The organism is Microbacterium sp. NPDC057741 (assembly GCF_042798735.1).
Classification (GTDB): Bacteria; Actinomycetota; Actinomycetes; order Actinomycetales; family Microbacteriaceae; genus Microbacterium.
In genome coordinates this window covers 1-230,686 of sequence record NZ_JBHVJW010000006.1, presented here as the reverse complement: position 1 = coordinate 230,686, position 230,686 = coordinate 1, and the positions used below count along the sequence as shown (strand labels likewise).

Genomic DNA, 230,686 nt, shown 5'->3' with positions numbered 1-230,686 from the left:
CGGTCATCGCGGTCTGCCTGAATACCGCCATGACAACCGCTGCTCCGCTCCCCACGGCCTCCCCGCCGGCTGATGGATCGCTCCGGCCCGGCATCGACGACCGCATCACACGCACGACCATCCCCGTCCGCCGGCCACGGATCGATGCCGCCAGGCTGCGCTGGGTCGGTCCGCTGCTGCTACTGGCGGTCTGGGCCGTCGCCAGCTGGTCCGGCCTGCTGTCCGCCAGGGTCTTCCCCGGTCCTGCCGCGGTCGGGGACGCGGCATTCCGTCTCATCTCCTCTGGTGAACTCGGCCAGCATCTGCTGGTGTCCCTGCAGCGCGCGCTGATCGGCCTGGCGCTGGGGATCGTGATCGGGGTGCTGCTCGCCGTCGCCACCGGCCTGTTCGCGCTGGGGCAGATCCTGCTCGACGCGAACCTGCAGATGATCCGCGCGATGCCGATCCTCGCGCTGCTGCCGCTGGCGATCATCTGGTTCGGCATCGGTGAGGAGGTCAAGGTGTTCCTCGTCGCCCTCGCCGTCACCTTCCCGGTGTATCTGAACACCTACGCAGGCATCCGCGGGGTCGATGCGAAGTACATCGACCTCGCCCGCACTCTCGGGCTCTCGCCGCTCGCGATCATCCGCAGGATCGTGCTGCCCGGCGCGCTGCCGAACTTCTTCACGGGTCTGCGATTCGCGGTCTCGATCGCCTGGCTGGTGCTCGTCGTCTCCGAGCAGATCAACGCCTCCAGCGGCATCGGGTTCCTGATGATGCAGGCCCGCGGCCTGAGTCAGACCGACGTGATCGTCGTCGGACTGGTGCTGTACGCCCTGCTCGGACTCACCTCCGACACCCTCGTCCGCTTCATCGAGAGGAAGTCGCTGACATGGCGATCGACACTGTGACCGCAACCGACACTGTGACCCCATCCCCCGCGGCGATCACCGTCGCGGACGCTGCACCAGTCGTGCAGGTGCGCGGCGTCGCCCGCAGCTTCGACGGGCGCGGCGTGCTGCACAGCATCGACCTGGACATCCGGCGCGGCGAGTTCGTCGCACTGCTCGGCCGGTCGGGGTCGGGCAAGTCGACACTGCTGCGCATCCTCGCCGGGCTCGACCACGACTACACCGGCGAGCTGATCGCCCCACGGCTGCCGTCGATCGCGTTCCAGGATTCCCGGCTGCTGCCCTGGGCGAAGGTGCGCGACAACGTGCTGCTCGGCCTCCCGGCGCGCGGCGAGGCCGGGCGCGCGGCGCGCGAGCGCGCCGACGGCCTGCTCGACGCCGTCGGCCTCGCCGAGCGGAAGGATGTCTGGCCCAAGACGCTCTCCGGAGGCGAGGCGCAGCGCGCGGCCCTCGCCAGAGCACTGGTGCGGTCGCCGTCGCTGCTGCTGATGGACGAGCCGTTCGGCGCACTCGATGCGCTCACCCGCATCCACATGCACCGTCTGCTGCGCACTCTGATCGCCGAGCACGCTCCCGCCGTTCTGCTCGTGACGCACGACGTGGATGAGGCGATCCTGCTCGCCGATCGCGTCATCGTGCTCACCGACGGAGCCCTCTCGCTCGACCTGTCCGTCGAGCTGCCAGCCGAGGGCCGACGCGGCGAACCCCGGTTCGCCGCGCTCCGTTCCCGCCTGCTCACCGAACTCGGCGTCGCCGACGACGATCACTGACCCGCCACACCATCGCGAAGGACGAGAACCATGACAATCCCCCGCACCACCCGCCTGCTGCCGGCCGCCGCACTCGCGCTGCTCGGCGTGACCCTCGCCGGCTGCGCCGCAGCATCCGCCGACTCCGGGTCGGACACGGACGCCGTGACCCTCAACGTCGGCCAACTCGGTCAGGCGAAGGTCGACGAGGCTCTGCTGCACGCCGCCGGCGAGGACGACGACCTCGACTACACGATCAGCACCGCGCTGTTCGACTCCGGCCCCGCAGCGCTCGAAGCGGTGCCGTCGAAGCAGATCGACATCGTGAGCATGGCCGACACCCCGATGATCTTCGGACAGCTCGGCGGCGTCGAGGCGCACATCGTCGCCTCCGCTGACTCCAGCCCCACGAAGGGGAGCCTGGTCGAGATCGTCGTGCCGGCCGACTCCGCCATCGACGACGTCGACGACCTGAAGGGCAAGAAGGTCGCGACCCTGCAGGGCACCACGCTGCAGTACTCGCTGATCAATATCCTCGACGACAGCGGGCTCGCATACGACGAGATCTCACCGGTCAACCTCTCCCCTGTCGACGCACTCACCGCGCTGCAGAACGGAGACGTCGATGCCGCGGCCCTGCTCGGTCCGCAGCGGGCGATCGCCGTGGCCGGGGGCGCGAAGACCGTCGGCACCGCCGAGGGGCTGCTCGAGGACTGGACCATCACCGTCGCCACCGACGCGGCACTCGCCGACAAGGACAAGGCCGCCGCGATCGAGGACTACCTCCTGCGACTGAACCGTGCGCACGCCTGGGCGAAGGCGCACAAGGAGGAATGGGCGAAGGTGTACGCCCAGACCACGGGGCTGCCCGCGCCGGTGGCCACCGCGATCGTGAAGCGCGAGGACTTCCGCCCGGTCCCGCTCGGCGACGACTTCGCGAAGAGCCAGCAGAAGCAGGCCGACGCCTACGCCGCGCTGGGCCTGTTCCCGAAGGCCCCGGATGTGACCGAGACCTTCGACACCCGCTACAACGACGCGATCGCCGAGGCGCAGGAGTGAGCGCGGCATCCGGCATCCCCGAGCACGCCCGCGGCTACGACCGGCATCCGGGGCCGATCGGGCGCACCGTCGCCGACTCGCGCCCGGCCTGGCCGAAGCGGAACACCGCGCCGGCCGGTGCTCCGAACATCGTCGTCGTGCTCATCGACGACCTCGGCTTCAGCGATCTCGGGCCGTACGGCTCCGAGATCGCGACCCCGGCGCTGGACCGCATCGCCGAGACCGGCGTGCGGCTGGTGAACTACCACACCACACCGGTGTGCTCCCCCGCCAGAGCCGCCCTGCTGACAGGACTCAACCCGCACCGCGCGGGGTTCGCGAGCGTCGCGAACTCCGACCCGGGGTTCCCCAACCTGCGCCTGGAGATCGACGAGGACGTGCTCACGCTGCCGGAGATCCTGCGGGATGCCGGCTGGGCGACCTACATGGTCGGAAAGTGGCATCTCACCCGCGACGCCCTGATGAACGACGCCGCCGACAAGAGCACCTGGCCGCTGCAGCGCGGGTTCGACCGCTATTACGGCTCCCTGGAAGGGCTGAACAGCTTCTTCCACCCGAACCGCATCATCCGCGACAACTCGCCGGTCGACCCCGCCACGCTCACCGGCGATCCGTACTACCTGACCGATGATTACACGGACCAGGCGATCTCGATGGTCAAGGGGCTGCGCGCGAACGACTCCGAGAAGCCTTTCTTCCTCTACTTCGCGCACACGGCGATGCACGGCCCGCTCGCGGCCAAGCCGGCCGACCTGGCACGGCACCGCGGTCGCTACGCCGCGGGGTGGGACCGCATCCGCGAGGCGAGACTGGCCAGGCAGAAGCAGGACGGGCTGTTCCCCGGCGACCTGCCCCTGCCCGACCGCACCGCCGCCCCGGGGTACGAAGTGCCCGCATGGGGCGAGCTGGACGAGCAGACCCAGGAGCTGTACGCCCGGCACATGGAGGTGTACGCCGCCATGGTGTCGAGCATCGACGACAACCTCGACCGGCTGTTCAGCGCGCTGGAGGAGACCGGCGACCTCGACAACACGATCGTCGTGGTCACCAGCGACAACGGCGGCACCGCCGAGGGCGGTGCGGAGGGCACCAGGTCGTACTTCAGCCGATTCGTGCACGTGCCGGGCCTGCCCGCGGACTGGGATCCGGATGTCCCGCGCGACCTCGACACGCTCGGCGGTCCGCAGGCGATGGCGCACTACCCGCGCGGCTGGGCGCTGGCATCCAACACCCCGTTCCGGTTCTTCAAGGGGCAGACCTATGCGGGCGGCGTGCGCGTGCCGTTCCTGCTGAGCTGGCCGAAGGGGCTGCCCCGTGCCGAGGGCGACACCGGCGTCCGCCAGCAGTTCCAGTACGTCACGGACGTGCTGCCGACCCTGCTGGACCTGGCCGGCGTGAAGCATCCGGGTGTGCGGCACAATCTGCCTGCGCAGCCGATCGACGGCATCGGCTTCGGCGAGGTGGTGCGCGCCGACGGCCCCGGCACCCGCCGTGAGCAGTACGCCGAGTTCGGCGGGAACCGCGGGTTCTACCGAGACGGCTGGAAGCTGCTCACCGACCACGACCGCGGCACACCGTTCGATGACGGAGAGTGGCGACTGTACGACGTGGGCGACGATCCGAACGAACTGCACGACGTGAGCGCGCAGCATCCCGAGCGGGTGCGAGAGCTCGCGGATGCCTGGGAGCACGCCGCCTGGCGCAACACGGTGTTCCCGCTCGGCGCCGCGTCCACGCCGTGGCGGCGGCCGGAGGAGGGCGCCTTCGCGCAGCCGGTGCGGCTGCTGCCCGGTACGCCGAAACTGGAACGGCACCGGTCATCGGCATTGGTGAACCTGCGCTCGTTCACGGTGGACGTGAGCGTCGACCACAGCGCGACGGATGCGGGCATCCTGTTCGCGCACGGCGACCAGGGCGGCGGGTACGCGGTGCGGATCGAGGCCGGACGGGTGCACCTGTCGTACAACGAGTACGGCCGGCTTTTCGAGGCGGCGACCGATGTGCTGCCGCCGGGAGCGCATCTGGTCACCGCGCGATTCACCTGGCGCCCCGAGTTCCGCTGGGACGTCGCCGTCGCGATCGACGGCGTCGAGCGCGCGCGGCTCGACGGCGTGCGGATGCTGGTCGGAATGGCGCCGTTCTCGGGCATCGACGTCGGCCGCAACAGCGGTGGTCCGGTGAGCTGGGCTGTGCACGAACGGCACGGCGACTTCCCGTACACCGGGACGCTCATCGACGTCGTCTACACGCCGGGAGAGCAGGCCGAGTACGACCCCGCGCTGCTGGCCGCGCTGCACGCGGACGCGGTGGTGTACTTCGACTGATCGCTCGCGTTGCGACGTTCCGTCTCGTCGCTGCGCTCCTCGCTCAACGGCCGGGTGCCACCCCGGTCGTTGAGCGCCCTTCGTCTCGCTCCGCTCGCTCAGGATCCGCGAAGCGAGACGAAGCGCAGGCGGTCAGGCCTTCTTCTGCTGCTTGCGCAGCTCCTTCTCCGAGATCGGCGCCTGCCCCGAAGCCTTCAGCGCGGCGTAGTGCGCACGGGCCTCGTCCTGCCGCTGCTGCTCGATGCCCGAGGCGATCGGAGCGCGCAGGTGCTCGGGCTCGTAGCCGAACGCGTCCACGAGGTCGAGCGCGTAGGGGCGCAGTCGCGCGCAGAGCCGGTCGATGTAGCTCGACACCGCGGCGGCGCGCTGGGTGGACAGTCGACCGTTGATCAGGTGCCAGGCGAGGTGCTTCTCGATCAGCTGCAGACCGAACAGGTCGCGCAGCCAGGTGAGCACCTTCTTGGTCTCGGCGTCCTCGACCTTGTGCACGGCGTCGGTGAACGCCTCCCACTGCAGCAGCTCGCCATGCGCCCTGGCTGCTTCGATGAGCTCGGCCTGGTTCTCGTTGAACAGCTTCTCGCCGAGAACCTTGTCCTTTCCTGCGGGGCGGAGGCGGCCGGCGATGTCGGCGACCATCTGCTGCACACGCTCGGTCAGCAGCTCGTGCTGCTGCTCCTCGCGCAGGCCCAGCTCGACCGAGCGGGCCGTGGAGCCGAGGTCGGCGACCGCCTGGCCGAGGGCGCGAAGGCCGGCACCGTGGAACACCTTGCCCGCGGTCTGACCGACCGCGTACTTGGCCAGCGCCGCGGCATCCTTGCCCTTGAACTGCTTGGCGTAGTCGGTGAGCAGGCGCTTGCCGACCAGCTGCAGCAGGATGTTGTTGTCGCCCTCGAAGGTGACGTAGATGTCGAGGTCGGCACGCAGTCCGACCAGGCGGTTCTCGAACATGAAGCCCGCACCGCCGCAGGCCTCGCGGGCCTCCTGCAGCGTGTCCAGCGCGTGCCAGGTGGACAGCGGCTTGAGCGCGGCGGCCAGGGTCTCGAGGTCTTCGCGGTCGGTCGGGGTGTCGGTGCGGCCCGAGAACACGCCGTCGAACTTCTGCAGGAACTCGTCGTGCGCGAAGATCTGCGCGTAGGTGGTGGCCAGGCGCGGCAGCAAGCGGCGCTGGTGCTTGCCGTAGTCGAGCAGCACGACCTCCTGCCCGTCTGCACCGTCGAACTGGCGGCGCTGGGTGGCGTAGGTGATCGCGATCTTCAGACCGAGAGCAGATGCCCACGACGAGGCGCCGTCGAGCGAGACGCGACCCTGCACCAGGGTGCCGAGCATCGTGAAGAAGCGTCGTCCTGGGCTGTCGATCGAGCTGGTGTAGGTGCCGTCCGCGGCGACGTCGCCGTACTTGTTCAGCAGGTTGGTGCGCGGGATGCGCACGTGGTCGAAGCTGAGCCGGCCGTTGTCGATGCCGTTCAGGCCGCCCTTCAGGCCGTCGTCCTCACGACCGATGCCGGGCAGGTCGGCACCGTCCTCACCGTTTTCGCCGACGGAGCGCAGCGGCACGTAGAAGCAGTGCACACCGTGGTTCACGCCGTTCGTGATCAGCTGCGCGAAGACCGTCGCGGCGACGCCGTGCAGGGCCGCGTTGCCGAGGAACTCCTTCGTCGCCGCTCGGAACGGCGTGTTGATGACGAACTCCTCGGTCTCGGGATCGTACGTCGCCGTCGTGCCGACGGCCGCGACATCCGATCCGTGCCCGATCTCGGTCATCGCGAACGCGCCGGGGATGGAGAGGTCCATGATCCCGGGCAGCCACTTCCTGTGGTGCTCGGCGGTGCCGAGCTGCAGCACGGCCGATCCGAACAGCCCCCACTGCACGCCCGACTTGATCTGCAGGCTGGGGTCGGCGGCGACGAGTTCCTCGAAGCCGGCGATGTTCGCGCCGTTGTTCTCCGCGCCGCCGAACTCCTTCGGGAACGCGCGGTGCACGGCCTTGTTCTCGACGAGCAGGTGCATCTGGGTGAGCACGCGCTCGCGGTGCTCGTCCTTGCCGAGTGAGTCATCGCGCCAGAACGCCGAGTCCTTGATCAGTTCACGGGACTCACGGCGGGTGTCGGCCCACGTGCCCATGAGCAGTTCGTTCAGGCGATCGACATCGAGTTGCGGGGCGGGGGTGGTGGTGCGAACGGCGGCGTCGACCATGGGGGATCCTCTCGAGAGGGAGTCTGGGGCTGCTTCGATGGTAGGTCTACGACAACACTCGAGGAACTGCGCTGTGGAACATCCCCAATCGAATGACGCACCCTGCTCCCCCGGCGTTGTCGCGACCCCACACCCGGTCCTGCCCGCGCGGCTGCGCCGCGCTCACTCGATCGCGTCGTCCGCCCGCTCGCGGCGACGGGTGCCACCGTGCTCGGGGATGAACCCGAAGTCGGTGAGCAGCTCGCCGATCTGCGTGCCGTCCAGCTTGGCGAACAGTCGGTTCCGCAGGATGGCGGGGCCGGGCAGACTCACGTCGGCGCCGTCCCGCATCCGGCTCGTCGCGTTCAGCAGCGATCGGATGTCGTAGGTCGAGCCGAACACCTCCGGCACGCCGCGCTCCACGCCGAGCAGCCGATAGGCGGCCTCCATCCCGGTGCGCACCGAGTACTCGGTGGTGAAGATGCAGTCCCGGGTGGTCTCGGCGAACTGGCCGATGAACGCGAAGTTCTGCGCCCCCTCGGGCACCACGTCCGGCCGGTCGCCGGCCTTGCGCGGCATGAAGAAGGAGGTCACGTAGGGCATCATCACCGGCACGGCCGTGGCCGCGTCGCGGGCGAGTTCATCGATCTGATCGACCGGAACACCCAGGTGGTACAGCCACTCGCGGGTGATCTCCTCACCCGTGGACTCCTGCAGCGTCTTGCCGGTGTAGTCGCCGGGCACGTCGACGAACAGCCCGTACACCCAGACCACGATCTGATCTGCGGGCTGGTTCTTGAAATGCGGCTGCCGGTTGACCGTCCAGCTCATCAACCACGACGAGTCGCGCGCCGTGACGATGCCGCCGGTGACGACCTTCCCGCTGAACGGATCGCGCTGCGCGATCCGTTGGATGTACTCCGGGATGCGGCGGTCCAGCGTGGTCACTGTCGCCGACTCCCACTTGGTCTTCTCGATGTCGCCGCAGAAGACCTCCGGCCGCCCGAACGAGGCATCCTTCGCCGCGATGTTCTGCCACAGCGCCCAGCCCGCCGCCGGCGAGGCATCCACCTTCGCGGCGGTGTGCTGATCGCCCTCATCCGAGTTCTCGGTGAGACCGCCGATCGTGGCGAGCACGAGATCGTCGGCGCCGAGATCGACGCCGCCCTCCTCGCCGTCGCGCACCCAGCGGATGCGGGTGGCCCACTTCGACTCCGCCGTGATCTCGAAGTCGATGTCGGTCACCTGCGTATCGAAGTGGAAGGTGACGCCCTGATCGAGCAGCCAGCGGTACATCGGCAGCACCAGCGACTCGTACTGGTTGTACTTGGTGAACTTCAGTGCGGACAGGTCGGGAAGGCCGCCGATGTGATGCACGAACCGGTGCAGGTACAGCTTCATCTCCAGCGCCGAGTGCCACTCCTCGAACGCGAACATGGTGCGCCAGTACAGCCAGAAGTTGCTCTTCAGGAACTCGTCCGAGAAGACCTCATCGATCCGCTTGTCCTCCATCTCCTCGCGGGTCGCGAGGAAGACGTGCAGCACCTCGCGCTGCGCCTTCTCACTAAGGGCGAAGCGGTTCTGCGTGCCGGCATCCTGTCCCTGCCTCTCGGTGACGCGGCACAGCGAGAAGTTCGGGTCGTCCTTGTTCAGCCAGTAGAACTCGTCGAGCACGCTGGCGCCCTCGATCTCGAGCGAGGGGACGGTGCGGAATGCGTCCCACAGACACTCCATGTGGTCTTCCATCTCGCGACCACCGCGGATCACGAAGCCCTTCTTCGGCCTGCGGATGCCGTCCAGCGCACCACCCGGAAGGGGCAGCCGCTCGAGGATGGTGATCCGGTCGCCGCTGAGCTGCCCGTCACGGATCATGAACAGCGCGGATGACATCGACGCCAGGCCCGCGCCCACGAACCAGGCCGACTTGCGATCGACGCCCTCGGGCTTGCGCGGCCTCGCGAACGCCTCGTAGTTTCCGGTGCTGTAGTACATGCCTCGCCCCTCTCGAAGATGAATACGTGCCGAACCTAACTCGGCACGGCGGAAATGACCAGGGACGTCAGCCGGACTTTTCCCACTGTTCGCCGGGAGGGGCGCCTCTCAGGACCGCCCCGACGGGAGGCGGCCGAGCGGCCTCTTCCGCACCCGATCCACTTACAGTTGGAGCATGGTGGTCAGGTACCGGACGGAAGCGATCAACGACGCCGACGGGCGCAGCCGGGTGCCGGGAGGACTGGATGTCGCGGTCGCCTCGCCGCTCGCGGATGACGCGGATCCGACGGCCACCAACCCCGAGCAGCTGCTCGCGCTGGCATGGGCGACCTGCCTGAACGGCACCGCCCAGGTGCTGGTGCTGGAGCAGGTTCGGACGTCCGTGCGGGTCGAGGTCGAGCTGCACCCGGCCGAGCCCGGCCCCGGCTACGAGTTCCACGTCGACGCGTTCCTGTCGGCCGAGGGGTACTCGCTCGAGCAGACCGCGGACCTGGTCGAACGCGCGCACGCCCGCTGCCCGGTCTCGAAGCTGCTGCGGGCGTCGGCGACCGTGCACGCGCACGCCGAGGAGTACGCGCTGCCGGTCAGTTCGCGGCGATGACCTCGAGCACGGCCTCGCCGTAGGCGTCACGCTTCTTCGCGCCGATGCCCGTGATCCCGTCGAGCGCGGAGGCGGACGCCGGGCGGTGCTCGGCCAGCGCGCGCAGCGTCGCGTCGCCGAACACGATGTAGGCGGGTACGCCCTGTTCGCGCGCAGTCTCGGCGCGCCAGGCGCGCAGCGCGTCGAACAGCGGCCGATCCCCGGCATCCAGCGAATCGGATGCCGAGGACTTGCGCGTCTTCGCCACCGAGACGCGCCCGATCGTGTCCTTGCGCAGCGGCACCGGTGTCTCGCCCTTCAGCACTCCGCCGGCCGCCTCACCCGGCGCGAGGGTGCCGTACTCGCCCTGTGCGACGAGGATCCCTCGAGCCAGCAGCTGCCTCACGACGCTGCGCCAGTCCTGCTCGGACAGGTCGGCGCCGATGCCGTAGGTGGCGATCCTCTCGTGACCGAACTTGCGGATGCGCTCGGTGGATGAGCCGCGCAGGATGTCGATGAGCTGACCGGCGCCGAACGCCTGGTTGCGCTCGCGCTTCAGCCGCACGATGGTGGACAGCAGCTTCTGCGCGGGGATCAGGCCGTCGAAGGTCTCGGGCGCCTCGAGGCAGGTGTCGCAGTTGCCGCACGGCTGCGAGTCCTGGCCGAAGTAGCCGAGCAGGTTCTGCCTGCGACACTGCACGGTCTCGCACAGGGCGAGCATCGCGTCGAGATGCTGCCCCATGCGCATCTTGAAGGTGCGGTCACCGGGACTCTGATCGATGAGGCGGCGCTGCTGCACGACATCGCCCAGGCCGTACGCCATCCAGGCCACCGACGGCTCGCCGTCGCGGCCGGCGCGGCCGGTCTCCTGGTAGTACCCCTCGACGGACTTCGGCAGATCGATGTGCGCCACGAACCGGACATCGGGCTTGTCGATGCCCATGCCGAACGCGATCGTCGCGACCATGACCACACCCTCCTCGCGGAGGAAGCGCGCCTGGTTCGCCGCGCGCACCTCGGCGGGCAGGCCCGCGTGGTACGGCAGGGCATCGAACCCCTGCGTGACCAGGTGATCGGCGGTCTGCTCGACCGACTTGCGGCTGAGCGCGTAGACGATGCCGGCCACCGGCCCCGCCTCGGCCATCGTCCGGATGAACGCGACCAGCTGCTTGCGCGGGTCGACCTTCGGCACGATCCGGTACTGGATGTTGGGACGATCGAAGCTCGCGACGAAGTGCTTCGCCCCGTCGAGGTGCAGCCGCTCGGTGATCTCCTGGTGCGTGGCGCGGGTGGCGGTGGCGGTGAGCGCCATGCGCGGCACCCCCGGGAACCGCTCGGCCAGATCTCCCAGCGCCAGGTAGTCGGGCCGGAAGTCGTGGCCCCACTGCGACACGCAGTGCGCCTCGTCGATCGCGATGACGCTCAGCGCGCCGCGCTGCAGCAGCGCCGTGGTCTGCGGGCTGGACAGCCGCTCGGGGGCGACGTAGATCAGGTCGAGATCGCCGGCCAGGTAGTCGCGCTCGACCGCGCGACGCTCGTCGAGCGACTGGGTGGAGTTGAGGTAGGCGGCCTTCACGCCGTTGGCGCGCAGAGCGTCGACCTGGTCATGCATGAGCGCGATCAGCGGGCTGATCACCAGTCCTGTCCCCTCGCGCACCAGGGCGGGCACCTGGTAGGTGATGGACTTGCCGCCGCCGGTGGGCATGAGAACCACGGCGTCGCCGCCTGCGACGACCTGCTCGACGATCGCGGCCTGATCGCCGCGGAACGCGTCGTAGCCGAACACGGTGCGCAGCGCGTCGAGCGGGGTCGGGTAGCGGCTGGGCGCAGGACGGCCCTGCGCGGACGCGGATGCGGGGGTCTGCGAGGACACCGGCGTCATCGGTCCCTGACCCCAGTCCAGCGGGGGCTCGTAGCCGTCCTCGGGCGGGATCCAGTCGAGCTCCTCCGCCTCGCCCCAGGGCTCGTCCGGGTACGGCGGCTCGTCGTACGAGGGCGTGTGCTGCGGCATCCCTCCAGGGTAGCCACCGCCGCCGACGCCGGCCGCCGTTCTCCACAGCCCAGGACCGTAAACTGGAGCGATGGCCACCCGACCCGCGCTGAGCACACGCACCCTGCTCGTCTGCGCGGCGATCGGCGTCGCCACCGGCATCCTGGGCGGGATCGCCGGGTGGGTCACGCCCGTCGTGATCCCCACGCTTCCGATGATCTACGGCCTCGTCCTCGGCGTGCACGTGCTGCCGGGAATCATCGCGCAGGAGGTGCTGCGCCTGCCACTCGTCGCGCTGATGACGCACGTGATCGCGGCGCTGATCTCGAGCGCGTTCAATCCTGCCTGGGCGATGCGCTTCATCGGCACAGCTCTGCTGTTCGGCGCGATCCAGGAGGGCGTCGCCGCCCTCACCAGGTACCGCGCCTGGGGCGCCTGGCGCTTCTTCATCTCGGCTGTGATCATCGGCGCGCTCGTCGCCGTCGTGGTGTGGTTCGTCGTCGACATGGCCGCCCTCGATCTTTGGGTGCGGATCGTCTACCTGATCATCGCGGTGCTGGGGCCGGTGGCCTGGACGGCTGTCGGTCTCAGGATCGGCATCTCTCTGCGCAAAGCGGGGGTCGCGGCGCGCTGAGATCAGTCCAGGTGGAAGATCTCCTCCGCCGGCGCCCAATTCTCGCCCGGATCAGCCGTCTCGACCGGCTGCTGACAGGGGTCGGTGAGCTCCCACCACTTCTGCGTGACGGGGTCGGCCGCCATCGCCGCCATGTCGGCGTCGTAGTCGTCCCCGATGTACTCGAAGTACGAGAACAGCATTCCGTCGCGCAGGAAGATGGAGTAGTTGCGGATGCCGCTGCGAGTGATCTGCTCGAGCACGCCCGGCCAGGCATCCGCGTGCAGAGCGAGATACTCGTCCGCCTTCTCGGGGCGCAGCCGGACCACCGAACCAAACCTCTGGGTCGCCATGTTCAGTCCTTCGGATAGCCGGCCGTCACCGCCGGGTGGACGGATGCCCGTAGGCGGACTGCTCCAGGCCACGGATGTAGCCGATGGCGAAGAGACGACCGAGCATCTCGTAGCCGGGAGCGTCGTTGGACTCTCCTTCGAGCGTCGGGACGTGGTCGGGGCGCATCGCTCCCTCGAACCCGATGTCGTGGTACGCCTCGACGCAGGCGGGCATGTCGGTCTGGCCGTCGTCGTGGAAGGTCTCACGGAACTCCTCGACGGTGCCCCGCACATCCCGGAAGTGCACGAACGGGATCTTCGCCGTGCCGAACTCGCGGATGACCTCGGGGATCGAGGTCTCGCCCGAGATGATCTCCGGCATCAGCGCGAAGTTGCCCTGGCACAGCGTCGTGCCGTTGTAGTCGGAGGGCACGATGCCGAACAGCCGACGGAAGTCGGCCACCGAGCTCATGATCCGGGGCACCCCGCGGTCCATGGCCTGGGGCGGATCGTCCGGGTGCATCGCCAGACGGACGCCGGCCTTCTCCGCCTCGGGGACGACAGCCTTCAGGAAGTACTCCAGGGCCGACCACATGTCCTCAGCAGTGACCTCGCCTTCCGGCAGGAGCGCGGGCTTGGCCTGCTGGACGGCACGGGTGTACCCGGTCACCAGGGCGCCGGCGCGGTCATGCAGCGCGGTCTCGGTGCGTCCCCAGGTGGTGATGGCCATCCAGTTGTAGGCCATCGTCGGGACGCCCAGAGCGCCGAGCGCACGGATCTGCTCGATGAACTGGTCGATCTGCTCATCGCGCCCGTCCTGACCGAGACGGATCTTGTCCATCGGCGCAGTGTCCTCGGTGGCGATGAGGGTGAATCCCCACTGCTCGTAGAGCTCCTTGTTGTGCCGCAGCGCCTCGAGGCTCCACGGCACGTCGCCCCGGTCCTCGATCTCCCATCCGGCGCTCCCGACGGAGGCGAACATGCGCTGGTCCTGCTCACCGCCGTTGAGCGCGGCCACGACGTTGTCGACCCCGGCCTGCCGGATCAGCTTCCAGTCGTCTGCCGGGCGAGGGGGGAGGAATTCACTGAGCTGGATCATCGGTCGTTCCGTTCGTTCGGGAGGATCAGGACTTCTCGGGCAGGGCTGCGGCGATGCGGGACAGCAGACCCCCGTCGACCCGCAGCTCGGCGCCGGTGACGAAGCTGGCGGCATCGCTGGCCAGGAAGGAGCACACGGCGCCGACTTCGGAGGGCCTGCCGACGCGGCCCAGCGGATGCATCCGCCCCCACTCGGCGATGACCGCCTCCTGTCCGGCATCCGTGCCGTCGGACCATTCCGTGGCCGACGTGCGCAGCATGGGGGTGTCGATCGACCCGGGCAGGATGGCGTTGACGCGCACGCCGTGCTCGGCCTCGTCGACCGCCAGCGCGCGGGTCATCGCGTTCAGTGCACCCTTGGTGGAGGTGTAGCCCACCACTTTGTTCTGCGTGGCGACGCCCTGCACCGAGGAGATCAGTGTGACCGTGCCCCGGTTCTTGCGGATCTCCGCGATCGCGCAGTGCACCGCGAGAAACACGCCGCGCACGTTGACCGCGAAGACTCGGTCGAAGTCCTCGGGCGTCGTCTCGGCGGCGTCGCCGTAGGTCTGGATCCCGGCGGAGGTGACGAGGTGATCGATCCGTCCGAAGCGGTTCATGGCGGCGTCCACGACGGCCCGGTGGGTGGCCTCGAGCGCGACATCACCGGCCACGCCGATGGCGAGGCCTCCCGAGGCAGTGATCGCCTGCACAGCCTCGTCGACGTTCTGCTGCGTCAGCCCGTGCACGACCACGGCCGCGCCCTCCGCCGCGAACACCTCCGCGGCCCCCCTGCCGATACCGGCCGACCCGCCGGTGACGATGACGACCTTGCCCTTGTGACTGCTCATTGTTCTCCTGCCCGTGAATCTCACAGCACGCCGAATCGTGCGAACGCCTCGGTCGCGCTCATGCCCTGGTCGATGGCGGTGGCCACGAGGTTCTCCGTGCTCGCCTTCGCGAGCGATGCCTCGATCACCTCATCCTCCACCGCGCGCGGGATGACCAGCACCCCGTCCATGTCGCCGAAGACGAGATCGCCCGGCTCGATCCGCACGCCGCCGAGTTCGACGGGCACACGGAAATCACGCACCGCGGTGCGCACCGAGGAGTCCTGGGCATAGCCGCCCCAGCTGAACACGGGGAAGTCACGTTCCAGAATCTGCGGGGTGTCACGGTGGTAGCCGTCCACCACGGCACCGACCGCACCGCGTCCCTGCGAGGTGGCGGTCAGCATCTCGCCCCACATGGCCACGGACTGCACGATGCGGGAGCCGACCCACACCTCGCCCGGTTCGAGCTGATCGAGCGCCTCGGTCATGTGCCCGAACGGCTTCTTCTGCGGGCCGTAGACGTCGGAAACGACGACGGGCATCGCCCGCCCGGCGATCTTCATGTGCGGCCTCATCGGCTGGATCTGCGGCGGGAGGAACTGGTGGGTGTGTCCGAGGGCGTCGAGGATGTCGCCGACCACCGGGGTGTACAACGTGGACTTCATCAGCTCGAAGAGCTCGGCGTCGGTACGCGGGTTCATATCTCTCCTTGTCGGACCAAGTTACATGCTTGTATACTAGTCCGCAAGCTAGACTCGGTGAGAGGAGGAGAACAATGACACCATCGCCCGCCGGCGCACCGGGAACGACGTACACCGGGGTGCTCTCGCCGCTCACCCAGCCGCGCTCCCGCTATCGCATGTCCGACGCCGTCTTCGAGTCCTTGAGCGAATCGATCCGACATCTCCGCCTCGCGCCTGGCACCCCGCTCTCGGAGCCCGGCGTCGCCGCCTCGCTGCAGGTCAGTCGCTCCCCGGTCCGCGAGGCGTTCACCCGTCTCTCCGACCTCGGGCTCATCGCGATCGTTCCGCAGGTCGGCAGTCAGGTCGCACCCATCTCGCTCCGCGAGGTCGAGGAGGCTGTGTTCATCCGGCGCGCCCTCGAGACCAGCGCATTCCAGCAGGCGATCGCCGACGGCGCACCCGACACCACCCGCATCCAGGAGATCTGCGACGCGAACGCTGCGGCCGCGGCCGCCGGCGACCTCGAGGGGTTCTTCGACACCGACGAGCAGCTGCACCAGGCGGTCTTCATCCTGGCCGGCAAGCCGCGGATCTGGGATGTCGTGCGCGGCACGAAGATCCAGCTCGACCGCCTGCGCCGGCTCAACCTCAGCGCGGCGCTGGGCAATCCCGAGCTGCTCACCGAGCATCAGGCGATCGTCGACGCGCTGAAGAACAGGGACGAGGACACCGGCATCCGGGTCATCGCCCGGCACTCCACCCGGGTCCTGACGGACACCACCCGCCTGCGGGCCGAGAACCCGACGTTCTTCGCCGAGTAGCAGACCGACAAGAGGAGCCCCCATGACCGACCGGATCGATGTCGTCGTACCCGCCCGCGCAGCGTGCGGCGAGGGCCCGTACTGGGATCCGCGCGATGGGTCCGTGGTCTGGGTCGACATCGTCGGGCGGCAGATCCACCGGACGGACTCCGCGGGCTCCACCACGACGATCGACTACCCCGAGATGGTGGGCGCAGCGGCGCCCCGCGCGGGCGGCGGGCTCGTGCTCGCCGTCGAGTCGGGCTTCGCCCTGGTCGACGATGCCGGCGCGGTCACGAGCACCGTCGACGTGCTCGCCCCGCCGATCCGGATGAACGACGCCAAGGTCGACCCGCAGGGGAACTACTGGGCCGGCAGCTGCGCAATGGATTTCTCCGCCGGCCGTGGCGGACTGTGGCGGCTCGGCACCGACCTCGCCGCCGAGCTGGTGGTGCCCGACCTCACCCAGCCGAACGGCATCGGCTGGAGCCCCGACGGCCGCACGATGTATCTCGTCGAGACTCAGGATCGGCTCGTCCTCGCCTTCGACTTCGATCCGGACGCCGCCACGGTCACCGACCGGGGACGGGTGCTCGCCGAGGGCTTCGTGGGGTTCCCCGACGGTCTGTCAATCGATGCCGAGGGCCACATCTGGCTCGCGGAGTACGGGGGGCGGGCCGTGCACGAGTTGTCCGAGACCGGCCGCACACTGCGCACCGTCGATATCCCCACCGACCAGCCCACTTCGTGCGCGTTCGTCGGCCCGCAGCTGGACCGGCTCTGGGTGACCTCGGCCGCCGCGGGGCTCGACGCCGATCCGCTCGCCGGGTCGATCTTCGAGATCCACGGGCACGGCGCCCACGGCCTGCCGGTCGCGCTGTTCCAGGGCTGAGCGATGCCGATCACGCTGCGGTCCTCCGTGCTCGAAGTCGCCGTGCGTCCTGAGCGCGGCGCCGACATCGTGCAGATCGTCGACCGGGAGACCGGCATCCCCACGCTCAGCGTCTCGCCGACTGCCGGCGCGACCACGCCACCCGCGTTCGGCGGCGACTCCATGACGCAGTGGACGACGGGGTACCCCGGCGGGTGGCAGTTCTGCACCCCCAATGCCGGCCCGGAGCGGGTGCACGACGGCGTGCTGCAGGGCTACCACGGCGAATCAGCACTGTCCGCGTGGGACGTCGTCGAGGCGAGCGAATCATCGGCTGAGCTGACCGCGCGGCTGATCACGGCGCCGTTCGAACTGCACCGGCGCATCGACGTCTCCGGCGACGCCGTCGAGGTGATCGACACCGTGCGGAACCTGTCCGACGACGACGTCAGCGCGCGGATGCTGCAGCATCCGGCATTCGGCGCGCCGTTCCTCGATGAGCGAAGCTACCTCGTGACGGATGCCGCGACGCTGCTGACGGATGCCGGCGCACCCGGCACCCTGGCGGGCGCCGATGTCTGCGGCCGCCCCGATTCGGTCCTCCCCGCCGGCCCCGTTCCCGGCAGCATCGCACTGCCGGGCCCCGGCTCGCGACAGGCCCTGTTCGGCGCGCTCACCGGGTTCCCGGATACAGACCCCGCGGTGCTGTTCGCCAGCCCGACCCACGGATTCGGCATGCGGCTGAGCTGGTCGCGCGAGACCTATCCCCTGGCGTGGCTGTGGATCGAGGCCAACGCCGGCAGCGGCTGGCCGTGGTTCCGCCGGATGTACGCGATCGCCGTCGAGCCAGGAAACGTACTGCCGGGCGAGGGACCGGCGGCCGACGGGCTGACCCGCGGCGGGAACGGCACCGTCATCCCCGGGCGCGGCGAGGTCGTCTCGACCGTTCGCGTGCAGCGCGTCGCGTTGCGCTGACCGAGGTCAATGCGGCGACTGCAGCGGCGCGATCTGCATCGACCACGCCGCGGTGACGGACTCGCCGGAGTGCAGCCGATGCACCAGGCCGTCCCGCTCCGCTCCCTCCACTCCGTGCACGCCGTGCACGGAGGTCGGAATCAGCGCGCCGATGCCGCGGCCGGTCTCCCAACGATCGGTGAGCCAGACCCACACGTGGTCGAGGATCGGGGAATCGAACTCGAGAGAGAGACGACTGCCGCCGCCAGGACTGTCGACGGCGATCGATGACGGCGACGATGACACTTCCACGCAATCCAGCCGATGAGGCATCACCTCGTCATCGCCGAGCGTCCCGACGAGCCGGTCATCGACGAACAGTCGTGTCCCCGACGCCAGCGTCGAAGGCCCGAAGTACGGGTGGATCCCGTAGCCACAGGGCAGTGCATCGTCGCCATCGTCCGTTCGGGTCAGCACATCCGTCACTTCCAGCGCCCCGGAGCCGGCGGCGAACCGCATCGTCCGGTCGATCGCGAACGGCGCTCCTGCACTCGTGCCCCGCAGACGAAGCTCAGGGGTCGCGCCCTGGACGATCTCGTAATCCCAGGGAGCGCTTCGCGCGTCTCCGTGGAACGCGTAATGATGCTCACCGCGCTGCGACGGCTCGCCGGCATTCGGGTACATCGTGAGCAGTCCGCCGAACGCATATTCCGCCGCCGGTCGCTCGCGGCCCAGTCGACGGTCCTCTTCGAATCGCGCCATCTCACCGCGGTCCCGATAGAGGACATCCAGGTCGAGCGCGCGCGAGTAGAACCTGTTGATCTCGCCGCCCCTCCACGGAAGGACGACGACCTGCAGGTCGGCCGATTCCAGGACGACCTCGGTCATTCCGGCGAGACCTTGCCGCACACGTATTTCACCAGTCACGTTCGAGCTCTCCTCTGATGCACCGCGATAACCCAATTCGTTTACGCAATGCTGCCACATACCTTGACAGCGACCGGACAGGCCCTGAAGACTGGGCCCGAGATTCGTTAAGAAAATGCTTTTCGTAATCTCGCCCCATCCCCTTTGAGCAGCCAGAACCAAGGAAGGTTCCCCATGCGCAGATCGATCCCACCGACCGCCCCGCCGCTCCGCCGGCGGCTGGGCTCCGTTGCAGGGCTGAGCGCCCTGGCCGTCACCGCCGCGCTCTGTCTGGTGAATGCCCCGGCATCCGCCTCGACGAGCACCGCATCGAGTTCCCCAGTGCAAGCCACCTTCTTCGTCTCCCCGCATGGGAAGGACACCAACTCCGGCCGGAACCGGGGCCAGGCGTTCAAAACACTCGAGAAGGCACGCACGGCCGTGCGCGAGCTGGCCGGCGACATGACCGGCGACATCGTCGTCAACCTCGCCAAGGGCGACTACTACACCCCCGAGACCGTCGAGTTCGACGAGGGCGATTCGGGCACCAACGGGTTCTCGGTGATCTACCGCTCGTTCGACGGACCGGGTGCGGCGAAGCTGATCGGCGGCACGAAGGTCGACACGACCTGGCAGCGCGTCTCGGCGGACACACCGGGTGCCGGCGACGCCGACCTGCCCGCGAGCGCCGCCGGGCACGTCTACGAGACGAAGATCGGCGCCGGTCTGGACTTCAACACCCTCTACGTCGACGACGAGCGGGCGACGATGGCGCGCACGCCCTCGCATCGAGTCGAGCCGCGCTTCACCTCGGCGCAGAACGACTACATGGTCTCGACCGGCGGAGGGCTGACCAGCATCGACTATCCGGCATCCGGACTCGACCAGGCTCAGGTCACGGCGCTGGCGAACGCCCAGTCCCGCGGCGACCTGAACGCGCAGATCCTCGGCTGGGACGGCGCAGGCTGGGACTGGATGACCTCGACCATCCCGATCGGATCGATCGATCCCGCCACACGCAAGCTGAGCTTCGTGCAGGTACCGGGCAAGCCGGGTGAGAACCGCCCGCACTTCTCCTACGGCGGCGGCGCCCGGTTCCTCGTGCAGGGCAACCTCGGGCTGCTCGACGAGCCCGGCGAGTACTACTACAACAAGGCCAGCGGGTACCTCTACTACTACCCGGAGGAGGGGTCCGACCCCCTGTCGAAGCAGGACATCGTGGTTCCGTCCACGGAGAAGATCGTCGACGTCACCGGTGCCTCGCGCACCGCGCAGGTGTCGCACATCACCTTCGACGGTCTCGCGTTCAAGGACACGAACTTCCCCGAGTACTACAGCTACGCGTGGAACGCCCACGACGCCCGTGGCGGGATGGGCTTCCCGGACTACGCGGTGCAGCCGGGCATCACCCTGCCCTCGTACGCGGAGACGAGCGAGCGCCCGGAGTTCCAGGTCGGATCGATCACGCTGAAGAACACGAACAACATCACGATCACGAACGCGCATGTCAAGAACGCGGGGATGTTCGGGATCGAGCTCTACGAGGCCAACGACCACACCATGATCAGCAACAGCCTGATCGAGAACACCGGCCACGGCGGCGTCAACATCGAAGGCGGATTCCCCGGCGTCGGAGGCGACGAGAACGGCGAGGGATACAGCCATCACAACACGGTGACGAACACGATCATCCACGACATCGGCCAGCTCGTCGGGCAGACCGCGGGCGTCTCGATCAACAACGCGAGCAGCAACACCGTCTCGCACTCCGAGATCTACAACAGTCCGCGGCGCGCGCTGCTCCTGATGGGCGGCTACGGCCGCACGTCGACTCCCGGCCCCACCGGAGACGGCGACTACAACCGGATGACGGATCTGTACGCGCACGACAACACGTTCAGCCACTTGTACATCCATGACGCCGAGAACGACGGCGCCGACGACGGTGCGATCTTCACCTTCGATCTGTTCCGAGGCTCGCAGCACCGGCCGAACACGTTCGACCAGATCATCGTCGACAAGATCGGCTCCACGCCCACGATGGACGGCATCCCGCCGAACAGCATGAACCTCGACGTCGGCGCGGCGGGCGTGATCGTGAAGAACTACCAGGCGATCAACCCCCAGCAGTACAACGCCGAGGTCAACACGATCGTGCAGTACGGCGACCAGATCACGTTCGAGAACACGAACATCAACTACGGGAAGATCGTCAACCAGCTCGCCGACTTCGACCCGTCGAAGATGGACTACGCCCACATCGGCGCGAACGACGCCAACCCCTACTTCGACTCCGAGCCGGCCGGCAAGGACAAGACGAAGAAGGTGTACTTCCAGGACGCCTTCGAGGGCTCGGCGCTCGACGAGTCCCAGTGGCGCTGGGACGGCGTCAAGCCGGCGATCTCGCACGAGTTCGCCGCCGAGGGAGTCTCCGACGAGCGCTCCGGTGGCCTCGACATCGGAAAGGGAGCTCTCGTCGTCAACGGCGACAAGGCGCCCGCCGGATCGAAGCCGGTGCTGTACAGGGACTTCGGCACCGCACTGAAGAAGAAGACGGTCACACTCGACATCTTCGATCGACAGAGCATGGGCATGGTCCCGTACGACTCGGGCGCTCCGATCTCGGCGCAGGTGCGCGCGCTGGCGCGCGTCGACAACGGCGGGGACGACGCGATCGGCCTCGGCATCGACACGAGCGTGAGCACCACGTCGTACGTGCTCCAGAACGCCGGTTCGAAGACAGCGACCTCGGTACCGCGCACCTACGGCTGGCACCGACTGACCTTCGACTACTCGAACGGCAGCACTGCCCGGCTGTCGATCGACGGCGTCGAGGTCGGCACCGTGGCGGCTCCGTCCTTCCGGCGCATCCAACTGGGTTCGGCCGACGGATTCGGCGACGGGATCTACGACCGTGTGCGAGTCGCCGGCGGCACAGGAAACAGCGCCGCGCCGGCGCTGCCCATCCCGCTCTCTCTGGATGAGCCGCTCGCCGCGGCTGATGCCTCGGCGTCCTCCGACATCCCCGCCGGCACGACGCCCGACGGAACGGCCTACGCCGGACCGCTGGAGACCGGCGACTACCTCGAGTACGTGGTCGACGTGCCCAAGACCGGCGCCTACAGCGTCGACTACCGGGTGGCCGTGGATGCCGGAGCCACCGGCGAGGTTGAACTCCTCGTCGACGGCGAGCAGGCCGGAACCACGACGCTGGATTCCACGGGCGGTCTGCAGAACTGGACCACCGTCAGCGACCTGGTGCCCCTGACCAGCGGGCTGCACACGATCCGGCTGCAGGCGACCGCCGGCGGGTGGAACTTCGCCTCGGCGAAGCTGGCCTACGCGGCGCAGAGCATTCCCGGCACCATCCAGGGGGTGACCTACGACGCGCACACCGGCGGGATCCAGCCGGTGACGGGCGAGAACGGGACGCAGGCGGTCGGCTACATCAGCGTCGGCGACACGATGAGCTACAAGGTCGCCGTCACCGATACGGGCGTCTACGACCTGTCGTACCGCGTCGCCGTCAACAAGAACAACAGCAACGGCGTCGAGATGCTGGTCGACGGAGTGAGCGTGGCGACGACGACGCTGCCGGTCACCGGTGGGTGGAGCAACTGGGCGACCGTGAACGGCGGCACCGTGCCGCTGGCGGCCGGCCTGCACACGATCACGGTCCGTGTCGTGAACGACAACAACTGGAACCTGCAGTCGTTCCAGCTGTCGCTGCCGACGGCGCTCTGAGGGGTCTGACCGCAGCACGAAGGTCCGGATGCGAGCCGCACGGCTCGCATCCGGACCTTCTCTTTGTCGAGAGTCGACGGGGCTCTGCCAGGCAGGAACGCGGCTCCCCCGGCGCCTCAAAGTTCTCGCCGTGCCGTGCGCTTCGCTCCGGCATCCCCCGGAACGGATGCTGCGGGGACGACGTGCACGCGACGGCTTCCCGCGAGGCCGCACAAGTCCGCGGACAAGAGACCGAGAGGCACCCGGCGCCGGAGGCACCTCCATCGACCGACGAGAAACGGCCCGACGTCCCCATTGGGGGACGCCGGGCCGTTTCCGCGCGGGCTACTGCGCCGTCGGGCCGAACGCGCTGAACTCAGCCAGACCGACCTCGCCGTGCAGCGCCTGATTGTCGAACACGTTGTCCGGGTCGACGGTGAACCTCAGCCAGGAGGTCGTGACCGGGGCATCCAGGGTGATCATGTTGTCGGGCTGACCGTCCCACTTGATGCCGGTGACCTTCTTGCTGCCGCCCTCCCATTCCAGGACGCCCTCGACGATCTGGTTGACCTCGTGGCCGCGATCGACGAGGTTGACCCGGTCGATCTTCACCGGTCCGCCGAAGTCGAGGCGGATCCACGGCGAGACGTCGCTCTGCTTGGAGGCCCACGAGGTGGCCCTGTCGCCGTCGATCGCCTTGCTGCCGAGATAGCGGTCGTCGACTGCGTTGCCGTCCGGTACGCCGTTGCGGTCGCGCACGGACGAGACCGTGACGGTCGCGGCGCTCGCCAGGTTGTCGCCGGTGAGCTTCAGCGACACCGGTGCGGAGAGCACCTCCACCCCTCCGAGCGCGACCTTCGCCTGCACCGTGGCCGGGACGACCCCTGTGACAGGCTCGGTGAGCTCGATGGTGGTCGAACCCGGCACCTGCCGCAGCCGCTCGTCGCTGAACGTCAGCACCGTCGTGACCTCGGCCGTGTCGGCCTCCTCCCCGGTGTTGAGCGTGGCCTTCACCGTGGCCTGCACAGGCTGCCCGACGCGGATGATGCCCGCGCTCAGCGACAGCTCCACGCTGCGCACGAACGTCGGCAGCGACAGGCGCCCTCGGTCATCGACCTTCACCGTGAAGTAGTCGGATGCCCGGTATCCGTCGATGTCGGCGGAGACGACCACCTTGGCCTGTCCGGGCGCCACGCCGCGGAGCCTTCCTCGGGAGTCCACGGCGAGCACCCGCGAGTCGGACGACACCACCGTCACCGCCGAGGACGGCACCGCGGCCGGGTCGCCCGCGAAGTCCCGCCCCGCGACGTCGATCGTCGCCGTGCGCCCGCTGCTGTCGACCTTCGGCTTCGCCGTGATGCTCGCCAGACCCGTCATCTCGTGGGTGGCATTGATCTGCACCTCGAGCAGGTCGAGGGACGACCCCGCCGATCCCTCCGGGAACGAGATCCGCACGTGCTGTGCGACCCCGGTCACCGGGTAGGAGTCGACGTTGCCCCAGAAGATGGCGCCGCTCGGACCATTCGCCGAGGCCGCGTCCTTCCAGTTCTCACCGTCGACGCTGGTCTGGATGACGATCCTGCGCGGCACGTTGGCGTAGCGCTGTCCCGCCTCGGCGAACGCCAGGCCGATGCTGGAGAGCTCGGTCGGGGCCGCCAGATCGAACTGCGCCCACGATGCACCGTCCGCGGAGGTGCTCCACCCGGAGCCGGTGAGATGGTCGGCGTCGATCAGGATGCCGTCGGTGAGCCTGCCGGCATCCGCCGAGGCATCGCTGGTCGTGACCTTCGCCGCGCCGGCGACGTCGCGGACGGGAAGCAGGTCGAGGAACACCCTGTTGCTCGTGACCGTCCTGCCGTCGAGCTTCACGTCGGCCCAGACGGCGGCGCGGGTCGGTGTCGTGAGCTGAGGCGTCGTCAGCTTTCCGTCGGCGAAGCCGAAGCCGTCCACCTCGGTGATCGCCACCGGCACCTCCTTGGTGCCCCCGGTGACATCGACGATTCCTCCGTGCCAGGTGACGTCCGCCGCATCCAATCGCACGGACTGGCCGTGGTCGGAGCGTCCGTCCAGCGCGATCGACGGCCGGGCGCTGATCGGGAACGAGCCATAGGTCTCGTCGCCGCCGATGCGCAGCACTGCGGAGGACAGGTCCTCGCCGATGTAAGCGACCTTGTCGCGCACCGAGATCGTGACCTTCGTCTTCTTCGTCACCGATCCGGCCTTGGCCGTGACCGTGACCTCGACGGATCCGTTCGAGTGCGGGGACACGCGGCCCTCGTCGTCGATCTTCACGACCTTGGCGTTCGGCACGCTGTACGTGACGCGATCCAGCTTCGTCGACAGCGCCGGATACGTCATGTACCCGCCGGTCTCCAGCTGCAGGCGGCCACCGGAGAGCGGCTTCCCGTCGACCGTGACGTCGGTCAGGCGGTAGTCCCGTGCCGGGTCGTCGGTGCGGATCTTGATGATCGTGTCCACGGGGTCGGTGGCGACCGCGCCCAGGTCGATGCTCAGCGACTGCCCGTCCTGGCTGAAGTCGCGCAGCTTCTCGCCAGTGTTGAGCACGCTGACCGAGGTGACGTCGTGCGAGATGCCGCCGATAGTCAGCTTCCTGTCCGCGATCGCGTCGAAGCCCTTCTTGCCGTCCGGCCCCCTCAGGATGTGCAGGTAGATGTCGTTGTCGCGCGCGGTGGCGTAGCCCCACTGCGGCCCGGTGGTGGCATTCGGGTGCGCGAACTTCTCGTAGTTGCCGACCCCGTCGTCTTCGTAGCCGTAGCCGGGCAGGTAGAACGGCCTGGTGCCGGTCACGGATTCGAGCAGGTTGACCCCGGCCTTCGGAGCGAACCAGTCCGCCACCTGGTCGCGGACGGTGATGAACTCCTGGGCGCCCTTCGGATAGCGGGTGACGATCTCCTCCGGGGAGTGCCAGTTCGGCCCTCGTCCGTCCATGATCGTCTGGTCGTTGTTGTCGACGTAGCCGCGGCCCGCGTTCATGATCGTCTCCTGCGCCACCAGGCGGAAGTCGTCGCGCTGCGGGTAGTACGGCGAATCCTGGTTCCTGGTGCCGAGGATCTTCCACGGCTCCATCGGGGTGCGCTTGACCAGATGGTTCGCGCTCGCGTTGGAGTAGATCTCGGATGCCTCGTTGGTGCGCAGGTCCGGGTCGCCGTACTCCTCGCCCCAGGCGTTGGAGTCGATGACGACGTCGGCGCTGTGGTTGCGCACCGCGCTGTACATGACGTCGTAGTTGGCGTTCGGCATGGACTGGGGGCCGTCGAAGTAGAGGTAGCTCGGGTCGTAGCGGCCCAGCAGGTCCTCGACGTTCTGCACGAACACGTCCGTCGAGAAGTGCTGCAGCCCGCCGCCCTCAGTGGCGTAGTACATGCCGACGTCCATGCCGTAGCGGCGGATGGCGTCGACCATCGGCTTCAGGCCGTCCACGACGTTGCCGTCTGCACCCTTGGGCAAATACTTCTGACGATCGCCGGCCGGGTCGGAGAACTTCGAGGGCCAGTGGTAGTTCTGCTGCAGCGCCTCGACCGAGACCATCGCGAGCCCCTGCGCCTTGGCGCGGGCGGCCCACTGGTCGAGCGAGTAGTTCGGGTCGACGAAGTAATTGAACATCGGCGCGGCGTGGGTGAGCGCGCTGACCCTGCCCTCTTCGAGCCTCCGGTTCGGGCGCTCCTTGACCGTGAGCTCGAAGCGCTTGGTCGCCGTCGCACCGGAGGCGTCCGTCACCTGCAGAGTGAACCGGTAGTCGCCGATCTTCGCCTTCGGGCTGATGATGCCCTTTCGGCTGGACAAGTCGGCCTTGCCGTTCGCGAGTCCATCGGCGATGGTGCCGTCCGCGCCGAGCTCGAGCCCCTCGGGGAGCTTTCCGTCGATGAGCTTCCAGGTGTAGCCGGGCTGCCCGCCGCTGGCTCCGAACTGGAATGCCGAGGCGGACACACCATACTTCTTGGAGGTGACCGACTTGTTCCAGACGTACGGCCACTCCCGGTAGCCGGTCGGCAGCTGCTGGGTCGGCAGGTCCTTGCCCGCCGTTCCTCCGGCCTTCAGCCCTGTGGTGTCGATACGCAGCTTGTCGGCCGGTCCGTTGACCGAGCTGACCACGCCGTCGATCCGGTTGCCGTCCTTGTCGGAGACGCGGCCGTAGAAGCCGAGGTACGCGACGTCCTGGTCCTTGGCGATCGGCACGCCGTTGCCGTTCACGTCCTCGGTGTAGGTGTGCTTGATCTGCAGGAGCACCTTGTTCCAGCCCTGCTTCAGGTCGACCTGCTGCCGGGTGAGATCCTTCTGCACCTCGACCGGAGTGCTGGGCGCCGTGACGCAGCGGTCGTTCACGTACAGCCGGTACGAGCCGCTCGCCCCGACGTTGACGAACGCGCTGCGGGCCTCGGGGCTGTACACGTAGGTGTGCGCATAGACGAACTTGTTGCGGGTGTCCTCGTGCTTCTTCACCTCGAAGTAGCCGTACAGGTCCTGGTAGTCGTCGTAGTTGCGGTTGTAGACGCGGTCGTCGAAGTACTCCCAGTCGCTCGACTGCGAGTCGTCACCGAGCGTGCCGCCGAGGACCGGCGCGATGGAGGCATCGCCTTCGGAGGCCGCGGCCCGCTGGTAGACCTCCACCTCGGAGAGGCCGGTGATCGACGGATAGGGAGTCACGCCCTTGTCGATCGCGATGGTCAGCGAGGTGACGCCGGAGAGGGTCGTGGGATGCGAGTAGACCGTGGGCTCCGAGGGGGAGGCCGAAGTGCTGTTCACCCGCTGCGACGTCACGGTGGAACCGTCCGCAAGAGTGAAGGTGAGGTCGTAGTGCTTGTTCACGTGCCGACCGTCGCCCCACTGCGCGAGGCGCACCTCGTTCAGCGAGATGGGGGATGCCCAGGTGAGCGTCACAGTCGGCGCCGGGTCGTTCTCAGCCACCCACTGCTTGCGAGTGTCACCGTCGATGAGCTGGGCCGGCGGGTTCGCAGCCAGCGCGGAGGACGCCGTTGCGGTCGCGGTCTTCGCGAGGTTCGGCTCCGCGGTGACCGCGCAACCGTAGATGTCGTCGGCGACCGCCGTGTCGAACGGCCCCGAAACGAGCCAGGAGTTGATGAACGGCGCAGTGCCGGTCACCTGCTGCGCCTGCGCGGAGCCGGTGCTCGCGCCGAGCACGAGCATCGTGGAGATCAGCGCAGTCGCGCTGATCATCGCAATCGGTTTCCTACGGGGACCTGTCATGGTGCTCCTCCGGGGGTGCGGGTTCTTCGGTGAACCGACGAGGGGGATCGCCTTGGGGCGGATGCCGTCCTGCTTAGACGATTAAGCAGGACGCTAGCAAACGTGTGACGTTTGGGTCAAGAGCTTCAGCGCGCTCGGCCGGCCGGACTCGTCGAGTCACGTTCGAACAGGACCGGCTCGAGTTCGAGCACCCTGTTCTGCGGGATCCGCGCATCGAGGGCGCGCTCCAGCACGAACGCGACGATCCGCTCGCGCATGTCCTTGCCGCCGACCGAGCTGATGCCTGCGCTCTCAGCGAGCCCGGAATCGCCGATCCCGATCACTGCGACGTCCTCCGGCACGCGGAGCCCGAGTTCGCGGGCCGCCTGCACCGTCGCGAAGGCCGCGAAGTCCGCCTCCGCGAAGACGGCGGTGGGGCGGTCAGGCATGCTCAGCAGTTCGCGAGCGGCACGGTAGGGGTCGAGTGCATCCTTCGCGAACTCCGCGAGATACTCCGCGCGGACCCCCTGCCCGGCATCTGCCATGGCGTCGAGGTAGGCCCCGCGGCGCACCCCGGCCTCTCGTGCGCCGGCGCTGACAGCAGAGAGGCAGGCGATGTCGCGGTGCCGTTCCAGCAGATGCTCTACGGCCATCAGCGCGGCCCGGCGCTCGTCGAAGCGGATGACGTCGAAACCGTCCGGCGCGAGGGTCGACGAGTAGACAACGAGTTTGCGCATCACCGGGCCGAGCGCCTCGCGCCACTGCCCGGGTTCGGTGGCCCCCGCGGCTGCGACGAACGCCGCGTCGAACTCGCTGCGGGACAGCGCGGCCGAGAAGTCCGAATCGAGCGCGATCAACGTCGTCAGCCCGTGCGCCGGCGCCTGTTCGGTGAAGGCCTCCGCGAGCTCCTGCGTCCAGGGGTCGCCGAGCATGTGCAGCACGAGCTGGATGACCCCCGTGCGCCCGGTACGCACCGACCGCGCCATCCGGTTGGGCAGGTACTGCAGGTCGGCCGCGACCTGCCGCACCCGCTCCGCTGTCTCCTCCGAGAATCGCGCTCCTGACTTCCTGGTTCCGGAGAGCACGTACGACGCCGTCGCAACGGACACGCCGGCGCGTTCCGCCACCTCGCGCAGCGTGACCCGCGCTCGCACATCTCCCGATCCCCTGCCCATATCGACTGAAGCCTAGTGCGCGGCGAGGAGTACACCGCCGCTGACCATCTCGCCCTGGACGATGTACCTGATTCATGTTCAATGGTCGAATCGCGACACTCAGATCCAGCGCGCGGGATACACATAAGAACAGGGAATATCAACCCTTGCCTCTCGCCAGCATGATCTGATCTACTCTGCGCTGAAGTTCGCTTGAATCAGATTCATATACGACTCGATGAGGAGTGAGGACGCCATCATGACCAGTTCCCGCAGAAGACGGCAGCGATCGGGGAGCATCCTCGTCGCCGCCGCAGTGGTCGCCGGATGCATGCTTCCGCTGCAGCCGGCGCAGGCCATGCAGACCAGTGGAGATGCGCCGTATCTGAACCAGTGGCTGGTCTCCGGCCCGTTCACCACCCCCGTGATCACGGAGGCGGATGCCCCGGACGCCGTCCTCGGAGCGGAGGTCGTGGCACCCGACGGCGCGGAGAAGTCGACCTGGCAGTACTTCGACGACCGGATCTTCAACCGCAACTACGACGACTACAACGATCTGATGGGCTACTTCGACGTCAAGCAGGGGCAGCCCACCACGAACAAGTGGGTGCTCGCCGCCACGCACGTCTACAGCCCTGTCGCGCAGACCGTGCAGTGGCAGGTGGGCGGCTCCGGTGTGTACTCGCTGTTCGCGAACGATCAGAAGGTGGGCGCGCAGACCGCCGTGTCAGGGCGGGTCAGCAAGCCCGGCACTCGCTATGCGGTTCCGCTGAAGGCCGGCTGGAACGAGCTGGTCATCCAGATCCAGCACCGCAATCCCGACTCCGGCAAGAACTTCCTCGGCTTCTACTCGAGGATCTCGGATGCGAGCGGGAACACCGTACCGGGGCTGACCTACTCGGCCTCGTCGACTGCCGCAGACGACCTCGAGATCGTCACGACCGGACTCGACGTCGACAAGAAGGCGTTCCAGATGCGCAATGCCGACGTTCCTGCGAACGACTACCCCGGAAACGTCCTCCCCTACGCCTACGACGAGAACCCGTACGTCGCGATGAAGGCCACCCTGGACGGCAAGCCGAACGGATCGAGCATCGCGCCTCAGGCATCCGCCTTCACTTTCCAGGCCGCCGGCGGCGCACCCGGCTACCAGTGGGCCGTCGTCGACGGCGAACTTCCCCCGGGGCTGTCCCTGGCCGCAGACGGCAGCATCAGCGGCACCGTCAAGGACGGCGCCCAGGGCAAGCGCGCCAAGGACTACGCCTTCACGGTGAAGGTCACCGATGACGACGGCGCCACGGCGTCGAAGAAGTTCTCCATCACCGTCAAGGAGAACCCGGTCGACTGGTTCATCGACGGCAAGATGTCGGCGCTGTCGCACACCACCGGCACCATGCCGAACCTGTACGACCCGAACTACAACTACGACGAGTGGGCGCGCACGGCCAAGGAGATGGGCATGACCATGCTCTCCACCGAGAGCCTGCAGAACACCGTGTACTACTGGCCGTCCCCGAATGCCGACCTCACCCCGAGCGACGCCAACAAGCTGTTCAAATACAACGCCCTGGAGCAGGGCGACGACGGCAGTTGGCACGTGAAAGATCGTGTGCAGCAGGCGAAGGAGGCCGCGGAGCGCTACGGTCTGCGCTTCGGCGTGTACGTCTCGTCGCAGTACGAGGGACGCAACATCCTGGAGAGCGACATCCAGAACCTCGTCGCCCGATACGACCCCTGGTACCTCTTCGCCGACGGCGGCCCGGAGTCTTACTCGAACACCGACGTCGCGTGGAGCTCGGCCCGCAACTACAACGACCGGGTGCTCATCGATGCCAACCCGAACGCCCAGACCGGCGACCAGGACATCACTCTGCACGAGCGCCCGTTCTGGAACGCCGAGCCCTACAACGAGGGCGGCTGGGTCAACGGCATCCTGAAGCAGGGGCGCAAGGCCGCGCACGAGGAGTGGAACGACCCGTACACGACCGCGCTGGACGTGTGGACGCAGTACGCCAAGGGCAATGAGCGAGATGACTGGCGCGAGGCGACGAAGGAGCTCATCAACCAGTACGGCCACGGCTACGTGATGAACTACGACTCATCCATCACCGTGACCCGCGGCATGGACAACCTGAGCAGCAATCTCGACAACGCGAACATCTTCTCGATGGTGCCGGTCTCGTCGCAGCAGCTGTCAGACATGCGCCAGGGAATCATCGGGTGGATGGACAACGCAGGCGGCCCCGATCTGCGGGAGTCCCTGTACTGCACGACGCCGTACACGCTCGACTACGAGCGGAAGCCCGGCTGGTTCGAGGACCCGCAGAAGGCGATCGCCTTCGGCCAGGGACCGGACTGGGGCTATGCGATGTCCCGCGACCAGTACGTGTACCTGCACCTGATCGAGAACCAGATCAAGGGCACTGCGAAGTCCGGGCTCACCGGGGCCGACACGCTCAAGCAGGTCGGCCCGTTCACACACGACGTGTCGAAGGTCGAATGGCTGAACAAGGGCGCCGCGCTGCCGTTCACGTCCACGAAGACGGATGCCGGCTATTACGTCAGCATCGACACCTCGTCGGTCAACAGCGATCCCATCGACACAGTGATCAAGGTCACCACGAAGGACAAGACGCGCGACTATTCGCTGTCGAGCGTCAAGCTGTTCAGCAGCCAGGAGCAGCCGCAGCTGCTCAAGCTGCGCGCCGAGAGCTACATGAACGGGTACACGAACGTGCTGGCGCCGACGAAGCTCAGCTACGCGAGCAACAACACCGGCGTCGCCCGGCCGAGTGGGAAGAGCGGCGTCATCCACGCCGGGGCCGACGGCACGGCGACGATCACCGTGACGGCGACCTATGACGACGGCGTGAATGCGCCGCAGGTGAAGAAGGACACCTACCCGGTCATCGTCCGCAATGGCGTCATCTCGCCGGATCTCCCGCTCACCGGCGTGGAGATGACCACTGACGGCGCACAGTTCTGGAAGGGGCTGGAGGCACGCGAGCACGTGGATGTCGGTTTCACCGGATACACCGGGAAGGGCGGCGGCGTCGACATCGTGAGGCCATCGGATGTCGTCTACCACTACGCGACCGTCGACGGACGACGGAACATCCCCGGCGGCAAGATCGCCATCGCCGAAGTACCGGCCGGCCAGGTACCGTTCGTCGCGGCGGACGGGAAGCTGAAGGTCACCGGCACCGTCGACAAGCCGACGATGTACGCGTACTGGGCCGACATCACGGTGAACGGCAAGAGCTTCACCTCGTCGCGCAACTTCGTGACCGTGCGGCCCGACTCCGATGCGGCCGCGGGGCTGACGCCCGAGGTGTCGACCGACGCGGAGCACGCGAAGGATCTCTCCGACGGCGTCATCAACGACGCCACCGGTGCGAACGTCTCGCGGTGGCGGGTTGCTGCCGGAGAGTCCGGCAGCATCACCTACGACCTGAAGTCGCTGCAGGAGCTCACCCGGGTGAACGTCTTCTTCGACCACCACATGCCGGACGCCGACAACGTGACCTACCGGAATGCACCGCAGAAGCTGAAGATCGAGTACAGCAAGGACGGAAAGGCGTGGACGACGGGCACGGAGACCACGGAGCTCTCCGGCGGCGGGCTGCCCACCTCGCGCAACACGAAGGCCGTGCCGAAGAACGACACGACGCTGTACGGCTGGGAGCAGGAGGGCAACTACTACGACTACCCGGTCGATCCCGCGCACGACAGCGTGCAGGCGCGCTACGTGCGGGTCTCGTTCCCCGAGGGCGGGCAGGACGGCAAGCCGGTGGACGTGCTCGAGGTGCAGATCAAGTCGCTGCGCGACCTGACTCAGCTGGGCAGCATCACGCTCGACGGCGACATCGCCCGCGACGGGAGGACAGCGAGCATCGACGTCGCCGGGCACTCGTTCCTGGACCAGCGGATCGCTCTCTCGCGGAAGTCGCTGAGCTTCCGCAGCGAGAGCCCGCAGGTCGCGAGCGTCGATGCGAACGGCGTCGTCCGCGCGGTGTCGCAGGGCAGGGCGAAGATCACCGTCACAGCCGACCGCGACGGATACCGCGCGAGCGAGTACTTGTACGTGGATGTGGACGCCCAGGGGCGGATCACACTGCCGACCTACCTCACGGGAGTGAGTCTGAAGCTCTCTGCTGACGATGTACGAGTCGGCGCTCCGGTGCTCGCCAGCCTTGAGGGCACGCTGAACACCGGAGAGAAGGCCAATATGTCGAAGGCCGACGTCTCGTACGAGTTCAACGACCCGCGGCTGAAGCACGTGCCGGGAAGCAGCACGATCGTCCTGAGCCAGCCGATCACCTCGGCCTTCACCTCGACGGTCAGGGCCGTGGTCACGCTGAACGGAGTGACGCAGAGCTCGAAGGAACTGAAGCTGCGCGCCGTGGGCGACAACCTGGCGGCGCTCGCCGACGCGACAGTGACATCGGTGCGTGACCGCAACGGCGCGCCGGACGGTGACAATCAGGACTCGCGGTACGTCGCGGCGAAGGCGGTGGACGGCGACAAGGCGACGTCGTGGGCCGCGAAGCAGACCGACACCACCCCGTCGATCACGCTGAACTTCGGCAAGGCGACCACGATCGAACGGGTCAACCTCGTCGACCGCGGACACGACGTCAACGAGATCAGCGAAGGCCTCCTGGAATGGGAGGGCGGCAGCAGGATGGTGACCGGCATCGACTGGGAAGGCCAGCCCGACAACATCGTTGACTTCGGCACGCCGATCACGACGTCGTGGCTGAAGTTCACGATCGACCCGAACAACGCGCACGCCAACCCCGCCGGCGCCGAGGTCGGCCTCGCCGAATTCCAGGCGTACGGTCCGCAGGGCGACCGCGCGATCGTCGACACGGTGCACGTGGCTGTCGACACGACGGTCGGGAAGACGCCCGCGCTGCCCGCTCAGGTCGATGCGGTGTACTCGGACGGCAGCACGCAGTCGGTGCCGGTCGGCTGGGAGGCCGTGCCGGCGGATGCGCTCTCGAAGCCCGGCTGGTTCGTGGTGACCGGAACAGTCGCGGGGACGTCGGTGAAGGCGCAGGCCGTGGTCACGGTCTCGCAGGGGTAGCCGGTCACCGGCCGTGATGAGCCCGGCGCCGCCCTGAGCGACGCCGGGCTCCCTCGCGTCAACCCCGATAGGCTCGACGACATGTCGAGGGGGAGAGCACCGCGTGGCTGAGCCAGGACCCGACGCACCGGCACCGGCATCCAGTTACCGGCCCGGCTACGAGATCGCCGCAGAGCGGATCCTCGAGTACATCGTCGAGCAGCAGCTGCCCCCTGGCACGCGACTGCCCACAGAGAGCGCACTGGCGGAGATCGTCGGGATGTCGCGGACGATCGTGCGCGAGGCGGTCAAGATCCTGTCCGCGCTCGGGCGCCTGTCCGTGCAGCGCGGACGGGGGATCTACGTGGCCAGGCCGCCGGAGGTGCCCTGGGGTGCCTCGCTCTCCGGCTTCCTGCCCGCCGACCCCGACCAGGTGGGCGAGATCTTCGAGTTCCGCCGCTTCGTGGAGCTCAGCACGACGGAGCTCGCATCGCGTCGGGCGACTCCCGCCCAGGTGCGGACCATCCGCGACGCCGCCTCGCGCACCCTCGAAGTCGCCGCGGGCGACCTCGAGGAGTTCAATCGGGCGGATGCCGCGTTCCACCGCTCCGTCGGGGAGGCGGCGGCGAACAGCTTCATGCTGGGATGCCTGGATGCCGTGCAGCGACTTCAGCGCCAGGTCAGCGTGATCGCCCTGGCCAGCACCGCCGGCGGATCCGTCTCCACCGCCGCTGCGCAGCATGTCGCGATCGCCGCCGCGATCGCCGACGGCGACACCGAGCTCGCTGTGCGTCTGATGGCCGAACACGTCGATCTCACCGCTCAGCAGTTCAAGAGCGTCATCCTGGAACGCATGCTCGGCGCGACCGAGAGTTGATCACGCCGGCAGCTGCCTCACCCGCGCCACGACCGTCCTCGCCTCACTGCTGAGCATGTCGCCGGGCCAGACGTCGGGCCCGCACGAGCGCGAGCCGATGCCGTTCTGCGCGGCATCCAGGTAGAGGTGGGTCGCGACCGGCGCCGGCAGCTCGTGCGGATGCCTCGCCTGCGCCAGCTGCTGCGCGGTGTGCCGGGTGAGCGTGAACCCCGGCCGGCGGCCGTGCAGGTCGGCAGGGGTGTCGAATCGCACGACGGGCACGCCGTCCGCCACGAGGGTCAGCTCGCGAAGATCCCCGCGGTGACCGTTCTCCTGCGGCCTGGCATAGGGCACGTTCAGTTGGTCGATCCCGGCGGCGAAGCGTCCGATCCGCACCGCGTGGTCGGTGTCGGGGTACGACTCCCCCGGCCCTGCGCCGAACCATCGCGCGCCGTCGACCGTCTGCGGCAGGTCGATGCGCACGCCGAGCCGAGGCCAGATGTACGGCCAGTCCGAGGTCGGTGCGAAGTCGAACCGCACCCACAGGTCACCGCGGTGCAGCTGCCAGGTCTCGGTGAGCGTGACGGCGTGCCGCGAGTTCGGCGGCGACCACCGGCTGCGGGTGCTGATGCCGCCGTCGAACGTGTCGACGGACTCCACCCGGCCGCTGAGCAGGTGCAGGTAGTCCCGCGCCCAGACATCCGCGTGCGGGGGATCGATGTCCGCTGTGGAGTAGTCCACCGGCTTCGTCGGGTCGTATCGGGTGGAGTTCACCGATCCGGCGCCCCGGTCGTTGTCGGTGGGGGCGCGAAAGAGCTCGCAGCGCACGGGCCCGGTCGGCAGACCTGCCAGGGATGTCAGCCGCCCGCCGACGAACGTCGCCGCGCCCAGGCTCGCGCGGTGCCCGGCGGATGCCGGCGCGGTCGTCGCCGGAGGAGGCGGGGCATCCGCTCTGGCGCGGTCGCGCACGCGTCGGGGCGTGAGATCGAACTGCGCGGTGGCGACCACGTGCCCCGCCGGCGCCCAGGGCAGATCAGCGGCGTACTGCGCCTCGACGGTCACCAGCGTCTCCACCTCGTCGTCGCCGGCCGGCGCCGGCGTCCGCAGCATCCGGCACTCGCCGGGCGCGAGCGGGGCGCCCGCGATGTCGATCGCCGGACCGGGGATGCCGTCGATCTCGACCCGCCCGACGAACCGCACCGGCGCGATCGCGACACCCGCGTGTCCCCGCACCTCGACGCTCAGCACGCCGTCCTGCACAGCGGGCGCCCCGAACTCCACAGGTGCGACGACCGCCGCGTACTCGAGCAGTCCGGGGCTGGGCGTGCCGTCGGAGAACACGAGGCCGTCCAGCACGAAGTTGTCGTCGTGCACGCGCTCACCGAAGTCGCCGCCGTAGGCGAAGAACTCTTCGCCGTCGGGGGTGGTCTGCCGGATGCCGTGGTCGCGCCACTCCCACACGAATCCGCCGTGCAGCCGGGGGTACCTGCGGGTCCCGTCGGCGTTGTGCGCCCGCACCAGTTGCTCGTACCGCGCCAGGCCGCCGGGGCCGTTGCCCATCGCGTGCGCGTACTCCGCCATCAGGAACGGCCGAGTGCGCACGCGAGCCGCCTCAGCGAAGTCTGTGGCCCAGGGCGCCGTGCCGTCGTCGCTGCAGATGCTCTGCACATCCGCCACCGAGGTGTACATCCGGGAGTACACGTCGGTGTAGCGCCCCTGATAGTCGCCCTCGTAGTGCACGGGTCGCTCGGGGTCGCGCGCCCGCACCCAGTTCGCCGCCTCGGCGAGGTTCTCGCCGGTGTGCGACTCATTGCCGAGCGACCACATGATCACGCTCGGATGGTTCTTGTCCCGCTCGACCGTGCGCCGCATGCGATCCACGACGACGTCGCGCCACTCCGGCTCGCCGCTCGGATTCCGCTCCCACTGCACGGGCTCGGACTTGCCGAAGGCGTGCGACTCGTAGTCGTTCTCGAGCACCACCCAGAACCCGATCTCGTCGATCAGGTCGAGCACGCGCGGATGCGGCGGATAGTGCGACGTGCGGATGGCGTTCACGTTGTGCCGCTTCATCTGGTGCAGTTCATCGCGCACCCAGGCCTCGTCGAAGACTCGGCCGTGGTCGGGATGGGTCTCGTGGCGGTTCACGCCGTTGAAGATCACCTGCGTGCCGTTCACGCGGATCTCGCCGTCCACGATCTGCACGGTGCGGAAGCCCAGCTGCAGGGTGATCGTCTCGCCCGCGCCGATGACGGATGCCTGGTAGAGGCGCGGAACCTCTGCCGACCAGGGCTCGACGGTGTCGATGCGGACCGCCCGCACGTCGTCGGGCTTCGCCCACTGCACGTCGACGCCGAGTTCGGGCACCAGCAGGCTGATCGGGTACGCCGATGCGTCGGCTATCACCTCCGGGAGGATGTCACCCGCACCGGCATCCGGATCGAAGGCGGTCCGCAGCCACACGTCTTCGATGCCGCCGACCGGGCGGGCCTGAAGCGTGACATCGCGGAAGATGCCGGGCAGATACCACTGGTCCTGATCCTCGACGAATGTCTGCGCCGACCACTTGTGCACGCGCACCGCGATGATGTTCGGCCCAGGATGCACCGCCGCGGTCACGTCGAACTCCTGGGACAGGCGGGAGCCTGTGCCCACACCGATCTCGTGCCCGTTCACCCAGACCCGGTAGATGGACTCGACGCCGTCGAACCGCAGGACCACGGCGTCGAACCGGGCACGATCGAGCCATTCCTCGGGCACGTCGAATGACCGACGGTGATCACCAGTGGGGTTCTCGTCCGGAACGAAAGGAGGATCGATCGGAATGCTCAGCTGGCTGTTCGTGTACTCCGGGCTGCCGAAGGCGCCGTCGCCGGTGAGCACCCAATGGCACGGCAGTCCTATCGTGGCCCACTCCGCATCGTCGAACGCGGGGTCCGCGAATCCTTCCGCGGCTTCACCTGGTGGGAGAGTCGCGGGAGCGCCGATCGACCCCGGCACCCCGGGCAGCAGGCGGAACCGCCACTCCCCGTTGAGCGAGAGCGAGGGAGCTGAAGAATGCAACCAGGATCGCGCCCGGCGCCGGGCGCCGCGTCCCGGGCTGACTGCCGTGACATAGTCGGGTGCGCCGCTCATCCGGCGGCCTTCAGCGTCTGCGCATCGGCGAACGGGTTCGCGAACAGGTTCTTCTCGAACTCATCGAGAGCCAGACGCACTGCACCGATCGCGGCTGCGCTCTCGCCGAGCGGCGAGGCCACTACCCGCGGCTCGAACACAGCCACGGGAGCGAGCCGGGAGCGGATCGCATCGACCGCGATGTCGCCGGCGGCGACCACGCCTCCGCCGACCACCACGACCTCGGGGTCGACCGTGATGATCAGTCCCTCGACGCCCGCGGCGAACTCGTCGGCGAACTCCGTGACGGCTCGGCGAGCCCTGATCTCACCCCGCTGCGCGGCTTCGAAGACGGTGAGCGGGTCGACGGCGAGCATCTCCTCGCGCGGAAGGTCGTCGACACTGACGCCGGTGAAGCTGACCAGCTTGCGGTATGCGTCGACGAGCCGGCGGCCGGACTCGGGCGGGATCTCACCCGCAGCGCCGTGATGGCCGAGCGGGGAGACCCCGTCGATGAGGTATGCCGAGCCGAGGCGACGACCGACGTGCAGGTAGACGGCGCTGCTGCAGCCCACCGCGGCGCCGACCCAGTATTCGCCGAGGACAGCCGCACGCATGTCGTTGGCGATGTGGACCCGGACGGGAAGGAACTCGCCGAGCATGTCGGCGAGATTGTGTCCCATCAGCTGCGGGATGGTCGAACGCACGACTGTGCCGTCGGCCTGGGCGATGCCGACGGTGGCCGCGGATGCTGCCAGGATCTGCGAGGATTCCCGGCCCGCCAGGCGGAGCGCCTCGGTGATCGCCGTCCGTGCGGCGGCGATCCGCTCCTCCGCGGTCGCCCCTCCGGCCACGGGGTAGTCAGCGCGTCCGATCATCCGACCGGACAGATCCGAGACCAGAGCGCGAACCCAGTGCGGTGCCAGGTCGACGCCGAGCACGCATCCGGCCTGTGAGTCGAACCAGATAGTGCGCGCCGGGCGCCCGGCCGCGCGCCGCCCGCGCCCCGGCTTCGGCGCCGCTTCGGCGAGCCAGCCCTGGCCGATGAGCGCGTCCACCACGTCTTCCGCCGTCGGCCGCGAGATGCCGGCGGCCTGGGCGATCTCGGTCACCGTGTAGCGGTCCGCACCCTCCACGTCGGGCTCGGGCGCCGCACTCCCCTGGGCGCCGTGCAGCAGTCGCAGCACGGCCGCGACGTTCATCCGTCGCAATGTAGAGGCATCGCCCGCGTAGGCCGCACCATTGTCGCCACCCTTGACCGACATAAAGAATCTCATTTCCGAATCGCCCGAACGCTTACGATCCCCCAGAGAATAGCGGAGATTTCGGGTTGACAGTACCCCTTGCTCCTGCCAAACTACCCGAACCGAGACATTACGAAACTTGTTTTGGTAACCCTCGTGCAGTGTGGCGCACCCGTCGTCGCGCGGCACTCCTTCCACCAAGAAAAGAGACACCCGTGCGTACACAAAGGCGTAAGACGCGGTACCTGGTCGTGGGCGGCATCGCGGCCGCGGCCGTTGCCCTCACCGGCTGCACGGCCGGTGCGCCAGCGGCAGATGATTCCGGCAAGGACGGCGACGTCACCCTGACCTTCCTGGTCTCGGAGTCCCCGAACCTCACTCCCGAGTACTGGGACGCCGCCATCGCCCGAGCATCCAAGAAGGTCCCCGGCGTCAAGATCAAGAAGGTCGTCGGCGAGAACACCCCCGCCTACGCGCAGCAGCTGTTCGCCTCGGGGCAGGCCCCCGACATCTTCGCCGCCGGCATCGCGAACGGACTCGCGCAGCAGGGCAAGCTCGCCGAGTACACGAAGGACGAACTGGAGGCGGCGGGCATCACCGACTTCACCTCCGGCACCATCGGCGGCAAGTTCTACGGCATCCCGACCGGCGCCCAGGCGATCCCGCTCGTCTACTACAACAAGGACCTCTTCGAGAAGGCGGGCATCTCGGCCCCGCCGAAGACCTACGACGAGCTGCTCGAAGATGCCGCGAAGCTGAAGTCCGCGGGCATCACGCCCTTCGAGATCGGCGGCGGCGGCAAGGACACCTGGGCGACGACCTTCGCCCTCAACGGCGCCGTCTCGGCAGACGTGCTCATCTCCGATCCGGAGTGGTTCCTGAAGCGCGAGAAGGACGAGGTGAAGTTCGCCGACTCCGAGTTCGTCGCATCGGCGGGCAAGGTGCAGAAGCTCGTCAAGGACGGCTTCACCGACCCCGACGGCATGACCCGCACCTACGCCGACCTGGAGCAGGCGTTCCTCGACGGCAAGGCGGCCATGTACCCGATGGGCTCGTGGTTCACCGCAGCGGCCGACGGCAAGAAGCTGACCAACATCGGCGTCTTCGGCTGGCCGAGCGATGACGGCAAGCCGGCGTTCCCGGTCGTGACCGGCGCAGGCATGAACGTCAACGCGAGCTCGAAGAACGTCGAGCTCGCGAAGAAGTGGTCGCTGGCCTTCTCGACCGACAAGGAGAACCTGGACTCGACGGTGATCACCGACGGGGCGATCGTGACGGTGAAGGGTTACGAGTACCCCGTCACCGTCGGCGCGCTGTACAAGGAGATGGTGGCGGCCTACGACACGGCGGCCGAAGCCGGTGCCACGGTTCCCGCCTGGGGCAACATCACCGGTGACGGCGCCCTGCCGCCGGGCTTCAACGACAAGCTGATCCCGGCCAACGTCGACCTGCTCACCGGCAAGACCTCGCCGCAGGACTTCGCGAAGTACCTCGACGAGCAGTACGCAGCCGCGCAGAAGTAAGCAGCGGCCCCACGGGGGACGGGCACCGGCCCCGAACCGGAGCCCGTCCCCTTTTCCGCAACAGATGCCCGAAGCGAAGACGCCCTCATGACAACCCAGACCACTCAGGCCGCGCGCAGGAAGACCCCGCGCAATCCCGCTCATTTCCTCCTGTTCGCGCTTCCCGGCGCCGCGCTGTACGCCGTGTTCGTGCTCTGGCCGCTGCTGCTCGCGTTCTGGTCGAGCTTGACGAACGAGGATGCATACCGGGCCACCACGTCGTTCGTGTGGTTCGAGAACTACCTCAAGCTGTTCTCCGACCCGGCCTATCTGCAGACCCTAGGAAACACGGTGATCCTCACGATCATCGCCATCGTCGTTCCGAACGCGCTCGGCCTCAGCATCGCCATCCTGCTCGATCGCAGCGGGTGGGTGTTCAACGCGATGCGCGCCGTCTTCTTCGTGCCCGTCATCCTCTCGTCGGTCGTCGTCGCGGTCGTCTGGCAGCTGCTGCTGAAGGACGACGGACTGATCAACTCGGTGCTGCGGAACTTCACAGACCACCCGCCGGGATGGCTGTCCGATCCGAACATCGCGCTGTACAGCGTCGGTGCCATCGTCGCCTGGCAGTCCGTCGGCGTGTGCGTGGTGCTGTACCTGGCCGGACTGCAGAGCATCCCCAAGGAGCTGCTCGAGGCGGCAGCCATCGACGGCGCCGGTCCGGTGCGGCGGTTCTGGGCCGTGACCTGGCCGCTGCTGGCCCCGTCCGTCACCATCATGACCGTGCTGCAGATGATCGCCGGCTTCAAGATCTACGACCAGGTGAAGGTCATGACCAACGGCGGACCCGGTGTCGGCACGACCTCCACACTCGCCTTCGACGTCGTCGAGACCGGTCTCAGCGCCGGGGCGGTGGGCTACAGCGCAGCGAAGGCCGCGGTGATGTTCCTCATCATCGCGCTGATCTCGCTGCTCTCGATGAAGATCATGCGCAAGCGGGAGGTGGACCTGTGATCACTGCAGAACCCATGGGCGCGACAGAAGCCCTCATCACCGGAAACGACGGCGGCAAGAAGCGCCGTCGCCGTCAGCGCGGCCTGGAGGCGAGCGGCGCGGGCCCGATCCGCACGATCATCGCGCTCGTCGTGACCGCGATCTTCATCTACCCGATCTACCTCGTGCTGCTGAACGCCTTCAAGACGCAGGAGGACATCTACAAGTACCCCGGGATGCCGGTGCTGCCGCTGACGTGGCAGAACTTCATCGATGTGTTCACGCGCCCGGATGCGCTGTTCTGGACCGGCCTGATCAACAGCATCCAGATCACGGTCATCGGCACCCTGGTCTCCACGGTCATCGCCGCGATGATGGCGCACTACATGGTGCGCTCGAAGAGCTGGTTCGCGAAGGCTCTGTGGATCGCCATCCCGCTCGGCCTGATGATCCCGCAGGCAACAACACTGCTGCCCCTGCTGCGCATGCTGAACGACTTCGGCATGATCGGCTCGGTCTTCGGCCTGATCGTCGTTTACGTGGCCGGCAACCTGCCGTTCGGTGTGCTCGTGTTCACCGGATTCATGCGCACGATCCCGAAGGAGATCGAGGAGGCCGCCGCGATCGACGGAGCCGGCCCGATCCGCACGTTCTGGGCGATCGTGTTCCCCCTGCTCCGACCGGCGGGCGCGAGCGTCATCATCTTCCTGGCCGTGGGGCTGTGGAACGACTTCATCACTCCCCTGATCATCCTGGGGCCGGGCAGCGGCAGCACGGTGACGGTGGGGATGTACCGACAGATCAGCGAGCACGTGTCGAACTACGGGGCGGTGTTCGCCTACATGGTGCTCGCCACGATCCCGATCGTGATCCTGTTCATCTTCCTGCAGAAGTACTTCGTGAAGGGACTGCTCAGTGGTGCAGCCAAGGGTTGAGACCGACGTCCGCGAGATCCGGCTGGCGGTCGTGGGTGCCGGCATGCGCGGCCACGCGTATGCTGCCGAGGCCGCGAAGCTGCCCGGTGTCGAGGTCGTCGCGGTAGCCGAGAAGAATCCGGTCACGGTGGCTCGCTTCCGGCGCCTGTTCCCGGATGCCGTGGTCTTCGACGACTGGCAGGACCTCGTCGCGCAGCCCCGCCTCGCGGATGCCGTGATCGTGTCACTCCCCGACGATCTGCACCGCGATGCGAGCGTGGCCTTCGCCGAGGCGGGCTACCACATTCTGCTGGAGAAGCCGATCGCGACCAGCCCCGAGGACTGCGACGACATCGAGAACGCGGCAAAGGCGAACGGCGTGAGCGTCACCGTGTGCCACGTGCTGCGGTACACGACGTACACGCAGAAGCTGCGGCAGCTGCTCGGCGACGGTGCGATCGGCGACATCATGCAGATCGAGCACCTCGAGCCGATCGGGCATCACCACTTCGCGCACTCGTTCGTGCGCGGCAACTGGGCGCGCTCCGCGACAGCGCACAGCCTGCTGCTGGCCAAGTCGTGCCACGACATCGACTGGCTGCTGCACATCATGGGCAGGCCCGTCGAGCGCGTGAGCTCCTTCGGCTCGCTCGGCTACTTCCGCAAGGAGTCTCAGCCCGAGGGCGCGTCCGACCGCTGCGTGACCTGCCCGGTCGCCGACGCGTGCGCGTTCAACGCCGTGCGGTTCTACCGCAGCGGCCTGAACAACCCCGGTTCCGCCGAGGAGTACAACGCGCTGGTGATGGCCGGCGAGGTCACCCCGGAGGCGATCGACCGGGCGCTCGAGACGGGTCCCTGGGGCCGATGCGTGTACACCTGCGACAACGACGTGGTGGACCACCAGACCGTGCAGCTCGAGTTCACCGACGGACGACTCGCGAGCTTCACGCTCACCGCCTTCGTCGAGGGCTCCAACCGCAAGACCCGGCTGTTCGGCACCGCAGGCCAGATCACCGGTGACGGCCGGATGATCAGCGTCTACGACTTCCGCACGCTGAAGACCACCGTCTACGACACGGACGAGCTCGGCTTCGACGCCGCCACGGGGCACGGTGGCGGCGACAAGGGGCTGATCACGGCGTTCATCGCAGCACTGCGGGAAGCCTCTCCCGAGCAGATGTCCAGCAGCATCTCGGCGAGCATGGCGAGTCACCGAGTCGTGTTCGCGGCCGAGGAGGCCCGACGCGACGGGATAGTCGTCTCGCTGTAAGCGCGACACCCCGTCGTTCGTGAGCACTCCATGAGCAGGCAAGACACGCGGGCAGCTCCTTCAGGCAGATGACGACTGTCGCCTGGACCGGCAAAAGTGAGCGCTGAACGGGACCGTCCAGAACGATGTCACGAGCGGCGGCATACCATCCGGCAACGGCACGGGGGCGTGGAAGGTTCCGCTCGACTCCTAGGACTACCGGAGGATGTTCATCGGACTGATCTCGTCGTCGTTCAACACCCGCCCCTGAAGCAGCCACAGCCCATCGGAACGAGCTCTCACTAGAAGAACCAGTACCGGGTGACGTACACCGTTGGTAACGGGTCTCGATACCACCCGCAGGGACTTCCGTCGGACCGTCATGTCCTTCGGACAGGCTCAGGGACAACTTCGGTAGTCACACGCCGAAGACCTCGCCAGCGGACCCGATCCTGAAGTACATATATCTACCCGCGGATGACGACGAGCACATCCTCGGAGTGGGCGCGAACGGCAACGCTTCCAGGACGTCTACCCGATCCAGAAAGGCGCTCAGACGACGTTCGCCGAAGACCGTCGAGACTTCGGTTGGCGCGCCGCGACGATCGACTATTCGTCTGACGCCGACGTCAAGGTCTTGATCGGCGGACGGAAATCGGCACGTCAGGTCGCTGGTCGAGTTCGAGCGGGTCTTAGCACGAAACGGCCTCGACGCGGCACCAGAAGCTGGTGCTGTCGGGTCAGAGGATTCCGTACTTCCTGAACACGTCGGATGCGGAGACACCTGCCTCGATCTCCGCGCGGACGGTGTTCTCCTTGCCTGCCTTCTCCAGCGCTCGCTCCAGTACTTCATGCTCGATCTCGCGCGGGATGATCACCACGCCATCGATGTCACCGATCACGAGATCGCCCGGGTTGATCGTCACCGAACCGATCGTTGCCGACACTCGGTAGTCGACCACGGCCGCACGCGGACGGGTGTCCAGGGCGTAACTGCCGCGCGAGAACACCGGGAAGTCCTGTTCGAGGACGGCGTGGGTGTCGCGGTGGAATCCGTCGATGACCGCACCGGTCGCTCCGCGCTGACGCGCGGTCGCCGTCATAATCTCGCCCCACGCCGCGGCCAGCGATCGGCCCGTGACACTGACGTACACCTCGTCAGAATCCAGCTGGTCCAACGCCTCCATCATGCGGCCGAACGGAACCGTCCTCGATCCGTGGATGTCGCGGGTCAGCACAGGCATAGCCCTGCCCACGAGCTTCATTTGCCGCTCCATCGGCCGGATCTCCGGCGGAAGGAATTGGTTGAGTCGGCCCATCTCATCGAGGATGTCGCAGACCACGGGCGTGTAGATGCGCTCGCGCACGGCGGTGAGCATGGAGGCCTCATTGGTGAGGCTCGCGGTGGAGTCGGTCATGTGCTTCTCTTCTGGGAAGTTGGAGGTCACTGAGCGGTCGCCGCAGTGTGATGGCAGATCTCTCGAGCGCACTCCACGACGTATCCGAGTACATCATTGCATATGACGTCATACGTGTATAGTCGTGACTGTTCCGCACGATAGTGCTGGCAGCCTAAGGAGGCCACCGTATGAAAATCGCCGTTGTCGAGACCTTGCGGCCGGCTATTCAGTCGAATCTGCTGTTTCTCCGGCTGGTAGCAGACGACGGCACTGTCGGCCTGGGTGAGGCGTTCTTCGATCCGCCCACCGTGCAGACTTACATCCACGAGTCGGCGGCGCCCATCCTCCTCGCCATGGACGACGTCACGCCCGAGGGTGCGCAGCTCGCCTTGCGTCCCTATCTCGGCTACCAGGGCGCCGGTGCCGAGACACGCGGCAATGGGGCCATCGAGTTGGCATTGTGGGACATCCTTGGGAAGCAGTCCGGCAAGAGCTTGGCGCAGCTCTTCGGCGGCCCGGTGCGCAAGACCCTCCGTACCTACAACACGTGCGCGGGTGCCGATTACGTGCGCACGAGTATCGCGCAGAACTCATCGGCCAGCTGGGGGCTACGCGGTGCCGCGGCCGGCGAATTGGATGACCTGGACGCCTTCCTCAATCGACCTGCGGCGCTCGCCGAATCACTCTTGGCGGATGGCATCACCGCGATGAAGATCTGGCCGTTCGATCAGGCGGCAGAACGCACACAGGGCACGCAGATCAGCTCGCGAGATCTTGATGCGGGACTGCAGATATTCCAAGACATCCGCGACGCCGTAGGCAACCGCATCGACGTAATGCTCGAGCTCCACAGCAACTGGCTCAGGCGTCCCGCAGCGACGATCATGCGCGAAGTCGCTCATTTCGACCCGCTCTGGGTCGAGGATCCGATCCGACCCGACGCGGTCGACGCTCTCATCCAACTCCGTCGGGACGTGCCGGACGTGCCGATCGCGACTGGGGAGACGGCAGGGGGACGCAACGGTTTCCTGCCACTGCTGCGCGCGGGCGTCATTGACTATGCGACCGTCGACGTGCAGTGGTGCGGCGGTGTCGGTGAAGCGCGAAAGATCGCCTCGCTGGCCGACGCGTATGGCGTTCCGGTTGCCCCGCATGACTGCACGGGGCCCGCCACGCTTGCCGCCTCCGCCCATATCGCGGCCAGCCAGCCGAACGGCCTGATGCAGGAGACTGTCCGCGCATTCCTGCGTACCTGGTACGCCGAGCTCGTGGTAGGGCTGCCGGTGGTCACCGGGGACCGGCTCCAGGTCTCGGATGCACCCGGTCACGGTGTTCACATCCGTCCCGAGCTGCTCGAATCCGACGCATTCGCGACACGGCGCACGGCCGCCCACTAGCCGATACGACGGCTGGTAATAACCATCGAACAAGGGAATTGACATGTCGCAAGTGAAGGTGCTCCGCCAAGCGGAGAACCTCGTCGGAGAGGGACCGGTCTGGGATTCGGTGGGGCAGGCGCTCTATTGGGTCGACATTCTTTCCAAACAGTATTTCCGTGACGATCTGAAGGGAGGATTCGAGACGACGACTGTCGATCGACACATCGGCGCCGTGCTGCCGACACAGAGGTCCGGCGAGCTTCTGTTGATGGTGCGCGACGGTTTCCAACTGCGCTCGCCGGAGGGAGAGATCGTCGACCTGTGCCTTCCGCTCGCTGACGTTCCCACGATTCGCTTCAATGACGGGAAGGTTGACCCGCGTGGTCGTGCGTACGGTGGGACGATGCCGTACGACTGGCAGTCCGGTGCGGAGCACGGCGAGCTGTATCGACTCCATGTACGTGCCGACTCCGCGCAACTGACGACGGTCGAATCTCCCGTCAAGCTAGCCAACGGATTGGGATGGTCGCCCGATGGCGCGACGTTGTACTTCATCGACTCTGGGGACTTCGTCGTCTATGCCTACGACTACGACGTGGACTCCGGTAAAGCTTCCGGTCGGCGGGTGCTCGCATCGGTTGAGCCGGTCGACGGTCTCCCTGACGGGCTCACTGTCGACGCGGAGGGGGCCGTCTGGGTAGCCATGCACGGCGCCGGTCGGGTGCGACGCTATCTTCCTGGAGGGGAGTTGGACCGGGAGATCGTCCTGCCGGCGACGCAGCTCACGAGCGTCTGCTTCGCGGGGCCCGACCTGGACCTGCTGATCGTGACTAGTGCCCGGCTCGGGCTGACGGATGAGGCGCTCGCCACCCAGCCTCTGGCGGGTTCGGTGTTCTCTGTCGACGCCGGGGTGCGCGGGCTGCCTTCGACGCCTTGGCGGGTCGATGCGTAGACTCGTCGTGCGCAGGCCGGTGCTGATGTGGCGGGCATGTCCATCCTGAGCAACCGGCGCTCGACGTCGGCTTCAAGTGAACGGAGACTCATGAGTTCCACCGAAGCGATCACCGCGCGGGGGAAGTCGCTGTGGACCACTGTGGTCCGGGAGATGGTGCGCCGCATCGTCTCAGGGCAGCTTGCTGCAGGGGACACGTTGCCGACCGAGCCGCAGATCGGAGCCGAGTTCGTGGTCAGCCGCACGGTCGTGCGCGAGTCGATTCGAGTACTTGTTGAGAAGGGGCTGATCCGTATCGACCGCGGACGCGGCACTGTCGTGAACGACCAGTCGGAGTGGCGTCAACTGGACTCCTGGGTCATGGCTGCGCGGCTGGAGAACGAGGGCGCGGCCACGGTCCTCGCAGACCTCATGGCGATGCGGCTGGGCCTGGAACCCGAATTCGCCAGCCTGGCAGCAGAGAAGCAGGATGCCACTGCGCTGCAGCGCATCCAGGATGCGTTCGGTGAGATGGAGTCCGTGCGGGGCGAACCCGAGGCCTACGCGATGGCCGACAGCGCATTCCATGAGGCGATAGTCGAGGCCTCGGGCAACTCGCTTGCGCCCGAATTGTTCCGTCAGCTCAGTGAACCGCTTCTCATCGCGAGGCGGCTCACCAATCACATCACCGGCGCACTTGATCACGCGCACCAGGATCATCAGCGGATACTCGATGCGATCCTGGCCGCGGATGGTCCGGCTGCACATGACGCGATGCGCAAGCACATCCTGTTCGCGCGGGAGCACCTGGACGAAGTGATGTAGCGGGTGGGCGGCCGCATCGGAACGCGTCGGCCGCCCACCTGATCACTCGGAGAAATCGGGCGCGTTCGGCACGATCATGATCTTGACGTGCGTCCCACCGCGCTCGAGCAGCTCAGTGAACGCCCCGCTCATCGCTCGGGAGAGTGGCACGCGCGCTGTGATGAGCGGGTCGACCTGGACTCGGCCGGAGCAGATGATGTCGATCGCCTCGGCGTAGTCCGTCTCCCGTTGATGAGACAGGCTTCCCGTCACAGAGATCTCGCGGAGAATCAGGTCGAGCGGGCGGAGCGTGATCGTGTCCGGTGCGATGCCGACGAAGACGACTCGTCCGCCGCTGCGGGCGTGCGAGATGCTCTGCTCAAGCGCGGCGTGCGCGCCGGAGCACTCGACTACGACGTCTCCAAGCAGGTCGTCGGCGATCGCGGTCGAAGGCGCGATGGCGAGATCAGCGCCCAACGCGTGGGCCATCTCGCGACGTGCGCTGTCGGGCTCGACCACGGTGACTCGGGATGCACCCATCGCGCGCGCAACCTGGACGGCGAGCAGCCCGACTGCCCCGGCTCCCTGAATCACAACGGACTGCCCTTCGCACAGTGACCCTCGCCTCAGGGCACGCACTGCGACCGAGAGCGGCTCGGCGAGCGCCGCCGCCTCGTACGAGAGTCCTGCGGGGATCGCGACGCACATCGATGCCGGCACGTTAACGAATTCGGTGAGCCCACCGTCAAACATCAGCCCTGCGGCGGAGAGCGATTGACATCTGTTGCGCGCGCCGCTGCGGCAAGCGAGGCATCCCTCGCATCCGAGCAGTGCCTCGACGCCGACGCGATCGCCGGCTGCGAGTTCGGTCACACCCGGACCCACCGCAACGACGTCCCCCGCGAACTCGTGGCCGAGCGTAATCGGAGCCAGGCTCCCGGTCAGCGGATCGGGCCGATTCACCGGCATGAAGATGGGGCCGTCTCGCCACTCCTCGATGTCTGTCCCGCAGATCCCGCAGCACCGCACTCGGACCGTCACCCATCCGCGAGTCGGCGAGGCGGGCGGGGCCACCTCGTCCAATCGGACATCGCCGCGGCCATGCCACCTCAGTGCCAGCATCTGGTTCTTCTCCTTCACCTCGTCGTGAACCGCCCCATCATCGTGGAGACTAGCACGTTGACATACGACGTCGTACCTGTATGCTTCAGGCAGGTCAGCGTTCGCTTCGGCCCACTCCAGCACCGGCTCGCTGTCGTCACGGTCGACGCCAAGAATGTGAGCACCTGCGTGGATACGACCCGCGTATCCGCGCAGAACACAAGTGAAAGGAATGCCCCACATGGAGGCGAAGATCACATCACTGAATGTCACTCGGCGCGCCTTGCTCGGCGGGCTCGCAGCCACCGCACTCCTGCCGTTGATGGCCGGATGCGGGGACAGCGGCTCTCCGCAGCCCGCGTCCGGAGGCAAGGTCGAACTCCCGATCTGGAGCAACGACGACGGCTTCTTCAACTTCTTCTCCGGACGTGCCGCCGCTCTGACGAAGAAGGGCCCGTTCGAGTACGACCTCAAACAGGTGAAAACGAACGCTGGGGACGTGATCACAAAGGCGCTCGCCGCATACCAGGCCGACGGGGACATCCCTGGGCTGCTCGGCATGGAGATCTCCACGGTCTCCCGATTCATGAAGAACAACATCGGCGAGCAGGTTCTCGTCGATCTCACCGGAAAGCTCGGCGCGCCGGAATCTGACTTCTTCGCATCCCGAGTGGATCCGTACAGGATCAACGGCAAGATCATGGGCATGGAGGCGGCATACACGCTGTGCACCCTTTACAACCGCGTTGACCTCTGGGAGAAGTACAAGCTCCCCGCCACGCTCGCCACCTGGGACGACTACCTGAAGGTGGGCAATGAGCTGTACGCCAAGCACGGCGTCCACCTGGGCGTGCAGGCAGTGACGGACTCCGGTTACTTCATGTCGATGCTCATGCAGCGCGATGTCCAGATGTTCGATTCTGACGGCAAGGTCGTGATCGATGTCCGCGAGGCGACGAAGATCCTGCAGTGGATCGTCGATGCCGTGGCCGGCGGTGCAATCGGGGTCGTGGCCGATTTCTGGTCCGGGCCCGCCGCAGGCATGGTCAAAGCAGACAAGGCGATCTCGATACTGGGCGCCGACTGGATGAACGCGTACTTCTTCCAGGCGAACATGCCGGAGCAGGCGGGCAAGTGGGCCATCAGTGTCCCTCCGGTCTTCGCAGAAGGCGGCTTCAAGACCTCGGTGTCGGGGGGAACGGGTTTCGCCGTTTCGAAGAATCACCCCGCGGCCGAGGCTGCGGTGAAGCTGCTGCAGGACGGCTTCGGGACGGTCGACGGGCAGGTTCAGAAGTTCCTGGACCAGGGTTATCTTCCCACTCTGAAGGCGGCGTGGGAGGACTCCCGGGTCACCGCCAAGGAAGACGAATTCCTTGGCGGCCAGAAGGTGATGGACGTTTACAAACCGCTAGCCGAGAGCGCGCCCACGCAGCCGCAGGCCGAGCGGTACGCTGCGCTTGTAGCGGCAGCCAACACGGAAGTGCCGAATGCCTTCCAAGGCAAGAAGACCGCCGAACAGGCGATCAAGGACATCATCGCCGCGGCGAACCGGTAGAACGCATGCTTCACTCCGATGCGCATCCCACGACGACCGCCGCGATTCTCGCGCCGCCTGGAGTGAGATCTCGTCTCGTGGCGCCCAGGGGTGATGCCTGGGCACGACGGCGCGCTGCGCTCACACCGTACCTGTTCATCAGCCCGTTCTTCATCCCGTTCCTCGTGTTCATCGTCGGGCCTGTGATTTTCGCGATGTGGCTGAGTCTCCACGAATGGCCAGCCCTGGGGGACATGACCTTCGTCGGTTTGCGGAACTATGTCTGGCTGTTCACGGATCCGCTCTTCGGCGCCGCAGCAGTGAACACGCTCTTCTACGTGGCCCTGGCGCTCGTCGCCATCATGCCGCTGTCGCTGCTGATCGCCTCAGTGCTGAACTCCCGCGGTGTGCGATTCAAGAACTTCTTCCGGACGGTCTACTTCGTCCCGATCATCCTGTCCGGCGTCGTCGTGTCCTTGGTGTTCAACATCATCTTCGCCCGGCAGAGCGGCCTGCTCAATGCGGTATTGGGCGGACTCGTCGGACTGCCGCCCCTCGGGTGGCTCGAGACGAGTGAGTTGGCACGATGGGCGATCCTGATCGTCATGCTCTGGCGGTACACGGGCTACGTCATGATCTTCTTCCTCGCAGGGCTGCAAAATGTCCCGCAAGAGCAGTATGAAGCCGTCGCGCTGGACGGCGGTGGTGTCTGGCGCTCGTTCACGACCGTGACTCTGCCGGCGCTCAAGCCGGTCTCCGCCTTCGTCGTCGTCATCGTCATCGCAGGCACGTCTCAGATCTTCGAGGAGCCGTTCATCCTCACGGCAGGTGGGCCCGACAACTCGACCATCAGCGTCGCCGTTTACATATATCGCATTGCGTTCCAGCAGGGCCTGTACGGGGAGGCCAGTGCTGCCGGCATTGTCCTCTTCGTCGCTGTGTTCTTCTTGTCCCGCTTGATGACGACCCTGTTCGGAATCGGAGGAAAGGACGAATGATCGCCTCGACCGACTCGCTCAATGCGACGCGACGGGTTCCTGCCCCGCTGCCGGCGAATCGTCCCGCCCTGCATCGCCGGACGTTCAGGAACGGGCGATGGGTCGTGCTCTCGTACGCTTTCCTGTTGATCTGGCTGCTCATCTCCGTGGGACCGGTGCTGTGGGGAGTATTCGCGTCGTTCAAGACGCAAGGCGAGTTGTTTGCGCCGGGCTTCTCACTGTTCCCTCGCACGTGGACGTTTGCGAACTACGACGCACTCTTCTCCGGTGTGCCTTTCTGGCGATGGTTCCTCATCTCCATGCTCTTTGCTGTCGCTGTCGGGGCGCTCTCCACCTTTCTCTCGGCAATGGTCGGTTACGGGTTCGCGAAGTTTCGGTTCGCGGGGAGCAGCGTACTCTTCAGCATTGTTCTGTCGGCGCTGGTGATCCCGTTCTCGCTGATCATGGTGCCGATGTTCTTCGAGGTCTCGAAGATGGGCCTGGCCAACAACGTCCTCGCATATGCGATCCCGTTCATCTGCCCAGCCTTCGGCGTCTTCATGATGCGCCAATTCACCGTTTCGGTCCCCTCGGAGATGATCGAAGCCGCGCGAATCGACGGGGCGTCGGAGTGGCGGATCTTCATCGGTGTGATTCTCCCGGTGGTTCGGCCCGCTTTGGCGGCTCTGTTCGTGTGGCAGTTCCTCGCCGTGTACAACGACTTCGTGTGGCCGAACATCATCGTCACGAACCAGGAACTGTTCACATTGCCTTTGGGCCTCAACTCCCTGCGCAATGCGTACACGACCGAATATGGTCTCGTGCTGGCCGGCGCCGCGCTCGCCGCTGTGCCGACCATCATCATCTTCATCAGCCTGCGCAAGCAGCTCATCGAAGGACTGACGACGGGTTCGGTGAAGGGATGACGCGAGTCGAACAGCACTCACCCGCTGGGCTGAGAGATGACGTCATCGCCAAACACTTTGGCGATGAACCCGAGCAACGACGCAACAGGAGGAACTCCATGACCGGCGCAGGTCTTCGACTCGATATCCAGGTCCGTAGTGACGCGGTGCGAGCCAGATGCGAGCAGATGTTGGCCCAGCTTCGCCAGGCCTTTCCCGGTCTCAACGACGAGCAGGTGGTGCTGTCGGTATCGATCCAGGCTGACCCGAGTGCGCCCGGGGCTCAGGGGCTGCTGCGTGGCAGCGACATTGATCACGTGCCTGCAGGCGGTTACGCCATCTCCGTCACGACAGAGCCAACGCGCGGAGTGGCTTGGGTCGTGGCGGACGGAGATGCGGTCGTCGAGGCCGCCGCTGCGGCGCTCCTGAGTGAGTTCGGCTTCGGGTTCAGCCTCGCAGGCGACGTCGCCCCCGATCCGGCCGCTGAACTCCTTGGGCTCAGCGCGGTCCGCACAGTGGCCCCGCGTTTCATGACCAGGGGCACCCAGTTGTGGTGCTTCTGGTTGCCAGGTCGTGACGTATGGGGCCTCCAGGAGTACAAGAAGTACCTCGACCAGTTCCCCAAGCTCGGGCTCAATCTGCTGGACATCCCCCTCTATCTGTACGAGCCGCTGTACACCGGGTACGACATCGGTGGGGTGAGTGCGGACCAGATTCACCTCGCTGGTCGTGACCTTTCGGCAGTGCGGGTCGGTGCGGAAGTGATGGCCGGCGCCCCTGAGCGATTCGTCTCTCGGGACATCCCACTCCATGCGTCGGGAGCTGAGCGCGCGCAGAACGCTCAAGAGCTCATGCGCAGGGTGATCGAGCATGCTCACTCGCTGGGTGTGAAGACCTGCTTCGGCATTGAGCCTGCGAACGCGCTCGACTTCGGCCAAGAGGCCAGGTCGATCATGCCGGAATCGGATCTCTACGAGCACGGGCGCCTTGTGCAGCCAAGCTCACCGAGTGCCCGTGCGCTGCTCCGCTCTAAGCTGTCCGCCCTGTTCAAGGCGTATCCCGACTGCGACTACTACGGGCTGTGGCAATCCGAGGCCGGAATCTGGCGCGCGAACAGCGGATCACCGCACCCGGACGATGCGGCCTTCCGCGAGGCTCTCCAAGCCAAGGACCCGAGCGCAGAACCATCTGACGCGGACTACCTGCGTTGGCTGCAATTGGCCGACGAGCTGGCAGCCGAGTTGAAGCCCGATGCACGATTCGTAACGAACGGATGGGGGTGCGAGGCTATCTTCCGGTGTGCAGATGAAGTGCTCAGCGACCGGTTCATCCGCAGCAGCATCGCGAAGTACGAGCCTCGGATGACTGTGGACGGGGATCGGCTGGCGAGCTACGCGGCCACCGATGGTGAGACATGGAACGTGACATGGGCCGAGACTGACCAGCACATGCAGGTCGTGCAGCCCAAGTTCGAGGCCACCCGCGCAGTCATCGACCGGCTCGAAGAGTTGGGAGCGTCCGGTTTGCAGACATTGCACTGGACCACGGTGCAGGCGCAGATCAATCTCGACTTCATCACATCGCAGATGTGGAACCCGCGGCCGAGCATCGACGAGTTCCTGCTCGACTGGGCGTCTCGCCGATTCGGTGAGGCGGCTGCGCCGAGCGTCGCCGACGCGTTCCGCGCGTTGGAAGATCTCAACGAACTGACAGTGAAAGCAGATCCGACCATGTGGTCCTGGCCCGGACTCGAGTGCGGCCTGACCCCGGCGTTGGGGGCCCATCGCTTCATACGGTCGGACGCAGGCTTCCCAGAGCGATGGATGGAGCTGAGCAGAGGGCCGTTGGCCGAGCACCAACAGGAGATGCTGCGCCTCGCTGCGTGCGCCGCCGGAACCCTTCGGGACGCGCTTGCCCGCGGCGGTACCTCGCGGTCGCAATACCAGGAGCTGGAGCGGCTCGCGGAGCTGTTCACCTATGTCGAAGTCCACTATGCCGCGCACTTCCAAGTGCTGGATGCTGCGCACGCGTGGCATACAGAGGCCACTTCGAGCACGCCGACCCGGGAGGGGTTCTTGGCGGCTCTAGCCCTCATCGACGGTGAGCTGCCAGTGCAAGCCATCGAGCATCTCGTCGCCAGCCTGGGCCCCGGTGTCGGGGATCCCGACATCGGCCAACTCGGCATGGTGCTCACACTCAACGAGAAGCTTCTCGGCGGCACTGCCCGACTGATGGGCAGCATGCGCCGAGCCATTGACGGTGATCCCGGCATCACGGGTACACACAGCGACGAAACGGTCATTGCGGCTTGGCCGGGTGTGAACATTCCCGAGGTGCAGTTCGACCCCGAGTACGGCACCTGGGATGTCACTCCGCCGCAGCGCGGGGTGCACGTTCCGGCACATGACCGGATCTCTGTTGCACCGGGGTGGGCGCTCAACGTCGGCGAGCAGAACGAATCCATCCGTCAGACCGGGGAACTCGGCAGCTGGCGTCACAGCCAACGGATCGAGTTGGGCGTGAGTGGGCCCATCGGGTCACGAGCGCGAGTGCGCCTCTACTTCTGGGAAGACTCCGGGTGGAACAGCCTCTTCCGGCGTGTTCTCGTCCGCATCAACGGCGAGGTCGTCGCAACGGCCATCGACTTCCTGGGTCACGGCGAGGACCAGTCGGACGGAGTCTGGATCGAACATGAAATCGACCTCGTAGACGGTGCAGCAGACATCAGCTTGGAACGTGTCGGGAACGCCGACGTGCAGGTCAGCGGAATTGTCGTCGACGCACGGTAAGAGCTCAGCGAACCTTGCGGTGATCGCAGCGGAGAAGACTTCGTGCCCAGGGGGAAATGGTTCTCCGCGCACGAAATCGACGAAGAAGAAAGGTCGAAACGTGACCAGTGTGAGTGTTCGGCGGCTGAACGCCACTGCCGATCACGCCGACTGCCGCGACGTCGCTGTTCGTTATCGTCTAGACGTCCACGCTGTTGAGGGGTACGACAGGGCGCTTTGCCCCCGCGGCTTCGGACTCGCTGCACTACTTAGTTCGGAGTTTCCTCGGCTCGGTGGTCGGTTTCGATCGAGTCTGAACGAGCCCGCGGAAAGCGAACCGCCGGGACGCGCAACGATCCGGCCGATGGCAGCGCGGCGTCCTAGAACTCCGGGATGCGGGCACTGACCTCGCGCAGCACCGCGGAGAGGCTCGGGATCGAGGTCGCCCGCTGCCGCAGCACGTCGGCGAGCGGGCGATCCAAGTCGCTGCCGTAGAGCTTCGTCGCAGCGCCGAGGTGCTCGACCATCGCCGCCCGCGCGGCATCGGCATCCTGCGCCTCGATCGCCGTGAGCACGACCTCGTGCAGCGGTGCCCCCGTGCCGCGCACCTCCCGGTCGGTGAGGCTGCGAAGCATGATGCCGTGCGTGAGGTTGCGGATCGACCCGAACATCATCTGCAGCACCGGATTGTGCGAGGCGATGGCGATCGATTCGTGGAAAGCCAGGTCGAGATCGGCCGCGCGATCGGCAGGCACATCCTCGAATCCGCTGAGCAGCTCCTTCATCACCCGGAGGTCGTCGTCGGTGCGGTTCTCCGCGGCGAGCGCCGAGGTCTCCCCCTCGAGCATGATGCGCGCCGCGACGAGGTGTCGGGCGCTCACCGGCGTGCTGCGCACCAGCACGTCGGCATTCCCACCCTCGCCCGCCGGGTTCAGACGGCGGACGAAGCTCCCCCGGCCGGGTGCCACGGTGATCAGGCCCCGTTCACTCAGCACGCGGAGCGCTTCACGGACGACGGGGCGGGACACGGAGACCTCTTCGGCGAGCTTGCGCTCGCTGGGGATCTTCGAGCCCACTTCCCAGCGTCCGTCGACGATCTCCTGCTCGAGCGCATCAACGATCTGACGCACGCCGACGGGGCCGTCCTGAGCAAGGTGCGCCAGGGAGGAACTCATACGAGCACCATACCCGTGCCCCGCACGCGCGTCGGTGAGCGTCACCCCTTCACCGCACCGGTGGTGAGCCCCTCGATCAGCTGCTTGCGCAGCAGGATGAACAGCACGACCGTGGGGATGGCGGACAGCATGGTGCCGGCGAGGATCATCGCGTAGTCAGTCGAGAAGGACGTCCGCAACGAGTTCAGTCCGAGCGAGAGCGTGTACCGCGATGAATCATTCATGACGGTGTTCGGCCAGAGGAAGTCGTTGTAGACACCGAGGAACATCCAAACGAACAGGGCTCCGAGAGCAGGCCGGATGACCGGCAGGATGATCCGGAGGAAGATGCCGAACTCACTCACCCCGTCGATCCGCGCTGCCTCGCTGAGTTCATCCGGCACGCCGACGATGAACTGCCGCATGAGGAAGACGCCGAACGCGGGGCACAGGAACGGGATCATGTAGGCGACGTACTGATTCGCCAGGCCGAGATTGGAGACCTCGACGAACAGCGGGATCAGGATGACGGCGAAAGGGATCATCAGCGCGCTGAGCACGAGCCCGAAGATCAGCCCCTGCCCGCGGAACCGGTACTTCGCAAGGCCGTATCCGACCAGTGCGCACAGGAACGTCGCGATCGCGCTGGTGACCACGGCCAGCACCAGACTGGTCGCGAACCACTGTGCGAAGGGGACTTCGTCGAGCAGGTGCGTGTAGTTCTGCAGCGTCGGGTTCGTCGGGATGAGACCCGGTGGCGGCGTGAACAGGTCGCCCGTCGTCTTGAACGATCCGGACAGCCCCCACAGCACCGGTGCGATGGAGAGCACCAGCCAGACCACCAGGCCGGTGTAGGTGAGAACGCGCCGTGCGGGCCCCTGCGCCTGCAGGTCACGACGATGACGCCGGCGGCCCTTCGAGGGCAGCACAACGGAGACGGTTGAAGTCGCCTCCGGCTTCTGCGTGAGGATGGTCATTCCCGCTCCGTTCCGATACCGAAGGCCCAGGTCAGCAGGCGACCGAGTCCGAAGATGACGATGAAAAGTACGACGCCACAGGCCGCGGCCAGCCCGAAGTGACCCTGATCGAACGCGACACGGTAGAGATACATCGACACGCTGATGGACGACGTGCCGGGGCCGCCCTTGGTGAGGATGTAGGGCTCCTCGAAGATCTGCGCCGAGCCGGCTGTGACGATCACCGCGACGAAGGCGACAACCGGCTTGAGGCTGGGCAGTGTCACCGCGGTGAATGCGCGGACGGGTCCGCCGCCGTCCAGTGCGACCGCCTCGTACAGTTCCTGCGGCACCCCTTGCAGTCCGGCGAGGAAGAAGATCACCAGGTAACCGGTGTACCGCCAGATCAGCACGAGGATGATCGAGACCTTGACCCAGGCGGGGTCGTTCAGCCATCCGATCGGCGGGACGCCGAGCACGGCGCTGAGCGCTGCGTTGAGGAGGCCGGCGTCCTTGTCGAAGACGATGTTGAAGACGAGCGAGACGATTACCGGCGACAGGATCATCGGCAGGAAGTAGACCGTCTGGAACAGGTTGCGGAAGCGTAGACCGCGCTGATTGAGCAGCGAGGCGACGAACAGCGCAAGCGGAAGTACGAGCAGCAGTGAGGCGATCATGTAGACCGCGGTGTTGGCGGCGGCGGCTTGGAAGTCGGTGTCTGTGAACAACGTCACGTAGTTCTCGAGGCCGACGAAGGTGAAGGATCCCAGACCGGACCAGTCATGCAGGCTGAGGTAGACAGCGAACAGCGCAGGGCCCACGGTGAACGCGAGGAAGACGATCACGAAGGGCGAGACGAACAGGTAGGGTGCGCGCCGGTCGCTGCGCAACAGCGCGACCCGTCGGCGCGGGGCGCTGGCCGGTGCCGGCGGGCTCGGGCGGGTGATGGTGGTCATGGGTCTGCGGTCTCCTCCGAGAGTCCGATGTCCGTCCGGCTCCGCACTGGGCGGAGCCGGACGGGATGCCTCAGCTGAGCTTGGTGACGATCTGCTTCTGTGCTTCCTTCGGGGTGAGCTTGCCGGCGATCATGTCGCTGACGGCCACGTTCGCCGCGGCGAGGAAGTCCCCGTACCGGATGCTCTGCTCCTGCGTCGGCAGTTGGCTGGACAGCGGCTTGTAGATGTCCATCACCCGCTGGCCGCCGAGGTAGGGGTCCTCCTTGCCGAGCACCTTGTCGTTCTCCCACGCCGACTTCATCGTGGGCAGGTAGCCGAGTTCGGTGAAGCGCGCGATCTGGCCTTCCTCGCTACCGTAGGCATCCTGGAGCAGTGCGACGGCCGCGTCACTCTCGGGCAGCCCCTTGGTGACGGCGAATCCTGTGCCGCCCTGCACGCTGGTCGGGAATCCGCCTCCGCTGAAGACCGGCGGGTTCTCGATGCGCCACAGGCCCTTCTGCTCGGGCAGATTCGGAACCAGGTAGACCGGGTTGAACCAGTCGGCCATCCACATCGAGGCGACCTTGCCCGATTTCATGGTCCCGATTCCCGCGCCGCCCCACAGGTCGTTCGTGACACCGAACGCGCCATTCTGCACGCCGTCGTACATCAGCTGCAGCGCTTCGAGCGCCTCCGGGCTGTCCACCGTCTGCTTGCCATCCGCGTCGAACACCTGCCCGCCGCGCTGGAACAGCAGGTTCGGGAAGATGTCCGAGTCAGTCCCCGCCAGCATGCCGAGGTGGATGCCGTTGCGCGTGTACTGCTCGCCGCCGATGCGGAGGAAGTCTTCCCAGGTGTCGGGATTCGGGATGGAGAACTTGTCCCACAGATCCTGCCGCTTGTAGAGGGTGACGATGGTGGTCGCCGACTCCATCGCGTAGATGCCCTTGCCCATCCGGTATGGGTCGACACGCGCCTCGATGAAGGCGTTGTCCGGAGCACCCATCTTGCCGCTCAGATCGACGAACACGTCCTTCGCGATGTCGTTCTGCATGAACCGGGAGAATTGGCTGATCTCGATACCCATCAGGCTCGGCACTGTCGACTTCGCGGCGTAGGCGGCGAGCGCCTTGGTCCAGATGTCGCTGGAGACGACCTCCGACACCTTGTAGTCGAACGGCCCCTTCTCCGACAGGCCGACGGCCCGCTTCCTGAAGAAGGCCGGGTAGTTCTTGTCGTTCGTCCAGACGGACACATCGACCTTGCCCGAGCTGATCGCGTCAGCAGCGGGCTGACCTCCGCACGCGGTCATAAGCGGGCCGAGTGCCGCCATACCGGCGACACCAACTGCTCCCATCAGGAAGCCGCGACGGGACAGGGGGCTGGACATCGGTGAATGGGACATGATTGTTTCCTTTCGTCGTTGAATGGAGTTCGGAAGGGCGGGTGATTTCAAGTCCGGGACGACAGCGGCCAGACGGTGACCGCACCGACAGCAGCCGGCTCGAAAGGACCAGGGGTCGCCCGGGCCGCGCGCGTCGAACCGAAGTAGTCCGTGTCGACGTCTGCGGGGACCCCACCGGTTGATGTGTACCCCTGCTTCGGAACGATGGCGTCCGGAAGCGATGCCGCATCAACGCGGTCGACGGAAGCGATCCAGTCCGGCCGCGACTCGAGCGCCAGTCGCCATCCCTGTTCCGACTGATCGAGATCGGCGGCGAGTTCCTCCTCGTGCGGCAGACGGTCCTCCGGTGTGATCGAGACGTTCCCTGAGAATGAGCAGGGCAGGTCGGGTTCCGCCTTGTCGTATTGGCTCAAGTCGACAGCGGAGCTGAGGATGTTGTTGTGCCAGTGCACGTCCCCGATCGAGCAGAGCCGGTACATATCGGCAAGCGCCGTGCTGTGGGGCTGCAGGTAAGGCGTCTCGCGGTCGTCGTGCCACACGTCCACCCGCCCGAGCAGGAGGTTGTGCGCGACGAGCATCCCGCGCGAGTTGGTGAGCAGACCGCGGCCCGACAGCATGATGTTGTTCACCAGTTGGGTCGGCCCATGACTGACCTCGACGAACACGTCCCGCATGTTGTCGTGCATGAGGTTGCCGATCAGCTGCGTGCCCTGCGCCATCCAGTCCAGCCAGATCGCCGCCGGCTCACCGCATCGGTACAGGTGGTTGCCGCTGATGACCACATCGACGGCGCCGTGCAGTTTGATGCCGGCCATCTCGGCGCCAGTCCAGATGCCCTGCGTATTGCAGTCGTGGATCTCGTTGTCCTCGATCGTGCTGAACGCGCAGCCGAGGGAGCCGACGATGCCGACCTGACCGCAGTGATGGATGCGATTGCCTCGGACGATGTGGGAACCGATCGTCTCGCGCGACCAGCCGTCGCGATCGAGGGCATCCCGGATGGTGTCGTAGTACCCCTCGGTGCTGCCGCGCTCGCCGTCGAACTCGTCGCGGTTCTTGGCGAGAGCGATACCGGCACAGCGGGAATAGCAGATCTCATTGTCCTCGATCACCCATCCGCGGCTCCAGTACGCCGTGACCATCCCCTCCTGGCCGACCGTCGGCGCAACCCAGTTGGTCGCGGCGTTGCGGATCTCGAACCCGCGCAGCACGATGTGGTCGATGTGCTCGGCTGTCGGGGTGAACACGGTCGCGCGCACCGAGACCTCGACGTCACCGGAGTTCGGATCCGTACCGATCGGGAGACGCGCTGTGATCGTCGTCACACCATCGCGATCGAAGACTGCCGTCTCGAAGGCGGAATGCCCTTCGGCACCGTAGACGTCGGCGATCGGCCGATCTTCCAGCCCGTCCACGTGTGACGTCCAGCCGAGTCCGATCCCTGCCTCGAGTCCGCCCAGGGATGCGACCTCGGGAAGCCAGCGGCCGTCGAGGAAGACGTTCCCCCGCCGGTGCAGGCGCCCGTTGCCGTTGAACCAGTCGCCGTGCACGACCTCCGCGTACGGGTTGAAGTCGCCGAAGTACCCGTTCGGCACGATCAGTCGCCATAGGCCACCACCAAGGTGCCTCCAGTCCTCGAAGCGGTCGGAGCCGGTGAGCACGACCTTCGCCCCGGCGGCCGCTGCGTAGGTGATCGGCGCATCCGCTGCGCCTCCGCGCGGAGGATCGATGCGTTCGCGATAGACACCCTCGGCGACCAGCACGGTGTCACCAGCCCCGGCGCGCTCCGCGGCGGCTGAGACCGTGCGCAGGGGGCGCTCGGCGGTGCCCTCGTTCGCGTCGTCGCCGGTGATCGAGACGTGGATCGTCCTGGACATGTGCTCCCTTTCGACGGTGAGCGGGATGGGCGGAAGGCGCTGGGTGATCGCCTCGGGTTGGCTGCAGGGCGAATCTAACAACTTCTGGCCAAACTGGCAAGACCGGTCTTATCAGTGGTTAGATGAAGACACCGATCCCCGAGAGGAACCCCATGAGAGTCACCCGCGTCGAGACGCTCCGTCCGGCGATCCAGCCGAACATGCTGTTCGTGCAGGTCACCACGGACGACGGCACCATCGGCCTCGGCGAGTCGTTCTTCGGCGCCGCGGCCGTGGAGGCGTACATCCACGAGACCGCCGCCGGCGTCGTCATGGCGCTCCCCGACGCGACCCCGGAAGGCGCGGCGGCAGCGCTCCGCCCGTATCTCGGTTATCAGGGCGGGGGCGCCGAGACGCGCGGCAACGCCGCGGTCGAACTCGCCCTGTGGGATGCCCTCGGCAAGCAGTCCGGACTCAGCCTGAATCGGCTGCTGGGCGGTCCTGTGCGGACCGAGCTGCGCACGTACAACACCTGCGCCGGCGCCGACTACGTACGCAGCAGCGCTCGCCAGACCTCCAGCAACTGGGGCCTGCACGGCGAGGCCGCCGGCGAGCTCGACGACCTCGACGCCTTCCTCACCCGCCCGGGGGAACTGGCCCGCGATCTGCTCTCCGAGGGCATCACCGCGATGAAGATCTGGCCCTTCGACCGGGCCGCCGAGCGCACGTTCGGCACCGACATCTCGCCCGCTGAGCTCGATGCCGGGCTCCAGGTGTTCGCCGACATCCGCGACGCCGTCGGCGATCGGATGGACGTGATGCTCGAGCTGCACGGCCTGTGGCACCGGGCCCCTGTGAGCCGCATCCTGCGAGAGGTCGCGCAGTTCCGTCCGTTCTGGGTGGAGGATCCGATCCGGCCCGACGCCGTCGACGCGCTCCGCCGTCTCCGGGACGACATCGACGTGCCCATCGCCACCGGGGAGACTGCGACAGGGCGGCGGGGGTTCCTGCCGCTCCTCGACGCCGGAGTCGTCGACTACGCGACCGTCGACGTGCAGTGGTGCGGCGGGCTCAGCGAGGCCCGCAAGATCGCGGCCCTGGCCGATGCCTACGGCGTGCCGATCGCCCCGCACGACTGCACGGGGCCCGCCACGCTCGCGGCCTGCGGCCACCTCACCTCCAGCCAGCCGAACGGCCTGATCCAGGAGACCGTGCGAGCGTTCCTGCGCACCTGGTACGCCGAGCTCGTGACAGGGCTGCCCGAGGTGAACGGCTCGACCATGTCCGTCGGCGACGAGCCGGGGCACGGCGTGAGCATCCGTCCGGAGCTGCTCGGCACGGACATGTTCGTGCGGCGCGTGTCCGAGCGGTGAGGGAGCGGGAGGATGGCAGTCATGAGAGCACTCCGATGGCACGGCGCCCGTGACCTGCGCGTCGATGAGGTCGAGCGACCGGTTCCCGGTCCCGGCCAGGCACTGGTACGCGTCGAGCGCGTCGGCCTGTGCGGCACCGACCTGGAGGAGTACCTGCACGGCCCGGTGGACATCCCCGCGCTCGCCCCGCATCACCGGTCCGGCGCCACGGCTCCCCTGACGATCGGTCACGAGGTCGTCGGGGTCGTCGCGGAGTGTCCCGACGACCCCGCGCTGGTCGGCATCCGGGTCATCCCCGACGTGGTCGAGGGCTGCGGCGCGTGCTACTGGTGCCTCCGCCACGAAGAGGGCCTCTGCCCTGACCTGGTGGTGCTCGGGCAGCACGCCCCCGGCGGCATGGCCGAGTACATGCTGTGCCGCTCCGCGACCCTGGTGCGCGTGCCGCCGGAACTCGACGTCGACATCGCGGCCTTCGCCGAGCCGGTCGCGGTGGCCGTGCGCGCCGTCGCCAAGGCGGGCGATCTGCGCGGCACCACGGTCGCGGTGATCGGATCCGGCGTCGTCGGCACTCTCATCGCCCAGGTCGCGCGCGGTCACGGTGCCGAGGTCATCGCTCAGGACCCGGCGGCGCACCGGCGCGACATCGTCTCAGAGCTGGGTTTCCGAACCGCCGCGGATCGCGCGGAGACGGCCGCGGCCGCCCTGCAGGCATCCGGCCGGCCCGCCGATGTGGTCTTCGAGTGCGCGGGCCGCCCGCGCTCCCTGGACGACGCGATCGCCCTCACCCGCCGCGGAGGCACCACGGTCCTCGTCGGTCTCGACCCGACACCGCCGTCCTTCCCGTGGCGGGACGTCGTACTGGGCGAGAAGCGCCTCATCGGCACCGCCGCCCACATGTGGGACGTCGATGTCCTCACCGCCGTGCGGCTGCTCGCCACGGGGGTGGTCGACCCGCGGCCGCTGCTCAGCCGCGTCGTCCCACTCGCGGGCGCCGCAGCCGCCCTGGACGAGCTGGCCGAGCCGAATCACCTCGCGAAGGTGCTCGTCGACCCACAGGCGCCAAGCACGATCGAGGGAGCAGGACGATGAGCACGGTCGAGGTCCTGCAGCGCGCGGAAGCGATCGTCGGCGAGGGTCCGGTGTGGGATGCCAGGACGCAGACCCTGCACTGGGTCGACATCCTGTCCGGCACCGCCCATGCCCTGCGTCCCGACGGCAGCACCGACACGTTCCGCGTCGACGGCCATCTGGCCGGAGTTCTGCCCACCGTCGACCCCGCGCAGTCGCTGCTGCTGATGCGCGACGGCTTCCGACTGCGCGCCTCCGACGGGTCGCTCCGCGATCTCGCGGTGCCGCTCGCGGAGCATCCGGGGATCCGCTTCAACGACGGCAAGGTCGACCCGCGCGGCCGCGCCTTCGGCGGCACCATGGCCTACGACTGGCAGCAGGGAGATCCGGTCGGCGCTCTGTACCGGCTCGACGCCCCCGCCGACGCCTTGGACTCGCCCGCACCGTCTGTCGGCTCCGCGGCCACGGTGATCGAGGCGTCCACCCGCCTGTCCAACGGCATGGGCTGGTCGCCCGACGGCACGCTGTTCTACTTCACGGACAGCGGCGCGCAGACGACCTACGTCTACGACTACGACCTGGAAACCGGGACGCCGAGCCGCAGGCGGGTCTTCGTCGAGATCCCCGCCGCCGACGGGCTGCCCGACGGCCTGGCCGTCGACGACGACGGATGCGTCTGGATCGCGCTGCACGGCGCCGGCGCGCTGCGCCGCTACACGCCCTCCGGCGTGCTGGAGCGCACCGTGCAGCTGCCGGCCACCCAGGTCACCAGCCTGTGCTTCATCGGGCCGCGTCGCGACACGATCGCGGTGACCAGCGCCCGTTATCTGCTCGGCGAGGACGCCCTCGCACAGCAGCCGCTGGCGGGCTCCGTGTTCGCGTTCGACGCACCGTCAGCCGGCCCTGCGGCGACCCCCTGGTCGCCGCGCTGATCGACCATCTCCGGCGTTAATCCGCCGCTTCGAAAGGACTCTGAGACATGTACCTCACTCGATTCACCGACCCGGCGACCGGCGCCCCGCGCGTGGGCCTGGAGACCGAGTACGGCGCGCTGCACTCCCTCGGCGAGATCGATCTGCCGGAGCTGCTCGCGCTCGGTCGGGCGCGGATCGACGCGATCGTCGCCTCCCCGGGCGCACGCATCCAGGACCCGGTGGATTGGCTGCCGCCGGTCGCCGGGCGCACCGAGGTGTGGGCTGCGGGCGTGACATACCTGCGCTCCCGCGAGGCGCGGATCGAGGAGAGCCAGGCAGGGGACGTGTACTCCCGGGTGTACGACGCCGCGCGTCCGGAGCTGTTCTTCAAGTCCCCGGCATGGCGCGTGATGACCGACGGCGATCCGATCGGCATCCGTGCCGACAGCGCCCTCAACGTCCCCGAGCCCGAGGTCGCGGTGGTCGCGGATGCCGCCGGAGAGGCGGTCGGCTACACGATCTGCAACGACGTCAGCTCCCGGAGCATCGAGGGCGAGAACCCGCTCTACCTGCCGCAGGCCAAAGTGTACGCCGGCGCCTGTGCGCTGCACCGCCGCATCCGGCTGGCCGCGACCGTCGACGATCCGCAGTCGCTCGCCATCTCCGCCACGATCACCCGCGACGATGAGATCGTCTGGCATGCCGAGACCTCGACGGCCCGGATGCACCGAACCTTCACCGACCTGCTCGGCTGGGCGTTCCGCGGCGACCATCACCCGGAGGGGATGCTGCTGTCCACAGGCACCGGAATCGTGCCGGAACTCGAGGTGAGCCTGCGCTCGGGAGACGAGGTCGCCATCACGGTGGCGGGAATCGGCACGCTGCGCAACGTCGTCGTCGAGGGCAAGCAGGCGTTCGCGTCGACGACCGGCGCGCGGGCGGACGCATGACCGGCGAGGCAGAGCGGAACTCCACCCCCGACGAGGTCGAGAGCGCGCTCGCTCTCGCATCCGCCGCACGCGTGCCGCTGGCTCGGCAGTCCCCGGTGAAGCGCAGCGTCATGCTGCATGCCGCGGCGGACGCGCTGGACGACGCCGCCGACCGCCTCATCCCGATCGCGATGGCGGAGACGCACCTGACCGAGCAGCGCCTGCGCGGGGAGATCGCCCGCACCACCTACCAACTGCGCCGATACGCCGACGCCGCCGCCGACCGCCCGGCCGAGATCGACCTGGCCGACCCTGACGCCGTCCCCGCGCCGCGCCCCGACCTGCGCCGCACGACCCGTCCGATCGGCGTCGTGCTCAACTTCGCAGCGAGCAACTTCCCGTTCGCGTTCAGCGTCGCTGGCACCGACACCGCCTCGGCGCTCGCGGCCGGATGCCCGGTGATCGTCAAGGCCCACTCCGGGCATCCGCGACTCAGCCGCGCGACCTTCGAGGTGCTCGACGGCGCGCTGCGAGCGGGGCGAGCACCCGAGGGCACCGTCGGGCTCGTCTTCGGACGGGAGGCGGGCATCGCCGTGCTGCGGGACGACCGGGTGTCGGCCGCCGCATTCACCGGTTCGACGGCGGGTGGTCGCGCGCTGTTCGACATCGCCAACGCCCGACCGCGGCCCATCCCGTTCTACGGCGAGCTCGGATCGCTGAACCCGGTCGTCGTCGCGCCCGTGGCGGCCGGAGCCCGAGGCGAGTCGATCCTGGCCGGCTTCACGGCATCGGTGACCGGCAGCAGCGGCCAGCTCTGCACCAAGCCCGGAGTGATGTTCTGGCCCGCCGAGGTGCCGTTCGCCGATCGGCTGGGGGCGCTGCTCGCCGCCACCGACGTGCATCCGCTGCTGACTCCGGGACTCGAGGACGGGTTCCGGCGGAGCGTCACCGCTGTGCTCGGCGCCGGAGCAGACCTCGTGCACGGCGATCCGGCGGGCTCCGAGATCGTGGCGGGCGCCATGCGGACCACCGCGGCCGCCGTCGCGGACTCTCCCTCCGCACTGCTCGAGGAGTGCTTCGGACCGTCCGCGGTCGTCGTCACCTACGAAGATGAGGACGACCTGCTCGCCGCCCTGCGTGTGATGGAGGGCAACCTCACAGCCGGCGTCTTCGCAGATCCGGCCGACCTCGATCTGGCGCGGACGGTGCTCCCTCTGCTCGAGGACAATGCCGGGCGCATCCTCTGGGAGCAGTGGCCGACGGGCGTCTCGGTGACCAGGGCGCAGCACCACGGCGGGCCCTACCCGGCCACGACGAATCCCCTGCACACCAGCGTCGGCACGCATGCGATCGACCGGTTCCAGCGACCGATCGCCTATCAGAACATGCCGGAAGAGCTGTTGCCCGTACAACTGCGCTGACCAGCCACCTAGGAGAAGGAAGCACCGAAATGCCATCCACTGAATTGCTGGCGAACGCCCCGTGGGCAGATCACGCAAGATCACCACGGGTCACCCGCGTGACCACGTTCGTGACAGCGCCAGCTGGGCCTGCCCTCGTCGTCGTCCAGGTGGAGACGTCTGAGCCTGGTTTGATCGGCTGGGGGTGCGCAAGCAATCCGCAGCGACCACTGGCGATTCGAACGGTCATCGATGAATATCTCGGGCCGCTGCTGGTCGGTCGCGCGTCCGGGGACATCGAGGATTTCCACCAGCTCGCCGCGTTGAGCCCGTACTGGCGTGACGGCGCGATAGAGAACAACGCCCTCGCGGGCATCGATCTCGCGCTGTGGGATATCAAAGGGAAGCTTGCGGGAATGCCCGTCCATCAGCTCATCGGCGGGCAGGTTCGTTCCCATGTGCCGGTCTACGGTCACGCCGATGGGCGGGACAGCGGCGAAGTGATCGATGGCGTTCGGCGCTTCACCGAGCAGGGCTACGAGTACGTCCGGTGCCAGATCGCCATTCCCGGAGCCGACACGTACGGCGTGCACGGCAAGAGCGACCCGGATCTTGCAGCAAGAGCATTGGCCCGGAACGTCTCATGGCTCCCCCGCCCCTATGCCCTTGCAGTCCCATCGATGTTCGAAGATGTTCGCGCTGAACTGGGGCCGGAGATCGAGTTGCTGCATGACGTTCACGAGCGCCTCGATGCAAGATCTGCGCTGAGGCTTTCACACACGCTGGATGAATTCCGGCTCTTTTTCCTCGAGGATGCACTCGCGCCAGAGGACTCGGGTTGGTACCCCGAAATGCGTCGGCAGTCGTCGACGCCGCAGGCAGTCGGAGAGATCTACTCCAGCGTGCGGGAGTTCGTGCCGCTGATTACCGAGCGGCTCATCGACTTCTGCCGCATCCGGATGGGCGCGATCGGCGGACTCACTCCGACCATCAAACTGGCCCATCTCTGCGAGTTCTTCGGGGTGAGGCTGGCACTCCACGGCCCTGGGGACGTGTCTCCTATCGGACACGCGGCCGGACTTCAGATCGATGCCGCGTCACGCTCGTTCGGTATCCAGGAAGCCGTGAGGCATCCCGAGGCGGTCCGGGACGTCTTTCCTGGCGCTCCTGAAGTCGTGGACGGACGGTACGAGGTTCCGCAGACACCCGGACTCGGCATCGAATACGACGAGAAGGCGGGGGCGAAGTACAGGATTCCGGACCCCTGGACACTCGACTCATGGACGCTCCTGCGCCGTGAGGATGGATCCGTGGTCCGGCCATAAGCGGAGGATTCGAACATGAGAGTCGTAGTGACAGGTGGCCGCGGACTCATCGGTTGCCGGGCAGTCGATGAACTCGTCAGGGCGGGACATCACGTGATCTCCATCGTGCGGGAGAGGAACGCCGTTCCCGCCGAACTGGCACCACCGCACGAGGAGGTGCTTGCAGACGCCGGCGACCCGGACATACTGCGCGAAACGTGCTCAGGAGCCGACGGCCTTGTCCATCTCGCGGCGATTCCTTCTCCGACGGGCCGCACCGCGCAGGAACTGGTCGGCGCCAACTCCATGACCACGATCGCGGTATTGGAGGCGGCCGGCGAATCCCGCGTGCCCGGTGTCGTACTCGCGTCCAGCATCTCGGTACTCGGCATGGCCTGGAGTGAGAGCGTCATGTCGCCGCTTTACCTGCCGGTGGATGAAGCACACCCCCTGCGACCAACGGAAGGCTACGCGCTCAGCAAGGAGTGGGATGAGGCAGCAGCCCGCATGGCGGCACGCCGTTGGGGGATGACGGTGTTCGCGCTCCGATTTCCCTTCACGCAGATAGCCGATGCCATACACGCCCGACGTGCGGACCAGACGCCTGAGCAGGAGCGCGCCCTGGCTAAAGAACTGTGGGGCTATCTCGACGTTCGTGACGCAGCGCGCGCCGTGCGCCTGGCAATCGAGTCGGCCGTGACTTCTCCATGCGGCGGCGCCGCCATCCTCAACATCGTCGCTGATGACATCTGCGCCGATGAGCCGTTGAGATCCCTCCTTGAGAAGTGGCATCCAGGGGTCGCCGCCGTCCCCGCCGGGTTGCGAGTGCCGTACGACATCTCAGCCGCCGAGGCTGTCATCGGTTTCCGCGCCGAGCATCTCCTGCACGACTTCGACTAGCACAGGAGCCCGCCTGCGGACGCCGTCGCCGGAGTCAGAGAGCGAGCCCGTCCGTCAGTCCCACCGGTTCCGGCCTCTCGACCGTGGAGTCGACGTCCACGGAGCATCCGCTCTCCGCGGACCGGAGCAGGGCCGTCATCACCTCGAGCACGTGCAGCGCGATGCGTCCATCGGACCGGAACGCACCTCCGTCCGCCCGCAGCATGTCCACCAACCCGGCGCCTCGTGACGCACCGACGATGCCCGCCAGCGGCTCCGATTCGATCCACTCCTTCTCGCCGATCGATCGCACGGCGCAGATGCCGTCGAAGCCGTTCGGATCGGGCACCCGCAGACTGCCGGTCTCGCCGTGCACCTCGATCGGCGCCGCCGTCGTCCCGACGCTGTCGAAGCTCATCGTGATCGTGGACAGGGCCCCCGAAGCGTGCGTGAGCACGCCCGTGACATGCGAGTCCACCGCTACGGGAACCCTCTCGCCCGCACGGGGGCCCGCGAGAATGGTCCGCTCGTCCCGCAGCCTGCTGCCGGCCCCGATCACACTGCGCACCGGCCCCAGCAGGTGCACCAGTGACGTGATGTAATACGGCCCCATGTCGAGCAGCGGCCCACCGCCCTCGGCGTAGTAGAAGTCCGGGTTCGGGTGCCAGCGCTCGTGCCCCGGGGTCGCCATCACCGCCGTCGCGGCGAGCGGTCGGCCGATGCGGCCGTCGTCGATGATCCTCCGCGCGGTCTGGATGCCGGTGCCGAGCACGGTGTCCGGCGCGCACCCGATGCGCACGCCGGCGCTCGTCGCGTCGGCGATGAGCCGCACCCCGTCGTCGAGCCTGGCGGTGAGCGGCTTCTCACCGAACACGTCCTTGCCGTGCCGCACGGCGGCCTCGGCGATCTCGGCGTGCGCCGCCGGGATCGTCAGGTTCAGCACCACGTCCACGTCGGGCGCCGAGAGGAGTTCGTCCACGGTCAGCGCCCGCGCTTCGGGCAGCGTCGCCGCGACCTCATGCGCGCGGGCCGCATCCAGGTCGGCCACGGCCGTCACGATGACGTCGTCGAGGCCCCTCAGCGTCTCCAAGTACTGCCGGGAGATGACTCCCAGCCCGATGATCCCTACGCGGTGCGTGCTGCCCACAGCATCCCTCTCTCGATGATCGTCTTGACATTGGCGTCCTGGAGCACCTCGACGCTGTGCCCCGGCGTCGCCACGAAGACGCGCCCCTCGCCCCACCCGCGGGTCCACACCGCCGGTGAGGTGACGGGGCGGTGCCAGGGGTGATACGGCTGCACCGGATGCGTGGTCGTCGCGAGCACGTCGATCAGGTCGTCGTGCAGCACCCAGTACTGCTCGGTGGTGAGCGTGAAGTCGTCCAGGCCCGCCATGATCTCGTGGCCTCGGCCCAGATCGGTGAGCTCGACCGTGTACGCGAGGTAATTGTCGGTCTGATCCCCGTGCCGCTCGTCCGGGTGCTTGGACGGATGGGTGGCGAACTGCCCGCCGACCAATTGGAGGTAGTTGGAGTCGTCGCGGAAGGAGTCGGCGATGCCGCCGTGCCATCCGGCGAACCCCGTGCCCGCGGCGACCGCGTCGCGCAGTCCCGCCACCGCTTCGCGAGACGTCTTCGACATCGTGACGGACTGAAGCACGAGATCGACCTCGGCCATGCGGGCGGCATCGGCGTACACCTCCGAGTCGTCCTCGATCGTCACCTCGAACCCGCTCTCGCGGAGGAACGGGATGAACAGGTCCGTCGCCTCGATGGGGTGGTGGCCATCCCAGCCGCCGCGTACGACGAGGGCGTTCCGGGTCATGTGTGCTCTCCTTGTTCGACGGGGTCCCCGGCCGGGACCGGAGTGAGAATACTGTCGTGCTGTGCGCTCTGCTCGACGGCGGCGAGCACGCGCTGCACCTGCGCGGCATCCGCGAAGGTCGGCGACACGGGCACCTCGCCGGCGACGGCCCGGACGAAGTCGACCACCTGGTGCGTGAAGAGGTGCTCGTAGCCCAGCCCGTGGCCGGCCGGCCACCAGGCGCCGGCATATGGATGCGCCGCCTCGGTCACCTGAACGCGACGGAATCCCTGCGCCTCATCCGCCGCCGTGTCGTAGACCTCGAGCTCGTTCATGCGCTCGAAGTCGAAGGCGATCGACCCGCGGTCGCCGTTGATCTCGATGCGGTTGGCGTTGCGGCGGCCGGCGGCCATGCGGGTCGCCTCGAACACTCCGAGCGCGCCGTCCGTGAACCGGGCGGTGAACGCGGCGGCATCATCGACGGTGACGGGCAACCGCTCCGCGCCCTGAGCGGCGACGCCGCCGAGTCCCTCAGTCGCGCCCATCACGGGCCGAGAGGTGACGAAGGTGCGCATGGTCGCCGAGACCGCGGCGATGTCCTGCCCGGTGAGCCACTGCGCGGTGTCGATACTGTGCGCTCCGATGTCGCCGAGCGTTCCCGAGCCCGCGCGTGTGCGATCCATCCGCCAGGTGTGCGGGGCATCAGGGTCGGTGAGCCAGTCCTGCAGGTACTGCGCGCGCACGTGACGGATCTCGCCGACCCGCCCCTCTTCGATGAGCCGGCGCGCGAGGGCCAGCGCAGGCGTGCGGCGGTAGCTGAAGCCGCACATCGCGATGCCTCTCGCCTCGGATGCGGCAGCGGCCATCTCCTCGGCCTCGGCGACGGAGTTCGCCAGAGGCTTCTCGCAGAGCACGTGCTTGCCCGCGGCGAGCGCGGCGAGCGCGATCTCGGCGTGCGTGTCGCCTGGCGTGCAGATGTCGACCACGTCGATGTCCGCGCGGGCGATCGCCTCACGCCAGTCGACGGTGTGCTCCGGCCAGCCGAGTCGTTCAGCCGCGGCGGCGGTGGCATCCGCCCGATGCCCGACGAGCAGGGCAGGCACGGGGTCGAACGGCAGGTCGAAGAATTTTGGCGCGGTGCGCCAGGCGTGCGCATGCATCCGGCCCATGAAGCCGGTTCCGATCATCGCCACCCGCAGCGGTCGCGCATTCGTCATCGGGATGCCTCCGTCTTCCGTCCCTTGATGAGCGGAGCCCAGTCCTCCCGGCGGGACCACGGAGTCTGATAGCTCGGCTCGTTCACGTATCGCCGCATGCCCAGGTGGATCGCGGTCCCGGCCCCGGGGGCGAGCCGCAGACCGGTCCACGGCGAGTCGATCTCCTGCACATCTCCGCCGGCATCCACCGACGTGAACCGATGCTCACCGAACGCGCCTGCCTGCACGACGACGTGGCGCTCCTCGCTCCCGAGGTTCACCAGCTCCAGCGTCACGGACCCGGGCGTCACGGCCTGCACGAGGGCGGCCACGTCGGCCGGCAGACCGGGCCGCTGCAGGTCGGCGTCGAAGTACCGCACCGTGGCGTGCTGCAGCCCTCCGTGCGAGATGTGCATCGGGGCGCCCCACATCAACTGCACGAGCGACTCGAAGTACACCGGGTTGAACTCCATCCAGGCGTGGATGGCATAGCCGTCGGTCTGCAGCGAGACGGTGTCCGGGTAGCCCTGCAGGTGCGAGAGCGTGTCCCATCCGCGCGGGTCGCCGTCATCAGAGCGCATCCGCGTGAGCTGCTGATCCAGCAACTCGCTGTTCGCCTCGAGCGCGCGCTCGGGGAAGCCTTCGTTGCGGCCCTGCATGTACTCGTACCAGGCGAGCGTGTTCACGTTGTAGTGCTTCACGGCGAACGGGGCGCGCGGAAAGCCGACCTCGGCCCAATCAGTGGTCCGCGGCACCCGCTCCACGCGCGCGTGATCGGCGTCGCTGAGTGTGCGCGCCCACATGTGCACTGCATGGAAGGCGGATGCCGGGCGGTAGTCGGCCCAGCCGGAGTCGAAGCGCTTGTTCGGAACCACCCAGCCGCCGTCCTGCTCACGGCCGAGGGCGAAGTTGATGTCCAGCTGGGCGCGCGCGGCATCCAGGTGCGCGTCGTCGCCGGTGAGCAGGTAGGCGTTCGTGCCCGCGTTGATGAGCGGCTCGATGATCGTGAAGAAGCCGTGCGGCCAGCGCCAGCCGTAGTGGCCGCCCCACCACTTGCCGTCCAGGTACTCCCCCACCTCGCCCGAGAGACCGACGTTGTCGGGCATCACACCGCCCTCGTTCGCCTCGGCACGGGCGGCCCAGCACGCCAGGTAGTCCACGACCCATGCGCGATGCTTTTCCGCCCCCGAATACAGGAACGCGTGCGTGAACTGACCGGTGGCGTTGAGGTTCAGCGGCACGTCGCCGCGCGTGGTGCGTCGGTTCATCAGCTCGATGACCTCGGCGAACACGTCGTCGTCGAGCCAGTCGGCGCGGCCGTTCCCCTCGTCGAAGGGCGCGGAGGCCATGTCCTCGAAGGGGGGCAGATAGTCCACCAGCACCCCACGGTGAGTGCCGAGGTCCTCGGCGGTGACGACGTGCCGCGGGCCGCGGCTGCCGGACTGGGGAGCCGTGATGATCCCCAAATCCGGATCGAAGTTCGGCGCCTTCGGGTCCTCGCCGTTGTACATCTTCGCGAAGTTCTCAGCCCGCTGGCGGTCTTTCAGCGACGACGGTTTGGCGAGTCCGAGGAAGTAGTGGAACAGGTTCGCCTCGCCATGGTGCATCCAGTCGTAGTAGCCGTCGAACTCGCGCTCGATCTGACCGTACTGGGTCCACTGCCACGTGATCGCGTCCCACATCTTGCGGGCGGCCTCGTACACCCGCTCGCTGCCGCCGAGGCTGTAGAACAGCGCCAGGTACATGAACGCCTCGTACGGGTCGTCCGACCCGTCCATGCCCGGCCACTCGTCGCGCCAGATCAGGGTGCCATCCTCACGCGTGTAGCGGGAAAGGAACTCGTCGGATGCGGCTTCCAGCCGCGTCATGAGGTCGCGCTCGAGCACGGCCCAGCGCGGCGGATCGGCGGGGGTGTCCACCTCGAGCCAGTCGAATCCGGGGCCGTCGGTCATGTGCGTGTCTCCGATCGCGCGAGCGGGCATCCTCGCGACTCGCTCATACATTAGACGTATAACGTTTGATCCCACAAGCTACGATTCATCTCGGCGCACTATGAAGGGAGTCGGCGGATGGCGAAATCCACGGCCGGTCGCACGAGGCCGGAGCTGCTGAACCTCGAGCCAGGCGTCCTGTCCTCCAAGACCGCCGCACGGCCGAAGCGGCTCAGCACCGCCGTCTCCGAGGAGCTGCTGCGGCGCATCATCTCCGGCGAATACTCGATCGGTTCGCTGCTGCCGCCCGAACCGCAGATCGTGGCCGAGTTCGACGTGAGTCGGCCGGTAGCACGAGAGGCGGTCAAATTCCTCGAGGCCGCAGGGCTGGTCTCCATCCGTCAGGGCGAGGGCACCGTGGTGCGCCAGCGCTCGCACTGGAACTTCATCGACCCGAACGTGCTGCGCATCGCCCTCGCCCTGAACGTCAGCGACCGGATGCGCAGCGACGCGATCACCCTGCGGATGCACCTCGAACTGTCCCTGCTGGAGGAGGCCACGCGGCAGCTCACCGAGGACGACTTCGCGGAGATGGAGACGCAGCTGCGCCGGATGGACGCGGCGACGACGCTCGACGAGCTGACCGACGCCGACCTCGCATTCCATCGCGTCTACCATTCGCGCGCCGGCAACCTGCTCACCGTGGGCATCGTGCACCTGCTCGTGCAGGAGATGCCCCCGCCCGCACGGGTGATGGAGGATCCGCGAGGCTCGTACGACAGAGCCAACGTGCAGCATTGGGCGATCTATCGCGCCCTGCGGGAAGGTCGGTTCGACGACGCGCAGGATGCCCTCCGCGAGCACGTCGGCCACATGTGGACCTGACGCGCTGACCGGCGCCGACGGGGATCAGCGCGCCTGGTCGAGTTCGTCCCAGAACTCCTCCGGGATATCGACCGACATCAACTCGACGTTCTCGCGCAGCTGCGCAGGTCGGGAGCCGCCGACGACGACGTTGCACACGCTCTGCTCCCGGAGCGGGAACTGGATGGCAGCGGCGGGCAGCCGCACGTCGTGATTCCGGCACACGGAGAGGATGACCTGGAGCCGTTCCCAGAGGACCTCGGGCAGCGATCCGTACTGGTAACGCCCATCTCGGGAAGGCGCGTCGGATGCCAACAGTCCCGAGTTGAACACCGATGCCGCGACGACGCGGCTGCCGCCCTCGCGACAGGCCGGGAGGGCGGCATCCTGCGCGTCCTCGTCGAGAAGCGTGTACCGACCGGCGAGCATGCTGATGTCGATGCCGGTCTCGCGCGCCGCGCGCTCGAGCGTGGTGTTGTTCATGGTGCCGACGCCGACACCGGAGACCACGCCGGCCTCACGCAGGGAGACCAGGGCGGGGATCGCCTCGGCGATGGCCTGGTCGAGACTGTGGGACTCCGGGTCGTGCACGAACACGACGTCGATGCGGTCGAGCCCGAGCCGCTCGCGCGACTCGTCGAGGGAGGCCGCCACACCGTCGGCGCTGAGATCCCACACGCGGTGCATGTCGCCGGGGACATGGAATCCCTGGGTGTCGAGATCGCCCTCCGCATACGCGGGGTTCGGTCGGATAAGGCGCCCGACCTTCGTCGAGATGACGAACTCGTCGCGGGGCTTGGTCTGCAGGAAGGCGCCCAGCCGGCGCTCGCTGAGGCCGAGACCGTAGTGCGGCGCGGTGTCGAAGTAGCGGATGCCGCTGTCCCACGCGGCCGCGAGGATCTCCCAGGCAGCATCGTCGGTGAGTTCCCGATGAAGATTGCCCAGGTTGGCCGCGCCGTAGCCCAGGCGTCCCAGTCCGTCGATCCAGTCGGTCATGCGACCCTCTCCACCTTGCATACAAGCATCCTACCGCCGGCGCAGCCGGGTCACCACTTCGTAGCGCGCGTCATCGTCGAACCAGGGGCGGAAGTTCGTGCTCCAGGCGTTGTTGTGCAGCGTGAACGCGAAGCCGTGCTCGGCGCTGCCGGGATCGTTGTCGAATTCGTACATCCGCGGCCGCCCCAGACTCAGCACCGGGGCATCCAGCGGCTCGATGCTGATCGCGTCATCGGCGTCCTCGTAGCGTGCCGCATCCACGGCGTGCCAGGTGCGACCCCCGTCGCGCACCACGTCGAGCGGGTCGATGAGCGCGCCGCTCTTCTGCAGCCGCCATCTGCCCGGGGTGCGAGTCGCGGGATCGAACCGCAGCCATGACGCCTCCGGCGCGTACACCGCGTCCTTCTCCGCCATCCACAGAGTCGTGCGCACGGTCGCCTCGCGACCGGCATCCGCGCTCACCGCATGCTCGAGCACGAGCCTGCGCGGGCCACCCGCCGCCTCGCACGCCTCGTCGGGCAGACGCAGCCGGCTGCGCACGTGCAGCACGCCCTCGTCCTCCCAGGCGACCGTGTCGGTCACCCGCGGCAGGAATCTGCGGGTCTTCGGCACCGGGCGCAGCAGGTCAAGACCCGCCTTGCCCAGCTCGGGGATGGCCCAGAAGCCATTGCGGTAGGTATCGCGCACGTAGGCGTCCACCCAGCGCTGCACGTCGGCAGCCCCGTAGGCCCAGTACTCGTACGCGCCGAGCACGCGATCGCCGGCATCGTCGGCGAGCAGTTCGACCCCGTCGACCGCGAGTCCCGTGAGTCCGCCGTCCGCGCCGATCCGAGCCTGAACACGCTCGGTCGCGACGACATCCCCCGCCGGCACCGCCGCCGCAGGAGCATCCGGCACAGACCGGTCGCACTCCCGCTCGGCCTGCGCACGCAATACGGCGGGCAGTCTCTCGATCATGCCGAACGCCGAGGCCCGCTTCTCCTCGAAGGACTCCATCACCTGCGAGTAGCTGTACTCCTGCCCCTCCACCAGCGCCCAGCGCACATACGACAGAGTCGGCGGGATCGTCTGGGAGACGTCGATCACATCCCGCTCCCGCTGCGCACGGAACACGTCCTTGTCGTACGACACCTTGTCCGGCAGGTACTTCGTGTGGCTGTACCCGCAGGTGTGCTCGGCGGCGAGCATCAGCTCCTCCGCGACCGCACGCTCGACCGGATCGCCCAGGGCGACGCTGCCATCGGCGACCCACCCCTCCCGCAGCCGGTCCAGGCGTCGCAATGTGCTGGTGATGAGCGGATCGGCGGCCATGCCGTAGATCCACGAATCGCCGATCTCCTGCGTCAGCACCGGCAACGAGCCCCGCGCAGCCCACGCGGCATCCCCGAATCCGTTCAGGTCGGAGGCCACCACCTCGGCTTGCGGATACCGTTCCCGCAGCCGCCCCAGCAGCCCGAGCACATCCCCCTCGACGGGCGGGCCGTGATTGTCATTCGTGAACGAGAAGAACAGACCCTCGGTCGAGCCCGGCACCGGACGCACGGACGCATCGTCGGCATCCGACCCGTATGACGGGTCGTACGCCAGCACGATCTCGCTGCCGTCCGGTGCTCGCCAGACCGAGTACTCCGGCACGTCCGGGACGGGGGATGCCGGATTCACGCCGATGTGCAGGAAGTTGATGCCCGCCGCCGCCAGCGCCGGCACCAGCCCGACCGTGTGACCGGGAACATCCGTCATCTTCGCGGCCGTCGTGGTGCGCCCGTATTCAGCGTCCAGGCGTGCCGAATAGGTCATGCAGTGATCCAGCATGCTGCGCGAGAGCAGCTCGGTCTGCGTCGTCACCGGATACCCGTGCCACGCCACCAGCCCGTCGCGGATCGCAGCATCCAGATCCGCCCGATGCGCAGCCGTGCCGTCACGCAACGCGTGCATGATCAACCAGGACCCCGTCGTCCACACGAACTCCGGCCGACCGTGCCGATCAGCCAGATCACGAGCCAGACGGATCGCACCGGGGATGAAGTCGTCCCGGTAGCTGCGCAGCACGTTCGCCGCCAGGTCGGTGTACCCGATGTCGAGGTGCGTCTTGAACACCACGTGGATCTTCGTGAACTCCGCAGAGGCGCCGTCGGCCTTCTCCGTGCGCTCGGGCTCGCGCCAGCGATCAACCAGCATCCGTCTCGCCTTTCTCTCCTACGTCCGTACAGTCTCAGGCGCGATGCAGCACCGGCGCCAGCGGCAGGCCGCCACACGCGTCGTCGATGCGCAGCAGCTCGTTCCACTTCGCGGTGCGCTCGCCCCGGGTGATCGATCCCACCTTGACGATGTCCGCACCCCATCCGGTCGCCAGATGCGCCACCGAGACGTCCTCGGTCTCGCCCGACCGGGCCGAGACGATCACGGCGACGCCCGCAGAGCGGGCCGCGGCCACGGCATCCGCAGCCCGGGTGACGGTGCCCGCCTGGTTCACCTTGATCAGGGCGGCGCCGACCTGCCCGGCCTCAGCGGCGGCCGCGACCCGGGCGGCATCGGTGACGAGGAAGTCGTCACCGACCACGATGGCGTCGAGGCGCTCCACAGCCAGGGACATCCCCCACTCGTCGTCTTCTCCGGCCGGATCCTCGATCGTCGAGACCGGGAACTCGGCGCTGAGCAGGGCGAGCTCGGCGATCCACGCCTCGGTCTCGTAGACGGCGTCGGCCACCCGGTACGCGTCGCCCACCTGGAACTGGGTGGCCGCGATGTCGAGGGCGATCGCCATGTCCCTGCCCGGCTCGAGTCCGGCGAGGCGCATGCCGTCGACCAGCACCTGCAATGCATCTCTGGTATCCGCGACCTCAGGCCAGTGCCCGCCTTCGTCGGCGACGCCGCGGGGCAGGCCGCGCCGCCGCAGCACGTCCCCGACGGCTCGGTAGGTCTCGGCGATGTCGCTCAGCGCGTCGGCGATCGTGGTCGCCGACACCGGATACGCCATGAAGTCCTGTACGGCGACGCGGTGCGCCGCGTGCGCGCCTCCGCCGAGGATCTGGATCTGCGGCCGGGGGATCCAGGCCGGTTCGGCGTCGAGGTGCGCCCACAGCGGGACGCCGGCGGCCGCCGCGGCTGCATGTGCGACGGCGAGCGAGACGGCGGTCGTCGTGTTGCCGCCGATCATCGAGCGCTGCGGGTCGGCATCCAGGCCGTCCAGCGCGGCATCCACCGCCACCTGATCTGCGACATCCCTGCCGCGCAGCGCCGGATCGATCAGTTCGCCGACGCGGGCGACGGCGGTGCGCACACCGCGCCCGCCGAGCCGCGTACCGCCGTCGCGCAGCTCGATCGCCTCGCGGCGGCCGGTGGATGCTCCGGCGGGGGCGATCGCGCGCCCGACGGCGCCCGAAGCGGTGACGATCTCGGCCTCGATCGTGGGCAGGCCGCGGGAGTCCCAGACCTCGCGGGCCCGGACAGCGGTGATCTCATCAGACATCGGTATCTCCTTCGGAACGGATCACGGGGCGGTTGAGCAGTTCTATCGCCGTGGCACGCACGCGCTGCCGCTCGGATTCGTCGAGGTACTCCACCGGCGAGGCGCCCGCGACGCGTGCGAGCATCAGCGCAGGCAGGATGCGCGAGATCCGGCGGTCCACATCGGATGCCGGCTCCCAGTCGACCTCGTCGAGGTAACGTCGCCGCAGTTCGGAGGCGGCCGCCCGCAGCTCGGGCGCGCGCTCGGGAAGGTGCACGGCCTTCAGCCCCAGATGCGTGAGGCAGAACGCCGCGTCGAATGCCGGATCCGACCAGGTCGCGCACTCGGCGTCCAGCAGCACGGGCGATGACGCGCCGATCAGGATGTTCTTCGGGCTGACGTCGCCGTGCACGAGCACGCGACCAGGCCGTTCGAGCATCGCGATCACCTCGGCGAGCGGCCCCGCTGCGCGGGGCTCGGCAGCGGCCGTTCGACGCAGATAGGGCTCGATACGCAACGACTCGAAGGCATCCTGGTTGTCGAATCGCGCGGCGAGCTCCGGCGTCGCCGCACTCGCAGCGTGGATGCGGCCGAGCAGCTGCCCCACGCGGCCTGCGACGTCGACGTCGACCAGGCCGGACAGCAGCTGCGTCTTCCAGTTGGGGTACTGCTCGGGCGGGAGGAACTCCATCGCGATCGCATGGGACTGCGCATCGACGGCGAGCACCTCGGGAACGGCATCCGGGGCGATGTGCGAGACGAACTCGAGCCATCTCGCCTCTGCCCGGCTCCGCTCGATCGGAGCGTGCCAGTCCGCGACGACCTTGAGCTTCTCGAGCGCGCGCTTGAGGACGACCGTGCGATCTCCTGCCCTGACGACGCGGATGTCGGAGGAGACTCCGCCGGGCAGCGGCTCGAACTCCACGCTCTCGTCGGCGCGGGCGATGCGCATGCGGAGGAGGAGCTCGCGATCGGCGGCGTCGGATGTCATCGTCGTTCTCCTGGATCGCGGTTTCGTGGACTGTTCACATTACCTACTTGTATACTAGTCTGCAAGAACTCGAGCCGGCCGAGCGCCGGCATCCGACCAGCGAACGGACCACCATGCAGTTCCAACGTCTCGGCCCCCTCGGCGCCGAAGTCCCCGTCGCGGTCATGGACGGCCGCGTCCTCGACCTGCGCCCCCTCACTGCGGACATCACCGCCGACTTCCTCGCTGCCGACCCGGTGCGCGCGGTGCGGGAGGCCGCCGGAACGCTCTCCGTTCTTCCCGACGCCGCCGACCTGCGCGTCGGCGCGCCGATCGCCCGCCCCGGCGCGATCTACTGCATCGGCATGAACTACGCCGCGCACGCCCGCGAGGGCGGTGCCGAGCCGCCCGAGCGCATCGTCGTGTTCATGAAGCCGTCGCACACCGTCGCCGGTCCCGACGATGACTTCCCCGCAGCCCCGGGCGCCGACAAGCTCGACTGGGAGGTCGAGCTCGCGCTGGTGATCGGCGCCCGGGCCTGGCGACTCGGAGCGGACGACGATCCCCTCGCGCACATCGCGGGCTACACCGTGGCCAACGACCTCTCCGAGCGGACCTGGCAGCTCGAGGAATCCGGCGGGCAGTGGTCGAAGGGCAAGAGCGGACCCGGCTTCCTCCCCCTCGGTCCGGCACTGGTCCCGGCATCGGAGATCGACCCCTCCGACCTGCGCCTGCGCTCCTGGGTGAACGGAGACGCGCGGCAGGACTCGCGCACGTCCGACCTCATCTTCGACGTCGCCACGATCGTGCGCGACCTGAGCCGATACACCGTGCTCGAGCCCGGTGATGTCATCCTCACCGGAACTCCGGAGGGCGTCGCCCTCTCCGGACGATTCCCGTATCTGGCCGCGGGAGACGTGATGGACCTGGAGATCGAGGGCCTGGGCGCGCAGCGGCAGCGGGTCGTCGCGATGGAAGAGGCATCATGAGCGATCAGCGCTTCGAGGGTCTGGTGGCGGTCGTCACCGGCGGCGGATCCGGCATCGGTGCGGCCTGCGCGGCCCGCCTGCGGGAACTCGGCGCGCAGGTCGCCGTGTTCGACCGCGACCCCGCCGTCGACGCCGACCCGCTCCGGTTCGTTGTCGACGTGACCGATACCACCGCAGTGGAGTCGGCGGTGGCATCCGTGGCCGCGCAGGCGGGGCGTATCGACGTCCTGGTCAACAGCGCCGGCATCGGCGCCTCCGGCACCATCGTCGACAACGACGCGGCGGAATGGCGTCGCGTGTTCGACGTGAACGTGATCGGCACGGCGACGATGATCCGCGCCTGCCTGCCGCACCTGATCGCCTCCCCGAAGGGGAGCGTCGTCAACGTGGCATCAGCCGTCGCCCTCACCGGATTCCCGAATCGCGTGCTATACACCGCGAGCAAGGGAGCGGTGCTGTCGATGACCCGCGCTCTCGCCGCGGATCACCTGCGCGACGGCGTGCGTTTCAACGCCGTGTGCCCTGGCACCACGGAGACGCCGTGGATCGGTCGGCTGCTGAGCGAGTCCGACGATCCGGTCGCCGCGCGCAGCGCGCTCGAGGCGCGGCAGCCGCACGGCCGTCTGGTGGCGGCGGATGAGGTCGCCGAAGCGGTCGCCTACCTCGCCGGGCCGCGATCGCAGTCGACCAACGGCGTCGCACTGTCGGTGGATGCCGGCATCGAGTCGCTCTACGTCGCACCCTGATCACAGACACGGAAGCCTGAGAGCAGCCCCGGATCCCGGGGCTGCTCTCAGGCTCTACGCGGTGCGACGCGCTGCGTCGGCGATCAGGCCAGCAGCACGCCGGTCGCCTCGAAAGCACCCAGTTCGATCGGCACCGCTGCGCCGTCGAGAACGTCCAGTTCGCGACCGGCCCGACCGGCGAGCGACATGAGCCGGGCCGACCCGATCCGGAGGGAACCGGAGATCACCGCTCGGACGGGCTGCGCCGCCAGCGACTGGACCGCCAGCAGCAGGCTTCCGTCGGGGCGTCGGCGCGCCGAGAGCACCCGCACGCGGTCGTCATCGATCCCGATGCCGTTCACGAGAGGCTCACCGGCCACGTCCGTCGAGACCGCGACGCCTCGCAGCGGGCGGATCAGGTCGCCCGCGACGTGAGCCGAGCGGGCCGCGATCAGATCGGGATCGCCCCCTGCGGCGAGCGCACCCACGCGGTACGAGAAGAACATCTCGAACGCCTGCCCTGCGGGGAAGTTCGTGTCCCAGATGTTGTTGTGGATCCAGGAGAACACCGTTCCCTCCTCGCGCTCCATCAGCGTTCCGGGGAACGGTGCGAACGGCAGGGCGATGTCGCCGATCTGAACGAGCGGGGCATCCTGGGCGATCAGCACGAAGGCGTCGTCGCCCTCCGTCAGCGCCACCCAGTCGCGCACGGCGTGCATGTAGTCCGCACCGCCGGGGACCGTCTCGATACCGGTGCCGGCGACGGCACCGCCGATCTCGTACCGGACCGAGGGCGCTGCCATCGCGAACGGGAAGGCGAAGAAGCCCGACTCCTTGCCCACCCGATAGGGCTTGCTCACCCGGTTCTCGATGTCGAGATGCTCGGCGCCGTGATCGAGGCGGAACGTCGTCTCGATCCAGTCGATGCCCGGGGCATGGCTGCGGATCCGGATCCACGATGAGACGGCGTCCTCCCCCGCGTCGAGGAAGGCGGCATGCGTCGTCGATGTACGCTCGGCGAGCAGCACCAGATCGGGGCCGCTGTCGTAGACGAAGCCGGTGAGATGGTTGTGCTCGCCCTGCGGGGCCAGGACATCGTGCACGTACGTGTTGAAGCCGAAGGCCGACTCGCGGTTCACCAGCTCGCGGCCGCGCACGCGGAGCGAGCGGACGACGCCGGTGTGCGGGTCGATCTCGGCACGGGTCGTTCCGTTGTCGAGAGTCCAGGTCGGATCGGATGCCGCTCGGCCCGGCATCGTGCCGTCCGCGGCGACGGTCCTCGCTCCTTCCACGACCGTGACGTCGAACCGGCGTCCGCCGAGCGCCGGGACATCGGCGGCGAGGAATCGCACGAACCGGCCGGCCTCACGATGGTTGGGGTTGACCTGGTTGTGCTCCGCGAACGGCACCGAGGCGCCGGTGACGGCATCGGTGATGGTGATCGCCGAAGTGGTGTGCACCACGCTCTCCGGCAGCAGCAGTGTCACGGCCCCGGAGCGCGTGCGACCCTCGGTGTTCGCCACCCAGATCGCCGCAGCGCCGTCGCCGCCGCCGCCGTGGCGTTCGGCGAAGGCGTGCAGCGCCCCCTGCAGCAGCAGAGCGCCCTCCTGCTGCGCGCGCAGCGCCTTCTCGGCCTTCCAATGCCACTGATCCGTGCCGGACTGCTGGAAGTCGTCGGACGAGGTCCACGGATTCGAGGCGCCCCAGGTGTGCTCGTCGAAGAGCTCGACGCTCTCCCAGGCATCCGCCACCTGACGATCGAAGCCGGCGGCGACGTCGTCCGTCACGAAGGCGGCGATCGACTCCGCCTGCGCGATGGTCGACTGCGCCTCCCGGTTCAGCTGCACCTGCCGCGCCGCCGAGCCGTTGCCGTCCGCCCACCAGTTGTTCCAGTCCCCCGTCACGGTCTCGACCCGGTCGCCGAATCGTGCCTCCATGGTCTCGAAGAAGTCCTGGGTGCGGGTGACCCGCAGCCTCGGGGACTCCCAGCGCTCGTTCCACGCCTCGACGATCTCGTTGAGGCGGCGCGCGGGCGGGGCGTTGTCGGCCACGCGGCCCATGACCCGCAGGTGGATCTCGTCCCACGGGTAGGGCTGCCGGTCGCCCGCGCGGTCGCCGAGCGCGAAGCCGAAGACGTTCTCGTCATAGGGGAAGCCCGTCGTCGCCTCGGCGTGCAGATAGAGCGGCAGCAGGTCCTCGACCTCATCGATGCGGTTGTGGAAGCCCAGGTTCGCCGCCTCCTGGTACGCCATGCCCTCCGCGGTCGTGGTCAGCCAGACCAGCACGCTGTTGCCTGCCGGAGATGCCCACCGGAAGAACCGCGGAAGGTCGAGACCGTCGCGCAGGTACGGCACGGAACGCCCCGCCCAGTTGTGCGCCACGGAGAGGTATTTCACGCCGTTCTGCGCCAGGGCGTCGACGGTACCGGCGACGCAGCCGGGGATGTCCGTCTGGTAGGCCACCGGGATCTCCACGCCGAAGCGCTCGGAGATCTCCTGCGAATAGCGCAGCAGTCCATGCAGCTCCTCGGTCGAGCAGAGCTCGGTGTGCACGTTGAACGGCAGCGCCGCCAGCTCGATGCGACCGGCACGCACCTGCGCGAAGAAGCGGTCCACCGTCGCGGCGGAGCGGCGCTCGATCCACTCGCGCAGCACCCAGATCGACTCGACGCTCCACCGGAACGAGCTGTCGGCGTCCGCTCCGGCCGCCTCCGACAGACGCAATGCGTCGTCGAGGAACGCCAACTGCTCGCGGATCACCCGCCCCTGCATGTCCGTGTATCCGATGTCGAAATGCGAGTGGTGCACCAGCGAGACGGTCCACTCGCGGATCGGCTCCGCCCGCACGGCGAAGGACGTCTCCGAGAGCTCCGGCAGCGTGATCGTCAGCTCGACATCCTCGACGTGCGGGATGAAGAACCGGAATCCGTCGGTCGTCGGTTCCGCCGGAATCGCCAGCGGCTCGGCGCCGCCGATCGAGACCCTGGCCTCGGTGAGCTGGGCCGCCGTGCGGATCCGGATCGGGCGCTCGCGTCCGTCGGCTCCGAGCCGGATGAGCGGCTCGAGGACGACGTCGACGTCCGCCCCCGCACTCGCGGCCGGCTGGAACGCCCGGTTGCGCAGTCCCGCGATGGCGCGGTCGTGGTCGAAGGGATAGGTGCGCCGCTGCTTCGACACCGGGCGCTCGACGTAGCGGGCGCCGGTGGCGAGGGAGGCGTTCTGATCGACAGGCATGTCTCATCCGTTCCGGGTCGGGGTGCTGTCAGAGGTTGGTGGTCAGTCCGGCGACGAAGAATCGCTGGAAGAAGAGGAAGACGAGGATCGCGGGCAGCGATACCACCAGGGCGGTGGCGAGCACCGCGGGCTGCGAGAGCGAGCTGCCCTGGGTCTGAAGCGTCGCCACGGCCGCCATCACCGGCTGGTTCTCGTTGCTGATCGTGAGCGAGATCCCGAAGAACAGTTCGTTCCAGATGAAGATGAACTGGAAAACGAACGCGGCGACCATCGCCGGACGGACCAGCGGCAGGTGGATCTCGGTGAACATCCGCAGCCAGCCGGCGCCGTCGATCTTTGCGGCCTGCGCGATCTCCGGGGGCAGCGTCACCATGAAGTTGCGGGTGACGAAGAACCCGAAGGGGATGCAGAGCGCGACGTACACGATGATCAGGATCACCTTGGTGTCGTAGATGTCGAGAGCGACGCCGGCCTGGTACAGCGGCAGGGCGAAGACCTGCAGCGGCAGCAGGGTGCCGGCGTAGATCAGCCAGAACCACAGCTTCTTACGCTTGGTGGGCATGACGACGAGACCGAAGGCGGCCAGCGTGGCGAGCAGCACCGCGAACCCGGCACCGAGCGTCGCGTACAGCAGGCTGTTCAGGAACGGCGCGGTGAACGACCCGGCCTGCCAGCCTGCCGCGAGGTTGTCGAACAGGGCGAAGCCGGACGGCAGCCACTGCGGACTGCCGGTGTACGACTCGACCGGCGTCATCGCGTTGACGATGGCGAGGTAGGTGGGCACGGCCCAGATGAGGGCGAGCACCACGACGGCGGTGTTGCGAAGGAGGATGCCGGGACGCACGCGCATCATGACTCCTGTCCGAGCTGGCGCCGCAGGTACAGCCAGGAGCATGCGACGACGATGATTGTGAGGATGACGGCGATCGCGGAGCCCACCGCAGGGTCGAGCAGCAGGAACGACTGTCGGTACATGGACAGCGCGAGGGTCTCCGAGCTGCGGTTCGGCCCGCCGGAGGTGAGGACCCAGATCATGTCGAACGCCCGCAGCGCGTTGGTGATGGTGAGGCCGATGACGACGGCGGTCGTCGCCTTGAGCTGGGGGAAGATGACGTGGCGGAAGCGCTTCCAACCATCCGCCCCATCCAGGGCGGCCGCCTCGACGGTCTCCCGTGGAATCGTCTGCAACCCCACCATGTAGAGCACGACGTTCACTCCCGTGGTCTGCCAGGCGGCGAACACGATCACGCTGAGCACGTTCGACGGCCACTGCAGCAGCCACTGGATGGGGCTCTCCGGATCACCGAGCCCGAGGAACGCGAGCGCCTGATTGAGCGATCCGGTGCTGCTGAGCAGCATGTTGCCGATGATCGCCACCACGGTGCCGGCCAACGCGTAGGGCAGCACGACCAGTGCTCTCGCGACCGCTCCGAGCTTCATCGCGCTGGTCATCACGGCGATGCCGAGTCCCAGTCCGACAGGCAGGATCAGTGAGCCGATCGCCCACATCAGGGTGTTGACCATAGAGCGCTGCAGCGCGGGGTCGCGGAACATCGTGACGTAATTGTCGAGTCCGACGAACCCGGCATCGGCGTTCCCGACGAACGACCGGTAGATCGTGAACACGAACGGCAGCAGCAGCACCACGCCGACCACGAGCAGCCCCAGGCCGACGAACGGGATGGCCGCGACGCGGGCCCGCCGTTCGTGTCCGGGTGCGTCACCCGCATGCGAACGGGTGCGCCTGCGCACCGTGGTCACCAGTTCGGTCTCAGTCACCGACACGATTGACACCTCCTTCGGTTCCGGCGGGGGCGACGAGCGCCCCCGCCGTCACGCGTCATCCGATCGTCGGGTTCTCGTCCCACGCGGCCCACTCCTGCTCGGCCTGCCGCGAGAGCTCCTTCAGGGTGCCGTCGATGTCGGGCGAGACCATGAAGCCTCCGAAGGTGGCGATGCTGGACTGCACGAACTTGGGCGGGAAGGACTCGTAGTACCGGTTGACGTACACCGGCTTCTGCTCCTGCACCTGGGCGAGGATGCTGTCGAGCACCGGATCGTCTACGGTCACCTTCGGGTTCGCGGAGAAGTCGCCGACGAATTCGGACCACGGTTGCTGCACGTCGGCGGTCATCCAGGTCACGAGCGCCTTCTTCGCGGCCTCGAGGTTCGGGGCGTTCTTGGGCACCGCGATACCGGCCGTGTCCGCCACCACGATGGGAGGCGCGCCGTCGGTCATCGACGGAGTCAGGAAGGCCCCGTAGTCGTCGGCGGTCATCCCGGCCTCGCCGAAGAAGCCGTTGTACCAGGTCGCCATGTTGATCAGGCCGACCTTGCCGTCCTTCATCATGGCGGGACAGTCGGTGAACTTCGTGTCGGGGGCGGTCACGAGTCCGTCGTCGATCCACCCCTTCCAGATCTTCATGGAGTCCTTGATGTCGGGGTCGGTGAACTTCACCTTGTTCTCGGTCAGACCGTCATACAGGTCCGTGGACTTCGCGCTGACGATCTGCTGGAAGGGCACGAACGTCTCCCATCCGGTCTGTCCGGAACACATCTGGTAGCCGGCCTTGCCGAGCTTCTCCACCGCGGTCTCGTACTCGGCCCAGGTCTTGGGCGGCGCCGAGATGCCGGCCGCCTCGAAACCTGCCTTGCTGTAGTAGGTCACCCAGGAGGACTGGTTCAGAGGCAGGGCGTACACCTTGCCCTCGTAGGAGAAGTAGGGGCGCAGTGCGTCGTTGAGGTTCCCGGCGTCGACAGCGGCTTCCCATTCGGCGGTGAGATCCTCGATCTGCCCGGTCGCCGCCAGACCCTGCAGCATCTTGCCGCTCCACCACTTGATGAGGTCGCCGGCCTTCTTCGTCGGCAGCGCAGCGAGCACTGTCTGGGTGTAGTTCTGAGTAGTGGGCAGGGACTGGGTCTTGATCCCGAAGCCCGTGTCCTTGCGGATCGTCTCGCCCGCGGCTTCGAACCCCTTGGTCCACTGCGGGTTGTCGTTGTACATGATGAGGTCCTTCGTCCCCGAGTCACCACCGCCGGAGCCGCTGGAGCATCCAGCGAGTGCGGAGACGGCGATGACTGCCGTGATTGCGCCTGCGAGAAGCCGGCGGCGTCGAGTGAAGATGCTGTGCATGAGGATCACCTCTCTGTGATTCGGGTGCATCGCCGAAGCGATGCGGTCATACTTGCATACAAGTACGCTAGTGGTCAAGGATTCGCTCCCCCCTCATGCCGACTCAGGTAAGGCTCAGCTAAGTTAGTGGGTACCGAAGTGTTGGGAGTCAGTCCGTGCGCACATCCGCGCCCCTGCTCCGCGTGCGTGACCTCAGCATCACCCACGCGGGTGCCGCGCATCCGTCGCCGCAGAACGTCTCCTTCGACATCCATGCCGGCGAGGCCGCGCTGCTGCTCGGTCCGAGCGGCTCGGGCAAGTCCACGCTGACGCTCGCCCTGAACGGGCTCATCCCGCAGTCCGTGCCCGCCGAGATCGCCGGCACCGTGGAGGTCGCCGGGCTCGGCACGACGGACACCCCGGTCGCCCGACTCAGCGGGCACGTCGCGATGGTCTTCCAGGACCCCGACGCACAGCTGGTCACCGGCACCGTGCTCGACGAGGTCGCGTTCGCGTTGGAGAATCAGCTGCTGCCGGTGGACGAGGTGCTCGGCCGAGCTGAGACCGCGCTGCGCCGGGTCGGCCTGTGGGAGCGCCGCAGCTGGAACCCCGATCTGCTCTCCGGCGGCGGCCGCCAGCGACTCGCGATCGCCTGCGCGCTCGCGATGGGGTCGCGGATGCTGGTACTCGACGAGCCCACCGCGAACCTCGACCCGCAGGGCACGGCCGATGTGCACGCCGCGATCGCCGACGTCGTCGCGGCAGGCGACCGGGCGGTGCTGCTCGTCGAGCACGAGTACGAGGCCGCACTGGAGTTCGCGACACGGGTGATCGAGCTGGGGCAGGACGGGTCGTTGCTGTTCGACGGTCCGGTTGACCTGTTCCTGTCGCCCACGAGCGCAGGAGATCCCGCGAGGACAGGACGATTTCGCAGCATCCGTCCTGTTCCCGCCGAATCTCCTGTTCTGGATGCCACGAGCCCCGCGGTCTCTGTGCACGGCCTCCATGTGCTGAAGCAGCGCGATGAGATCCTGCGGATCGACGAGCTCGACATCGCGACCGGCTCGTTCACGGCCGTGGTCGGTGCGAACGGCGCCGGCAAGACCACGCTCATCCAGGCACTCGCCGGGGTCGTGCCGCCCGCCGCGGGCAGAGTGCGCATCGCCGGACTGGATGCGGGCACCGCATCACCGCGGCAGCTCGCCGCCAGGGTCGGCTTCGTGTTCCAGAACCCGGAGCACCAGTTCATCGCGCACACCGTGTTCGACGAACTCGCGCACGGCCTGCGACTGCAGCACGTCCCGGGGCCCGAGACAGAGCAGCGCGTCACCGATGTGCTCGAGCGGTTCGGCCTGACGCACAAGGCGCAGACGCATCCGTTCCTGCTCTCCGGCGGCGAGAAGCGCCGTCTGTCGGTCGGCACCGCGATCATCACCCGGCCGCAGGTGCTCGTGCTCGATGAGCCCACGTTCGGCCAGGATCGCGACCGCGCGGCCGAGCTGCTCGCCCTGCTCACCGATCTGCAGCGCGAGGGCACGACCATCGTCGTCGTCACGCACGACCTGCGCCTCGTCGCCGAGCACGCCACGCACACCGTCGTCCTCGCAGACGGCCGGATGCTGGCCAGCGGCCCGACCACGGATGTCCTCGCTGACCGGCCGCTGCTCGAGCGCGCCGGGCTGCGCCCGGTCGCGGCGCCGAACCCGCTCCCGCTCCCGCTCCCGCTCCCGGCCCAATCCAGCACAGTCCCCGCACCCAGCACTGTGCCCGATCGCGACCGGAACGAAGAGGCGCCGCTCGACGACGTGGCTCCGCCTGCTCACGCATCCGCCCTCCTCTCCACTCTGCCCGCCGTGGGCGCACCGGACCTCCCGAGCGGAGCGATGGACACTTCTGAGCGAGCTGGCATCGGGTCTCGCGGGGGGATGTCTCGCCCAGGGGCATCCATCGCGGAGCGCCCCGACCGGACGCCTCCTCAACTTCCCGAAACAGACCCCTACGCAGAGACCCCGACACCCCGGCGCTTCTGGCTGCACCACCTGAACCCCCTCGCCAAAGCGCTTCCCGTCGTCCCGGCCATCGTGCTGCTCGTGTTCACGCGCGATCTGCTGACCCCCGCACTCTTCCTCGCACTCTCCTACGTCGTCATCCTCAGCGGCACCCGCATGACTCGCCGCATCGCGCTGCTGCTGTTCGTCGCCGTGCCGGTGGGCCTCGCGGTGATCACGCTCGGCTTCTCACTCTGGGTGTCGCCGGAACTGATCGCCGGAACCCCCGGCATCCTGAGCATCGGCGACTGGACCCTGCGCACAGGAGCCCTCGCGATCGGCGCGGCCACCGCGCTGCGCCTCGGCGCGATCCTCGCGCTGGCGCTGATCGGCGGTCTCACCACGACGGGCCCCGACCTGGTGCGCGCGGGCGTGCAGCAGCTGCGCATCCCGTACCGGATCGGCTACACGGCGCTCGCCGCCTACCGATTCGTGCCGCGGTTCGGGCACGAGCTGTCGATCATCCGCGCCGCGCACCGGGTGCGCGGCCATCACGGCGGGCGCGGACCGTTCGCCCGCCTGGCGCGCGGATGGGGCTACATCGTGCCGCTCCTGGCGGGAGGCATCCGGCATGCCGAGCGCGTCGCGCTCGCGATGGATGCCCGCGCCTTCGGCGCCCACCCCACCCGCACCGAGCGACATCTCGTGCCGTGGCGCGTGCGCGACACGATGTTCACGGTCGCCGTACTCGCGGCATCCGCTGTCCTCCTGTTCGCGACCTTCCCCTGGGAGCTGCCATGACCGCCGCCAAGATCGTCAAGCCCGAGGTGCAGGAGCTGCTGCATCTGACCGTGCTGCGCACCGAGCGGATCGCACCGCGCTGGGTGCGCGTCACGTTCGGCGGCGGTGACGTCGGACGGTTCCGCCCGTTGGGCTACGACCAGTGGTTCCGCCTGTTCCTGCCGCTCGGCGGCGAGGCCGCGCTCGACCGGGTGCCGCCGAAGGCGAACGGGATGCTGGGATACCTGAAGTTCCTGCGCATCCCCGACGGCGAGCGCCCGGTGATGCGCAACTACACCGTGCGCGCGTATCGTCCGGCGACGTCGGGGACCGGCGCCGAGATCGACGTCGACTTCGTGCTGCACGGCTCGGCTGCCGAGGGCACCGCGGGCCCGGCATCCCGCTGGGCCGAGACCTGCCGGGCCGGCGAGCACGTGCTGGTCATCGACGAGGGTCTGTGCTTCAACCCCGAGCGCGGCACGGACCGCGTGGTGCTCGTGGGAGACGAGACCGCCCTGCCGGCGATCGCGGGCATCTGCGCGTCGCTGCCCGCCTCCGCGACAGGCGTCGCGATCGTCGAGGTCGGGGACCTGGCGGATGCTCTGGACTTCCGGCATCCTCAGGGCGTGGAGCTGCGTTGGGTCGTGCGCCCTGCTGGGGAGGCGCCCGGCGCCGCGGCGCTCGCCGCGCTGCACGCGCAGCGGCTGCCGGATGCCCCGTTCCACGCCTACCTCGCGGGCGAGCAGTCTCTCGCCTCCGGCGGACGACGGATGCTCGTGAACGAGCGCGGGGTCGACAAGGGCCTCGTCAGCTTCACGGGCTACTGGAGGATCGGCGCCTCATCGCCGGCTTCCCGCGCCTCTCGCGAGGCCGCTGCCCGGCCGACCGCCTGACACGCCTGTCCTGTTTGCACCCGGCGGACCGATCTGCAGACGGCGAATGCCACGCGGTTAGTCCCGCCGCCGGATGCAGAACCGTCCGCCATCTGCAACCCGAACAGAGCGCACAGCTGCTCCGGTCCCAACGGATGCGGGTGCTCCCGCCCCACACCCGCAACGGGTGAGACCGGAGCGGAAGGACGCCGCCCGCTGGCCGCACTCCGCCGATCCGTGGGACCGCGAGCTTCTCTCAGACCGCGAGGTTCTCTCAGAGCGCGAGGTGCAGGCGCAGCGCCTCGTCGAGCGCGCCCATGAGTTCGGCAGGCACCCAGCCGACCGGGCGTGCAATACGGGCGACCGCAATCGTGCGCACCTGCTCGGCCTGAGCCTTCGAGTCTCGCTCGAGACCGGTCGCCGACGCCGGCAGCAGCACCTGGAACGGATGCGCCCTCGCGACATTCGTCGTCAGCGGCACGACCGTCACAGTGGCGCGCTCACTGCGCACGGCCACGGCATTCGCCGTGTTGTTGCTGACCACCACGGCAGGCCGCGTCTTCGCCGCCTCCGAACCGACGGCCGGGTCGACTGCGACCAGCACGATCTGCCCCCGTCGAAGCACGGATGCCACGGTCATGCCGATGCGAGTCCGTCGTCGGATGCCGCATCCCAGTCCTCGTCGTACCCCTCGGCGTAGGCCTCGGCATAGGCATCCGCCAGTCGGCTCTCCCGCAGCAGTCGCACGGCATCCTGCACGGCGGCCGATCGCGATGCGTACCGACCACTGACGGCCTCAATGTCGAGGAACGTCACGTCGTCCTCGCTGAGACTGAGGCTGACTTTCGTGTACGACATAGGCCGATGCTACTCTGGTAGTAACTTCACTGCTACCGTTGCACCCGGAGGACCGATCTGCAGACGGCGAATGCCACGCGGTTAGTCCCGCCGCCGGATGCAGAACCGTCCGCCATCTGCAACCCGAACAGAGCGCACAGCTGCTCCGGTCCCAACGGATGCGGGTGTTCCCGCCTCCACACCCGCAATGGGTGAGACCGGAGCAGAGGATGGCGGCCAAGAAGGGCGAGTCCCGCCAGTACGCAAGGCGAGCCGGATCAGGACGCGGGGTGGCGGCCGGTCTCGCGCACCGGCCCCATCCCCTCGGGCCGGTGCGCGGCGGCGTCGAGGAACGACGCGGCCTCGAGCGGGAAGTGGCAGGCGACCCGGTGGGCGCCCGGCTCCCCGGCATCCTGTGCGGGACCGCCACCGACGCGCAGCATCGGCTCGACCTGCGCGCAGATGTCCTGCGCGGCGGGACAGCGGGTGCGGAACCGGCATCCGCTGGGCGGATCCATCGCGCTGGGCAACTCACCGCTCACACCGAGCTTCGCCTTCGAGCGCTCGGCTGCAGGGTCGGCGACCGGGATCGCGTCGATCAGGCCGCGTGTGTAGTGGTGCTGCGGGGCCGCATACACCTCGGCGGCCGGCCCGATCTCGACGACCTTGCCCAGGTACATCACGGCGATCACGTCGGACAGGTATCGCACCACGGACAGGTCGTGGCTGATGAACAGATAGGTCAGCTCGCGCTCGCGCTGCAGCTGCTTCATGAGGTTCAGCACCTGCGCCTGGATCGACACGTCCAGGGCCGACACCGGCTCGTCGGCGACGATCAGCGCGGGTTGCAGCGCGAGCGCCCTCGCCAGGCCGATGCGCTGCCGCTGGCCGCCGGAGAACTCGTGCGGGTACCGCTCGGCCGCACGCTTCGGCAGGCCGACCGCCTCGAGCAGCTCGTCCACGCGCCGGTCGCGGTCGCGCGCGGTGCCGACGTGCTGGATCTCCAGCGGCTCCCTCAGAATCGCGCGCACCCGCATCCTCGGGTCGAGCGAAGCGTACGCGTCCTGGAACATGAACTGCACGTTGCGACTGTCCTCGCGCGGGTCGCGCCGTCGGCGGTGCCTCAGCTCGCGACCGCGGAACAGGATGCGTCCGGAGCTGGGCAGATCCAGGCCGACCACGAGCCGGCCGAGCGTGGTCTTCCCGCATCCTGACTCGCCGACCAGCCCCAGCGTCTGCCCGCGCCCGATCCGCAGGGATGCCCCGGCCACGGCGCTCACGGTGCCGACCGCACGGCGCAGCAGGCCGCCGCCGGTCACCGGGAAGTCCTTCACCAGGTCGTCGAGTTCGAGCAGCGGGGTGCCGTCGGCGGGGATGAAGCGGGTCGGGGCGACCCATTCCCGGTCATCCGCAGGCGTCTCGGCATCCGCCGGCGCGCGCTCGGCGACCACGGCATCGGCCATCGCCGGCATCGGCTCCATGCGCGGCACGAAGCACGCGAAGGCATGCGTCGGGTCCACGTCGTCGGCGCTCTCCAGCGGCGGCACCTCGGTGCGGCACCGCTCCACCGCGAAGCGGCAGCGCGGCGCGAACGGGCACGCGTTCGGGCGGTCGATGAGATCGGGCGGCAGCCCCGGGATCGAGTACAGCCTCTCCCCTGTACCCGCGGCGCGCTCGGGAAGGGCCTCGAACAGCGCCTCGGTGTAGCGGTGCCGCGGCCGGTCGAACAGCACCTGCGTCTCGGCGGTCTCGGCCACCCGCCCGGCGTACATCACGACGACCCGATCGGCCCGGCCGGCGATCACGCCGAGGTCGTGGGTGATCAGGATCACCGCCATGCCCAGCTCGGCCTTCAGCCGGTCGATGAGCTCGAGGATCTGCTTCTGCACGGTCACGTCGAGGGCGGTGGTCGGCTCGTCGGCGATCAGCAGCTTCGGTCGGCAGATCAGCGCCATCGCGATCATCACGCGCTGCCGCTGTCCGCCGGAGAGCTGATGCGGGTAGCTGCCGAGCCGCTGCTCCGGATGCGGGATTCCGACGAGCTTCAGCATCTCGACGACCTCCTCCCGGGCCGCCGCACCGGAGAACCCGCGATGCAGCAGCAGCGGCTCCGCGACCTGCTCGCCGATCGTCTGCACCGGGTTGAGGCTGGTCATCGGGTCCTGGAAGATCATGCCGATGTCGCCGCCGCGGATCTGCTGCAGGTCTCGCTCCGACAGCTTCGTCAGGTCCCTGCCGTCGAAGAGCACCTCGCCGTCGGTGATGTGACCGCCGGACGGCAGCAGTCGCTCGATCGACATCGCGGTCATGGTCTTGCCGCATCCGGATTCGCCGACCAGCCCGACCGTCTCGCCGGCATCCACGGTGAACGAGACGCCGTCGAGCGCGTGCACGACCGTCTTGCTGAGCCGGATGTCGACCCTCAGCTCGGAGACCTCCAGAAGCGCCATCTCTCCCCCATCACCGCTGCTGCAGGCGCACCTCGACCGCATCGCGCAGTCCGTCGCCGACGAGGTTCACCGCGACCACCACGAGGATGATCGCGAGACCGGCCGGATAGATCAGCCACCAGTAGTTCAGGAACACGTACTGGGTGCCGTTGCTCAGCATCGCGCCCCAGTCGGTGGCGGGCGGCGAGATGCCGAGTCCCAGGTAGCCGAGATAGGCGACGAGCAGGATCGCGTCGGCCACCTGGAACGTCGCGTTCACGATAACGGTGCCGATGACGTTCGGCATGATGTGCCGGCTGACCGACCGCCACGACGATCCGCCCATCACGCGCACCGCCTGCACGTATTCGCGCACGCGCAGGGTGAGTGCCTCGCCGCGGACCAGTCGCGCAGGGACCAGCCAGGCGGTCAACCCGATCACGAAGATCATCACCGGCAGCGAGGGTCGCACGATCGTCACCAGGAACAGCAGCAGGAACAGGATCGGGATGGCCAGGAGCGCGTCGACGATGCGCATCATGATTCCGTCGATCGCACCGCCGAAGAACCCGGCGACCGCGCCCCACAGGGTGCCGACGATCGTCGCGATCGCCGCCGCGGCGAGCCCGACGATGAGCGAGGTCTGCCCGCCCACCATCAGCCTGCCGAGCACGTCGTACCCCGACCCGTCGGTGCCGAGCGGATGCCCTGGGCCCGGCGCCTGGTTCGCCGCCGCCAGGTTCACCGTGACCTGATCGGTCGGATAGATCAACGGGCCGACGAAGCAGAACAGGATCGCCAGGGCGATGACGACCAGCCCGACGATGGCGAGACGGTTCTGCACGAACACCTCGAAGCCGAGCCGGAACAGGCTCTTCGGCCTGCCCTCGAGACGCCCCGCGGCCGCGCGGGGCTCCGTCCCGGGGGCAGGGCCGGTGGCGCCGACCTGGTCCACCGCGGTTCCGGTGCGCAGCGTGGTGCTCATAGCGCCACCCGCGGATCGATCGCGGCCAGAGACAGGTCGGCGAGCAGGTTGCCCAGCACTGTGGCGAAGGCCGTGACGATCACGACGCCGAGCTCGACCGGGTAGTCGGACTGCTGCGCCGCCTGCCAGAAGAGCAGCCCCATACCGGGGAAGTTGAAGATCGACTCGGTGATGAGCGCGCCGGCGAACAGCGCGGGCAGCGACAGACCGAGCAGGGTGATGATCGGGATCAGCGCGTTGCGCAGCACGTGCCGCCACAGCACGCGCGACGACGAGGCGCCCTTCGCGCGCGCGGTGCGCACGTAGTCCTGACCGATGTTGTCCAGCACCGAGGAGCGCATGTAGCGCGAGAAACCGGCGATGCTCAGCAGCGCGAGCGTGACGATCGGCAGCACCATGGCGGGGAACTGCTGGAAGATCGGGATCACGCCGTCGGACTGCGGCGCCTCCGGCGGGAACCAGCCCAGGTACGACGAGAAGATCTCGATGAGGATCAGGCCGAGGAAGAACGTCGGCGCCGCGTAGAAGATGAAGGACAGGCCTGTGGCGACGTAGTCGAAGACGTGGTTGCGCCGCACGGCCTGATAGATGCCCACCGGGATCGCGACGATCACGGTGAGGATCAGGGCGAGCAGCGCCAGGATGATGGTCTTGGGCAGCCGCTCGGCGAGCAGGGATGCCACCGACTGGTTCAGCACGTACGAGTAGCCGAAGTTGCCGGTGAACCATCCGAACACGCTCGTGAAGTACTGCACGACCAGCGGCTGGTTCAAGCCGTTCTGGGCGTTGAACTGGGCCACCTGGAGCGGCGTCGCCCGCGGACCGAGGATGGCCCGTGCCGGACCGCCCGGCAGCGAGTGCAGCAGGATGAAGACGATCACAGTCACGACGAGCACGACGAGCACGGCCTGCAGCAGGCGCCTGATGATGTATCCGATCATCGCGTGCCTCCCATCGTGCTCGTCGCGTCGTCAGTGATGGATCAGTCGCGAGCACCGTTCAGTAGTGCCACTCCTCCGGGGTGATGGCCCCGTAGGGGTTGTTGTGGTCGTAGCCCTGCACGCCGTTCGCGACCTCGGTGAGCGAGTAGGTGTAGTTGGGCTGGTAGATCACGGGCACGTTCTGCGCCATGAAGTCCTCGTACGCCTGCATCACCTCGTTGCCGCTGGTGGTGTTGGTGGCTGCGATCAGCCTGTCGAGCTCGGAGCTCGAGTAGCTGCCGGAGTTGGAACCGGCGCCCGTGGCGAACAGCAGTTCACCGGTCGGGTAGTAGTCGGGTGCGTACACCCAGCCGCCGCCCCAGTTGCCCATGTCCCAGGTGCATCCCGAACCCTTGCAGGGCACGGCGGTGGAGGTCACCTGGTTGAACGGCTCGGGCTTCAGGTTCAGCGTGATGCCGACCTGCGCGGCGTTCGACTTCATCGAGGCCATCGCGGTGTCGATCGTCGCGTTGCCGCTGGCGTACGGCAGCGAGAAGGTCAGCGCGGTACCCGCCGCGATGCCCGCCCCGCAGTCGCCCTTCGCCGTTCCCGGCTTCACGCACGTCGTCTCGCCCTTCGGCACGACCTTCCAGCCGTTGTCGCTGAGGTACTTCGTGGCGTTCGCGATGCTGAACGGATACGGGTTGTTCTTCTCGGACTGCGAGATCAGCGGGCTGTCCGGGAACAGCGGCACGGGACCCGTGGTCTCGACGCCGTAGTTCTTGGCCGTGGAGCTGATCACCCCCTGCTGATCGACGATCGACTGCAGCGCCTGACGAACGGGCAGCTGCGAGAAGATCGGGCCGGTCTTCGGGTTGTTGTAGTTGATCGGGAAGTAGTTGAACCCGTAAAGGAACCACGGCAGCAGCCGGTAGTCCTGGCTCAACGGGTTCGGCCCCGCGGCATCCGGAGCGCTCGACGCGGGCTTGGGCTGGGCGATGTCCTGCGTCGGGATGTACCCGATGTCGAGGGTCTTGCCCGACCGCACCACGTTGAACTCCGCGGCATCCGTCGTGAACGGCACCATGTCGAATTCCTTGACCTGCGCCTTGACGGGGCCGGAGTACTTCGTGTTCGGCACGAATGCGACGTGGCCGTCGGAGTTGAAGCTCTTCAGCATCCACGGTCCGTCGACGACCGACCACACCGGGCTCTTCGCGTAGGACGGCAGGTCCTTCGACTGCGCCTGCAGGTAGCTGAACACCGCCTTGCAGCCGCTGACATCGGTCGCGCAGGTGCCCTTCTGGCTGGCACTGGTCATGTCCCAGGCCATCGGCATGGGCGTGATCTGGCTGAGCTGGTTCATCAGGAACCACTCCTGGCTGTACGCCTTGTCCGTGGTCAGCACGAGCGTCTTGTCGTCCTTGGCCGTGGCGGACACGATGTTGTCCGGGAACTGCCCCGGTGCGTACCCGGCGTAGTTGGCCTTCTCGGCCTTGTCCATGTTGATCCAGAAGATGACGTCCTGGGCGGTGACGCTCTCACCGTTGGACCACGTGTACGGGTTCATGGTGATGGTGATCGTCTTGCCGTCCGGGCTGAACACCGGCTTCTGCGCGAGGCTCAGCGAGTAGTCGACGCCGGTCTTGCCGTTGTCGCCGTACCAGTACAGCGTGCGGTACAGCATCAGCTGCATCTCGGAGTTCGTGACGCTGAAGTCGGCGATCGGCGAGAACGGCCAGATCCAGTTCGGCACGGTGGCCGGCGGAAGCGCCCAGGAGATGGTGTTCGCCGCCTTGTCCGGGGCGTTGGCGTTCGCCGGCGCGGCGGTGCCCCCGCTTCCGCCGCCGGCCGAGCATCCCGCCAGGATGACGGATGCCGCGGCGACCAGCAGCGCGGGGAACAGCAGCCGACGCTTCGCGCCGGCACGATGAGGAATCATGGCAGACCTCCCGACTCATGCTCGCGTGGCGGCCGTAGCGAGTCTGTCTGCGGGGGTAGCGCGCGGGACTTTCCTCTTCCATTCAGCGCCTCGCAATCAGGGAATGGGCTGGGATTGTGCCCTGATCTCTGAGAGAACGCAAAGGCCGCCCGGATGCATCCGGGCGGCCTTTCTACTCAGCGTGTGTCAGCGCTTGCCGACGAGCTGCTTGCCCACCAGGTCGCGCATGATCTCGTTCGTGCCGCCGTAGATGCGGTGCACGCGGGCGTCGGTGAACGCCTTCGCGATCGGGTACTCCATGATGTAGCCGTAGCCGCCGTGCAGCTGCACGCCCATGTCGAGCAGCTCCCACTCGCGCTCGGTCGCCCAGAACTTCACCTTCGCGGCGTCCTCGGCCGAGAGCTTGCCGTCCTTGTAGGCCAGCAGCGCGCGGTCGATGTACGCCCACGTGGCATCCGTCGTCGCGGCCATGTCGGCCAGGCGGAAGCGGGTGTTCTGGAAGTCGGCGATGCGCTCGCCGAAGGCCTCACGATCCTTCGTGTAGGTGAGGGTCCACTGGAACGCCGCCTGCATGGCGGCTGCCGCGGCGACGCCGATCGACAGGCGCTCGAGAGGCAGGTTCATCATCAGCTGGATGAAGCCCATGCCCTCCTTGCCGCTGATCAGGTTCTCGTCGGGGATGAAGACGTCGGTGAAGCTCAGCTCGGCGGTGTCCCAGCCGTGGAAGCCCATCTTGCTGAGCTTCTTGCCCTGGTCGAAGCCCTCCATGCCCTTCTCGACGATCAGCAGGCTGAACGCGTCGGGACGGTTGCCCTCACCGGTCTTGACGAACGTGACGACGATGTCGGCGGTCGTGCCCGACGAGATGAACGTCTTGGCGCCGTTCAGGATGTAGCCGCCGTCGACCTTCTTCGCGTTGGTCTTGATGCCGCGCAAGTCGGAGCCGGCGCCCGGGTCGGTCATGGCGAGCGCGCCGAGCACCTCACCGGTGGCCATGCGGGGCAGCCACTTCTCCTTCTGCTCCTGCGTGCCCATGTGCACGAGGTACGGCACGGCCAGGTCGTCCTGGATGCCGAAGGCGCCGGCGAGCGAGCCCGCTCCGGCGGCGATGACCTCTTCCATCACGATGGTGCGGAAGCGGTAGTCCTGCAGCATGCCTGCGCCGCCGAACTCCTCGGGGACCGACAGGCCGATCAGACCGGCCTCGCCCGCGGCGAGCATGGTGGCGCGGTCGATCTCGCCCGCCGCCTCCCACTTCTCGATGTTCTCGTTGGTGGCGTAGCGCTTGACGAAGTCCTTGACCAGGTCGCGGAAGGCTTCGTGGTCCTCTTCGTAGATGTCGCGTTCCATCTCACTCCTCCAGGCGTGATTCAGCGTCTTCGATGCCGCGAGTCTACGGTCGCCGGATGCCGCGACGGGAGTCCGTTGTGACTATGCATCCCAAGTTTCGCGGGACTCGGTTCCGCGTTTGTCGATTGCCGCAAGACGGCGTTTTCGATCGAATGATGGATGCTCCGCCGCCCGACGCGTGCTGTGATGAGAGCGTGACCACTTCCCCGTCCCCCGCCACCGAGACCGCTCCTTCGCGTCGAGCCTGGGCGGGTCTCGCCGTCCTGGCCACAGGGCTGGGGATGATCGTGCTCGACGGCACGATCGTCGGCGTCGCGCTGCCGAACATCATCCAGGACATCCATCTGAACCTCACGGATGCGCAGTGGGTGAACAGTCTCTACGCCGTCGTGCTCGCGGCACTCCTGCTGTCGACAGGGCGCCTCGCCGACCGCTGGGGCCGCAAGCGGCTGTTCCTCATCGGCGTGGTGGTGTTCATCGGCGGCAGCGTACTGGCCGCGGCCGCGGCATCCGCCGGTTCGCTGATCGGCGCGCGGGCGGTGCAGGCCGTCGGCGCCGCGCTGATCATGCCGTCGACGCTGTCCACGGTGAACGCCGTGTTCCGCGGCAGGCATCGCGCGGCGGCGTTCGGCATCTGGGGCGCGGTGATCTCGGGGGCCGCCGCGATCGGCCCGCTCGCCGGCGGTGCGCTGACGCAATGGGCGTCGTGGCACTGGATCTTCCTGGTGAACGTGCCACTGGGCCTGCTGGTGCTGATCGGCGGCATCCTGCTGGTGCCAGAGACGCGCGGAGCCGAGCCGCTGCCCGGCGTCGACGTGGACGGCGCGCTGCTGAGCGCGATCGGCTTCGGAGCTCTGGTGTTCGCCGTGATCGAGGGGCCGGATCTGGGGTGGTGGTCGTCCAAGGCCGAGATGAGGATCTTCGGCTGAACCTGGCCGGCGGACGCTCCGCTCTCGCCCGTTCCGATCGCGTTGGCGATTGCCGTGGTGGCGCTGCTGTTGTTCGTGCGCTGGGAGAGGCATCGTGAGAAGGTGCGGCGGGCGGCGCTGCTCGACCTGAAGCTGTTCACGCTGCCGACGTTCTCGTGGGGCAATCTGACCGCGGCGATGGTCGCGGTCGGCGAGTTCGCGATCATCTTCGTGCTGCCGCTGTACCTGATGAACGCGCTCGCGATGGACGTCATGGGCGCCGGGCTCGTGCTCGCCGGAATGGCGCTCGGGGCGTTCGCGTCCGGAGCGGCGGCCCGGCATCTGGCGGCGCGGTTCGGCGCACCGGGCGTCGTGCTGATCGGTCTGGGGCTCGAGGTACTCGGGGTGTTCGTACTGGTGCTGATCATGCAGCCGACGACCCCCGGATGGCTGATCGCCCTGCCGCTGGTCGTGTACGGGCTCGGCCTCGGCCTGGCATCCGCTCAGCTGACCGGAACGGTGCTGCGCGACGTGCCGGTGGACGTGTCGGGGCAGGGGTCCGCGACACAGAGCACGGTGCGGCAGATCGGCTCGGCGCTGGGCACGGCATTCGCCGGGACGGCCCTGTCGATCTCGCTCGCCCTGACTCTGCCGTCCGCGCTGAGCGCAGCCGGGGTGACCGGCAGCGCCGCCGACCAGCTGGCCTCAGCGACGAGGGAGTCGGCGGGTACCAGCATCGCGCAGCTGCGCGAGCAGGGCGCGTCGAGTCCGCTCGGCACCCACACGGCGGATGCGGTGGCCGCGCTGTCCACGGGGTTCACCGATGGCGTGCGTTGGGCGCTGATCATCGCATCCGGGTTCCTGCTGCTCGGCCTCGCCGGCGCCGCGATGCTGCGCCGGGCCGCGGCACGGACGGATGCCGCGGAGCGGAGCGCGTCCGGTCAGCCGACGTAGTCGGGGGCTGCGGGCAGTCCGAAGAACTCCTCGAGGGTGTGGAACCCTCCCGCGTGATAGGCCGCGGCGAGCTCCTTACCGATGTACCGCACGTGCCACGGCTCGGCGACATAGCCGCTCGTCGCCGTGTGCCCCTCCTCGTACCGCACGATGAACCCGTGCTCCCACGCGTGCTGGGCGACCCAGTTACTCTGCGCTGTGCCCGCGAAGGAGTGGATGCCGCCGCAGTCGGGGCTGCACGCGACGATGTCGGCAGAGAGCCCGGTCTGGTGCTCGCTGTAGCCGGGGCGGGCAGACACCGCGTCGGCGCCCGCTCGGCCCTCGCTCTGCACATGCTGGCCGTAGGTGCGCACCTGCAGGGCATAGGACCGGTAGCCGTTGTTGACGCCGATGCGGCCGGCGCCGGCATCCGCCGCCGCCGACGCGAGCTCGGCGAGGGCGGAGGCGACGTCGTCGCGCGCCGTGCCGGAGCGCGTCGTCGTCGTCAGTCCGCTGCCCGCGAGGGATCCGGGGGCGTAGTCGAGCGGGGAGAGCGCGCGGGCCTTGTTGACCACCACCCACACGTGCGAGGGGTCGTTCATCGGGATGCACGGCGCCGAGCCCGAGGCGATCGACGTGCGGAACGCGTCCGCCCCACCGAAGGCGGCGATCACCGCGGAGTCGTTCCGCGCGGCGAGCGCGGCTGTCACGTCGGGATCGGCGCAGGGATCGACGACAGCCACGGACTCGATCTCGATCGCAGGCAGCGACTTCACCGAAGCGGCTGCCGGGGGCACCAGGGCCGCGGCGTGGGCAGGATCGGGGATGCCGCCTGGAGCAGCCAGCGCCCACAGCGAGGCCAGCGCCGTCACCAGCAGGCCGATGGGCAGGGCGTAGAACGCGGCTCGAGGGGGCGACGCGGCATGCCGGGGCTGCATGACGCTCATGGGTCAATTCTGACGCACGCCGACGCGGCATTCCTGATCGAACGAAATCACGAGTCCGTCTTGACTTAACATCGTTGTTTTGTTCGAATGAGTGCATGCGGTGGCAGGGGCAGACGATCGACGAGGCCGACGGGGATGCGCTCCCCGGTCTGGAGAACCGCACCGGCATCGTGCGCTCGGTGACCACGCCCGAGTTCGCCGGGATGACGTTCCACGAGGTGCTGTCCAAGTCGGCGCTGAACCGCGTGCCCGGCGCTTCGCGCATGCCGTTCAGCTGGACCGTGAACCCGTATCGGGGATGCAGTCATGCCTGCGTGTACTGCTTCGCGCGAGGGACGCACGAGTACCTCGACCTGGATGCCGGGCACGACTTCGACTCGCAGATCGTGGTGAAGACGAACGTCGTGGAGGTGCTCGAGCGCGAACTGCGACGAGGCTCCTGGAAGCACGAGACCGTCGCGCTGGGAACCAACACCGACCCCTATCAGCGCGCCGAGGGACGGTACCGGCTCATGCCCGGCATCATCCGGGCCCTGGCCGAATCGGGCACGCCGTTCTCACTGCTCACCAAGGGCACGCTGGTGCGGCGCGACATCCCGCTGCTCGTCGAGGCGGCGAGACGCGTGCGCGTGGATGTGCAGATGTCGATCGCCATGTACGACGACGAGCTGCAGCACGCCATCGAACCGGGCACCCCGTCGACGCAGGCGCGGCTCGACACGGTGCAGACGCTGACGGATGCCGGGTTCCGCGTGGGCGTCTTCCTCATGCCGGTGCTGCCGCACCTCACCGACTCGGTCGCGCACGTCGACGCTGCGCTCTCCCGCATCAAGGATGCCGGTGCCGACCACGTCGTGTACGGCGTGCTGCATCTGCGGGCCGGAGTGAAGCCGTGGTTCTTCCAGTGGTTGGAGCAGTACCGGCCGGATCTGGTCTCGTCGTACCGGGCGATGTATCCGGGCGCCGCGGCCGAGGCGCCGAAGGACTACAAGAAGTGGCTCGCCCGGCGGATGCGGCCGCTGATCCGCTCGCACGGGCTGTACGCCGAGTCCGAGGAGGATCATGACCGGATGCGGGGCATCATGCGCGAACGCATCTCGCCGACCCCTGCGGCCGGGCCGGCCGCTGCGGAGATGCTGTTCTGAGCACCCGTAGGCTCGAAGCATGGCAATCGGCTCGACCATGCACACCTTCGACGTGCAGCTCGCGGACATGGACCGCGGTGTCTACGACGACTTCTCGCTGCGTGTGGCGCGGCATCCGTCCGAGACCGACGCGTTCATGCTCACCCGCGTGCTCGCCTACGGGCTGGAGTACGCCGAGGGCATCACGTTCGGGGGCAGCGTCTCGTCGACCGAGGAGCCGGCCGTTCTGGTGCGCGACCTCACCGGCGCGATCACCGTCTGGGTCGAGGTCGGCGCGCCCGACGCCGAGCGACTCCACTACGGCAGCCGGCTCGCCGAGCGCACGGTCGTGTACACGCACCGCGACCCGGCGAAGGTCATGGCGCCGTGGGCGGACAAGCGCATCCACCGCGCCGAGAACATCCGCGTGTACAGCTTCGACCCGGGCTTCATCGACTCGGCAACCCCGCTGATCGAGCGCCGGAACACGATGACGCTGACCGTGACCGAGAGCGTGCTCTACCTCGACCTCAACGGCACGGCACTCACGACCGCTGTGCACGAGCACGAGTTGGGCTGAGCTCAGTCGGCATCCCTCTTGAACGAGTCCCGCAGCCGCGTCCAGAACGGGTCGCGCTCGCTGATCCCGCGGACGATGTTCATGACGCCGCCCATCTGGCCGATCGAGCACAGCATCGAGAAGAGTCCGATGACGAAGAGGGTGCCGGCGACGAGCGGGATCTCGCCGCGCTCGGGGAAGAAGACCATGGACAGGCCGAAGATGCCGATGAGGAACGACAACGAACAGGTCGCGATGCGCGCGATGATCCGGGGCGCGTAGTTCACCACGCGGACCTCGATCCAACCGGTCGCGTGCCGCTCGCGACCGCCGAGCGTGTAGGGCAGCCGCAGCCACCACGCCGCTGCGCGGGACAGCTGTCGCCCCGTCTTCCACAGCCGGTGCAACGCGATCCCACCGGGGACCGCCATCGCCAGGCCGACCAGGGCGAAGAGTGAGGCGATCGCCGAGAAGATCAGGTCCCCCGCCCCGAAGCCGATGGTCATCTCCAGCGCGAGGCCGAGGAACAGCGTCCCGACGACCACCCCGAAGTAGGCGATGAAGCCCCAGCCCCACCGATCCCACCGCTCGTAGTCGTCGCGCAGCGCTTAGGCCGCGACATCCGCGCCCATCGTCGTCGCCTCGTCCTTCTGCCATCGCTCAACGAGCGGAACGGAGGACGGAAGCATGAACGGCACGGGACCCACCCTAGGTGAGGCCCCGACAGTCAGTCGTCGGCGTCGCCCTTGCGCAGCGGCTCCGACCAGATGGCCAGGAAGAACAGCGCGAGCGGTCCGAAGATCATCGTGATGAAGAACCACCACAGCTTGCCCCGCCCCTGCATGCCGGCGACGGCAGCCGCCAGAAAGGCGATCGATAACCATCCCGCCGACGCGAATCCCTGCCACTCCACCCGTTCAGATTAGGGGCACTGACGCCGATGCCCCTCCTGGTCAGTGTGGACCAGGAGGGGCATCGGCGAACGAACGGATCAGGCGGTCAGGTCGGCGTCCGAGGGCAGACGACCGGCGAGCTCCTCGATGAGGTCGTCGCCGGGGGCGGCCTGCTCGAACGGCGCGTCGATCTCGGCGCGCTCCAGCAGCTCCTCCATCCGGCGACGGCGGTGCCGCGTGATCAGCGTGACGACGGTGCCGGAACGGCCCGCGCGACCGGTGCGGCCGGCGCGGTGCAGGTACGTCTTGTACTCGTCCGGGGCATCCGCCTGCACGACCAGGTCGATGTCGTCGACGTGGATGCCGCGGGCGGCGACATCCGTCGCGACCAGCACGTTCACCTTGCCGCGGGTCAGCTTCTCCAGGTTGCGGGTGCGCTTGGCCTGGTTCAGATCACCGTGCAGCGAGACGGCCGGGATGCCGGCATCCTCGAACTGCTCGGCGAGCATCTCGGCGAACGCGCGGGTGCGGCTGAACACCAGGGTGCGGCCGTCGCGGTCGACGAGCGACGACAGGATGTCGGCCTTGTCGCGGTGCTCGACGACCAGCACGCGGTGGTCGATCGTGCCGGAGTCCTGCGTCTCGCCGGCGACCTCGAAGACGGCCGGGTCGACGAGGAACTCATCCACCAGCGAGGCGACCTCGCGGTCGAGGGTCGCCGAGAACAACAGCTTCTGCGAGGAAGCGCCGTTCTCCAGGGCGGTGCCCGTGTGACGCAGAATGCGCTGCACCGGCTCGACGAAGCCCAGCTCGCACATGTGGTCCGCCTCGTCGAGCACGGCGATGCGCACCTCGGAGAGGTCGAGCTTGCCCTGGTTGATGAGGTCCTCGATACGGCCGGGGGTGCCGATGACGATGTCGACGCCCTTCTTCAGCGCGCCCACCTGACGGGCCTGCGGCACGCCGCCGTAGATCTGCGTGGTGAACAGGCCGACGCTGCGGGCGATCGGCTGCACGGTGCGGTCGATCTGCAGGGCGAGCTCGCGGGTCGGGGCGAGGATGATCGCGCGCGGCGCGCGGGCGAACTCGCGCTTCTTGCCCTTCTGCGAGAGCAGGATGCTCTCGACCAACGGAGCACCGAACGCGATGGTCTTGCCCGAGCCGGTGCGACCGCGAGCCAGCACGTCGCGGCCCTGGAGCACGGCCGGAATCGACGCGGCCTGGATCGGGAACGGCTTCTCGGCGCCCATGTTCGCGAGCACCTCGACGATGTTCGAGCCGAGAGCGAGGTCGGCGAAGGTCACATCGGCGACCTCCGCGGCCTGCACGGTCTGCGCCTCGAGGCGCTCGTGCACGACGTCCTCGACCTGCTGCTGCGCCGCGACCGTTGCCGGACGGTTCCAGTCGCTGCGGGTCGGGCGGGCGTCGCGCTCACGACGGTCGTCGCGAGCAGAGCGGTCGCCGTAGGACGGGCGGGATGCTCCGCCACGACGGTCGTCCGAGTGACGCGGGCGCTCGGTGCGGTCACCGAAGGACGGGCGGCCGCCTCGGTCGTCGCGGCGAGCGCCGTCGCGGTCACCGTACGAGCCCGACGTACGGCGGTCGTCGCGGTCACCGTAGGAGCGACGCTGGTCGCGGTCGCCGTAGGACGGACGACCACCGCGGTCGTCGCGGCGAGCGCCGTCGCGAGAAGAGCTGCGGTCGTTCCGGTCGCCCGCGGGCCGGCGGTCGTCACGGTCACCGTACGAGCCAGACGTACGGCGGTCGTCGCGGTCACCGTAGGAACGACGCTGATCGCGATCCCCGTAGGACGGACGACCGCCACGGTCATCACGACGCGCACCGTCGCGGGACGAGTTGCGGTCGTAGCCACGGTCGCCCGACGAGTTCCGGTCGTTGTACGAGCGACGGTCGTCACGGTCGCCGTACGAACGACGCTGATCGCGGTCGCCGTACGAAGGACGGCCACCACGGTCGTCACGACGCGCACCGTCGCGCGAGGAGTTCCGGTCGTTCCGGTCGCTGTACGAGCCCGACGACCGACGGTCGTCGTCGTAGCGACGAGTGCCATACCCTGAGCGGTCGCCCGAGTAGCGGTCGTTGCGCGGCGCGCGGTCGTCCGACCGGCGGTCGTGGTGCGGCGCCTCGCGGCGTCCCGACTCGGCACGGTTGCGGATGCCGCGGGCCTCGTCGCGACCGGCGCGCTCGGATGCACCCCAGCGCTGCTTCTGCGCCCCCTCGGACTCGGGCCGGTAGCCGCGGTGCTTCGGCGAGCGGCTGCCGGGGCCGCTCGGGGCGTGGCGCTCGCCGGCATCCGATCGCTCGTCGCGACCGGTGGGACGACCGCCTGCGTGACGGTCGCGGAACGACGTCTTCTTGGCGTAGCGGGGCTCGAAGTTGGCCGACGGGCGGCCGCCCTTGGGCTTGTGATTCTTGGGCACGGGAGTTTCCTACTCTGTCTCGAACACACGAGAACAGCGTCCGCTCCGCGCAGCGCGCGGCGGACATACCCGGGCAGTCGTCGGCCGGGGGCCATTCATGTGATGGTGATGAACCATCGGCCCCTGGGCTACACATTCAGAACACGATCCGCGATACGCGGTTGCCCGAAGCCGACTCCCCCAGTGTACCGGTGGCACCTGGGAGCCCCCCGGCGTCCGGGGGAGCCGGATCGGGACAGCCGTGCCCGGCTACCGCGGGGCCGTCGCTCCGCGCGGCCGGAGGGCGAGCGCCAGCCCGGCAGCCGCGACGCCGATCACGGCGGCCGCGACCAACGGCAGCGCCGCGATGCCCAGCCCGGCGACCACGAACGAGGCGAGCGCCGCGCCGGCGGCGATCCCGAGGTTGAACACCACCGGGATCAGCGCCCCCGCGAAGCCCCGTCGCTCGGGGCCGGCCAGCCGCATGATGAGCGTCTGAGCCAGCGCCGGCAGGGCCCCGGAGACGACGGCCCACGCGACCACGACGACGATCCCGACGACGACGTGGACCTCGACGAAGGACAGCGCGAGCACCGCGGCTCCGGTGGCGAACGCCGCGATCACGAGCGCGAGACGGGTGTGTTCCCCGAATCGGCCCGCGAGGGCGATGCCTGCCGCCGACGCCAGCCCGAAGAGGAACAGCATGGTGCCGGTTCCCCCGGGCACGATCGCTGCGGTCGGCTGCACGAGGCGCGTGATGAACGTGAAGGCGCCGTAGTGACCGACGAGCAGAAGTGCTACCAGCAGCGTCACGGACAGCAGCAGCCCGATGCCGTTCACCGGCTTCCGGCCGTCCGTTTCGCTCCCGCCGGCGCCGGCCGCGGCACTCCGCTCCGTATTGCCGGGCACCGCCACGAACCGCACGGCCCGCGCGGCGACGAGTGCGATACCGGCCACGCCGACGAACGCGGCCCGCCATCCGACGGCCTGTGCGAGCACGCTGGCGAGCGGGACACCGATCACCGTCCCGAGTGTCGCTCCGCCGAGGACGACCGCGACCGCGCGGGACAGGCTGCGGCCGGGGACGAGATCGGCGGTCAGCGCGTTCGTCGTCGCCCAGAGAAGCCCGACAGCGAGCGCGCCGAGCACGCGGGCAGCGGCGGCGATCGTGTAGACCGGCGCGACGGCGGTAAGCAGCGTCGAGACCGCGAGTGCCACCAGTGCTGCAGCGATGACGACGCGGCGATCAAGCCTCCGGGTCACGCGTACGAGCGGGAAGCTGCCGATCACGACGGCCGCGGCCCAGATGGAGACGAGCAGGCCGACCTGCGCCTCGCTCACTCCCAGCCCGCGACTCATCTGCGGGAGCACCGCAGCGGGCAGCATCTCCGCGGTGACCATGGTGAACGTCGCCGCACCGAGGATCAGAAGGGATCGCCAGGGCAGGCGATCACCGGCGGGAGGGTGGATGTCGGCGGCGTCGGGGCCGGCGAGGAGAGGAGTGTTGTCGGTCATGTGGACGACGGTAAAGTATGACACTAGTGTCAATGTCAAGCTTTGTTCAAAGAGCGATCGGAGACGCATGAAGATCGGCGAACTCGCGGAGCGCGCGGGTGTCTCTCCCCGCCTCATCCGCTACTACGAACAGCAGTCCCTGCTCGCCCCGCACCGCGCGCCCAACGGCTATCGCACGTACGACGAGGCGCACGTGGAACAGGTGCGGCGCATCGCCGGCCTCGTGCAGTCCGGGCTGACCACGCGCCTGGTCAAGGAGATACTCGCGCTCGACGACGCCGCGGCGAGGCATCAGCCGACCTGCCCTCGCTCCGTCGCCGAGATGCTCGCCACCGAACTCGACGGGATCGAGGAGCGCATCGCATGCCTCAGCCGCAGCCGGGACGCCATCCGCGACTACCTCCGGCGCAGCGACCACGCCACGATCCTCGATGAGCGGGCCGCTGCGAAGGCCTGACCACGCGGGGCCGTCCCCGCAGCGCGGGCGGTCGCCGTACGATGACCAGGTGACCTCCCCCACCGGCATCCAGCATCATCTCCGTCGCGGCGACGTGACCGCGCAGATCGCGCAGGTCGGCGCTTCGCTGCGCCATCTGACCGTCGGCGGGGTCGACATCGTTCCGCCGTTCCCCGAAGACGCCCCCGCCCCGGGATGCTCCGGAGTCGTGCTGGTGCCGTGGCCGAACCGCATCCGCGACGGCCTCTGGCAGGACGGCGACACCGAGCGCGCCCTCGCGATCACCGAGCCGAAGCTGCGCAACGCCAGCCACGGGCTGCTCCGGTTCACGGCGTACGAGGTCGAGTCCGAGGCGTCCGATTCGCTCACCCTGCGCGCGACCGTCGTGCCGCAGACCGGCTATCCGTACCTCCTCGACACGTCCGTCGCCTACCGACTGACGGATGCCGGGATCGACGTCGAGCACACGATCGTGAACCGCTCCCGGGATGACGCCCCCGTCGCCCTCGGCACCCATCCGTACGTCACGATCGGCGACGTCGATCCGCACGAACTCGTGCTGCGGATCCCCGCTGAGACCTACTTCGAGACGGACGAGCGGATGCTGCCGATCGGAGAGTCCCCGGTCTCCGGCGGCACCGACCTTCGCACGGGGAAGCGGCTCGGTGACGTCGAGTTGGACACCGGCTTCGCGACCCTGCTGCGCGATGCCGACGGGGCGGTGCGCACGTCGCTGACGGCTCCCGACGGACGCAGCGCCGAGCTCTGGCAGGGAGAGGGTTTCGACTACGTGCAGGTCTACACGTCGGACCGCTACCCAGGGCAGACGCTCGCCGTCGCGATCGAGCCGATGACCGCACCCGCCGAGGCGTTCAACTCCGGCCGCGGTCTTCGCCGCCTCGCTCCCGGCGAGACCTGGACGCTGCGCTGGGGCATCCGCTTCTCGGGCTGAGCCGGCCGGCCGACGCAAGGTGCGACCTGAGGCAGCCCTGGGCGGCGATCGCCGCCCTGGAGCGTCTCAGGCCTTCCACTCCTCGTAATCGGTCACCGTGCCGAGCTGCGGCAGGTCGCGGATCTCGATCACGTCGCCTCGGTGCTCCATCTCAAGGACCACGATTTCGTTGCGCCCCGCGCGCCACAGCGGCGCGGGCGCATACAGGGTGAGCTGCGGCCCGATCTCCCAGTGCCGTCCGAGCAGGAAGCCGTTCAGCCACACGAAGCCCTTGCCCCAGCCGGGGAGGGCGAGGTGCGCGTCAGCCGGCGCGTCGAGCTCGACGACGGCGCGGGCGATCCCCGCGACATCGCTGTCGGCGACGCCGGCGAACTCCGGCATCCGGTCCAGTTCGGCCGAGGCGTGCTGCCAGCCGGTGACCTTGCGCACACCGGCCCCCTGCAGCAGCACGTCGCCCAGGATGCCCTTGCCCTCGCCGAGCAGCGGCCCGTAGTTCACCCGCCCCTGGCTCTCCACGACGATGTCGAGCCGTCGGCGCTCGCCGGTGCCGGAGACCGTCAGCGATTCCGCGGGCGCGTTCCGGGACAGGATGCCGAGGCGCTGACCGTCGAGGAACACCGTGGCGCGATCGGCGAGACCGGTGATCCGCAGTTCGACCTCGCCGCGCGGGAGGATCGGTGTCGCGATGTAGCGGGTGAGGCCACCGTTCTGCCGGAGCTGCTCCATGCTCAGCGGCAGCGGCGCCTCCGGTCCGGGCTCAGCGAGCGCGTCCAGCACCGGCAGCAGGCCGGCGCCGTGCTCGACCGCCAGTCGCCGCGGTGCGAGGAAGACGGGATCGGCCGGGGGCGCCGGCGGCTGCGCGCCAGACGCGGCGACGAACACCTCCCGCAGCGCGCGGAACTTCTCCGTGAGCCGGCCGTCCTCGGCGACCGCGGCATCCGAGTCGTAGGACGTGACCGTCGGCTGGTGCTGGCCGTCGAAGTGATTCGCACCCGACCACAGTCCGAAGTTCGTGCCGCCGTGCGCCATGTAGATGTTCACCGAGCCGCCGGCCTGCAGGATCTCCGCCACCGGTCCGGCGGCGGAGACGCCAGGGCGACGATGATGCTCCTCGCCCCAGTGGTCGAACCAGCCCGCCCAGTACTCGCCGCAGAAGAACGGCGTGCCCGGCAGGCGCTCCTCGAGGAAGCGCATCGCGTCGGCGGGACGGCTGCCGAAGTTCAGCGTCGGCGTGATCCCGGGCAGCGTGCCGCCGTCGACCATGAGGTCGGTCGGGCCGTCCGAGGTGAACAGCGGCACGTCGATGCCGCCGTCGAGGAGGGCGTCGCGGATCGCGCGCAGATACTCCGCGTCGTCCGCGAACGAGCCGTACTCGTTCTCGACCTGCACTGCGATCACCGGACCGCCGTGCGTGGCCTGCAGCGGCGCGATGCGCGGCAGCAGATCGGCGAAGAACTCCCGCACGGGCGTGAGGAACGCGGGATCCGCCGTGCGCAGCGCCACCGGGCCGTCGAAGCCCAGCCAGGCCGGCAGCCCGCCGCCCTCCCACTCCGCGCAGATGTACGGGCCGGGGCGCACGATGACGTCGAGCCCCGCGGAGCCTGCGAGTTCGATGAACCGCGGCAGGTCGCGCCATCCGGTGAAGTCCCGCTCGCCGCGGCGCGGCTCATGGAAGTTCCACGCGACGTAGGTCTCGACCGTGTTCAGCCCCAGTGCTGCGAGACGTGCCAACCGGTCCGCCCACTGCTCCGGATGCACCCGGAAGTAGTGCACGGCCCCGGAGAGCACCTGCCGCCCGTCGATCCACCGTGATCCCGCTGCGCTCATTTGCCGATACCCGCCGTCATCCCGTCGATGATCCTCCTGCCCACCCAGAGATACAGCACGATCATCGGGAACACGAGGATCGCGATGCCCGCGAACAGACCACCCCAGTCCGAGCTGTATCGCATCGCGGACTGCAGGTTCAGCAGCGCGACCGGCAGGGTGCGCTGCGAGGACTCCGAGATCACGAGCATCACCAGCAGCGCGGAGTTCCACAGGCCGATGATGTTCAGCACCAGCACCGTGGTCAGCCCGGGCTTCGCGAGCGGGATGATGACGCTGCGGAACAGCCGAACGGCTCCGGCGCCGTCGACCTCGGCGGCCTCCTCCACCTCGTTCGGCAGCGACCGGAAGAACCCGGACAGCACGAACACCGCGAACGGCAGCGAGAAGACCACCTCGAACACGAGCAGGGTGATCCGGTCGTCCCACCAGCCGGTGACCCAGTCGATCATGAAGGTGCTGACGCCGAGCTTGGCGACGACGATCGGCACCGCGAGCGTCTGCAGCGGTATCGACAGTCCCATCGCGAAGTAGGCGATCATCGGGCTGGCGATGGCACGCGTCGAGCGGGCGAGAACGTAGGCGGCAGGGGCGGCGAGCGCGACGATGAGCAGCGCGCCGAGTCCGGTGATGACGACGCTGTTCAACGCCGCGGCGGAGAACTGGCCGATCTCCCAGACCGTCGCGTAGTTCTGCCACTGCGGCGTCTTCGGCAGCCCGAACGGGTCGAGCACGACCTCGCTCGGCGTCTTGAGCGACTGGATGCCGATCCACACGACGAACACCAGGTTGAACAGCACCCACAGCCAGAGCAGGGCGACGGTGACGGAGGGGAAGAACACGTTCCCCAGGAAGCGACGGGTCGCCCTCATGACAGCTCCACTCTCTCGCGCTTGGTGATGCGCCGCACGAGGACGATGAGGATGACGGTGAGCAGCGTCACGATGATGCCCATCGCCGCGCCCGAGCCGAGGTCGGGCACACTGCCGCTGACGACGATGGCGTTGTACTGCTGCACGGCGATCGTGCGGGCCTGCAGCGGCGGGGCACCGGCGGCACCGCCCGTGGTGAAGGCGATCACGATCTCGAAGATCTTCAGGCTGTTGACGACCCAGAGCACCGCCGCGACGGCGAACACGTCCCAGGTCAGCGGCAGGGTGATCAGCCGGAACTTCTGCCACAGCGTGGCTCCGGCCAGGTCGGCCGCTTCGTAGAGGGTGTCCGGGATGGAGTCCATCGCCGAGATCATCAGGGCGATGTAGAGACCGGTCGACGACCACACGATGCCGGCGATGATGCAACCGAACACCATGTCGGGGCCGAGGAACCCGATCGGAGGGATGCCGAGAGCTCCCAGCAGCTGGTTGACGATGCCGTCCGGGTTCAGCATGAACCCGACGGCCGCGCCGACCGCGATCGGCGAGACGATCACCGGGAGGAAGACGACCGACTGGATGAATGCCCGGCCCTTCAGCCCTCGCAGAACCATCATCGTCAGGAATGTGATGCCGAAGACCAGCACGCCGCTGACGATCGCCATGACGAAGGTGTTGGACAGGGACCGCAGGAACGCCTCGTTGCGGAACAGCGAGACGTAGTTCTGCAGTCCGCGCCAGGTCATCTCGGATCCGGGGCCGGCCCATTTCGTGAAGCTGACCCACAGCCCGTAGAACGAGGGCAGCACGAAGATGAACGTGTAGAGCACGAGCGCCGGGGTGAGAAAGCCCCAGAACGCCCTCTCGCGAGCGGGACGGAGCGGCGGACGCTTCTTCCCCTTGTTCTTCTCCGGCGCCGGGGCGGGCGCGGCGACCGCACCCGCCCCGGTCTCCACGGCGGTGGACATCGTCACTGCGCCGCCAGGAACTGCGTGGTCTTGTCCTTGCCCTGGGCGAGGAAGTCGGCCGCGCTGATCTTGCCGCTGAGCAGCTGGTCGTCCAGCGGCAGGAACAGGTCGTTCCACCAGGACTTGTTCCCGGCCGCAGTGTCGTAGGTGAGGTGCACGGCCTTCGCGTCGGCGATCGCGGTCTGCGCGGTCTTCAGCGCCTCGGGCGCGGCGACGTCTCCGCGAGCCGGGATGTTCTTCGCCTCGGAGGAGATCAGGCCCTGGTACTTCTCCTGCGCGAAGAACGCGAGGAACTTCTTGGCCACGTCGGGGTGCTTGCCCTTGGCGTTCACGGCGAGGCCGAGCGAGCCGACCTCGACCGACTGCTTCCCGCCGACGGGCAGCTGGAAGGAGCTGATCTTCGCGCCCTCGGGCGTCGCCGGTGCGACCTCGCTGGCCAGCCAGGTGCCGTTGATGTTCAGGTCGCACTTGCCCTGGATCCAGTCGTTCTGCGCGGCCGGGTACTTGGTGGCCATGAAGTTCGGCTGGAAGTAGTCGCCCGCTGCGAGCTGCGCCACGTGTTCGGCGGCTTCCTTGACCTCGGGGCCGTCCCAGGCGTCGGCCTTCTGCTGCAGGGCGAGCAGGCTGCCCGCGCCGTTCGCGTTCAGCAGCGCAGACGAGAACCAGTACACGTTGTAGAACGGCACGGTGCCGTCCTGACAGATCGGCACGCGGCCCGCGGCCTTCGCCGAGTCGAGGTAGGCGATGAACTCGTCCCAGCTCTTCGGAGGGTTGGATGCCAGGTCGGGGTGCTTCGCGGCGTCGAACCAGACGGCGGTCGAGATCGCCGTGTGCGGCATGAATCCGAGTCCGTCCTTGTCGGAGGCGGCCTTCAGCACCGACTCCGGGTAGGTCTCGCCGACGGTCTTCCCCTCGCCGGGGATCTCCATCTTCAGCACGTCGTCGAGCGTCAGTGCGAGCTTCTGCGCCCGCCAGGCCGGGAGGTTGTCGGACCCGGCGTCGAACATGTCGGGCCCCTTGCCGGCCGCGATCTCGGTGTTCAGCGCGTCACCGCCGGTGCGTCCGAGGAACTCGACCTCGACTTTGACGTCCTCGGCCTTCGAGAAGTCGTCCAGGGCTGTCTGCAGGATCTTCGCCTGCGGCTCCTCCTTGCTCCAGATCGAACGGTAGACGAGCACCTGCTCGCCCTCCGATGTCGCTCCGCCGTTCTTCTGACCGCATCCGGCCAGCGTCAGGGTGATTGCCCCCACGGCGGCCATCGCCGTGAGGATGCGGATCGTCTTGTGCTTCATCGCCTTGCCTCTCCTTGTTTTCCCATCGTCACGACGGTGCTGTCGCGACGTGCAGCCTCTGCTGCCCACACCACGCGATGGCTGTCCAGGCTCGCCCTGCCATCCGTGAGAACCAGTCCGGGGTCGCCCTCGCGGACGGCCCGGAAGAACGCCTCGGCCAGCGCCCCGTCGGCGCCGCCGTGCCCACCCGCCATGGATGCGTCGTCGCCGTCGCCGGTGTCGATCTCAGTGCGGGTGTCGGTGAGGAAGTCATGGATGCGCAGCATCCGTCCGTCGCCCTCGATCGATCCCTCGGTGCCGAAGATGCGCGTCTTGCGGTGCTCGAGAGCGGCGAAGGCGGTGACCGTGACCGTCGCGGTCGCCCCGGACGGGAACTCCAGGGCGACGACCTGGTTGTCGACGACATCGTTGTCCGACGCGTAGACGCATCGCCCGTACGGGCCGTCGCGCAGCGCCTTCTCGACGCCGGCAGGCGTCGCGTCGGTCGTGACCGCCGACAGCGGCCAGAACTCCTTCTCGGGATCGCCGAGGCAGCCCAGGTAGAACTCCTTGGCGGAGTATGCGCAGCTGCTGCTCAGCGGGCACTCCCAGCACCGGTCGGCAGCGCCCTCCGGACGGTTCTCCGCGCGGAAGTGGTTCAGAGAGCCGAACGACGACACCCGTCGCGGGACCGCACCCATCACGTAGGTGATCCAGTCGAGGTCGTGGCAGGCCTTGGCCAGCAGCATCGAGGTGGACTCGTCCTCGCGACGCCAGTTGCCCCGCACGAACGAGTGTGCGAAGTGCCACCAGCCCACCTGTTCGAGATGCTGGACGTCGATGATGCGCCCCACGACCCCGTCGGCGAGCAGCGTCATCAGTCGTCGCGTGTAGGCGGAGTACCTCATCACGTGGCAGACGGCCAGCATAACCCCGTTGCGCTCGGCGGCCTCGACGATCGCCGTGGCCTCCTCCTCGGTCGGCGCCATCGGCTTCTCGAGCAGGATGTGGTAGCCGAGATCGGCGGCGGCGACTGCCGGTTCGAGGTGCATCCGGTCCTGTGTCGCCACGATCACGGCATCGGCCAGGCGGCCGGCATCCAGCAGCGCGGACCAGTCGTCGAAGATCTTGTCCGGCTCGATCCCGTACTCGCGGGCGAACCCCTCGCGACGAGACGGGTCGGGCTCTGCGACGGCCACGATCCGCGCCGCTCCGGTCCGCTTCGCCTCGGCGGCGTAGACCGAACTGCGCAGTCCGGCGCCGATCACGGCGACGGTGGGGATGCTGCCTTCCATCCACGCTCCTTTGCGAATGAGTACTTTTTAAAGAACCCTTCATTAATATAGAAATCGTATGATTCTGTCAACACAGGGAGGTAACGGATGCGGGCTGGGGACACATCGCGGTTGCGGCGCCAGAACACGATCGTCGCAATGCGCGCGCTTCGCACCAGGGGCGCCATCGGCTTGACCGAACTCGCGCAGGAGACCGGACTGTCGCGCCCCACCGCAGAGGGCATCGTCGACGCCCTCTCCGACAGCGGATGGATCGTCGAGGAGCCTGCGCCGGCCGGCCAGCCCGGCCGCCCTGGGCGGGTCTACTCCCTGCGTGCCGACGGCGCCTATGTACTCGGCATCGACATCGGCTCCGCGACCGTGCGCGCCGCAGTCGCCGACGCCACGGGCGCTGTACTGGCGGAGCAGACCGTCGCCGTCGACCCCTCCGCCGGCCGCGACGAGCGGCTGACCGCGACCCACAGCACCGCGCTCGCCGCCGTCGCCGCATCCGGCCTCTCGCCCGAGATGCTCGCCGCCGTCTGTGTCGGGACCACGGGCACCGTGAGCGCCGATGGCAAGGTCTCACTCTCCGATGCACTGCCGGGCTGGACCGGCACAGACCTCGCCGGCTCCCTCGGCGAGATCTTCAGCTGCCCGATCCGCGTCGAGAACGACTGCCACCTGGCCGCGGCAGCCGAGGCCTGGGCTGGCGTCGCGGCAGGGCGCAGCAACCTCGTCTACATCCACTGCGGCCTTCGCACCGGCGCCGGCATCCTCATCGACGGTCGCGTCTACCGTGGCGCGCACGGGATGTCGGGCGAGATCGGCGCACTGCGCCTGCTGGGCTGGCACCGCGCATCCGCGCATCTGGCCGGCGCGCACTCGCACGGAGCCGTCGACGTGTTCACCCGGGCCGCGCAGGGCGACCCCGATGCGGAGCGTGCGGTGCACGGCTACGCCTCAGACCTCGCAGAGGGGATCGCGGCGCTCGTGCTCACCCTCGACCCCGAGGTGGTGGTGCTCGGCGGTGGCATCTCCGGGGCCGGCGACCGCCTGGTGACACCACTGCGGGCCGCACTGACCGAGATGTGCCTGACGACACCGGAGCTCGCGATCTCGGCACTGGGCGATCGTGCGGTGCTCACCGGCTCCCTCAAGCACGCGATCGACCTGTTCGAGTCGAGGCTCTATGACCCGGACCACCCGCTCATCCCCGCGGTCGCGCGCTGAATCGGCGACCAGGGGTTGACGGGCCCGCTCTCCTCTGCTGTTAATAAACCTTGTTTAATTATTAACTTCGGAGGAGTGCGATGCGATATTCATCGAAGACGCTGACCGGCGTCGTAGCGACCCTGGTGGCCGCGGGAGCGCTGACAGCCGCCCCGGCGCTGGGCGCCGCCGCGGACACCGGCGACGCCCCCGAGACGTACTACGTCTCACCGAACGGAAGCGACACCGCGGACGGGCACACCCCCGGCTCCGCGTGGCGCAGCCTCGACAAGGTGAACGCCGCCGAGCTCGACCCCGGTGACCGCGTGCTGTTCGCCGCCGGCGGGCGCTGGGACGGCCAGCTCGCGCCGCAGGGCTCCGGCACCGCGGGCGCTCCGATCACGCTCGGCGCCTTCGGCGCCGGTGCCAAGCCCCTCATCGCCGGCGGTGGTGACGTCGACGCGGCGATCAAGATCTCCGACCAGGAGAACGTGGTGGTCTCCGGGTTCGAGGTCACCAACAACGGCGCGGGAACCACGCCGCGCATCGGCATCCAGATCACGGCACGCGATCACGGCGAGGTCGAGAACATCACCGTCACCGGCAACTACGTGCACGGCATCCAGGGCGTCGACAGCGGTTCCAATGCGTCGAACCCCTCCGCCGGTGGCATCATCGTCTCGGCTCTGGGCCAGACCACGCCGACCTACTACCGCAACGTCACCATCACGGGCAATGAAGTCGCCGACTCCCGCTCCTACGGCATCGTCACCTGGTCGTCGTGGATGCAGCGCGAGGGCTGGAACGACCTCTGGGACTTCATGCCGGTCCCGGCGGACGGCTACCGCCCGTACGTGCCGAGCCTCGGGGTGAAGGTCACAGACAACTACGTGCACGACATCTCCGCGGGCGGCATCACGGTGATGCAGGCCGCCGGGGCGCTCATCTCGCACAACCGCGTCGACAAGACCGCGCAGAACCACGGCAACGTGGGCATCTGGTGGGCGGACACCGACGACATCGTCGTGGAGTACAACGAGGTGTCCGGCACCAAGTACTGGGGGCTCGCCAGCGACGGCAACGCGTTCGACGCCGACGCCTCGGCGCACGACAGCATCGTGCAGTACAACTACAGCCACGACAACGAGGGCGGATTCTTCATCGCGGTGTCGACGGGAACCGCGCCGGCCGAGGCCGTCATCCGCTACAACGTGAGTCAGGGCGATGCCAACGAGGTGTTCGCCTTCTCGACGAACGCCCGCAACATCGACGTGTACAACAACACGATCTGGGCGACCGAGACCGACTTCATCAACGGGCATCCCGACCGGGCCGAGTTCAGCCTGGTGAAGGTGTGGCGCGACAACGTGAAGAACGTGAAGTTCCGCAACAACATCATCCACAACTCCGCGAACCTGCCGTATCGCGACAGCGCCGCCGTGACCTACGACCGCAACATCTACTCCACCGGACCCGTGCCGGCGCGTGACACCACCGCCATCGTCGCCGACGCCGGGCTGACGGCGCCGGGGAAGGCGACCGGCCTCGACGGCCTCGGCGGCTACAAGCCGCGGAAGGACTCCCCCGCGATCGCCGCTGGACTCACGGTTCCCCGCAACGGCGGGACCGACGTCATCGGCACACCGCTGCCCTCCGGCATGCCCGACATCGGCGCGGTGCAGCGTCGCGCCGGCGAGGGTCGCGACGAGGACGCCCCCACCGCCGTGGCATCCGCCGCGAACGGCCAGGGCACCGTGCCGGCCGCCGTCACCGACGGCAGCGACCTGTCGCCCTGGGCGAGCGCGACCGACGTGACCCTGCCGACGACCCTCGACGTGACGTTCCCGAGCCGCCGCAAGATCTCCGAGATCGAGCTCTCGGCGATCTTCGGCGCAAATCAGGGGATCACGGCGCTCGACGTGCAGGTTCCCGATGGCAAGGGCGGGTGGCGCACCGCGCTCTCGAACGCGAAGGTCGCCTGGACTGGTTCGTCCGCCACCCTCGAGAGGCACGCGCTGAAGCTGCCGCATCCCGAGCACGCGTCCGCCGTCCGCCTGGTGATCCGTTCGGCGAACCAGACGTGGGGCAACATCGCGGTGAGTGAGATCGGCACGATCTCCGGTCGCTGAGACCGCACCCGGAACGAGGAATCCCCCGCCAGGCATCGCCTGGCGGGGGATTGTCGTTCCGGGTCGCAGGACACGTCGGTATCGCCGCCACCGTGGCATCCAGGTCGCACTCCGCGTCGCTCTCGCGCGCTCCGAGCGACACGAATGGCGACCTGAGGTGCTCGCGCTGCACTTCCTGACGCGCGGCGGGGTTCGCGCGGCAGTCTTGTGCCCGCGCGGCGCAGATCTGCGCCGCGCGCGCCCAGAACTGCAGCACGACGGGTGCTGGCGCACCCGGAGTCGCCCGCGCCGGCACGAAAGAGCCGTCCGGTCCGCAATGCCCTGCGGCATCCGGGACCGGACGGCTCTCAGCGCCGATCAGCCGTGGTTCACGTCGTTCGCCGACGGGATGCCTCGGCCGCGCAGCTCGCGGCGGGTGAGCGCCTGCTCCTCCTGGCTCGCGTTCGCGGCCACGATCGCGGACGCTGCGGCAGCAGCTGCGGCAGCCGCAGCGGCGGCGGATGCCGCTGCCGCTGCAGCCATCGCCGAGGAGGATGCCGCCGAGGGCGCGGCCGGCGCGTCATACACCGTCGGGTGCGCGGCAGGCTGCTGCCTGGCGATGTCCGTCGCCGCGGTCTCGGGCGCCGTGGAAGCGACATCCATCGCTGCCGTCTCCGCTGCTGGCGCCCCTGCCGCGGACTCCATCGGCACGTGTGCGATCGGCCTGGACGCGCTCCGCGCTCCGCCGTAGACCGGACCGTCGGGCGTCCCAGCTCCGGCAGCCGCGCCGGACCCGACGGCCGCTCCGACGAGTGCGGGCACAGCCTCCGCCCCGGAGCTCGGCCCGCCGGCATCCGGCCCCTCGTCCACGGACGGAGTCGGTCCGGCGTCACCGCCGCGCTTGGCGGCGCGACGCGCGGCACGGCGCTCCTTCGCCCCCTCTACGAGGTTGTACAGCGTCGGCAGCACGATCAGCGTCAGCACGGTCGACGACACCAGGCCGCCGATCACGACGATCGCGAGCGGCTGCGAGATGAAGCCGCCGTGGCCCGTGATGCCGAGCGCCATCGGGGTGAGCGCGAAGATCGTCGCCAGTGCCGTCATCAGGATCGGGCGCAGACGCTTCTCGCCACCGGCGAGCACCGCCTCGGGCACCGACAGTCCCTTGTACCGGTACTGGTTCACCAGGTCGACGAGCACGATCGCGTTGGTCACCACGATGCCGATGAGCATCAGCACGCCGATCAGCGAGGCGACGCCGAGCGGCACACCGGTGATGATCTGCAGCAGGATCGCGCCGGTCGCCGCGAACGGCACCGAGACGAGCAGCAGCAGCGGCTGACGCAGCGACTTGAAGGTCGCCACCATCACCACGTAGACGATCAGGATCGCCGCGAGCATCGCGAGCCCGAGCTGTCCGAACGAGTCGGCCTGCTGCGAGGCGACACCGCCGACCTCGACGCTGGCGCCGGCGGGCAGATCGACCTTCTCGATCGCCGCGTTCACCGACGCCGTCGCGACGGCGAGGTCGTCGGATGCCGGCGGCACGGTGATCGTCGCGGTGCGCTTGCCGCGCTCCGTGGTGATGGAGGTCGGGCCCTCGCTCTGCGAGACCGTCGCGACGTCCTTCAGCTTCGCCGGACCGGTCGGAGTGAGGATCGTCATGTCCTCCAGCGAGGCCACTGTGGTCGGCGGCTCGGGGTCGGCGAGGTAGACGGTCAGCGCAGTGTCGTCGATCTCGACCGAGCCGATCTGCTGCGGACGCATCGCGTCGGAGACCATCGAACCGACGGCCACCTCGGACAGCCCGTGCGCCGCGGCCTTCTTCCTGTCGACCGCGACGGAGATGTACGGCAGCGAGGCGGCGAGGTTGTCCGTCACCTTGCCGATTCCGTCGCGTCCGTCGAGCTCCTTCTTCATCGCGTCGGTCGCGGTCTGCAGGTCGTCGGCGTTCGACGCGGTGACGGTGATCTCGATGTCGCTCGAGCCGAAGCCCTGCGACGCGGCAACGGACACGTCGCCCACGTCGTCGAGGTCGTCCACGGCGTCCTGCACGTCGGCGCGCAGCTTCTCCTGGTCGGCGTCCGCGTCGGTCAGGATCGAGTAGGTGATGCCCGCTCCGCCCGAGAACGCGTCCCGCAGAGCGGAGCCGCTGGAGCCGATCGAGACCTGCACGTGCGTGATGCCGTCCACGCCCTCGAGTGCGTCCTCGACCTTCGCGGCGGCATCCGACTGGGCCTGCAGGCTGGCCGTCGGGCCGAGGTCCTGCGTGACGGTCATGGTGTTCTGACCGGAGTCGCTGAGGAAGTTCACCTTCATCAGCGGCGCCAGCGCCAGGGTGCCGATGAGCACCACGACCGCGATGGCGACGGTCGATGCCGAGTGCTTCAGCGTCCAGCTCAGGATCGGCGTGTAGATCTTCTGCAGCGGCGTCGGCGGAGCAGCCGGGTCCTCCGGGTCGATCCGGTTGCCGTGCTCATCGAGCAGCGGCTTGCCGGGCTTGAGGAACCAGTACGCCAGCACCGGCACGATCGTCAGCGCGACGAACAGGGATGCCGCCATCGCGATCGTCACGGTCATCGCGAACGGTCGGAACAGCTCGCCGACCATGTCGCCGACGAAGACGATCGGCAGGAACACGGCGACGGTGACGATCGTCGACGCCGTGACCGCGGATGCCACCTCCTTCACGGCGAGACGGATCGCATCGCCCTTGTCGGAGCCCTCGACGTAGTGTCTCTTGATGTTCTCGATGACGACGATCGAGTCGTCGACCACACGACCGATCGCGATCGTCAGAGCGCCCAGGGTCAGCACGTTCAGCGTGTAGCCGAACGTCTGCAGCCCGATGAAGGTGATCAGCACCGACGTCGGGATCGAGATCGCGGTGACCAGCGTCGAGCGGATCGACAGCAGGAAAACCAGGATGACGATCACGGCGAAGGCGAGTCCGAGCAGGCCCTCAGTGGCCAGCGAGTCGATGGACTGCTGAATGAACGGCGCCTGGTCGAAGATGATCGTGAAGGTCGCGTCCGGGAAGGACTTCTCCAGATCGTCGAGCACGTCCTGCACGCCCTTGGACACGTCGACCGTGTTCGCGGCGGGCAGCTTGGTGACGGCGATCGACAGCGCGTCCTTGCCGTCCACCCGAGAGATCGAGGTGACCGGGTCGGCCTCCTGCTTCACCGTCGCGACGTCACCGATCGTGGCATCCGTGCCCACCAGCGGCAGGTCGGCGATCTCGCCGGCGGATGCCAGCTTCGAGCCGGTCTGCACGGTGTAGGTGTTCTCGCCCTCGGTGATGGATCCACCCGGGAACAGCACGCCGTTCTGCTGCATGGCCTGCGTGATCATCTGGGTCGTGGCGTGATGCTCGGCGAGCTTCGCGTCATCCGGCGTGATGGTGACGCGCTGTCCGGTGCCGCCGACGATCTCGGCGGCGTTGACGCCCTTGACGTCCTCGATCTTGGGGATCGCGACGTTCTCGAGATCGGTCTGCGCGGTCTGGGCGTCGTCGAAACCGGTGACCGCGATCTGGATCACCGGGAAGTCGTCGATCGACACCGACAGCACCTGCGGCTCGACATCCGTCGGCAGCTGCTGCGAGATGCGGTTGATCGCCTGCTGCATCTTCTGCTCGGCGGTGGCCAGGTTGGTGCCGTAGGTGAAGGTCGCCTGCACGATCGACGCATTGGTCGTGCTGGTCGCCGTGGTCGATTCGAGTCCCGGTACGCCCTGGATGGCGGTCTCGATCGGCGTGGACACGTCGTTCTCGACGACCTCCGGCGAGGCGCCGGGGTAGTTCGACATCACGACGAGCGCAGGCAGCTCGAGGGAGGGGATCAACTCCTGTTTCAGGTTCGTCAGCGCGAGCCCGCCGAAGACGGCGGCGACGATCGTGATCAGCGCGATCAGTGCGCGGTTGCGCAGGCTGAAGACGGCGAGTTTCGACATGGGTCTCTCCAGGTCAGGGGATTGGCGCGCCGAGGATGCCGGCGAGAGCGGATTCGATGATGTGCTGCGGAAGCGGATCATCGTTGATCTGCGTGTACCAGAGGATGCCGTCGATGAAGACGGATGCTGCGATGGCCCGGTCCCGGCCGTGCTCGACTTCGAGGAACGAGGCCAGCTGATCCGACCACTGCCTGGCCATCCGGCGCAGCTGCGGGTCACGGACTGCGGCCGTGACCACGGCACGATCCGCCTGGACCGCGACGGCGTCGACGAGAGCGGCATGGATGACCTCGGCGAGCACCGCAGGCGAGGCCCCGCGTTCGGCGAGGGCGGTGCGGAGCACCTCCATCTGCTCCTCGACGTGGTCGATCATCAGCTGCAGCGCCGCGGCGCGCAGGTCGTCGAGGGTGTCGAAGTACTGGGTGGTCGCACCGAGCGGCACGGCGGCACGGGCGGCGATCATGCGGTGGGTGACGGCGTCGACGCCGACCTCGGTGATCAGCTCGGCGGTCGCTTCGACGATGGCGCGACGGCGCGCTTCAGGGTCGCGTCTGCGGCGCTCGGGTTCCTGCATCCGCCCCTCCTGGACATCTGTACATGTACGTTTGTACATTTCGCGGCTGTGCCCCTGCTGGGAGGGTCAGAGGGACGCCCCCACGGCGAGGCCGGCGAAGGCGGCCGCCAGGCCGAGGACGAGCATGCCGACGGCGTTGAAGACGGATGCCCGGCGCTCACCGTCACGCCAGAGCGCGACGGTGTCGAGCATCGCTGTGCTGAAGGTCGTGTACCCGCCGAGGAAGCCGGTGCCGACGACGAAGGACGCCTCCGGCAGCCCTCCCACGATCACCCCGAGCGCGAACGACCCGGTGAGGTTGATCAGGAACACGCCCCACGGAAAACGGGTGCCGGTGAGCTTCGCGACACCGACGTCGACGAGGTAGCGGATGCCGGCCCCGAGGCCTCCGGCGAGCGCGGCGAGCACGAACACCAGAGGCGTCATGACGCCCCTCCCCGCTCGCGGCGGAACAGGTGCAGCCCTGCGGCAGCCGCGGCGATGCCGAGCACGAGACTACCGAGGGCGTAGCCGGCGGCGAGCACCGGCTGCGCGGTCCAGAGCGTCGCCGTGCCGACCATGAAGGAGCTGTAGGTGGTGAACCCGCCGAGGATGCCGGTGCCGAGGAACAGCCGCCGCTTCGTGGCCGGCAGCCGGGCGGTGAGCACGCCCAGCAGGAATGCACCCACGATGTTGGCGACAAGCACCGAGAGCGGCAGGCCTCCGGCATCCGGGAGCGCGAGCCCCAGCAGCATCCGCAGCGCGACCCCCAGCGTGCCGCCCGCGGCGACGATGAGGGCGCGGGCGAGGATCACCCGGCCAACTCTACGCGGCGGTACCCTCGCGCCCGGTTCCGTAGACTCGGCCGGGTGACGTTCCCGCCGACCCGGACGAGGAGGGCGACGCGCGAGTGATCTCGAGAACGCTGTACGGATGGTCGCGCCTGCTGGCCGCGGCCGTGTGCGGCGCCGCGCTCGTGCACCGGATGTTCTGGGGCCTTGGTTCGCAGACCATCGCCGGGCAGAACTTCTTCGCGTACCTGACGATCGAGTCGAACATCGCCTACACGATCCTCGGGGTCGCCGCCGGGATCATCGCGCTGCGGATGCCGGAGGACCCGCCCTGGCTGACGACCGCGCGCGCGATCGTGCTGAGCTGGACCATCACGGCCGGACTGGCGTTCGCGCTGATCGTCTGGCAGGCGGGACTGCGCGGCATCCCGATCACCGTGCCCTGGTCCGACGTCATACTGCACTTCGTACTGCCGGCGTGGGCGATCCTGGCGTGGATCTTCGGCCCCGGCCGAGCCCCGGCGTCGTGGCGGATCGTGCCCTACGTGCTGCTGTACCCGGTGATCTGGGGGTTGTTCACGATCTGGCGCGGCGGGATCATCGGCTGGTACCCGTATTACTTCCTCGACCCGCGGCAGGTGTCCGGCATCCCCGAGATGGTGCTGACCTGTGCGATCGCGCTGGGCATCTTCGCGATGGTCGCCTGCGGGCTGGTGCTGCTGAGCCGGATGCATCCGACCGAGGCGCGCGGGCTCTGAACGCCACCGGCTCCTGAGCGAGGGAGCGCCAGCGACTGAGACGAAGGACGCCCCTCGTCTCGCTGGTTCCTCGCTCGCTCAGGACCCGGGAAGAGTCAGGGCGTGGAGGTCGGCGTCGGCGAGGGCGACGGCGTCTCCGGCGCGAAGAACATCAGCGACTGCCGCGCGGTCGCCTCGGCATCGGCGTCGTTCAGCTTGGCGAAGGACTGGGCGTCCGGGCCGCCGACCAGGCCGACCAGCACGGGCTCCCCTGTGACCGGCTCGAGGTTGAGCCAGGTGCGGATCGGCCCGTCACCGCCGACGACATGCCAGATCTGTGCGTCGGCGTTCCAGAAAGACTCGTCGAAGCGCAGCCACACCGTCTCGACGTAGCCGGAGCCCAGAGCCGCGATCGCCCCGCGGTGCGCGAAGGGCAGGGCGGGGGCGAACTCGATCGCCTGCTTCTGCAGCACGCCCAGCGGCACGGTCACGATCACGCGGTCGAAGGACAGCGATTCACCTGTGCCCAGTCGCAGGCTCACGCCCGAGTCGTCGTAGGCGATGCGCATCACCGGCGACGCCTGCGTGACCTTCAGACCTTTGAGCGCCTGCTCGACGATCTCGCCGACGTCGCCGGTCGCGCCGGCCAGCGAGTCGGGGGCGAACGCCGGCGGATACCAGCTGGACGCCTTGTCGACATCCGCGCCCGTCATCGCCGAGAGCCAGGCCAGGGCCGCGGCGAGCGCCGGGTCGGCAGGGTCAGCGCCATCGGCGGTCAACGCGTCGACGAGCGACACGTCGGTGGGTTCGCCCGCGGCCCGCTTCTCGGCTGCGGCGATCGGTGCGCCGTCCACAGTGGGCGCGGCGCCGTTCTCCGACCACCCGGTCGCGGTGCCGAACTCGATCTCCTCGATTCCGAGGGCGGCGAGCCGGCTGCGCAGCGAGACGGTGTCGTCGGTGGTCGACAACCAGGCGCCGAGCTGCACCGGGATCGGCCAGCCGTCGTCGACCACCGACTGGATGCGGCCGCCGAGGCGGTCGCGCGCCTCGAAGATCGTCACGTCGCGGCCGGCATCGGCAAGCGTCCTCGCGGCGGTCGCGCCCGCGGCGCCGGCACCGATCACGGCGATGCGCTCGCTGCTCTGCGACGCGGACGATGCCGCGACGGCGGTGCGGCGCCCGGAGTCTATGGCCCCGATCACGGTGCCGGGGCGCTCCGGGTCAAGTGCCTCGCCCGCGAAGAACAGGCGGTCGCCGATCGGCTGGGTGAGATCGGCGCGGTGCTGCGGCGTCGCACCGGCGGGCAGGTAGCTCATTGCGCCGTGCGAGTACGGGTCGGTCGACCAACTGCTGCGCTTCCAGTCGGCGGGCTTCGGGACGGCGCCGGTCGGGATGCTCGGCTTCGCGGTGGGCGGGTGCGTCGTGGCAGTCGGCTTGGGCTCCGGTGTGCACGCGGCGAGGAGCACGGCGACGGCGCCGGTTCCGGCACCGACGAGAAGAGTGCGACGCGTGATCTCCATCGTGGTGTCAGCCTATCCGCCTCACGCATCCTGAGAAGCCGTTCGGAATTTTGGTATACCATTCTGAGTTCGCAGGGACCCGCCGCTGCCGTCGGAGTCTCGGACACCCGACCGACGACCCCAGGAGGCATCATGAAGCGCGCTCTTCTCCCCTCGTTCACCCTCGTTCTCGCTCTCGGGCTGGCCGGATGCTCCGGTGTCGCCACCGCCGCGCCCGCCGCTGAGGGCACGTCCGCCCCCGCCGCGTCCGCCCCTGCCGACTCCTCCGCGCCGGCGACCGAGCAGGCGCAGGCCTCGGCCGAGCAGCCGGCTGCGGCCGTCGCCGCCGGCGCCACCGCCGACACCGTGCGCACCGCGTACGAGGAGAGCAACCGCTCGGTGTTCACGCTCGACGCCGCCCAGGTGCAGGCGTTCACCGGCATCCCGGTCTCCGGCGACCAGGCCGCGATCCTCGCCGTGTTCGGCGACAGCGCGAACTGGTCCGCCGACTCGCGCACCCGGCCCTACGCGAAGCTGATCACCGACGCGTTCGCCCGCGAGAGCGGCAGCGCGAACAGCGCGCTGCGCGCGCTGCAGCAGAACCCGACCGCGCTGCTGCGCGTGTACGTGTCGCACAACAGTCACGCGACCATCGCGCACATCGGCATCGACAACGAGAACGGCTGAGCCCGGGGCGGCCAGCGCCGGTCACTTCGGCTGCCGCTGGACAACTCGCCGGGATTCCGGCGGGTTCTCCGGTGGGACCTGCGTCATGCTCCAAGTCGTGCGGCCCGAGTCAGGCGCGTGCTCGCCATGGCGCCGACGGCGGCGCGGCGGTCGAGTCCCGCACGACGAGCCGCGTGCCGAGGATGAACTCGCCGTCGGTGTGACGCCCGAACGCGTCATCCGTGCGCGCGAGGCCCAGCCGCACGCTCTCGCGTCCCATGTCCTCCAGAGGCACGTGCACGGTCGTGAGCTTCGGGGCGAGTTCGCTCGACTGCGGAATGTCGTCGTAGCCGACCAAGGAGATGTCCTCGGGCACGCGCACGCCACGCGCGGTCAACGCATCCAGCGCACCTGCGGCGACCAGGTCGTTCGCCGCGAAGACCGCCGTGATGCCGGGGGCGGAATCGAGGATCTCCGCCATCGCCGTATGCCCGAAGCTGCGCCCGAACGCACCCTGACGGACGAGCTCCGTCGGGATGTCAAAGCCGTGGGACTGCATGGCGCGGCGGAATCCGGCAAGCCGCGCATGGCTGGTGGAGAGCCCGATCGGCCCGCCGAGGTAGAGGATGCGCCGATGCCCCAGCGCGATCAGGTGCTCGGTGACGGCGAACGCGCCGCCCTCGTTGTCATAGCCGACGATCTTCGTCGGTGCGTGCGCATCCACCGCAGGCCGGCCGCACAGCACGAGCGTCGATCCGATGCCGGCGAGTGTCCTGGCGCGCTCGGCCATCCGGCGCTGAGCGCGGGGGTCGTCGTAGCCGCCACCGACCACGATCACGACGTCCGCACGCTGGCTGACCATGCGATCGATGAGAGCGATCTCGCGGTCGACATCCCCTTGTGAGGCTGCGACGATGCAGAGCCTCCCACCCGCTGCGGCCTCCTGCTCCACACCTCGCACGATGTACGAGAAGAACGGATCGACGACGTCGTTGACGACGATGCCGACGCTGTGCGTCGCGGAACTCGCGAGCGCCCTCGCGTGCGCGTTCGCGGTGTAGCCGAGATCGGAGATCGCCCGGTTCACCGCATCGCGAGTGGACTGCGCAACGGGGTAATTGCCGTTGAGCACCCGCGAGACCGTGGCGGACGAGACACCTGCGCGCACAGCGACATCCGATATCGTCACGGTGTGCGCGCCGGTCATCCCCGCAAGGCGATCCTGTGTGGCCATCCCGCCCTCCCTCGACCAACGTACTGCCCTGCGTTGCGTTGACCGACATCTCCGCCGGGCAACATAGAAAGCGCATACTATTTCGCTGGCCTTGATTGACAGCAACATGATCGCTTCGATACCGTTCCGCATAGCAAGCGCTTTCTATCGCTTGCACAGCACACTCTCCGATTCGATGAGGAACAGGAAAGGGCATCACCATGAGACACGACCGCACAGAGCACCGGAGCGCGCACTGGCGGCGCCTGGCTCCGGCGCTTGCCGTCGGGGCCGTCGCCGTGCTCGCGCTCCCCGGCGTCGCGCAGGCGGACACGACGCCAGCGCCTCCCCAGTACGCGGCAGCCGGCACCACGTCGATGAAGGGTGGGCTGACCAGCGACATCGCTGGCTCCGCCTACCTCGGCAAGGACGGCGCCTTCCACTGGACCAACGCCCTCACCGCCTACAGCGAGGCTCCGACGAACGCTTGGGCGCGCACTTTCACGAACACGGACATGAGCACCGTGTCGTCAGGCATGGGCACGACCACGCAGAAGGTCCAGGCGCCTGCGTTCTACGGCGACCCCGGCACGATCTGCTATCAGCTCGACAAGCATCCGGTCTTCCCGATCCCGTCGCCGCAGCAGGACGATCACTGCGACGTCATCGGCGTGTGGGTCGATCCCCAGGGCGTCTGGCACGCACTGCTGAACGACGAATACCAGTTCGACCCATGGCAGACCAAGGGCGCGGACGCGACGATCGCACAGAAGATCTCGACCGGGCATCACAACAACCGGATCCTGCTGGCCACGTCCAAAGACGAGGGCGCGACCTGGCAGTATGCCGGCCCTGCCCTCACGTCGGCCTGGGATGACGACCAGGTCATCAACGAAAAGGCGTCCCCCGGACAGTCCTATCCGTTCGGCAACTCCGGATGCCGTCTGTTCATCGACTACTCGAGCGGATACTTCTACATCACGTACAACGTGAAGATCTACAAGAAGCCGGCCTCATCGACCCTGGCGAGCTGGACCGAGATGGCCCGCGCGCCGATCAGCGGCGGCATGGCCAGCGGCACCTGGCAGAAGTGGTACAACGGGTCCTGGTCGCAGCCGGGCATCGACGGCATCGACGGCAACGTCAACTCTGTTGGCGGACTGAACGTGTTCTACGACCCCGCGACCGACCGCATCGCCTGGAGGGGATCCGGAGCGAACTCCACCGCGTCCTATGAGGCGGCGAAGGTGGAGGCCGACCACCTGATCAACTTCTCCGATGCATCCGGCAACACCTACACCGCGAACACGCTGGCGCACACGATCAAGAACGATGCGACAGGCCTGTCTGCGCCGAATCGCACCGTGTCGTACCGCGACTCGGTAACGGGGCAGGACATGACGCTCAAGGCGGTCGACGACAAGTACGAGAACGGCGTCAAGGTCGTCACTGGAGGCATCTATGTCACCCAGACCGACCCGAGCACCGGGGCGTCCCAGACCGTCGATCTCATCACCAACAGCGCGTACTACAAGGATCCGAGCACGAACCACCTGTATCTGCCGGCCGCCAACAACGAGTCGGCGATCTCGTACAACGCGTACTCCGGGCAATATCAGATCGTCGGATACGACGGAAACGTCTACCAGACCGCCGATCTGGGTGATCCGAACTCCTGGAAGGTCGTCGGGCTCATGCCCGAAGGCTCCAACGGCGGCTATCTCACCTCGCTGGACAACGGCAGCCTGACGAATCAGAACGTCACTGGCCGATCGTTCCTGACGATCTCCGATCTGAGTGGCAAGGTCGTCGACATCGCTCCCACTGCGGGCGACGGCTCCGCAGCCGCGAGCAGCGAGTACATCCCGGAGGACGCGAACGGCGACGCGGTACGAGCGGACTCATCGTATGTTCTCCGCGTCGGCGGGCGGGCCGTCGTCACGAACCGAGGACCTGGCATGGACGGCGGCAAGGGCGTGGCTCCCAAGGCGACCACCTGGAAGCTCGAGCCGGTCGCAGACCAGAGCGCGAAGGGCGACGACAGCGGTTTCTACCGCCTGGTCGACGGGGCCACGGGCAAGGTCCTGCAGGTGTCCGACACCGGTGTCGCGGCGTCTCGTGCCGTCGACGCCGTGGTGACCACCGGTAAGCGGCAGGCCGACTCGAAGCCGTTGACCGCGTCGAGCCTCGGCACTCCCGGCGGCAGCGACCAGTGGTACCTGCAGCGCGTCAGCGAGGACGGCACCTCGCTCGACGGCTCCAGCACCTACCGGCTGGTCAACCGCAACAGCGGTCTTGCGCTGCAGTACATCAACGATCGGATGCGGCTCGAGCCGCAGACGCCCGGAGACGCGTCGCAGTACGTGACGCTCTCGATCGGCTGAGAACGACACGAAGGGCGGCGTCCTGCTTCGCAGGGCGCCGCCCTTCGGCGTTCCGCTCACGTGTGTGCGGTCATGCTCCGCTGTCCGCGCATCGGCCTCCCGAGCGTCCACGCACATCGGCATCGACGACAAGAACTGACGCCGCTCCACATTTTGTGCGGGGGGTACAGGGATGCGGCATCCGAACGTGCGGATGCCGCATCCTCTGATACCTCAGGCGGGAACCGCGGCCTGCTCGACCTGCCCGCGCTCGAAGTACGCGACGAGTTCAGGGTCGAGCGGCGGCACGTCGATCGCCGCACCGTCGCCGCGCAGAGACTGCGTGGCGAGGATCCCGGCCGCCACGGCCTCGCGCGCGGCCACCGGCGAGGTCTCGGTCAGCCCGCCGTCGCGGACGAAGCGCAGAAACTCCGCGACCAGCAGCCGGTCGGCACCGCCGTGCCCGGCATCCGCTGCCTCGGGCACGATGAAGGTCTCGTCAGCCGCGGTATAGCCGTTGTGGCGGCGGTTCCACAGCTTGACCTCGTCGCCCGACCCGTCGCCGAAGTTCTCGATGCGTCCCTCCGTGCCGATGACGGTGTAGTTGCGCCAGTAGTCCGGCGCGAAGTGGCACTGCTGGTAGGAAGCGAGGATGCCGCCGGTGAGGCGCATGTTCACCTGCGAGACGTCCTCGACGTCGACCACCGGATGCAGGCCGGTCAGCGTCGCCGGCGGCCAGTTGTCCAGGCTGTACCAGTCGAACATCCGCTCGTCGCTGCGATCGCGACGGTCGTCGATGTCGCCGTACACGCTGAGCTCGCCCATCGCCGAGACCCGCTCGCTGTACGCACCCGCCAGCCAGTGGATGATGTCGATGTCGTGTGCGCCCTTCTGCAGCAGCAGCGAGGTCGTCCGACGCCGGTCGGCGTGCCAGTCCTTGAAGTAGAAGTCGCCTCCGTTGCCGACGAAGTGCCGCACCCAGATGGCCTTCACATCGCCGATCCGCCCGTCCAGGATGAGCTGCCGCATGAGCGTGATCACCGGCATGTGCCGCATGTTGTGCCCGATGTAGAGCCTGCTGCCGGTGCGGCGCGCCGTCTCCAGCATCGCGTCGGCGTCGGCCAGGTCGATCGCGAGCGGCTTCTCGCAGAACACCGGGATGCCGGCCTCGAGCACGCGGATGGTGATCGAGGCGTGCAGGTCATCGGGCGTCAGCACCATGACGGCATCGACCCCGGATGCCAGCAGCTCGTCCAGCGAGTCGGTGATCAGAGCGTCCGGAACGAACTCCGCCGCCTCCCGTCTCGCGCGCTCCGACAGGTCGCACACGGCCGAGATCCGCGATCCGGCGCCCGGACGGTGCACCTCCCTGCGCAGCGATGAGCGCAGTCCGAAGCCGATGATGCCGATGTTGAGATCCATATCCGTCCTTGTCTCGTGGTTCACATGTGGGCGTCGGCGCGATCCGCGGCGCCGACGGAGGTCGCGCCGAGCGCGAGTTCGATCACGAAGGCACGGTCGGTCGTGAAGTCTCGGGGGATCACGACGTCGTAGTGGATCGCGTCATCCAGGTCGAAGCCGATGTCCGTTCGACGCAGTTCCAGTTCCCGATCGGATGCCAGGAGGCGGGCCGACACCGGTGCTTGCGGCGCATCCGAAGGGAAGCGCAGCCGGGCGATGCCGGTCACAGGGCGGTTGATGACGGTGAGGAACATCCGGTCGCCGTCACCCGTCAGCCAGCCGACACCCGTCGGATCGATGTCGACGTGCCCGGAATCGCAGACCGCATCCGCGTTCTCCCGGACCCAGGCGCCGAGCTGCTCCGCGATCTCACCCTCGTGCGGTGTCATCCGGCCGTCTCCGTCCGGTCCGAAGTTGACGACGAGATTGCCGCCCATCGAGCGGCATCGCATGAGCAGGTCGATGAGATCGTCGGCGGTCTTCTGGTACTGATCGCCGGTGTCGCGCATGAACCCCCAGGCGTTCGGCCCGATCGTCATCACGCCGTCCCAGTCGTGCCCGTCGAGCATCGCATGGTCGGCGGGCAGCTTGCGCTCCCACCCCTGCTCGTAGTCGCCGAGCAGCCGGCCGTTCGAGTCGAAGTGCCGGGCGCCGTGCTCGTCGTTGCGGAACCGCGAGCCGATGATCAGTCCCGGACGCCGTTCCCGGAGCTCCTGCTCGAGCCGGTGCGTGAACTCGTGCGACGCGACCCAGGATGCATCCCAGGTGCCATCGAACCACAGGCCCTTCGCCGCCGGATAGTGATCCAGCAGCTCGAGCAGCTGCGCGCGGGTGTACTCCAGGAAGTCCTGCCAGCCGGCCCTTCCGGCGTCGTCGGTCGGCACCGTGGTCGTGTAGCCGGGGTGATGCCAGTCGAGCACCGAGAAGTAGAGGAACACATCGATGCCCTCTGCCGTGTAGGCGTCGACGACCTCGCCGACGAGGTCGCGTCCGCACGGCGACTGCGCGACCGTGTAGGCGGAGTGCGCCGACGGCCAGAGCGCGAACCCGTCGTGATGCTTGGTCGTGAAGATCACGTACCGCGCACCCATCTGCTTCGCCTGCCGCGCCCACTCCCCCGCGTCCAGCTCCTTCGGGTCGAACACCTCGTTCAGGCGGTCGTAGGTCTCGGTCCACCCTTCGGGCGCCGTCGGCCCGCGCCAGGCGCGGATCCATTCCGGCGCCGCGGAGCCCGAGCTCGCGCTGACCCCGTGCCACTCGTTGCCCGGGATCGAGTACAGCCCGAAGTGGATGAACTGACCGAGGCCGTACCGGCGGAAGCGGCTCATGGCTTCATCGTCCCGGTGACCCACGAGAGGTCCGAAGCGCACCTCGACGGGAGAGCCCGCACTGCGGCTGCGGGTGGTCCAGGGGTTCGCTATCGCGGAAATGTCGTGGCTCCGATCTTCGTGTGTGTGCAGGTTCGCCTGCCCCGACGGTGAACACCCACCGTCGGGGCAGGACGCTTTCAGACCCGGCGCCCGTCGGGCCGTCCCGGCTGGCCGTCCCATTCGACGACGGTCCGCAGGTCGAGTACGACGTGGATGCCGTCTCCGGGCCATTCCACGGTGATCTGCGTGCCCTCGACCGCGACGACGGGGTCGGCGGGCGGTTGATCGCCCTCGCGCAGCAGACTGTGCAGCGCGACGTGGACGGTCTCATCCGTCGTCCGCGCGGCGGTGAGGACGGGGATGGCGGAGTGCTTCCCCATCGCGTTGGTCCCCTGGTGTGTGACCGTGTCCGCGGCATCCCAGCCGTGCAGACCGGTGAGCACCGCGCGATGCGCGCCGTTCGACACCTCGGCCCGCACGCCTGCGATCGCGTCGGTGAGCGGCTCGGCAGCGGCGAGCGCGAACGAGCCCTCCCGGATCCGGTCGTGCGACGCCGGCGCCATCACGAGATGCGCGCGCACCTCGGCGCCGCGATTCACGACCGATGCCGTGACGATGCATGCCCCGACGAGCAGCTTCCCGTCGATCTGCGGGTAGTGCACGGAAGCGCTCATCGGTCCGGCGGAGGTCTGGCCACGCAGCTTGACCCGCCGACTCGGGCGTCCGTCGTCGTCGAACAGTGTGATGTGCCCGTCGACCGCCGCCAGCCATCCGTCCGCCATCTCGGGGGCTGTGTGCGTGGAGTACGCGAACGACGCGTAGTGGGGGTCGTCGGGGTCCGGGATGCCGTGCGCCTGCACGGCGAGCTCGGCGTGATCGGAACCGTGGTTCACGAGGACCACCGGGGCGTCGCCGCCGGCCGTGCTCAGCGTCAGGCCGGTGCCGTCGAATGGGCGGGTGAATGCCGGGTGCTCGGAGGGCGCGGCATCCGCGGTCCACACGCGATGACCGGCGTCCAGCGAGAGACCCAGGAAGCCGATGCCGGCGAGGTACGGCGAGCCGAAGCCGCTGTAGTCCTGCATGGCGGGCAGGTACTCGTCGTACCAGCCCAGGCTCAGCTGCCCGTCGGCGCCGACACCATGCTGCACGAATCCCTCCAGCACCGAGGTGGCGACCTCGCGCGTGCGCGCCGGCGAGAGCGGGCTGACGCCCGAGATCTCTGCGCACCACAGCGGCGCGAGCGCCGCTGTGCGGTACGTCAGGGAGCGGCCGAAGTGCAGCAGGGCGCCGTCGGATGCCACGAACGACGGCATTCCGTCCACGAAAGCGGCGAGGCGCTCGAGGTGACGCCGCCCCTCGAAGGTCTCCGTGCGATCGGTCATCCGGTACCAGGCCCACAGGTACGGGTGGATGGCCCACGCGTTGTAGTAGTCGATCGCGTGCTCGGGCCCGTCGGTGTACCACCCGTCGCCGAGGTACCAGCCCTCGACCCTGGCGACGTTGCGCTCATTGCGCAGCCCGGATGCATCACCGTCGACGTGCCGGATGAACGCCTCCGCCATCGCCGGGAACAGCTGCCAGTTGTTCTGCCAGACCTCGCGCTGCGCGTGGTGCCGCAGCCAGGCGATCACCTGGCGCTGCTGCCTGGCATCCAGCCGTGACCAGAACCTGTCGCCGGCCGTGTACAGCCCGAAGGCGAGGTTCGCCCCCTCGACGATCGAGTTCGTGATGCCGGTGAGCGGAGTGCGGCAGGTCACGCCGAGCGGCCAGCGTGACGGATGCTCGGGATCGGTGCCGTCCACGAGCGCCTGGGCGTAGAACTCGACCAGCGCGTCGGCCTCGGCGTCATCCGCCGTGGCTCCCGCGATGCGGGAGGAGGCGAGCAGGAAGCTGCGGCCGATGGTCTCCATCGACTCGCGGCGCACGCCGTCGCCGGTCACCCGACCGGGGAGCACGACCCCGGCCGGGTCGTCCGCGCCGTGCTCGCGCACGGCGCGGAGCCACCGGTCGGCGGTCTCCGTCCAGAATCTGCGGGCGGAGGGGCCTGCTGTGGGGTCGTGCTCCATCGTCATCAGGCCTTCAGCGCCTTCTGGTACTCCTTGCGAATCTGGTCTCCGCCCGCCGAGCGCCAGGTCTTGATCGCGGCCTTGACATCGTCGAGGCTCTTGCGGCCCGCGATGAAGTCCTGCGCCGCGTCGCTGACGGGCTGACGGATCGTGCCGCCCTTCTGTGCGTTCGTCGGGCTGAACAGCGTGGCGGTCGGGTCCTCGACGCCGATCGGAATCAGGTTCGAGTACGTGGCGTGGGTCTTGCGGATGATCTCCTCCTGACCCGGCAGATACAGCACCGGGCTGGGCGCCGCGATGTACTTCCACGGAACCGTGGTGTCGCCGGCTGCGGCCGGCGTCGGCAGCGGGTTGCCCTTGTCGTCGAGCGTGTAGTCGGCGCCCTCGACGCCGTAGTTGATCAGCAGGTACTCCTCGCTGCCGAACGGTGCAGCGAGCAGATTCGCGATGCCGAGCAGCTTCTTGATCGAGGCCTTGTCGTTCTTCTTGAGCATCGTGCTGGCGAAGATGATGTTGTCCAGCCAGGCACTCGGCTTGCCGCCGTTCGCGGCGAAGGGCAGGAACGGCGCCGAGTCCGGCACGGTCGGGCCGTAGCCGTCGGACTTGAAGAAGGCGGGGAGGCCGTCGTAGATCTGCGCGACCTGCCCGTTGGTGAAGGCGTTCACCATCTGCGACTTCGTCCAGGCGTCACTGCCGGGCATGATGTAGCCGTCAGCCGCCGCCTTCTGCACGAACGAGATCGACTCGAGGTACTCATCGGTCTCGAACGAGTAGGTGAGCTTGCCGTCGTCGTCGCGCCACTGATTCGGCACGCCGAACAGCTGGTGGAAGGTGCTCAGGCCGAAGGCCGTGGACCCGAACGCCCACCGATTCGCCTTGGCGTTCGTGAGCTCCTTCATGACCGACAGGTACTCGTCGGCGTTCTTGATCTTCGAGGTGTCGGTGACGCCGGCGCCGCTGTAGAGCTTGGCGTTGTAGAAGCCGAGGCCGGCAGCGCCGCCGCGGGGGATCGGAAGGAAGTAGATCTTGCCGTCGCGCACGGTCTGACGCCAGTACAGCTCCGGGATCGCGGCGAGGTTCGGGTAGTCCTTGATCGCGTCGCCGGAGAGGAACGGAGTGAGGTCCTGGCACTTGGCCTGCAGGAAGCCGATGATGTCGGGGATCGAGGCGCCGTCGTTGAGCATCATGTCCGGGATGTCGTTGCCCGCGACGGTGGTGTTGAACTTCGTCGTGAAGTCATCGGCCGACACCGCGGTGATGTCGAGCTTCCCGCCCAGGCGCTTCTCGATCTCCTGCCAGGCGGGGTTCTTGTCACGGCTGTTCGGCGGCGGACCGAAGATGTTGGTGATCGCGGTGAAGCTCTCGCCGTTCAGCGGCGGTGTCTTCACCGTGCGCACCGGGTTGGCCGGGTAGTTGAAGTACGCCGCGGGGACGCCCTCGGCGGTGCCGGCCAGGTCGGGGGTGAACCCCTCGGCCTTGAGGAAAGTCGGCAGCTTGACGGAGTTGGAGTCCGACACGACGAGCTCCTGCTTCGTGCCGCAGCCGGCGAGCGAGCCGACGGCGGCGACGCTCAGCAGGCCGAAGCCTGCGACTTTCAAGAAGGTACGACGATCAGCGGCGATCTCGTTGATTGACATTTCCGGTCCTCTCTGAGGGTGGGGGTGTTCTGCGGGCCCGCGTTCAGCCCTTGACGGCGCCGGTGAGGACGCCCTTGGTGAAGTACTTCTGCAGGAAGGGATAGACGAGCAGGATCGGCACCAGGCTGATGACGACCACGGCCATCTGGATGGCCTGCGTGGGCGCCGCGATCTCGCCGACGGCACTCTGGTCGAGCGACGAGCCGAGCAGCACGTACTGCCGCAGCACCATGGCCAGCGGCCACTTGTCGTTGTTCACGTAGAGCATCGCGTTGAAGAAGGCGTTCCAGTAGCCGACCGCGTAGAACAGGCCGACCACGGCGATCACGGCCTTCGACAGCGGCAGCATCACATGCCAGAGGATGCGCAGATCGCCCGCACCGTCGAGGCGGGCCGCCTCGACGAGTTCAGACGGGATGCCCTTGAAGAACGACCGCACGATCACCAGGTTGAACGCTGACAGCGCAGTGGGCAGGATCAGCGCGGCGTAGGTGTTCAGAAGGCCGAGCTCCTTCACGACGAGGAAGGTCGGGATGATGCCGGGGGTGAACAGCATGGTCAGCAGGGCGGTCATCAGGAAGAAGTTGCCGCCCATCACGCCCTTGCGGCTCAGCCCGTACGCCATCATCACGGTGAGCGCGACCGACAGGGCGGTGCCGACGAGCGTGATGCCGATGCTGCGGACCAGCGCGTCCGTGACGATGCCGCCGGAGAGGATCGTCTTGTACGCGTCAAGGGTCGGGTGCTGAGGAATGAGCACGAACCCGTTGTTGGCTGCGATCTCCTGCTGTGTCGCGAGGCTGGTGCCGATCACCGTGAGGAACGGGTAGACGACCGCGATGCAGACGGCCAGGAGCACCAGCCCCTTCAGCCCCTGCATGGGGATGCTGGGCTTCTCCATCCAGACCGGGCGACGGGCCTTCAGCCGACGCGCGCCCTTCGTCCCGAGCCGCATGACCGTGGTCGGGGCATTCATCTCAACGCTCACGGGAGTACACCCCATCCTGTCCGAACAGGTGGGCGAGCTTGTTGGCGCCGAGCACCAGGAACAAGCCGACCACCCCCTTCACGAGCCCGACGGCGGCCGCCGTGCCCCATTGGCCATCGACGATGCCGTGGTAGTAGACGTAGGTGTCGAGCACCTCGCCGGCCTCGGCGCCGACGTTGTTGCGCTGCAGGATGATCTGCTCGAAGCCGACGGAGAGCGCAGATCCGAGATTCAGGATCAGCAGCAGCACGATGATCGGCATCATGCCGGGGATGGTGACGGCCCAGGTCCGCCGCCAGGGGCCGGCTCCGTCGATGGCGGCTGCCTCGTAGAGATCGTTGTCGATGCTCGCCAGCGCCGCCAGGAACATGATCGTGCCCCAGCCCGCGTCCTTCCAGATCGTCTGCACCGTGACAAGCAGCGGGAAGGTGTCGGGATTCGTCATCGGGCTGATGCTCGGCAGCCCGAGCGATTCGAACAGGTTGGGGATCACGCCGGTGGGCCCCAGAAGCTGGGTGAAGATCGAGATGATGATGACCCACCCCAGGAAGTGCGGCAGGTAGATCACGCTCTGCACGAACTTCTTCAGCCCCGGGGACATGATGCTGTTCAGCAGCAGCGCCAGCATGATCGGCACCGGGAAGAACAGGACCAGCTGCATGAGCGTGATGACCAGCGTGTTGCGCAGCGCGAACCAGAACGCCTGATCCGAGAACGCGGTCACGAAGTTGTCGAGCCCGACCCACACGCTGTCGATGAAGCCGAGGTAGGGCTGGTAGTCCTCGAACGCGATGATGTTGCCCGGGATCGGCAGCCAGTGGAAGACCACGAAGTACAGGAAGCCGGGCAGGATGAGCAGAAGCATCATCCGGTCGCGCCGGAACCGCGCGCCGAACGACAGCTTCCGCGCGCCGTGCCGGTCGATGCGCGGCGCCTTCCGGGCGTCCTTGCGCGGCGGCTCGGGCTCGGCCGCTTCTGGCCTGCTCGCGACGGGTGCTGATGTCACCGCATCCTCCGAACGTCTTTGGTGAGGGATGATCCATCGCTAGTAAGCGATTGCTATAGACGGTAACTCACGCTGATCGGAACTGTCAACGAGAGATCCGATCTCTGCCGTAGAAGTCGCCAATTCCACGATCTGGGCTGGCGATCCGATACGGTAACGTGATAGTAATCGCTTACTAGATTTCGATTCAACGGAGAGCACGAATGAGCTGGCACCCCCGCGTGGCGTTCGCCATGGACGAAGAGTCGCACGCCGCTGCGTTCCCGCCTGCGGTTCTCGCCGAGCTGCGCACGATCGCCGATGTGATCGACCCGCTTCCCCTGCCCGACCTCGACTCGGCACGGGCGCTGCGCGTGCTCGCCGAGACCGAGATCCTGATCACCGGCTGGGGCACACCGAGGGTCGATCCCACGATCGCCGAGAAGGCCCCTGGGCTGCGCGCGATCGTGCACGCCGCCGGCACGGTCCGGCTCTTCCTCGACCCGACCGTGTTCGACCTCGGCATCCGCGTGAGCAGTTGCGCGAGTGCCAACGCGATCCCCGTGGCCGAGTTCGCATTCGCCAGCACGGTGTTCGGACTCAAGCGCGCCAGCCGCTTCGCGGCGCAGCTGCGCGACACGAAGGCGATCCGCGACGTGCGTCCCATGCCGCAGATCGGAGCCTACCGAGTGGTGATCGGGGTGATCGGCGCCTCACGCGTGGGGCGCGAGCTGCTCCGCATGCTGCGCGCGCTGGACGCGAAGGTCCTGCTCAGCGATCCCTACGTGACCCCCGCCAGGGCCGCCGAGCTGGGGGCCGAGCTCGTCGACCTGGATGAGCTGTGCCGCCGCAGCGATGCGGTGACCGTGAACGCGCCTCTCACCGACTTGACCGCGGGGATGATCGGTGCGCGCGAGCTCTCCCTGATGCGCGACGGCACCGTGATCGTGAACACCGCCCGCGGCGCCCTGATAGACACACCGGCGCTGACCGCTGAGCTCGTGTCCGGGCGCCTCGACGCCTATCTCGACGTCGTGCACCCCGAGCCCCTGCCCGCTGACTCGCCGCTCTACGGCCTGCCGAACGTGGTGATCACTCCGCACATCGCCGGCGCCCTCGGCAATGAGATCGCACGGCTCGGCGAACTGGCCGTGGCGGAGGTCGGATGCTTCGCGGCGACTGGTAACTTCGAGCATGAAGTGCGCCCGGCGGACTTCGCGATCATGGCATAGCCGCCGAGGGGGATCGTGTCTTCGACATCCGACCATGCACAACGTCCGGTGCAGCGCCGCCCGGCGACGATCAGCGATGTCGCCGCGATGGCATCCGTGTCGACGGCGACGGTCTCGCGAGTGCTGAACGCGAACTACCCCGTCGCCGCGGGGACGCGCGAGCGCGTGATGCGCGCCGTGTCCAAGCTCGGATATGCCGCGAACGCGAACGCGAGGGCCCTCGCCCGCTCCGACACCCGCACCATCGGCATCATCGTGCCCGAACTCGTGGACCCGTTCTTCGGGTACATGGTGCGAGGGCTCGAGCAGGCGGCGCAGGCATCCGGGCGGCTGGCGATCATCGCGACCACCAGCGGGCACGGCCCGGGGCACGAGATGACCCTGATCGACCTGATGCAGGAGCGCCGCGTCGACGCCGTCATCCTGGTCAGCGGAACGCACGTGGACCTTCCGTACCAACGGCACCTGGTGCAGCGCGCCGAGGCGCTCGAGGCCATGGGCAGCCGGCTGGTGCTGTGCGCACATCCGGCCCTGACCATCCCCTCGCCCGCACGCTCCGTCGCCTACGACAACGAGGGCGGGGCGTTCGCCGTCACCGAGCATCTGATCGCGACGGGGCACCGGCGCATCGCGTTCGTCGGCGGCGAGCGCGGGATCCCGTCGATCTCCCGACGGCTGGACGGCTATCTGAGGGCGCTCTCCTCCCGCGGCATCGACGCCGATGAGGAGCTCATCCGCGCCGACGGCTTCGGCCGAGGGGCCGGATACGCGACGACTCGCGCACTGCTCGAGGACACTCCGGACGTGACGGCGATCTTCGCGGTGAACGACACGATCGCGGCGGGCGTCTACGACGCGCTCGGGGATGCCGGTGTGCGGATCCCCGACGACATGTCGGTGGTGGCCTACGACGACACCCCGCTGGCCGTCGACCTGTCGCCGAAGCTCACGACCGTGCATGTGCCGCTCGAGCAGATGGGACGTGAGGCGCTGCGCGCGGCGCTGTCCGATCATGACGCGTTCGCGCGCACTCCGGAGGACGACCTGATCCTGGGCACCTACCTCGTGCACCGCGACTCGGTTGCTCCCCCTCGCGCCCGCTGACCGCGATCCTCCCTCGTCCCGCGAGAAATCACTTGCCGCGTGAGAAACCACGTGGCGCATGGCTTCTCACGCCGCAGATGGTTTCTCACGCCGCAGATGGTTTCTCACGCCGCAGAGGCTTTCTCTCGGGTCGGGCCGGACTCAGGCCCGCAGCGCTGCCATCAGCGCGCGCCAGGCGACAGTACCCTCGAAGCCCGCCCGGCAGACCAGGTACTCGGTGAGCGCGATCGTAGGCCCGATCAGGTCGAGCATCACCAGACGCGGGTCGTCGAGCATCTCGTCCTCGGCGACGATCCCCACCCCCAGGCCGGATGCCACGGCCGCGACCACGGCCTCGCGGGTGTCCGCGGTCATCGCATAGGACAGCGGCACCCCGGCATCCGCCGCCGCGCGCTCGAGTGCGGCCCGCGTGACACTCCCCCGCTCCCGGCCGATCAGGGGCTCGCCGGCGAGCTCGACGAGCGGGAACTGCTTGCCGCCGGCACGCGGATGATCGGTGCGGACGACGGCGACGAGCTCCTGCTCGCGCAGCACGATCCGGTGCAGAGCGGGGTCCTCGGGCACCTCCGCCGCCACGCCGATCTCCGACGCCCCGCTGCGCACGGCCGCGAGCGCCTCCGTCGCGTTCCCGCCGGTCACGGCGAACCGCAGATCCGGATGCGCGGCGCGCATGCGCGCGAGCAGCGGCATGAGGTATCCGGGGGCGTCGGCTGCGATCCGCAGTGGCTCTCCGCCGAGGCGCTCGGCCTGTGCGAGGCGCTGCTCGGCGCGGTCGGCGAGCGCGAACAGCGGCCGCGTGATCTCATGCAGCGCGGCTCCCTCAGGCGTCGGCTCGCCCGTGGATCGGTCGACCAGGCGCAGCCCGCGTGCCTTCTCGAGCGCCGAGAGCTGGGCCGACACCGCCGGCTGGCTGACGCCGAGGACGCGGGCCGCTGCGGCGAATCCGCCCTGGGAGATCACCGCTTCGAAGACGCGGAGCTGCGTGAGGGTCATAAGTTCACCTTATGTTCACATAACTGCGGTTGTGCATTCAGCTCGCGAGCGTCCACCTAGCGTTGATGCGTACCCGAGGAGAGGATCGCGATGAACTCGCAGCATGTGCTGATCGTGGGATGGGACGGCGTGCGCGACGACGTGCTCCGTTCCGTTCGCACCCCGCACCTCGACGCACTCGCCGCACGGGGCTTCCTCGCCACCGTGCGCGTGCACGATGCGAATCCGACGATCTCCGGCCCCGTGTGGTCCACGATGGCCACCGGCGTGTATCGCGACAGGCACGGCGTGCACGACAACGACTTCCGCCAGAACGCATTCGACCGGCATCCCGATCTGCTTCGCCGGGTGCGTGAGGCGCTGCCTGGCGCCACGACCTTCGCCGCGGGCGCCTGGGCGCCGCTCGTCGAAGAGATGTCCGGTGGCCCGCTGTTCCACGAAGGCGGCTACCGCCCGCCGCTGCCTGCGGGCATCGAGGACACCGACGCGCTCGACCAGATCGCCGCGATGGATGAGTCGGTCACCGCCCGCGTGGCCAGAGAGCTCCTCGGCGCCGATCACACGGCGGTCTTCGCCTACCAGCTGCTGCCAGACATGGTCGGGCACACCGAGGGCGTCACCGACCGGTATCGCACCGCGATCGAGGCCTGCGACGCGCATCTCGGTGCACTGCTCGCCGCGATCGATGCCCGCCCCGCGCACGCCGACGAGGAATGGACCGTCATCGTCCTGACCGACCACGGCCACCGCGACACCGGGCACCACGGCGGGGACAGCGACGAGGAGCGTCTGGCCTGGATCGCGGCTGCGGGGCCAGGCATCCACCCGGGTTCGCAGCCGGCGGTCGATCACGCCGATGTGCTGCCGCATGTGCTGGCGGCGCTGGGCCTGCCCGCAGATGATGAGCTGCCCGGGTTCCCGTTCGGCGGACGGCCGTGACACCGGCCCGGCCCTCGGCCGCGAACGCGGCATGAGCGCCGTCGTCCTTCTCGCCGTGCTCGGCTCGGCGGTGATGCACGGCAGCTGGAACGCGATCGCGAAGGCGATCCCCGACCGGCTGGTGTCCTCGTCGCTGATCGGCCTCGTCTATCTCGTGCTCGGCGGCGTCGGCTGTCTGCTGCTGCCACTCCCGGACGCGGCATCGTGGCCGGCGCTGCTGATCTCGGTCGTCCTGCAGACCGCCTACCTGATCCTGCTCACCGCCGCCTACGCGCACAGCGACTTCGGCGTCGCCTACCCGCTCACCCGCGGACTCGCGGTGCTCGGCGTGACCGTGCTCGCCGTGACGATGCTCGGCGAGCGACTCACCGCCCTGCAGTTCGCCGGCGTCGCGATCGTCATGGGCGCACTGTTCACACTCGCCTTCGCCCGGCGGCAGCGCACCTCGCGGCGCGGGATGCTGCTGGCAGTCGCGGTCGGCGCATGCGTCACGGCGTACTCCTTCGTGGACGGGCTCGGGGTGCGGGCATCCGGCGCGCCGCTGAGCTACGCGGCCTGGCTGTTCTTCCTGCAGGGCGTGACCATCCCGCTGTGCTGTCTGCTGCTCGCCCGCGACCGCCGCGCACACGTGGCCGGTCTGCGCCGGCACGCGCCGGTCGGCGCGATCGGCGGCGTCCTGTCGCTGGTCGCGTACACCATCGTGGTGTGGGCGCAGTCGATCGCGCCGCTCGCCCTGGTGTCGGCGCTGCGCGAGACCGGCGTGGTCGCGGCAGGGCTGATCGGGCTGCTGGTGTTCAAGGAGAAGCCGGGCGCCGTCGGCATCACGGCGACCGTCGCCGCGGCACTGGGCATCGTCGCGATCCGGCTCGGGATGTAGCCTTCCGGTCGCAGTCCGTCCCGGAACCGGCGGGTGACGCGCGTGCCCATCTTCGGATGCCGCAGCACGACGCGCCGGGATCCGTGAGGATTCACCGGCGCGTCGCGCGTCTCATCCGAAGTTGAGCACCTCGGCGGGCTTACAGGTTCGCGTCGGCGTACACGCGCAGCGCGTCGCGGACGAACTCCGCGCCCTGCGCGCCGCCGTAGTTCGCGCCGAAGCGCGGGTCTGCGACGTACATCTCGCCGAGGCCGATCACGTAGCCCTTGATGTCGCCGCCGGGGGCGGCGGCAGGGGTGCCGGGCACTCCGCTGAGCCACTCGACGTGCCGGCGCGCCAGCGCCTGCGCCTCGTCGGATGCCGGGTCGATGTCGCTCTCGGCGGCCGCGATCCAGTCGCGGTTCAGGTCCGAGACGCGCTTCTTCCAGGCATCCTGTTCGGCGGAGGACATGCCGCGCCACCAGCGGTCGCCGTCGGCGTAGGCCTTCTGGCCCCAGCGCTCCTCGACCTCCTCCTTGTACTGCGTGTGATCGAACCCGTCGAACATGTTCTCTGCCATGAGGGTTCCTCCTTCTGTCAATGCGGTGATGGTGTTCTCGACGGAGGCGATCTGCCGTGCGAGCCGCTCCTGCTCCTGCCGGAGCAGGGCGAGGTGCGTCTCGAGGGCGGATGCCTCGGACCTCTCGCGCTCGATGACCTCGGCCACCTGCGGCAGCCCGAGTCCGAGCTCTCGCAGCAGCAGGATGCGCTGCAGGCGCACCAGGGCGGCGTCGTCGTAGTGGCGATAGCCGTTGGATGCCACCCGCGTGGGCTTCAGCAGACCGATGTCGTCATAGTGCCGCAGCGTTCTGCTGGTGGTGCCCGCGAGCCGGGCGATCTCCTGGATCGACCAGTCCATGGCGTCCTCCTTCCGTCGTAGTCTCCACGGTAGAAGTTGACGCTGCGTCAATGTCAAGCGCTCAGTGGATGAGCGCCTTCGCAAGGATGATCACGACGCCGAACGCCGCCGTGGTCAGCGCCCCGAGCAGTCGGATGTACCAGGGCGCGCCGCGGCGCCGGAACGCGATGTAGCCGAGCACCGCCAGCACCGCGACACACATCCACAGCGCCAGCCAGATGGTCAGCTTGTCGCTGATCAGGCGCGCGCTTCCCATCAGGAGGATCAGCAGTGGGATCAACGATGAGAGCAGCAGCCCGAGCGAGCGCCGCAACGCGACGCGGAACGACTCGCCGAGGCTCACGACGCGGTCGCGATCCAGGCCGTGCCCGGCGACGGTGCCGGCGTACAGATGCGCCAGCCAGAACACGATCACGGTGACCAGCACGGTCCAGAACACCTTCAACGAGGTCGCACCGTGCGCACCCGAGACGGCGATCATGCCGGCGACGAGGATGACGCCGTAGACGGCCTCCTCGGTCGCGAAACTCGCGCGCAGCAGGCGCGCTGCGGGGGATTCAGTACTGCGTTCAGGCACGCACCAAGAATACGAGCCCAGCCCGGGTTACGGTCGTAGGGTGACCGCACCCGAGAGCACCCGCCCGAGGCATCCGCTCGCCCTCGCGAACGTGATCGCGCCGCCTGCAACGGTCGACGGGTTCGTCGCCGAGTTCCTGCTGAATCTCGCGCAGGATCGCGGGGTCACCCTGGCCGATTCGACCGTCGACGACCGCTATCTCGCCCTGGTGCGCACCGTGCGCGGCCACCTCGCCGCCCGGCGTCTCGAGACCGAGCGCGCACCGCGTGACAGAAAGACGATCTGCTATCTCTCGGCCGAGTACCTGCTCGGTCGCCAACTCGACAATGCGCTGCTCACCACCGGTCTCGCGGATGTCGCTGCCGAGGCGCTGGACGCCTGCGGCGTGGACCTCGACGAGCTGCGCGCGCACGAGATCGAGCCCGGACTCGGCAACGGCGGCCTGGGCCGGCTGGCCGCCTGCTTCGTCGACTCGATGGCCACGCTCGGCGTGCCGAGCATCGGCTACGGCATCCGCTACGAATACGGCATCTTCCGGCAGACGTTCGAGCACGGGCAGCAGGCGGAGCACCCGGATGCGTGGATGCGCGGCGGCTCGCCGTGGGAGTTCCCCCGCCCTGATCGGTCGCGCACGATCCGGTTCGGCGCCGGGGACGCCGGCTGGGCGGTGCGTGCCGTGCCCCACGACTTCATCGTGCCGGGGTACCTCAGCGGTGCCGGCATCCTGCGGCTGTGGAGTGCGGAGGCGCTCGAGCCTCTCGACCTGCCGGCGTTCAACGCCGGCGACTACGAACGCGCGGTGCGTGCGAAGACGTTCGCCGAGAACATCTCGAAGGTGCTCTACCCCGACGACTCCACCCCGCAGGGCAGGCGGCTGCGACTGCAGCAGCAGTACTTCTTCGCGGCGGCATCGGTCGGCGACGTCGTCGACGACCTGCTCGCCTCCGGCGGGTCGCTGGACGAACTTCCCGAGCGGGCGATCTTCCAGCTCAACGACACGCACCCCGTGATCGCGGTGCCCGAGCTGATGCGTGTGCTGGTCGACGAGCACGGCATGGCGTGGGATGCCGCGTGGGCGATCACGCAGCGCTGCTTCGCCTACACGTGCCACACGCTGCTGCCCGAGGCACTCGAGGTCTGGCCGGTGGACCTGCTGCGCGACCTGCTGCCGCGGCACCTCGACATCATCTACCGGATCAACGAGGAGTTCCTCGTCGCCGTGCGCGAGCGGTTCGGCGAGGAGCGCGTCGCCGCCATGTCGATCATCGCGGAGAGCCCGGTGCGCGCCGTGCGGATGGCGCACCTCGCGACGATCGCCGGTGCGAGGGTGAACGGCGTCGCCGAGCTGCACTCGGAGCTGCTGCGCGACACGGTGCTGCCCGACTTCGCCGAGTTCTCGCCGGAGAAGTTCACGAACGTCACCAACGGCGTGACGCCTCGCCGCTTCCTGCGGCTGGCGAACCCCGCCCTGTCCGCGCTGATCACCGAGGCGATCGGCGACGGCTGGCTGACCGACCTGGAGCGGCTGCGCGAGCTGGAGCCGTTCGCCGAGGATGCCGGGTTCCGCAGCGCGTTCGCACAGGTGAAGGCGGGCAACAAGCGGCGCCTGAACGAGGTGCTGCGGGTTCGCGACCGCACCGAGATCGACGAGATCCACCTGCTCGACGTGATGGTCAAGCGGCTGCACGAGTACAAGAGACAGCTGCTGAGGGTGCTGCACGTCGTGGACACCTACCAGGGCGTGGTCTCGGGCCGCGTCCCGGCATCCGCTCTGCAGCCGCGCACGGTGCTGTTCGGTGCGAAGGCGGCGCCGGGGTACGTCATGGCGAAGCGGATCATCCATCTGATCAGTGCCGTCGCAGACGTCGTCAACGCCGATGAGCGGCTCGAGGGCAGCCTGCGCGTGCTGTATCCGGCGAACTACGACGTGACGCTGGCCGAGAGCGTGATCCCCGCGGCGGATCTGTCGGAGCAGATCTCGCAGGCCGGCAAGGAGGCCTCGGGCACCGGCAACATGAAACTCGCGCTGAACGGCGCGCTGACGATCGGCACCGACGACGGCGCGAACGTCGAGATCCGCGAGCGGGTCGGCGATGAGAACTTCTTCCTGTTCGGCATGACAGAACCCGAGGTCGCCGCACTCGCACCGGTCTACCGGCCAGGCGAGGCGGTGGATGCCGGGGCGCGCCGCGCCCTGGATCTGATCGCCTCCGGAGCGTTCTCCGACGGCGACCGCGCGGTGTTCGAGCCGATCGTCACGAACCTGCTCACCGAGGACAGGTACATGGTGCTGGCCGACTACCACGCCTACGCCGAGGCGCAGCAGCGCGTGGACGCCGCCTACGCGGATCAGGATGCCTGGACGCGGTCCGCCGTGCTGAACGTGGCGCGCAGCGGGCACTTCTCCTCCGACCGGGCGATCCGCGACTACCTGGCGCGCATCTGGGCCTGATCCTCGCCTCGCGAACCGTCCCCTTTGTCGATCGGTAACGATCGATAAAACGATCCATTCGTCACGATCGATCACGATAGCCTCGTGCCGAACCGTCGGATCTCAGCGAGGAGAAAGAACGTGACCACACGATCGAAGACGATCGCCGGAATGACGGTGGGAGCCCTGCTCGCCGTCGGCATGCTGATGGCTCCGGCCGCCGGCGCCGCTCCGGTGACACCGCCCAAGGCCGCCGCGGCGACGACCGCCTACGACACGGCCGATGCGACCGTCGTCCCCGTCCACATCAGCGGCGACCCCGCCAAGCGCTGGAACCTCGTCGTGCTCGGCGACGGATTCACCGCCGATGAGATGGGTGAGTTCGACGCGGCCGTCGAACGGCACATGAACGTGATGTTCAGCCTGGAGCCCTACCGCAGCTACAAGAACTACATCAACGTGTACGCGGTGCGCATCCCGTCCAAGGACTCGGGCACCTCGTGCGAGGACGGCCCGGACGGCGCGCGACTCGACACGCCCCTGAACATGCGCTTCTGGAGCGGCTGCAGCAAGACCGGTATCGAGCGCCTGCTCGTCATGGACAACACGGCCGCCAAGCGGTATGCCGCGCTCGCCCCGAAGGCCGACCAGATCCTCGCTCTCTCGAACAGCTCGCTCTACGGCGGCGCCGGCGGCTCGTACGCCACGGCCAGCGCGAACAACGCCATGTCGGCGCTGATCTCGCCCCACGAGCTCGGTCACTCGTTCGGCAGTCTGCAGGACGAGTACGACTACTACAGCCGCGGCACCACGACCGGCCCGTACACCGGGGCCGAGCCGTCGTCGAAGCACCACACGATCATGACGGTCGACGAGATGGCCGAGAAGAAGGCGAAGTGGTGGCGCTGGCTCGGCGAGTTCAGCGAGTCCGGCGGCGTCATCGGCACCTACGAGGGCGGCCAGTACTCGAGCACCGGCATCTGGCGGCCGAGCCAGCACAGCATGATGAAGTCACTCGGGTTCTACATGGACCAGATCTCGCGGGAGATCGTTGCCGCGAACATCTCGGCCTCGATCTCGCTGGTCGACGAGTCCACCCCGACCGACAAGCCCGTCGCCCGCGACGGCAAGGTCTTCATCGACACCGTCTACCCCGTCTACCACTCCCTGGATGTGACGTGGTCGGTCAACGGCACCGCGGTGCCCTCCGTGAGCGATGACCGGGTCGTCGACGTCAAGGCGCTCCGAGCCCGCCCGGGTGACGTGATCGAGGCGAAGGTCGTCGACCCCACCGACTTCGTGCGCGACCCGAAGCTGCGCGACGACAAGATGACCGAGACGCTGTCGTGGACGGTCGGCGAGCAGAAGTCCTCGGGCCCGGATGTCGCTGCGAACGTGATCCGTCAGCACACGCCGAACGCCACGCCGGTCGGCGACCAGGACGTGCTCTGGGTGCACACCAGCCACCCGGCCGGCGACCGTCAGGTCATCGAGTGGCGCATCGACAACGGCACGCCGGGCGGCGCGCTGCTGGGCCGTGACCCGCAGCTCGACCTGTCGAAGCAGAAGCTGCCCGCCGGCGCGACGGTCAAGGTCTCAGTCTTCGACCGCACCGACCGTCACGCCATGACGCAGGTGAGCTGGAAGGTCGACAACGTCGCCCCGAGCACGAACCCCGTCGTGGGCGAGGCGGTCTCGTCGAGCATCGACGCGGACGGCGTGCGGCACTACGTCGCCGACGACACGTTCACGATGGACCTGAACGGCACCGACGATCAGGCCGGCTACGTGGTGAGCGAGTTCCGCGTGGACGGCGACGGATGGCACCACTACTACGGCTGGCCGAGCGACTCGACCGCGCCGTTCCGGTTCACCCCCACCGGGATCAACGTGGACGACCTGGTCTACGGCAACCTCGGCACCGACGGCATCTCGCTGTCGCCGTTCCACAAGCGCACTCCCGGCTACGGCACCCACGAGATCGAGTACCGGTCGACCGACGCCGCGGGCAACATCGCCGACGCGGGGACGTTCCGCGTCACGGTGCGCGACCCGAAGGCGACGACCGACGGCGCCCTGTCGGCCACGGCGTTCGCGCAGTGCCGCGCCGGCCATGTCAGCGTCGACCTCACGGTCAAGAACAAGGGCACGACCGTCGTCGACGCGACCGCGACCGGCGCGATCGGCAGCGCGAGCCTGGCCGGCATCGCGCCCGGGGCGACCGCGAAGGCCACGGTCAGCACCGACCGCCTGGCCGTCGAGAACGGCGAGATCATCGTGAAGGCGAGCGGCGGTGCGACGCCGGTGACCATCACGATCCCGCAGAACCGGTACGCCTGCCACGGCTGACGGACCGAGTTCCCTCCGAGACCCCGCTCTCGGCGTGAGACCCACGTGCTGCACGTGGATCTCAGGCCGGCAGCGGGGTCTCGTGCGAATCTCATCGCGTCTCTTGACAGACTCGCGATATATCGTGTTATCCTCGTAACACGCGATATATCTCGATATCGCCGCTCACAACAGGAGAAACTCACATGACCGAGAAGTGGCTCATCGCCCCGGGCGAGGAACGCGTCATCGACATCGCCGCGGCGACCCGTCTCAAGGTCGGCCTCGTCGGCGGCCAGGTCGACATCATCGCGCACGACGAACCCGGCATCCGCATCGAGGTGCACGGCGTCACCATCAAGGACCTCCGCGTCGAGTCCGACGGCACCCAGGTCGAGATCGACCACCCGCAGCTGGGCTGGGACAACTTCCTCGAGGTGTTCCGCAACTTCGGCTCCGGCGGCCCCCGCGCCGAGATCAGCGTCGCAGTCCCCCGCGCCATCGCCCTGAACCTCGGCGTCGTCAGCGCCGGCGCCCTCGTCTCCGGCATCCGCAACGACACCAGGCTGAACACCGTGTCGGGCGACATCATCGTCGACACCCTGGTGGGCGACCTGACCGTGAACTCGGTGTCGGGCGACGTGCAGATCCACGATCTCACCGGCGCCCTGAACGCGAACAGCGTCTCGGGCGACGTGGCCGTCACCGGCAGCGTGCGCAAGGCGACCATCGACACCGTGTCGGGCTCGACGCTCGTCGACGCGTCCGGCAACGTCAACACCATCAACCTCAACACCGTCTCGGGCGGCGCGACCATCCGCCTCGACGAGACACTGCCCGCCAACTACGTGCTGCGCTCGATGAGCGGACGGATGACGGTCGACGGCGTGCAGCGCTCGCAGAGCGGCCCCAGCAACTTCACCGGCTCCACCGGTGAGCTGGCAGGCAGCTTCGTCGACGTCCGCGCGAACACCGTCTCCGGTGGCATCACCGTGCTGCGCCGGCCCCTGACCACTGTCGCCGACGACCCGGAGTGGGAGGAGGGGGCATGAGTCCCGCGGTCTTCTCGCACGGCGACCTGCGACTGTACCTGCTGTCGCTGCTCGCCGAGTCGCCGCAGCACGGCTACGGCATCATCCAGGCGCTCACCGATCGCACCGGCGGCACTTACACGCCCAGCGCGGGCACGATCTACCCCCGCCTCGCCAAGCTCGAGGAGGAGGGTCTCGTGACCAAGACGGCAGACGGCCGCACCACGATCTACGCGATCACGGATGCCGGGCGAGCAGAGCTCGCATCCCGCTCGGACGACCTCGCGGGCATCGAGGACGGCCTGGCCGACTCGGTCCGCCTGATCGCGAACGAGGTGCGCCAGAGCGTGCAGGAGGCGATGAAGAGCCTGCGGGCCGATCTCGCCGCAGCGGAGCAGCAGGACCGCAAGGCGGCGAAGAGCACGCCGCCCCGCGCCCCCGGCCACGACGACGAGCGCGTGATCGCGCGCGAGAACCTGTCCAGGGCGGACGCCTCGATCAACGCCTTCCGGGCACGGGTGCGCAGCGACCTGCGCACCCACGTCGCCCGAGGCGGCGCGCTGCCGACGGCGGTCGTGACCGACCTCGAGTCGGCGATGGATGCCGCGGCTCGCGCCGTGACGAACGCGCTGGCGTCATCAGTCGAGCGCTGACGCCCTTCGTCTCGCTGCGCTCGCTCAGGGTGCGGAGTCCGTAGTACCCGGGCCCTGAGCGAGGAGCGCAGCGACGAGACGAAGGGTCGCTGCGCTCGGTCAGGGTCCGAACTCCCGGGCCCTCAACGCCCTTCGTCTCGCTCCGCTCGCTCAGGATCCGGCGTCTGTTGCACCCGGGCCCTGAGCGCCCTTCGTCTCGCTCCGCTCGCTCAGGACCCGGAGTCCAGAGCGACGAGACGAAGGGGAGAGGTCACTCCTCCGGCCAGAGGTCCTTGTTCTCCTTGCCGGACTCCTCTTCCTGAGGGATCACGAGCACGTTCCGGTGCTGGCGGTGCGCGAGGCGCGCGGCGACCGAGCCGGTGAAGAACTCGCGCACCGACTCGCCGAATCCGCGCCGGCGGGTGCCGATCACGATCAGTTCGGCATCGAGCTTGTCGGCGAGCTGCTTGATGGCCAGCGCCGGGTCGCCGACGAGCTGCCGGGCGGCCCAGGTGAGCCCGGAGTCCTTCAGCGCAGCATCCGCCACCTTCTGCACCTCTTCGAACTCGGCGGCGCCGAGGTCGACATTCAGGTCGATGGGTGCGGAGTGCACGTAGCCGTCCGGATCCTCGTAGGTCACGAAGCGGCTGACGTCGACGTGCACGACGACCAGCGGCGCGCCGAACAGCTTCGCGTACCGGGCCGCTTCCTTCAGGACGTGACCCGGTTGACCAGGCTGCAGGCCGACGATGACGGCCTTCTGCAGCTCGTCGTTCGAGATGCTGTCGCCCTGTGGGGTGGAGGTGGGTTCTGTCATGGCGATCTCCCTTCACCGGCGCCGCCAAGAGGGCTCATGCCCTGGCGTGCGTGCTATCCTGAATGCTACTCTTACCGGCCTCGAGCCGGTGCCGTGGATAAGACATCGGGCCCCGCACAGCCCGTTGCTGAACTCGTAAGGGGGTCTCGCGCATGGGCCGTGGCCGTCAGAAGGCGAAACACACCAAGATCGCTCGCGAACTCAAGGCGTACAGTCCGGATGTCAACTACTCCGCACTGGAGCGTGAACTCGGGCACCCCGCATCTGAGGGGGACGAGTACGTCGACAAGTGGGCCGACCAGTACGAAGACGAAGACGAGGACGAGCTCGAGAAAGCCTGAGCTCACCTCATTCGCGACGACTGAGCCCCGGCTGGACAGGATGCTGTCCCTCCGGGGCTTCGTCGTGCCCTGAGTCCGCTCAGTCGACAGCGGTCGCGTGCAGCACGATCGCCTGCTCCGGCTGCAGCGACGGCATCACCACGCCGGCCGTGCCCAGCATCCGGCCGCGCGATTCGATGCCGGCCTCCTGCCAGGCGGCAGGGTTCATCCGCGCACCCTCCACGCTGAGCGGCTCGACGACGACCCGGTACCGGCGATCGGCGTCGAGTCCCGTGAGCCGCATCCGGCCGGCCGTCGAGGTCGCCCCCACCGTCCGCGCGGTGTACACGTAGAGCGCGGAGGAGCCGTCGGCCGCGACGATGCCGTGCATGCCGTGCGCCTGGTCGGGCACATCGAGCCGCACGAGACGACCGTTGTGCAGCATCTCGCGGTGCTCCTTGTGCAGTGCGATCCAGGCCCGGACGGCCTCGAGCTCGTCGACGGTGCAGTGCCGCAGATCGAGTTCCACGCCGAGGTGCCCGATCAGCGCCTCGGCTGCACGGAAGGCCATCGGATGCGTGCGCCCGGTGGTGTGCGACTCGGCCGAGGCGATGTGCGCCCCGATCAGCTCGGGCGGCAGCAGCTGCATGGTCCAGCCGTTGATCCGCTCGCGTTCCAGGGGGTCGTTGTCGTCCGAGGCCCAGACCCGGTCGGTGCGCTCGATCACACCGAGGTCGACCCTGGCACCGCCCGAGGAGCACGACTCGATCTCCAGCCCGGGATGCGCCTGCTTCAGCTCGTCGACGAGCCGGTAGAACGCGAGCGTCTGCCCGTGCACGCCCGGGGTGCGCGCCGGGCCGTGTCCTGCGGCGACGAGGTCGCGGTTGTGGTCCCACTTGAGATACGAGATGTCGTACTCGTCGAGCAGCGCGAGCAGAGAGTCCCGGATGTGCCGGTAGCAGTCCGGGTTCGCGAGGTCGAGCACCTGCTGGTTGCGAGCGGGAATGGGGAGCGCGGCGCCCGCGCGCATGATCCAATCCGGGTGCGCCCTGGCGAGATCCGAGTCGACGTTGATCATCTCGGGCTCGACCCACAGTCCGAACTGCATGCCCAGCGCGCGCACGCGGTCGACCAGCGGATGCAGACCCTGGGGCCACACGTCTGCGGAGACCGTCCAGTCGCCGAGACCCGCCCTGTCGCTGCGGCGAGCGCCGAACCAGCCGTCATCGAGAACGAAGCGCTCCACGCCGACCTCGGCCGCCGCCTCGGCCAGCTCGACCAGGTCTTCCTCGTTCTGGTCGAAATACACCGCCTCCCACACGTTCAGCGTCACAGGCCTCGGTGTGGACGGATGCTGCGGGCGCGCCCGAAGCATCCGATGCGCGCTGTCCGCGATGTCGTCGAGCCCGTCGCCGTGGAACCCGTAGACCCATGGGCTCAGATACTCCTCGCCCTCAGCCAGCACGATCTCCCCCGGCAGCAGCAGCTCTCCGCCGCCCAGCAGCTGCCGGCCCTCCGGCATCCGCTCGATCTGGTGCACATGGTCGCCGGACCAGCCGGTGTGCAGCCCCCAGACCCGTCCGGAGGCGTATCCGAACCCCGGGACGCCTGCGAGGAGCATCGTCGCGGCGCCGAGCCCGGTGCGTCCGCGGCGGTTCTCGCGGCGGTGCTGGCCGATACGGATCGTCCCGCGCTGCGGGATGCGCTCCGCACCCCAGCGCCCGGCGAAGTCGAGTGCCTCCGCCGCCTCGAGCGGCGTGGGCAGGCAGAGCAGCAGACCGTCGAGCTGGTACGGGTCCGCAGCGGTGTTCCGCAGCGCGGCGCGCATTCGCACCACGCCGGCGGCCGTCATCTCGATCTCCAGCGTCAGTGCGAGGCCGTGCTCGGCGTCGACGGCCTCGACCCGCAGCAGGCCGGACCCGTGCTGCAGCACGGCCCTCGCCCCGGCCGCGATCTCCGCACCGTCGAGCAGTGCGCCGGTCACCGTGAACAGCGGCGCCCAGTCCCTTCCCGCCCGCGATCCGCTGATGCCCGGGGCGCCCTGCCAGCCACGACCGTGCTCGGGGAGCACGGACACGGCGACGGGGACGTCGGGCTCACTCCCCGCCGCCGGGAGGATGCCTGATGCGGCGAGCGCCTCGAACTCCGCGGCATCCAGATCGCCGGTGTCGGGGCCCCAGTGCAGCACGGCGGGGAGCGCTCCCGCCCTGATGTCGAGGGCGATGCTGCGGCCGGCGGACCGCATCACGAGACCCGCGTCGACGGCTTCGGACATGTCTTCCTCCTCGGACTCTTCTGAGCTATTGTTTACGTTGCCATGAGTTTAGAACCGGACAATGCAGGACGCGCCTCCATCAAGGACGTCGCGCAGCACGCCGGGGTCTCTCCGCAGACCGTGTCGCGTGTCGCGAACGGGTATGTGCACGTGCGTCCTGCCATGCGCGAACGAGTACTGGCCTCGATGCGCGAGCTCGGCTACCGTCCGAACAGCGCCGCGCGGAACCTCAAGTCCGGGCGGTTCCGCAGCATCGGCCTGGTCGCCTACAACATCACAACGCTCGGCAACGAGCGCACGCTGGAGGCCGTCGCCGAGGCCGCAGCGCTCGCGGGCTATACCACCACCCTCATTCCGGTGGCTGACCCGACCAGCGGCAACGTCTCCGGTGCGTTCGGCCGGCTCGAGGAGCAGGCCGTCGACGGGATCATCCTGATCATGTCGGCGGAGCTCGGCTCCCCCGACGACCTCGCTCTGACGGCAGGGCTGCCGCTGGTGATCGTCGACTCCGACGTCGCGACCGAGCACACCCTGGTGGACAACGACCAGGAGCAGGGCACCCGCCTGGCGATGCAGCACCTGCTCGATCTCGGCCACTCGCGCATCGCGCACGTCGCCGGACCCGACCGCGCCTATTCCGCCCGTCGTCGCGCCGAGACGTACCGACGCGTCGTCGCCGAGCAAGGGCTGCCCGTCGTCGAGATGCAGCGCGGCAACTGGACGGCCGCATCGGGCCGCGCCGCAGGCGCCGCCATCCTCGATTCCGAGCCCCGTCCGAGCGCCGTCTTCGCGGCGAACGACCAGATGGCGCTGGGCGTGATGACGGCCGCTCATGAGCGCGGCATCCGCGTGCCCGAGGAGCTCAGCGTCGTCGGGTTCGACAATGCCCCGGACAGCGACACCTACTGGCCTGCGCTCACCACGGTGCACCAGAACTTCGACGTCGTCGGGCAGCGCGCCACCGAGATCCTCATCGCCATGATCGACGGCGAGCCCATCCCGGAGAACCCGCTCATCCCCACCCAGCTCGTCGTGCGAGCCAGCACCGCCCCGCTTCAGCAGGACTGAGCTCCACAGGCTCAGAACTCCGTCGGCCCCAGGTCGGGGCCGGCCACGAACTCGGCCTGCGCACTGGTCATGCCGCGCAGCTCGAGCACCAGCAGCTCATTGCCCTCGGAGCGGAGCACGGGCGCCGGCACATACAGCGTGCGCTGCGGGCCTCTGCTGGAGTAGCGGCCAAGGGCGAATCCGTTCACCCAGACCGCGCCGCTGCCCCAGCCGCCGGTGTCCAGATGCAGATCGGCGGATGCGTCGGCGTCGAAGCGCCCGCCCAGCAGCACGGGGCCGCCGACGGGACAGCCCGCGTCGATGGCCGCGCCGTCGGTGCGCAGCGCCTCACGGAGCGCCGCGGGATCGAGGTCGAGACCGCCCGCACGCCAGCCGGTCAGCGGCACACCGTCGAGCTCCACCGGACCGATCAGCCCCTTTCGCTCGCCGAGCCGATCCGCGTAGTTCACCCCGCCGAGCACCTCCACGACGAGGGTCAGCAGATCGCCGTCCGGAAGGACGATCATCCGGTCCCCGCTCTCGCGGTCGATGACGCCGACCGGCCGGTGATCCACGAACACGTGGGCGCGGTCGCGGACCTCGCCCACGGTGAGCACACCGCCACTCGGCACCTCCACCTGATAGCGCGCGTACCCGCGCGGAGAGCCGAAGGCTGTGGCATCCGGAACCTCATGGTGGTCGCTCAGCCGGGCGAGACCAGCGGTCAGCACGTCGGCCGACGTGTCCAGCCCGACCGTGAACGCGGGCGCCGGGCCGCGCGGAGCGGGCGCGTCGTCGGGCACCGGAGCGTACCGCGAGATCACCTCGCGGAACCGCCAGTACTTCTCGGTGGGCGTGCCGTCCTCGGCGAGCGGGGCGTCGTAGTCGTAGGAGGTCACGATGGGGCGATAGATGCCCTTGTCGTTCGCGCCGGAGGTGAACCCGAAGTTCGTGCCGCCGTGGAACATGTAGATGTTGACCGAGGCGCCGGCAGACAGCAGGGCCTCGAGCTCGGCGGCGCTGGCCTCCGGGGCGGTCGTGTGGTGCGGTTCGCCCCAGCTGTCGAACCAGCCGCACCAGAACTCGGAGCACATCAGCGGCCCGCGCGGCTGGTGCTCGCGCAGGGTCGCGAGGCGCTCAACGGCCCGGGTGCCGAATGACCCGGTGCGCAGCACCCCGTCCAGCCCGCCGCGCTCGAGCATCGCAGGCTCCGGCTGGTCGACCGTGGTCAGCGGCACGGTGATGCCGTCAGCCACGGTGTGCTCGACGAGCGCGCGCAGATATGCGGCATCCGATCCGTAGGCGCCGTACTCGTTCTCGATCTGCATCAGGATGACGGGGCCGCCGGCGTCGATCTGACGCGGGCGGACGATCTCATGCACCTGGGAGAGATATTCGCGCACAGCCTCGAGGTAGCCGGGATCCGAACTGCGCAGCGCACCCTCGTGAGCGCGGAGCAGCCACTGCGGCAGGCCGCCGTCGTGCCATTCCGCGCAGATGTACGGTCCGGGGCGCACGATCGCGAGCATCCCGGCATCCCGGATGAGATCGAGGTAGCGGCCGAGGTCGAGCCCGCCGTCGGTGCGGAACGCGCCGCGCGACGGTGAATGCTCGTTCCACGGCACATACGTCTCGATGGTGTTCAAGCCCATCTGCCGCGCCTTGCGGATCCGGTCCTCCCACTGATCGGGGTGGATCCGGAAGTAGTGCATGGCGCCGGAGATCACCTGGAAGGGCTCGCCGTCCAGGCGGAAGTCATCGTCGCCGATCGCGAAGGTGGGCATGGTGCTCGCTTTCGTGGGGGTATGCGGAGGGGAGTCCGGCGCGGAGCCGGACTCCCCTCCGGTGAACTCACTTGTTGACGGTGAATCCCTGTGCGTTGCCGTAGTCGACCAGGGTCTTCTGCCACTCGACGAGCGCGGCGTTCAGGTCGCTCTCCTCGCCGATCGCCTTGCCGACCGAGTCGGCGAAGACGTTGTTCGCGTAGCCCTGGTAGGGCAGGTACTGCCAGCCGGCGATGACGGACTTCGCCGACGCGGCGCCGACCTGGTTGGCCTTCTGCTCATCCACATACGCCGGGAAGGTGCGGTTCGCCCACTCCGGGTCGTCGAACGTGGCGACGGTGGCCGGGAAGCCGCTCTGGTTGACGAGGTCGCGACCATCGCCCTCGGCCAGGAACTGCAGCAGTGCGGCACCGATCAGCTTGTTCTTGCTCTGCGCGGTGACGGTCATGCTGCTGCCGCCGTTCTCGGCGGATCCGGGCTGGCCGTCCCAGGTCGGCACGGGCGCTGCCTTCCACTTGTCGACGCCGTAGTCCTCGCCCATGTTGATCATCCACGAGCCCATCAGCAGGGTGCCGAGCTTGTCGTTCGCGAGCGACTTGGTCCACTCATCCGACCAGGTGGCGACCTGCGAGAGCTCGCCCTTCTGCAGCATCCCGCCCCACATGTCGGCGAACTTCTTGGAGCCCTCGTCCTGCAGGTCGATCGTGACGTTCTCGCCCTCGGCCTTGAACGGATGTCCGCCGGAGGCCCAGATCATGCTGGTGAAGAAGCCGGCGTCGCCGCCGTTCGAGATGTACGCGTCGGGGTCGTACTTGTGGATCGCCGCGGATGCCGCAGTGAACTCGTCCCAGGTCTTCGGGGCTTCCTTGATCCCCGCCGCGGCGTAGAGCTTGGTGTTGTAGATCATCACCATGGGGCCGGAATCCAGCGGGATGCCGACGAGCTTGCCGTCGACGTTGACCGCGTTCCAGGTCGACGCGGTGAAATCGTCCTTGTACTTGTCCAGGCCGTACGCCGACATGTCGGCGAGCGCACCGCTCATCGCCAGCTGCGGCAGGGTCTGGTACTCGACGGGCAAGATGTCGGGTGCGCCGGAACCGGCCTTCACCGCGTTCTGCAGCTTCGTCACGGTGGCATCCGGGTTGTCGAGCTTGACGACCTTGATCTTCACCTTGGGGTTCTTCTTCATGAAGGCGTCGGCCCAGGCCTGGTTGTTGTCCCCCCAGGTCCACCAGGTGATCTCGCCGCCCTTCTTCACGGCCGCGTCGATGTCGGCCTGGGAGGTGCCGCCGCTCGTGTCGCCGGAGGACGAGTCGCTCGAGCATGCCGCGAGCGGCGCGACGAGCAGGGCGATCGTGCCGAGGGCCATTCCGGCCTTCAGCCAGTGGCTGGTGCTGTTCTTCTTCACTTCGGGTCCCTTCGTTGGGTGTGAGGTGTTGCAGGTGAGGTGTTGCGGGGTCGGGAGGACTACTTGACGCTTCCCGCGGTGAGCCCGGCCTGCCAGTAGCGCTGCAGGTAGAGGAACACGGCGGAGATCGGGAGCACGGTGAGCAGCGAGGCGGTGATGACCAGGTGCGGGATCGCCTCGGTGCCGATCGAGGTGGATGCCGACGCCCACTGGTTCAGGCCGACAGTGAGCGGGTACCACTGCGGGTCGCTGAGCATGATCAGCGGCAGGAAGTAGTTGTTCCAGGTCGCCACGACGGCGAACATCAGCACGGTGATGAGCGCGGGCGCGAGCTGGCGCAGCGAGATCGAGAAGAAGATCCGGATCTCGCCGGCACCGTCCAGTCTGGCGGCCTCGATCAGTTCGTCCGGGATGGCCTCGGCGGCGTACACCCAGACCAGATAGAGGCCGAAGGCGCTCACCAGGGAGGGGATGATCACGGCCCAGGGCGTGTTGGTGAGGCCGAGCTTGCTGAACATCAGGAACTGCGGCACCGCGAGCACCGAGCCGGGGATCGCGAGGGCACCCAGGATGATGGCGAACACGGCGCGTCGACCGGGGAAACGGTACTTCGCCAGTCCGTACCCGGCGAGCGTCGCCAGCAGCGTGGCGCCTCCGGCACCCAGCACGACGTAGAGCAGGGTGTTGCCGAACCACCGCACGAAGATGCCGTCGTCATAGGTCATCACCTGCGCGATGTTGTCGAACAGCGCGAAGTTCGGGCCGAACCAGAGCGCGAACGTGTCGTAGAGGTCGGTGCGCGACTTGGACGCATTGACGACCAGCCAGAACAGCGGTCCGACGCAGTACAGCAGCATCACGGTCATCACGATCGTGAGCATGACGGAGGCGCGCTTCCGGCGGCCGGTGGCCTTCGGCGCCGGCATCCGCCCGACGCGTCCGCTCGCGAGTCGGCTGGGCCGGCGGGGCCGGCGGCCGGTGACGATCGCCTCGGTGCTCATCGGATCTTCTCCTCACGTCCACCGGCCGACTGGGCGAAGAACGCCACGACCATGGTGATGATGCCGGAGACGATCGCGATCGCAGCGGCGTAGTTGAACTGGGAACCTGCGAACGAAAGGTTGAACGCGTACAGGTTCGGGGTGAAGTAGCTGTTGATCACGTTCGGTGCGATCGACTGCAGCACGGCCGGCTCGTTGAAGAGCTGGAAGCTGCCGATGATCGAGAACAGCGTGGCGACGACGATCGCGCCGCGGATGGAGGGGATCTTGATGCTGAAGATCGTGCGGTACGCGCCGGCGCCGTCGATCTCGGCTGCCTCGTAGAGCTCCTGAGGCACGGCCTGCAGCGCCGAGAAGAAGATGAGCATGTTGTAGCCCACGAACTCCCAGGTCACGATGTTGCCGATCGCGATCATGATGAAGCTGTTCGAAAGCGGCGCGGGCAGCTCGATGCCGAACAGGTGGTTGATGTCGGCGACGAGGCCGAACTGCGAGCCGTACATGTAGCCCCAGATCATCACCGCCACGACGCCGGGCACGGCGTACGGCAGGAACAGGCTGAGCCGATAGAACGGCACGTACCGCAGCCGCGCACTGTCCAGGGCGAGAGCCGCGACCATCGACAGCGCCAGCATGATGGGCACCTGGATCAGCAGGAAGAGAGTGACGCGCAGAGTCGCGTCCCAGAACTTCGGGTCGTTCAGGGCGAGCACGTAGTTGTCGAATCCGACGAAGTGGTTGCCGCCCACCAGGGTCTCGCGGAACAGGCTGAGGTAGATCGCGTACAGCAGCGGCGCGATCAGCACCAGCGCGAAGACGAGCATGAACGGCCCGACGAACCACCAGCCCGCCCAGGAGCGGCGGGGGCGTCTGGTCTGCACGAGCGTCATTGAGACTCTCACTTCCTCGTGATTGGTTACGTTATCAATGGATACTAGACGGGTTTTGGTTACGTAAACAAGCGCCGCAGGTCACGGGCTGATATCGGTCATCCACACGGTCGCGTCCGGAGCGAGCGAATCACCGCCCTCGGGCCTGCTGTCGAGCAGCACGCGCCCCGCAGGCAGCGCGACGACCTCGTCGCCGGTGTTCGCGAACACACTCACGTCGCCGTTGCGGAATGCGAGGACGGATGCCGGGAACCCGTCCATCCACTGCACCGCGCCCGCCCCCAGACCGAGCCGTCGACGCGTCTCGATCAGCGTGCGGTACAGCGCGAGTGCCGAGTCGGGCGAGCGGCGCTGCCGATCCCGCGCGAGCTCGGCCCACAGCGCCGGCTGCGGCAGCCAGGACGCGTCGCCGGGGCCGAATCCGTAAGACGGCGTGTCAGCCTCCCAGGGCAGTGGGACCCGGCATCCGTCCCTGCCGTACTGCGCACCGTCGGTGCGGAACCAGGTGGGGTCGCGACGGGAGTCGTCCGGCAGGTCGGTCACCTCGGGCAGCCCGAGCTCCTCGCCCTGATACAGGTAGGCCGAGCCGGGCAGCGCGAGCATCATCGCCGCGGCCGCACGTGCGCGCCGCTCGCCGGCGGCGCGATCCGGCAGGCCCGGCGTGCGCGGGCCGACACCTCCGACGGGGCGCGGATGCCCGAGCATGAGGCTCGTGGCGTGCCGGACCGAGTCGTGGTTCGACAGCACCCAGGTCGGAGGGGCGCCCACGCGCTCGAACGCCTCGATCGTGTCGGCGATCGTCTCGCGCAGCGATGCCGCATCCCATTCGTCGAAGAGATCGTTGAACGCCTGATGCATCTCGTCGGGGCGCACCCAGTCGGCACGACGACTTCGCGGCTTGATCCACGACTCCGCGACGAGGATCCGGTCGTCGCCGTACTCCTCGAGCAGGCGCCGCCAGGAGCGGTAGATCTCGTGCACCTCGGGCTGCCCCTCCCAGGGAGCCGGATCCTCGTCGTCCGCGTCGGGAAGGCCATCGGCCTTGACCAGGCTGCTGGCTACGTCGACGCGGAAGCCGTCCACGCCGCGGTCGAGCCAGAAGCGCAGGATGCGCAGGAACTCGTCGCGCACCTCGGGGCTGCGCCAGTCGAAGTCGGGCTGCGAGGAGTCGAAGAGATGCAGATACCACTGCGCCTCAGCGTCGGAGGAGTTCGGCTCACGCGTCCATGCAGGACCGCCGAACCCGGAGCGCCAGCCGTTCGGCGGCTCGTCGCCCCGCGGACCTCGCCCGTCGCGGAACAGGTACCGTGCCCGCTCGGCGCTTCCCCGCGGCGAGGCCAGCGCGGCCCGGAACCACGGATGCTCCGCGCTGGAGTGATTGGGCACGATGTCGACGATCAGCCGCATCCCCCTGTGGTGCACGGCGAGCACCAGGTCGTCGAAGTCGGCGAGCGAGCCGAAGAGCGGATCGACGTCGCAGTAGTCGGCGACGTCGTAGCCGCCGTCGCGCTGCGGTGACGTGTAGAAAGGCGAGAGCCAGAGTGCGTCGACGCCCAGTTCCTCGAGGGCGTCCAGCCGCGAGATGATCCCCCGCAGGTCGCCGATCCCGTCACCGTCGGAGTCCGCGAAAGAGCGCGGATACACCTGGTAGATGACAGCCGTGCGCCACCAGTCCATGTGCCCACCTCCTCGTGTTGGTTGCGTCACCAATGGAACATACATCAGAATTGATTACGTAAACAATCATCCGTCCGATCGATCTTCTCGAAGGAGAGAACCCGCATGGCCGCGACGATCCATGTCGTCTTCAAGACCCACCTGGATGTCGGGTTCACAGCGCTCGCCGACACCGTCATCCGGCGCTACCTGGACTCGTATCTGCCCAAGGCGATGGACCTGGCCGAGGAGCTCGAGCGCCGCGGCGGCCGGGCCCGCTTCGTCTGGACGACCGGCTCCTGGATGATCCACCACGCGCTGCGCACAGGCGAGCCCGACCTGCGAGCACGGCTGGATGCGGCGATCCGCCGCGGGGACATCCGCTGGCACGCGCTCCCCCTCACCACGCACACCGAGCTGATGGACCGCTCGCTCGCCGAGTACGCGCTGTCGATCGCAGCCGACCTCGACGCGCGATACGGGCGGCGCACGACGGCTGCCAAGATGACGGACGTGCCGGGGCACACGATCGGCCTGGTGCCCGTGCTGACCGCCGGCGGCGTCGACTACCTGCACATCGGCGTCAACGGCGCCTCCGCCGTGCCCGAGGTGCCGGAGTTCTTCCGCTGGCGGGCGCCCGAGGGCAGCGAGCTGGTCGTGCACTATGCGCGCAGCTACGGGGCCGAGGGGCTCGACGTCACGTTCACCCCCGACAAGCGCGTCGGCCTGCACCTCGCGCACACAGGCGACAACCTCGGCCCGCCCAGCGCCGACGAGGTCGAGGACCTGTTCCAGCGGCTCGCCGCCCAGCATCCGGATGCCGAGATCGTGGCGAGCGGTCTCGACGACTTCGCGGCGGCGCTGGTGGCGCAGCGCGCGATCCTACCCATCGTCGAAGACGAGATCGCCGACTCCTGGATCCACGGCGCGGGCGCCGACCCGCTGCTCACCGCCGGGCTGCGCGCGCTGCTCGCGCTGCGCCGGGACTGGCTGGCATCCGGAGAGCTCGCTGCGGGAACGGCAGAGCACGACGTGTTCAGCGAGTGGCTGCTGCGGGTCGTCGAGCACACCTGGGGCGAGGATCTCAAGACGTTCCTGCCCGACTACGTGAACTACCGCAAGCCCGACTTCGCCGCGGCGCGGGCCAGGGATGCGATCGATCCGTCACAGAATCCGCCGGCGACGAAGGCGTACGACTGGGCGTGGGCCGAGCATCCGTCACCGCAGGGCCTGACGTACTCCGGGTTCGAGGCGTCGTGGGCCGAGCAGCGCGCGCACCTGAACCGCGCCCTGGAGGCGCTCGCGCCGCACCGCCGAACCGCGGCAGCGGACGCGCTCGCGGCGCTGGTCCCGAGATCGGATGCCGCACCGGCCGTCCGCACGGCGGAGCCGGGCGAGATCCTCGAGCTCGGCCGGTTCCGGGTGCGCTTCGCCGAGGACGGCTCGATCGATCTGCTCGACGACGAGCACGGGCGCTCATGGGCCGGCCCCGAGCACCACCTGGGGGCCTTCTCGTTCCAGACCTTCGACGAGCGCGACGAGCAGCTCTGGATGACTCAGTACTGCCGCGACCGCGAGAACACCGACATGTGGGCGGTCCCGGATCAGAGCAAACCGGGGCTGTCGATCGCCGGCGACCTGCCGGCCTCTCTGTTCCGGCCGGTCGTCCTCGGAATCGACATCGTGGACGGAACGGATGCGGGCACCGCGACCGTTCGGATGACGATGCCCGATTCCGCGACGACGCACTGGGGTGCGCCGCGTCGGGTCACAGCCGTGTTCACCTTCCCGCACGGTTCCGGCGCCATCGACATCCGTCTCGATGTCGCGGGCAGGGACGCATCGCGGCTGCCCGAGGCGAGCTGGTTCGCGTTCCGGCCGCTGCCCGCCACGGGCGCGTGGAGCCTGGACAAGCTCGGCACCGCGGTCGACCCCACCCGGGTCGTGCGCGGCGGGAACCGCTCACTGCACGCCGTCGAGGCCGTGCGCCGCAGCGGCGAGCAGGCTCTCGTCCTGGCATCCGCCGACGCTCCGCTCGTCGCCGTCGGCGAGCCGCAGCTTCTGCGGTTCGAGAACCGCGACGCCCAGCCCGAGGACGGATTCCACGTCAATCTGCACAACAACGTGTGGGGGACGAACTTCAGGATGTGGTTCGATGACGATCTGAGCTACCGCTTCACCCTCGACCTCGCCGGGAGCATTCGATGACCGCCCTCGTCACCACTCCGCTCTCGATCATGGCCCCACGGCCGGACGGCTTCGAGGCGCTGTGGGCGGTGAGCCGGCTCAGCCGCGGCCGGCTGGAATGGCGCACCTCGCGCGAGTCCGGCGAGTGCCGGATGGATCGGTTCGGCATGGTGCCGCAGGGCGAGGAGATCCTGCGGGTGCGCGCGGCGGGCCTGCCGGCCGGCGCCGTCGTCGAGGTGCGCGCGATCACCGAGGCCGTCGGCGGCCCGGAGGATCGACACGTCACGGAGTGGCGGAGGGTGCTGCTGCCCGACAGGGATGCCCCGGCAGCCCGCATCGCGGTATGGAACGACACCCATCAGGATGCCGCCACGCTGCAGGCTCTCGACGATCAGACCCCGTCCGTCGATCTGCTGGTCTGGAACGGCGACCTCTGCAACGACTGGAAGACGCGAGACGAGTTCGCCGCGACGCTGCTCGCCCCCGCGGGCCGCGACATCACTGGATCCCGCCCGCTGGCTGTCACGATCGGCAACCACGACGTTCGCGGCGACTGGGCGTTCCGCCTGCAGGAATATGTCGCCATGCCGGACGGACGACCGTACCACTCGATGCGCGTGGGCCCCGTCGCGGCGCTCTTCCTGCACACCGGCGAGGACAAGCCCGACGCGCATCCGACGTTCCGCGGGCGAGTGGCTCTCGAGCAGCTGCGCGCCGAGCAGGCCGCCTGGTTGCGCGAGGAGGTGCGCAGGCCCGGCATCGCCGATGCCCCGTACCGGCTGGTGTTCTGCCACATCCCGCTGCGCTGGGTGGACGAGACCCCGGTGGACTACGACGCCGAGGGGTACGACTGGTTCGCGAAGGCCTGCCGGGATGCCTGGCACGAGTCGCTGGAGGAATGGGGCGCGCAGGCCGTGATCTCAGGCCACACGCACTACCGGTCGATGATCCCCGCGGACGACGAGTTCGGGTACGCCCAGGTGATCGGCGGCGGTCCTGTCGCCGACCCTGCCGATGACGAGGCCGCGACCTGGATCGAGCTCGCCGCCGACGCCGCCGGGCTGGGCCTCACGATGCGCACGCTCGACGGCGAGACCGTGCTGCAGGCGGAGTTCCCCGCGCTGCGATGAGCGCGTCGAGGACCCTCACACCGCCCTTCCCGGGGCGAACCCGTGGTCGATCGCGAACATTCCGGCACCCACGCGGTTGGTGACCCCGATCTTGGCGTAGGTGTGCTCGACGTGATTGCGCACGGTCTTCTCGCTGAGCGAGAGGGCCGCAGCGATCTGGCGGTTGCTCCTGCCCTGCGCGACGAGCGTGAGGATCTGCGCTTCGCGCGGGGTGAGCCCGGCGGGCGTCGCAGGGCGCGGACGCCGGATGCCGGCGCCTGCGGCCACGGCCGCGACCGCCTCGGCATCCAGCTCTCCCGCGACGACCCGCCGCGTGATCCGGGCCATGGCCTGCTCCGGGTCGAGCGCCGCCCGGTACGGACGCGGCTCGAGTCCGGACTGGTAGGCGACCGCCGCCGCGAGCAGTCTTTCCGATCGACCGAGCGCTGCCCCGTGTGCACCTGACGGGTACCCGCCACCGTCGAGGGCCTCGTGGTGCGTGCCGATCAGTGCGGCCTCGGCGGCCAGCCCCGGCACACGGGCGAGCACCCGGGTGCCGAGATAGGGATGCATGCGCACACGCTCCCATTCGGCGTCGTCGAGCGGCCCAGGCTTCGACCAGATGAGATTCGAGACGCCGAGCCGGCCGATGTCGTGCAGGTACCCGGCACGCCGCAGCACCGCGGAATCCTCCGCCGTGAGCCCCATCGCTCGGGCACCGGCGTCCACGACCTGTGCGACCCCGCGGGCGTGCCCGAGCATGAACGGGCACTTCAGGTCGACGAAGTCGCCGATCGCGGCGAGCGCGGCATCGAGCGCATCGCCGTGCAGCACCTCGTCGCGGTCCGGTGCGCAGTCGAGCGCGGCCGACCAGGCATCCGCTCCGTGCGGAAGGTCGAGCAGCGATCGGGCGTCGGCGAGCAGGACATCCGCCACCTGCGGATCGAACTGACCGCCGCGCCGGGCGCGCACCGTCTCGGCGACTCCCGCCGCTCCTCCGAGGCGAAGATGCACCTCGGCGACGTCGGCCAACTGCGCGATCCGCATCTCGATCGGGATCGCATCGCCCGAGAGACCGGCCGGCAACCCGCGCCCGTCATAGCGCTCGAAAGTCGTCGCGATGGCGCACTGCACCTCATCGGACAACCCGAGCCGCGCCGCGAGCAGTGACGCCGACAGGCAGTGCGAGTGCAGCATCCGGGACAGGTTGCCCCGGGCATCCGTCATCATCTCGGCCAGCGTGACGGCGCGGGTCACGGGCGGGAGGCCCTCGGCGACATGCGCCATCAGGAAGCGCAGGAACGGCAGCCCCGCCCAGTCCACCGTGTACGACGCGGCGCGCACGGCGATGTCGTCGCCGAACCAGCGGGCGTACTCCTGCGAGTCGGCGGTGCACCCGATCCACATCAGCAACGTCGAGTAGTACGCGCCGCCGCGGCGCGCGGCCGGCAGCCCGAGGCGGTCCGCGATGCGGCAGGACAGGATCGCGGCGCGCAGCATGTGCTCGGCGGGCTGGCCGAGACCGAGGTCGATCGCGACGGACAGCGCCGCGATCGTCTCGCCCCGTGTCGGAGCACCCCCATGCGCGCTCACGTCACCATTGTCAGCCGATCGGATGTCCGACACCAGAGCGCGCCGCCTCGGCATCGGCCACGTCGAGATGCCGGCCGGCGTCGAAGGTCTCGAAGCGCGCATCGCCGACGTAGAAGAGCCCGCGCTGCGGCATCCAGAAGTCGCCGAGGCGACTCTGCACGTCGAGCCCTCGCGGAGCGCCGAAGTCGGTGCCGTTCAGCACCGCGGTGCTGCCGTCGACTCGCCAGACCCGGGTGGGCACCACCTGGAAGCGCTGCCTGTTCGGGGCGACGCCGACCAGGCGCATCCGTCCGGCGCGCATCATCGAGCGTGCCATCGGCCCCATCACGCCCAGCAGCGCATCGCTGCGGCGCGCGGCATCCGGCAGCGCGGTTCCCAGCGCCGACATCATTCGCGTGGCAGGAGTCGGACGCAGCCGGATGTCCCAGTCCAGCATCCCCGGCATCTGCACCCGCAACCGCACCGCAGACGCCCAGCTCAGCACGATCTCCGGAACCCGCTCGTGCGTGGCGGCCGCGCTGAAGAAGCGCGGGCAGCTCAGGTCGGGCGGTGCGGTGGTGTACATGTGCCAGCTGCCTGCGGAATCACGGTGCCACACGGCCCGGTACGCCGGGCCGATCGTCGTCGCCGTCATCACCCGCAGCGCGAGATACTGCCCGGAGTCGAAAGCCAGCCCGAGCACGCCGTAGCCGGTGAATCTCTCCCCGTCCCCATCCGGAAGATGCGGGGCGCTCGTCACGCCTGCCGCTGCGGATGCCGGAGTCGTCTTCGTGTCCATGCCCCCACTGTCAGTCTGGCGGGGCGGCGCCGCATGGGGCATCCGCCTCGATTACTGGTGCGCGAGCGGATGAGAGGATGGGTCGCATGCCTCGCGTCGTCGCCCTGTACCGCCATCCCGTCAAGGGATTCACCCCTGAGCAGTGCGAGGAGTTGACCGTGCAGGCGGACGGCCGCATCGCCGGCGACCGCGTGCTTGCGTTCCGGTTCGCGGATGCCGCGACCCCGGAGCTCGACGACGCCGGCCTGCACTACTGGCCGAAGTCGAAGGGCCTCGCACTGGAGACGTTCCCCGCGCTGGCCGCACTTCGGCTGCGGTACGACCACGAAGCGCTGCGCGTGCAGGTCAGCCACGACGACGCCGTACTGGTCGACGCGAGCCTCGATGACGACGGCCGTGCCGAGCTGGTCGAGGCGCTGACCGAGTTCGTCCTGGCCTCGCCAGACGCCAAGCGGCTGGGCCGGCCTGGGCGACTGCCGCTCGCGCTGGTCGGCGACGGCGCGCAGTCCCGGTTCCAGGACCGCTCCCGCGGGTACGTCTCCGTGCACAGCACGGCCAGCGTCTCCGCGCTCGGCGACGCCCTCGAGATGGGCATCGACAGCCGCCGCTTCCGCTCGAACGTCGTGATCGACGGGGTGGAGGCCTGGGACGAGCTGCGCTGGAACGGCGAGGTGCGCATCGGCGATGTGACCCTGGCCACGCAGGGACCCATCGTGCGCTGCCTCGCCACCCACGCGAACCCCGACACCGGTGTGCGCGATGCGAAGGTGCTCACCACGCTCACCAAGCGCGTGGGCCAGGCCGAGCCGACGCTCGGCCGTCTGCTGCTGCTCCAGAGCGAGGCAGGCGTCGTCAGCGGCGACGTCGACGACCTCAGCGGCTTCGGCGGTGTGATCCGCGTCGGCGACGAGGTGACCGTCGGCTGAGCGCTCGGCTCACTGCCAGCGGATCGACGAGGCGCGGTTGCGCCACGAACCGAGGTCCGCCGCATTCGTGAAGTACCCGTAGGCGGCGCTGCCGTTGAAGTTCGTGGCGTCCCAGATCTTCGTCATGCAGCCGGAGAAGCTCTTGAACGAGTCGATGTCGTTGTTCCAGCCGATCAGCGACAGGTCACGATAGTTGTACGCGCCACCCGAGCTGCACGGGGTCGAGCCCGTCAGCGTCCGCGAACTGCCCCCGTAGTTCGGGTACGAGTAGAACGTGCCGATCACGTACGTCGCCGCGGGGCTCACCGCTGCACGGGACAGTGCCCCGTTCGGCTGGTAGGTGAGCACCTTCCCGGTCTCGTCGAGGACCGCCGCGCCGAGCTCACCCTCGGATGCCGCGCACACCAGGCTTCCGGTGTCGATGTTCTGCACGCAGTGCTGCTCCGGCTGGGCCGCGTCCGCGGCATCCGGTTCTGCGGTCTGCGCGCCCGCCATCGGCGCCGATGCGACCAGCATCACCGCCCCGAACACCGCCGCGACCGATGACCTGATTGCCGTCCTGCGCTTCATCGCACCCCTCCGAGTCTCATCACACGTCCTCTCAGATTGCCCCGTGCGGAGCGCTTCGACAAGCTCGGGAACCCATTTTCCCGATTTACAGGGAGAATAGAGGTGATGGAGGGCACACCCGAGAAATCCGCCCCCGCCGACCTCGCGACCGATCGCACCCTGGTGGCGGCGTTTCGTCGTGGCGACGCGGACGCCTTCCAGAGCCTGTTCCACCGGCATGTGCCGGCCGTGCACGCGCTGATCCGCTCGCAGCTGGCCGATGAGGACACTGTCGATGAGGTCCTGCAGGAGGTGTTCACCTTCGCGTGGGAACGGCTGGACGAGAACCGGATGCCGGGCGGTTCGGCCCTGCCGTGGATGCTGTCCATCGGTCAGGAGCAGATCGCGAACGCCGAGCGCGTCCGCTCCACGGCCCGCACTTCCACCCGCCCCTCGGCTCTCTCGCCATCTGCTCGTGCGCCCCTCACCGAGCTCGACCCTGTTGCAGAACTGGCCCTGACCGCTACGCTCGAAGCCGCGGTCGCTCGTCTCGACGCGATCGACCAGGAGATCGTCTGCCAGTGCCTCGTGCACGGGCTGACCTACAAGGAGGCCGTGCGAAGGGTGCGACCGACCGGAGGAATGATCCGAGAGTGGCTGCTTCGCCGACGAGGTGGGGCGACATTCTGAGGGGGGCGAGCGATGGCTGACGTCGATGAGTACTACGCGGCCCAGTTCGAAGAGATCCGCAGACGGATCTCGGCGCGAGATGCTGCGCAGCGCAGGCGGTCGCGCGTGATGACCCTCGCCGGCAGCACACTCGCGGCGGTGCTGCTCACCGGCGGCGCCCTGGCCGTCGTACAGGCCACCGACGCCGAGAAGAGCGGCTCGGTCTGCTATCAGGCCGCCGACACGTCATCGGCCTCGACGGAGGTGTCCGCCGCGCCGACGGACGGCGTCATCGGTGAACTGCCCGCGATGGCCGACCGGGTGACAGCGGCCGAGAACCAGTGCGCAGCGTCTTGGCAGATCGGCGCCGTCGGCGGCACCGCAGGCCGCGTGCCCGACCTGTTCACCTGCGTGCTCGCCGACGGACGCCTCGGGGTGTTCCCGGTCGACGGCAGGACCGACTGCCTGACGCTCAGCCTGGGCAAGCCCTGATCCGGGGCCGTCACCACTTGCCGTGACGGCGCGTCCAGGCATCCTCGATCGTCAGCGGACGCGCGATCACGATGCCCGCCGGCACGGCGGCCACGAGCAGCACCACCATCATCAGCAGCGGCACCTGCCATCCGCCCGTCGCGCCGTGCAGCACGCCGAACAGGATCGGGAAGATCGCGGCGAATCCGTAGCCCAGGCTCTGCACGAAACCGCTCAGCGCCACGGCGCTCTCGTGCGTGCGGGCGCGGATGCTGAGCAGCGCGAGACTCATCGGGAACATGATGCCGGTCAGCCCGTAGAGCACGACCCACCCGTACAGGAACGCCTGCGGGGCGAGCACCAGGCCGAGCAGGCCGATCGACCCGGTCACCACCGAGGTGATCAGCAGCACCGGTGTCGCCCACGCATACCGCACCGTCAGGCCGGGAACCACCAGCGAGCAGGGCAGCGCCACCACCGAGAAGACTCCGAGCAGGAAGCCCGCCTCGGCTGCGGAGACACCGCCGACATCGGCGATCACCTGGGGCAGCCAGCCGAACGAGACGTACGCCATCGACGCCGAGACGCCGAAGACGAAGGTCATCGCCCAGGCCAGCGGCAATCGCGGCAGGCGGCTCAGGATGCGGGAGTCGGCGGGAGCGACGACGACCGGACCGGTGACGGACTCGAACTCGCGCTCGGACTGGCGCGTTTCGTCTCTGCGTTTCGACTCGCCTTCGGCTCCCTCAACGACCACCTCCGTCGCTCGCGGGGCGGCCGGGGAGTGGACGACCCTGGAAGAGCGCAGCATCAGCACGATCCACGGGATCATCGCCGCCACAGCGAACACGGCCCACTCGGCGAGCGAGACGCGCCAGCCCGCGGCATCCGCCACCGGCACCGCGATCAGCGGCGGAAGGAACGTCGACGCGGCCATCGCGACCGAGTACACGGTCATCATCAGGCCGAGCCGGTCGGGGAAGTACTTCTTCACCAGTGGCGGCAGCAGGATGTTGCCGGTGCCGACGCCGGCGAACACCAGAGCCGTCGCGGCGATCAGCGTGACCGAGTCCACTGCGAAGCCGCGCGCCACCAGGCCGAGGGTGATCAGGGCCGCGGCGATGACGGTCATCCGCTCGAGGCCGAGCCTGCGCTCCAGCCACGGCGTCGCCAGCCCGAACACGGCGTAGCAGACCGGGGGCGCAGCTCCGATGAGCCCGAGCACCACCGGCGGCACCGGGAAGTCCGCCGCGATCAGTCCGACGACCGGCGAGAGCGAGGCGACCGCAGAGCGCAGCGAGAACGCCAGCAGGATGATGCCGAGCACCGCGAGCGCGCGCCCCCGCCAGAGAGGGCGCACCGCCGTGGATGCGCCGGAGGTCACGAAGTCTGCGACCTCTCCACCCAGTCCAGGTACTCCTCCGTGACGGTGCCGGTGACGTAGCGGCCGTCGAAGCAGCTCATGTCGAGGTCGACCAGGTCGGTGCCCTCGGTGATCGCCGCCTTGAGGTCGTCGACCTCCTGGAAGACGATGTGGTCGCAGCCGAGCTCCTCGGCGATCTCGGGGATCGTGCGGCCGTGCGCGACGAGCTCATGCTTCGACGGCATGTTGATGCCGTAGACGTGCGGGTAGCGCACGGGAGGCGCGGCCGAGGCGAACGTCACCGACAGCGCGCCGGCGTCCCGCGCCATCTGGATGATCTGCTTGCTGGTGGTGCCGCGCACGATCGAGTCGTCGATGAGCAGCACGTTCTTGCCCTTGAACTCGGTCGACATGGCGTTCAGCTTCTGCCGCACGCTCTTCTTGCGCACCGCCTGACCGGGCATGATGAACGTGCGCCCCACGTAGCGGTTCTTGTAGAAGCCCTCGCGGTACTCGATGCCCAGCTTGCGGGCGACCTCCATCGCGGCCGGGCGCGAGGAGTCCGGGATCGGCATGACCACGTCGATCTTCTCGCGCGGCACGTGCTTGGCGATCGTGTCGGCCAGCTTCTCCCCCATGCGCAGCCGCGACTCGTACACCGAGACGCCGTTCATCACGGAGTCGGGGCGGGCCAGGTACACGTACTCGAACGCGCACGGTGCGAGCTGCGGATTCTCGGCGCACTGCTTCGAGAACAGCTCGCCGTCGTTGCTGATGAACACGGCCTCGCCGGGGGCGACCTCGCGGACGATCTCGTAGTCGGCGTTCTCGAGCACCAGCGACTCGCTGGTGACGACCCACTCGTCGGCGTCGCCGGGGTCGGCCGTGGTGCGGCGGCCCAGGATCAGCGGACGGATGCCGAACGGGTCGCGGAACGCGAGCAGGCCGTACCCGGCGATGATCGCGATCACCGCGTAGGCGCCCTCGATGCGCTTGTGCGTGTTCGCCACGGCCTCGAAGATGCGCTCCGGGTCGAGGTCCACCGGCGACGTCGAGGTCTGCAGCTCGTGCGCCAGCACGTTCAGCAGCAGCTCGGTGTCGCTCGACGAGTTCAGGTGACGGCGGTCGCGCTGCTCCATCTCGACGGTCAACTCACGCGTGTTGGTGAGGTTGCCGTTGTGGATGAGCACGATGCCGTAAGGCGCATTCACGTAGAACGGCTGCGCCTCTTCCTCGCTGGATGCGGTGCCCTTCGTGGCGTAGCGCACGTGGCCGAGGCCGACGCTGCCGAGCAGCGAGCGCATGTCGCGGGTGCGGAACGCCTCGCGCACCATCGCCTGCGCCTTCGCCATGTGCATGACGCCTGTCGACTCCGCCGTGGCGATGCCCGTGGCGTCCTGCCCGCGGTGCTGCAGCAGCAGGAGTGCGTCGTAGATGTCCTGGTTGACCGGGCCGTTGCCGACCATTCCGACGATGCCGCACATGGGGTGTTACTTCGCTCCGTCCGCGTACGCGCCCACCAGGCGCACCGCTCCGCCGTCGACGCCCTTGGCGCCCTGTTCGAATCCTTCGCCGGTGACGGCGCCGATGTGCACCGTGCCGGCACGCCAGGCTGCGATGCCCTGCGCCTCGATGGCCGCGATCGCGGCATCCGCCTGCGCGCCGTCGACGATCGCGAGGAACCCGATGCCCAGGTTCCAGGTGCCCTCGGTCTGCTCCAGCTGGGTGCCGGCGATGTCGGCCAGCACGCGGAACACCGGGTCGGGCGACCAGGTCGCGCGGTCGACCTCGGCCCAGCTGCCCTGCGGCAGCACGCGGGCGAGGTTGGCGGCGATGCCGCCGCCGGTGACATGGCTGAGGGAGTGCACCGCACCGGGAAGCCGGTCGATGAGCTTCAGCAGCGGCAGCGTGTACAGGCGGGTCGGCTCGAGGAGCGCCTCGCCCCAGGTGGCGCCGAGGTCTTCGGCACGATCGCCGTAGCCGATGCCGGCGCCGGTGAGGATGTGACGGACCAGCGAGAAGCCGTTGGAGTGCAGGCCGCTCGAGGCCAGCGCGATGACGGCGTCACCGTCGCGCACCAGTTCGGCGCCGAGCACGGCGTCCTTCTCGACGACGCCGGTCGCGGCGCCCGCGACGTCGTAGTCGTCCGGCCCGAGCAGTCCGGGGTGCTCGGCGGTCTCGCCGCCGACCAGCGCGGTGCCGGTCGCCGTGCAGGCATCCGCGATGCCGCGCACGATGTCGGCGATGCGGTTCGGGACGACCTTGCCGCACGCGATGTAGTCGGTCATGAACAGCGGCTTCGCGCCGACCACGACGATGTCATCCACGACCATGCCGACCAGGTCCTGCCCGATCGTGTCGTGCTTGTCGATCGCCTGCGCGATCGCCACCTTCGTGCCGACGCCGTCGGTCGAGGTCGCGAGCAGCGGATGCCGGTAGTCGCGCAATGCGCTCGCGTCGAAGAGCCCCGCGAATCCGCCGACACCTCCGAGCACTTCCGGCCCGTGCGTCGCGCGCACGGAGGACTTCATGAGTTCGACGGCCAGATCGCCGGCAGCGGTGTCGACGCCTGCTGCTGCGTAGGGATTGGTGGTGGAGTCTGCCACCAGGACAGCCTACCGGCTCGCCGTCTGTGGAAGTTCCGGGCATCCCCCGGCACGAAGGCCTGAGAGCGTCGGGCCGTGCTCCGCCCGCGAGACTTCTGCGTCCGGGTGACACGTCCCGTCTGGGCACCGGTCTCATGCGGAAGAAGAAGTCTCGGATCGGAAGGCACGAACTCTTGCCCCCTCGGGAAGGCGACCTCCTACGATGGGGCCATGAGCGAGAAGCCGCAGTGGCTGATCCGCGAGGACGCGGGCACACCGGTGCTGATCGCGCTCGCGCTGCGGCAGCTGCTGGGCGTGCGCGAACCCGAGGAGATGCCGACGCTGCGCGGTCTCGAGGTGCGCGCACCGGATGCCGCGGATGCCAGTGACGCCGTCGAAGAGCAGTGGCGCTCGTACTGGGACATGACCGTCGAGCCGCGCGCGCACCGGAGCGACGTTCCCCTCGAACTCATCGACGGCTTCGACACGATGGTCGCCCTGCCGGCGACGGGTGCGGACGAGCTGCGCGCGGCGATCGCGCCGCACGCCGCGCACGCCCTGCACTTCGCGACCGATGCGCACAAGCGCTACGTGGCGACCGTGAACTCCTCGGGCGACTCCTACCGTGCCTACGCGAGTGCGATCGCCGAGTTCGAGCGCGAGATCGGCAGGCGCGCGCACTCGTTCGAGCTGAACGTGCAGGTGCTGCCGCTCTCGCAGCGCGGCATCTGGTGGATCGGCGCGCTGACGGTGGCGGTCACAGACGGACTGCGGCGCGACGTCGTCGCATTCGACTCGGCGATCAGGCCGGTGATAGGCGAATTGGCTTAGCGCTCAGGCCTCGGGCGCTCAGGCCTCGGGTGCTCAGGCCTCGGGCGTGATGACGCGCTCGTGCTGCACCTGCACGACACGGGCGTGCTTGCGGGCGCTGCGGTCGAGGATGAGCGCCACGACTCCGCCGATCGCGACGCCGATCGGCACGGTCCACAGCAGCATGAAGCCGAACACCTGACCCGCGGGGTACGCGACCCCGGCGGCCTCTGAGGGCTCGTAGCTGCCGACCGCGGTGAGGATCAGGGCGGCGATGATGCCGAGCACCACGCCGGCGCCCATGAACACGCCGTAACGCGGCACGGGACGGATCCTCGCCTCGACGGTCTCACGGGATGCATTGCGTGCCATGCATCCATTGTCCCACGGTCCGGATATGCGCTCGCCGTCAGCGCAAGACGACCGACCAGGCGCCGTAGCCGTGGGTGCTGGAGGCATTCGCGCTGATCGAATCGAGATCGCTCGTCGGGATGCTCTTCTCCAGGCGATGCGGGCTCTCGTCGCAGCGCAGGTTCTCGATCCCGGTGCTGCCGCCCTGATCGCCGGACAGCACTGAGACCGTGACGCTCATCTCGTCGTCGCCGAAGCAGGAGAACTCGATGGAAGTGACGTCGGTCGGGCTCTCGAAAGCGAGCGTCACGCCCTCTTCATCGGAGGCGGGCGCGCTCCCGGCCGAGCTCGCCATCATTCCGACATTGGCTCCGGCATCGTCGCTCTGCTGCTGCATCCACTCCTGCACTTCGGCGTCGTCCGGAGGCGGCGGCGCGAAGGCCGCGCATCCCGCCAGAGCGCAGGCGCCCGCCGCGATCATCAACCCCGCCAGCATCCTCCGCATGCCCCCGACCATAGCGGTGGAGGTCGACGTCGACTACGGACGCAGCGGAAGGAGCGCCTCGATGTCGGCGCGGGTGCCGGATGCCGAGACGCGGCCCGCGGCCACGGCGTCGGCCCACTGCTCGGATCCGGTGGCCAGGGCGATCCAGGTGGTGGCATCCATCTCGACGACGTTCGGAGGGGTGCCGCGCGTGTGTCGCGGCCCTTGCACGACCTGCACGGCGCCGAACGGAGGCACGCGCACCTCGACGCTGTTGCCCGGCGCCTTCTCGTCGAGCAGCTGCAGCAGATAGCGCACGGCCATCGCGATCTGCGGGCGGGCGGCGTCGCCGCTCGAGACTGCCGCGAGCGCGGCGCGGCCGTCAGCGGTGTCGATCCTGCGGGTGGCCATGGGCTTCAGCGTACGCGGGGGCGCGACGATCGGCCCAGGTTGCAGTTGGCCCCGGAATCCGGTCATCAGAGCGTGACGAACTGCGACCCGAGCGGGAATACGACGGCGCAGAGCCCGGGGCGGTGGCCGGGCCATTCCGGTGGCAGTTCGTCCCGGGGTCCGGCCAGCAGAGCGTGACGAACTGCGACCCGAGCCGGAACGACACCGTCAGAGCGTGACGAACTGCGACCCGAGCGGGCACCGCACCGGCCCGACGCGGCGGAGGCGCGGGGCGCACGGAGCCGGGAGCACCCCACGGGCATAGGCTCGACGGGTGACTTCGCAGAAGACGGTTACCGGGGCCCGCGCCGAGCTGATCGCCGCCGCCGCGCACGGCGCCGACTGGGCGGCGAGGTACCCGCGGGGGGCGCAGCCCGCGCATCCGGCATCCGTCCTCATGCTGTTCGGGCGGCTGGACAGCATCCCGGCCACCTCGGACGAGACCACGGTCGCGGCCGACCTCGATGTGCTGCTGCAGCGGCGCGCAGCGACGCTGTCGTCGCACCCGGGGCAGGTGTCGTTCCCTGGCGGCCGGCGCGAAGCGTCGGATGCCGACGTGACGGCGACCGCGCTGCGCGAGGCGCAGGAGGAGACCGGACTCGATCCCGACGGCGTCGAGGTGCTGGCGACGCTGCCCGAGATCCCGCTCGATGCGAGCAACCACCTCGTGACTCCGGTGCTCGCCTGGTGGCGGTCGCCGTCGCGCGTCGCCGCTGTCGACCATCACGAGACGGTCGAGGTGTTCCGGGTCCCCGTGGCGCAGCTGCTCGACCCCGCGACCCGGTTCACCTCGGTGCTCAGCCGCGCCGGTATGACGTTCCGCGGCCCGGCGTTCGACGTCGACGGCACGATCGTGTGGGGCTTCACTGCCATGGTTCTCGACGGCCTGTTCGACGCCGCCGGCTGGACCATCCCCTGGGATGCCGCGGACGAGCGCCCGATCGACCTCTGACCCCCACCCACTCAGGGATGGGTTTCGGCGGCCCCAAGCGCGTACACCACCGAAAAGCATCCCTGACCTCCCGCATCGGGAACCGCCCATCCGCTCAGGGATGGGTTTCGGCGGTCCAGAGCCCGTGCACCGCCGAAAAGCATCCCTGACGCACGACGGGTTGTGCGCAGACCCCGCCGGTAGGCTGACGGCATGAAGATCCTCGTCCTCGGCTCCGGCGCGCGTGAGCACGCGATCATCCTCTCCCTGCGCTCCGAGGACACGTCCCACGACATCTACGCGGCGCCCGGCAACGCCGGCATCGCACAGGACGCGACGCTCGTCGATCTGGACATGCTGTCCGGCTCGGCGGTCGAGCAGTTCGCGAACGAGAACGGCATCGACCTGGTCGTCGTCGGCCCCGAGGCCCCGCTGGTCGCCGGCGTCGCCGACGTGCTGCGCGAGCGCGGCATCCCGGTGTTCGGCCCCGGCAGGGCGGCCGCGCAGATGGAGGGCTCGAAGGCGTTCGCGAAGCGGATCATGGATGCCGCGGGTGTGCCGACCGGCCGCGCGGTGCGCGCCGCGACGGTCGCAGAGGTCGAGCAGGCCTTCGACGACCTCGGCACCCCGTACGTGGTCAAGGCCGACGGCCTGGCCGCCGGCAAGGGCGTCATCGTCACCGGCGACCGCGCCGAGGCGCTCGCGCACGCCGAGCACTACCTGCCGCACGGCCCGGTGCTGATCGAGGAGTTCCTCTCCGGCGAAGAGGTGTCGCTGTTCTTCCTCAGCGACGGCGACACCGTGCGGGCGCTCAGCCCCGCGCAGGACTTCAAGCGCGCCTACGACGGCGATGCCGGCCCGAACACCGGTGGCATGGGTGCTTACTCGCCCCTCCCCTGGCTGGACGAGCGCTTCGGCGGCGAGGAGGCATTCGTCGCCCAGGTGACCGACGAGGTCGCGCTGCCCGTCATCCGCCAGCTCGACGCCGAGGGCACCCCGTTCATCGGGCTGCTCTACGCCGGCCTCATCCTCACCGACACCGGCGTGAAGGTCATCGAGTTCAACGCGCGCTTCGGCGACCCCGAGACCCAGGTCGTGCTGCCGCGCCTGCGCACGCCGCTGTCGCGGCTGCTGCTGGCCGCAGCATCCGGCACCCTCGAGGACGAGCCGCAGCCCGCGTTCTCGGACGAGGTCGCGATCACGGTCGTGCTCGCGAGCGAAGGCTACCCGGAGGCGCCGCAGACCGGTCGCCTTCTGGAGGGACTCGCGGAGGCCGCAGCCGTCGAGGGCGTCCGGCTCGTGCACGCCGCGACGGCAGGACCGGATGCTCCGGGCGGAGCCCTCGTGGCATCCGGCGGCCGTGTGCTGAACGTCGTCGCCACCGCATCCGACTTCGGCACGGCCCGCGCGCGCGCCTATGACGCGCTCGGCCGCATCACGCTCGACGGCGGACATTTCCGCCACGACATCGCCGCCCGCGTCGCCGAGTAGGCCCGGTGAGCAGTCCGGCGACGGAGATGTCCTCATCCGGCTGAGGCCGATGAATCCCGTCATCGGCACCGTTCAGACGCCAGTCGGCGCGCAGCGCAGCATCCGCCGCCGCGAGTCGGCAACCAGCTGAGCGGCACGATGACTGGCCGCCCACCCCGCGTGCCTGAACACCGTGGGCATCTCCACCTCCGCCGTTCAGGCCGGGCAGATCGGGGCGACACGACTGCGCGTGAAGTCCGGCGTTGAGGCGTACTCGACGCTCCGTCGGCACTGGGGGTGGCGAATCCGGCTACAGCGCGACCCAGTACCGCCGCAGCAGGGGATGGCCGTTCTCGCTCGCGTCGATGACGTCCTGCAGCACGCCGCCGGCGCCCTCGATCGTGCGGAACGAACCGGGGTTGTCGTCGTCGCAGGTGATCATGACGCGGTCGTACCCGTCCGCACGCGCCCTGTCGAGCACCATCGCGAGCGCCGTCTTCACGATGCCCTCGCGGCGACGCGACGGACGCACGGAGTATCCGATGTGCCCGCCGACGCGGCGCAGGAAGTCGTTCAGCTCACGACGGAAGGCGATGAAGCCGACGACCTCGTCGCCGTCGGTGATCCAGTAGTAGTCGCAGGGCACGTGGCCGTCGGGCAGCTGGGCGCCCCGACGCCCGTAGAGCTCCGCCATCCCGACGAACGACTCGGCCGCCGCTCGATCGGGCGTGATGTCGTCGCTGAGTCCGGCACCGTCGATGTGCACGCCGCCGAACTCGGTGACGGCCTCCGCCCAGGAATCGGCGAGATCGAGCGAGGGTGACGAGAGAGCGATTGCCATCCCCCATCTCACCATGCCGGACGTGCTCAGCCGCGACGGACGAAGAACCAGTTCGCGAAGAACCAGCAGGCGGCGAGCGCGAGGAACATGCCGATCGCCATGAAGCGCGCGGTCTGACCGACATCGGTGAGCGCGACGACGGCGAGCTGCACGACGCTCAGCACGAGCGCCACGGCACCGACCACGGCGAGGCCCTTGACCCCGGCAGCACGGTCGCGTTCGTCGGCCCACTCCAGCGCGTTCACGCGCTCCAGGTCGCCAGAACTGCCCCGGCGAGCGGCGACGGCACCGATCCCGCCGATGACTCCGCCGGCGAGCAGCGAGGTGCCGACGACGGTCGCGCCGAGCGCGTAGGAGAGTACCGACCCGATGAGGCACAGTGCGACGAGAGCGGTGTTCACCGGCGACATCGGCCAGCGGCGCCGAGGCGTCTCGTCCGGTTCATCCGTCGACATCGAACATCTCCTCCACGGTGGAGCCGAAGTGGCGCGCCAGGTGCACGGCCAGCGTCAGCGAGGGGTCGTAACGACCGGTCTCGATCGCGTTGATCGTCTGCCGCGAGACCCCGACCGCGACCGCGAGCGCCTGCTGCGAGAGTCCGCGCTCGGTTCTGAGCTCTTTGACCCTGCTGCGCACGTCTCAACCGTAGGGCAGCACGCCCGAAATGTAAAGCCAACTTGACACACCTCCGGAATGTAAAGCATGCTTTCCATGTCAAACACACTTTACACCGGAGGTAACCATGCACGACGCACTCGTCGACTTCACCCAGTCCCTTCCCATCTGGCTGCAGTGGCTGGGCGTGATGGCCGCCGCTGCCATCCCCTTCGTCGAGTCCCACTTCGGCACATTGATCGGCGTGGTCGCCGGCCTGCCCGTGCCGGTCGCCATGCTGGCCGCGATCGCCGGCAACGCGATCTCGATGCTCGCCTTCGTGTTCGCCGCATCCGCCGCACGCCGCAAGGTGCTCGCTCGACGCGGCTCAGCCGTCGCCGACACCGAGGAGCCTTCCGCCCGCAAGCAGAAGGTGAAGAGGATGCTGGAGCGCTTCGGCGTCCCCGGCGTCAGCCTGCTCGGCCCCATGATCGTGCCGAACCAGTTCACCTCCAGCATCCTGGTCTCGCTCGGCGCGAACCGCACCAGGGTGATCGTCTGGACTCTGGTCTCGATCGTGCTGTGGTCGGCGGTCTTCGCTCTGATCGCTCAGGCCGGTGTCATGCTGCTGAACTGACCCTTTGATCTGTGATCAAACAATACTAACCGGCCATTCAACAACTTTTGCTTGACGTTAAGCAGAAGATCTCTAAGCTGAGGATCGGGCCCGACGATGCCGTCGGACCTCGGCGCGAGCCGTCCTCCTCTGAAGGGACACGCAGATGCACCACGATCACGCCCACCCGACCATCTCGGCGAAGCCGATGAGCCGCCGCACCATGCTCCAGGCACTGGCCGCGTCATCGGTCGCCGTCAGCCTCGGAGGCGCAGCCTTCGGCGCCTCCGCAGCCGGCGCGGCATCCGTTCCGAATGCTGCGGCAGGCAACGGACCCCGCCTGGTGCCGAAGAACCGCATCGGCATCCAGCTGTACACGGTGCGCGACAAGGTCTCCTCCCTCGGCTTCCGCGCCGTGTTCGAAGAGCTCGCCGACGCCGGCTTCACCGAGGTCGAGTTCGCCGGGTACACGCAGGGGAACGTCGGGGCCATCACGATCGCCGACCTGCGCCGGCTCCTGGACGACAACGGACTGCGCGCCACCGGATCGCACGTCACCCTCACCCCCGCCAACCTCGGCCAACAGCTCGAGATCGCCCACCAGCTCGGCATGAAACACCTCGGCCAGGGCGGCCCGATCGCCGGCGGCTTCAGCGACGCGACCACGGTCTCGGCGTGGACGTCGGCCGCGCAGACCTGGAACGAGATGGGCTCAACGGCCTCGGCCGAAGGCATCCGGCTCTACATCCACAACCACTACGGCGAGTTCGGCTTCACCAGCGATGATCCGAAACGCCGCGTCTACGACCTGCTCTGGGATGAGTTCGACGGCGACCACGTCGCGTTCGAGATGGACGTGTACTGGGCGCATGTCGGCCAGCACCTGTTCCCCGGCTTCACCCCGATCGACTACGTGCTCCGCGACCCCGACCGCTTTCCGCTGCTGCATCTGAAGGACGGCAAGCTGAACCCCGACAACCCGATGGGCTACGACATCATCGAGTTCGGCGCGGGTGACATCGACTACGCGAGATTCCTCTCTCCGCTGCGCAACCGCGGGCAGCGCTGGGGGATGTACGAGCAGGACAACGCCGCCACCACTGCCGTGCCGCCGAACCCGCTGAACTCGCTCGGCAACGCCGAGCGCAGTTTCGCGGCGATCGAGGGTCTTCGCGGGGGCGACAGAAGCGGTCGCTGAGATCAGAAGCGGAGAAGCGGATGTCCCGTGACGGGGCATCCGCTTCCTGCGCACCGGCCGTTCTGCCGGCGACTCAGCCGTTCAGCGCGAAGCTCTGCGGCAGGATGGCGGGCGAGAGAGCATGCTCCACGGCCAGCATGCTGGCGCCGATCACCGCCGCCCGCCCTGCCGTCGCCGCGGGAGCGATGCTCAGATGCTCGGTCGCCAGCGGCGTGGACCGCGTGTAGACGACCTCGCGGACCCCGGCGATCAGATGCTCGCCCACCCGCGACATCGCGCCCCCGATGGAGATCACCGACGGATTCAGCAGGCTCACCGAAGCGGTGAGCACCTCGCCGATGTCACGCCCGGCCTGACGCACCGCCTGGATCGCCTCGAGATTGCCGGCCTTCACCAGCTCGACGACATCGGCGCCGGTACGAGCCTCGACGCCGAGCGCCATGAGAGCGCGGGCGATCGCGGGGCCGGAGGCCAGCGCCTCCAGGCATCCGCGATTTCCGCACTGGCAGGGAACGTCCGAGCCGCGGGCGACGCGCACGTGGCCGATGTCCCCGGCGATGCCCTGCGCTCCGCGCAGCAGACGCCCGCCCGAGATGACGCCGGCGCCGATCCCGGTCGCGACCTTCACGAAGATCAGGTGGTCGACGCCGGGCCACGCGACGGCCCGCTCTCCCAGCGCCGAGATGTTCACGTCGTTGTCGACCAGCACCGGCACCTGCAGGTGCTGCTGCACCCACCCCGGTACGTCGAACCTGTCCCAGCCGGGCATGATCGGCGGGTTCGTCGGGCGCCCTGCAGGGTACTCCACCGGCCCTGGCACGCCCATGCCGACTGCGGCGATACGGTCGAGGCCGAGCCCGGCCTCGGCGATCAGCGCCGTCCCGGTCTCGGCGACCCAGGTCAGCACCTCCTCAGGCCCCCGCGCGACCTCGATCTGACCTGTGCGCTCGGAGAGGATGCTGCCGGTGAGATCCGACACCGCCACGGTGGTGTGCGAGGCGCCGATGTCGACGGCGAGCACCACCTTCGCCGCGGGATTGAGCGCGAACTGCGACGGCGGGCGCCCTCCGGTCGAGGTGGCGTCGGCGACCGCGGTGATGAGACCCGCCTGCATGAGCTCGTCCACACGCGCGGCGACCGTCGACCTGGCGAGACCTGTGGCCTTGGCGAGCTGGGCGCGGGTGCGCGGCACACCGTCACGCAGCAGTTGGAACAGCTCGCCGACGCCGACCGGACTCACACTGGCTCCCATGGGTCTCCCTGCTTCTGTCGATCGGCATCCGCCCCGCAGCGCGTCCGGCGCCGTGGCATCCCGATGCCGAATTCTACGCGGCCGCCTTTCGTGCGACGCGCTTCTGCGCGAACCGCTGCTGCAGCAGCACCGCGACCACGATGATCGCTCCCTTGGCCACCGCCTGCACCGACGAACTCAGATTGTTCTGCACGAACACGTTGGTCAGCGTCGCGAAGATCAGCACACCCAGCACCGTGCCGGTGATCGTGCCGCGCCCGCCGACCAGCAGCGTCCCGCCGACGACGACCGCGGCGATCACGTCGAGTTCGAGCAGCGTGCCGTGGGTCGAGGTGCCCGCGGTGGTGCGGCCCATGATCATCACCGCACCGATGCCGACGGTGAGCCCCGCGAACGCGTACAGCCAGAGGGTGTGCCAGCGCACCTTGACGCCCGCGAGCCGAGCGGCCTCGGGGTTGCCGCCGATCGCCACCGTGCGGCGACCGAACGTGGTGCGGTTGAGCATCAGCCACCCGACGACGGCGACGACGAGGAAGATCCAGATCAGCACGTCGACGCCGAGGAAGTCGGCGTTCAGAGCACGCACGAAACCCCGGTCCGAGATCACCAGGGTGCGCTTGTTCGCGAGGATCTCGGCGAGCCCGCGGGCGCTCACCAGCATCGCGAGGGTCGCCATGAACGCGACGACCTTGCCGTAGGCGATCACCACGCCGTTGATGATCCCGGCAGCCAGCCCCACCAGCACGGCGACCAGCACGGTGAGCATCCAGTGGCTGCCCTTGGCCGCCATCTGCACCGCCGCGAGGGATGCCACGACCGATGCCAGAGCCATCACCGCGCCGACGGAGAGATCGATGCCGCCGGCGATGATCACGAAGGTGGCCCCGATGCTGACGACGCCGACGATCGACGCCTGCCGCAGGATCACGAGCGCGTTCGGGAACGTCGCGAAGTTGTCGGACGTGACGGCGCCGACGATGATCAGCAGGACGAGCGCCAGCACCAGGCCGAGGTTGCGCCCGGCGGCACCGGACATCAGCCGGCTCAGCACCGACCCGCTCCCGCGCACCGGCGGCGCGGTGCCGGAATCGGATGCGGGTGAGGGTCCGGAGACAGTGGGAGAGCTCACGCGGAGACTCCTTTCATGACGGTCTCGAGCACACCGTGCTCGTCGATCTGGGAAGCCGGGAGGGCGTCGAGGACTCGGCCGTCGCCGATCACGAGCACCTGGTCGGCGAGGCCGAGCACCTCCTCGATCTCGCTGGAGACGACGACGATCGCTACGCCCTCTGCGGCAAGGCGCCGGATCAGCGCGTAGATCTCGGAGCGCGCGCCGACGTCGACGCCACGGGTCGGTTCGTCCAGGAGCAGCACCCGGCTGCCGTGCACCAGCCACCGCGCGAGCAGGATCTTCTGCTGGTTGCCGCCGGAGAGCGTTGCCGCGGGGCGCTCGGGGTCGTCCGGGCGCAGCTCCAGGGCGGAGATCTGCTCCTCCGCGACCGCGATCTCGCGTTTCTCGTCGAGCCAGGATCCCCGCGCGAACCGCGCGAACGACGACAGCGTGATGTTCTTGAAGATCGGCTCGCCGAGCACCAGCCCCTGCGACTTGCGCTCCTCCGGGCTGAGGCCGACACCCGCCGCCACCGCTGCGGGCACCGACCCGCGCGGGATCCTCCGGCCGGCGACGGTCACCGTCCCTGCAGTGGCACGGCGCGCACCGTAGACGGTCTCCAGGATCTCGCTGCGTCCCGACCCGACCAGCCCCGCCAGCCCCACGATCTCGCCGGCGCGCACGGAGAAGGAGACGTCGTCGAAGACGCCGTCGAGGCCGAGACCGTCGACCTCGAGCAGCACAGGGGCATCCGGCGCGATCGGCTGCGCGGGCGGGAAGACGTGCTCGACCGTGCGGCCGGTCATGTGCCGGATCAGGTCGGTGGTCGCGGTGTCGGCTGCGGGCAGATCGTTCGCGACGGTCGCTCCGTCTTTCAGCACCGTGATCCGGTCTCCGATCTCCCGGATCTCCTCGAGGCGGTGCGTGATGTAGATCACGGCGATCTGCTGCGCGGTGAGCTCCTTGATCACGGCGAACAGGTTGCGCACCTCCTCGGAGTCCAGCACGGCCGACGGCTCGTCCATGATGATCAGCCGGGTGTCGTGCGAGAGCGCCCTGGCCATGCTGACGATCTGCTTCTCGGCCGCGCTGAGCGAGCCGACCTCGGCATGCGGTGACAGCCCGCCGTGCCCGAGCCGCTGCAGGATGCCGCGCGTCGCACGGGTCAGTTCGCGGCGCCGGGTGAGGCCGAACCTGTCGAGCTCGTGCCCGAGGAAGACGTTCTCGGCGACCGTCAGTCCGTCGACGACGTCGAGCTCCTGGTACATCGTCGAGATGCCCAGCGAGATCGCGCTCTGCGGGTCGCCGATCTCGACTGCCTCGCCCCGCCAGCGGATCTCGCCGCCGTCCGGGACGTGCACCCCCGCGAGCGTCTTGATCAGCGTCGACTTGCCCGCGCCGTTCTGGCCGAGCAGGCAGTGCACCTCGCCCGCGCGCACATCGAGATCGACGCCGCGCAGCGCATGCACGCCGACGAAGCTCTTCTCCACACCGCGCATCTCCAGTAATGCCGGTGACTGGTCATCTTTGATCACGAGAGGAACATAACATGCCAGTTCCGGTTCATCCAGTGTCTTCCGGCTGACTCTGACAACAAGCGCGACCGCCACGCCAACGACGCCTCCACGCCTGATTTCCGGGCAGCCGCGCATTTGGTCTCACTTTTGCTGATATTCATGCAAAAGCCGTGCGCTGCAGATCGAGTTCTGTTATCGTCGGCCGTGCCAGCGCTCCTGCACAGTCCCCGTCCTGATCGCCGCGGAACCGCATCGCACTGGAACTCAACGCACTTCACTGCATCGCATTTCAAGGAGGAAAGACCATGCACAGCATGCGCACCCGCGGACTTCGCCCGCTGATGGCGGCGGCCGCGGCCGTGTTCGCCGTGACCCTTCTGGCCGGCTGCACGTCCGACGGCGGAGACGCCGACAACGACCGCAAGGGCACCACCAGCGACCAGAACGCCGCCAGCGGCGACAAGGTCGTGATCGGCTGGAGCGGCCCCGAGGCCGACCACGGCTGGCTCGGCGCCATCAACTCCGGTGCGGTCTCCGCTGCCGAGGGCTTCGACGATGTCGACCTGCGGCAGGCCGAGGGCACCAACGACGTCAACGCGCAGATCGCCGCCGTCGAGCAGTTCATCAACGAGAAGGTCGACGCGATCGTGCTGCTGCCCACCGACGGCGCCTCTCTCACAGAGGTTGCCAAGAAGGCGATGGATGCCGGCATCCCGGTCATCAACGTCGACCGTGAGTTCTCGAACACGGCCGCCTCGCGCGTCACCATCCTCGGTGACAACTACGGCATGGGGGCCAGTGCGGGCAGCTACATCTGCGAGCAGCTGGACGGCAAGAAGGATGCGGTGGTCGCCGAGATCGCCGGCATCGACTCGCTGCCGCTCACGCAGGACCGGTCGCAGGGCTTCAAGGACGCTCTCGCCGACTGCGGCCTCGACGTGGGTGCCCGCGTAGCCGCGGACTTCACCGTCGCCGGCGGCGAGAGCGCCGCCTCGCAGCTGCTGGCTGCGAACCCCAAGATCGACGCGATCTGGAACCACGACGACGACCAGGGTGTGGGCGTCATGGCCGCCATCGACTCCGCAGGGCGTGACGAGTTCTTCCTCGTCGGCGGCGCCGGCAGCGTCAACATGATGGACAGGATCAAGGCCGACGACAGCGTCATCAAGGCGACGGTCATCTACCCCTCGACGCAGGCCGCCGACGGCATCGCGCTGGCGCGCCTGGTCGCCCAGGAGAAGACCATGAGCGACCTGATCACGCCCAGCGTGCCGTTCCGGATCGTGCTGGACGCACCGGTCGTGACCAAGGACAACGTCGACCAGTTCATCGATCTCGCCTTCGAGTCCTGACCGTCGCAGGTGGGGGCGGCAGCGCCCCCACCTCACCCCGGGGAGGGGCACATGACTACTGACCTGCGCGTGGCGATGATCGGCCACGGATTCATGGGGGCCGCCCACTCGGTCGGCTGGCGTCAGGCGCCTGCGGCCTTCGACCTGCCGATGCGACCGCGGATGGCCGTGCTGGTCGGCCGCGATCGGGACAGGACGACCGCCGCGGCCACACAGTGGGGCTGGACCGAGGTGGCGGACGACTGGCGACGGGTGATCGAGCGCGACGACATCGACGTGATCGACATCGTCACCCCTGGTGACTCGCACGCGGAGATCGCCGTCGCGGCACTGGATGCCGGCAAGCACGTGCTGTGCGAGAAGCCGCTCGCCAACACGGTCGATGAGGCGGAGCGGATGGCGGATGCCGCCGCCCGAGCCCGCGCCGGGGGTGCCCTGGCCATGGTGGGATTCACCTACCGTCGAGTGCCCGCCACCACCCTGATGCGCGACCTGGTGGCCGAGGGGCGGATCGGCACCGTGCGACAGGTGCGCGCCACCTATCGGCAGGACTGGCTCAGCGACCCGGAGTCGCCGATGACCTGGCGACTGGAGAGAGAACGTGCCGGTTCCGGCGCTCTCGGCGATATCGGCGCGCACGCCATCGACCTGACCCAGTACGTCACCGGCCTGCCTGTCGAGCGGGTCGCGGGCACCACGGAAACCCTCGTCGCGGAGCGCCCGCTGCTCGGAGCGCAGGTGGGCCTCGGCGGCACCGCGGGCGCCGGACGAGGCACGGTGACGGTCGACGACGTCGCGATGTTCACCGGACGACTGCGGGGCGGCGCACTGGCCGCCTTCGAGGCGACCCGCTTCGCCACCGGACGCAAGAACGCGCTCGAGATCGAGATCTCCGGCGATCGCGGCGCCCTGTCCTGGAACCTCGAGGACCTCAACGCGCTGCGCTTCTTCGACGCCACCGCCGATCCGCGCACCGCAGGTTTCACCCGCATCCTGGTCACCGAGCCCGAGCATCCGTATCTGTCGGGCTGGTGGCCCGCCGGGCACATGCTCGGCTACGAGCACGGGTTCTCGCACCAGGTCAGGGACCTGGTCGAGGCCGTCGCGGCCGGCACCGACCCGCATCCCACATTCGCCGACGGACTCCAGGTGCAGCGCGTGCTCGCGGCCGTCGAGCGCAGCTCGGCGGCGAGCGCCATGTGGACCGACGTGTAACGTTCCCGGCATCCGGGACCTGAGAGAGGACGACGAAGATGTCTCGACCGATCACCCTGTTCACCGGGCAGTGGGCCGATCTGCCCTTCGAGGAGGTGTGCCGGCTCGCCGGCGAGTGGGGCTACGACGGGCTGGAGATCGCCTGCTGGGGCGACCACCTGGATCCCTGGCGATGGGACGACGACGCGTATGTGCAGAGCAGGCGCGACATCCTCGAGCGCAACGGACTGCAGGTGTGGACCATCTCGAATCACCTCAAGGGTCAGGCCGTGTGCGACGACCCGATCGACGAGCGCCACCACGGCATGCTCTCGGACCGGGTGTGGGGCGACGGCGACCCCGAGGGCGTGCGGCAGCGCGCGGCGGAGGAGATGAAGCACACCGCGCGGATGGCGGCGAAGCTGGGGGTGAGCACGGTCACCGGGTTCACCGGCTCGTCGATCTGGAAGTACGTCGCGATGTTCCCGCCCGCCACCGACGAGATGGTCGAGGCCGGCTACCGGGACTTCGCCGACCGCTGGAACCCGATCCTCGACGTGTTCGACGAGGTGGGGGTGCGCTTCGCGCATGAGGTGCATCCGTCGGAGATCGCCTACGACTACTGGACGACCGTGCGCGCGCTGGAGGCGATCGGGCACCGCGAGGCGTTCGGACTGAACTGGGACCCGTCGCACATGGTGTGGCAGGACATCGACCCGGTGGGCTTCCTGTGGGACTTCAAGGACCGGATCTACCACGTGCACTGCAAAGACACGAAGAAGCGGCTCGGCAACGGCCGCAACGGCCGCCTCTCGTCGCACCTGCCGTGGGCCGATCCGCGCCGCGGCTGGGACTTCATCTCCACCGGCCATGGCGACGTGCCGTGGGAGGACGCGATGCGCATGATGAACGCGATCGGCTACGAGGGCCCGCTGTCGGTGGAGTGGGAGGACGCGGGCATGGACCGGCTGGTCGGCGCCCCAGAGGCGCTCGCCTTCGTGCGGAAGCTGTCGTCGTACCGCCCGTCGGATGCGGCATTCGACGCGGCGTTCTCCACGCGCTGACGAGGGCCGGAGGGGACGACGAAGGCCGCCGGGCTTCCCGGCGGCCTTCGTCGCGTGCGCTCAGCGCAGCTCGTCCTCCGGCTTCGGCGTGTACTTGCCGAGGAACAGGGATGCCACCAGGGCGATCACCATGATCGAGGCGGGCAGCAGCATGGTCTGCGCCATGCCGGTGGAGAAGCCCGTGGCGACGAAGTCGGGCAGCTGCCCGCCCCCGCCGATCCCGGCCGGCGCCTTGTCGAGGCCGGGCAGGTTCGCCTCGAGGCGGGCCTGCATGAACGCGGCGATCGCCGACGAGCCGACCACCGAGCCGATCGTGCGGGTGGTGTTGTAGATGCCCGCACCGGCGCCGGCCTGGCGCGGAGGAAGGCGACGGGTCGCGGTGGTGGCCAACGGCCCCCACATGCCGGCGTTGCCGATTCCCATCAGCGCCGAGGGCAGCAGGAACATCCAGATCGGGGTGTCCATGTTCATCATCGACGCGTTCCAGAGCAGGCCGCCGGCGACGCAGAGCAGACCGGGGATCAGGATGAACCGCGGGTCGACCCGGTCGAGCAGCGACCCCGCGAACGGGGCGAGCACACCCGAGATGACGGCCATCGGCACCATCAGCAGGGCGGCCTCGGTAGGTGTCAGCCCCCGGGCAAGCTGCAGGAAGAACATGAACGGCAGCGACATGCCGGTCACGGTGAACCCGACGGCTGCGATCGCGACGTTGGAGGCCGAGAAGTTGCGGTCGTTGAACAGGCCCAGCGGCACCAGCGGCTCGCTCTTGGTCCTCCACTGCTGCAGCACGAAGACGATCAGCAGCACGACACCGGCGGCGATCAGACCCCACACGGTGATCGGGCCCCAGATCGGACCCCAGTCGAACTTCTCGCCCTCCTGCAGGCCGAACACGATGAGGAACAGCGCGGCGGCGCTGAGCACGACACCGATGTAGTCGAAGCGGTGCGGGTGCGTCTTCAGGCGGGGCACCAGGATGACGGCGAGCACGAAGCCGATGATGCCGACCGGCACGTTGATGAAGAAGATCCACTCCCAGCCGAGGCCGTCCACGAGGAAGCCACCGAGCAGCGGGCCGACCAGGGTGGCGACGCCCGCGGTCGCGCCCCACAGGCCCATCGCCGCACCGCGGCGCTCGGGCGGGAAGGTGCGGGTGATCACGGCCATCGTCTGCGGCGTCATGAACGCCGCGCCGAGACCCTGCACCGCACGGAACGCGATCAGCATCTCGAGGTCGGTGGACAGGCCGCAGGCCAGCGACGACAGCGTGAAGATCACCAGACCGATGAGGTAGATGTTCTTCGGGCCGAACCGGTCGCCGAGGCGGCCGGTGATCAGCAGCGGCACCGCATACGCGAGCAGGTAGGCGCTGGTGACCCACACGACGTTGTCGAGGTTGTTCGTGCTCGGGTCGAGGGCGGCCTTGATGGCGGGGTTCGCCACCGAGACGATCGTCGTGTCGACCAGGATCATGAAGAACCCGATGACCAGCGCCCAGAGGGCCGGCCAGGGGCTGCGCGGCTTGTGACCGACGGCGTAGGTGCCGGTCGTCGGCGTGCCCGCCTTCGGCGCGCCGGAAGGGGCGGATGCCGCGGCATCCGCCCCTGGCGGAGTCATGTCTGTCATTCGGATGCTGCCTTTCGCTGGGCCGCCTTGGCGGCGCGATGCTGGGTGGAGAGCTCGTCGTCTCCCCAGGCGTAGGAGGTCTCCGCGAGCGCGTCGAGGAAACCGTCGGTCCAGGTCAGTTCGGCGCGCAGCAGGGCCGCGTGCCGATCCGCCTCGATGAGGTACTGCGCAAGGACCCCGCGTTCGCCGGCGCTGTGCAGAGCGGCGTCGATCGCCTCGCTCTGCACGGCGAGAGCGGCGCGACGCGATGCGATGAGGTCGGTGACCTCAGCGCGCGACAGGTTGTGCGCCTCGGCGAGCGCGACGCGGAACTCGGGCGAGCGGTCCGTGCGCGAGAGCCCCGCACGCACCCACTCCTCGAGCACCTCGGATGCTGCGGGCTGCAAGGTGTACGTGGTGCGCTCGGGCCGGTTGCCGTCGCGATCCACGCCCACCTCGGCGATGAGCCTCTCCCGCTCCAGGCGTCCGACCGTGTGGTAGAAAGTCCCGTTCGTGACCTTGACCATGCGGTCGTCCCGGCGCTGCCGGAGCAGGCGCATCATCTCGTAGGGATGCATGTCGCCCTCGCGCAGCAGCGCGAGCACCATCGCGCCCAGGGGCGTGAGCTTCACATCCGCTGCCATATATCCCACCTCGATTAGTCCAGATGGACTATATCACCGACGACCAAGGCGTGAGACCCCGAGTTCTGCATCAGACTCCCGGCGCCGAACGCGGGTCTCGTGCAGAAGTCGAGACCTCGCGGAAACCTCGCCCCGCGGTCGAGGTCTCACGCCGCGCGCGGGCCGCGCGCGTGATCAGCGCAGCGCGGTCTCGAGCTGCGCATCGGTGAGCGGCCGATCCGCGTAGATCAGGCGCATCACCGACGGGTCGGGGTTCCCGGCATCCGGCGCGCGGTGCACGAGCGAGAACCCGACCTTCTCGGCGACCGCGGCCGAGGCCGCGTTGTGCTCGACGAGGAAGGCGATGATCGGCGTCTCGGGGCGCCGATTCCGCGCCGCTGCGATGCCGGCGCGCGAGACCTCGGTCGCATAGCCGCGGCGGTGGTGATCCGCCGAGATCCGGTACCCGAGATTCCAGAGGTCCGCCTGCTCGGACGCCCCGGTGAGCAGCGTGCAGCCGCCGGTTCCGATCACCTCATCGGTCTCCTGCAACCGCACGATCCACGATGCCAGGCCGATCTCGTCCCAGCGCTCCTGCCAGCGGGTCAGCATGCGGGCGGTCGTCGCGCGCTCGACGTGCCGGAGGGTCGGGAAGTGCTCCCAGACCCGTGGATCGGAGAAGATCTCGTGGATCGGATCGATGTCGGCATCGGTCGGGCGGCGCAGGATCAGTCGGTCGGTCAGTCTCTCGTCATCCATCGGCACCGACACTACGCCTGGGCACCGACGTCGCCCCCTAGACCTGCGCGGGACCCAGCCCGGCCCTCTCGACGAGGATGCCGACCTGCATCCGGCCACGCACCTCGAGCTTCACCGAGATCTGTTCGAGGTGCGTCTTCACGGTGCCGGCCGCGATGTGCAGGTCGGCACCGATCTGCTGATTGGTCGCGCCGGACGCCACCCCCACCGCCACCGCGAGCTCGCGCTCGGTGAGCCGCGCGATCCGGGCGAGCGCATCCTGACGACCGGCGCCGCCGTCGTTCCCCAGTGCTCGGCGCACCAGCTGTGCGGCACTCGCACCCGACACCACCGTCTCGCCGGCTGCCGTCTGACGCACACCCTCGGCGAACCGCTTCGAGTCGTCCTTCATCAGGTATCCGGTGGCTCCGGCGATCAGCATCTGCAGCAGCTGATCCTCCGAATCGAAGCTCGTCATCGCCAGCACCCGAGAAGAAGACTGCGCCACGATGGCGGCCGTGGCCTCGACGCCGCCGACGCCCGGCATCCTCACATCCATCAGCACCACGTCGGGGTGGTGCGCGCGCACGAACTCGATCGCGGCGCCGCCGTCGGCGACCTCGCCGACCACCTCGATACCCGGGTCGGACTGCAGCACGAAACGGACCCCTCTGCGCACGAACGGGTCGTCGTCGACAAGGAGCACCCTGACGGGAGCCGAGGAGTCAGCTGTGGTCACTCTCCGACAGTATCGGCGACTGCCGACACCCCGGCACCGTCAGGACATCTCCTGCCAGGGCAGCGTGACATCGACGATGAACTGCCCCTCGTAGGGCCCGACCCAGGCGGAGCCGCCGAGCGCCTCGGCCCGCTCTCGCACACCGAGGATCCCGTTCCCGCCGCCGGGGATGCCGGAGGAGGCGCCAGGCGTCAGCGGATTGACGATGCGGATCCGTGCACCCTCCGCCGGATCCACCTGGACGTGCAGATCCACGGGGGCCCGCGGCGCATGCTTCACCGCGTTCGTCAGTGACTCCTGCACGATGCGGTAAGTCGCGCCCTGGAGCTGCGTCGACGCCCGCTCCGGGGACTCGATCAGGATGTACGCGTTGATCGGGGCACCGGCCGCCCGGAACTCGCCCACGAGCGCTCCGAGCGCCCTCATGGTCGCCGGCGCGGTCGAGGACCGCCCCGGTTCGGTGCGCAGATCGCCGATGAGGCCGCGCAGATCGTGGAGGGCCGCGCGTGCCTGCTGCTGCAGGGTGCGCGCCATCTCGCCGGCGTCCCCCTCCGTGGTCGTCTGCTCGAGCGCCTCGGCGTGCAGCGAGATGACGGCCAGCTTGTTCGTGAGCGAGTCGTGCATGTCCCGCGCGATGCTCGCGCGCTCGGACTGCCGCACCATCTGCTCGTTCAGCGCATCGGCACGGCGGTGCTCCTCGTCGGCGCGCACGTCGCTGCGGCGCGCGCGATCGCGGGCCCGCCCGACGATCACGACGGCGACCGCCACCCCGAGCGAGATCACTGCCCAGATGAAGGATGCGGCGATCCAGACCGGCTCGTACTGAGCGTCCGCGCGCGAGGTGAACATCCACGGCAGCGCCGCACCCCAGCCGGTGAGCGACTCGCGGATCGCGAACAGGATCACCACGGTGGTCGCGCCGATCGCGACCCAGGGCGTCCAGGCCGGGCGTCGGCGCACGCAGCCGACCGCACCGATGAGCAGCAGCACGTACGAGACGCCGATGAGAGCGAGCGCGGCGCCGGCGAGCAGCGCGAGGATCGGAAGTCTGCGCCGCCAGAACACGGTCACCCACGCGGCGATCACCGTGAGGAACAGCAGCGTTCCGAAGTTGCTCAGCGCCGTCTCGCCCTGCGGCGTCGCGGGCAGCGAGACCGCCCCCGGCACGTTGATCATCGCGAACGTGTCGAACAGCATCCCCACGATGTAGAGCGTGATCGTGCCCGCGCTCGCCCTGGTACGGCGAAGGCGCGGCGGCGCGGAGGTGTTCGGGAGTGCCACGGGATCGAGCCTAGGGAAGCCCGCCGACATCATGCGCCCGCCGCCCGGCGACATCTGCATCCGCCGAACGGCAGAGGCAGGTCCGCCCGGTCGGCCGATCCGCCGCCCCGACACCGCGCCCGAGGATCGGAGTGTCAGCTCGCACCGATCACAGAGGACCCGGACATGACCTTCGACAACAGCAGCCAGACTCCGCCGCCCGCACCGCAGGCGCCGCTGCAGACCCCGCCGCCGGCGGCGGCCCCGTTCCCCGCCCCGCCCGCCGTCGCAGCCGCGCCTGCCGGCGCGCGCTCCTTCCTGCTCACCTGGCTGTTCGCGCTGTTCCTCGGCTTCTTCGGGGTCGACCGCTTCTACCTGGGCAAGGTCGGCACCGGCATCCTGAAGATCGTCACCTTCGGCGGTCTCGGCGTCTGGGTTCTCGTCGACATCGTGCTCGTGCTCGCGAACCAGACGAAGGATGCCGCGGGGCGGCCCCTCGCCGGCTACCAGGAGCAGAAGAAGATCGCGTGGATCGCGACCGGCGCTCTGGTGGTGCTCAGCATCGTCCTGGGTGCGGTGAACGGCGGTTCCGGTAGCACGCCGACTCCCGCGGCGGACAAGCCGGCGATCAGTGCACCGGCCGAGCAGCCCGCCACCGAGGCAGCCGAGGAACCGGCATCCGCTCCTGCCGAAGAGCCGGTCGAGGAGCCGTCCGAGCCGGCGGTGCCGACCGAGTACACCTCGGCGCTGAACAAGGCGCAGTCCTACGCCGACATGATGCACATGAGCAGGCAGGGCGTCTACGACCAGCTCACCAGCCCCTACGGCGAGAAGTTCTCGGCAGAGGCGGCGAAGTACGCCGTGGAGAACGTCGAGGCCGACTGGAACGCGAACGCGCTCGCGAAGGCGAAGGACTATCAGAAGCTGATGTCGATGTCGCCGTCGGCGATCCGCGACCAGCTCACCAGCCAGTACGGCGAGAAGTTCACCGCGGCCGAGGCCGACTACGCGGTCGCGCACCTCAACGACTGACCGGAGGGGACGAACACCATGGAGACAGGCGCCATCCTCAGCTGGACGCTGCAGCAGGAGATCCCCGTCCCGGCGGACGTCCAGTCCGTGCTCGCCCAGGGCGAGCAGGCGGTCGCGTCGTTCAAGACGTTCCGCGACTCGGCCACCTTCACGACCCACCGGCTCATCGTGCGCGATGCGCAGGGCATGACCGGCAAGAAGGTCGAGATCTACTCGCTGCCGTACAGCTCGATCCTGATGTGGTCATCCGAGAACGCCGGCACTCTCGACTGGAACTCCGAGCTGGAGCTCTGGACGAAGGCCGGCCACATCAAGGTCAAGCTCGCGAAGGGCGTCGACGTCCGCCGGCTCGACAGCCTGATCGCCTGGGCAGTGCTGAACGCCCACTGACCCGCGGGGCCCGTGTGGGGCCCTTCGGCGGGCTCAGGGACCGGGCACACGGCCGGGCCGCCGGGGATGCGAAGATGGTCGCGTGAGCGAAGCACTGAGCATCCCCGGCTGGCGGCACCTCTACTCGGGCAAGGTCCGTGACCTGTACGCCTCCGACGACCCGGGCGACACCCGCCGGCTGATGGTGGCGTCCGACCGGGTGAGCGCGTTCGACTTCATGCTCTCCCCCGCGATCCCGCAGAAGGGCACGCTTCTCACCACGCTGAGCAACTGGTGGTTCGACCAGCTCGACTTCCCGAACCACCTCACGGGCGGCGACGTGCCCGAAGAGGTCGCCGGTCGCGCGATCCTCGCCCAGTCGCTCGAGATGCTGCCGATCGAATGCGTCGTGCGCGGCTACCTGACCGGCTCCGGCTGGGCCGAGTACGCCGAGCAGGGCACCGTCTGCGGCATCCCGCTGCCGGCCGGCCTGCAGGACGGCGACCGCCTGCCCGAGCCGCTGTTCACCCCCGCCTACAAGGCGCCGATGGGCGAGCACGACGAGAACATCTCCTTCGAGCGCGCCGCCGAGATCGTCGGCGCGGAGCGCGCCGCGCAGCTGCGCGACGTGTCGCTCGCGCTCTACCGCCAGGCGGCGGAGATCGCAGAGGCCCGGGGCCTGATCCTGGCCGACACGAAGTTCGAGTTCGGAACGGATGCCGCGGGCACCCTGCGTCTGGCCGACGAGGTGCTCACCAGCGACTCGTCGCGGTACTGGGACGCCGAGGCCTGGCGCACCGGCACGACGCCGGCCGAGCGGATGGCAAGCTTCGACAAGCAGATCGTGCGCAACTGGCTGGCCGCCAACTGGGACAAGCAGGGCGAGCCGCCCGCGCTGCCGCAGGAGATCGTCGAGCAGACGGCCGCGCGCTATCGCGAGCTGATCGACCGCCTCACGGCCTGAGATCCTGGGCTCCCCCGGGGTATCCGGCCGAGGGCTCCGTACAGATCGGGGGCAGGTTTGCGCCCCGCCGGGCGGAGGCGAACCGATAGTGTTTCCCCAGCCTCCACCCCTACCCCCGAGGAGCCCGCATGCCGCTGTGGAAGATCCACGGCAACGGCCGCACTGTCGCGCCCGACGCCGTCGTCCGTCCTGATGAGCGCCTGAACTGGCCCGCCACCATCGCGATCGGCGTGCAGCACGTCGTCGCGATGTTCGGCGCCACATTCCTGGTGCCGATCCTCACCGGATTCCCGGTGCCGACCACCCTACTGTTCAGCGGTGTCGGTACGATCCTGTTCCTCCTGATCACCCGCAACAAGCTGCCCAGCTACCTCGGTTCGTCCTTCGCGTTCATCGCGCCGGTCACGGCCGCGACCGCGATCGGCGGCACCGGATCGGCTCTCGCCGGCATCGTCGCGGTCGGCGTGCTCCTGGCGATCATCGGTGTCGTCGTGCACACCGCCGGGGTCGCCTGGGTCGACCGGTTCCTGCCGCCCGTACTGGCAGGCACGATCGTCGCCCTGATCGGGTTCAACCTGGCCGGTGCCGCGCACAACAACTTCGCCGTGTCGCCGATCACCGCGACGGTCACGCTCACGCTCACCATCCTGTTCGCGGTCGTGTTCCGCGGCTTCCTGGGCCGCATCTCGATCTTCCTCGGCGTGATCGCGGGCTACGCGTTCGCCGCCTTCCGCGGTGAGCTGAACATCCCGAACCCGCTGCTGGGCGACAAGACGCCGCTGCAGCTGATCGACGATGCGCCGTGGGTCGGCCTGCCCGACTTCCAGTTCCCGGACTTCGTCGAGCCCAGCACCTGGTCGGCGATGGCGATGTTCCTGCCGGTCGTGCTGGTGCTGATCGCCGAGAACGTCGGCCACGTGCGCGGCGTGGCCACCATGGTGAACGACCCGAAAATCAACGAGAACACCGGCAAGGCGCTGATCGCCGACGGCATCTCCACCACCTTGGCCGGATTCTTCGGCGGTTCGGGAACGACGACCTACGGCGAGAACATCGGCGTGATGGCATCCACCCGCGTCTACTCGACCGCGGCGTACTGGGTGGCCGGCATCACCGCCATCCTGCTGAGCATGTCGCCGAAGTTCGGTGCCGTCATCAACTCCGTGCCCGCCGGCGTGCTCGGCGGCGTCACCACCGCGCTGTACGGCCTGATCGGCGTGATCGGCGTGAAGATCTGGGTCGACAACAAGGTCGACTTCTCGCGCCCGGTGAACCAGTACACCGCCGCGGTCGCGCTGATCGTCGCTGTCGGCGGCTTCGCGATCCAGGGCGAGAACGGCTTCGAGTTGGGCGGCATCGTGATCGCGACCGTTGCCGCGATCATCATCTACCACGGCGGCAACGCGATCGCCCGACTGCGCAGGACCGGCGCCGACGACCCGAAGCCGCTCGCCGCAGTCGGCCCGATCGGCGGCGATCCGGAGTGATCCGACCGGAGTGATCCGGAGTCGAGGAGCAGCGCGTCTGCGCAGGCGCCGCCCCTCGGCATCCGCGCCACGCATGAGAACAGGACGTTCAGAGAGAACAGGACGCATGCGCGAGAACGGTCCTGTTCTCGCGAGTTCTCCTGTTCTCGTCCCCGGCACCACATGCCGGCATCCGCCGCCCGGCGCCCACCGGCGAGACCGAGGACAGGCGATCCAGCCAGAACAGGACGGAGTCCGCAGACTCGTCCTGTTCTCGTGAGTTCTCTCGTTTCGGAGCGACCCGAGCTCCGGTCGACCGGCGCAGCGCGCTCAGCTTCCGGTCACGCGTCGATCGCGCGCAGCGCGACCTGCGGAGGGTCGGATGCCACGAAGGGCAGCGGATCCGAGGGATCGCCGAGTCCGTACATCCTGTGCAGCCAGCGGCGCGCGGCCTGCAGCGGGTAGGTCTTCCCGTACACCGCGCGCTTGACGATCACACCCTCGACCACGCTGCGCAGCATCACCTCTTCGAGTGCCGGATCGGAAGCGCCGCGCTCACGGAACAGGTCCTGCATGAGCCCCCCGGCGGCGAGCACCGCGTCGAGGTTTCGCTGCTCGGACTCTGCGTAGATGCGATGCGTGGCGGGCAGGATCGACAGCCCCAGTGTGATGCGCTGCTGAGGCAGGGTCTGGTCGGCGCCGATCAGGAACATGTCGATGACCATGCGCAGGCGGTCGTCCGCGCCCTCGTCACCGAAAGCCAGCGCCGTCATCTTCTCGAAGTAGGCGTCGAGCACGGCACCGACGAGCTGTTCCTTGCCGCCGAAGTAATAGCTGATCAGCCCCTGGGCGACCCCGGCGTGGCGGGCGATCTCGGCCAGGCTCGCCTCGTGGTAGCCCTTCTCGCCGAACACCTCGAAGGCGGCTTGCAGGATGCTCGCCTGCGAGCGCTCACGCGCCTCGCGGTTCTGCTCTGCAGAACGCGGCATCCACAGCCTCCTTCTGATCTCCGATCGGGTTCTCCCCAATGTCTCCGACTGATGATATCGTGTGCATTGATTGAACCCTCAATCAACAAATCAATGGGCGGCGATGGGGATTGTCGTCCGACCGTTCCGATAGCCGGCCCCCGACACCCGACGGGCCCCGCGCCGAGGATCGGTGAAGCTCTCCGCAGTCGTTTCGGCGTGTCATCTGCGAGGGGTGCCTGCGGCGTTCGGGGGATCTGCCGCAGCAGCCGGGAGGAGGGAGGGGATGGGGAGTCTTGCCCCTCCTCCCGGACATCTCCCTCAGGAGATCTGCCGTGCCGACAGCACCAGAAGCTGTCGCCGGGTCGTCGATGACGAGCAGCATCACCGCCGCGATGCGCCTGTCCACGCCTCCTAGGAGTCCGTCACCCGATCGTCGCGAGCAACCCGTCCGGCGCCAGCATGGCACCGACCTCCGCGCGGTGCGCGATCTTGCCGCCACGATGCGCGGTCACCTGCGACTCCATCTTCATGGCATCGAGCACGGCGACCGCGTCGCCCTCGGCGACCTCCGTGCCGTCGTCGACCAGCCAGCGCACGAGGGTACCCGGAGACGGCGCACGCAGCTCGGCCGGGTCCGGCTGCCCCTCCTGCGGAGCGGATGCCGCAGCCCCGGCGAACCCGGACAGCAGAGCCGTCGGCAGACCGAGCATCATTCGGCGTCCGTCGATCTCGACGGGGAAGCGCGCCAGCCCGGCATCCTGCACCGGCGCGGGCCGCAGCTGCGGCTCGAGCCGCGGCAGCAGCACCTGCTCGATCCACTGGGTGTGCACCGCGAAGCCATCGGTGGAGAACTCCGCGGCATCCACGGCGAGACGGTCGAACCCGACAACGGTCGCCGGACCTTCGACGTGCAGTTCGCGCAGCGCACGGCGCGCGCGCACGAGCGCCGCCTCGCGCGAGTCCGCGTAGATGACGAGCTTGGCGATCATCGAGTCGAACGCCGGCTGCACGGTGTCCCCCGTCTCGACGCCGGAGTCCCAGCGCACACCGGGGCCGCCGGGCACCCGCAGCACGTCGATGCGCGCAGGGCTGGGCAGGAAGCCGCGCCCCGGGTCCTCGGCGTTGATGCGGAACTCGAAGGCATGGCCCAGCGGCCGCGGAGTCTCCGACAGCGAGGGGCCGCCACCGAACGCGATGCGGAACTGTTCGCGCACCAGGTCGACGCCGGTGACCTCCTCGGTCACCGGATGCTCCACCTGCAGGCGGGTGTTCACCTCGAGGAACGAGATCGTGCCGTCGGCAGCGAGCAGGAACTCGACCGTGCCCGCGCTGCGGTACCCGACCTCGGCGCAGATCCGCCGGGCCGACTCGTGGATGCGCTCGCGCTGTTCGTCGGTGAGACCGGGTGCGGGCGCCTCCTCGATGAGCTTCTGGTTGCGACGCTGCATCGAGCAGTCCCGATCGCCGACCACGACCACGCCGCCGCGTCCGTCGCCGAGCACCTGCACCTCGACGTGCCGCGGCGACTCCAGGAACCGCTCCACGAAGCACTCTCCCCGCCCGAACGCGACGATCGCCTCACGCGTGGCGGCGTCGAACGCATCGGCGACCTCGCCCAGCTCGCGGACCACTTTGAGTCCGCGGCCGCCACCGCCGAACGCGGCCTTGATCGCGATCGGCAGGCCGTGCTCCTCCGCGAAGGCGACCGCCTCGGCGGGCCCTTCGAGCGGGTGGTCCGTGCCGGCGGCCAGCGGAGCGCCGACCTTCTGCGCGATGCGGCGGGCCGTCATCTTGTCGCCGAGCGCATCGATGCTCGCAGGCTCCGGCCCGATCCAGACCAGCCCAGCTTCCTCGACGGCTCGCGCGAAGGCCGCACTCTCGGACAGGAAGCCGTAGCCCGGGTGCACGGCGTCGGCGCCCGAGGCCCGTGCGGCCGCGAGGAGAGCATCGATCGACAGGTATGTCGACGAGGCGGTGGAGCCCCCCAGTCCCACCGCCTCGTCGGCCAGGCGCACATGCAGTGCGTCGGCGTCCTGGTCGGCGTACACGGCGATCGAGGCATACCCGGCCTCTGCGCATGCGCGGATGATGCGCACGGCGATCTCGCCGCGGTTCGCGATCAGGATCTTCTTCATGATGGGGTCCCTTCCCTCATGGTCGTCTGCAGAACCCGGAACCGCACCCGCGCCCCCGGCGGAAGCTGTCCGGCCAGATCGAGATCGCGATCGATGACCGCGCCGATGATCGGGTAGCCGCCGGTGAGCGGGTGGTCGGGCAGGAACAGCACGGGCTGTCCGTCCGGCGGCACCTGGATCGCCCCGGTCACGGCCCCCTCACTGGGCAGTTCTCCGTCGACGACACGCTCCAGGGGCCTCGCACCGTGCAGACGGATGCCGACCCGGTCGGAGCGCGGAGTGACGTCCCAGTCCTGGCCGGTGAGAGCGTCGATCGCGTCGGCCGTGAACCAGTCGTCGCGCGGACCGAGCACGATGCGCAGCTCGACGGTCTCGCCGGCGGCGGGCAGCTCGCGGGCGAGCGGCTCGGGATCGACCGGATGCGGGGCCGTGCGCGGATCGCCCACGGAGACGACGTCACCCGCGACCAGCGGTGCGGGGCCGAGCCCGGCGAGGGTGTCGGATGCCGCACTGCCGAGTGCCGGCGCGGCCACGATGCCGCCGCGCACGGCGAGCGCGTACCGCAGTCCGCGGTCCGGATGCGCGACCCGAAGCTCGTCCCCATCGTCGAGTGCGAACGGAGCGCCGGGCTGGATGCCGCGTTCCATGCCGTCCGCGGCATACAGCGTCATCTCGCCGGAAGCACCTGCGATCGCGGCGACCGTGGGGACGCCGCGATAGCGCAGCGCCGCTCCCCCGACGATCTCCAGCACGGCGGCGTCCGAGGTGTTGCCGACGGCGCGGTTGGCATCGCGCATGGCCGTGCGGTCGGCGGCACCGGAGGCGGAGACGCCGAGCGCCGCGTGGCCTGGACGCCCTAGGTCCTGCACAAGCAGCTGAAGGGCGGGGCGGAGGACCTCGAGCGAGCCGGGAGCGAAGCGCCCTTCGTCTCGTCGCTGCGCTCCTCGCTCAGGAGCCGGGGCAGCCGACACGACCTCCCGCTCCGCGCGTTCGAAGCGCACAAGCGTCCCTGGCGAGAACAGTGCAGGCGGGTCGCGGTCGATGTCCCACATGACCGCATCCGTGCGTCCGATCAGCTGCCAGCCGCCCGGGCTCTCCCGCGGGTAGACGCCGGTGAAGTGGCCCGCGAGGGCGACCGATCCGGCCGGCACGCGCGTGCGCGGCGAGGATCGCCGCGGCACGTCGAAGAGCGGGTCCGAACCGACCGTGTACCCGAACCCCGGCGCGAAGCCCGAGAACGCGACCTGCCAGTCCGCGGCGAGGTGCCGGGCGACGACCTCGTCGGGCGAGACGCCGAGCAGCGCGGCGACGTCGGCCAGATCCTCGCCGTCGTACCGCACCGGGATCGTCACCTCGCCGACGTGCGGCACGTGCGCGGCATCCACCGTCGTCGACGACAGGACGTCGGCCAGCGCAGCGGCGCTGACCCGCAGCGGATCGAAGCGCACCAGGACGGTGCGCGCCCCGGGGATGAGCTCGACGACGCCGGGCGTCCCTGCCCACGCCAGGTTCAGCCGCATGGCCTCGTCGAGATCTGCGGCCTCGACGAGCAGCGCCCGGTCGGAAGCGGTGAGGATGCGCATCAGGACTCGCTCCCGCTCAGGTCGCGAAACACGTCACCTTGCCACGCCGATGCCGTCATCGTCTGCGATCGGAACCTGCGCGGCAGAGCTCGGGTCGCGAAGAATGTCGCCCCTGCGCGCGGGGAACGACACCTTCTGCGACCTGAGCGCTGAAGCACGGCGTGGGCGGCGGTCATGGTCATGTCAGACCCCGGCGAACGGGGCGATCGTCACTCCGGAGGCCTCGAGCAGACGGCGGGTCTCGGCCGCCATGGCGATCGACCCCGTGCTGTCCCCGTGCACGCAGATCGACTGGGCCTCGACACGCACATCGGCGCCGTCGATCGCCCGGATGACCCCGGACTCGGCGAGGCGCAGCATCCTCTCCGCGACGGCGCTCGCGTCGTGCAGCACAGAGCCCTCCTCCGTTCGCGAGACCAGCTGCCCGTCCGGCAGGTAGGCACGGTCGGCGAACGCCTCGGCGGCGACCTGCAGCCCCGCGCGCTCGGCGACGTCGAGCACGACACCGCCGGCGAGGCCGAGCAGCACGAGGCTCGGATCGATCGCGCGGATCGCCGCCACGACATCCTTCGCCTGCCGCTCGTCGCGGGCGATCGTGTTGTACAGCGCGCCGTGCGGCTTGACATAGGCGACCGCGCCGCCGACGGCCTTCGTCAGGCCGGCGAGGGCGCCGAGCTGATACTCGACGTGAGCCTGCAGAGTGGCCGAGTCGATGTCGACCTTCGTGCGTCCGAAGTTCTCATAGTCGCGGTATCCGGGGTGCGCGCCGATGGTGACGCCGTTCGCGACGGCCGCCGCGAGTGTGCGCCGGATGCCCTCCGGGCTGCCGGCATGGAACCCGCACGACACGTTCGCGCTGGTGACGATCGCGAGCATGCTCTCGTCGTCGGACACGATGCGATCGGGCACGTTCTCGCCCAGGTCCGAGTTCAGATCTATGGATGCCATGGTTCTCAACCTCCGATGCCGAGGAACGCGAAGATGGGGCCGATCGAGACCGCGCCCATGTACCAGGTCAGCGCGGTCACCAGGGTGCCGGCGATGAGCAGCCAGCGCGGGTAGCGCTTCACCCCGAGCAGGTCGGCGCGGAACCATCCGATGTACATGAACACCGTGAGACCGATCGGCAGGATCAGTCCGTTGAAGCCTCCCACGAACACGAGGATCGCGGCCGGCGCGGTGCCGATCGAGAGGTACACGATGAGCGAGACGACGATGAACACCACGGTCGCCCACTGCAGAGACCAGCCGCCGAGGAAGCGCTTGTGGAACGTGGAGAGGAACGTCGCCGAGGTGTAGGCGGCGCCGATGACCGAGCTGATCGCGGCCGCCCAGAAGATGGCGCCGAAGATGCGCATCCCGGCGTCGCCGAGCACCGCGCCGAACGCCTGCCCTGCGGGGTTGGCGGCCTGGGTGGTCAGGTCGAGGCTGACGCCGGATGCCACCACGCCGAGGATCGCGAGGAACAGCACGTACCGCATGATGCCCGTGACGAAGATGCCGTTCGAGGCCGCCCGCATCACCGGTCCGGCGTGCTCGGGGCCGGTGTTGCCGGAGTCCAGGTAGCGGTGCGCGCCGGAGTAGGTGATGTAGCCGCCGACGGTGCCGCCCACGATCGTGGTGATGGTGGCGAAGTTGATCTCATCCGGCAGGAAGGTCTGCCGCAGGGCGTCGCCGACCGGCGGCTGCGAGATGATCGCGACGACGACCGTCATCACGATCATGCCGACGCCGAGCACCACCAGCACGATGTCCATCACCTTGCCGGCCTTCTTGACCAGGAAGATGATGATCGCGAGCGCCGCCGTCAGCAGGCCGCCGAGCTTCGGGTCGATGCCGAGCAGGGCGTTCAGTCCGAGGCCGCCACCGGCGATGTTGCCGATGTTGAATGCCAGGCCGCCGATCACGACGAGAACCGCGATCACATATCCCGAGAACGGGATGGCGCTGTTCGCGAGCTCACCGGCGCGCTTGCCGGACGAGGTGATCATGCGCCACACGTTCAGCTGCACGGCGATGTCGATGATCACTGAGAGCAGGATCGCGAACCCGAAGGCGGCGCCCATGGTCGCGGTGAACGTGGCCGTCTGGGTGATGAACCCGGGGCCGATGGCGCTGGTGGCCATCAGGAAGATCGCGCCGATGACGGCGCTGCGGCCTACGCGCTTCTTCGTGGCCGCCAGGCGTGCAGCGTCATCGGTGCGCGCGGAGGTGGTGGGGGTGTCGGACATGGGTTTCCCATCGTCTTTGGTGGGCGGGTGGGGATTCTCATGATTGTAGGGCAGAGTGCGCATGATTGTTGAACAATCTTTGGAAGCCTCCCGGCTCCTGAGCGAGCGAAGCGAGCGCCGTACTGAGCGAGCGAAGCGAGTCGAAGTGACGAAGGACGCATACCCTGGTCCTCATGACCAACGTCGCTCCGCTCGCCGACGCGCTGCGCCAGCGCATCATCGACGGCGAGTTCGCGCCGGGCTCCCGGTTGTCCGAGTCCGCACTCGCCGAACGGCTCGACGTCTCGCGGAACACTCTGCGTGAGGCGTTCCGCGTGCTCACGGAGCAGGGGCTCATCGAGCACGTCCCGCATCGCGGAGTGTCGGTGGCGTCCCCCTCCATGGCAGACGTGGTCGACATCTATCGCGCGCGCCGCGTGATCGAGTGCGCCGCCCTGCGGCAGGCCGAGCCCGAGCATCCCGCCGTGGAGCTCATGCGCGCAGCCGTGGATGAGGCCGAGACGCACCTGGCCGGCACCGACTGGCGCCTGATCGGCAGCGCGAACATGGCGTTCCACGACGCGATCGTCACGCTGGCGGACAGCCCGCGCCTCGCCCGCACCTATCGCGACGTCGCCGCCGAGCTGCGCCTCGCGTTCCTCGAGATCGACGACCCTCGGGCACTGCACGAGCCGTTCGTGCGCAAGAACCGGGCGGTGCTCGACGCGTTCCTGCAGCGCGGTCCTGAAGTCGCCGCGGAAGAGCTGGAGAAGTACCTGATCCGCTCCGAGCGCACCGTGCTCGGAGCGTTCGCGCGCATGGGCAGGAGCTAGGGCGGTTCAGCGCCGGATGATGCGCTGCTCGATGGCCGCGGCGACCGCACCGGCGCGCGTGTCGACGCCGAGCTTCGTGTAGATGTGCGAGAGGTGCGACTTGACCGTCGCCTCCGACACGAAGAGCACCTTCGCGAGCTCGCGGTTGCCCAGACCGTCGGCGAGCAGTTCGAGAACCTCGACCTCGCGCTCGGTCATCCGCGGCTCCGGCGAGGCCGCGCGGCGCATCAGCACGGCAGCGACCGACGGCGCCAGCGCCGGTTGCCCCGCGGCGACGGCACGGATGCCGGCGAACAACTGGTCGGGCGGGGAGTCCTTCAGCAGATAGCCGCCTGCACCGGCATCCAGGGCCCGCAGGATGTCGGACTCACTGTCATAGGTGGTCAGCACAAGCACCGCCGGCGGCTCGGCCAGGGCGCGCAGACGCGTCGTGGCCTCGATCCCGCCTGGTCCCTCGCCCATGCTGAGGTCCATCAGCACGACATCCGGGTGCTCCGCCTGCACGACCTCGACGGCCTGATCGGCGCCGCCGGCCTCGCCGACGACGCGCAGGTCGTCCTGCGACTCGACCAGCGCGCGCAGGCCGGCGCGCACCACCGGATGGTCGTCGACCAGCACCAGACGCAGCGTCATCTCTCCCCCTCGTTCACCGGGAACACGGCCGACAGCGTCGTGCCCTCCCCGGGTGCGCTCTCGATCGTCAGGGTGCCGCCGAGCGCCGCGATGCGCTCGACGATGCCCTGGATGCCCAGGCCGCGGCCGGCGCTTCGTCGCTGCTGCGCGCGAGCACGCAGCGCCGCCGGGCGGGCGTCGAACCCCACGCCGTCGTCGCGGATGTCCAGTCGCAGCTCGTCCGGCTGCGCCGTCAGGCTCACCACCGTGCGGGTCGCCTTCGCATGCTCGGCGACGTTCGCGAGGGCACCGCGCACGGTGCGGATGATCGCGGATGCCACGGGCAGCGGCACGTCTCCGGATTCCCCGTGGCTGCGGAACTCCACGGCGAGGCCCTGCTGCGCAGCATCCGTCACGACCCGCTCGACCGCGACCCGCAGCGAGCCTGCAGTGCCGTCGAGCTCGGTGGGAGCGAGGTCGCGCACCACGCGGCGCACCTCGTCGAGGGCGGAACGCGCGGTGTCGGCGGCAGCACGCACCTGATCGCGTGCGGCGTCGGGCCGGCGCTCCCAGCCCTGCTCGGCCGCCTGCAGCAGCAGGTTGATGCTGGACAGGTCCTGCCCGACGGAGTCGTGGATCTCACGCGACAACCGGGCCCTCTCGGTGAGCGCGCCGGCACGGTGCTGCGCGGCGGACAGGTCGGCCTGGGTCGAGGTCAGTTCGTCGAGCAGTTGCTGACGTGCGGTCGCCTCGCGGTCCAGGGCGCGGTAGGCGACGATCGTGGCGAACGCGATGCCGATCGGGCCGGCGACGATCGTCGGATCGAACTGGGCGGCGATGCGCAGTTCGGCGATGATCACGACCACCGTCATCCCGGTGACGACGGCGGTGGCGGGCCAGAACGGCAGGATCTGCAGCACCGCGAACGCGAGCGGCACCGCGCACCAGGCGAACGACGGCGCGATCAGGGTGAGCGCCGCCCACAGCACGCAGACGATCAGCGTCCACACCGCCGGCCAGGCACCACGACGAGGCACGAACCGCTGCAGCAGCGCGACCACCGCGAGCAGCACGGCCCCGGTCAGCACGATCGCGCCGGACGGCCCCCGCTCGGCCTCGCCGATCACGTGCCTCAGCACATATCGCACGGCGCTGACGGCGATCAGCGCGATCAGCACCACTTGCAGCGCCGGCCCGAACCGGACCGGCGCGAGGATGCCGCGCACGCCGTCGCTCTCGGATGCCGCCGGTGTGGTCATGGCCACAGCCTACGGATGCCGCCGCCCGCACGGCATCATCCGTTCGGCTACGGCTGATCAGGCGGATGCGCGGACGACGAGTTCTGTGGTGAGGATGGTGTGGTGCGGAGCATCCTCACCGGCGAGCACGTCGATCAGCACCGAGGCCATGGCCTCACCCTGCGCGAACATCGGCTGCCGCACCGTGGTCAGCGGCGGATCGAGCTCGACGGCCACCTGCGAGTCGTCGAAGCCGACCAGTGCGACATCGTCTGGCACGCGCAGACCGGCGGCGCGCAGCACGCCGTAGGCGCCGCGCGCCATCAGGTCGGATGCCACGAAGATCGCATCCGGCAGCTGCGGCAGCTCGAGCAGCCGCCGCGCGGCGGCCGCGCCGGATGCCTCGGAGAAGTCGCCCGCCTCCTCGGCGACGGGCTCGAGTCCGGCATCCGCCAGTGCCTCGCGGAAGCCCTGCAGACGGTCGAATGTCACGGGCATCGAGGGCGGCCCGGTGATCGTCGCGACCCGCCGGCTCCCGCGGTCGATCAGCTGCTGGGTGCCCTGCCTGCCGCCCAGCACGTTGTCGACGTCCACGACGTAGTCCGTGTCGCGCTCGTCGGCGCGGCGACCGCCGAACACGACCGGCACGGCCTCTGCGATGCGGTCGACGAACGTGTCGCTGGTGTGGTGCGAGACGATCATCGCGGCGTCCACGCCGCCGTTGCGCACGAAGCTGGTCATCTTGTCGCCCGGGTCGTCGCTGGCGATCAGCAGGTTCAGGATGTAGTCGGACCGGGTGATCCTGGCGCTGATGCCGGCAACGACTGCGGCGAAGAACGGGTCGCCGAAGAAGGTCGTGGTGTCCTCGGGAACGACCAGGGCGATCGCGTGCGTCTGCCTGCTGGCGAGCGTGCGCGCGGCACGGTTGGGCACGTAGTTCAGCCGGCGGATGGCGTCCTGCACGGCGTCGAGCGCCTCAGGGCTCACCGCCGACGAGCCGTTCACCACGCGCGACACTGTCGACCGCGAGACGCCTGCCTCGGCAGCGACCTCTTCGATCGTCGGTCGTGCCATGCGGCATCCTTCCCCCGTGCCCGCGGGACTCAGACCGCCCGCGCGGCGATGATCCGAGAGTACTCGTGCCCGGACTGCTTCACGGTGCGCTCCTGGGTGTCGTAGTCGACGCGGACGATGCCGAACCGCTTGTCGTAGCCCCACGCCCATTCGTAGTTGTCCAGCAGCGACCAGTAGAAGTAGCCGCGGACGTCGACGCCGGCCTCGATCGCATCGAGCGTGGCGGCGACGTGATCGCGCACGAACGCGGTGCGCTCGGCATCCTTCACCTCGCCGCCCACGACGACGTCGTCGTAGGCCGCGCCGTTCTCGGTGACGTACAGCGGCACGCCGTCGGCGTAGTCCGCGGCGACACGCTGCAGCAGCCGGGTGAGCCCCTCGGGCTGCACCTCCCACTCCATGCCGGTGCGCGGCAGCCCCCGCTCGACCCAGTGGATCCCGGCATCCGCGGGGAACGGCGACCTGGTCGGCCGCTGCTGTCCCTCGGTCTCGTGCGGCCCGCTCTCGGGCCCGTCCGGCTGCGGATGCCCGGACAGCAGCTCACCGTGGTAGTAGTTGATGCCCAATGCGTCGAGCGGGGCGGAGATGACGTCGAGGTCGCCGTCGTGCACCGCCTCCTGCCAGCGGGCGATCGCGTCGGCATCGACCTCGCGGATGTCGCGGACGATGTCGCTCGGGTAGTCGCCCTCGAAGATCGGGTCGAGGAACCAGCGGTTGAACTGCCCGTCGATGCGGCGGGCGGCGTCGATGTCGGCCGGATCGTCGACGTCGGCCGGGTCGGCCACGGTGAGATTCAGGGTGAGGCCGAGGTCGAGGTCGGCGTCACGGGCGCGCAGCTCCTGCACCGTACGGCCGTGCGCGAGCAGCAGGTGGTGGGCGGCGAGCAGGCCGTCGCCGATGTCGGTGCGGCCGGGTGCGTGCACACCGGCGGTGTACGAGAGGAACGATGCGCACCACGGCTCGTTGAGCGTGGTCCAGGTCTTCACCCGGTCGCCGAGCGCATCGTGCATGGTGAGCGCGTACTCGACGAAGCGGTCCACGGTGTCGCGGCTGGTCCAGCCGCCGCGGTCCTCCAGCGCCTGCGGCATGTCCCAGTGGTACAGCGTCAGCCAGGGCATGATGTCGTTCTCGAGCAGCTCGTCGACGAGCCGGCTGTAGAAGTCGACGCCCAGCGGGTTGACCGCACCTCCGTCGGGCCGCACGCGAGACCACGAGGTCGAGAACCGGTAGGTCTGCAGGCCGAGGCTCTTCATGAGCGCCACGTCCTGCGGCATCCGGTGATAGTGATCGCAGGCGACGTCGCCTGTCTCGCCGTTGATAACGGCGCCGGGGATGCGGGCGAAGGCGTCCCAGACCGATGCGGTGCGGCCGTCTTCGAACGCGGCGCCCTCGATCTGGTAGGCCGCGGTCGCGGCGCCGAACAGGAAACCGCCGGGGAACTCACGAGTCATACCTCCCATGATGCCATCATGGGAGCGCTCCCATCCAGTCCTGATGCCGCAGGCGGCGGGCGGCCCGGCGGCTGGCGGATGATTCGCCGGTGCGTCCCCGCCATCCGCGTACCGATCCGCCATCCGTCGCGCGTGCCACTCGGGGACGTACCCTTGACCGGTGACCTCAGACGCCCTGTCCCGCGCCGAATCCCTGATCCGCTCCGTTCCGAACTACCCGAAGCCGGGCATCCTGTTCCGCGACATCACGCCGCTGCTGGCGGATGCCGAGGCGCTGCGCGTGACGACCGAGGCGCTTGTCGCGCCGTTCGCCGGAGAGTTCGACGTGGTCGCCGGCATCGAGGCCCGCGGCTTCATCCTCGCCGCGGCGGCAGCAGTGACGGCGGGCGTCGGCATGCTGCCCATCCGCAAGGCGGGCAAGCTGCCGCGCCCCGCAGCATCCGTCGACTACGACCTCGAGTACGGCACCGCGACCGTCGAGATGCACGACGACCTGCCCGTCGGATCGCGTGTGCTGCTCATCGACGACGTGCTGGCGACCGGTGGCACGCTCGAGGCCGGCCGCACGATCGTGGACCGGCTCGGCTACCGACTCGCGGGAATCTCGGTGCTCTTCGAGATCGACGGCCTCGGCGGCCGCGACCGCATCGGCGACCTGCACACCGTCTTCCGGTCCTGACCACCGCGTTTCGAATCGCCCGATTGACCACTTCGAGGGCCGAGATGCAGCAGGGTGCGCGATTCGAAGGGCGTGAGGGCATCTCTCAGCGCGTCGCACGACGCACCGCCGCGGCGGTGTGCGCGAGCTGATTCATCGCGACCAGCACCCGGTTCTGCGCAGCCGCCGCGACCAGCAGAGCGCGATCCGGTCGAGGTGCCGCTGCCCACGCGGGGTCTCGGCGGCGAGAGCGCGCCCGGCGCGCCGTCAGGCGCGGGCCGGCGGTTTCGCCAGGTCCTCCGGCGCATCGCCGCGGGCGATGGCCGCGCGGATCGACGCCGCCGCATGAGCGAGGCTGCTCACCGCGACCAGCTGCCGAGCACGGGCGTTGATCGCCGCCAGCATCCGCCTGGCGATCTGGTCTGCGGAACCGGTGGGACCGAGGGCGGTCACGTTGTGCGTCGCGAGCGGCTCCAGGGCGTCCGCATAGGCCATGAGGGTGTCGACGTCGTAGTCGAGCCCCACCTTCGAGGCCGTCGACAGCGCGTGCACGAGGCCCTGCTCGGCGGCGCCGGGATACCCGCGCCAGTCACGGCGACGCATCAGCTCGAAGGTGCGCTCGCGATACTCGGCGAGCGCGGGGTCCGCGGCGCTGCCGTCCGGCGTGCCGAGCGCGAACGCCTGGCAGGCGTTCATGACCTCGAGGGTGCTCGTCCCCTGGTCGATCAATGACGTGAGCGCGCGGATCTGCTCCACGGATGCCCGGTACTCGTCGCGCATCAGCAGGATCAGCAGCGCCCGATCCACGTGCCCCTCGTCGTAGACCGCCGTCGTCTTGTTCCGCAGCCGGCCGGACGGCAGAAGCCCGACACGGATCCAGTGCTTGAGCGTCGAAGACGGAACTCCGGTCCGCTCCACGAGTTCGTTGAGTTTCATGCTTCCCCCTGCTGTGTTGGAGAGCGTGGGCGCCTCCCGCTCTCCACGGTGCGAGCACCTGCCGAAGACTCTAACCTCGAGGCAGGGGATCGCGTCCCGCATCGGCACCTTCGCCGCGGGACGACGAGCGTGGGGAACGCTCATCCGGTCCGGGCGGATGCACATCGGGGGGTGCGGCATCCGTCCGGACGGACTCCGTCCGCCGGACGCGTCGGCCGCTCCGCCGGACGATAGACTTATCGCATCCCCGCCCGCGACCTTCGGAGCCTGCTATGCCCACCATCGTCGTCGACGTCATGCCCAAGGCCGAACTGCTCGACCCGCAGGGGAAGGCCGTGTCCGGCGCATTCTCCCGTCTCGGGATCGAAGGCTTCGAGGGCGTCCGAATCGGCAAGCGCTTCGAACTCGCCGTTCAGGGCGAGGTCACCGATGAGCTCCTCGCCGAGGCCAAGCGTGTCGCCGACGAGGTTCTCTCGAACTCGGTGATCGAGGATGTCGTGGGCATCGAGGTCGTCGAATGACCGTTCGCATCGGGGTCATCACCTTCCCCGGTTCGCTCGACGACCGCGACGCGCAGCGCGCGATCCGCATCGCCGGCGCCGAGCCCGTCGCCCTCTGGCACGGCTCGCACGACCTCGACGGCGTCGACGCACTGGTGCTGCCCGGCGGCTTCAGCTACGGCGACTACCTGCGCTCCGGCGCGATCGCCGCGCTCTCGCCGATCATGACCGAGGTCAAGGACGCCGCGGCATCCGGCATGCCGGTCCTTGGCATCTGCAACGGCTTCCAGATGCTGGTCGAGGCGCACCTGCTGCCCGGCGGTCTGATCCGCAACGACAATCAGCACTTCGTGCGTCGTGACCAGAAGCTCACCGTCGAGAACTCCTCGACCGCGTGGACCTCGGCGTTCGAGCAGGGCCAGGAGATCGTCATCCCGCTGAAGAACGGCGAGGGCGGCTACATCGCCAACGAGGACACGCTCGACCGACTCGAGGGCGAAGGCCTGGTGGCCTTCCGCTACGCGGGCGTGAACCCGAACGGATCGCTGCGCGACATCGCCGGCATCACCAACCCGGCCGGCAACGTCGTGGGCCTCATGCCGCACCCCGAGCACGCCACCGAGCCGGGCTTCGGCCCCGACACGGTCTCGGCGATGCGCTCCGGTGTCGACGGTCTGGGCTTCTTCACGTCTGCCATCGCGGCCGTCGCCCGCGTCGCCGCCTGACCCGCCTCTCTGTTCTGCGCCCGCATTCGGAACGGATGCACGGCCCGGGAACGGATGCACCACCCGGGCCCCGCTGACTCCGTGCGGGCGTTCCGAGGCCGCGCAGGTGTGCCCTGACAGCCCGACACCGCGCACGGCAGGATGCGCGCAGAATATACGCATGACCGCCGCCGCCGATCCACACGTCCTGGGCCCCGGCCTGCTGCCGACGCCGTTCAGCGCCGCCCAGATCGCGGCCTCCAGCCGGACTGGCAAGCAGATCAGGATGCTGGTCGAACAGGCCGACGGCACGACGTTCGAGCGCGTGAACCGTTTCCGTGATGCGGACGATGAGGGCGCGACACTGGATCAGTGGCGGGCGGATGCGCCGGACGAGGTGTCTTCACGCCGAGTCAGTTGGCGGGAGTTGCAGGAGCACGCCGCTTTCCCCGCCGAGAGCACGGTCGTCTCGGTCGAGACCGTGGAGCTGCCGCTCGGGCGCCTGGAATGCCTGCGCTACGACACCGCCGCGACGGGCGAGCCGCCGGCGACCTTCTGGTTCTCCCCCGAGCATCCGGGCATGCCGGTGCGCTACGAGGTCAGGACGAAAGCCGGCACGACCCGCACCACGGTCGAGGAGACCCGCGGCATCTGAACCGATCGACGGCGTCAGATGCCGGCGGGCGGCCACACCCCGATGATGAGCGCCATCACGACGACGGTGATCAGCTCGTGCGCGATGTTCAGCGTGGTGAGCTTGGTCGACCGCCCCTCGAAGGCGTCATGGGTGATGAAGCGCGCGGCCGTGAAGCCCGCCCAGAGTACGACGGAGGTCGCCACGGCCGCCCACAGGAACGACCCCTCGTAGAAGTGCCACGAGATGGCCGCCGCGCCGGCGAGGACCCACGCCGTGATGAAGCTGACGATCACCGTGGTGATCATCGGCCACAGCGGCCCGCGTGACGGATTCTCGAGGTCGACGTTCGCGAGCTTCGCCCAGCGGTCGCCCATCACCGGCCGGGCGTACCAGATCGCCCCCACCACCATGCTCGATACGGTCGCCAGCAGCACCGCCCAGTAGTTGATCTCGGGAACCATGAGAGCCTCCTCGCTCGTGCCGTCAGGATACTGCCCGGCATCCCCTTGATATGCAAGCATTCACTTGCCTATAATTGACGCGTGTCCGATCTGTTCCACGCGCTCGACGATCCGACGAGGAGACTCATCCTCGACGCGCTGTCCGAGCGCGACGGTCAGACGCTGTTCGAGATCTGCTCGACGCTCACGATGCGGCACGGCGTGACCTCCAGCCGCCAGGCGGTGTCGCAGCACCTCGCGGTGCTCGAGGCCGCCGCGCTCATCTCGACCGAACGGCGCGGCCGTTCGAAGTTCCACTACTTCCACCCCGAGCCCATCGCCCGGATCGCCGAGCGGTGGCCGATCACAAGGAGCACACCATCATGAGGATCGAACTGACCAGCATCTTCGTGAACGACCAGCGCAAGGCGCTCGCGTTCTACACCGACGTGCTCGGCTTCGAGAAGCACCATGACATCCCGCTCGGCGAGGCCGCCTGGCTGACCGTCACCTCACCCGAGGGCGGCGCCGAACTGCTGCTCGAGCCCTCCGACCACCCGGCAGTGAAGCCCTACCGCGACGCACTCGTCGAGGACGGCATCCCGCTCGCGCAGTTCGCCGTCGACGACCTCGCCACCGAGTACGAACGCCTCACCGGCCTCGGTGTCGTGTTCACGCAGCAGCCCACCGACATCGGCACCGCGCTCGTCGCCGTCTTCGACGACACCTGCGGCAACCTCATCCAGCTGGTGCAGATGAAGTGACCTCCGGGCCCGATACACACCGGCGCCGGGCCTGAACCCGGAAGGGCGTCAGGCGATGCCGCCGCCGTCGACCACGAGGGCCGACCCGGTGACGTATGACGACTCATCGCTGGCCAGCCACACCACGGCGGCCGCGATCTCGCTGGGCTGGCCCATGCGGTTCAGCGGGCGCTCGGCGGCCTCGGCGAGGAATCCGGCCTGGTCCTGCCCCAGCTGCTTCGCCTCGTCGCGCAGCATCCCGGTGTCGACGTCGCCCGGGTTGACCGAGTTCACGCGGATGCCCTGCGGGCCGTGGTCGATCGCCAGCGCGCGGGTCATGTTGACCACGGCGCCCTTCGACGCGCAGTACGAGATGGCCTGGCCGCCGCCCTTGAGGCCCCACCCGGAGCCGGTGTTCACGATCGAGCCGCCGCCGCTCGCGGCCATGATCGGCACGACGTGCTTGCACATCAGGAAGATCGCGCGCACGTTCACGCCGAACACGCGGTCCCACTCCTCGACGGTGGTCTCGACGGCGGTTGTGCGGCGGATGATGCCTGCATTGTTGAAGACGACATCGATGCCGCCGAGCTGATCGACGACGGATGCCACGACTCGCTCGATGTCCGCCTCGCTGGACACGTCGGCGGCGAGTGCGATCGCCGTGCCGCCGGCGGCGCGGATCTCCTCGGCGACCACCTCGGCGGCATCTGCGTTGAGGTCGACGACGGCGACCGAAGCGCCCTCCGCAGCGAAGGCGAGCGAGGTGGCGCGGCCGATGCCGCCGGCTCCGCCGGTGACGATGGCGTTCTTGTTCTGGAGACGCATGGGTTGATCCTTTCAGAGGGTTCCGAAGCCGGGCGTTCCCGCTGCTCCGGTCGCGATGGTTGCGGGTGTTGGGCGGCCGACACCCGCAGCCGTTGCGACCGGAGCGGGAGAGGCGTCAAGGGTGGACAGGTCGTAGAGCCGCTCGGGAGCGGCGACGGGGTAGAAGGCCGTGGTGGACGCACCCGTCACAATGCGGATGTGGCCCGCGAGCCGTGCGTCGAGGTCGGGGTCGCCGGTGTCGACGACGAGCGGACTCCCGCCGAGATCGATGAGCTTCTGCTCGGGGGCGACGACGAACAGCGGGTCGTCGCCGAGAGCACGGATGACGCGGGCGGAGAGCTGCTGGTTGCCGCGTCCGAGCAGGAACCCCTGCCCGCCGATCACGGTGACGACGGCTTTCGCGGGCCCCTGCGCGATCTCGTCGAGCAGCTGCTGCTCGGATGCTGCGGCCACCAGCACCGCGCCGTCGCGGATCACGTCGACGCCGAGAGGCGTCGATCGGATGCCGAGGATCCGGGCGACCTCGGCCGTGGTTCCGCCGGGGCCGAGCAGGTACCGCACTCCGGGTTCGAGTCCCGAAACGACTCCGCGCGCCGCCGCTGCGACCGCGGCCTGCTCGCTCGCCGGCGTCGCCGCCTTGCGCGCCTGGGTGCGACCGGGCACGACCGGGACGGGCAGCATGCCGAACAGCGTCGGGGTCACCCGCACGCGGCGCATCTGCTCCTCGTCGATGTCGAGCACCTCGCGCTCGGTCACCGGCAGTCCGTCGCGGCTCAGCCATTCGGATGCCACGGAGCCGGCTGCCCGCGGACTGACCGCGAACACCGGCGAGTACATCTTGACGCCGGCCGGGATGCCCAGCACCGCCGGCATCCGGTCGTCCCCGGTCCCCCGACTTTGCACCGGGCGGACCGATTCACGCCCGGCGGCGGACACGCCAGCGGATCGTCCGCCATCTGCAGATCCGTCCGCCGCCTGCGCGTTCGGCCCGTCGGTCGCTGCGGTCAGGTCGCGGTTCGTCCCGCTCTCCGCGCCGGAAAGCGGGGCAGACTGCGACCGGAGTGGCGTGGTGAGCCCGTCGACCGCGTCGCGCATGGTGCCGTCGCCGCCGACCACCAGGATCAGCCCGCAGCCGGCGGCGGCGAGCGCTGCGACGGCGGCCGCCGTGTCCGCGGCATCCGTCTGCTGCACGAGAGCAGGAGATTCTGCCGCAACAGGACGATCCGCCACGATCCATCCTGTTCTCGCGGAAACTCCTGTTCCGGATGACACCGCGGTCCCACCAGCACCGCGACCGCGCGAGATGGCATCCGTCGCGCCGTGCACGAGAACAGGAGATCCCGCCGCAACAGGACCATCCGCGGGGATCCGTCCTGTTCTCGCCGAATCTCCTGCGCCGGATGAAGCGGGTGAGTAGACCACCCACGGCACCAGGGCGGCCGCGCGCACGGCATCAGCACCCATCGCGCCGGATGCCGTGGCGATCACCGCCCCGGGATGCCGCGAGGCGACGACTTCGAGCGCCGTCAACGCGCGCAGGCCGGCGCGCGGGGCGGAACCCCGCTCGCGCGCCGAGCGCTGCACGTCCGCGCCGTCGGAACCGGCGAGCCCCGCGGGCCCCCCGATCCCGGCGACGGGATTGACGACGAGTCCGATCACGCGACCACGGCCTCCGAGACGGATGCTGCGAAGTCGGCCGGCACCTCGCCGAAATACTTCCGGCGGTAGGCGCGCCAGGTGATGGCCCAGCGCTCCGGGTCGTCCAGGTCGTCGTGGTGGGTGTGGTGCACGGTCTGGTTGTGCGGGGCGGTGCGCACGACCTCTGGGGTCTCGCGCGCCTCCCGAGCGACCTCGGCGAGCGCTGCCACGTACTCGTCGATCTCGGTCTTGGAGTAGCACTCCGTCGGCTCGAGTGTGAACGGCTGCGGCACCACATAGGGGTGGTGGCTGGTCCAGTAGTGGAAGCCGTAGTCGGCCATGCGGATGCCGATCTCCTCCGACGTGATGCCGGTCTCCTCGAACAGCTCCTGCCAGGAGTACCGCACCTGCTCGATGCGGCGGCGACCGGTCGCGTACGGTGCGGAGGCACCGGGGATCTCGAGCACGCGCTTCAGCAGGTAGTTGTTGTTCAGCACGGCGATCTGCGAGGCGGCGAGCATGCCCTCCGCGCCCAGCGCCATGATCCAGGCGTACGCCCGCACGACGTGCAGGATGACCCCGTGTGCCGGGGCGACGTGCCCGATCGAGAGCTCACCGGGCTCCACGACCGTGAACGTGCCGTCCTCGCCGCGGATGACGCGCGGGCCGGGGAGGAACGGAGCGAGGTCCGCGCTGACGGCGTTCGCCGCTGCGCCGGGCCCACCGCTGCCGTGCGGAGCGGAGAAGGTCTTGTGCAGGTTGAACTGGCACACGTCGAAGCCCGCATCCCTGGCACGGGTGATGCCGAGGATGCCGGCGGCGTTGGCCTGGTCGTAGGAGGCGAGAGCGCCGACCTCATGAGCGGCGTCCACCCACTCCTTGATGGCCGGGTTGTAGATGCCGGTGTCCTCGGGGTTGGTCACCATGATCGCGGCGGTCCGATCCGAGAGCGCGGCCTTCAGCGCATCGATGTCGGGGTAACCGTCGGCGTCGGGGAAGATCGTGATGACCTTGTAGCCGGCGACCTTCGCCGCCGCGGCGTTCGACGGGTGGCTGAAGATCGTCGTGATGACCTCGTCGCGCTGCTCACCCTCTCCGCGCGACTCGTGGTAAGCCCTGATCATCGCGATGTTCGTCCAGATGCCCGCCGATCCTCCCGGCGACGCGAGCGAGACCGCATCCATGCCCGAGATCTCGGCCATCGACTGCTCGAGCCGCCAGATCATCTCCAGCGCGCCCTGCGTGTCGGCGGGGTCCTGCGCGGGGTGCAGCGCGCGCAGCTGGGGAACCTCGATGAGCTGATCGTTGATCTTCGGGGAGTACTTGATCGTGCAGGTGCCCTGGCCGATGTCCACGTTCAGATCGGAGCCCAGGTTCTCCTGGGACAGCCTCAGGTAGTGCTTCAGCACGCGCATCTGCGCGATCTCCGGCAGCGCGGGCGGGGTCTGACGACGCATACCCTCCGGCAGGTCGGCGATCACGTCGCCGACGGCCTCGCGCACGGCGGGCTCGACCGGGGTGATGGCGATGCCGCGCTCACCCGGGGTGGACAGCTCGAAGACGATCGGCTCGTCCCAGCTGGCCTGGTGGAAGCGGCGCGGGCTGGTCTTGGGTGCGATGGGAAGGCTCACTTCGACTCCTCCTCGTGGTCGATGGCTGCGGCGATCGCTGCCGCCAGGCGGTCGATGTCGGATGCCGGGGTGGCGTCGGTGACGCACACGAGCAGCGTGCGCTCGTCGACGATGACGCCCGGTTCGATGCCCTCGGCACGGAGTGCCTCGACGAGGGCGGGGGCGGAGGGCACCGTGACGGTGAACTCGCGCAGGTGCAGCGCGTCGTCGCCGAGCGTCACCCCGGGGATCGCCGAGAGCTTCAGCTGCGCGTACCGAGTGCGGGCGAGCAGCAGCTCGCCGAGCTCGGCCATGCCGGCCGGACCCATCAGCGAGAGGTGGACGCCGGCGGCGATGCCCCACAGCGCGGCTGCAGTGCCGACCCATTCCTTGCCCTCTTCGCGGTGGGCGAAGGAGGTGCGGTCGTAGGCGACATCGCCGAAGCCGTACTCCCCCGGCACGTCGGTGGACTCCAGCCCGAACAGGCGGGACGGCATCTCCATCACGAACTTCGGGTCGTCGTGAACGGCGATGAAGCCCGCGTGCGCGCCGCCGAACCACTGGTGCAGACCGAGGGACTGGATGTCACCCGTGACGATGTCCGCGCCCTGGAGGGCGGGCGGGGTGAGCACACCGTAGCCGATCGGGTCGGTGCCGACCACGAGCACGGCGCCCGCCGCGTGTGCGGCGTCGGCGATCCGCTGCAGCTGTGTCTCGACGGCACCGGTGAAGCTCGGAGTCTCCACCCAGACCGCGGCGACGTCATCGCCGAGGCGGGCGCGCAGCTCATCGACGTCGGCGATCGCGCCGCTGGTGCCGATCCGCTCGATCGTCAGGTACGCCCTGGTGTAGTCGTGCACCTTCGACGCCTTCTCGGGCAGCACGTCGCTGACCGCGAGCACACGGCTGCGGCCGGTGAGGCGGGCGGCCATCGCCAGCCCTGTCGCCGTCGCCTGGTAGCCGTCGTAGGTGGGCACGTTCACGACATCCATCGCGAGCAGCTCGGCCATCTGCGACTGGTACTCGAACAGGGCTTGGAACCGGCCGTGGTCCTCGTAGGGCTCCCCGGCGTATGCCGTGAGGAACTCACTGCGCCGGATCACCTCGTCGACGACGGCCGGCACGTAGTGGTTGTACGTGCCCGCGCCGAGGAAGCTGAGCCGCTCTTCGGTCGTGCGGTTCTGCGCCAGGATGCCTCGGACGTGCCTGGCCAGGTCCTGCTCGGCCGGCAGCGGGGCCGGCAGGTCGAGCGGCCGCTGCAGTCGCAGCGAGGCCGGAACGTCGGCGTAGAACTCCTCGATGGACTCGGCGCCGGTGGCCGCGAGCATCGCCGCTCGCGTCTCGGGCGCCGTGTTGGGGATGTACGGATGCACGAAGGCAGTCGTCATGCTTGCTCCTTCACGGATGCGGTTGCGGTCAAGAGTTCGGGGAACGGGATGTCGGAGGTCGACGGTGCAGTGAGCACCGCGACGCCGTAGGGGCCGAGGTCGACGCGGCCGTCGTGGGCCGTGCCGGTGAGCAGGTCGGTGCCGCGCGCGCTCCACGCGATCGGCTCCGCACCGTGGTTCAGCAGGAATGTGTAGTCGGTGGCGCCATCGGTGCGGGTGACGGCCTCGGCGTTCACGTCGATGTCCGCGCGGGCCGGCAGGCCCGCCGTGTCGAGCACGTCGCGGAACACGACCGGCAGTCCCTCGGGCTGGAACATCGCACTGACGTACCAGGCGGTGCCATCGCCGACGCGCCGCCGCGTGATCGCCGGCATGCCATCGAGCACACCACCGGCGTAGCATCCGCGGGTCTCGGTGCCCGCGTGAGTCTCGAGCCACTCGCTCCAGTGCGGCACGACCAGGCTCTGGTCGCCGTATCGGATGCTCGTGACGAGACCGTCCGAGAGAGGCCACTGCTCGTCGACCTCGACGCCGAGTAGGTCGCGCAGCGGGCCGGGTGCCCCGCCGTCGTGCACCTTCTCGGTGGCGTCCACCACGCCGGAGAACGGGCCGACCACGAGGTGGCCGCCGTTCTCGACGAAGGCCCGCAGGGCGTCTGCCTGCGGCTGCTCGACGATGTAGAGGTTCGGCACGATCACGACGTCGTACTTGTCGAACGGCCCTGTGGCGCGCACCGCGTCGACGGGCTGGCCGAGCGAATACATGCCGCGGTGCCAGGCGCGGGCCTGCTGCGCCCACTGCAGCCGCTGAGAGGGCAGCGACTCGATCTGCGTCGAGCCCCACCAGGAGTCGTGGTCAATGACGAGGGCGACGCGGGAGCGCACCATGCTGCCGCGCACCGGCTCGAGCCTGCGCAGCTCGAGGCCGAGCGCCTTGGTCTCCTGGTAGCTGCGCGAGCGCTCGCCGCGGTGACCCAGCATCGACGAGTGGAACTTCTCCTGGCCGTACTTGGCCTGGCGCCACTGGAAGAACATCACCGAGTCCGAGCCGTGCGCGATCGTCTGCAGGCTCTCGACACGGATCTTGCCCGGTGCCTTCGGCACGTTGATGTCACGCCAACTGGTGGCGCTGGCCGACGATTCCAGGAGCAGCCACGGCCGCCCGCCCTTGAGCGAGCGCATGTAACCGTAGTTCAACGCCGCACCGACGTGCGCGGTGGGGTCGGCGGGCTCCGGATAGGCGTCATCGGTGACGATGTCCTCGACGGCGGCGAAGTCCCAGTAGTTCAGGTCGCGCAGCATGCTCATGAAGTTGGTGGTCACGGCGATGTCGGGCGTGACCTCGCGGAGCACGTCGATCTCGATCTGGAACAGCTCGAGCATCGCGTCGGACGAGAACCGCTCGAAGTCGAGCAGCTTGGTCGGGTTGATCGGGCCGGGCGCCTTCTTCGGCGTCTCGATGTGGTCCCACGAGGTGTAGCGCTGACCCCAGACGTTGACGCCCCAGGCCTCGTTCAGTCCGTCGAGGTCGCCGTAGCGGTTCTGCAGCCACCGACGGAAGTGCCGTGCCGACTCGTCGCACCAGCACCGCGAGATGTGGTCGCCGTACTCGTTCGAGATGTGCCACATCGCAAGGCCGGGGTGCTCGCCGTAGCGGTCTGCCATCGCGCGGGTCATCCGGGCGACGTTCTCGCGCCAGATCGGCGAGGACGGGCAGTAGGTCTGCCGCGAGCCGAACTCCAGGCGGTGGCCCTCCGAGTCGGACGGGCCCATCTCGGGGTGCGCGCGCAGCAGCCAGGACGGCGGGGTCGCCGTGGCGGTGGCGAGGTCGATGCGGATGCCGGCCTCGTGCAGCAGGTCGAGGATGCGGTCGAGCCAGCCCCAGTCGTAGACGCCGGGCTCGGGCTCGAGCTGCGGCCAACTGAAGATCGGCAGGCTCACCATGGTGACGCCGGCCTCCTTCATGAGCCGGATGTCCTCGAGCCAGGTCTCCTCTGACCACTGGTCGGGGTTGTAGTCGCCGCCGAAGGCGAGGGAATCGATCCGGACCTCCCGGATGCGCTGGTCGTCGCGCTGCTGGGTCACGAAGGGTCTCCTCTCTGAGTCTGGACAGAAACACTGTTCAATGTATTCTGTATACAGCAAGCGTATGGCGAATCCGGAACCCGGTCAAGCCGTAGGCTGACCGGAGGCCGAAGGGGACCACATGGCTATCGAACGGAAGAATCTGCGCTCGCAGGTTCGCGAAGAGCTCCTCACCCGTATGCGCACCGGCCAGGTGCAGCCCGGCGAGGGCATCAACGAGGTGCAGCTCGCCGGCGAGCTCGGCGTCAGCCGCACTCCCCTGCGTGAGGCGCTCATCGCCCTCGAATCGGAGGGGCAGATCACCAGCGAGAACGGCAAGGGCTTCCGCTTCGTGCCGCTCAGCGCCGGGGAGTTCGAGGACCTCGCCCCGGTCATGGCCACGCTGGAGAGCCTCGCGCTCGAGCTCAGCCCCGTCGACGGGCTGAAGAGCGTCGGCGCGCGACTGGTCGAGCTCGCCGAAGCGTTCACCGACGAGCACGTCGAGCACGCACTGGTGATGACCAAGGACGACGAGTGGCACGCCCTGATGCTCTCGGTGTGCCCGAACAAGCGCCTGCTCGACGTCATCGAGAGCGTCCGCGGGTCGTTCCACCGCTATGAGGCGCTGCTGGTCGCCGACGACGTCAAGGTCGACCGCGTCGCCGCCGAGCACGCAGCCATCGCACACGCCCTCGCCGACGGCGACGTGCCGCGCGCCGTGCAGGCGCTCAAGCAGAACTGGCTGCAGGGCATGCGCCGCATCCTGGACAACTCGTCCAGCGCGTACTTCGTGGCCTGAGCCCGACGATGGCGGGATGCCGGGAGCGATCGCTCCCCGGCATCCGCGCTGCTCAGCCCTTGACCGCCCCGCCGAGCAGACCGGCGACGAACTGCTTCTGGAAGACCAGGAACAGGATGAACAGCGGCAGCGTGGCCAGCAGCGAACCCAGCATCAGCCCGGAGTAGTCCACGCGGCTCAGCCCGATCATCGTGTTCAGCGCCACCGGGATCGTGTACTTGTCCTCGCTGTTGAGCATGAGCAGCGGCCAGATGAACGAGTTCCACTGGCTGATGAAGGTGTAGATGATCAGCGCGGCGATCTGCGGGCGGGCCACCGGCAGCACGATCCGGTAGAACGTGCGCAGCTCGGACGCCCCGTCGATCCGCGCAGCCTCGATGAGCGTGGTCGGGAAGTCCAGGAACCCCTGCCGCATCAGGAAGATGCCGAACGCGTTCGCGAGGAACGGGATGATGAGCGCCTGGTAGGTGTCGATCCATCCGGCGCTGGCCATCATCTGGAACAGCGGTACCAGCAGCACCTGCATCGGGATCATCATCGTGACGAGGATGACGCCCAGCAGCACACCGCGACCGCGGAAACGATAGGTTGCCAGGCCGTAGCCGCACATCACGCTGATGATCGAGCTGAAGACCGTGTAGAGCACAGCCACCAGCACGCTGTTCAGCATCACCTGACCGAAGCCGATGCTCTCCTGCAGGCGTCCCAGGTTCTGCCAGAACTCACCACCTGGCAGCAGCGGCAGCGGCGTGACGAACAGGTCGCTGGTCTTGTGCGTAGAGGCGATGACCATCCACAGGAACGGGATCAGGGCGAGCACGCTCGCGATGATCATCACCAGGTAGACCGGGCTGCGTAGGATGATGCGCCGCATCAGCGGCTCGCCGCGGCGGCGATCCGGCATGCCGCTCCGACGCGCGCGGCCGGTCGTGATCAGCTGTGTGGTCATGGCTTCTCCCTCATGATGCGGAACTGGATCACGGCGATGATGCCGGTGAGGATGACGAGCATCCATGCCAGGGCGCTCGCGTACCCGAAGTCGAACTGCTGGAAGCCGATCTTGTAGAGGTAGAGCACCGGGGTGAGCGTGGCGTTGTTCGGGCCGCCGCCGGTGAGGATGAAGTTCTCGTCGAAGAGCTGCAGCGCGCCGATCGTCGAAGTCACCGTGGTGAAGATCAGCACCGGACGCAGCTGTGGCACCACCACGTGCCAGAAGGTCTGCCAGCGACCGGCGCCGTCGATGCGCGCCGCCTCGTACAGCTCGGCGGGGATCGCCTGGAGCCCTGCCAGGATGATGACCATGTTGTAGCCGGTCCAGCGCCACGTGATCGATGCGATCACCGCGACGCGCGCCCAGAACTCGTTGTTCAGCCAGTCGATGGGACCGGCTCCGAACAAGGCGAGGAACTGGTTGAGCATGCCGCCGTCGGTGGTCATGATCACCCGGAACACGACGGAGTAGGCGACCAGGGTCGTGATCGAGGGCAGGAAGGTGATCAGCCGGAACCCGGAGCGGAACCGCAGCCAGGCCTGGTTCAGCAGGTAGGCGAGCCCGACGGCGAGCGCGATCATGATCGGCACCTGCACGACGAGGATCAGCAGCGCGTTGCCCAGGCTCTTGATCACGAGCGGGTCGCGGAACATCCGGGCGTACTGGTCGAGGCCGACGAACGTCGACACCCCGCCGGAGGTCTTGAAGAAGCTCTGCAGCAGCGAGACCGCAAGCGGGTAGGCGAAGAAGATCACCAGCAGGGCGGCGGCCGGCAGGGCGAACCACATGCCGGGCCGGTGCATGCGCGCGGCGAACCGCCGGCTGGATCGGGATGCCCGGGGGCCGGGGCCGCCGGCATCCGTCTGTGCGCCGGAGCCGCGGCGGTTCGCGCCGCGGCTCCGGGTGGTACTGGCGACGCTCATGTCAGCCGGCGATCTTCCGGCCGGTCGAGTTCGCGATCTGGGATGCCGCGTCGTCGAGCGCCTTCTTGGGGTCCTCGCCGTTCAGCACGGCCGCGGCGACGGCGTTCGAGACCGCGTCGGATGCAACCGACTGGTCTGAGGTGAACGTGATGGACGGGATCTTCGGCGTCAGCTCGGCGAAGGTCTGGAACACCTTCTGGCCGCTGAAGTACTCGCTCGGCTGCTGGAAGAAGTCCGACTTCAATGCGGGCAGGTAGGCGGGGAACAGCCCCTCGTCCTTCATCATGCTCGCCTGGTTGTCGTTGTTCGCGAGCACGAAGTCCATGAAGTCGGCAGCGAGCTGCGGGTTCTTCGCCTGCGTCGGGATCGCGAGACCCGAGCCGCCGCTGTTGGAGGTCGGAGCGCTGTCCGCGCCGAAGAGCGGCAGATCCTGCACGGCGTACTTGCCGGACAACTCCGGCGCCTCGCCCTCGAGGGTGCCGATCCACCAGACCGCTTCGGGCGTGACGGCCGAGTCGCCGTCCTTCGCGCTGGTGACGCTCGCGTCCCAGCCCTTGGCGTTCTTGATCAGGCCCTTCTTCTGCATATCCTGCAGCAGGGTGAGGGTCTGCACGGCCTCGGGGGTGTTCACGGTGATGTCGCCGTCAGCGTTGAACAGTCCCTGGCCCTGCTGCTGCAGCATCATCGAGAACGGACCACCGGCCGACAGGTCGGCGGTGAGCAGCGTGTGGCCGCTCTTGGCCTTGATCGTCTCGCCCGCTGAGACCAGGTCGTCCCAGGTCTTGATGGATGCCGGGTCGACACCGGCCTGCTCGAAGTAGTCGTTGCGGTAGAACAGGCCGACGGTGCCGGAGTCCCACGGCGCCATGCGCAGCTTGCCATCCTTGTCGGTGCCGGTGTCCCACTTGAAGGGGTCGAAATCGGCCTTCTGGTCGCCGAGCACCGGCGAGAGGTCGGTGAAGCCCTTCGGGAACTGGGTGATGTAGCTCTGGTTGTGGTCGGTCTCGAGCGTGATCATGTCGGGTAGACCGGTGCCGGCCTGCAGACCGACCGAGATCTTGTCGTAGGCGTTGTCGTAGCCGATGTCGACGACCTTGATGGTGACACCCTTGTGGTCCTTCTCGTAGTCGGCGCCGAGACGCTTGAGCGCCGTGGCCGCGACATCCCAGGACCAGATGGTGATCGTGCCGGTGGCACCGCCGTCCTTCTTGACCGCATCGCCGCTCCCGGCGGGGGCTCCGCCGCCGAAGGCGCATCCCGACAGGGCCATGGCCGCCGTCGCAGTGATCGCCGCTGCAAGCATTCCGCGTCGCTTCATCCTGACCTCCTCGTCAAAAATTGGATATTGCATACAGTACACGGATGTTGACGTGGACACCAGCCCCTCGGACGCCTGTCCGGACGCCGCCGATGCACGAAAAAAGGGGGGCCGACACGCCAGATGTCGGACGGTTCCGCAGAACGCGTCCGACATAAGGGGTGTGGGCCCCCCAAGTGTGGTG

At 68.7% G+C, this 230,686-nt stretch carries 188 protein-coding genes and 2 pseudogenes; 81 read left to right on the top strand and 109 right to left on the bottom strand.

All coding sequences use genetic code 11. From position 1 onward, the window contains the following. Positions 1-29: 29 nt before the first annotated feature. From ACFVDO_RS17645 to ACFVDO_RS17630, 4 genes are read left to right on the top strand one after another with little or no spacing between them, the layout of a single operon-like run. Positions 30-890 (top strand): ABC transporter permease, encoded by an 861-nt coding sequence (locus tag ACFVDO_RS17645; protein WP_378858990.1) that lies wholly within the window; start codon positions 30-32, stop codon positions 888-890. Beyond that, positions 872-1,660, top strand: coding sequence for an ABC transporter ATP-binding protein (locus ACFVDO_RS17640; protein ID WP_378858989.1), 789 nt, complete (start codon positions 872-874; stop codon positions 1,658-1,660). Before ACFVDO_RS17645 ends, ACFVDO_RS17640 begins: the two co-directional genes overlap by 19 nt. Before the next feature lie 30 nt (positions 1,661-1,690). Next, positions 1,691-2,698 carry a PhnD/SsuA/transferrin family substrate-binding protein gene (locus ACFVDO_RS17635; RefSeq protein WP_378858988.1) on the top strand — a complete coding sequence of 336 codons (1,008 nt, stop codon included), beginning with the start codon at positions 1,691-1,693 and terminating at the stop codon, positions 2,696-2,698. Further along, positions 2,695-5,022: an arylsulfatase gene (locus ACFVDO_RS17630; RefSeq protein WP_378858987.1), complete on the top strand. Its 2,328-nt coding sequence runs from the start codon at positions 2,695-2,697 to the stop codon at positions 5,020-5,022. The genes ACFVDO_RS17635 and ACFVDO_RS17630 overlap by 4 nt, the downstream gene beginning before the upstream one ends. Before the next feature lie 132 nt (positions 5,023-5,154). Here ACFVDO_RS17630 and ACFVDO_RS17625 read toward each other — a convergent pair whose 3' ends face one another. Both ACFVDO_RS17625 and ACFVDO_RS17620 read right to left on the bottom strand, forming a co-directional pair. Further along, the gene (locus ACFVDO_RS17625; RefSeq protein WP_378858986.1) at positions 5,155-7,215 is read right to left on the bottom strand and encodes an acyl-CoA dehydrogenase; all 2,061 of its coding nucleotides are present in this window, start codon (positions 7,213-7,215) and stop codon (positions 5,155-5,157) included. Between the two features lie 162 nt (positions 7,216-7,377). After that, entirely contained in the window at positions 7,378-9,186 is a 1,809-nt protein-coding gene (locus ACFVDO_RS17620) for an oleate hydratase (protein ID WP_378858985.1), read from the bottom strand. Positions 9,187-9,361: 175 nt separating this feature from the next. On the opposite strand from ACFVDO_RS17620, the gene ACFVDO_RS17615 reads away from it, so the two are divergent. Continuing rightward, entirely contained in the window at positions 9,362-9,787 is a 426-nt protein-coding gene (locus tag ACFVDO_RS17615; RefSeq protein ID WP_378858984.1) for an OsmC family protein, read from the top strand. Here ACFVDO_RS17615 and recQ read toward each other — a convergent pair. After that, positions 9,771-11,777, bottom strand: coding sequence for a DNA helicase RecQ (recQ, locus tag ACFVDO_RS17610; RefSeq protein ID WP_378858983.1), 2,007 nt, complete (start codon positions 11,775-11,777; stop codon positions 9,771-9,773). The genes ACFVDO_RS17615 and recQ overlap by 17 nt on opposite strands. A gap of 70 nt (positions 11,778-11,847) precedes the next feature. Between recQ and ACFVDO_RS17605 the strand changes: the two genes are divergently transcribed. Continuing rightward, a complete protein-coding gene (locus tag ACFVDO_RS17605) occupies positions 11,848-12,390 on the top strand; it encodes an ECF transporter S component (RefSeq protein ID WP_378858982.1) in 543 nt (180 codons plus the stop codon). Between the two features lie 2 nt (positions 12,391-12,392). Here the strand turns inward: ACFVDO_RS17605 and ACFVDO_RS17600 are convergent, their stop codons facing one another. The 4 genes from ACFVDO_RS17600 to ACFVDO_RS17585 are packed head-to-tail and all read right to left on the bottom strand — an operon-like array spanning position 12,393 to position 15,312. After that, a complete protein-coding gene (locus tag ACFVDO_RS17600; RefSeq protein ID WP_378858981.1) occupies positions 12,393-12,722 on the bottom strand; it encodes an L-rhamnose mutarotase in 330 nt (109 codons plus the stop codon). A gap of 25 nt (positions 12,723-12,747) precedes the next feature. After that, positions 12,748-13,800: a mannonate dehydratase gene (locus ACFVDO_RS17595; RefSeq protein WP_378858980.1), complete on the bottom strand. Its 1,053-nt coding sequence runs from the start codon at positions 13,798-13,800 to the stop codon at positions 12,748-12,750. A gap of 25 nt (positions 13,801-13,825) precedes the next feature. Beyond that, positions 13,826-14,629, bottom strand: a complete 804-nt coding sequence (locus tag ACFVDO_RS17590) for an SDR family NAD(P)-dependent oxidoreductase (RefSeq protein WP_378858979.1) — start codon at positions 14,627-14,629, stop codon at positions 13,826-13,828. 20 nt (positions 14,630-14,649) lie between these two features. Next, positions 14,650-15,312, bottom strand: a complete 663-nt coding sequence (locus ACFVDO_RS17585) for an RraA family protein (protein ID WP_378858978.1) — start codon at positions 15,310-15,312, stop codon at positions 14,650-14,652. A 74-nt stretch (positions 15,313-15,386) separates the two neighbouring features. On the opposite strand from ACFVDO_RS17585, the gene ACFVDO_RS17580 reads away from it, so the two are divergent. Genes ACFVDO_RS17580 through ACFVDO_RS17570 form a run of 3 tightly spaced genes read left to right on the top strand, consistent with a single transcriptional unit; the run spans position 15,387 to position 17,940 of the window. Beyond that, the gene (locus ACFVDO_RS17580; protein ID WP_378858977.1) at positions 15,387-16,115 is read left to right on the top strand and encodes a GntR family transcriptional regulator; all 729 of its coding nucleotides are present in this window, start codon (positions 15,387-15,389) and stop codon (positions 16,113-16,115) included. Between the two features lie 22 nt (positions 16,116-16,137). Beyond that, positions 16,138-16,986, top strand: coding sequence for an SMP-30/gluconolactonase/LRE family protein (locus tag ACFVDO_RS17575; RefSeq protein ID WP_378858976.1), 849 nt, complete (start codon positions 16,138-16,140; stop codon positions 16,984-16,986). Between the two features lie 3 nt (positions 16,987-16,989). Then, positions 16,990-17,940: a DUF4432 family protein gene (locus ACFVDO_RS17570; RefSeq protein ID WP_378858975.1), complete on the top strand. Its 951-nt coding sequence runs from the start codon at positions 16,990-16,992 to the stop codon at positions 17,938-17,940. Positions 17,941-17,946: 6 nt separating this feature from the next. On the opposite strand, the gene ACFVDO_RS17565 is transcribed toward ACFVDO_RS17570, so the two are convergent. After that, positions 17,947-19,008 carry a hypothetical protein gene (locus ACFVDO_RS17565; protein ID WP_378858974.1) on the bottom strand — a complete coding sequence of 354 codons (1,062 nt, stop codon included), beginning with the start codon at positions 19,006-19,008 and terminating at the stop codon, positions 17,947-17,949. Between the two features lie 12 nt (positions 19,009-19,020). Between ACFVDO_RS17565 and ACFVDO_RS17560 the strand changes: the two genes are divergently transcribed. Continuing rightward, on the top strand, positions 19,021-22,569 hold the full coding sequence (locus tag ACFVDO_RS17560; protein WP_378858973.1) for a carbohydrate-binding protein: 3,549 nt from the start codon (positions 19,021-19,023) through the stop codon (positions 22,567-22,569). A 324-nt stretch (positions 22,570-22,893) separates the two neighbouring features. Here the strand turns inward: ACFVDO_RS17560 and ACFVDO_RS17555 are convergent, their stop codons facing one another. Both ACFVDO_RS17555 and ACFVDO_RS17550 read right to left on the bottom strand, forming a co-directional pair. After that, positions 22,894-27,744 (bottom strand): discoidin domain-containing protein, encoded by a 4,851-nt coding sequence (locus ACFVDO_RS17555; RefSeq protein WP_378858758.1) that lies wholly within the window; start codon positions 27,742-27,744, stop codon positions 22,894-22,896. Positions 27,745-27,899: 155 nt separating this feature from the next. After that, positions 27,900-28,880, bottom strand: a complete 981-nt coding sequence (locus tag ACFVDO_RS17550) for a LacI family DNA-binding transcriptional regulator (protein WP_378886873.1) — start codon at positions 28,878-28,880, stop codon at positions 27,900-27,902. A 286-nt stretch (positions 28,881-29,166) separates the two neighbouring features. Here ACFVDO_RS17550 and ACFVDO_RS17545 point away from each other — a divergent pair, with 286 nt between their 5' ends. Together ACFVDO_RS17545 and ACFVDO_RS17540 are read left to right on the top strand one after the other, a co-directional pair. Next, positions 29,167-33,996, top strand: coding sequence for an Ig-like domain-containing protein (locus ACFVDO_RS17545; protein ID WP_378858760.1), 4,830 nt, complete (start codon positions 29,167-29,169; stop codon positions 33,994-33,996). 103 nt (positions 33,997-34,099) lie between these two features. Next, positions 34,100-34,852 (top strand): FadR/GntR family transcriptional regulator, encoded by a 753-nt coding sequence (locus ACFVDO_RS17540; RefSeq protein ID WP_378858761.1) that lies wholly within the window; start codon positions 34,100-34,102, stop codon positions 34,850-34,852. Here the strand turns inward: ACFVDO_RS17540 and ACFVDO_RS17535 are convergent, their stop codons facing one another. Next, entirely contained in the window at positions 34,853-37,966 is a 3,114-nt protein-coding gene (locus ACFVDO_RS17535) for a glycoside hydrolase family 2 TIM barrel-domain containing protein (protein ID WP_378858762.1), read from the bottom strand. It lies immediately after the preceding gene. Then, on the bottom strand, positions 37,963-39,147 hold the full coding sequence (locus ACFVDO_RS17530) for an ROK family protein (RefSeq protein ID WP_378858763.1): 1,185 nt from the start codon (positions 39,145-39,147) through the stop codon (positions 37,963-37,965). The genes ACFVDO_RS17535 and ACFVDO_RS17530 overlap by 4 nt, the downstream gene beginning before the upstream one ends. Positions 39,148-39,404: 257 nt before the next feature. Here ACFVDO_RS17530 and ACFVDO_RS17525 point away from each other — a divergent pair, with 257 nt between their 5' ends. The 4 genes from ACFVDO_RS17525 to ACFVDO_RS17510 all read left to right on the top strand — a co-directional run bounded on the left by ACFVDO_RS17525 (position 39,405) and on the right by ACFVDO_RS17510 (position 43,868). Further along, positions 39,405-40,712 carry an ABC transporter substrate-binding protein gene (locus ACFVDO_RS17525; protein WP_378858764.1) on the top strand — a complete coding sequence of 436 codons (1,308 nt, stop codon included), beginning with the start codon at positions 39,405-39,407 and terminating at the stop codon, positions 40,710-40,712. Between the two features lie 87 nt (positions 40,713-40,799). Next, positions 40,800-41,705 carry a carbohydrate ABC transporter permease gene (locus ACFVDO_RS17520; protein WP_378858765.1) on the top strand — a complete coding sequence of 302 codons (906 nt, stop codon included), beginning with the start codon at positions 40,800-40,802 and terminating at the stop codon, positions 41,703-41,705. After that, positions 41,702-42,619: a carbohydrate ABC transporter permease gene (locus ACFVDO_RS17515; RefSeq protein ID WP_378858766.1), complete on the top strand. Its 918-nt coding sequence runs from the start codon at positions 41,702-41,704 to the stop codon at positions 42,617-42,619. Before ACFVDO_RS17520 ends, ACFVDO_RS17515 begins: the two co-directional genes overlap by 4 nt. Continuing rightward, a complete protein-coding gene (locus tag ACFVDO_RS17510) occupies positions 42,600-43,868 on the top strand; it encodes a Gfo/Idh/MocA family protein (RefSeq protein WP_378858767.1) in 1,269 nt (422 codons plus the stop codon). The genes ACFVDO_RS17515 and ACFVDO_RS17510 overlap by 20 nt, the downstream gene beginning before the upstream one ends. Positions 43,869-44,587: 719 nt before the next feature. Here ACFVDO_RS17510 and ACFVDO_RS17505 read toward each other — a convergent pair. Next, positions 44,588-45,265, bottom strand: coding sequence for an RraA family protein (locus tag ACFVDO_RS17505; protein WP_378858768.1), 678 nt, complete (start codon positions 45,263-45,265; stop codon positions 44,588-44,590). A 170-nt stretch (positions 45,266-45,435) separates the two neighbouring features. On the opposite strand from ACFVDO_RS17505, the gene ACFVDO_RS17500 reads away from it, so the two are divergent. From ACFVDO_RS17500 to ACFVDO_RS17490, 3 genes are read left to right on the top strand one after another with little or no spacing between them, the layout of a single operon-like run. Beyond that, the gene (locus tag ACFVDO_RS17500) at positions 45,436-46,644 is read left to right on the top strand and encodes a mandelate racemase/muconate lactonizing enzyme family protein (RefSeq protein ID WP_378858769.1); all 1,209 of its coding nucleotides are present in this window, start codon (positions 45,436-45,438) and stop codon (positions 46,642-46,644) included. A gap of 43 nt (positions 46,645-46,687) precedes the next feature. Then, a complete protein-coding gene (locus ACFVDO_RS17495) occupies positions 46,688-47,578 on the top strand; it encodes an SMP-30/gluconolactonase/LRE family protein (RefSeq protein ID WP_378858770.1) in 891 nt (296 codons plus the stop codon). Between the two features lie 36 nt (positions 47,579-47,614). Further along, complete coding sequence (locus ACFVDO_RS17490; protein ID WP_378858798.1) at positions 47,615-48,382, top strand: FadR/GntR family transcriptional regulator; 768 nt, start codon at positions 47,615-47,617, stop codon at positions 48,380-48,382. 42 nt (positions 48,383-48,424) lie between these two features. Here ACFVDO_RS17490 and ACFVDO_RS17485 read toward each other — a convergent pair whose 3' ends face one another. Further along, complete coding sequence (locus ACFVDO_RS17485; RefSeq protein ID WP_378858771.1) at positions 48,425-49,735, bottom strand: 2,3-butanediol dehydrogenase; 1,311 nt, start codon at positions 49,733-49,735, stop codon at positions 48,425-48,427. Here ACFVDO_RS17485 and ACFVDO_RS17480 point away from each other — a divergent pair. The 4 genes from ACFVDO_RS17480 (at position 49,704) to ACFVDO_RS17465 (ending at position 55,667) form a co-directional block, all read left to right on the top strand. Continuing rightward, positions 49,704-51,017 carry an ABC transporter substrate-binding protein gene (locus ACFVDO_RS17480; protein ID WP_378858772.1) on the top strand — a complete coding sequence of 438 codons (1,314 nt, stop codon included), beginning with the start codon at positions 49,704-49,706 and terminating at the stop codon, positions 51,015-51,017. The genes ACFVDO_RS17485 and ACFVDO_RS17480 overlap by 32 nt on opposite strands. Before the next feature lie 164 nt (positions 51,018-51,181). Next, positions 51,182-51,994 carry a carbohydrate ABC transporter permease gene (locus ACFVDO_RS17475; RefSeq protein ID WP_378858773.1) on the top strand — a complete coding sequence of 271 codons (813 nt, stop codon included), beginning with the start codon at positions 51,182-51,184 and terminating at the stop codon, positions 51,992-51,994. After that, a complete protein-coding gene (locus ACFVDO_RS17470) occupies positions 51,991-52,899 on the top strand; it encodes a carbohydrate ABC transporter permease (RefSeq protein WP_378858774.1) in 909 nt (302 codons plus the stop codon). Before ACFVDO_RS17475 ends, ACFVDO_RS17470 begins: the two co-directional genes overlap by 4 nt. Positions 52,900-52,997: 98 nt before the next feature. Next, positions 52,998-55,667, top strand: coding sequence for a hypothetical protein (locus tag ACFVDO_RS17465; protein ID WP_378858775.1), 2,670 nt, complete (start codon positions 52,998-53,000; stop codon positions 55,665-55,667). Positions 55,668-56,026: 359 nt separating this feature from the next. On the opposite strand, the gene ACFVDO_RS17460 is transcribed toward ACFVDO_RS17465, so the two are convergent. From ACFVDO_RS17460 to ACFVDO_RS17440, 5 genes are all read right to left on the bottom strand, one after another. Further along, positions 56,027-56,821, bottom strand: a complete 795-nt coding sequence (locus ACFVDO_RS17460; protein ID WP_378858776.1) for a FadR/GntR family transcriptional regulator — start codon at positions 56,819-56,821, stop codon at positions 56,027-56,029. A 41-nt stretch (positions 56,822-56,862) separates the two neighbouring features. Next, positions 56,863-57,777, bottom strand: coding sequence for a carbohydrate ABC transporter permease (locus ACFVDO_RS17455; protein ID WP_378858777.1), 915 nt, complete (start codon positions 57,775-57,777; stop codon positions 56,863-56,865). Further along, positions 57,774-58,712, bottom strand: a complete 939-nt coding sequence (locus tag ACFVDO_RS17450; RefSeq protein WP_378858778.1) for a carbohydrate ABC transporter permease — start codon at positions 58,710-58,712, stop codon at positions 57,774-57,776. The genes ACFVDO_RS17455 and ACFVDO_RS17450 overlap by 4 nt, the downstream gene beginning before the upstream one ends. Positions 58,713-58,782: 70 nt before the next feature. Beyond that, the gene (locus ACFVDO_RS17445) at positions 58,783-60,081 is read right to left on the bottom strand and encodes an ABC transporter substrate-binding protein (protein ID WP_378858779.1); all 1,299 of its coding nucleotides are present in this window, start codon (positions 60,079-60,081) and stop codon (positions 58,783-58,785) included. A 62-nt stretch (positions 60,082-60,143) separates the two neighbouring features. Further along, the gene (locus ACFVDO_RS17440; RefSeq protein WP_378858780.1) at positions 60,144-61,973 is read right to left on the bottom strand and encodes a right-handed parallel beta-helix repeat-containing protein; all 1,830 of its coding nucleotides are present in this window, start codon (positions 61,971-61,973) and stop codon (positions 60,144-60,146) included. A gap of 152 nt (positions 61,974-62,125) precedes the next feature. Between ACFVDO_RS17440 and ACFVDO_RS17435 the strand changes: the two genes are divergently transcribed. From ACFVDO_RS17435 to ACFVDO_RS17405, 7 genes are read left to right on the top strand one after another with little or no spacing between them, the layout of a single operon-like run. Further along, positions 62,126-63,325: a mandelate racemase/muconate lactonizing enzyme family protein gene (locus tag ACFVDO_RS17435; RefSeq protein ID WP_378858781.1), complete on the top strand. Its 1,200-nt coding sequence runs from the start codon at positions 62,126-62,128 to the stop codon at positions 63,323-63,325. A 21-nt stretch (positions 63,326-63,346) separates the two neighbouring features. After that, positions 63,347-64,414 carry a zinc-binding dehydrogenase gene (locus ACFVDO_RS17430; protein ID WP_378858782.1) on the top strand — a complete coding sequence of 356 codons (1,068 nt, stop codon included), beginning with the start codon at positions 63,347-63,349 and terminating at the stop codon, positions 64,412-64,414. Then, a complete protein-coding gene (locus ACFVDO_RS17425) occupies positions 64,411-65,325 on the top strand; it encodes an SMP-30/gluconolactonase/LRE family protein (RefSeq protein ID WP_378858783.1) in 915 nt (304 codons plus the stop codon). The genes ACFVDO_RS17430 and ACFVDO_RS17425 overlap by 4 nt, the downstream gene beginning before the upstream one ends. Before the next feature lie 47 nt (positions 65,326-65,372). Next, positions 65,373-66,257, top strand: coding sequence for a fumarylacetoacetate hydrolase family protein (locus ACFVDO_RS17420; RefSeq protein ID WP_378858784.1), 885 nt, complete (start codon positions 65,373-65,375; stop codon positions 66,255-66,257). After that, on the top strand, positions 66,254-67,657 hold the full coding sequence (locus ACFVDO_RS17415; RefSeq protein ID WP_378858785.1) for an aldehyde dehydrogenase family protein: 1,404 nt from the start codon (positions 66,254-66,256) through the stop codon (positions 67,655-67,657). Before ACFVDO_RS17420 ends, ACFVDO_RS17415 begins: the two co-directional genes overlap by 4 nt. Before the next feature lie 29 nt (positions 67,658-67,686). Further along, a complete protein-coding gene (locus ACFVDO_RS17410; protein ID WP_378858786.1) occupies positions 67,687-68,961 on the top strand; it encodes an enolase C-terminal domain-like protein in 1,275 nt (424 codons plus the stop codon). 15 nt (positions 68,962-68,976) lie between these two features. Then, on the top strand, positions 68,977-69,840 hold the full coding sequence (locus ACFVDO_RS17405; RefSeq protein ID WP_378858787.1) for an NAD-dependent epimerase/dehydratase family protein: 864 nt from the start codon (positions 68,977-68,979) through the stop codon (positions 69,838-69,840). A gap of 34 nt (positions 69,841-69,874) precedes the next feature. On the opposite strand, the gene ACFVDO_RS17400 is transcribed toward ACFVDO_RS17405, so the two are convergent. From ACFVDO_RS17400 to ACFVDO_RS17385, 4 genes are read right to left on the bottom strand one after another with little or no spacing between them, the layout of a single operon-like run. Beyond that, a complete protein-coding gene (locus ACFVDO_RS17400) occupies positions 69,875-70,966 on the bottom strand; it encodes a Gfo/Idh/MocA family protein (protein ID WP_378858788.1) in 1,092 nt (363 codons plus the stop codon). Continuing rightward, the gene (locus tag ACFVDO_RS17395; RefSeq protein WP_378858789.1) at positions 70,945-71,643 is read right to left on the bottom strand and encodes a ThuA domain-containing protein; all 699 of its coding nucleotides are present in this window, start codon (positions 71,641-71,643) and stop codon (positions 70,945-70,947) included. Before ACFVDO_RS17395 ends, ACFVDO_RS17400 begins: the two co-directional genes overlap by 22 nt. Continuing rightward, positions 71,640-72,839, bottom strand: coding sequence for a Gfo/Idh/MocA family protein (locus tag ACFVDO_RS17390; protein WP_378858790.1), 1,200 nt, complete (start codon positions 72,837-72,839; stop codon positions 71,640-71,642). The genes ACFVDO_RS17395 and ACFVDO_RS17390 overlap by 4 nt, the downstream gene beginning before the upstream one ends. Then, on the bottom strand, positions 72,836-74,770 hold the full coding sequence (locus ACFVDO_RS17385; protein WP_378858791.1) for a hypothetical protein: 1,935 nt from the start codon (positions 74,768-74,770) through the stop codon (positions 72,836-72,838). Before ACFVDO_RS17385 ends, ACFVDO_RS17390 begins: the two co-directional genes overlap by 4 nt. 117 nt (positions 74,771-74,887) lie before the next feature. Here ACFVDO_RS17385 and ACFVDO_RS17380 point away from each other — a divergent pair, with 117 nt between their 5' ends. Further along, a complete protein-coding gene (locus ACFVDO_RS17380) occupies positions 74,888-75,634 on the top strand; it encodes a FadR/GntR family transcriptional regulator (protein WP_378858792.1) in 747 nt (248 codons plus the stop codon). Between the two features lie 24 nt (positions 75,635-75,658). Here the strand turns inward: ACFVDO_RS17380 and ACFVDO_RS17375 are convergent, their stop codons facing one another. The 4 genes from ACFVDO_RS17375 to ACFVDO_RS17360 are packed head-to-tail and all read right to left on the bottom strand — an operon-like array spanning position 75,659 to position 81,048. Further along, positions 75,659-76,609 carry an aldo/keto reductase gene (locus ACFVDO_RS17375; RefSeq protein ID WP_378858793.1) on the bottom strand — a complete coding sequence of 317 codons (951 nt, stop codon included), beginning with the start codon at positions 76,607-76,609 and terminating at the stop codon, positions 75,659-75,661. Positions 76,610-76,639: 30 nt separating this feature from the next. Continuing rightward, on the bottom strand, positions 76,640-78,787 hold the full coding sequence (locus tag ACFVDO_RS17370; protein WP_378858794.1) for a DUF5054 domain-containing protein: 2,148 nt from the start codon (positions 78,785-78,787) through the stop codon (positions 76,640-76,642). Between the two features lie 34 nt (positions 78,788-78,821). Next, positions 78,822-80,078, bottom strand: coding sequence for a phosphopyruvate hydratase (gene eno, locus ACFVDO_RS17365; protein WP_378858795.1), 1,257 nt, complete (start codon positions 80,076-80,078; stop codon positions 78,822-78,824). Next, a complete protein-coding gene (locus ACFVDO_RS17360; RefSeq protein WP_378858796.1) occupies positions 80,071-81,048 on the bottom strand; it encodes a phosphotransferase family protein in 978 nt (325 codons plus the stop codon). The genes eno and ACFVDO_RS17360 overlap by 8 nt, the downstream gene beginning before the upstream one ends. Positions 81,049-81,161: 113 nt before the next feature. On the opposite strand from ACFVDO_RS17360, the gene ACFVDO_RS17355 reads away from it, so the two are divergent. Further along, positions 81,162-82,016: a fumarylacetoacetate hydrolase family protein gene (locus ACFVDO_RS17355; protein WP_378858799.1), complete on the top strand. Its 855-nt coding sequence runs from the start codon at positions 81,162-81,164 to the stop codon at positions 82,014-82,016. Continuing rightward, positions 82,013-82,762 carry an SDR family NAD(P)-dependent oxidoreductase gene (locus ACFVDO_RS17350; RefSeq protein WP_378858797.1) on the top strand — a complete coding sequence of 250 codons (750 nt, stop codon included), beginning with the start codon at positions 82,013-82,015 and terminating at the stop codon, positions 82,760-82,762. Before ACFVDO_RS17355 ends, ACFVDO_RS17350 begins: the two co-directional genes overlap by 4 nt. Before the next feature lie 83 nt (positions 82,763-82,845). On the opposite strand, the gene ACFVDO_RS17345 is transcribed toward ACFVDO_RS17350, so the two are convergent. From ACFVDO_RS17345 to ACFVDO_RS17330, 4 genes are read right to left on the bottom strand one after another with little or no spacing between them, the layout of a single operon-like run. Next, on the bottom strand, positions 82,846-85,974 hold the full coding sequence (locus tag ACFVDO_RS17345; protein ID WP_378859418.1) for a hypothetical protein: 3,129 nt from the start codon (positions 85,972-85,974) through the stop codon (positions 82,846-82,848). Between the two features lie 28 nt (positions 85,975-86,002). Further along, positions 86,003-86,824, bottom strand: a complete 822-nt coding sequence (locus ACFVDO_RS17340; protein WP_378859419.1) for a carbohydrate ABC transporter permease — start codon at positions 86,822-86,824, stop codon at positions 86,003-86,005. After that, positions 86,824-87,759 (bottom strand): carbohydrate ABC transporter permease, encoded by a 936-nt coding sequence (locus tag ACFVDO_RS17335; protein ID WP_378859420.1) that lies wholly within the window; start codon positions 87,757-87,759, stop codon positions 86,824-86,826. The genes ACFVDO_RS17340 and ACFVDO_RS17335 overlap by 1 nt, the downstream gene beginning before the upstream one ends. Before the next feature lie 55 nt (positions 87,760-87,814). Then, on the bottom strand, positions 87,815-89,107 hold the full coding sequence (locus ACFVDO_RS17330) for an ABC transporter substrate-binding protein (protein WP_378859421.1): 1,293 nt from the start codon (positions 89,105-89,107) through the stop codon (positions 87,815-87,817). A 155-nt stretch (positions 89,108-89,262) separates the two neighbouring features. On the opposite strand from ACFVDO_RS17330, the pseudogene ACFVDO_RS17325 reads away from it, so the two are divergent. The 3 genes and pseudogenes from ACFVDO_RS17325 to ACFVDO_RS17315 all read left to right on the top strand — a co-directional run. After that, positions 89,263-90,543: pseudogene (locus ACFVDO_RS17325) on the top strand (ABC transporter ATP-binding protein); the annotation flags it as partial. Positions 90,544-91,116: 573 nt separating this feature from the next. After that, positions 91,117-91,875: an energy-coupling factor transporter transmembrane component T gene (locus ACFVDO_RS17320; RefSeq protein ID WP_378859446.1), complete on the top strand. Its 759-nt coding sequence runs from the start codon at positions 91,117-91,119 to the stop codon at positions 91,873-91,875. Beyond that, positions 91,872-92,747: a siderophore-interacting protein gene (locus ACFVDO_RS17315; RefSeq protein ID WP_378859422.1), complete on the top strand. Its 876-nt coding sequence runs from the start codon at positions 91,872-91,874 to the stop codon at positions 92,745-92,747. The genes ACFVDO_RS17320 and ACFVDO_RS17315 overlap by 4 nt, the downstream gene beginning before the upstream one ends. A 253-nt stretch (positions 92,748-93,000) precedes the next feature. Here ACFVDO_RS17315 and ACFVDO_RS17310 read toward each other — a convergent pair whose 3' ends face one another. The 7 genes from ACFVDO_RS17310 to ACFVDO_RS17280 form a co-directional block, all read right to left on the bottom strand. Then, positions 93,001-93,366 (bottom strand): type II toxin-antitoxin system PemK/MazF family toxin, encoded by a 366-nt coding sequence (locus ACFVDO_RS17310; protein WP_378859423.1) that lies wholly within the window; start codon positions 93,364-93,366, stop codon positions 93,001-93,003. Next, positions 93,363-93,584 carry a ribbon-helix-helix domain-containing protein gene (locus ACFVDO_RS17305; protein ID WP_378859424.1) on the bottom strand — a complete coding sequence of 74 codons (222 nt, stop codon included), beginning with the start codon at positions 93,582-93,584 and terminating at the stop codon, positions 93,363-93,365. Before ACFVDO_RS17305 ends, ACFVDO_RS17310 begins: the two co-directional genes overlap by 4 nt. 257 nt (positions 93,585-93,841) lie before the next feature. Further along, positions 93,842-96,013 (bottom strand): dipeptide ABC transporter ATP-binding protein, encoded by a 2,172-nt coding sequence (locus tag ACFVDO_RS17300; RefSeq protein WP_378859425.1) that lies wholly within the window; start codon positions 96,011-96,013, stop codon positions 93,842-93,844. A 10-nt stretch (positions 96,014-96,023) separates the two neighbouring features. After that, positions 96,024-96,977 carry an ABC transporter permease gene (locus ACFVDO_RS17295; RefSeq protein WP_378859426.1) on the bottom strand — a complete coding sequence of 318 codons (954 nt, stop codon included), beginning with the start codon at positions 96,975-96,977 and terminating at the stop codon, positions 96,024-96,026. Next, the gene (locus ACFVDO_RS17290; RefSeq protein ID WP_378859427.1) at positions 96,974-97,918 is read right to left on the bottom strand and encodes an ABC transporter permease; all 945 of its coding nucleotides are present in this window, start codon (positions 97,916-97,918) and stop codon (positions 96,974-96,976) included. The genes ACFVDO_RS17295 and ACFVDO_RS17290 overlap by 4 nt, the downstream gene beginning before the upstream one ends. 58 nt (positions 97,919-97,976) lie before the next feature. Further along, positions 97,977-99,839, bottom strand: a complete 1,863-nt coding sequence (locus ACFVDO_RS17285) for an ABC transporter substrate-binding protein (protein ID WP_378859428.1) — start codon at positions 99,837-99,839, stop codon at positions 97,977-97,979. A 186-nt stretch (positions 99,840-100,025) separates the two neighbouring features. Then, positions 100,026-101,189: an acyl-CoA dehydrogenase family protein gene (locus ACFVDO_RS17280; protein ID WP_378859429.1), complete on the bottom strand. Its 1,164-nt coding sequence runs from the start codon at positions 101,187-101,189 to the stop codon at positions 100,026-100,028. Between the two features lie 155 nt (positions 101,190-101,344). Here ACFVDO_RS17280 and ACFVDO_RS17275 point away from each other — a divergent pair. Next, positions 101,345-103,051, top strand: a pseudogene (locus tag ACFVDO_RS17275) (MFS transporter). On the opposite strand, the gene ACFVDO_RS17270 reads toward ACFVDO_RS17275, so the two are convergent. Continuing rightward, the gene (locus tag ACFVDO_RS17270; RefSeq protein ID WP_378859430.1) at positions 103,039-103,977 is read right to left on the bottom strand and encodes a D-alanyl-D-alanine carboxypeptidase family protein; all 939 of its coding nucleotides are present in this window, start codon (positions 103,975-103,977) and stop codon (positions 103,039-103,041) included. The pseudogene ACFVDO_RS17275 and the gene ACFVDO_RS17270 overlap by 13 nt on opposite strands. 95 nt (positions 103,978-104,072) lie before the next feature. On the opposite strand from ACFVDO_RS17270, the gene ACFVDO_RS17265 reads away from it, so the two are divergent. Both ACFVDO_RS17265 and ACFVDO_RS17260 read left to right on the top strand, forming a co-directional pair. Next, positions 104,073-105,122 (top strand): Rv2578c family radical SAM protein, encoded by a 1,050-nt coding sequence (locus ACFVDO_RS17265; protein ID WP_378859431.1) that lies wholly within the window; start codon positions 104,073-104,075, stop codon positions 105,120-105,122. Between the two features lie 19 nt (positions 105,123-105,141). Continuing rightward, positions 105,142-105,681 carry a YaeQ family protein gene (locus ACFVDO_RS17260; RefSeq protein WP_378859432.1) on the top strand — a complete coding sequence of 180 codons (540 nt, stop codon included), beginning with the start codon at positions 105,142-105,144 and terminating at the stop codon, positions 105,679-105,681. Between the two features lie 2 nt (positions 105,682-105,683). On the opposite strand, the gene ACFVDO_RS17255 is transcribed toward ACFVDO_RS17260, so the two are convergent. The 4 genes from ACFVDO_RS17255 to ACFVDO_RS17240 form a co-directional block, all read right to left on the bottom strand. Further along, positions 105,684-106,205: a hypothetical protein gene (locus tag ACFVDO_RS17255; RefSeq protein ID WP_378859433.1), complete on the bottom strand. Its 522-nt coding sequence runs from the start codon at positions 106,203-106,205 to the stop codon at positions 105,684-105,686. 182 nt (positions 106,206-106,387) lie between these two features. Beyond that, the gene (locus ACFVDO_RS17250) at positions 106,388-106,573 is read right to left on the bottom strand and encodes a hypothetical protein (RefSeq protein ID WP_378859434.1); all 186 of its coding nucleotides are present in this window, start codon (positions 106,571-106,573) and stop codon (positions 106,388-106,390) included. A 78-nt stretch (positions 106,574-106,651) separates the two neighbouring features. Next, positions 106,652-108,994, bottom strand: a complete 2,343-nt coding sequence (locus ACFVDO_RS17245) for a DEAD/DEAH box helicase (protein WP_378859435.1) — start codon at positions 108,992-108,994, stop codon at positions 106,652-106,654. A 249-nt stretch (positions 108,995-109,243) separates the two neighbouring features. Next, positions 109,244-110,488: an MFS transporter gene (locus ACFVDO_RS17240; RefSeq protein WP_378859436.1), complete on the bottom strand. Its 1,245-nt coding sequence runs from the start codon at positions 110,486-110,488 to the stop codon at positions 109,244-109,246. 67 nt (positions 110,489-110,555) lie between these two features. On the opposite strand from ACFVDO_RS17240, the gene ACFVDO_RS17235 reads away from it, so the two are divergent. Both ACFVDO_RS17235 and ACFVDO_RS17230 read left to right on the top strand, forming a co-directional pair. Next, positions 110,556-110,945, top strand: a complete 390-nt coding sequence (locus tag ACFVDO_RS17235) for a MerR family transcriptional regulator (protein WP_378859437.1) — start codon at positions 110,556-110,558, stop codon at positions 110,943-110,945. A 49-nt stretch (positions 110,946-110,994) separates the two neighbouring features. After that, positions 110,995-111,897, top strand: coding sequence for an aldose 1-epimerase family protein (locus ACFVDO_RS17230; protein ID WP_378859438.1), 903 nt, complete (start codon positions 110,995-110,997; stop codon positions 111,895-111,897). Between the two features lie 66 nt (positions 111,898-111,963). On the opposite strand, the gene ACFVDO_RS17225 is transcribed toward ACFVDO_RS17230, so the two are convergent. From ACFVDO_RS17225 to ACFVDO_RS17205, 5 genes are read right to left on the bottom strand one after another with little or no spacing between them, the layout of a single operon-like run. Next, positions 111,964-113,724 carry a beta-galactosidase family protein gene (locus ACFVDO_RS17225; protein WP_378859439.1) on the bottom strand — a complete coding sequence of 587 codons (1,761 nt, stop codon included), beginning with the start codon at positions 113,722-113,724 and terminating at the stop codon, positions 111,964-111,966. After that, complete coding sequence (locus tag ACFVDO_RS17220; protein ID WP_378859440.1) at positions 113,721-114,596, bottom strand: carbohydrate ABC transporter permease; 876 nt, start codon at positions 114,594-114,596, stop codon at positions 113,721-113,723. Before ACFVDO_RS17220 ends, ACFVDO_RS17225 begins: the two co-directional genes overlap by 4 nt. Further along, positions 114,593-115,567: a carbohydrate ABC transporter permease gene (locus ACFVDO_RS17215; protein ID WP_378859441.1), complete on the bottom strand. Its 975-nt coding sequence runs from the start codon at positions 115,565-115,567 to the stop codon at positions 114,593-114,595. Before ACFVDO_RS17215 ends, ACFVDO_RS17220 begins: the two co-directional genes overlap by 4 nt. A gap of 2 nt (positions 115,568-115,569) precedes the next feature. After that, positions 115,570-116,859, bottom strand: coding sequence for an ABC transporter substrate-binding protein (locus tag ACFVDO_RS17210; RefSeq protein ID WP_378859442.1), 1,290 nt, complete (start codon positions 116,857-116,859; stop codon positions 115,570-115,572). After that, positions 116,856-118,133, bottom strand: coding sequence for a Gfo/Idh/MocA family protein (locus ACFVDO_RS17205; RefSeq protein ID WP_378859443.1), 1,278 nt, complete (start codon positions 118,131-118,133; stop codon positions 116,856-116,858). Before ACFVDO_RS17205 ends, ACFVDO_RS17210 begins: the two co-directional genes overlap by 4 nt. A 138-nt stretch (positions 118,134-118,271) precedes the next feature. Between ACFVDO_RS17205 and ACFVDO_RS17200 the strand changes: the two genes are divergently transcribed. Together ACFVDO_RS17200 and ACFVDO_RS17195 are read left to right on the top strand one after the other, a co-directional pair. Further along, positions 118,272-119,345, top strand: a complete 1,074-nt coding sequence (locus ACFVDO_RS17200) for an ROK family protein (RefSeq protein ID WP_378859444.1) — start codon at positions 118,272-118,274, stop codon at positions 119,343-119,345. Between the two features lie 80 nt (positions 119,346-119,425). Beyond that, on the top strand, positions 119,426-121,453 hold the full coding sequence (locus ACFVDO_RS17195; protein WP_378859445.1) for a right-handed parallel beta-helix repeat-containing protein: 2,028 nt from the start codon (positions 119,426-119,428) through the stop codon (positions 121,451-121,453). A gap of 357 nt (positions 121,454-121,810) precedes the next feature. On the opposite strand, the gene ACFVDO_RS17190 is transcribed toward ACFVDO_RS17195, so the two are convergent. From ACFVDO_RS17190 to ACFVDO_RS17175, 4 genes are all read right to left on the bottom strand, one after another. Beyond that, the gene (locus ACFVDO_RS17190; RefSeq protein WP_378859925.1) at positions 121,811-125,386 is read right to left on the bottom strand and encodes an efflux RND transporter permease subunit; all 3,576 of its coding nucleotides are present in this window, start codon (positions 125,384-125,386) and stop codon (positions 121,811-121,813) included. Positions 125,387-125,399: 13 nt separating this feature from the next. Beyond that, positions 125,400-125,960 (bottom strand): TetR/AcrR family transcriptional regulator, encoded by a 561-nt coding sequence (locus tag ACFVDO_RS17185; RefSeq protein ID WP_378859924.1) that lies wholly within the window; start codon positions 125,958-125,960, stop codon positions 125,400-125,402. 66 nt (positions 125,961-126,026) lie between these two features. Further along, a complete protein-coding gene (locus ACFVDO_RS17180; RefSeq protein ID WP_378859923.1) occupies positions 126,027-126,386 on the bottom strand; it encodes a fluoride efflux transporter FluC in 360 nt (119 codons plus the stop codon). Next, the gene (locus tag ACFVDO_RS17175) at positions 126,383-126,754 is read right to left on the bottom strand and encodes a fluoride efflux transporter FluC (RefSeq protein WP_378859922.1); all 372 of its coding nucleotides are present in this window, start codon (positions 126,752-126,754) and stop codon (positions 126,383-126,385) included. The genes ACFVDO_RS17180 and ACFVDO_RS17175 overlap by 4 nt, the downstream gene beginning before the upstream one ends. A 95-nt stretch (positions 126,755-126,849) precedes the next feature. Between ACFVDO_RS17175 and ACFVDO_RS17170 the strand changes: the two genes are divergently transcribed. Further along, positions 126,850-127,488, top strand: a complete 639-nt coding sequence (locus ACFVDO_RS17170) for a Pr6Pr family membrane protein (protein ID WP_378859921.1) — start codon at positions 126,850-126,852, stop codon at positions 127,486-127,488. 95 nt (positions 127,489-127,583) lie between these two features. Here ACFVDO_RS17170 and ACFVDO_RS17165 read toward each other — a convergent pair whose 3' ends face one another. Next, positions 127,584-128,987: an FAD-dependent oxidoreductase gene (locus tag ACFVDO_RS17165; RefSeq protein WP_378859920.1), complete on the bottom strand. Its 1,404-nt coding sequence runs from the start codon at positions 128,985-128,987 to the stop codon at positions 127,584-127,586. A gap of 132 nt (positions 128,988-129,119) precedes the next feature. Here ACFVDO_RS17165 and ACFVDO_RS17160 point away from each other — a divergent pair, with 132 nt between their 5' ends. Continuing rightward, positions 129,120-129,653 carry a hypothetical protein gene (locus tag ACFVDO_RS17160; protein ID WP_378859919.1) on the top strand — a complete coding sequence of 178 codons (534 nt, stop codon included), beginning with the start codon at positions 129,120-129,122 and terminating at the stop codon, positions 129,651-129,653. A 109-nt stretch (positions 129,654-129,762) separates the two neighbouring features. On the opposite strand, the gene ACFVDO_RS17155 is transcribed toward ACFVDO_RS17160, so the two are convergent. Continuing rightward, positions 129,763-130,866, bottom strand: coding sequence for a LacI family DNA-binding transcriptional regulator (locus ACFVDO_RS17155; protein WP_378859918.1), 1,104 nt, complete (start codon positions 130,864-130,866; stop codon positions 129,763-129,765). A 200-nt stretch (positions 130,867-131,066) separates the two neighbouring features. Between ACFVDO_RS17155 and ACFVDO_RS17150 the strand changes: the two genes are divergently transcribed. Further along, on the top strand, positions 131,067-133,229 hold the full coding sequence (locus tag ACFVDO_RS17150) for a hypothetical protein (protein ID WP_378859917.1): 2,163 nt from the start codon (positions 131,067-131,069) through the stop codon (positions 133,227-133,229). 213 nt (positions 133,230-133,442) lie between these two features. On the opposite strand, the gene ACFVDO_RS17145 is transcribed toward ACFVDO_RS17150, so the two are convergent. The 6 genes from ACFVDO_RS17145 to ACFVDO_RS17120 form a co-directional block, all read right to left on the bottom strand. After that, positions 133,443-134,630, bottom strand: coding sequence for a Gfo/Idh/MocA family protein (locus ACFVDO_RS17145; protein WP_378859916.1), 1,188 nt, complete (start codon positions 134,628-134,630; stop codon positions 133,443-133,445). Between the two features lie 20 nt (positions 134,631-134,650). Beyond that, complete coding sequence (locus ACFVDO_RS17140) at positions 134,651-135,997, bottom strand: alpha-L-fucosidase (protein WP_378859915.1); 1,347 nt, start codon at positions 135,995-135,997, stop codon at positions 134,651-134,653. Between the two features lie 179 nt (positions 135,998-136,176). Beyond that, the gene (locus tag ACFVDO_RS17135; RefSeq protein ID WP_378886872.1) at positions 136,177-138,111 is read right to left on the bottom strand and encodes a DUF2264 domain-containing protein; all 1,935 of its coding nucleotides are present in this window, start codon (positions 138,109-138,111) and stop codon (positions 136,177-136,179) included. After that, complete coding sequence (locus ACFVDO_RS17130) at positions 138,111-139,742, bottom strand: extracellular solute-binding protein (RefSeq protein ID WP_378857810.1); 1,632 nt, start codon at positions 139,740-139,742, stop codon at positions 138,111-138,113. Before ACFVDO_RS17130 ends, ACFVDO_RS17135 begins: the two co-directional genes overlap by 1 nt. A 43-nt stretch (positions 139,743-139,785) precedes the next feature. Beyond that, a complete protein-coding gene (locus tag ACFVDO_RS17125; RefSeq protein ID WP_378857811.1) occupies positions 139,786-140,730 on the bottom strand; it encodes a carbohydrate ABC transporter permease in 945 nt (314 codons plus the stop codon). After that, a complete protein-coding gene (locus ACFVDO_RS17120) occupies positions 140,720-141,736 on the bottom strand; it encodes an ABC transporter permease (protein ID WP_378857812.1) in 1,017 nt (338 codons plus the stop codon). The genes ACFVDO_RS17125 and ACFVDO_RS17120 overlap by 11 nt, the downstream gene beginning before the upstream one ends. Before the next feature lie 203 nt (positions 141,737-141,939). Here ACFVDO_RS17120 and ACFVDO_RS17115 point away from each other — a divergent pair, with 203 nt between their 5' ends. Continuing rightward, positions 141,940-142,947, top strand: a complete 1,008-nt coding sequence (locus tag ACFVDO_RS17115) for a hydroxyacid dehydrogenase (protein WP_378857813.1) — start codon at positions 141,940-141,942, stop codon at positions 142,945-142,947. Between the two features lie 15 nt (positions 142,948-142,962). Beyond that, entirely contained in the window at positions 142,963-144,051 is a 1,089-nt protein-coding gene (locus ACFVDO_RS17110) for a LacI family DNA-binding transcriptional regulator (RefSeq protein WP_378857814.1), read from the top strand. A gap of 141 nt (positions 144,052-144,192) precedes the next feature. Here the strand turns inward: ACFVDO_RS17110 and ACFVDO_RS17105 are convergent, their stop codons facing one another. Continuing rightward, positions 144,193-145,044 carry a LysR family transcriptional regulator gene (locus ACFVDO_RS17105; RefSeq protein WP_378857815.1) on the bottom strand — a complete coding sequence of 284 codons (852 nt, stop codon included), beginning with the start codon at positions 145,042-145,044 and terminating at the stop codon, positions 144,193-144,195. A 90-nt stretch (positions 145,045-145,134) separates the two neighbouring features. Here ACFVDO_RS17105 and ACFVDO_RS17100 point away from each other — a divergent pair, with 90 nt between their 5' ends. Both ACFVDO_RS17100 and ACFVDO_RS17095 read left to right on the top strand, forming a co-directional pair. Next, positions 145,135-145,983 (top strand): alkaline phosphatase family protein, encoded by an 849-nt coding sequence (locus tag ACFVDO_RS17100; protein ID WP_378857816.1) that lies wholly within the window; start codon positions 145,135-145,137, stop codon positions 145,981-145,983. Between the two features lie 31 nt (positions 145,984-146,014). Then, the gene (locus tag ACFVDO_RS17095) at positions 146,015-146,860 is read left to right on the top strand and encodes an EamA family transporter (RefSeq protein WP_378857817.1); all 846 of its coding nucleotides are present in this window, start codon (positions 146,015-146,017) and stop codon (positions 146,858-146,860) included. A 139-nt stretch (positions 146,861-146,999) separates the two neighbouring features. Here ACFVDO_RS17095 and ACFVDO_RS17090 read toward each other — a convergent pair whose 3' ends face one another. Both ACFVDO_RS17090 and ACFVDO_RS17085 read right to left on the bottom strand, forming a co-directional pair. Beyond that, on the bottom strand, positions 147,000-147,758 hold the full coding sequence (locus tag ACFVDO_RS17090) for a MerR family transcriptional regulator (protein ID WP_378857818.1): 759 nt from the start codon (positions 147,756-147,758) through the stop codon (positions 147,000-147,002). A 61-nt stretch (positions 147,759-147,819) separates the two neighbouring features. Continuing rightward, positions 147,820-148,335 carry a hypothetical protein gene (locus ACFVDO_RS17085; protein ID WP_378857819.1) on the bottom strand — a complete coding sequence of 172 codons (516 nt, stop codon included), beginning with the start codon at positions 148,333-148,335 and terminating at the stop codon, positions 147,820-147,822. 40 nt (positions 148,336-148,375) lie between these two features. Here ACFVDO_RS17085 and ACFVDO_RS17080 point away from each other — a divergent pair, with 40 nt between their 5' ends. From ACFVDO_RS17080 to ACFVDO_RS17065, 4 genes are all read left to right on the top strand, one after another. Further along, positions 148,376-150,787 carry a glycogen/starch/alpha-glucan phosphorylase gene (locus tag ACFVDO_RS17080; protein WP_378857820.1) on the top strand — a complete coding sequence of 804 codons (2,412 nt, stop codon included), beginning with the start codon at positions 148,376-148,378 and terminating at the stop codon, positions 150,785-150,787. Between the two features lie 120 nt (positions 150,788-150,907). Further along, positions 150,908-153,115 (top strand): M64 family metallopeptidase, encoded by a 2,208-nt coding sequence (locus ACFVDO_RS17075; protein ID WP_378857821.1) that lies wholly within the window; start codon positions 150,908-150,910, stop codon positions 153,113-153,115. A 185-nt stretch (positions 153,116-153,300) separates the two neighbouring features. Continuing rightward, positions 153,301-154,146, top strand: a complete 846-nt coding sequence (locus ACFVDO_RS17070) for a DUF4097 domain-containing protein (RefSeq protein ID WP_378857822.1) — start codon at positions 153,301-153,303, stop codon at positions 154,144-154,146. Continuing rightward, a complete protein-coding gene (locus ACFVDO_RS17065) occupies positions 154,143-154,778 on the top strand; it encodes a PadR family transcriptional regulator (protein WP_378857823.1) in 636 nt (211 codons plus the stop codon). The genes ACFVDO_RS17070 and ACFVDO_RS17065 overlap by 4 nt, the downstream gene beginning before the upstream one ends. A 250-nt stretch (positions 154,779-155,028) precedes the next feature. Here the strand turns inward: ACFVDO_RS17065 and ACFVDO_RS17060 are convergent, their stop codons facing one another. Beyond that, a complete protein-coding gene (locus tag ACFVDO_RS17060) occupies positions 155,029-155,574 on the bottom strand; it encodes a universal stress protein (RefSeq protein WP_378857824.1) in 546 nt (181 codons plus the stop codon). Positions 155,575-155,726: 152 nt separating this feature from the next. Here ACFVDO_RS17060 and ACFVDO_RS17055 point away from each other — a divergent pair, with 152 nt between their 5' ends. Continuing rightward, on the top strand, positions 155,727-155,915 hold the full coding sequence (locus ACFVDO_RS17055) for a DUF3073 domain-containing protein (protein ID WP_378857825.1): 189 nt from the start codon (positions 155,727-155,729) through the stop codon (positions 155,913-155,915). A gap of 79 nt (positions 155,916-155,994) precedes the next feature. On the opposite strand, the gene ACFVDO_RS17050 is transcribed toward ACFVDO_RS17055, so the two are convergent. Continuing rightward, on the bottom strand, positions 155,995-158,169 hold the full coding sequence (locus tag ACFVDO_RS17050) for an alpha-galactosidase (RefSeq protein ID WP_378857826.1): 2,175 nt from the start codon (positions 158,167-158,169) through the stop codon (positions 155,995-155,997). Between the two features lie 42 nt (positions 158,170-158,211). Between ACFVDO_RS17050 and ACFVDO_RS17045 the strand changes: the two genes are divergently transcribed. Then, positions 158,212-159,237, top strand: coding sequence for a LacI family DNA-binding transcriptional regulator (locus ACFVDO_RS17045; RefSeq protein WP_378857827.1), 1,026 nt, complete (start codon positions 158,212-158,214; stop codon positions 159,235-159,237). Positions 159,238-159,248: 11 nt separating this feature from the next. On the opposite strand, the gene ACFVDO_RS17040 is transcribed toward ACFVDO_RS17045, so the two are convergent. The 5 genes from ACFVDO_RS17040 to ACFVDO_RS17020 form a co-directional block, all read right to left on the bottom strand. After that, positions 159,249-161,000, bottom strand: a complete 1,752-nt coding sequence (locus ACFVDO_RS17040; RefSeq protein ID WP_378857828.1) for a glycoside hydrolase family 35 protein — start codon at positions 160,998-161,000, stop codon at positions 159,249-159,251. Between the two features lie 67 nt (positions 161,001-161,067). Further along, complete coding sequence (locus ACFVDO_RS17035) at positions 161,068-162,408, bottom strand: ABC transporter substrate-binding protein (protein ID WP_378857829.1); 1,341 nt, start codon at positions 162,406-162,408, stop codon at positions 161,068-161,070. Positions 162,409-162,467: 59 nt separating this feature from the next. Further along, positions 162,468-163,334, bottom strand: a complete 867-nt coding sequence (locus ACFVDO_RS17030; protein ID WP_378857894.1) for a carbohydrate ABC transporter permease — start codon at positions 163,332-163,334, stop codon at positions 162,468-162,470. Between the two features lie 71 nt (positions 163,335-163,405). Next, the gene (locus ACFVDO_RS17025; RefSeq protein ID WP_378857830.1) at positions 163,406-164,299 is read right to left on the bottom strand and encodes a carbohydrate ABC transporter permease; all 894 of its coding nucleotides are present in this window, start codon (positions 164,297-164,299) and stop codon (positions 163,406-163,408) included. Between the two features lie 81 nt (positions 164,300-164,380). Beyond that, the gene (locus tag ACFVDO_RS17020; RefSeq protein WP_378857831.1) at positions 164,381-166,021 is read right to left on the bottom strand and encodes a glycoside hydrolase family 13 protein; all 1,641 of its coding nucleotides are present in this window, start codon (positions 166,019-166,021) and stop codon (positions 164,381-164,383) included. Positions 166,022-166,081: 60 nt separating this feature from the next. Between ACFVDO_RS17020 and ACFVDO_RS17015 the strand changes: the two genes are divergently transcribed. Together ACFVDO_RS17015 and ACFVDO_RS17010 are read left to right on the top strand one after the other, a co-directional pair. Beyond that, positions 166,082-168,163, top strand: a complete 2,082-nt coding sequence (locus ACFVDO_RS17015) for a DUF5054 domain-containing protein (RefSeq protein ID WP_378857832.1) — start codon at positions 166,082-166,084, stop codon at positions 168,161-168,163. Then, positions 168,160-169,272, top strand: a complete 1,113-nt coding sequence (locus ACFVDO_RS17010) for a metallophosphoesterase family protein (RefSeq protein ID WP_378857833.1) — start codon at positions 168,160-168,162, stop codon at positions 169,270-169,272. Before ACFVDO_RS17015 ends, ACFVDO_RS17010 begins: the two co-directional genes overlap by 4 nt. 15 nt (positions 169,273-169,287) lie before the next feature. On the opposite strand, the gene ACFVDO_RS17005 is transcribed toward ACFVDO_RS17010, so the two are convergent. Both ACFVDO_RS17005 and ACFVDO_RS17000 read right to left on the bottom strand, forming a co-directional pair. Further along, entirely contained in the window at positions 169,288-170,844 is a 1,557-nt protein-coding gene (locus tag ACFVDO_RS17005) for an HD domain-containing phosphohydrolase (protein WP_378857834.1), read from the bottom strand. A 10-nt stretch (positions 170,845-170,854) separates the two neighbouring features. Further along, positions 170,855-171,622, bottom strand: coding sequence for a hypothetical protein (locus ACFVDO_RS17000; protein ID WP_378857835.1), 768 nt, complete (start codon positions 171,620-171,622; stop codon positions 170,855-170,857). An 86-nt stretch (positions 171,623-171,708) separates the two neighbouring features. On the opposite strand from ACFVDO_RS17000, the gene ACFVDO_RS16995 reads away from it, so the two are divergent. Further along, a complete protein-coding gene (locus ACFVDO_RS16995) occupies positions 171,709-172,548 on the top strand; it encodes an MOSC domain-containing protein (RefSeq protein WP_378857836.1) in 840 nt (279 codons plus the stop codon). A 9-nt stretch (positions 172,549-172,557) separates the two neighbouring features. On the opposite strand, the gene ACFVDO_RS16990 is transcribed toward ACFVDO_RS16995, so the two are convergent. Next, a complete protein-coding gene (locus ACFVDO_RS16990; RefSeq protein ID WP_378857837.1) occupies positions 172,558-173,118 on the bottom strand; it encodes a hypothetical protein in 561 nt (186 codons plus the stop codon). A gap of 105 nt (positions 173,119-173,223) precedes the next feature. On the opposite strand from ACFVDO_RS16990, the gene ACFVDO_RS16985 reads away from it, so the two are divergent. Then, positions 173,224-173,787 (top strand): RNA polymerase sigma factor, encoded by a 564-nt coding sequence (locus tag ACFVDO_RS16985; RefSeq protein WP_378857838.1) that lies wholly within the window; start codon positions 173,224-173,226, stop codon positions 173,785-173,787. 12 nt (positions 173,788-173,799) lie between these two features. Continuing rightward, positions 173,800-174,258: a hypothetical protein gene (locus ACFVDO_RS16980; protein ID WP_378857839.1), complete on the top strand. Its 459-nt coding sequence runs from the start codon at positions 173,800-173,802 to the stop codon at positions 174,256-174,258. A 10-nt stretch (positions 174,259-174,268) separates the two neighbouring features. On the opposite strand, the gene ACFVDO_RS16975 is transcribed toward ACFVDO_RS16980, so the two are convergent. The 3 genes from ACFVDO_RS16975 to purM are packed head-to-tail and all read right to left on the bottom strand — an operon-like array spanning position 174,269 to position 178,206. Next, on the bottom strand, positions 174,269-175,621 hold the full coding sequence (locus ACFVDO_RS16975; RefSeq protein ID WP_378857840.1) for a CynX/NimT family MFS transporter: 1,353 nt from the start codon (positions 175,619-175,621) through the stop codon (positions 174,269-174,271). Beyond that, positions 175,618-177,084 carry an amidophosphoribosyltransferase gene (gene purF / locus ACFVDO_RS16970; protein WP_378857841.1) on the bottom strand — a complete coding sequence of 489 codons (1,467 nt, stop codon included), beginning with the start codon at positions 177,082-177,084 and terminating at the stop codon, positions 175,618-175,620. The genes ACFVDO_RS16975 and purF overlap by 4 nt, the downstream gene beginning before the upstream one ends. A gap of 6 nt (positions 177,085-177,090) precedes the next feature. After that, the gene (gene purM / locus ACFVDO_RS16965; protein ID WP_378857842.1) at positions 177,091-178,206 is read right to left on the bottom strand and encodes a phosphoribosylformylglycinamidine cyclo-ligase; all 1,116 of its coding nucleotides are present in this window, start codon (positions 178,204-178,206) and stop codon (positions 177,091-177,093) included. 210 nt (positions 178,207-178,416) lie between these two features. On the opposite strand from purM, the gene ACFVDO_RS16960 reads away from it, so the two are divergent. Continuing rightward, entirely contained in the window at positions 178,417-179,016 is a 600-nt protein-coding gene (locus ACFVDO_RS16960) for a zinc-binding alcohol dehydrogenase (RefSeq protein ID WP_378857843.1), read from the top strand. Between the two features lie 33 nt (positions 179,017-179,049). On the opposite strand, the gene ACFVDO_RS16955 is transcribed toward ACFVDO_RS16960, so the two are convergent. The 3 genes from ACFVDO_RS16955 to ACFVDO_RS16945 are packed head-to-tail and all read right to left on the bottom strand — an operon-like array spanning position 179,050 to position 180,241. Next, positions 179,050-179,367: a potassium transporter Trk gene (locus ACFVDO_RS16955; protein WP_378857844.1), complete on the bottom strand. Its 318-nt coding sequence runs from the start codon at positions 179,365-179,367 to the stop codon at positions 179,050-179,052. Positions 179,368-179,404: 37 nt separating this feature from the next. Next, positions 179,405-179,851, bottom strand: a complete 447-nt coding sequence (locus ACFVDO_RS16950; RefSeq protein ID WP_378857845.1) for a hypothetical protein — start codon at positions 179,849-179,851, stop codon at positions 179,405-179,407. 33 nt (positions 179,852-179,884) lie between these two features. Beyond that, a complete protein-coding gene (locus tag ACFVDO_RS16945) occupies positions 179,885-180,241 on the bottom strand; it encodes a sterol carrier family protein (RefSeq protein ID WP_378857846.1) in 357 nt (118 codons plus the stop codon). A 313-nt stretch (positions 180,242-180,554) separates the two neighbouring features. Here ACFVDO_RS16945 and ACFVDO_RS16940 point away from each other — a divergent pair, with 313 nt between their 5' ends. Both ACFVDO_RS16940 and purD read left to right on the top strand, forming a co-directional pair. Beyond that, a complete protein-coding gene (locus tag ACFVDO_RS16940; protein WP_378857847.1) occupies positions 180,555-181,232 on the top strand; it encodes an NUDIX hydrolase in 678 nt (225 codons plus the stop codon). Positions 181,233-181,424: 192 nt separating this feature from the next. Continuing rightward, positions 181,425-182,702 (top strand): phosphoribosylamine--glycine ligase, encoded by a 1,278-nt coding sequence (gene purD, locus ACFVDO_RS16935; protein ID WP_378857848.1) that lies wholly within the window; start codon positions 181,425-181,427, stop codon positions 182,700-182,702. 289 nt (positions 182,703-182,991) lie between these two features. Here purD and ACFVDO_RS16930 read toward each other — a convergent pair whose 3' ends face one another. Genes ACFVDO_RS16930 through ACFVDO_RS16920 form a run of 3 tightly spaced genes read right to left on the bottom strand, consistent with a single transcriptional unit; the run spans position 182,992 to position 184,158 of the window. Then, a complete protein-coding gene (locus ACFVDO_RS16930; RefSeq protein ID WP_378857849.1) occupies positions 182,992-183,522 on the bottom strand; it encodes a GNAT family N-acetyltransferase in 531 nt (176 codons plus the stop codon). 26 nt (positions 183,523-183,548) lie between these two features. Beyond that, positions 183,549-183,977, bottom strand: a complete 429-nt coding sequence (locus ACFVDO_RS16925; RefSeq protein ID WP_378857850.1) for a hypothetical protein — start codon at positions 183,975-183,977, stop codon at positions 183,549-183,551. Next, positions 183,964-184,158: a helix-turn-helix transcriptional regulator gene (locus ACFVDO_RS16920; RefSeq protein WP_378857851.1), complete on the bottom strand. Its 195-nt coding sequence runs from the start codon at positions 184,156-184,158 to the stop codon at positions 183,964-183,966. Before ACFVDO_RS16920 ends, ACFVDO_RS16925 begins: the two co-directional genes overlap by 14 nt. Before the next feature lie 106 nt (positions 184,159-184,264). Here ACFVDO_RS16920 and ACFVDO_RS16915 point away from each other — a divergent pair, with 106 nt between their 5' ends. Further along, on the top strand, positions 184,265-184,753 hold the full coding sequence (locus tag ACFVDO_RS16915; RefSeq protein ID WP_378857852.1) for a hypothetical protein: 489 nt from the start codon (positions 184,265-184,267) through the stop codon (positions 184,751-184,753). Between the two features lie 145 nt (positions 184,754-184,898). After that, positions 184,899-185,930, top strand: a complete 1,032-nt coding sequence (locus ACFVDO_RS16910; protein WP_378857853.1) for a sugar phosphate isomerase/epimerase family protein — start codon at positions 184,899-184,901, stop codon at positions 185,928-185,930. 73 nt (positions 185,931-186,003) lie between these two features. On the opposite strand, the gene ACFVDO_RS16905 is transcribed toward ACFVDO_RS16910, so the two are convergent. The 3 genes from ACFVDO_RS16905 to ACFVDO_RS16895 form a co-directional block, all read right to left on the bottom strand. Continuing rightward, on the bottom strand, positions 186,004-187,182 hold the full coding sequence (locus ACFVDO_RS16905; RefSeq protein WP_378857854.1) for an ROK family protein: 1,179 nt from the start codon (positions 187,180-187,182) through the stop codon (positions 186,004-186,006). 73 nt (positions 187,183-187,255) lie between these two features. Then, positions 187,256-188,311: an ABC transporter permease gene (locus ACFVDO_RS16900; protein ID WP_378857855.1), complete on the bottom strand. Its 1,056-nt coding sequence runs from the start codon at positions 188,309-188,311 to the stop codon at positions 187,256-187,258. Continuing rightward, positions 188,308-189,792, bottom strand: coding sequence for a sugar ABC transporter ATP-binding protein (locus ACFVDO_RS16895; RefSeq protein ID WP_378857895.1), 1,485 nt, complete (start codon positions 189,790-189,792; stop codon positions 188,308-188,310). The genes ACFVDO_RS16900 and ACFVDO_RS16895 overlap by 4 nt, the downstream gene beginning before the upstream one ends. Before the next feature lie 323 nt (positions 189,793-190,115). Between ACFVDO_RS16895 and ACFVDO_RS16890 the strand changes: the two genes are divergently transcribed. Genes ACFVDO_RS16890 through ACFVDO_RS16880 form a run of 3 tightly spaced genes read left to right on the top strand, consistent with a single transcriptional unit; the run spans position 190,116 to position 193,420 of the window. Continuing rightward, positions 190,116-191,162, top strand: a complete 1,047-nt coding sequence (locus ACFVDO_RS16890; RefSeq protein ID WP_378857856.1) for a substrate-binding domain-containing protein — start codon at positions 190,116-190,118, stop codon at positions 191,160-191,162. 51 nt (positions 191,163-191,213) lie between these two features. Next, the gene (locus ACFVDO_RS16885; RefSeq protein WP_378857857.1) at positions 191,214-192,377 is read left to right on the top strand and encodes a Gfo/Idh/MocA family protein; all 1,164 of its coding nucleotides are present in this window, start codon (positions 191,214-191,216) and stop codon (positions 192,375-192,377) included. 38 nt (positions 192,378-192,415) lie between these two features. Continuing rightward, positions 192,416-193,420 (top strand): sugar phosphate isomerase/epimerase family protein, encoded by a 1,005-nt coding sequence (locus ACFVDO_RS16880; RefSeq protein ID WP_378857858.1) that lies wholly within the window; start codon positions 192,416-192,418, stop codon positions 193,418-193,420. A gap of 60 nt (positions 193,421-193,480) precedes the next feature. Here ACFVDO_RS16880 and ACFVDO_RS16875 read toward each other — a convergent pair whose 3' ends face one another. The 5 genes from ACFVDO_RS16875 to ACFVDO_RS16855 form a co-directional block, all read right to left on the bottom strand. Further along, positions 193,481-195,040 (bottom strand): DHA2 family efflux MFS transporter permease subunit, encoded by a 1,560-nt coding sequence (locus ACFVDO_RS16875; RefSeq protein WP_378857859.1) that lies wholly within the window; start codon positions 195,038-195,040, stop codon positions 193,481-193,483. A gap of 5 nt (positions 195,041-195,045) precedes the next feature. Beyond that, positions 195,046-195,672 carry a PadR family transcriptional regulator gene (locus ACFVDO_RS16870; protein ID WP_378857860.1) on the bottom strand — a complete coding sequence of 209 codons (627 nt, stop codon included), beginning with the start codon at positions 195,670-195,672 and terminating at the stop codon, positions 195,046-195,048. A gap of 174 nt (positions 195,673-195,846) precedes the next feature. After that, positions 195,847-196,410 (bottom strand): GNAT family N-acetyltransferase, encoded by a 564-nt coding sequence (locus ACFVDO_RS16865; RefSeq protein ID WP_378857861.1) that lies wholly within the window; start codon positions 196,408-196,410, stop codon positions 195,847-195,849. A gap of 37 nt (positions 196,411-196,447) precedes the next feature. Next, a complete protein-coding gene (locus ACFVDO_RS16860; RefSeq protein ID WP_378857862.1) occupies positions 196,448-197,128 on the bottom strand; it encodes a response regulator in 681 nt (226 codons plus the stop codon). Between the two features lie 39 nt (positions 197,129-197,167). Next, complete coding sequence (locus ACFVDO_RS16855; protein ID WP_378857863.1) at positions 197,168-198,409, bottom strand: sensor histidine kinase; 1,242 nt, start codon at positions 198,407-198,409, stop codon at positions 197,168-197,170. Between the two features lie 165 nt (positions 198,410-198,574). On the opposite strand from ACFVDO_RS16855, the gene ACFVDO_RS16850 reads away from it, so the two are divergent. The 4 genes from ACFVDO_RS16850 to ACFVDO_RS16835 all read left to right on the top strand — a co-directional run bounded on the left by ACFVDO_RS16850 (position 198,575) and on the right by ACFVDO_RS16835 (position 202,240). Next, entirely contained in the window at positions 198,575-199,420 is an 846-nt protein-coding gene (locus ACFVDO_RS16850) for an Ltp family lipoprotein (protein ID WP_378857864.1), read from the top strand. 18 nt (positions 199,421-199,438) lie between these two features. Next, on the top strand, positions 199,439-199,810 hold the full coding sequence (locus ACFVDO_RS16845; protein WP_378857865.1) for a PH domain-containing protein: 372 nt from the start codon (positions 199,439-199,441) through the stop codon (positions 199,808-199,810). A gap of 82 nt (positions 199,811-199,892) precedes the next feature. After that, on the top strand, positions 199,893-200,753 hold the full coding sequence (locus ACFVDO_RS16840; RefSeq protein ID WP_378857866.1) for a phosphoribosylaminoimidazolesuccinocarboxamide synthase: 861 nt from the start codon (positions 199,893-199,895) through the stop codon (positions 200,751-200,753). Between the two features lie 128 nt (positions 200,754-200,881). Beyond that, on the top strand, positions 200,882-202,240 hold the full coding sequence (locus ACFVDO_RS16835; protein WP_378857867.1) for a uracil-xanthine permease family protein: 1,359 nt from the start codon (positions 200,882-200,884) through the stop codon (positions 202,238-202,240). Between the two features lie 320 nt (positions 202,241-202,560). Here the strand turns inward: ACFVDO_RS16835 and ACFVDO_RS16830 are convergent, their stop codons facing one another. The 5 genes from ACFVDO_RS16830 to ACFVDO_RS16810 form a co-directional block, all read right to left on the bottom strand. After that, on the bottom strand, positions 202,561-203,208 hold the full coding sequence (locus ACFVDO_RS16830) for a TetR/AcrR family transcriptional regulator (RefSeq protein WP_378857868.1): 648 nt from the start codon (positions 203,206-203,208) through the stop codon (positions 202,561-202,563). A 404-nt stretch (positions 203,209-203,612) separates the two neighbouring features. Further along, positions 203,613-205,325 (bottom strand): acetyl/propionyl/methylcrotonyl-CoA carboxylase subunit alpha, encoded by a 1,713-nt coding sequence (locus tag ACFVDO_RS16825; RefSeq protein WP_378857869.1) that lies wholly within the window; start codon positions 205,323-205,325, stop codon positions 203,613-203,615. Next, positions 205,322-206,908, bottom strand: coding sequence for a carboxyltransferase domain-containing protein (locus ACFVDO_RS16820; protein WP_378857870.1), 1,587 nt, complete (start codon positions 206,906-206,908; stop codon positions 205,322-205,324). The genes ACFVDO_RS16825 and ACFVDO_RS16820 overlap by 4 nt, the downstream gene beginning before the upstream one ends. Before the next feature lie 183 nt (positions 206,909-207,091). Further along, on the bottom strand, positions 207,092-207,856 hold the full coding sequence (locus ACFVDO_RS16815; protein ID WP_378857871.1) for a LamB/YcsF family protein: 765 nt from the start codon (positions 207,854-207,856) through the stop codon (positions 207,092-207,094). A gap of 5 nt (positions 207,857-207,861) precedes the next feature. Next, entirely contained in the window at positions 207,862-209,139 is a 1,278-nt protein-coding gene (locus ACFVDO_RS16810; protein WP_378857872.1) for an NRAMP family divalent metal transporter, read from the bottom strand. Positions 209,140-209,312: 173 nt separating this feature from the next. On the opposite strand from ACFVDO_RS16810, the gene ACFVDO_RS16805 reads away from it, so the two are divergent. Further along, a complete protein-coding gene (locus ACFVDO_RS16805) occupies positions 209,313-209,951 on the top strand; it encodes a GntR family transcriptional regulator (RefSeq protein ID WP_378857873.1) in 639 nt (212 codons plus the stop codon). A 6-nt stretch (positions 209,952-209,957) separates the two neighbouring features. On the opposite strand, the gene ACFVDO_RS16800 is transcribed toward ACFVDO_RS16805, so the two are convergent. Genes ACFVDO_RS16800 through ACFVDO_RS16785 form a run of 4 tightly spaced genes read right to left on the bottom strand, consistent with a single transcriptional unit; the run spans position 209,958 to position 214,326 of the window. Next, positions 209,958-210,584 carry a response regulator gene (locus tag ACFVDO_RS16800; RefSeq protein WP_378857874.1) on the bottom strand — a complete coding sequence of 209 codons (627 nt, stop codon included), beginning with the start codon at positions 210,582-210,584 and terminating at the stop codon, positions 209,958-209,960. Continuing rightward, positions 210,581-211,822, bottom strand: coding sequence for a sensor histidine kinase (locus ACFVDO_RS16795; protein WP_378857875.1), 1,242 nt, complete (start codon positions 211,820-211,822; stop codon positions 210,581-210,583). Before ACFVDO_RS16795 ends, ACFVDO_RS16800 begins: the two co-directional genes overlap by 4 nt. A gap of 57 nt (positions 211,823-211,879) precedes the next feature. After that, positions 211,880-212,875, bottom strand: a complete 996-nt coding sequence (locus tag ACFVDO_RS16790; protein ID WP_378857876.1) for a LacI family DNA-binding transcriptional regulator — start codon at positions 212,873-212,875, stop codon at positions 211,880-211,882. Positions 212,876-212,904: 29 nt separating this feature from the next. Beyond that, a complete protein-coding gene (locus ACFVDO_RS16785) occupies positions 212,905-214,326 on the bottom strand; it encodes a glycoside hydrolase family 1 protein (protein ID WP_378857877.1) in 1,422 nt (473 codons plus the stop codon). A gap of 160 nt (positions 214,327-214,486) precedes the next feature. Between ACFVDO_RS16785 and ACFVDO_RS16780 the strand changes: the two genes are divergently transcribed. Continuing rightward, positions 214,487-215,005, top strand: a complete 519-nt coding sequence (locus ACFVDO_RS16780; RefSeq protein WP_378857878.1) for an adenine phosphoribosyltransferase — start codon at positions 214,487-214,489, stop codon at positions 215,003-215,005. Positions 215,006-215,251: 246 nt separating this feature from the next. Here ACFVDO_RS16780 and ACFVDO_RS16775 read toward each other — a convergent pair whose 3' ends face one another. Beyond that, positions 215,252-215,920: a MerR family transcriptional regulator gene (locus ACFVDO_RS16775; protein WP_378857879.1), complete on the bottom strand. Its 669-nt coding sequence runs from the start codon at positions 215,918-215,920 to the stop codon at positions 215,252-215,254. Positions 215,921-216,192: 272 nt separating this feature from the next. On the opposite strand from ACFVDO_RS16775, the gene ACFVDO_RS16770 reads away from it, so the two are divergent. From ACFVDO_RS16770 to ACFVDO_RS16760, 3 genes are all read left to right on the top strand, one after another. Then, the gene (locus ACFVDO_RS16770; RefSeq protein WP_378857880.1) at positions 216,193-216,441 is read left to right on the top strand and encodes a phosphoribosylformylglycinamidine synthase subunit PurS; all 249 of its coding nucleotides are present in this window, start codon (positions 216,193-216,195) and stop codon (positions 216,439-216,441) included. Further along, positions 216,438-217,145, top strand: coding sequence for a phosphoribosylformylglycinamidine synthase subunit PurQ (gene purQ, locus ACFVDO_RS16765; RefSeq protein WP_378857881.1), 708 nt, complete (start codon positions 216,438-216,440; stop codon positions 217,143-217,145). Before ACFVDO_RS16770 ends, purQ begins: the two co-directional genes overlap by 4 nt. A 160-nt stretch (positions 217,146-217,305) precedes the next feature. Beyond that, a complete protein-coding gene (locus tag ACFVDO_RS16760) occupies positions 217,306-217,779 on the top strand; it encodes a hypothetical protein (RefSeq protein WP_378857882.1) in 474 nt (157 codons plus the stop codon). 14 nt (positions 217,780-217,793) lie between these two features. Here the strand turns inward: ACFVDO_RS16760 and ACFVDO_RS16755 are convergent, their stop codons facing one another. Then, complete coding sequence (locus ACFVDO_RS16755) at positions 217,794-218,222, bottom strand: DUF1761 domain-containing protein (protein ID WP_378857883.1); 429 nt, start codon at positions 218,220-218,222, stop codon at positions 217,794-217,796. Between the two features lie 81 nt (positions 218,223-218,303). On the opposite strand from ACFVDO_RS16755, the gene ACFVDO_RS16750 reads away from it, so the two are divergent. Both ACFVDO_RS16750 and ACFVDO_RS16745 read left to right on the top strand, forming a co-directional pair. Beyond that, complete coding sequence (locus tag ACFVDO_RS16750; RefSeq protein WP_378857884.1) at positions 218,304-218,588, top strand: ArsR/SmtB family transcription factor; 285 nt, start codon at positions 218,304-218,306, stop codon at positions 218,586-218,588. Next, complete coding sequence (locus tag ACFVDO_RS16745) at positions 218,585-218,965, top strand: VOC family protein (RefSeq protein WP_378857885.1); 381 nt, start codon at positions 218,585-218,587, stop codon at positions 218,963-218,965. The genes ACFVDO_RS16750 and ACFVDO_RS16745 overlap by 4 nt, the downstream gene beginning before the upstream one ends. 48 nt (positions 218,966-219,013) lie before the next feature. Here the strand turns inward: ACFVDO_RS16745 and ACFVDO_RS16740 are convergent, their stop codons facing one another. From ACFVDO_RS16740 to ACFVDO_RS16720, 5 genes are read right to left on the bottom strand one after another with little or no spacing between them, the layout of a single operon-like run. Beyond that, a complete protein-coding gene (locus tag ACFVDO_RS16740) occupies positions 219,014-219,772 on the bottom strand; it encodes an SDR family NAD(P)-dependent oxidoreductase (RefSeq protein WP_378857886.1) in 759 nt (252 codons plus the stop codon). A gap of 12 nt (positions 219,773-219,784) precedes the next feature. Continuing rightward, complete coding sequence (locus ACFVDO_RS16735; protein WP_378857887.1) at positions 219,785-221,431, bottom strand: ATP-NAD kinase family protein; 1,647 nt, start codon at positions 221,429-221,431, stop codon at positions 219,785-219,787. Continuing rightward, positions 221,428-223,041 carry an aminomethyl-transferring glycine dehydrogenase subunit GcvPB gene (gene gcvPB, locus ACFVDO_RS16730; RefSeq protein WP_378857888.1) on the bottom strand — a complete coding sequence of 538 codons (1,614 nt, stop codon included), beginning with the start codon at positions 223,039-223,041 and terminating at the stop codon, positions 221,428-221,430. The genes ACFVDO_RS16735 and gcvPB overlap by 4 nt, the downstream gene beginning before the upstream one ends. After that, positions 223,038-224,408 (bottom strand): aminomethyl-transferring glycine dehydrogenase subunit GcvPA, encoded by a 1,371-nt coding sequence (gene gcvPA, locus ACFVDO_RS16725; protein ID WP_378857889.1) that lies wholly within the window; start codon positions 224,406-224,408, stop codon positions 223,038-223,040. Before gcvPA ends, gcvPB begins: the two co-directional genes overlap by 4 nt. Further along, positions 224,405-226,492, bottom strand: coding sequence for a beta-galactosidase (locus ACFVDO_RS16720; protein ID WP_378857890.1), 2,088 nt, complete (start codon positions 226,490-226,492; stop codon positions 224,405-224,407). The genes gcvPA and ACFVDO_RS16720 overlap by 4 nt, the downstream gene beginning before the upstream one ends. Before the next feature lie 121 nt (positions 226,493-226,613). Between ACFVDO_RS16720 and ACFVDO_RS16715 the strand changes: the two genes are divergently transcribed. After that, positions 226,614-227,270, top strand: a complete 657-nt coding sequence (locus ACFVDO_RS16715) for a GntR family transcriptional regulator (protein ID WP_378857891.1) — start codon at positions 226,614-226,616, stop codon at positions 227,268-227,270. Positions 227,271-227,322: 52 nt separating this feature from the next. On the opposite strand, the gene ACFVDO_RS16710 is transcribed toward ACFVDO_RS16715, so the two are convergent. The 3 genes from ACFVDO_RS16710 to ACFVDO_RS16700 are packed head-to-tail and all read right to left on the bottom strand — an operon-like array spanning position 227,323 to position 230,502. Continuing rightward, positions 227,323-228,219, bottom strand: coding sequence for a carbohydrate ABC transporter permease (locus ACFVDO_RS16710; RefSeq protein WP_378857892.1), 897 nt, complete (start codon positions 228,217-228,219; stop codon positions 227,323-227,325). Beyond that, the gene (locus ACFVDO_RS16705) at positions 228,216-229,184 is read right to left on the bottom strand and encodes a carbohydrate ABC transporter permease (protein ID WP_378886871.1); all 969 of its coding nucleotides are present in this window, start codon (positions 229,182-229,184) and stop codon (positions 228,216-228,218) included. Before ACFVDO_RS16705 ends, ACFVDO_RS16710 begins: the two co-directional genes overlap by 4 nt. Before the next feature lies 1 nt (position 229,185). Further along, positions 229,186-230,502, bottom strand: coding sequence for an ABC transporter substrate-binding protein (locus ACFVDO_RS16700; RefSeq protein WP_378860146.1), 1,317 nt, complete (start codon positions 230,500-230,502; stop codon positions 229,186-229,188). Between the last annotated feature and the right edge of the window lie 184 nt (positions 230,503-230,686).

Bases quoted from the DNA above. Each gene is read 5' to 3' on its own strand.
- ACFVDO_RS17160 (WP_378859919.1), top strand. From the start codon at position 129,120: ATGAAGCGCGCTCTTCTCCCCTCGTTCACCCTCGTTCTCGCTCTCGGG.
- ACFVDO_RS16830 (WP_378857868.1), bottom strand. From the start codon at position 203,208: ATGCCGCGTTCTGCAGAGCAGAACCGCGAGGCGCGTGAGCGCTCGCAG.
- ACFVDO_RS17605 (WP_378858982.1), top strand. From the start codon at position 11,848: ATGGCCACCCGACCCGCGCTGAGCACACGCACCCTGCTCGTCTGCGCG.
- ACFVDO_RS16785 (WP_378857877.1), bottom strand. From the start codon at position 214,326: ATGACTCGTGAGTTCCCCGGCGGTTTCCTGTTCGGCGCCGCGACCGCG.
- ACFVDO_RS17145 (WP_378859916.1), bottom strand. From the start codon at position 134,630: ATGGATCTCAACATCGGCATCATCGGCTTCGGACTGCGCTCATCGCTG.
- ACFVDO_RS17210 (WP_378859442.1), bottom strand. From the start codon at position 116,859: ATGAAGCACAAGACGATCCGCATCCTCACGGCGATGGCCGCCGTGGGG.
- ACFVDO_RS17050 (WP_378857826.1), bottom strand. From the start codon at position 158,169: ATGTCCGAAGCCGTCGACGCGGGTCTCGTGATGCGGTCCGCCGGCCGC.
- ACFVDO_RS17055 (WP_378857825.1), top strand. From the start codon at position 155,727: ATGGGCCGTGGCCGTCAGAAGGCGAAACACACCAAGATCGCTCGCGAA.
- recQ (WP_378858983.1), bottom strand. From the start codon at position 11,777: ATGCCGCAGCACACGCCCTCGTACGACGAGCCGCCGTACCCGGACGAG.
- ACFVDO_RS17425 (WP_378858783.1), top strand. From the start codon at position 64,411: ATGAGCACGGTCGAGGTCCTGCAGCGCGCGGAAGCGATCGTCGGCGAG.
- ACFVDO_RS17455 (WP_378858777.1), bottom strand. From the start codon at position 57,777: ATGACCATCCTCACGCAGAAGCCGGAGGCGACTTCAACCGTCTCCGTT.
- ACFVDO_RS17345 (WP_378859418.1), bottom strand. From the start codon at position 85,974: ATGCCTGTCGATCAGAACGCCTCCCTCGCCACCGGCGCCCGCTACGTC.
- ACFVDO_RS17385 (WP_378858791.1), bottom strand. From the start codon at position 74,770: ATGACCGACGGCCCCGGATTCGACTGGCTCGAGGTGGACACCCCCGCC.
- ACFVDO_RS17310 (WP_378859423.1), bottom strand. From the start codon at position 93,366: ATGACCGTGGCATCCGTGCTTCGACGGGGGCAGATCGTGCTGGTCGCA.
- ACFVDO_RS17420 (WP_378858784.1), top strand. From the start codon at position 65,373: ATGTACCTCACTCGATTCACCGACCCGGCGACCGGCGCCCCGCGCGTG.
- ACFVDO_RS17025 (WP_378857830.1), bottom strand. From the start codon at position 164,299: ATGACGCTCGTGCAGACCAGACGCCCCCGCCGCTCCTGGGCGGGCTGG.
- ACFVDO_RS17490 (WP_378858798.1), top strand. From the start codon at position 47,615: ATGTCCATCCTGAGCAACCGGCGCTCGACGTCGGCTTCAAGTGAACGG.
- ACFVDO_RS17220 (WP_378859440.1), bottom strand. From the start codon at position 114,596: ATGAGGGCGACCCGTCGCTTCCTGGGGAACGTGTTCTTCCCCTCCGTC.
- ACFVDO_RS17390 (WP_378858790.1), bottom strand. From the start codon at position 72,839: ATGACGAATGCGCGACCGCTGCGGGTGGCGATGATCGGAACCGGCTTC.
- ACFVDO_RS17590 (WP_378858979.1), bottom strand. From the start codon at position 14,629: ATGAGCAGTCACAAGGGCAAGGTCGTCATCGTCACCGGCGGGTCGGCC.
- ACFVDO_RS17205 (WP_378859443.1), bottom strand. From the start codon at position 118,133: ATGGAAGGCAGCATCCCCACCGTCGCCGTGATCGGCGCCGGACTGCGC.
- ACFVDO_RS16810 (WP_378857872.1), bottom strand. From the start codon at position 209,139: ATGTCCGACACCCCCACCACCTCCGCGCGCACCGATGACGCTGCACGC.
- ACFVDO_RS16905 (WP_378857854.1), bottom strand. From the start codon at position 187,182: ATGGGAGCCAGTGTGAGTCCGGTCGGCGTCGGCGAGCTGTTCCAACTG.
- ACFVDO_RS17000 (WP_378857835.1), bottom strand. From the start codon at position 171,622: ATGGACACGAAGACGACTCCGGCATCCGCAGCGGCAGGCGTGACGAGC.
- ACFVDO_RS17280 (WP_378859429.1), bottom strand. From the start codon at position 101,189: ATGGAACGCGACATCTACGAAGAGGACCACGAAGCCTTCCGCGACCTG.
- ACFVDO_RS16710 (WP_378857892.1), bottom strand. From the start codon at position 228,219: ATGACCACACAGCTGATCACGACCGGCCGCGCGCGTCGGAGCGGCATG.
- ACFVDO_RS16945 (WP_378857846.1), bottom strand. From the start codon at position 180,241: ATGGCCACCCGCAGGATCGACACCGCTGACGGCCGCGCCGCGCTCGCG.
- ACFVDO_RS17640 (WP_378858989.1), top strand. From the start codon at position 872: ATGGCGATCGACACTGTGACCGCAACCGACACTGTGACCCCATCCCCC.
- ACFVDO_RS17340 (WP_378859419.1), bottom strand. From the start codon at position 86,824: ATGCGCGTGCGTCCCGGCATCCTCCTTCGCAACACCGCCGTCGTGGTG.
- ACFVDO_RS17155 (WP_378859918.1), bottom strand. From the start codon at position 130,866: ATGGCCACACAGGATCGCCTTGCGGGGATGACCGGCGCGCACACCGTG.
- ACFVDO_RS17360 (WP_378858796.1), bottom strand. From the start codon at position 81,048: ATGACATCCGACGCCGCCGATCGCGAGCTCCTCCTCCGCATGCGCATC.
- ACFVDO_RS17415 (WP_378858785.1), top strand. From the start codon at position 66,254: ATGACCGGCGAGGCAGAGCGGAACTCCACCCCCGACGAGGTCGAGAGC.
- ACFVDO_RS17530 (WP_378858763.1), bottom strand. From the start codon at position 39,147: ATGAACGTCGCGGCCGTGCTGCGACTGCTGCACGGCGCCCAGGGGAGT.
- ACFVDO_RS17330 (WP_378859421.1), bottom strand. From the start codon at position 89,107: ATGCACAGCATCTTCACTCGACGCCGCCGGCTTCTCGCAGGCGCAATC.
- ACFVDO_RS17470 (WP_378858774.1), top strand. From the start codon at position 51,991: ATGATCGCCTCGACCGACTCGCTCAATGCGACGCGACGGGTTCCTGCC.
- ACFVDO_RS17100 (WP_378857816.1), top strand. From the start codon at position 145,135: ATGAACTCGCAGCATGTGCTGATCGTGGGATGGGACGGCGTGCGCGAC.
- ACFVDO_RS16890 (WP_378857856.1), top strand. From the start codon at position 190,116: ATGCACAGCATGCGCACCCGCGGACTTCGCCCGCTGATGGCGGCGGCC.
- ACFVDO_RS17260 (WP_378859432.1), top strand. From the start codon at position 105,142: ATGGCAATCGGCTCGACCATGCACACCTTCGACGTGCAGCTCGCGGAC.
- ACFVDO_RS17355 (WP_378858799.1), top strand. From the start codon at position 81,162: ATGCAGTTCCAACGTCTCGGCCCCCTCGGCGCCGAAGTCCCCGTCGCG.
- ACFVDO_RS16870 (WP_378857860.1), bottom strand. From the start codon at position 195,672: ATGGCAGCGGATGTGAAGCTCACGCCCCTGGGCGCGATGGTGCTCGCG.
- ACFVDO_RS17195 (WP_378859445.1), top strand. From the start codon at position 119,426: ATGCGATATTCATCGAAGACGCTGACCGGCGTCGTAGCGACCCTGGTG.
- ACFVDO_RS17270 (WP_378859430.1), bottom strand. From the start codon at position 103,977: ATGAGCGTCATGCAGCCCCGGCATGCCGCGTCGCCCCCTCGAGCCGCG.
- ACFVDO_RS17585 (WP_378858978.1), bottom strand. From the start codon at position 15,312: ATGAACCCGCGTACCGACGCCGAGCTCTTCGAGCTGATGAAGTCCACG.
- ACFVDO_RS17010 (WP_378857833.1), top strand. From the start codon at position 168,160: ATGACCGCCCTCGTCACCACTCCGCTCTCGATCATGGCCCCACGGCCG.
- ACFVDO_RS16880 (WP_378857858.1), top strand. From the start codon at position 192,416: ATGTCTCGACCGATCACCCTGTTCACCGGGCAGTGGGCCGATCTGCCC.
- ACFVDO_RS17285 (WP_378859428.1), bottom strand. From the start codon at position 99,839: ATGATTCCTCATCGTGCCGGCGCGAAGCGTCGGCTGCTGTTCCCCGCG.
- ACFVDO_RS16990 (WP_378857837.1), bottom strand. From the start codon at position 173,118: ATGAAGCGCAGGACGGCAATCAGGTCATCGGTCGCGGCGGTGTTCGGG.
- ACFVDO_RS17645 (WP_378858990.1), top strand. From the start codon at position 30: ATGACAACCGCTGCTCCGCTCCCCACGGCCTCCCCGCCGGCTGATGGA.
- ACFVDO_RS17625 (WP_378858986.1), bottom strand. From the start codon at position 7,215: ATGGTCGACGCCGCCGTTCGCACCACCACCCCCGCCCCGCAACTCGAT.
- ACFVDO_RS17435 (WP_378858781.1), top strand. From the start codon at position 62,126: ATGAGAGTCACCCGCGTCGAGACGCTCCGTCCGGCGATCCAGCCGAAC.
- ACFVDO_RS17295 (WP_378859426.1), bottom strand. From the start codon at position 96,977: ATGAGCACCACGCTGCGCACCGGAACCGCGGTGGACCAGGTCGGCGCC.
- ACFVDO_RS17620 (WP_378858985.1), bottom strand. From the start codon at position 9,186: ATGTACTACAGCACCGGAAACTACGAGGCGTTCGCGAGGCCGCGCAAG.
- ACFVDO_RS17370 (WP_378858794.1), bottom strand. From the start codon at position 78,787: ATGCTGGTTGATCGCTGGCGCGAGCCCGAGCGCACGGAGAAGGCCGAC.
- ACFVDO_RS16715 (WP_378857891.1), top strand. From the start codon at position 226,614: ATGGCTATCGAACGGAAGAATCTGCGCTCGCAGGTTCGCGAAGAGCTC.
- ACFVDO_RS17500 (WP_378858769.1), top strand. From the start codon at position 45,436: ATGAAAATCGCCGTTGTCGAGACCTTGCGGCCGGCTATTCAGTCGAAT.
- ACFVDO_RS16820 (WP_378857870.1), bottom strand. From the start codon at position 206,908: ATGCGCATCCTCACCGCTTCCGACCGGGCGCTGCTCGTCGAGGCCGCA.
- ACFVDO_RS17020 (WP_378857831.1), bottom strand. From the start codon at position 166,021: ATGTATGTTCCATTGGTGACGCAACCAACACGAGGAGGTGGGCACATG.
- ACFVDO_RS17135 (WP_378886872.1), bottom strand. From the start codon at position 138,111: ATGACGATGGAGCACGACCCCACAGCAGGCCCCTCCGCCCGCAGATTC.
- ACFVDO_RS16950 (WP_378857845.1), bottom strand. From the start codon at position 179,851: ATGCGGAGGATGCTGGCGGGGTTGATGATCGCGGCGGGCGCCTGCGCT.
- ACFVDO_RS17480 (WP_378858772.1), top strand. From the start codon at position 49,704: ATGGAGGCGAAGATCACATCACTGAATGTCACTCGGCGCGCCTTGCTC.
- ACFVDO_RS16835 (WP_378857867.1), top strand. From the start codon at position 200,882: ATGCCGCTGTGGAAGATCCACGGCAACGGCCGCACTGTCGCGCCCGAC.
- ACFVDO_RS17045 (WP_378857827.1), top strand. From the start codon at position 158,212: ATGAGTTTAGAACCGGACAATGCAGGACGCGCCTCCATCAAGGACGTC.
- ACFVDO_RS16760 (WP_378857882.1), top strand. From the start codon at position 217,306: ATGACCGCCGCCGCCGATCCACACGTCCTGGGCCCCGGCCTGCTGCCG.
- ACFVDO_RS17305 (WP_378859424.1), bottom strand. From the start codon at position 93,584: ATGTCGTACACGAAAGTCAGCCTCAGTCTCAGCGAGGACGACGTGACG.
- ACFVDO_RS16745 (WP_378857885.1), top strand. From the start codon at position 218,585: ATGAGGATCGAACTGACCAGCATCTTCGTGAACGACCAGCGCAAGGCG.
- ACFVDO_RS17410 (WP_378858786.1), top strand. From the start codon at position 67,687: ATGCCATCCACTGAATTGCTGGCGAACGCCCCGTGGGCAGATCACGCA.
- ACFVDO_RS16980 (WP_378857839.1), top strand. From the start codon at position 173,800: ATGGCTGACGTCGATGAGTACTACGCGGCCCAGTTCGAAGAGATCCGC.
- ACFVDO_RS16955 (WP_378857844.1), bottom strand. From the start codon at position 179,367: ATGGCACGCAATGCATCCCGTGAGACCGTCGAGGCGAGGATCCGTCCC.
- ACFVDO_RS16910 (WP_378857853.1), top strand. From the start codon at position 184,899: ATGCACCACGATCACGCCCACCCGACCATCTCGGCGAAGCCGATGAGC.
- ACFVDO_RS17180 (WP_378859923.1), bottom strand. From the start codon at position 126,386: ATGACGCCTCTGGTGTTCGTGCTCGCCGCGCTCGCCGGAGGCCTCGGG.
- ACFVDO_RS17060 (WP_378857824.1), bottom strand. From the start codon at position 155,574: ATGACAGAACCCACCTCCACCCCACAGGGCGACAGCATCTCGAACGAC.
- ACFVDO_RS16895 (WP_378857895.1), bottom strand. From the start codon at position 189,792: ATGCGCGGTGTGGAGAAGAGCTTCGTCGGCGTGCATGCGCTGCGCGGC.
- ACFVDO_RS17265 (WP_378859431.1), top strand. From the start codon at position 104,073: ATGCGGTGGCAGGGGCAGACGATCGACGAGGCCGACGGGGATGCGCTC.
- ACFVDO_RS16930 (WP_378857849.1), bottom strand. From the start codon at position 183,522: ATGGCAATCGCTCTCTCGTCACCCTCGCTCGATCTCGCCGATTCCTGG.
- ACFVDO_RS17115 (WP_378857813.1), top strand. From the start codon at position 141,940: ATGAGCTGGCACCCCCGCGTGGCGTTCGCCATGGACGAAGAGTCGCAC.
- purQ (WP_378857881.1), top strand. From the start codon at position 216,438: ATGACCGTTCGCATCGGGGTCATCACCTTCCCCGGTTCGCTCGACGAC.
- ACFVDO_RS17595 (WP_378858980.1), bottom strand. From the start codon at position 13,800: ATGATCCAGCTCAGTGAATTCCTCCCCCCTCGCCCGGCAGACGACTGG.
- ACFVDO_RS16775 (WP_378857879.1), bottom strand. From the start codon at position 215,920: ATGAAACTCAACGAACTCGTGGAGCGGACCGGAGTTCCGTCTTCGACG.
- ACFVDO_RS16790 (WP_378857876.1), bottom strand. From the start codon at position 212,875: ATGGCACGACCGACGATCGAAGAGGTCGCTGCCGAGGCAGGCGTCTCG.
- ACFVDO_RS17225 (WP_378859439.1), bottom strand. From the start codon at position 113,724: ATGAGCGCAGCGGGATCACGGTGGATCGACGGGCGGCAGGTGCTCTCC.
- ACFVDO_RS16845 (WP_378857865.1), top strand. From the start codon at position 199,439: ATGGAGACAGGCGCCATCCTCAGCTGGACGCTGCAGCAGGAGATCCCC.
- ACFVDO_RS17070 (WP_378857822.1), top strand. From the start codon at position 153,301: ATGACCGAGAAGTGGCTCATCGCCCCGGGCGAGGAACGCGTCATCGAC.
- ACFVDO_RS17575 (WP_378858976.1), top strand. From the start codon at position 16,138: ATGACCGACCGGATCGATGTCGTCGTACCCGCCCGCGCAGCGTGCGGC.
- ACFVDO_RS17215 (WP_378859441.1), bottom strand. From the start codon at position 115,567: ATGTCCACCGCCGTGGAGACCGGGGCGGGTGCGGTCGCCGCGCCCGCC.
- ACFVDO_RS17465 (WP_378858775.1), top strand. From the start codon at position 52,998: ATGACCGGCGCAGGTCTTCGACTCGATATCCAGGTCCGTAGTGACGCG.
- ACFVDO_RS16740 (WP_378857886.1), bottom strand. From the start codon at position 219,772: ATGCGTCTCCAGAACAAGAACGCCATCGTCACCGGCGGAGCCGGCGGC.
- ACFVDO_RS17190 (WP_378859925.1), bottom strand. From the start codon at position 125,386: ATGTCGAAACTCGCCGTCTTCAGCCTGCGCAACCGCGCACTGATCGCG.
- ACFVDO_RS16985 (WP_378857838.1), top strand. From the start codon at position 173,224: ATGGAGGGCACACCCGAGAAATCCGCCCCCGCCGACCTCGCGACCGAT.
- purD (WP_378857848.1), top strand. From the start codon at position 181,425: ATGAAGATCCTCGTCCTCGGCTCCGGCGCGCGTGAGCACGCGATCATC.
- ACFVDO_RS17300 (WP_378859425.1), bottom strand. From the start codon at position 96,013: ATGGCGCTTCTGGAGGTCTCCGAGCTGAGGGTCGACATCCGGCTCAGC.
- ACFVDO_RS17570 (WP_378858975.1), top strand. From the start codon at position 16,990: ATGCCGATCACGCTGCGGTCCTCCGTGCTCGAAGTCGCCGTGCGTCCT.
- ACFVDO_RS17395 (WP_378858789.1), bottom strand. From the start codon at position 71,643: ATGACCCGGAACGCCCTCGTCGTACGCGGCGGCTGGGATGGCCACCAC.
- ACFVDO_RS17130 (WP_378857810.1), bottom strand. From the start codon at position 139,742: ATGTCAATCAACGAGATCGCCGCTGATCGTCGTACCTTCTTGAAAGTC.
- ACFVDO_RS17580 (WP_378858977.1), top strand. From the start codon at position 15,387: ATGACACCATCGCCCGCCGGCGCACCGGGAACGACGTACACCGGGGTG.
- ACFVDO_RS16865 (WP_378857861.1), bottom strand. From the start codon at position 196,410: ATGGATGACGAGAGACTGACCGACCGACTGATCCTGCGCCGCCCGACC.
- ACFVDO_RS17445 (WP_378858779.1), bottom strand. From the start codon at position 60,081: ATGTCCAGCCCCCTGTCCCGTCGCGGCTTCCTGATGGGAGCAGTTGGT.
- ACFVDO_RS17140 (WP_378859915.1), bottom strand. From the start codon at position 135,997: ATGAGCCGCTTCCGCCGGTACGGCCTCGGTCAGTTCATCCACTTCGGG.
- ACFVDO_RS17090 (WP_378857818.1), bottom strand. From the start codon at position 147,758: ATGGACTGGTCGATCCAGGAGATCGCCCGGCTCGCGGGCACCACCAGC.
- ACFVDO_RS16795 (WP_378857875.1), bottom strand. From the start codon at position 211,822: ATGACCACACCGGCGGCATCCGAGAGCGACGGCGTGCGCGGCATCCTC.
- ACFVDO_RS17545 (WP_378858760.1), top strand. From the start codon at position 29,167: ATGACCAGTTCCCGCAGAAGACGGCAGCGATCGGGGAGCATCCTCGTC.
- ACFVDO_RS16960 (WP_378857843.1), top strand. From the start codon at position 178,417: ATGAGCGAGAAGCCGCAGTGGCTGATCCGCGAGGACGCGGGCACACCG.
- ACFVDO_RS16700 (WP_378860146.1), bottom strand. From the start codon at position 230,502: ATGAAGCGACGCGGAATGCTTGCAGCGGCGATCACTGCGACGGCGGCC.
- ACFVDO_RS16995 (WP_378857836.1), top strand. From the start codon at position 171,709: ATGCCTCGCGTCGTCGCCCTGTACCGCCATCCCGTCAAGGGATTCACC.
- ACFVDO_RS17635 (WP_378858988.1), top strand. From the start codon at position 1,691: ATGACAATCCCCCGCACCACCCGCCTGCTGCCGGCCGCCGCACTCGCG.
- ACFVDO_RS17165 (WP_378859920.1), bottom strand. From the start codon at position 128,987: ATGGAGATCACGCGTCGCACTCTTCTCGTCGGTGCCGGAACCGGCGCC.
- ACFVDO_RS17450 (WP_378858778.1), bottom strand. From the start codon at position 58,712: ATGACCACCATCACCCGCCCGAGCCCGCCGGCACCGGCCAGCGCCCCG.
- ACFVDO_RS17065 (WP_378857823.1), top strand. From the start codon at position 154,143: ATGAGTCCCGCGGTCTTCTCGCACGGCGACCTGCGACTGTACCTGCTG.
- ACFVDO_RS17405 (WP_378858787.1), top strand. From the start codon at position 68,977: ATGAGAGTCGTAGTGACAGGTGGCCGCGGACTCATCGGTTGCCGGGCA.
- ACFVDO_RS17555 (WP_378858758.1), bottom strand. From the start codon at position 27,744: ATGATCAGCGCGACTGCGCTGATCTCCACGATGCTCGTGCTCGGCGCG.
- ACFVDO_RS16800 (WP_378857874.1), bottom strand. From the start codon at position 210,584: ATGACGCTGCGTCTGGTGCTGGTCGACGACCATCCGGTGGTGCGCGCC.
- ACFVDO_RS17150 (WP_378859917.1), top strand. From the start codon at position 131,067: ATGAGACACGACCGCACAGAGCACCGGAGCGCGCACTGGCGGCGCCTG.
- ACFVDO_RS17235 (WP_378859437.1), top strand. From the start codon at position 110,556: ATGAAGATCGGCGAACTCGCGGAGCGCGCGGGTGTCTCTCCCCGCCTC.
- ACFVDO_RS17535 (WP_378858762.1), bottom strand. From the start codon at position 37,966: ATGAGCGGCGCACCCGACTATGTCACGGCAGTCAGCCCGGGACGCGGC.
- ACFVDO_RS16915 (WP_378857852.1), top strand. From the start codon at position 184,265: ATGCACGACGCACTCGTCGACTTCACCCAGTCCCTTCCCATCTGGCTG.
- ACFVDO_RS17460 (WP_378858776.1), bottom strand. From the start codon at position 56,821: ATGAGTTCCTCCCTGGCGCACCTTGCTCAGGACGGCCCCGTCGGCGTG.
- ACFVDO_RS17185 (WP_378859924.1), bottom strand. From the start codon at position 125,960: ATGCAGGAACCCGAGCGCCGCAGACGCGACCCTGAAGCGCGCCGTCGC.
- ACFVDO_RS16770 (WP_378857880.1), top strand. From the start codon at position 216,193: ATGCCCACCATCGTCGTCGACGTCATGCCCAAGGCCGAACTGCTCGAC.
- ACFVDO_RS17350 (WP_378858797.1), top strand. From the start codon at position 82,013: ATGAGCGATCAGCGCTTCGAGGGTCTGGTGGCGGTCGTCACCGGCGGC.
- ACFVDO_RS16805 (WP_378857873.1), top strand. From the start codon at position 209,313: ATGACCAACGTCGCTCCGCTCGCCGACGCGCTGCGCCAGCGCATCATC.
- ACFVDO_RS16925 (WP_378857850.1), bottom strand. From the start codon at position 183,977: ATGTCGACGGATGAACCGGACGAGACGCCTCGGCGCCGCTGGCCGATG.
- ACFVDO_RS17315 (WP_378859422.1), top strand. From the start codon at position 91,872: ATGACCGCCGCCAAGATCGTCAAGCCCGAGGTGCAGGAGCTGCTGCAT.
- gcvPA (WP_378857889.1), bottom strand. From the start codon at position 224,408: ATGACGACTGCCTTCGTGCATCCGTACATCCCCAACACGGCGCCCGAG.
- ACFVDO_RS16885 (WP_378857857.1), top strand. From the start codon at position 191,214: ATGACTACTGACCTGCGCGTGGCGATGATCGGCCACGGATTCATGGGG.
- purF (WP_378857841.1), bottom strand. From the start codon at position 177,084: ATGTGCGGCATCGTCGGAATGGTCGGCAACGGCCCGGTCAACCAGGAC.
- ACFVDO_RS17600 (WP_378858981.1), bottom strand. From the start codon at position 12,722: ATGGCGACCCAGAGGTTTGGTTCGGTGGTCCGGCTGCGCCCCGAGAAG.
- ACFVDO_RS17520 (WP_378858765.1), top strand. From the start codon at position 40,800: ATGACAACCCAGACCACTCAGGCCGCGCGCAGGAAGACCCCGCGCAAT.
- ACFVDO_RS16825 (WP_378857869.1), bottom strand. From the start codon at position 205,325: ATGAAGAAGATCCTGATCGCGAACCGCGGCGAGATCGCCGTGCGCATC.
- ACFVDO_RS17030 (WP_378857894.1), bottom strand. From the start codon at position 163,334: ATGCCGGCGCCGAAGGCCACCGGCCGCCGGAAGCGCGCCTCCGTCATG.
- ACFVDO_RS17105 (WP_378857815.1), bottom strand. From the start codon at position 145,044: ATGACCCTCACGCAGCTCCGCGTCTTCGAAGCGGTGATCTCCCAGGGC.
- ACFVDO_RS17290 (WP_378859427.1), bottom strand. From the start codon at position 97,918: ATGATCGGATACATCATCAGGCGCCTGCTGCAGGCCGTGCTCGTCGTG.
- ACFVDO_RS17095 (WP_378857817.1), top strand. From the start codon at position 146,015: ATGAGCGCCGTCGTCCTTCTCGCCGTGCTCGGCTCGGCGGTGATGCAC.
- ACFVDO_RS16705 (WP_378886871.1), bottom strand. From the start codon at position 229,184: ATGAGCGTCGCCAGTACCACCCGGAGCCGCGGCGCGAACCGCCGCGGC.
- ACFVDO_RS17240 (WP_378859436.1), bottom strand. From the start codon at position 110,488: ATGACCGACAACACTCCTCTCCTCGCCGGCCCCGACGCCGCCGACATC.
- ACFVDO_RS17440 (WP_378858780.1), bottom strand. From the start codon at position 61,973: ATGTCCAGGACGATCCACGTCTCGATCACCGGCGACGACGCGAACGAG.
- ACFVDO_RS17495 (WP_378858770.1), top strand. From the start codon at position 46,688: ATGTCGCAAGTGAAGGTGCTCCGCCAAGCGGAGAACCTCGTCGGAGAG.
- ACFVDO_RS17375 (WP_378858793.1), bottom strand. From the start codon at position 76,609: ATGACCGACTGGATCGACGGACTGGGACGCCTGGGCTACGGCGCGGCC.
- ACFVDO_RS17380 (WP_378858792.1), top strand. From the start codon at position 74,888: ATGGCGAAATCCACGGCCGGTCGCACGAGGCCGGAGCTGCTGAACCTC.
- ACFVDO_RS17015 (WP_378857832.1), top strand. From the start codon at position 166,082: ATGGCCGCGACGATCCATGTCGTCTTCAAGACCCACCTGGATGTCGGG.
- ACFVDO_RS17040 (WP_378857828.1), bottom strand. From the start codon at position 161,000: ATGCCCACCTTCGCGATCGGCGACGATGACTTCCGCCTGGACGGCGAG.
- ACFVDO_RS16875 (WP_378857859.1), bottom strand. From the start codon at position 195,040: ATGACTCCGCCAGGGGCGGATGCCGCGGCATCCGCCCCTTCCGGCGCG.
- ACFVDO_RS17615 (WP_378858984.1), top strand. From the start codon at position 9,362: ATGGTGGTCAGGTACCGGACGGAAGCGATCAACGACGCCGACGGGCGC.
- ACFVDO_RS17200 (WP_378859444.1), top strand. From the start codon at position 118,272: ATGCGCGCGCTTCGCACCAGGGGCGCCATCGGCTTGACCGAACTCGCG.
- eno (WP_378858795.1), bottom strand. From the start codon at position 80,078: ATGTCTGATGAGATCACCGCTGTCCGGGCCCGCGAGGTCTGGGACTCC.
- ACFVDO_RS16850 (WP_378857864.1), top strand. From the start codon at position 198,575: ATGACCTTCGACAACAGCAGCCAGACTCCGCCGCCCGCACCGCAGGCG.
- ACFVDO_RS17505 (WP_378858768.1), bottom strand. From the start codon at position 45,265: ATGACCGACTCCACCGCGAGCCTCACCAATGAGGCCTCCATGCTCACC.
- ACFVDO_RS17430 (WP_378858782.1), top strand. From the start codon at position 63,347: ATGAGAGCACTCCGATGGCACGGCGCCCGTGACCTGCGCGTCGATGAG.
- ACFVDO_RS16815 (WP_378857871.1), bottom strand. From the start codon at position 207,856: ATGGCATCCATAGATCTGAACTCGGACCTGGGCGAGAACGTGCCCGAT.
- ACFVDO_RS17560 (WP_378858973.1), top strand. From the start codon at position 19,021: ATGCGCAGATCGATCCCACCGACCGCCCCGCCGCTCCGCCGGCGGCTG.
- ACFVDO_RS16755 (WP_378857883.1), bottom strand. From the start codon at position 218,222: ATGGTTCCCGAGATCAACTACTGGGCGGTGCTGCTGGCGACCGTATCG.